This window comes from Roseateles sp. GW821-FHT09G09, from assembly GCF_059415965.1.
This window is the reverse complement of sequence record NZ_JBWKOG010000004.1, coordinates 356,168-586,853: the sequence shown is the minus strand read 5'-3', so window position 1 is coordinate 586,853 and position 230,686 is coordinate 356,168. Positions and strand designations below refer to the sequence as shown.

The 230,686-nt window shown below is 69.5% G+C and carries 183 protein-coding genes, 2 tRNA genes and 1 pseudogene (1 of these 186 only partly in view); 70 read left to right on the top strand and 116 right to left on the bottom strand.

What is annotated here, in order from left to right:
- The 6 genes from AC07O8_RS13990 to AC07O8_RS13965 all read right to left on the bottom strand — a co-directional run.
- Window positions 1-308, bottom strand: partial view of a hypothetical protein gene (locus tag AC07O8_RS13990; protein WP_495048592.1) — the 5' portion only. It extends 79 nt beyond the left edge of the window; 308 of the gene's 387 nt are visible here — the first part of the coding sequence; its start codon is at window positions 306-308; its stop codon lies off the left edge, out of view.
- A 9-nt stretch (window positions 309-317) separates the two neighbouring features.
- On the bottom strand, window positions 318-920 hold the full coding sequence (locus AC07O8_RS13985) for a hypothetical protein (protein WP_495048591.1): 603 nt from the start codon (window positions 918-920) through the stop codon (window positions 318-320).
- Window positions 921-1,096: 176 nt separating this feature from the next.
- Window positions 1,097-3,178 (bottom strand): TonB-dependent receptor, encoded by a 2,082-nt coding sequence (locus AC07O8_RS13980; RefSeq protein WP_495048590.1) that lies wholly within the window; start codon window positions 3,176-3,178, stop codon window positions 1,097-1,099.
- A gap of 316 nt (window positions 3,179-3,494) precedes the next feature.
- Window positions 3,495-4,589, bottom strand: coding sequence for an enoyl-CoA hydratase/isomerase family protein (locus AC07O8_RS13975; protein WP_495048651.1), 1,095 nt, complete (start codon window positions 4,587-4,589; stop codon window positions 3,495-3,497).
- 8 nt (window positions 4,590-4,597) lie between these two features.
- On the bottom strand, window positions 4,598-5,506 hold the full coding sequence (locus AC07O8_RS13970) for a DMT family transporter (RefSeq protein ID WP_495048589.1): 909 nt from the start codon (window positions 5,504-5,506) through the stop codon (window positions 4,598-4,600).
- 82 nt (window positions 5,507-5,588) lie between these two features.
- Window positions 5,589-6,620: an isoaspartyl peptidase/L-asparaginase family protein gene (locus AC07O8_RS13965; RefSeq protein ID WP_495048588.1), complete on the bottom strand. Its 1,032-nt coding sequence runs from the start codon at window positions 6,618-6,620 to the stop codon at window positions 5,589-5,591.
- A 267-nt stretch (window positions 6,621-6,887) separates the two neighbouring features.
- On the opposite strand from AC07O8_RS13965, the gene AC07O8_RS13960 reads away from it, so the two are divergent.
- The 4 genes from AC07O8_RS13960 (at window position 6,888) to AC07O8_RS13945 (ending at window position 10,867) form a co-directional block, all read left to right on the top strand.
- A complete protein-coding gene (locus AC07O8_RS13960; RefSeq protein WP_495048587.1) occupies window positions 6,888-8,066 on the top strand; it encodes an acyl-CoA dehydrogenase family protein in 1,179 nt (392 codons plus the stop codon).
- 15 nt (window positions 8,067-8,081) lie between these two features.
- Complete coding sequence (locus AC07O8_RS13955) at window positions 8,082-9,203, top strand: acyl-CoA dehydrogenase family protein (RefSeq protein ID WP_495048586.1); 1,122 nt, start codon at window positions 8,082-8,084, stop codon at window positions 9,201-9,203.
- Between the two features lie 72 nt (window positions 9,204-9,275).
- Window positions 9,276-9,854: a DUF3617 domain-containing protein gene (locus tag AC07O8_RS13950; RefSeq protein WP_495048585.1), complete on the top strand. Its 579-nt coding sequence runs from the start codon at window positions 9,276-9,278 to the stop codon at window positions 9,852-9,854.
- Window positions 9,855-9,874: 20 nt separating this feature from the next.
- A complete protein-coding gene (locus AC07O8_RS13945) occupies window positions 9,875-10,867 on the top strand; it encodes a P1 family peptidase (protein WP_495048650.1) in 993 nt (330 codons plus the stop codon).
- Here AC07O8_RS13945 and AC07O8_RS13940 read toward each other — a convergent pair.
- The gene (locus AC07O8_RS13940) at window positions 10,864-12,075 is read right to left on the bottom strand and encodes a hypothetical protein (protein ID WP_495048584.1); all 1,212 of its coding nucleotides are present in this window, start codon (window positions 12,073-12,075) and stop codon (window positions 10,864-10,866) included. The two genes, AC07O8_RS13945 and AC07O8_RS13940, sit on opposite strands and share 4 nt — an antisense overlap.
- A 111-nt stretch (window positions 12,076-12,186) precedes the next feature.
- On the opposite strand from AC07O8_RS13940, the gene AC07O8_RS13935 reads away from it, so the two are divergent.
- Window positions 12,187-12,942 carry a pseudouridine synthase gene (locus AC07O8_RS13935; RefSeq protein WP_495048583.1) on the top strand — a complete coding sequence of 252 codons (756 nt, stop codon included), beginning with the start codon at window positions 12,187-12,189 and terminating at the stop codon, window positions 12,940-12,942.
- Between the two features lie 23 nt (window positions 12,943-12,965).
- Here the strand turns inward: AC07O8_RS13935 and AC07O8_RS13930 are convergent, their stop codons facing one another.
- Entirely contained in the window at window positions 12,966-14,450 is a 1,485-nt protein-coding gene (locus AC07O8_RS13930) for a hypothetical protein (protein WP_495048582.1), read from the bottom strand.
- 150 nt (window positions 14,451-14,600) lie between these two features.
- Between AC07O8_RS13930 and AC07O8_RS13925 the strand changes: the two genes are divergently transcribed.
- From AC07O8_RS13925 to ileS, 3 genes are all read left to right on the top strand, one after another.
- Complete coding sequence (locus AC07O8_RS13925) at window positions 14,601-16,457, top strand: ATP-binding protein (RefSeq protein WP_495048581.1); 1,857 nt, start codon at window positions 14,601-14,603, stop codon at window positions 16,455-16,457.
- 50 nt (window positions 16,458-16,507) lie between these two features.
- Window positions 16,508-17,602, top strand: a complete 1,095-nt coding sequence (locus tag AC07O8_RS13920; RefSeq protein WP_495048580.1) for a bifunctional riboflavin kinase/FAD synthetase — start codon at window positions 16,508-16,510, stop codon at window positions 17,600-17,602.
- A 146-nt stretch (window positions 17,603-17,748) separates the two neighbouring features.
- Entirely contained in the window at window positions 17,749-20,628 is a 2,880-nt protein-coding gene (gene ileS / locus AC07O8_RS13915; RefSeq protein WP_495048579.1) for an isoleucine--tRNA ligase, read from the top strand.
- Here the strand turns inward: ileS and AC07O8_RS13910 are convergent.
- From AC07O8_RS13910 to AC07O8_RS13880, 7 genes are all read right to left on the bottom strand, one after another.
- On the bottom strand, window positions 20,595-22,322 hold the full coding sequence (locus AC07O8_RS13910; protein WP_495048578.1) for a trypsin-like serine protease: 1,728 nt from the start codon (window positions 22,320-22,322) through the stop codon (window positions 20,595-20,597). The genes ileS and AC07O8_RS13910 overlap by 34 nt on opposite strands.
- A gap of 121 nt (window positions 22,323-22,443) precedes the next feature.
- Window positions 22,444-23,265 carry a hydroxypyruvate isomerase family protein gene (locus AC07O8_RS13905; protein ID WP_495048577.1) on the bottom strand — a complete coding sequence of 274 codons (822 nt, stop codon included), beginning with the start codon at window positions 23,263-23,265 and terminating at the stop codon, window positions 22,444-22,446.
- A 179-nt stretch (window positions 23,266-23,444) separates the two neighbouring features.
- Window positions 23,445-23,681: a YbdD/YjiX family protein gene (locus AC07O8_RS13900; RefSeq protein WP_495048576.1), complete on the bottom strand. Its 237-nt coding sequence runs from the start codon at window positions 23,679-23,681 to the stop codon at window positions 23,445-23,447.
- Window positions 23,674-25,752: a carbon starvation CstA family protein gene (locus AC07O8_RS13895; protein ID WP_495048575.1), complete on the bottom strand. Its 2,079-nt coding sequence runs from the start codon at window positions 25,750-25,752 to the stop codon at window positions 23,674-23,676. The genes AC07O8_RS13900 and AC07O8_RS13895 overlap by 8 nt, the downstream gene beginning before the upstream one ends.
- Before the next feature lie 146 nt (window positions 25,753-25,898).
- Window positions 25,899-26,819, bottom strand: a complete 921-nt coding sequence (locus AC07O8_RS13890; RefSeq protein WP_495048574.1) for a hypothetical protein — start codon at window positions 26,817-26,819, stop codon at window positions 25,899-25,901.
- Between the two features lie 257 nt (window positions 26,820-27,076).
- Window positions 27,077-27,802 (bottom strand): response regulator, encoded by a 726-nt coding sequence (locus tag AC07O8_RS13885; RefSeq protein WP_495048573.1) that lies wholly within the window; start codon window positions 27,800-27,802, stop codon window positions 27,077-27,079.
- Window positions 27,799-29,217 (bottom strand): cache domain-containing protein, encoded by a 1,419-nt coding sequence (locus tag AC07O8_RS13880; RefSeq protein ID WP_495048572.1) that lies wholly within the window; start codon window positions 29,215-29,217, stop codon window positions 27,799-27,801. Before AC07O8_RS13880 ends, AC07O8_RS13885 begins: the two co-directional genes overlap by 4 nt.
- Before the next feature lie 92 nt (window positions 29,218-29,309).
- Here AC07O8_RS13880 and lspA point away from each other — a divergent pair, with 92 nt between their 5' ends.
- Together lspA and AC07O8_RS13870 are read left to right on the top strand one after the other, a co-directional pair.
- Window positions 29,310-29,807, top strand: coding sequence for a signal peptidase II (lspA, locus tag AC07O8_RS13875; RefSeq protein WP_495048571.1), 498 nt, complete (start codon window positions 29,310-29,312; stop codon window positions 29,805-29,807).
- Between the two features lie 275 nt (window positions 29,808-30,082).
- Window positions 30,083-31,873: a sensor histidine kinase gene (locus AC07O8_RS13870; protein ID WP_495048570.1), complete on the top strand. Its 1,791-nt coding sequence runs from the start codon at window positions 30,083-30,085 to the stop codon at window positions 31,871-31,873.
- Here the strand turns inward: AC07O8_RS13870 and AC07O8_RS13865 are convergent.
- Window positions 31,853-32,836, bottom strand: a complete 984-nt coding sequence (locus tag AC07O8_RS13865) for a quinone oxidoreductase family protein (RefSeq protein WP_495048569.1) — start codon at window positions 32,834-32,836, stop codon at window positions 31,853-31,855. The two genes, AC07O8_RS13870 and AC07O8_RS13865, sit on opposite strands and share 21 nt — an antisense overlap.
- A gap of 95 nt (window positions 32,837-32,931) precedes the next feature.
- On the opposite strand from AC07O8_RS13865, the gene AC07O8_RS13860 reads away from it, so the two are divergent.
- Window positions 32,932-33,849, top strand: coding sequence for a DMT family transporter (locus tag AC07O8_RS13860; RefSeq protein WP_495048568.1), 918 nt, complete (start codon window positions 32,932-32,934; stop codon window positions 33,847-33,849).
- A gap of 54 nt (window positions 33,850-33,903) precedes the next feature.
- Here AC07O8_RS13860 and AC07O8_RS13855 read toward each other — a convergent pair whose 3' ends face one another.
- Window positions 33,904-34,692 (bottom strand): SDR family NAD(P)-dependent oxidoreductase, encoded by a 789-nt coding sequence (locus AC07O8_RS13855; protein WP_495048567.1) that lies wholly within the window; start codon window positions 34,690-34,692, stop codon window positions 33,904-33,906.
- 131 nt (window positions 34,693-34,823) lie between these two features.
- The gene (locus AC07O8_RS13850) at window positions 34,824-35,759 is read right to left on the bottom strand and encodes a DMT family transporter (RefSeq protein WP_495048566.1); all 936 of its coding nucleotides are present in this window, start codon (window positions 35,757-35,759) and stop codon (window positions 34,824-34,826) included.
- 412 nt (window positions 35,760-36,171) lie between these two features.
- Here AC07O8_RS13850 and AC07O8_RS13845 point away from each other — a divergent pair, with 412 nt between their 5' ends.
- Together AC07O8_RS13845 and AC07O8_RS13840 are read left to right on the top strand one after the other, a co-directional pair.
- Entirely contained in the window at window positions 36,172-37,197 is a 1,026-nt protein-coding gene (locus AC07O8_RS13845) for a GGDEF domain-containing protein (RefSeq protein WP_495048565.1), read from the top strand.
- Window positions 37,198-37,264: 67 nt separating this feature from the next.
- Window positions 37,265-38,818 (top strand): sensor histidine kinase, encoded by a 1,554-nt coding sequence (locus AC07O8_RS13840; protein ID WP_495048564.1) that lies wholly within the window; start codon window positions 37,265-37,267, stop codon window positions 38,816-38,818.
- Window positions 38,819-38,864: 46 nt separating this feature from the next.
- On the opposite strand, the gene AC07O8_RS13835 is transcribed toward AC07O8_RS13840, so the two are convergent.
- The gene (locus AC07O8_RS13835) at window positions 38,865-39,086 is read right to left on the bottom strand and encodes a hypothetical protein (RefSeq protein ID WP_495048563.1); all 222 of its coding nucleotides are present in this window, start codon (window positions 39,084-39,086) and stop codon (window positions 38,865-38,867) included.
- Between the two features lie 144 nt (window positions 39,087-39,230).
- Complete coding sequence (locus AC07O8_RS13830) at window positions 39,231-39,695, bottom strand: hypothetical protein (RefSeq protein ID WP_495048562.1); 465 nt, start codon at window positions 39,693-39,695, stop codon at window positions 39,231-39,233.
- Between the two features lie 223 nt (window positions 39,696-39,918).
- Here AC07O8_RS13830 and AC07O8_RS13825 point away from each other — a divergent pair, with 223 nt between their 5' ends.
- Complete coding sequence (locus AC07O8_RS13825) at window positions 39,919-40,824, top strand: transglycosylase SLT domain-containing protein (RefSeq protein WP_495048561.1); 906 nt, start codon at window positions 39,919-39,921, stop codon at window positions 40,822-40,824.
- A gap of 132 nt (window positions 40,825-40,956) precedes the next feature.
- Here AC07O8_RS13825 and AC07O8_RS13820 read toward each other — a convergent pair whose 3' ends face one another.
- The 4 genes from AC07O8_RS13820 to AC07O8_RS13805 all read right to left on the bottom strand — a co-directional run bounded on the left by AC07O8_RS13820 (window position 40,957) and on the right by AC07O8_RS13805 (window position 44,351).
- Entirely contained in the window at window positions 40,957-42,639 is a 1,683-nt protein-coding gene (locus AC07O8_RS13820; protein WP_495048560.1) for an MFS transporter, read from the bottom strand.
- 216 nt (window positions 42,640-42,855) lie between these two features.
- Window positions 42,856-43,497, bottom strand: a complete 642-nt coding sequence (locus AC07O8_RS13815; protein WP_495048559.1) for a 2-hydroxychromene-2-carboxylate isomerase — start codon at window positions 43,495-43,497, stop codon at window positions 42,856-42,858.
- Window positions 43,498-43,530: 33 nt separating this feature from the next.
- Window positions 43,531-43,797 (bottom strand): DUF1289 domain-containing protein, encoded by a 267-nt coding sequence (locus tag AC07O8_RS13810; RefSeq protein WP_495048558.1) that lies wholly within the window; start codon window positions 43,795-43,797, stop codon window positions 43,531-43,533.
- Window positions 43,794-44,351: a YbaK/EbsC family protein gene (locus tag AC07O8_RS13805; RefSeq protein WP_495048557.1), complete on the bottom strand. Its 558-nt coding sequence runs from the start codon at window positions 44,349-44,351 to the stop codon at window positions 43,794-43,796. Before AC07O8_RS13805 ends, AC07O8_RS13810 begins: the two co-directional genes overlap by 4 nt.
- A 142-nt stretch (window positions 44,352-44,493) precedes the next feature.
- Between AC07O8_RS13805 and AC07O8_RS13800 the strand changes: the two genes are divergently transcribed.
- On the top strand, window positions 44,494-45,381 hold the full coding sequence (locus AC07O8_RS13800) for a LysR substrate-binding domain-containing protein (protein ID WP_495048556.1): 888 nt from the start codon (window positions 44,494-44,496) through the stop codon (window positions 45,379-45,381).
- Between the two features lie 75 nt (window positions 45,382-45,456).
- Here AC07O8_RS13800 and AC07O8_RS13795 read toward each other — a convergent pair whose 3' ends face one another.
- The gene (locus tag AC07O8_RS13795; protein ID WP_495048555.1) at window positions 45,457-47,418 is read right to left on the bottom strand and encodes an FTR1 family protein; all 1,962 of its coding nucleotides are present in this window, start codon (window positions 47,416-47,418) and stop codon (window positions 45,457-45,459) included.
- A 289-nt stretch (window positions 47,419-47,707) separates the two neighbouring features.
- Between AC07O8_RS13795 and AC07O8_RS13790 the strand changes: the two genes are divergently transcribed.
- The 4 genes from AC07O8_RS13790 to AC07O8_RS13775 all read left to right on the top strand — a co-directional run bounded on the left by AC07O8_RS13790 (window position 47,708) and on the right by AC07O8_RS13775 (window position 51,400).
- Complete coding sequence (locus AC07O8_RS13790; protein ID WP_495048554.1) at window positions 47,708-48,877, top strand: CaiB/BaiF CoA transferase family protein; 1,170 nt, start codon at window positions 47,708-47,710, stop codon at window positions 48,875-48,877.
- A gap of 26 nt (window positions 48,878-48,903) precedes the next feature.
- A complete protein-coding gene (locus AC07O8_RS13785) occupies window positions 48,904-49,791 on the top strand; it encodes an HpcH/HpaI aldolase/citrate lyase family protein (RefSeq protein ID WP_495048553.1) in 888 nt (295 codons plus the stop codon).
- A gap of 81 nt (window positions 49,792-49,872) precedes the next feature.
- On the top strand, window positions 49,873-50,838 hold the full coding sequence (locus AC07O8_RS13780) for a Bug family tripartite tricarboxylate transporter substrate binding protein (RefSeq protein ID WP_495048552.1): 966 nt from the start codon (window positions 49,873-49,875) through the stop codon (window positions 50,836-50,838).
- Between the two features lie 88 nt (window positions 50,839-50,926).
- The gene (locus AC07O8_RS13775; RefSeq protein WP_495048551.1) at window positions 50,927-51,400 is read left to right on the top strand and encodes a thioesterase family protein; all 474 of its coding nucleotides are present in this window, start codon (window positions 50,927-50,929) and stop codon (window positions 51,398-51,400) included.
- Window positions 51,401-51,721: 321 nt separating this feature from the next.
- Here AC07O8_RS13775 and AC07O8_RS13770 read toward each other — a convergent pair whose 3' ends face one another.
- The 4 genes and pseudogenes from AC07O8_RS13770 to AC07O8_RS13755 all read right to left on the bottom strand — a co-directional run.
- Window positions 51,722-52,348 (bottom strand): helix-turn-helix transcriptional regulator, encoded by a 627-nt coding sequence (locus AC07O8_RS13770; protein WP_495048550.1) that lies wholly within the window; start codon window positions 52,346-52,348, stop codon window positions 51,722-51,724.
- On the bottom strand, window positions 52,345-53,652 hold the full coding sequence (locus AC07O8_RS13765) for an MFS transporter (RefSeq protein WP_495048549.1): 1,308 nt from the start codon (window positions 53,650-53,652) through the stop codon (window positions 52,345-52,347). The genes AC07O8_RS13770 and AC07O8_RS13765 overlap by 4 nt, the downstream gene beginning before the upstream one ends.
- Window positions 53,649-54,521, bottom strand: coding sequence for a questin oxidase family protein (locus AC07O8_RS13760; RefSeq protein WP_495048649.1), 873 nt, complete (start codon window positions 54,519-54,521; stop codon window positions 53,649-53,651). Before AC07O8_RS13760 ends, AC07O8_RS13765 begins: the two co-directional genes overlap by 4 nt.
- A gap of 42 nt (window positions 54,522-54,563) precedes the next feature.
- Window positions 54,564-54,971: pseudogene (locus tag AC07O8_RS13755) on the bottom strand (VOC family protein); the annotation flags it as partial.
- Between the two features lie 164 nt (window positions 54,972-55,135).
- On the opposite strand from AC07O8_RS13755, the gene AC07O8_RS13750 reads away from it, so the two are divergent.
- Window positions 55,136-55,612 (top strand): protein-tyrosine phosphatase family protein, encoded by a 477-nt coding sequence (locus AC07O8_RS13750; protein WP_495048548.1) that lies wholly within the window; start codon window positions 55,136-55,138, stop codon window positions 55,610-55,612.
- 47 nt (window positions 55,613-55,659) lie between these two features.
- On the opposite strand, the gene AC07O8_RS13745 is transcribed toward AC07O8_RS13750, so the two are convergent.
- A complete protein-coding gene (locus tag AC07O8_RS13745; protein ID WP_495048547.1) occupies window positions 55,660-56,823 on the bottom strand; it encodes an AAA family ATPase in 1,164 nt (387 codons plus the stop codon).
- A gap of 50 nt (window positions 56,824-56,873) precedes the next feature.
- On the opposite strand from AC07O8_RS13745, the gene AC07O8_RS13740 reads away from it, so the two are divergent.
- Entirely contained in the window at window positions 56,874-57,518 is a 645-nt protein-coding gene (locus tag AC07O8_RS13740; RefSeq protein WP_495048546.1) for a pseudouridine synthase, read from the top strand.
- Between the two features lie 44 nt (window positions 57,519-57,562).
- Window positions 57,563-58,408, top strand: coding sequence for an SDR family NAD(P)-dependent oxidoreductase (locus AC07O8_RS13735; RefSeq protein ID WP_495048545.1), 846 nt, complete (start codon window positions 57,563-57,565; stop codon window positions 58,406-58,408).
- A 12-nt stretch (window positions 58,409-58,420) separates the two neighbouring features.
- Here AC07O8_RS13735 and AC07O8_RS13730 read toward each other — a convergent pair whose 3' ends face one another.
- The 6 genes from AC07O8_RS13730 to rpsP form a co-directional block, all read right to left on the bottom strand.
- Window positions 58,421-59,410, bottom strand: a complete 990-nt coding sequence (locus tag AC07O8_RS13730; protein WP_297523972.1) for a CobD/CbiB family protein — start codon at window positions 59,408-59,410, stop codon at window positions 58,421-58,423.
- A 68-nt stretch (window positions 59,411-59,478) separates the two neighbouring features.
- Window positions 59,479-60,309, bottom strand: a complete 831-nt coding sequence (locus AC07O8_RS13725; protein WP_495048544.1) for an NUDIX hydrolase — start codon at window positions 60,307-60,309, stop codon at window positions 59,479-59,481.
- 133 nt (window positions 60,310-60,442) lie between these two features.
- Complete coding sequence (rplS, locus tag AC07O8_RS13720) at window positions 60,443-60,811, bottom strand: 50S ribosomal protein L19 (RefSeq protein ID WP_495048543.1); 369 nt, start codon at window positions 60,809-60,811, stop codon at window positions 60,443-60,445.
- Window positions 60,812-60,993: 182 nt separating this feature from the next.
- Window positions 60,994-61,818, bottom strand: a complete 825-nt coding sequence (gene trmD / locus AC07O8_RS13715) for a tRNA (guanosine(37)-N1)-methyltransferase TrmD (RefSeq protein WP_495048542.1) — start codon at window positions 61,816-61,818, stop codon at window positions 60,994-60,996.
- A gap of 20 nt (window positions 61,819-61,838) precedes the next feature.
- Window positions 61,839-62,435, bottom strand: coding sequence for a ribosome maturation factor RimM (gene rimM, locus AC07O8_RS13710; RefSeq protein WP_495048541.1), 597 nt, complete (start codon window positions 62,433-62,435; stop codon window positions 61,839-61,841).
- 18 nt (window positions 62,436-62,453) lie between these two features.
- A complete protein-coding gene (gene rpsP, locus AC07O8_RS13705) occupies window positions 62,454-62,729 on the bottom strand; it encodes a 30S ribosomal protein S16 (protein ID WP_297523977.1) in 276 nt (91 codons plus the stop codon).
- A 268-nt stretch (window positions 62,730-62,997) separates the two neighbouring features.
- Between rpsP and AC07O8_RS13700 the strand changes: the two genes are divergently transcribed.
- Both AC07O8_RS13700 and AC07O8_RS13695 read left to right on the top strand, forming a co-directional pair.
- Window positions 62,998-63,624: a GNAT family N-acetyltransferase gene (locus tag AC07O8_RS13700; protein WP_495048540.1), complete on the top strand. Its 627-nt coding sequence runs from the start codon at window positions 62,998-63,000 to the stop codon at window positions 63,622-63,624.
- On the top strand, window positions 63,621-64,094 hold the full coding sequence (locus tag AC07O8_RS13695) for an NINE protein (protein ID WP_495048539.1): 474 nt from the start codon (window positions 63,621-63,623) through the stop codon (window positions 64,092-64,094). The genes AC07O8_RS13700 and AC07O8_RS13695 overlap by 4 nt, the downstream gene beginning before the upstream one ends.
- Window positions 64,095-64,322: 228 nt before the next feature.
- Here AC07O8_RS13695 and AC07O8_RS13690 read toward each other — a convergent pair whose 3' ends face one another.
- From AC07O8_RS13690 to murJ, 9 genes are all read right to left on the bottom strand, one after another.
- Window positions 64,323-65,333, bottom strand: a complete 1,011-nt coding sequence (locus tag AC07O8_RS13690) for an inorganic phosphate transporter (protein ID WP_297523980.1) — start codon at window positions 65,331-65,333, stop codon at window positions 64,323-64,325.
- Between the two features lie 21 nt (window positions 65,334-65,354).
- Window positions 65,355-66,002: a DUF47 domain-containing protein gene (locus AC07O8_RS13685; RefSeq protein ID WP_297523981.1), complete on the bottom strand. Its 648-nt coding sequence runs from the start codon at window positions 66,000-66,002 to the stop codon at window positions 65,355-65,357.
- A gap of 114 nt (window positions 66,003-66,116) precedes the next feature.
- Complete coding sequence (locus tag AC07O8_RS13680) at window positions 66,117-66,470, bottom strand: DMT family protein (RefSeq protein WP_495048538.1); 354 nt, start codon at window positions 66,468-66,470, stop codon at window positions 66,117-66,119.
- A gap of 55 nt (window positions 66,471-66,525) precedes the next feature.
- Window positions 66,526-67,020 carry a 2-amino-4-hydroxy-6-hydroxymethyldihydropteridine diphosphokinase gene (gene folK / locus AC07O8_RS13675; RefSeq protein ID WP_495048537.1) on the bottom strand — a complete coding sequence of 165 codons (495 nt, stop codon included), beginning with the start codon at window positions 67,018-67,020 and terminating at the stop codon, window positions 66,526-66,528.
- A gap of 10 nt (window positions 67,021-67,030) precedes the next feature.
- On the bottom strand, window positions 67,031-68,668 hold the full coding sequence (gene pcnB, locus AC07O8_RS13670) for a polynucleotide adenylyltransferase PcnB (protein ID WP_495048536.1): 1,638 nt from the start codon (window positions 68,666-68,668) through the stop codon (window positions 67,031-67,033).
- Window positions 68,665-69,333, bottom strand: coding sequence for a histidinol-phosphatase (locus tag AC07O8_RS13665; RefSeq protein WP_495048535.1), 669 nt, complete (start codon window positions 69,331-69,333; stop codon window positions 68,665-68,667). The genes pcnB and AC07O8_RS13665 overlap by 4 nt, the downstream gene beginning before the upstream one ends.
- Window positions 69,334-69,385: 52 nt before the next feature.
- Window positions 69,386-70,060 carry a DnaA regulatory inactivator Hda gene (gene hda, locus AC07O8_RS13660; RefSeq protein WP_495048534.1) on the bottom strand — a complete coding sequence of 225 codons (675 nt, stop codon included), beginning with the start codon at window positions 70,058-70,060 and terminating at the stop codon, window positions 69,386-69,388.
- 140 nt (window positions 70,061-70,200) lie between these two features.
- The gene (locus AC07O8_RS13655) at window positions 70,201-70,977 is read right to left on the bottom strand and encodes a SirB1 family protein (RefSeq protein ID WP_495048533.1); all 777 of its coding nucleotides are present in this window, start codon (window positions 70,975-70,977) and stop codon (window positions 70,201-70,203) included.
- A gap of 88 nt (window positions 70,978-71,065) precedes the next feature.
- Window positions 71,066-72,640, bottom strand: coding sequence for a murein biosynthesis integral membrane protein MurJ (murJ, locus tag AC07O8_RS13650; protein WP_495048532.1), 1,575 nt, complete (start codon window positions 72,638-72,640; stop codon window positions 71,066-71,068).
- A gap of 182 nt (window positions 72,641-72,822) precedes the next feature.
- On the opposite strand from murJ, the gene rpsT reads away from it, so the two are divergent.
- A complete protein-coding gene (rpsT, locus tag AC07O8_RS13645; protein ID WP_067269869.1) occupies window positions 72,823-73,119 on the top strand; it encodes a 30S ribosomal protein S20 in 297 nt (98 codons plus the stop codon).
- Window positions 73,120-73,316: 197 nt separating this feature from the next.
- Here the strand turns inward: rpsT and AC07O8_RS13640 are convergent, their stop codons facing one another.
- The 3 genes from AC07O8_RS13640 to AC07O8_RS13630 form a co-directional block, all read right to left on the bottom strand.
- Window positions 73,317-74,123 carry an alpha/beta fold hydrolase gene (locus tag AC07O8_RS13640; protein ID WP_297523989.1) on the bottom strand — a complete coding sequence of 269 codons (807 nt, stop codon included), beginning with the start codon at window positions 74,121-74,123 and terminating at the stop codon, window positions 73,317-73,319.
- Window positions 74,120-75,175: a M14 family zinc carboxypeptidase gene (locus AC07O8_RS13635; RefSeq protein WP_495048531.1), complete on the bottom strand. Its 1,056-nt coding sequence runs from the start codon at window positions 75,173-75,175 to the stop codon at window positions 74,120-74,122. Before AC07O8_RS13635 ends, AC07O8_RS13640 begins: the two co-directional genes overlap by 4 nt.
- Before the next feature lie 132 nt (window positions 75,176-75,307).
- Window positions 75,308-75,643 (bottom strand): DUF3579 domain-containing protein, encoded by a 336-nt coding sequence (locus AC07O8_RS13630; RefSeq protein ID WP_495048530.1) that lies wholly within the window; start codon window positions 75,641-75,643, stop codon window positions 75,308-75,310.
- Between the two features lie 216 nt (window positions 75,644-75,859).
- On the opposite strand from AC07O8_RS13630, the gene AC07O8_RS13625 reads away from it, so the two are divergent.
- Both AC07O8_RS13625 and argF read left to right on the top strand, forming a co-directional pair.
- Window positions 75,860-77,092, top strand: a complete 1,233-nt coding sequence (locus AC07O8_RS13625; RefSeq protein ID WP_495048529.1) for an aspartate aminotransferase family protein — start codon at window positions 75,860-75,862, stop codon at window positions 77,090-77,092.
- A complete protein-coding gene (gene argF, locus AC07O8_RS13620; protein WP_495048528.1) occupies window positions 77,089-78,051 on the top strand; it encodes an ornithine carbamoyltransferase in 963 nt (320 codons plus the stop codon). The genes AC07O8_RS13625 and argF overlap by 4 nt, the downstream gene beginning before the upstream one ends.
- A gap of 112 nt (window positions 78,052-78,163) precedes the next feature.
- Here argF and AC07O8_RS13615 read toward each other — a convergent pair whose 3' ends face one another.
- Entirely contained in the window at window positions 78,164-79,027 is an 864-nt protein-coding gene (locus tag AC07O8_RS13615) for a transporter substrate-binding domain-containing protein (protein ID WP_495048527.1), read from the bottom strand.
- A gap of 259 nt (window positions 79,028-79,286) precedes the next feature.
- Between AC07O8_RS13615 and AC07O8_RS13610 the strand changes: the two genes are divergently transcribed.
- The 3 genes from AC07O8_RS13610 (at window position 79,287) to AC07O8_RS13600 (ending at window position 82,013) form a co-directional block, all read left to right on the top strand.
- Entirely contained in the window at window positions 79,287-80,045 is a 759-nt protein-coding gene (locus AC07O8_RS13610) for a metallophosphoesterase family protein (RefSeq protein WP_495048526.1), read from the top strand.
- 91 nt (window positions 80,046-80,136) lie between these two features.
- Window positions 80,137-81,669, top strand: coding sequence for a serine/threonine protein kinase (locus AC07O8_RS13605; protein WP_495048525.1), 1,533 nt, complete (start codon window positions 80,137-80,139; stop codon window positions 81,667-81,669).
- Window positions 81,670-81,674: 5 nt separating this feature from the next.
- Window positions 81,675-82,013: a YkgJ family cysteine cluster protein gene (locus tag AC07O8_RS13600; RefSeq protein WP_495048524.1), complete on the top strand. Its 339-nt coding sequence runs from the start codon at window positions 81,675-81,677 to the stop codon at window positions 82,011-82,013.
- Window positions 82,014-82,035: 22 nt separating this feature from the next.
- On the opposite strand, the gene AC07O8_RS13595 is transcribed toward AC07O8_RS13600, so the two are convergent.
- On the bottom strand, window positions 82,036-83,274 hold the full coding sequence (locus AC07O8_RS13595) for a tetratricopeptide repeat protein (protein ID WP_495048523.1): 1,239 nt from the start codon (window positions 83,272-83,274) through the stop codon (window positions 82,036-82,038).
- 147 nt (window positions 83,275-83,421) lie between these two features.
- Entirely contained in the window at window positions 83,422-86,262 is a 2,841-nt protein-coding gene (locus AC07O8_RS13590) for an alpha-1,6-glucosidase domain-containing protein (protein ID WP_495048522.1), read from the bottom strand.
- Window positions 86,263-86,490: 228 nt separating this feature from the next.
- Here AC07O8_RS13590 and AC07O8_RS13585 point away from each other — a divergent pair, with 228 nt between their 5' ends.
- The 5 genes from AC07O8_RS13585 (at window position 86,491) to AC07O8_RS13565 (ending at window position 92,531) form a co-directional block, all read left to right on the top strand.
- Window positions 86,491-88,242, top strand: coding sequence for an alpha-amylase family glycosyl hydrolase (locus tag AC07O8_RS13585; protein WP_495048521.1), 1,752 nt, complete (start codon window positions 86,491-86,493; stop codon window positions 88,240-88,242).
- A gap of 60 nt (window positions 88,243-88,302) precedes the next feature.
- Window positions 88,303-90,171, top strand: coding sequence for a glycoside hydrolase family 13 protein (locus tag AC07O8_RS13580; RefSeq protein ID WP_495048520.1), 1,869 nt, complete (start codon window positions 88,303-88,305; stop codon window positions 90,169-90,171).
- 74 nt (window positions 90,172-90,245) lie between these two features.
- Window positions 90,246-91,175 (top strand): amidohydrolase family protein, encoded by a 930-nt coding sequence (locus AC07O8_RS13575; RefSeq protein WP_495048519.1) that lies wholly within the window; start codon window positions 90,246-90,248, stop codon window positions 91,173-91,175.
- Window positions 91,176-91,184: 9 nt separating this feature from the next.
- Window positions 91,185-92,003, top strand: a complete 819-nt coding sequence (locus AC07O8_RS13570; protein ID WP_495048518.1) for an AraC family transcriptional regulator — start codon at window positions 91,185-91,187, stop codon at window positions 92,001-92,003.
- A gap of 84 nt (window positions 92,004-92,087) precedes the next feature.
- On the top strand, window positions 92,088-92,531 hold the full coding sequence (locus AC07O8_RS13565; RefSeq protein WP_495048517.1) for a VOC family protein: 444 nt from the start codon (window positions 92,088-92,090) through the stop codon (window positions 92,529-92,531).
- Window positions 92,532-92,611: 80 nt separating this feature from the next.
- On the opposite strand, the gene AC07O8_RS13560 is transcribed toward AC07O8_RS13565, so the two are convergent.
- Both AC07O8_RS13560 and AC07O8_RS13555 read right to left on the bottom strand, forming a co-directional pair.
- A complete protein-coding gene (locus tag AC07O8_RS13560; RefSeq protein ID WP_495048648.1) occupies window positions 92,612-94,537 on the bottom strand; it encodes an amidohydrolase in 1,926 nt (641 codons plus the stop codon).
- Between the two features lie 261 nt (window positions 94,538-94,798).
- Window positions 94,799-95,044 carry a hypothetical protein gene (locus tag AC07O8_RS13555; RefSeq protein ID WP_495048516.1) on the bottom strand — a complete coding sequence of 82 codons (246 nt, stop codon included), beginning with the start codon at window positions 95,042-95,044 and terminating at the stop codon, window positions 94,799-94,801.
- Between the two features lie 131 nt (window positions 95,045-95,175).
- Here AC07O8_RS13555 and AC07O8_RS13550 point away from each other — a divergent pair, with 131 nt between their 5' ends.
- Entirely contained in the window at window positions 95,176-95,385 is a 210-nt protein-coding gene (locus AC07O8_RS13550) for a Fic family protein (RefSeq protein ID WP_495048515.1), read from the top strand.
- Between the two features lie 77 nt (window positions 95,386-95,462).
- On the opposite strand, the gene AC07O8_RS13545 is transcribed toward AC07O8_RS13550, so the two are convergent.
- From AC07O8_RS13545 to AC07O8_RS13535, 3 genes are all read right to left on the bottom strand, one after another.
- On the bottom strand, window positions 95,463-96,869 hold the full coding sequence (locus tag AC07O8_RS13545) for a hypothetical protein (protein ID WP_495048647.1): 1,407 nt from the start codon (window positions 96,867-96,869) through the stop codon (window positions 95,463-95,465).
- Window positions 96,870-96,900: 31 nt separating this feature from the next.
- Window positions 96,901-98,268, bottom strand: coding sequence for a PEP-CTERM sorting domain-containing protein (locus AC07O8_RS13540; RefSeq protein ID WP_495048514.1), 1,368 nt, complete (start codon window positions 98,266-98,268; stop codon window positions 96,901-96,903).
- A gap of 102 nt (window positions 98,269-98,370) precedes the next feature.
- Entirely contained in the window at window positions 98,371-99,474 is a 1,104-nt protein-coding gene (locus tag AC07O8_RS13535; RefSeq protein ID WP_495048513.1) for a porin, read from the bottom strand.
- 184 nt (window positions 99,475-99,658) lie between these two features.
- Between AC07O8_RS13535 and AC07O8_RS13530 the strand changes: the two genes are divergently transcribed.
- Both AC07O8_RS13530 and AC07O8_RS13525 read left to right on the top strand, forming a co-directional pair.
- Entirely contained in the window at window positions 99,659-100,579 is a 921-nt protein-coding gene (locus AC07O8_RS13530; protein WP_495048512.1) for a LysR family transcriptional regulator, read from the top strand.
- Window positions 100,572-101,618, top strand: coding sequence for a Bug family tripartite tricarboxylate transporter substrate binding protein (locus tag AC07O8_RS13525; protein WP_495048511.1), 1,047 nt, complete (start codon window positions 100,572-100,574; stop codon window positions 101,616-101,618). The genes AC07O8_RS13530 and AC07O8_RS13525 overlap by 8 nt, the downstream gene beginning before the upstream one ends.
- A gap of 108 nt (window positions 101,619-101,726) precedes the next feature.
- Here the strand turns inward: AC07O8_RS13525 and AC07O8_RS13520 are convergent, their stop codons facing one another.
- Complete coding sequence (locus AC07O8_RS13520) at window positions 101,727-102,833, bottom strand: NAD(P)/FAD-dependent oxidoreductase (protein WP_495048510.1); 1,107 nt, start codon at window positions 102,831-102,833, stop codon at window positions 101,727-101,729.
- Between the two features lie 28 nt (window positions 102,834-102,861).
- Window positions 102,862-103,710 carry an NUDIX hydrolase gene (locus AC07O8_RS13515; protein ID WP_495048509.1) on the bottom strand — a complete coding sequence of 283 codons (849 nt, stop codon included), beginning with the start codon at window positions 103,708-103,710 and terminating at the stop codon, window positions 102,862-102,864.
- Window positions 103,711-103,839: 129 nt separating this feature from the next.
- On the opposite strand from AC07O8_RS13515, the gene AC07O8_RS13510 reads away from it, so the two are divergent.
- The gene (locus AC07O8_RS13510) at window positions 103,840-104,268 is read left to right on the top strand and encodes a hypothetical protein (protein WP_495048508.1); all 429 of its coding nucleotides are present in this window, start codon (window positions 103,840-103,842) and stop codon (window positions 104,266-104,268) included.
- 54 nt (window positions 104,269-104,322) lie between these two features.
- Here AC07O8_RS13510 and AC07O8_RS13505 read toward each other — a convergent pair.
- From AC07O8_RS13505 to AC07O8_RS13480, 6 genes are all read right to left on the bottom strand, one after another.
- Window positions 104,323-104,397, bottom strand: a tRNA-Val gene (locus AC07O8_RS13505).
- 79 nt (window positions 104,398-104,476) lie between these two features.
- Window positions 104,477-104,551, bottom strand: a tRNA-Val gene (locus AC07O8_RS13500).
- A 123-nt stretch (window positions 104,552-104,674) separates the two neighbouring features.
- Window positions 104,675-105,391 carry a DNA polymerase III subunit epsilon gene (gene dnaQ / locus AC07O8_RS13495; protein WP_495048507.1) on the bottom strand — a complete coding sequence of 239 codons (717 nt, stop codon included), beginning with the start codon at window positions 105,389-105,391 and terminating at the stop codon, window positions 104,675-104,677.
- 68 nt (window positions 105,392-105,459) lie between these two features.
- Window positions 105,460-106,296: a prolipoprotein diacylglyceryl transferase gene (lgt, locus tag AC07O8_RS13490; protein WP_495048506.1), complete on the bottom strand. Its 837-nt coding sequence runs from the start codon at window positions 106,294-106,296 to the stop codon at window positions 105,460-105,462.
- A gap of 48 nt (window positions 106,297-106,344) precedes the next feature.
- The gene (locus AC07O8_RS13485) at window positions 106,345-107,397 is read right to left on the bottom strand and encodes a tetratricopeptide repeat protein (protein WP_495048505.1); all 1,053 of its coding nucleotides are present in this window, start codon (window positions 107,395-107,397) and stop codon (window positions 106,345-106,347) included.
- 134 nt (window positions 107,398-107,531) lie between these two features.
- Complete coding sequence (locus tag AC07O8_RS13480; protein WP_495048504.1) at window positions 107,532-108,431, bottom strand: LysR family transcriptional regulator; 900 nt, start codon at window positions 108,429-108,431, stop codon at window positions 107,532-107,534.
- Window positions 108,432-108,534: 103 nt separating this feature from the next.
- On the opposite strand from AC07O8_RS13480, the gene ilvD reads away from it, so the two are divergent.
- The gene (ilvD, locus tag AC07O8_RS13475) at window positions 108,535-110,268 is read left to right on the top strand and encodes a dihydroxy-acid dehydratase (RefSeq protein WP_495048503.1); all 1,734 of its coding nucleotides are present in this window, start codon (window positions 108,535-108,537) and stop codon (window positions 110,266-110,268) included.
- Window positions 110,269-110,311: 43 nt separating this feature from the next.
- On the opposite strand, the gene AC07O8_RS13470 is transcribed toward ilvD, so the two are convergent.
- Window positions 110,312-110,560, bottom strand: coding sequence for a TIGR04438 family Trp-rich protein (locus AC07O8_RS13470; protein WP_297524015.1), 249 nt, complete (start codon window positions 110,558-110,560; stop codon window positions 110,312-110,314).
- A 174-nt stretch (window positions 110,561-110,734) separates the two neighbouring features.
- Here AC07O8_RS13470 and AC07O8_RS13465 point away from each other — a divergent pair, with 174 nt between their 5' ends.
- Window positions 110,735-111,046: a c-type cytochrome gene (locus AC07O8_RS13465; RefSeq protein WP_297524016.1), complete on the top strand. Its 312-nt coding sequence runs from the start codon at window positions 110,735-110,737 to the stop codon at window positions 111,044-111,046.
- Between the two features lie 96 nt (window positions 111,047-111,142).
- On the opposite strand, the gene AC07O8_RS13460 is transcribed toward AC07O8_RS13465, so the two are convergent.
- Window positions 111,143-111,670 carry a helix-turn-helix transcriptional regulator gene (locus AC07O8_RS13460; protein ID WP_495048502.1) on the bottom strand — a complete coding sequence of 176 codons (528 nt, stop codon included), beginning with the start codon at window positions 111,668-111,670 and terminating at the stop codon, window positions 111,143-111,145.
- Window positions 111,671-112,005: 335 nt separating this feature from the next.
- Window positions 112,006-113,979, bottom strand: a complete 1,974-nt coding sequence (gene acs / locus AC07O8_RS13455) for an acetate--CoA ligase (RefSeq protein ID WP_495048501.1) — start codon at window positions 113,977-113,979, stop codon at window positions 112,006-112,008.
- Window positions 113,980-114,198: 219 nt separating this feature from the next.
- Here acs and AC07O8_RS13450 point away from each other — a divergent pair, with 219 nt between their 5' ends.
- The gene (locus AC07O8_RS13450; protein ID WP_495048646.1) at window positions 114,199-114,768 is read left to right on the top strand and encodes a TIGR00645 family protein; all 570 of its coding nucleotides are present in this window, start codon (window positions 114,199-114,201) and stop codon (window positions 114,766-114,768) included.
- A gap of 107 nt (window positions 114,769-114,875) precedes the next feature.
- Here the strand turns inward: AC07O8_RS13450 and nhaA are convergent, their stop codons facing one another.
- Window positions 114,876-116,042 (bottom strand): Na+/H+ antiporter NhaA, encoded by a 1,167-nt coding sequence (gene nhaA / locus AC07O8_RS13445; protein ID WP_495048500.1) that lies wholly within the window; start codon window positions 116,040-116,042, stop codon window positions 114,876-114,878.
- Between the two features lie 247 nt (window positions 116,043-116,289).
- On the opposite strand from nhaA, the gene AC07O8_RS13440 reads away from it, so the two are divergent.
- From AC07O8_RS13440 to AC07O8_RS13430, 3 genes are all read left to right on the top strand, one after another.
- The gene (locus AC07O8_RS13440; protein ID WP_495048499.1) at window positions 116,290-116,415 is read left to right on the top strand and encodes a hypothetical protein; all 126 of its coding nucleotides are present in this window, start codon (window positions 116,290-116,292) and stop codon (window positions 116,413-116,415) included.
- 457 nt (window positions 116,416-116,872) lie between these two features.
- On the top strand, window positions 116,873-117,655 hold the full coding sequence (locus AC07O8_RS13435; RefSeq protein ID WP_495048498.1) for a hypothetical protein: 783 nt from the start codon (window positions 116,873-116,875) through the stop codon (window positions 117,653-117,655).
- A gap of 528 nt (window positions 117,656-118,183) precedes the next feature.
- The gene (locus AC07O8_RS13430; RefSeq protein ID WP_495048497.1) at window positions 118,184-119,722 is read left to right on the top strand and encodes a fumarate hydratase; all 1,539 of its coding nucleotides are present in this window, start codon (window positions 118,184-118,186) and stop codon (window positions 119,720-119,722) included.
- A gap of 133 nt (window positions 119,723-119,855) precedes the next feature.
- Here the strand turns inward: AC07O8_RS13430 and AC07O8_RS13425 are convergent, their stop codons facing one another.
- Window positions 119,856-120,737, bottom strand: coding sequence for an AraC family transcriptional regulator (locus tag AC07O8_RS13425; RefSeq protein WP_495048496.1), 882 nt, complete (start codon window positions 120,735-120,737; stop codon window positions 119,856-119,858).
- Between the two features lie 380 nt (window positions 120,738-121,117).
- Between AC07O8_RS13425 and AC07O8_RS13420 the strand changes: the two genes are divergently transcribed.
- Window positions 121,118-122,023, top strand: coding sequence for a c-type cytochrome (locus tag AC07O8_RS13420; RefSeq protein ID WP_495048495.1), 906 nt, complete (start codon window positions 121,118-121,120; stop codon window positions 122,021-122,023).
- On the opposite strand, the gene AC07O8_RS13415 is transcribed toward AC07O8_RS13420, so the two are convergent.
- Together AC07O8_RS13415 and AC07O8_RS13410 are read right to left on the bottom strand one after the other, a co-directional pair.
- A complete protein-coding gene (locus AC07O8_RS13415) occupies window positions 122,006-123,427 on the bottom strand; it encodes a mechanosensitive ion channel family protein (RefSeq protein ID WP_495048494.1) in 1,422 nt (473 codons plus the stop codon). The two genes, AC07O8_RS13420 and AC07O8_RS13415, sit on opposite strands and share 18 nt — an antisense overlap.
- 142 nt (window positions 123,428-123,569) lie before the next feature.
- A complete protein-coding gene (locus AC07O8_RS13410) occupies window positions 123,570-124,523 on the bottom strand; it encodes a histone deacetylase family protein (RefSeq protein WP_495048493.1) in 954 nt (317 codons plus the stop codon).
- Window positions 124,524-124,629: 106 nt separating this feature from the next.
- Between AC07O8_RS13410 and AC07O8_RS13405 the strand changes: the two genes are divergently transcribed.
- The 6 genes from AC07O8_RS13405 (at window position 124,630) to mltB (ending at window position 131,363) form a co-directional block, all read left to right on the top strand.
- Window positions 124,630-125,583, top strand: coding sequence for an AAA family ATPase (locus tag AC07O8_RS13405; RefSeq protein ID WP_495048492.1), 954 nt, complete (start codon window positions 124,630-124,632; stop codon window positions 125,581-125,583).
- A 6-nt stretch (window positions 125,584-125,589) separates the two neighbouring features.
- A complete protein-coding gene (locus AC07O8_RS13400) occupies window positions 125,590-126,627 on the top strand; it encodes a DUF58 domain-containing protein (protein WP_495048491.1) in 1,038 nt (345 codons plus the stop codon).
- Between the two features lie 238 nt (window positions 126,628-126,865).
- The gene (locus AC07O8_RS13395) at window positions 126,866-127,057 is read left to right on the top strand and encodes a hypothetical protein (protein ID WP_495048490.1); all 192 of its coding nucleotides are present in this window, start codon (window positions 126,866-126,868) and stop codon (window positions 127,055-127,057) included.
- A 17-nt stretch (window positions 127,058-127,074) separates the two neighbouring features.
- Window positions 127,075-127,881: a CPBP family intramembrane glutamic endopeptidase gene (locus AC07O8_RS13390; RefSeq protein WP_495048489.1), complete on the top strand. Its 807-nt coding sequence runs from the start codon at window positions 127,075-127,077 to the stop codon at window positions 127,879-127,881.
- Between the two features lie 58 nt (window positions 127,882-127,939).
- Window positions 127,940-130,000, top strand: a complete 2,061-nt coding sequence (locus AC07O8_RS13385) for a transglutaminase TgpA family protein (RefSeq protein ID WP_495048488.1) — start codon at window positions 127,940-127,942, stop codon at window positions 129,998-130,000.
- A gap of 112 nt (window positions 130,001-130,112) precedes the next feature.
- On the top strand, window positions 130,113-131,363 hold the full coding sequence (gene mltB, locus AC07O8_RS13380) for a lytic murein transglycosylase B (protein ID WP_495048487.1): 1,251 nt from the start codon (window positions 130,113-130,115) through the stop codon (window positions 131,361-131,363).
- 53 nt (window positions 131,364-131,416) lie between these two features.
- Here the strand turns inward: mltB and AC07O8_RS13375 are convergent, their stop codons facing one another.
- The 12 genes from AC07O8_RS13375 to AC07O8_RS13320 form a co-directional block, all read right to left on the bottom strand.
- The gene (locus AC07O8_RS13375; protein ID WP_495048486.1) at window positions 131,417-132,685 is read right to left on the bottom strand and encodes an ATP-grasp domain-containing protein; all 1,269 of its coding nucleotides are present in this window, start codon (window positions 132,683-132,685) and stop codon (window positions 131,417-131,419) included.
- Between the two features lie 21 nt (window positions 132,686-132,706).
- Window positions 132,707-134,170, bottom strand: coding sequence for an MFS transporter (locus AC07O8_RS13370; protein WP_495048645.1), 1,464 nt, complete (start codon window positions 134,168-134,170; stop codon window positions 132,707-132,709).
- Window positions 134,171-134,247: 77 nt separating this feature from the next.
- Window positions 134,248-135,510 carry an ATP-grasp domain-containing protein gene (locus tag AC07O8_RS13365; RefSeq protein ID WP_495048485.1) on the bottom strand — a complete coding sequence of 421 codons (1,263 nt, stop codon included), beginning with the start codon at window positions 135,508-135,510 and terminating at the stop codon, window positions 134,248-134,250.
- Between the two features lie 39 nt (window positions 135,511-135,549).
- Window positions 135,550-136,194 (bottom strand): FMN-binding negative transcriptional regulator, encoded by a 645-nt coding sequence (locus tag AC07O8_RS13360; protein ID WP_495048484.1) that lies wholly within the window; start codon window positions 136,192-136,194, stop codon window positions 135,550-135,552.
- Between the two features lie 14 nt (window positions 136,195-136,208).
- Window positions 136,209-136,661: a VOC family protein gene (locus tag AC07O8_RS13355; RefSeq protein ID WP_495048483.1), complete on the bottom strand. Its 453-nt coding sequence runs from the start codon at window positions 136,659-136,661 to the stop codon at window positions 136,209-136,211.
- Window positions 136,662-136,672: 11 nt separating this feature from the next.
- Window positions 136,673-137,830, bottom strand: a complete 1,158-nt coding sequence (locus AC07O8_RS13350) for a pyridoxal phosphate-dependent aminotransferase (RefSeq protein WP_495048482.1) — start codon at window positions 137,828-137,830, stop codon at window positions 136,673-136,675.
- Between the two features lie 9 nt (window positions 137,831-137,839).
- Window positions 137,840-138,985, bottom strand: coding sequence for an aminotransferase class V-fold PLP-dependent enzyme (locus tag AC07O8_RS13345; RefSeq protein ID WP_495048481.1), 1,146 nt, complete (start codon window positions 138,983-138,985; stop codon window positions 137,840-137,842).
- A gap of 12 nt (window positions 138,986-138,997) precedes the next feature.
- Window positions 138,998-139,714 carry a tryptophan 2,3-dioxygenase family protein gene (locus AC07O8_RS13340; RefSeq protein ID WP_495048480.1) on the bottom strand — a complete coding sequence of 239 codons (717 nt, stop codon included), beginning with the start codon at window positions 139,712-139,714 and terminating at the stop codon, window positions 138,998-139,000.
- Window positions 139,711-140,484 (bottom strand): cyclase family protein, encoded by a 774-nt coding sequence (locus tag AC07O8_RS13335; protein WP_495048479.1) that lies wholly within the window; start codon window positions 140,482-140,484, stop codon window positions 139,711-139,713. Before AC07O8_RS13335 ends, AC07O8_RS13340 begins: the two co-directional genes overlap by 4 nt.
- Entirely contained in the window at window positions 140,481-141,386 is a 906-nt protein-coding gene (locus tag AC07O8_RS13330; protein WP_495048478.1) for an aminotransferase class IV, read from the bottom strand. The genes AC07O8_RS13335 and AC07O8_RS13330 overlap by 4 nt, the downstream gene beginning before the upstream one ends.
- A 26-nt stretch (window positions 141,387-141,412) precedes the next feature.
- Entirely contained in the window at window positions 141,413-143,041 is a 1,629-nt protein-coding gene (locus tag AC07O8_RS13325; RefSeq protein WP_495048477.1) for an FAD-dependent monooxygenase, read from the bottom strand.
- 8 nt (window positions 143,042-143,049) lie between these two features.
- Window positions 143,050-144,288 carry a hypothetical protein gene (locus AC07O8_RS13320; RefSeq protein ID WP_495048476.1) on the bottom strand — a complete coding sequence of 413 codons (1,239 nt, stop codon included), beginning with the start codon at window positions 144,286-144,288 and terminating at the stop codon, window positions 143,050-143,052.
- 617 nt (window positions 144,289-144,905) lie between these two features.
- On the opposite strand from AC07O8_RS13320, the gene AC07O8_RS13315 reads away from it, so the two are divergent.
- Window positions 144,906-147,053 carry a glycoside hydrolase family 13 protein gene (locus tag AC07O8_RS13315; protein ID WP_495048475.1) on the top strand — a complete coding sequence of 716 codons (2,148 nt, stop codon included), beginning with the start codon at window positions 144,906-144,908 and terminating at the stop codon, window positions 147,051-147,053.
- 6 nt (window positions 147,054-147,059) lie between these two features.
- On the opposite strand, the gene AC07O8_RS13310 is transcribed toward AC07O8_RS13315, so the two are convergent.
- The 3 genes from AC07O8_RS13310 to glk all read right to left on the bottom strand — a co-directional run bounded on the left by AC07O8_RS13310 (window position 147,060) and on the right by glk (window position 151,768).
- Window positions 147,060-147,323, bottom strand: a complete 264-nt coding sequence (locus AC07O8_RS13310) for an XRE family transcriptional regulator (protein WP_495048474.1) — start codon at window positions 147,321-147,323, stop codon at window positions 147,060-147,062.
- A 407-nt stretch (window positions 147,324-147,730) separates the two neighbouring features.
- The gene (locus AC07O8_RS13305; RefSeq protein WP_495048473.1) at window positions 147,731-150,511 is read right to left on the bottom strand and encodes a TonB-dependent receptor; all 2,781 of its coding nucleotides are present in this window, start codon (window positions 150,509-150,511) and stop codon (window positions 147,731-147,733) included.
- 261 nt (window positions 150,512-150,772) lie between these two features.
- Window positions 150,773-151,768, bottom strand: a complete 996-nt coding sequence (gene glk / locus AC07O8_RS13300) for a glucokinase (protein ID WP_495048472.1) — start codon at window positions 151,766-151,768, stop codon at window positions 150,773-150,775.
- A gap of 354 nt (window positions 151,769-152,122) precedes the next feature.
- On the opposite strand from glk, the gene AC07O8_RS13295 reads away from it, so the two are divergent.
- From AC07O8_RS13295 to AC07O8_RS13275, 5 genes are all read left to right on the top strand, one after another.
- Entirely contained in the window at window positions 152,123-154,036 is a 1,914-nt protein-coding gene (locus tag AC07O8_RS13295; protein WP_495048471.1) for a glucokinase, read from the top strand.
- Window positions 154,037-154,148: 112 nt separating this feature from the next.
- On the top strand, window positions 154,149-174,410 hold the full coding sequence (locus AC07O8_RS13290; protein WP_495048470.1) for a C80 family cysteine peptidase: 20,262 nt from the start codon (window positions 154,149-154,151) through the stop codon (window positions 174,408-174,410).
- A gap of 132 nt (window positions 174,411-174,542) precedes the next feature.
- On the top strand, window positions 174,543-176,735 hold the full coding sequence (locus tag AC07O8_RS13285) for a type I secretion system permease/ATPase (protein ID WP_495048469.1): 2,193 nt from the start codon (window positions 174,543-174,545) through the stop codon (window positions 176,733-176,735).
- Window positions 176,732-178,450 (top strand): HlyD family type I secretion periplasmic adaptor subunit, encoded by a 1,719-nt coding sequence (locus AC07O8_RS13280; protein WP_495048468.1) that lies wholly within the window; start codon window positions 176,732-176,734, stop codon window positions 178,448-178,450. The genes AC07O8_RS13285 and AC07O8_RS13280 overlap by 4 nt, the downstream gene beginning before the upstream one ends.
- 93 nt (window positions 178,451-178,543) lie before the next feature.
- Complete coding sequence (locus AC07O8_RS13275; protein ID WP_495048467.1) at window positions 178,544-187,624, top strand: C80 family cysteine peptidase; 9,081 nt, start codon at window positions 178,544-178,546, stop codon at window positions 187,622-187,624.
- A 157-nt stretch (window positions 187,625-187,781) separates the two neighbouring features.
- Here AC07O8_RS13275 and AC07O8_RS13270 read toward each other — a convergent pair whose 3' ends face one another.
- From AC07O8_RS13270 to AC07O8_RS13255, 4 genes are all read right to left on the bottom strand, one after another.
- The gene (locus AC07O8_RS13270; protein ID WP_495048466.1) at window positions 187,782-188,912 is read right to left on the bottom strand and encodes a TIGR03364 family FAD-dependent oxidoreductase; all 1,131 of its coding nucleotides are present in this window, start codon (window positions 188,910-188,912) and stop codon (window positions 187,782-187,784) included.
- Between the two features lie 301 nt (window positions 188,913-189,213).
- Window positions 189,214-190,950 carry a putative 2-aminoethylphosphonate ABC transporter permease subunit gene (locus AC07O8_RS13265; protein WP_495048465.1) on the bottom strand — a complete coding sequence of 579 codons (1,737 nt, stop codon included), beginning with the start codon at window positions 190,948-190,950 and terminating at the stop codon, window positions 189,214-189,216.
- 65 nt (window positions 190,951-191,015) lie between these two features.
- Complete coding sequence (locus tag AC07O8_RS13260) at window positions 191,016-192,098, bottom strand: ABC transporter ATP-binding protein (protein ID WP_495048464.1); 1,083 nt, start codon at window positions 192,096-192,098, stop codon at window positions 191,016-191,018.
- Between the two features lie 75 nt (window positions 192,099-192,173).
- Window positions 192,174-193,274: a putative 2-aminoethylphosphonate ABC transporter substrate-binding protein gene (locus tag AC07O8_RS13255; RefSeq protein WP_495048463.1), complete on the bottom strand. Its 1,101-nt coding sequence runs from the start codon at window positions 193,272-193,274 to the stop codon at window positions 192,174-192,176.
- A gap of 134 nt (window positions 193,275-193,408) precedes the next feature.
- Here AC07O8_RS13255 and AC07O8_RS13250 point away from each other — a divergent pair, with 134 nt between their 5' ends.
- A complete protein-coding gene (locus tag AC07O8_RS13250; RefSeq protein ID WP_495048462.1) occupies window positions 193,409-194,272 on the top strand; it encodes a LysR substrate-binding domain-containing protein in 864 nt (287 codons plus the stop codon).
- A 54-nt stretch (window positions 194,273-194,326) separates the two neighbouring features.
- On the opposite strand, the gene AC07O8_RS13245 is transcribed toward AC07O8_RS13250, so the two are convergent.
- Window positions 194,327-196,417, bottom strand: coding sequence for an alpha/beta hydrolase family protein (locus AC07O8_RS13245; RefSeq protein WP_495048461.1), 2,091 nt, complete (start codon window positions 196,415-196,417; stop codon window positions 194,327-194,329).
- Window positions 196,418-196,649: 232 nt separating this feature from the next.
- Window positions 196,650-196,784 (bottom strand): hypothetical protein, encoded by a 135-nt coding sequence (locus tag AC07O8_RS13240; RefSeq protein ID WP_495048460.1) that lies wholly within the window; start codon window positions 196,782-196,784, stop codon window positions 196,650-196,652.
- Here AC07O8_RS13240 and AC07O8_RS13235 point away from each other — a divergent pair.
- On the top strand, window positions 196,774-197,166 hold the full coding sequence (locus AC07O8_RS13235) for a hypothetical protein (protein ID WP_495048459.1): 393 nt from the start codon (window positions 196,774-196,776) through the stop codon (window positions 197,164-197,166). The two genes, AC07O8_RS13240 and AC07O8_RS13235, sit on opposite strands and share 11 nt — an antisense overlap.
- Before the next feature lie 48 nt (window positions 197,167-197,214).
- On the opposite strand, the gene AC07O8_RS13230 is transcribed toward AC07O8_RS13235, so the two are convergent.
- Both AC07O8_RS13230 and AC07O8_RS13225 read right to left on the bottom strand, forming a co-directional pair.
- On the bottom strand, window positions 197,215-198,189 hold the full coding sequence (locus AC07O8_RS13230; protein ID WP_495048458.1) for a tripartite tricarboxylate transporter substrate binding protein: 975 nt from the start codon (window positions 198,187-198,189) through the stop codon (window positions 197,215-197,217).
- A 103-nt stretch (window positions 198,190-198,292) separates the two neighbouring features.
- Window positions 198,293-199,234, bottom strand: a complete 942-nt coding sequence (locus AC07O8_RS13225) for a GlxA family transcriptional regulator (protein WP_495048457.1) — start codon at window positions 199,232-199,234, stop codon at window positions 198,293-198,295.
- A 368-nt stretch (window positions 199,235-199,602) separates the two neighbouring features.
- On the opposite strand from AC07O8_RS13225, the gene AC07O8_RS13220 reads away from it, so the two are divergent.
- From AC07O8_RS13220 to AC07O8_RS13210, 3 genes are all read left to right on the top strand, one after another.
- A complete protein-coding gene (locus AC07O8_RS13220) occupies window positions 199,603-199,878 on the top strand; it encodes a DUF3817 domain-containing protein (protein ID WP_495048456.1) in 276 nt (91 codons plus the stop codon).
- Entirely contained in the window at window positions 199,878-200,303 is a 426-nt protein-coding gene (locus tag AC07O8_RS13215) for a CopD family protein (RefSeq protein WP_495048644.1), read from the top strand. Before AC07O8_RS13220 ends, AC07O8_RS13215 begins: the two co-directional genes overlap by 1 nt.
- Before the next feature lie 70 nt (window positions 200,304-200,373).
- Complete coding sequence (locus tag AC07O8_RS13210) at window positions 200,374-200,832, top strand: hypothetical protein (protein ID WP_495048455.1); 459 nt, start codon at window positions 200,374-200,376, stop codon at window positions 200,830-200,832.
- Between the two features lie 22 nt (window positions 200,833-200,854).
- On the opposite strand, the gene AC07O8_RS13205 is transcribed toward AC07O8_RS13210, so the two are convergent.
- The 17 genes from AC07O8_RS13205 to AC07O8_RS13125 all read right to left on the bottom strand — a co-directional run bounded on the left by AC07O8_RS13205 (window position 200,855) and on the right by AC07O8_RS13125 (window position 217,186).
- Window positions 200,855-201,628, bottom strand: a complete 774-nt coding sequence (locus AC07O8_RS13205) for a class II aldolase/adducin family protein (protein WP_495048454.1) — start codon at window positions 201,626-201,628, stop codon at window positions 200,855-200,857.
- A 111-nt stretch (window positions 201,629-201,739) separates the two neighbouring features.
- Entirely contained in the window at window positions 201,740-202,159 is a 420-nt protein-coding gene (locus AC07O8_RS13200) for a hypothetical protein (RefSeq protein ID WP_495048453.1), read from the bottom strand.
- On the bottom strand, window positions 202,159-202,353 hold the full coding sequence (locus tag AC07O8_RS13195) for a hypothetical protein (RefSeq protein WP_495048452.1): 195 nt from the start codon (window positions 202,351-202,353) through the stop codon (window positions 202,159-202,161). Before AC07O8_RS13195 ends, AC07O8_RS13200 begins: the two co-directional genes overlap by 1 nt.
- A gap of 260 nt (window positions 202,354-202,613) precedes the next feature.
- Window positions 202,614-203,807 (bottom strand): acyl-CoA dehydrogenase, encoded by a 1,194-nt coding sequence (locus tag AC07O8_RS13190; RefSeq protein ID WP_495048451.1) that lies wholly within the window; start codon window positions 203,805-203,807, stop codon window positions 202,614-202,616.
- A gap of 36 nt (window positions 203,808-203,843) precedes the next feature.
- Window positions 203,844-204,281, bottom strand: coding sequence for a RidA family protein (locus AC07O8_RS13185; RefSeq protein ID WP_495048450.1), 438 nt, complete (start codon window positions 204,279-204,281; stop codon window positions 203,844-203,846).
- 13 nt (window positions 204,282-204,294) lie between these two features.
- Window positions 204,295-204,738, bottom strand: a complete 444-nt coding sequence (locus AC07O8_RS13180; RefSeq protein WP_495048449.1) for an acyl-CoA thioesterase — start codon at window positions 204,736-204,738, stop codon at window positions 204,295-204,297.
- 33 nt (window positions 204,739-204,771) lie between these two features.
- Window positions 204,772-205,485, bottom strand: a complete 714-nt coding sequence (locus AC07O8_RS13175) for an ABC transporter ATP-binding protein (protein ID WP_495048448.1) — start codon at window positions 205,483-205,485, stop codon at window positions 204,772-204,774.
- On the bottom strand, window positions 205,482-206,282 hold the full coding sequence (locus AC07O8_RS13170) for an ABC transporter ATP-binding protein (protein WP_495048447.1): 801 nt from the start codon (window positions 206,280-206,282) through the stop codon (window positions 205,482-205,484). Before AC07O8_RS13170 ends, AC07O8_RS13175 begins: the two co-directional genes overlap by 4 nt.
- Window positions 206,275-207,252 (bottom strand): branched-chain amino acid ABC transporter permease, encoded by a 978-nt coding sequence (locus tag AC07O8_RS13165; protein WP_495048446.1) that lies wholly within the window; start codon window positions 207,250-207,252, stop codon window positions 206,275-206,277. The genes AC07O8_RS13170 and AC07O8_RS13165 overlap by 8 nt, the downstream gene beginning before the upstream one ends.
- Window positions 207,253-207,256: 4 nt before the next feature.
- Window positions 207,257-208,177 carry a branched-chain amino acid ABC transporter permease gene (locus AC07O8_RS13160; protein WP_495048445.1) on the bottom strand — a complete coding sequence of 307 codons (921 nt, stop codon included), beginning with the start codon at window positions 208,175-208,177 and terminating at the stop codon, window positions 207,257-207,259.
- A gap of 68 nt (window positions 208,178-208,245) precedes the next feature.
- Window positions 208,246-209,496: an ABC transporter substrate-binding protein gene (locus tag AC07O8_RS13155; protein ID WP_495048444.1), complete on the bottom strand. Its 1,251-nt coding sequence runs from the start codon at window positions 209,494-209,496 to the stop codon at window positions 208,246-208,248.
- Between the two features lie 56 nt (window positions 209,497-209,552).
- Window positions 209,553-211,289, bottom strand: coding sequence for an AMP-binding protein (locus tag AC07O8_RS13150; protein ID WP_495048443.1), 1,737 nt, complete (start codon window positions 211,287-211,289; stop codon window positions 209,553-209,555).
- 63 nt (window positions 211,290-211,352) lie between these two features.
- A complete protein-coding gene (locus AC07O8_RS13145) occupies window positions 211,353-212,513 on the bottom strand; it encodes an acyl-CoA dehydrogenase family protein (RefSeq protein ID WP_495048442.1) in 1,161 nt (386 codons plus the stop codon).
- 8 nt (window positions 212,514-212,521) lie between these two features.
- Entirely contained in the window at window positions 212,522-213,361 is an 840-nt protein-coding gene (locus tag AC07O8_RS13140; protein ID WP_495048441.1) for an enoyl-CoA hydratase family protein, read from the bottom strand.
- Window positions 213,362-213,460: 99 nt separating this feature from the next.
- Window positions 213,461-214,033 carry a MarR family winged helix-turn-helix transcriptional regulator gene (locus tag AC07O8_RS13135; protein ID WP_495048440.1) on the bottom strand — a complete coding sequence of 191 codons (573 nt, stop codon included), beginning with the start codon at window positions 214,031-214,033 and terminating at the stop codon, window positions 213,461-213,463.
- A complete protein-coding gene (locus AC07O8_RS13130) occupies window positions 214,033-214,821 on the bottom strand; it encodes an SDR family NAD(P)-dependent oxidoreductase (RefSeq protein WP_495048439.1) in 789 nt (262 codons plus the stop codon). The genes AC07O8_RS13135 and AC07O8_RS13130 overlap by 1 nt, the downstream gene beginning before the upstream one ends.
- 16 nt (window positions 214,822-214,837) lie before the next feature.
- Window positions 214,838-217,186: a bifunctional salicylyl-CoA 5-hydroxylase/oxidoreductase gene (locus AC07O8_RS13125; RefSeq protein WP_495048438.1), complete on the bottom strand. Its 2,349-nt coding sequence runs from the start codon at window positions 217,184-217,186 to the stop codon at window positions 214,838-214,840.
- Window positions 217,187-217,427: 241 nt separating this feature from the next.
- Here AC07O8_RS13125 and kynB point away from each other — a divergent pair, with 241 nt between their 5' ends.
- The 5 genes from kynB to AC07O8_RS13100 all read left to right on the top strand — a co-directional run bounded on the left by kynB (window position 217,428) and on the right by AC07O8_RS13100 (window position 222,899).
- The gene (kynB, locus tag AC07O8_RS13120; RefSeq protein ID WP_495048437.1) at window positions 217,428-218,099 is read left to right on the top strand and encodes an arylformamidase; all 672 of its coding nucleotides are present in this window, start codon (window positions 217,428-217,430) and stop codon (window positions 218,097-218,099) included.
- 73 nt (window positions 218,100-218,172) lie between these two features.
- Window positions 218,173-219,489 carry a kynureninase gene (kynU, locus tag AC07O8_RS13115; RefSeq protein WP_495048436.1) on the top strand — a complete coding sequence of 439 codons (1,317 nt, stop codon included), beginning with the start codon at window positions 218,173-218,175 and terminating at the stop codon, window positions 219,487-219,489.
- A gap of 8 nt (window positions 219,490-219,497) precedes the next feature.
- A complete protein-coding gene (gene kynA, locus AC07O8_RS13110) occupies window positions 219,498-220,427 on the top strand; it encodes a tryptophan 2,3-dioxygenase (RefSeq protein WP_495048435.1) in 930 nt (309 codons plus the stop codon).
- A 231-nt stretch (window positions 220,428-220,658) separates the two neighbouring features.
- Complete coding sequence (locus AC07O8_RS13105) at window positions 220,659-222,485, top strand: aminopeptidase P family protein (protein WP_495048434.1); 1,827 nt, start codon at window positions 220,659-220,661, stop codon at window positions 222,483-222,485.
- A 132-nt stretch (window positions 222,486-222,617) separates the two neighbouring features.
- Entirely contained in the window at window positions 222,618-222,899 is a 282-nt protein-coding gene (locus AC07O8_RS13100; protein ID WP_495048433.1) for a hypothetical protein, read from the top strand.
- Between the two features lie 51 nt (window positions 222,900-222,950).
- Here AC07O8_RS13100 and AC07O8_RS13095 read toward each other — a convergent pair whose 3' ends face one another.
- From AC07O8_RS13095 to AC07O8_RS13080, 4 genes are all read right to left on the bottom strand, one after another.
- Window positions 222,951-223,805, bottom strand: a complete 855-nt coding sequence (locus tag AC07O8_RS13095) for a LytR/AlgR family response regulator transcription factor (protein WP_495048432.1) — start codon at window positions 223,803-223,805, stop codon at window positions 222,951-222,953.
- Between the two features lies 1 nt (window position 223,806).
- Window positions 223,807-224,898, bottom strand: a complete 1,092-nt coding sequence (locus AC07O8_RS13090; RefSeq protein ID WP_495048431.1) for a sensor histidine kinase — start codon at window positions 224,896-224,898, stop codon at window positions 223,807-223,809.
- Window positions 224,899-225,198: 300 nt separating this feature from the next.
- Window positions 225,199-225,453, bottom strand: a complete 255-nt coding sequence (locus AC07O8_RS13085; RefSeq protein WP_297525651.1) for a hypothetical protein — start codon at window positions 225,451-225,453, stop codon at window positions 225,199-225,201.
- Window positions 225,454-225,629: 176 nt separating this feature from the next.
- Complete coding sequence (locus AC07O8_RS13080; RefSeq protein ID WP_495048430.1) at window positions 225,630-226,196, bottom strand: hypothetical protein; 567 nt, start codon at window positions 226,194-226,196, stop codon at window positions 225,630-225,632.
- A 246-nt stretch (window positions 226,197-226,442) separates the two neighbouring features.
- Here AC07O8_RS13080 and AC07O8_RS13075 point away from each other — a divergent pair, with 246 nt between their 5' ends.
- Window positions 226,443-228,707, top strand: a complete 2,265-nt coding sequence (locus AC07O8_RS13075; protein WP_495048429.1) for a RelA/SpoT family protein — start codon at window positions 226,443-226,445, stop codon at window positions 228,705-228,707.
- Window positions 228,708-228,737: 30 nt separating this feature from the next.
- Here AC07O8_RS13075 and greB read toward each other — a convergent pair whose 3' ends face one another.
- Entirely contained in the window at window positions 228,738-229,304 is a 567-nt protein-coding gene (greB, locus tag AC07O8_RS13070) for a transcription elongation factor GreB (protein ID WP_495048428.1), read from the bottom strand.
- Between the two features lie 104 nt (window positions 229,305-229,408).
- On the opposite strand from greB, the gene AC07O8_RS13065 reads away from it, so the two are divergent.
- Window positions 229,409-230,569: a CaiB/BaiF CoA transferase family protein gene (locus AC07O8_RS13065; protein ID WP_495048427.1), complete on the top strand. Its 1,161-nt coding sequence runs from the start codon at window positions 229,409-229,411 to the stop codon at window positions 230,567-230,569.
- Window positions 230,570-230,686: the final 117 nt, after the last annotated feature.

Below are 230,686 nucleotides of genomic sequence, written 5' to 3'. Positions count from 1 at the left end.
AGACGATAGTCCGCGATCACGCGCTGGTCCTTCTGTCGGCTCAGAAGCCGGTGCAGGTCGACCGATTGACACTTCTGCTTGGACGTACAGGCACCACTGGGCGCCCCGAGCCTGTCGATCAGGCGTTGATGAACGCCGCCCTGCGGCTTTGCGACATGGCCGCGTCGGGCCAGTCCGCGCTCCCACGCCAGACATCGGTGGAAGGACGCGTAGTACGCGCGGGAGATGGCGGAACGACGCCACGGCTCGCCAACACGAGAGGCCTGCTCGCCGGCCAGTTCCAGAAGATTCTCAGGTTTGATTGACATGCGATCTCCTCAGTCCAAGTCTTGATTCCAATCGAAACTCTCATCCGCGTCGTCGTCCCCAGCTCCTTGAACGAAGCTGAAGCAGAACCCGTGATAAGGCACGCCGACCTGATTGGCGATCCCATCGAGTTCACGCGTCAGGTCACTGGCTCGCTTCCAGTCGGTATCGACACTCAGCTCGATGAAGATATCCATCGTTTCCTCCTCATGGAGAAAGAGAACCGCCATCTCACCGGCGCAGATCCGGACGCCGTTCTTGAGAAGCACTTCGGCCCCCAAGTGCAAGTGAAACAGCACATCACTGCACCGGGTCTCCCAATAGTCAAGGAACGTTGCAATCTGATGCGGCGCCAAGGCCCAGTCGACCAACTCTCCCCGGTCCCTGGCCTTGCGCTCCGACGGCGTTCCAAAGAACGCCTCGGGCGCGCGCAACATGCGGATCAGCCGCGCCAATCCAGGCATGTCTTCCGACTCAGCGAGCTCCGCCGACATCGACGGATCGTCGATCGGCGAGGAGTGCGCCAATGCCGTCTCTGGCTCGGTCACCCGCTCCTCCAGTGAGTCCGTCTCCGGCTCCATCTCCAACTCATCTTCCACTTCTGCAAACCCCATCGCGTCTCTCCTTCACTACTTCAACACGCATCGAGCTCGCGGCTCGAATGCATGCAGTGTCGAAGGGAAAGCGCGTTTGTCGATTCCCTCCGAGGGGCGTTGTGATGGGGGGCGTTGATTGAAGTAGGTCAGTCCCCCTGCGTCTATGCAGAAGAGGTCATTGATTCAACGCCGCGTCAGAAGCTGCGGCGCAGCGTGACGCGCACGGTGCGCGGTTCGGCGGGATGGACGTGACGATCGGCGACCGGCGCGGCTTCGCCGGCCAGCTGCGATTCGTAGAAGTACTCGATGTCGTTGACCTGGCGGTCGAAGAGATTGAAGACGTCCAGCGTCAGCTCGGTCTTGGTGCCGAAACGCCGGCTCACGCGCAGGTTGGTCGTCAGCGACGAGTGCGAGCGGACGCTGTTGTCCTCGATCAGCGCGCCGCTGCCGAGGTAGCGCCATTGCAGGCTCGCCGACCAGGGGCCGAGTTCGCGCACGGTCACGCCCATCGAGGCGACCTTGTCGACCGCATTCGGAATTCGATTCCCCGCGGGATCCGCATCGGAGAAACGCGCGTGCGTCCATGCGAAGTCCGCATCGATCAGCAGCCACGGCAGCGGCACGTAGCGGTTGTTCCACTCGATGCCGCGCCGTTTGCTCGGCCGGTTGGCCTCGGTCGCGCCAGCGTCGCCGACGTAGACCAGCTCCGAATCGAAGTCCAGCTTCCACAGCGCCACCGAGCTCTGCAGCCCAGGCACGATCTCGCTGCGCAGGCCGAGCTCGTACCCCTTGGCCTTCACCAGGCCTTGCGCCGGGTCGATCGCGCTCGTCACGCCGCGCGCGTCGTTGCTGTGGAAGCCGCGGCCGGCGTTGACGAAGAACTCCGTCTTCGCCCACGGTCCCAGCACCAGCGAGAACTTCGGCGACACCAGCGTATCGCGCGCGTTGCCGGCGTTGCCCTCCCCTGCACGGTGGTCCACGCGGAAGCGTCCCTGGTCCGCGCGCAGGCCCAGCACCGAGCGCGCCCACGGCGCCAGCTCGACGCTGGTCTGACCGTAGACGCCGGACATGGTCTCGCGCACGTCGTCGTCGCGCGTCGTGTCGGTGTCCGGATCGACGACCACGCGCGCCACCGTGTTGAACAGCCCCACGCGCGTCCGGTCCTGGCGCACCTGGAAGCCGAGCTCGGAACGCGCCGGCAGGCCGCCGAGCGTGTGATCGACCGCGTGGCTGCCGCTCAGGCCGTAGACCTTGCGGTCGTCCTTCTGCGCGAACTGGTCGCCGACCTCGGGGCGCTCCATCGCGTAAGTGAAGTTGGAGTAGAGCGCCAGCTGGTAGGCCATCGCGTAGGCGGCCAGGCGCGTGGTCGAGCCATCGGTGTCGCGCTGCCAATCGGCGGACAGGCTGCTGCGACGCGTGTCGCCGCCGTCGCTCCGATCGACCGCATCGAAGCGCCCGAACGCCCGCCCGTTGAAGGTGCCCGCATCGATCAGGCGCTGCGGCACCTGGTCCGTCGACGTCCAGTCGGCGCGGTAGTCCATCAGCCCGATGCGCCAGCGGTCACCGCGGGCTTGTCCCGCACCGCTCCGGCCTCGGGTGCCGCCCGACAGGCTCAGCACCACATTGCGTCGGTGGAGGTCCTCGGGGAGCGTCCACGGACCGTCGTTGCGCATGGCCTCGACGGCGCCGAGCAACTGCATGCCGCCGCCGATGTCCGTCGACCCGGCCGCCAGGCCGCGCCGGTACTTGCCTTCCCCCAGCGTCAGCGCGACGAACGGATCGTCGAGCTGGCGGAAGTAGCCGATGTCCGCCGACCCCGCCGCCGCGAAATCGCCGTTGCCGGCGAAGTACGGCCCCTTGCGGTAGTCGATGCGCTCGACCAGTTCGGGGATCAGGAAGTTGAGGTCCGAGTAGCCCTGGCCATGCGCATGGCTGGGCATGTTGACCGGCAAGCCCATGACCGTCGTGGCGAAGTCGGTGCCGTGGTCGAGGTTGAAGCCGCGCAGGAAGTACTGGTTCGCCTTCCCGTCGCCGCTGTGCTGCGTGACGATCAGTCCCGGAACGAACTCGAGGACCTCGCCCGGTCGCAGTGCCGGGCGGCTCTTCAGCAGCTCGGCCCGCACGGCCCCTTGCGAGGCGGCGTCCGTCGTGCCGATGCCGTTGTCGTAGTGGCGGCCCCTGAGCTCGACGCGATCGAGCGTGACCGGTTCCGCCTTGGCCACCCGGATGGGCGCCGCGACCTCGTCCTGTGGCGCCGCGGTCGTCCGGGGCGACACGACGACGTCGCCGCTCCCTGGAATCTGGGCACACGCGGGGCCGCAGACCGCCAACACCACCGCGCCGAAGCGCGCCCTGTTCGCGGCCCTGGGCCCTCGCCTGATCGTCATCCGTCCGTCGCTCCGAAATCCCTCCGCACGGGGCGTGCGAAGTGCGGCGACTCTAGGCATGCGGTGTGAAGGTTCTCTGAAAACGCGGGGCCGGGTGTTGCCCGTCACTTCCGTGAGGGACAACGCGGGCGAGGAGCGACCCGCGGTGTCATCCGTCGACCGGCCCGGCGGCCGGCCGCTCCGGTCGGCCGCTCCGGTCAGCCCGTCAATCGAGTCCGCGCAGCGGGTGCTCGGCGGCCGTCCAGGGGCTGCGGAAGAAGGCCTCGACGTCGGCGCGCGTCACGTCCTCGACGCGGGCCGGGTTCCACTTCGGCGCATGGTCCTTGTCGACGGCCAGCGCGCGCACGCCCTCGACCGTCTCGCTGGCCGCGCCGGGCCGCAGGTGGAAGCAGTGGTGCACCAGGTCGCGCTCCATGCGCAGATCGTCGGCCAGGCTCATCGTGCGGGCGCGCCGCACCTGCTCCAGCGTGACCGCCATCATCAGCGGCGAGCGCCGCCTCAGCGTCGCCAGCGTCGCTTGCGACCAGGGATCGGCGTCCGCCGCGAGCGAGGCGAACAGCGCCGGCACCGAGGCCGCCGAGAAATGCCTGTCGATGCAGGCGCGCGAGTGCCAGTGCTCGGCGGCCGGCGCCAGGTCGACGCGCTCCATCACGGTCGCGACCACGTGCTCCGCGCTGTCCTGCACGCCGGTCCGCAAGGCCGCGACGATCGCCGGCAGCTCGCTGCTCTGGACGAAGACGTCGCCCAGGCCGAACTCGATCGCGTCGCCCGCGCCGATGACCTGGCCGGTCAGCGCCAGCCATTCACCGCTGTGGCCGGGGCATCGCGACAGGAAGTAGCCGCCGCCGACGTCCGGGAACAGGCCGATGTTGGTCTCGGGCATCGCGAGCTTGGAGTGCTCCGTCAGCACGCGCAGCCGCGCGCCCTGGCTGATGCCCATGCCGCCGCCCATCACGACGCCGTCCATCAGCGCGATGAAGGGCTTGGGGAACTCGTGGATCAGGTGGTTGAGCGCGTACTCCTCGGTGAAGAACGCGTCGAGCGCTTCGTCACCGGCAAGCGCCGCCTGGTGGAAGAAGCGGATGTCGCCGCCCGCGCAGAACGCCGCGGGCTTGCCCTCGCGGCCCGCGCCCATCAGGGCGACGGCCTGGATGGCGGGATCCTTCGCCCACGCGGTCAGCAGCGCGGTCATGTCGCGGATCATCGCCAGCGACAGGGCGTTCAGCGCCTGCGGACGGTTCAAGGTGATCAGGCCCAGGCAGCCGTTGACCTCGGCCAGGACCTGCCCTTCGGATTGCAGCGACGGAATCACAGCGACATCTCTCCACTCGTAGAAGCTGCCGGGCGGCGCCACGCGGCCAGCAGCTCGTTGCCAATCAATGCGGCCAGCACCATAACACCGCCGAGCAGCGCCGCCGGCGACGGCGCCTCGTCCGCCAGCAGCCAGGCCCACAGCACGCCGAGCAGCACTTCCATCAATCCCAGCAGCGCGACCTCGGCTGCCGGCAGCACCCGCGTCAGCTGCACGACGATCAGGCAGGGCAGCGCCAGCTGGAAGATGCCGAGGCCGGCCAGCAGCAGCAGGTCCCGGCCCGACGCCGCGAACGGCCAGGCCAGCGGCAGCGTCACCAGTGCCGACAGCAGCGCGCCCAGCCAGACGGCGGGCAGCAGGTCAGTCTCGCCGTCGCCGGCGCGCGCCTGCAGCAGCGTCCAGTTGCTGGCCGCGGCCACGGGCACCGCCAGCGCGACGCCCATGCCCAGCCACGCCGTCGCACCGCTGTTCATCTCGCTCGCGAACATCCAGCCGATGCCCGCGCTGGCGACCCAGATCGCGATCCAGGTCCGCGCGGCCAGCCGCTGATGCAGGAAGACGCGCGCGAACAGCGCCGTCAGCAGCGGTCCCAGCGCCATCGTCACCAGCACGTTGGCCACGCCGGTCATCGTCAGCGCCAGCATGAAGGCCGTGTACATCACGGCCCAGCACAGCCCCGAGCCCAGCACCGACGGGGAGCGGCGCAGGCGCGGCAGCGCGTGCCGCCAGTAGTCCCGGCCGCGCAGCAGCGGCAGCAGGACCGTCAGCGCCAGCGCGTTGAACGCGCTGCGCCAGAAGGTCACCTCGAAGCCGCGCGCCGAGTCGAGCTGGCGCGACACCGCGCCGGCCGTGCTCCACAGCAGCGTGACCAGCAGCATCAGCAGGACGGCGGCGCGGTGGCTCATGGCGTCAGTCGGTCCCGTGCGTTCCATTCGCTCTCATTGGTCTCATTCGGTCCAGCTCGGTCCAGCTCGGTCTCATCCACGCTCATTCGTCCCGGTAGACGCCGACCACGGGCGTGCCGCCGGCCTCGACCCAGCCGCGGTACATGCCCTCGGTGTTGAAGCCGAGCCAGACGTTGCCCAGGGTGTCGACCGCGATCAGGCCGCCGTCGCCGCCCACCGTCGGCAGCTCGTCGAAGACCACGCGCGCGCAGGCCTCGGCGAGCGGCAGGCCGCCGATGCGCATCAGCGCGCCGACCTCGTGCGCCGCGGCGGCGCGGATGAAGGCTTCACCGGTGCCGGTGCAGGACACCGCGACGCTGCGGTCGTCCGCATAGCAGCCCGCGCCCGGGATCGGCGAATCGCCGACGCGGCCGGGCCGCTTGTTCGTCATTCCGCCGGTGGAGGTCGCCGCGGCGAGGTGACCCGCCGCGTCGCGGACCACGGCGCCCACGGTGCCGAACTTGGTCTGTTCGTCGAGGGGGCCGCCGGTGGTCGGGCCGTTCGGGCCGTTCAGACCGGCATCGGCGACCGCCTGCTGGCCGTCGTGGTCCAGCACCTGGCCGGACGCCGACGCCCTCGCCTGCGCCAGCTGCGCGAGCCGCTGCGGCGTGCCGAACCAGTCCGGCGCCACGCGCTCCAGGCCCTGCTCGAACGCGAAGCTGTCCGCCGCCGTGCCGACCAGCAGCACGTGGCCGCTGTGCGCCATCACCGCCCGCGCCGCCAGCACCGGATTGCGCACCCGCGTCACGCCGGCCACCGCGCCGGCGCTGCGATCGCGCCCGTCCATCACGCTGGCGTCGAGTTCATGCCGCTGGTCCGCCGTGTACACCGCGCCCTTGCCGGCGTTGAAGAGCTCGCACTCCTCCAGCCGGCGCACGGCTTCCACGGCCACGTCCATCGCGGCGTCGCCGCGGGCCAGCCGGGTGGCGCCGTCGGCCAGGATCTCCGCCAGCGCGGCGCGGTAGCGCGCTTCCATCTCCGCGCTCATGCCGGCGCGGCGGATCGTGCCCGCGCCGCCATGCAGGGCGAGGACGGGCCTCGGCAGGGAGGTCGGAAACAAGGACGGGGACGACATCGGGGAAGACGTCGGGAGCGAGGTCGGGGGAGACGTCGGGAGCGAGGTCGGGGGAGACGTCGGCAGCGAGGTCGGGGGAGAGGTCGGGAGCGAGGCGGTCATGGCGGATCTGCGGAGCCCGGAAGCCGCGCATTCTCCCCCGCCCCCGGGATGCCCCTGGCTTTGTCCCGGTCGGGACAGGAAAAAATCGAACGCTCGTGCTAAAACCCGGCGCAGTCCGCGGGGCACGTGCCCGACAAGACATCCAGGACCGCAGGAGACACGACGATGGATCTCAACTTCACGCCCGAAGAGCAGGCCTTCCGGGCCGACATCCGCCAATGGGTGGCCGAGCACCTGCCCAAGGACATCAGCCACAAGGTGCACAACGCGCTGCGGCTGAACAAGGACGACCTGCAGCGCTGGGCCCGCATCCTGGGCAAGCAGGGCTGGCACGGCTGGGCCTGGCCCAAGCAGTTCGGCGGACCGGGCTGGAATGCCGTGCAGCGCCACCTGTTCGAAGAGGAATGCGCGCTGGCCGGCGCGCCGCGCGTCGTGCCCTTCGGGCCGGTGATGGTGGCGCCCGTGATCATGGCCTTCGGCTCGCGCGAGCAGCAGGAGCGCCACCTCCCCGGCATCATGAGCGGCGACGTCTGGTGGAGCCAGGGCTACAGCGAGCCGGGCTCGGGCTCGGACCTCGCCTCGGTCAAGACGCGCGCCGAGCGCCGCGGCGACACCTACGTCGTCAACGGCCAGAAGACCTGGACCACGCTGGGCCAGTACGGCGACTGGATCTTCTGCCTGGTGCGCACCGATTCGAGCGTCAAGCCGCAGGCCGGCATTTCCTTCCTGCTGATCGACATGAAGTCGCCCGGCGTGACGGTGCGGCCGATCACCATGCTCGACGGCGAGCACGAGGTCAACGAGGTCTTCTTCGACGACGTGGTCGTGCCGGCGGAGAACCTCGTCGGCGAGGAGAACAAGGGCTGGACCTACGCCAAGTACCTGCTCGCGCACGAGCGCACCAACATCGCCGACGTCAACCGCGGCAAGCGCGAGCTCGAGCGCCTGAAGCGCATCGCCAAGGCCGAGGGCGTCTACGACGACCCGCGCTTCCGCGACCAGATCGCGCTGCTGGAGGTGGACATCGTCGCGCTGGAGATGATGGTGCTGCGCGTGCTGTCGGCCGAGTCCAGCGGCAAGCAGTCGCTGGACGTCGCCGGCCTGCTGAAGATCCGCGGCAGCGAGATCCAGCAGCGCTACACCGAGCTCATGATGCTGGCCGCCGGGCCGTATGCGACGCCCTTCATCCAGGAGGCGATGGAGGCCGGCTGGCAGGGCGACCAGGTCGGCGCGGCCCATTGCGCGCCGCTCGCGAGCCACTACTTCAACTATCGCAAGACGACGATCTACGGCGGCTCGAACGAGGTTCAACGCAACATCGTCGCGCAGACGGTTCTGGGCTGAGGCAGGAGACACGACATGGATTTCGATTTCACCGAAGACCAGAACTCGCTGCGCGACGCGGTGCGGCGCTACGTGGACAAGGATTACGGCTTCGACCAGCGCCGCGCGATCGTGAAGGCGGGCGGTTTCTCGCGCGACGCCTGGCAGGCGCTGGCCGGGCTGGGCCTGACCGCGCTCGCGGTGCCCGAAGCCCACGGCGGCCTGGGCTTCGGCCCGGCCGAGGCGATGGTCGTGATGGAAGAGCTGGGCCGCGGCCTGGTGATGGAACCGTATGCGCAGGGCGGACTGGTGGCGCCGGCCGTGCTTGCACACGCCGGCGGCGACGTGCAAGGCGAGTGGCTGCCGCGCATCGCCGGCGGCGATGCCTTGGTCGTGCTGGCACATCAGGAGCGCCGCGCGCGTTACCGGCTCGAAGTCTGCGACACGCTGGTGTCCGCTGACCACCGCCTCATCGGCGCGAAGAGCCTGGTGCCCGCCGGTGACGCGGCGGACGCTTTCATCGTGCCGGCGCGCGCTTACAACGCAGGCCAGGGCATCGCGCTATATCTCGTCGCGAAGGACGCGGCCGGCCTCACGCTGCGCGGTTATGGGCTGCACGACGGCTCGCGCGCCGCCGAGCTCACGCTCGATCGCACGCCTGCCACCCTGCTGGTCGGGCCGGGCCAGGGGCTCGACGTGCTGGAACACGCCGTCGACATCGCCATCGCCGCGCAGGCGGCCGAGGCGGTGGGCGCGATGGACCGCTTCGTCGCGCTGACAGCGGACTACCTGAACACGCGCAAGCAGTTCGGCGTCGCGATCGCGAGCTTCCAGGCGCTGCGCCACCGCATGGCCGACGTCAAGATGCAGCTGGAGCTGGCGCGCTCGATGAGCTACTTCGCCACGCTCAAGCTGAACGAGCCGGCGGAGGCCCGCCGCCGGGCGATCTCGCAGGCCAAGGTGCAACTGGGGCAGTCGATGCGTTTCGTCGGCCAGCAGTGCACCCAGCTGCACGGCGGCATCGGCGTGACGGACGAATACATCGGCAGTCACTACTTCAAGCGCCTGGCCGTCATGGAGATGCAGTACGGCGACTCGCTGCATCACCTCGGCGAGGTCAGCGCGCGCATGCAGGACACGGCCGGCGTGTTTGCTTGAGCGGCTTGCGCTGAATGAAGCGGGCATAAACTGAGCGGAGCTCGCCGCCCCCCCGCGGCGAGGGAGCCCGCCATGTCGCATGCGCCCGCCGCTTTCACGCCTTCCTTCTTTGCGCCCTCCTCCCTGATCGTCGGCCTGCTGCTCGCGGCCGGCGTCGTGTCCGCCTCGGCCCAGGACTTCAAGCCCGGCTTGTGGGAGATCAAGCAGAAGCCCCAGCTCGATCCGCAGCGTCAGGCGCAGATGGAGCAGATGCAGAAGCAGATGGCGGCGCTGCCGCCCGAGCAGCGCAAGCAGATGGAATCCATGATGTCGCAGCACGGCGTCAGCATGAACTTCCAGGGCGGCGAGCTGACGCTCAAGTCCTGCGTCACCAAGGAACAGGCCGACCGCGCCGCGATGCCGCGCACCGACGGCAAGTGCGAGCACGACAGCAAGCGCACCGGCGACACGATGCTGGTGAACTTCCGCTGCACAAACCCGGCATCCGAAGGGACCAACGAGATCACCTTCCTCGGCCCCGACCACTACAAGACCAGGAGCGAGATCCGCGCGCAGCGCGACGGCAAGACCGTGGTGATCCGTTCCACCGGCGAAGCCCGCTACCTGGGCAGCGACTGCGGCTCGCTGAAGCCGCAGGGCGCCAAGCCTTGAGCGACGCGCCGATCAGGGCCGTGGCCGGCACACCCCGCGCGGCTGACGACGCCTCGGGGCCTGCACACGCGGACGCGGGGGCCCTCTGCGACGTCGCCGGCCTCAAGGTCGGGCACTTCACGCACCCTGCCGTGCCCACCGGCTGCAGCGTCGTGTTGTGCGAGGACGGCGCGACCGCCGGTGTCGACGTGCGCGGTGCCGCACCGGGCACGCGCGACCTCGAACTCCTGCGTCCCGAGAACACCGTCCAGCAGGTCCACGCGATCCTGCTGACCGGCGGCAGCGCGTTCGGCCTCGCGGCCGCGGACGGCGTGATGCGCTGGCTCGTGGAGCGCGGTCATGGGTTCCCGGTCGGTCGGGTCCGCGTGCCCATCGTGCCGGCGGCGGTGCTCTTCGACCTGTGGCTGCACGACGCGTCGACCGCGCCCGACGCGGCGGCCGGCCGCGCGGCCTGCGATGCGGCCTCGGCCCGGGAGCGCTCGCGGGGGCGTGTCGGCGCCGGCACCGGCGCGACGGTGGGCAAGCTGCTGGGCGTCGAGCATTCGATGCCGGGCGGACTGGGCATGGCCTCGGTCCGCATCGGCGGCGTGACCCTGTCGGCGATGGTGGCGGTGAACGCGGTGGGCGACGTGGTCGATCCGCATGGCGGCGAGGTGCTGGCCGGTTCGCGCGGCGCCGACGGCCGGCCGCGCTCGACGGTCCAGGCGCTGCTCGACGGCGAGCGCCCCGGCGGTGGGCTGCAGGGCAGCGCCACGACGATCGGCGTCATCGCGACGGACGCGCGGCTGACGAAGGCGCAGGCCACCAAGCTCGCGCAGATTGCGCACGACGGCCTGGCGCGCGCGATCCATCCCGTCCACACGGTGATGGACGGGGACGTGATGTTCGCGCTCGCCACCGGCGCCGCGGACGTCGACGGCGACATGACCCTGCTGGGCGGCGTGGCGGCGGAAGTGGTGGCGCGGGCGATCGTAGATGCGGTCGCGGCGCCGCGGACCGCGGCCAGCGATTAGGCGCCCACGTCCCTGCCCGGCTTGGTGGGCACGGTCGTTCCGTCGCTGACCTGGGCGACGGTGTTGAACGCGACGTGCCGCGGAGGCGCCATCTGCGCCATCCGCGCCATCTGCGCCGTCGCATCGCGCGCTTGCGTGCCTCGCAGCGCGGACCGCAGCGGCGCCCGATGGCTCGGGTCCAGGCTGGATGGCGCCACGGGCGACGGCGTGGCGACACGCCTTGATGCGCTTCGCCGTTCCTCCATCAGCAGGCCGCAGAAGGCCATCAGCGAGGTCACATGACCCTGGGTGAACAGGGCGTGGCTGCGATCGCTTCGCACCTTGGCGCACTCTTCGAACACGGCATCCGCCAGCCCGCCCGGCCGCAAGCCACCCGACTGGAAGCGCTCCAACAGCTGATGGGCCGCCGCGAACACCGCGCCTCGGTGATCCCCTTGCGGACATTGGAAGGCGATCTTGCCCTGGCGCCCCCCCGCAGACCACTCCGCCTGCAGATGGCGACAGGTGTTCAGCAGGAGTCGCGGCGACATCTCGTGCCTGTCGTCCACGGGCACGCGTATCCAGGACAAGGTCCGAGGAGGGTCGATGCGCTTCCCCCCGCGCGAACGCTCGACCGACATCTCGCATTGCGTCGCCTGTCCGCCGAGGTCTCGAAGCTTGCGCTCGCGGATGTGTCCAGGGCCTTGCGCCTGCGGATCGAATCGGACCTGCCAATTCGAGGAGGAAGTGAAGGGCTTGCCGGCCTGCATGCAGGCGGCGCCCGCAGACCGGCTCTCCCCGAGATCCAGGACCATCTGCACATCGTGCCGATCGCAGATGTCCGCCCACGCGAGGGCTTCGAACGTCCCCGGTGTCGACATGAGCAGGTGGCCGTTCTGCAGCTGGTTGGCGTGCAACTGGCGCACCAGCTTGTCCGGCACCCGCGCCGGATCCAGCAAGGTCGCCGGGTTCACCGGCAGTTGGGGTGCCGCCGCCGCGCAGCGCGGCGGCCTGACCTCCTTCGCAGCCAGACCGGCCTGGGTCGCATGGGCGTCCAGGCGCCGCGTGATCTCGATGGCGCTCGCGGCCTGCGCCCACCAGGCCGACCTGTCCGCCTTGGACATGTCGCCCGGGAAACCGGGGGCAGCCCGGGCGGGCGTCTCCGCGTTCCGGGTCGACGACGAGTCCGACCGGAACAGGCGACTCAAGAGATTGAAGTGGGGGCTCATGGCGGTCCTTCGTGTGCGATGGCACTGGGTGTCGGCTGACCGCATCTGGTGCTCTCCCATCGTGCGACAAGTTGACGAAAGCGGCCTTCCATCGAACGACAATGCACTCCCATGACGCAAAAGAATTCCGCCAAGCCGGTCGCCATCGCCCAGATCCTCTTCAGCCAAGGCTTCGGCACGCGCCGGCATTGCGCCGCGCTGCTGCGGCACGGGCTGGTGTCGATCGGCGGCACGGTCGTCGAAGATCCCGACCAGAGCTTCCTCACCGCCGGCCTGGTCTTCGAGGTGGAAGGCCAGACCTGGCCCTTCCACGAGAAGGCGCTGATCCTGCTGCACAAGCCGGCCGGCTACGAGTGCTCGCGCAAGCCGAGCCACCATCCGAGCGTGTTCTCGCTGCTGCCCGAGCCGGTGCGCAACCGCGACATCCAGCCGGTCGGCCGCCTCGACGAGGACACCACCGGCCTGCTGCTGCTGACCGACGACGGCCCGCTGCAGCACAAGTTGACCAGCCCGAAGTACCACGTGCCCAAGCTCTACCAGGCGGTCTGCAAGGCCGAGGTGGATGACGCGCAGCTGCGCAAGCTCGTGGAAGGCGTGCTGCTGGAGGAGCGCAATCCGAAGCTGGCCGAGGAGCCGGTGCAAGCCGTCTCCGCCGAGCGGCTGCCCGACGGCCGGCTGCAGATGGCGCTCACCGAAGGCCGCTACCACCAAGCCAAGCGCATGGTCGCGGCGGTCGGGAACCGCGTGCTGAGCCTGCACCGGCAGCGCATCGGCGCGCTGGAACTGCCGGCGGAGCTCAAGGAAGGCGGCTGGATGTGGCTGGACGACGCTCAGCGGGACTTGGCGTTGTCGGAGCCGGCGGCCTGACGCGCCGCGCGATCGGAGCGGACTCAGCGATCGCCCGCCTGGCCCGCTTCGGACTGCGTGAGGGCCTCGTCCAGGTCAGCCCGATGCCTCTGCTGCTCTGAGATCTGCCATTTGATGTGAAAGACCAGATTGGCGAGCCGCTTGGCCTCTTCAGGCCGAAGGGTTGGATCATCCAGGGCTTCCTTGGCTGCCTCGAGCTCCAGCTTGAGCTCGCGCTTACGGTCCTTGACGATGTCTGGCCCATCCAGCGCGGCTAGGTCGCCGAGTCGATCGACAAGGCGCGGGTCGTCCCCGAGTGCGAACGTCGACACCTTCAGACGTTCATCGAATCGGATGGCGGGCTGACGCTCCGCTATTCCCGAGTCCGCGGTCGCGTTCCGTCGAGCGTCAGATGCGGCACGCAGCATGGACCTCGCCGGCGCCGCCGACGCCCCTTGAACCACCCGTGGGACAGTTACCGCAGGCTCAGCGGTCTTGGCAATCTCCTGCTCGTCCTTCTTCTGCTGCTGGTAGGTCGTCGGACGTGCCAGGCCTTCTTCGATCAACTGCCGGGCAAACCGCGTGAGGCTGTCGATCAGGTCGGGGCGTCCGGCGAACAACGCCAGACTGCGACGCCCTCGCAGCATGCTGCAGGCAGACATCACCTGGCCATCAATCGTGTCCGGTTTCAAAGCGTTGTTGCGGTGCAGCCGGAAGAGCAGATTGGCCGCGGCGAACGTCGCTGCGGTGTGCCCGCCGTTGCCGTCCAGGAAAGCCACTGACGAGTCGTCCAGTTGCTCATGCTCCATGATCTGCCGGCACGCCTCGAGCAGTAATTTCGGAGAGGGCGCCTCGTCGGCGGAATGCGGCATGCGCGACCAGGTCGCCTCCTGCCTGGCCTTGATGTCACGGCCAACTGAGATGTCCATCGCGACGCGCTGGACATTCGACTGGAGGTCCGTCGCCCATGCTGCCTTGCCCATCGTGGACAAATGAAAGGCTTTTGTTCCTACGGCCTTTTCGGTCCAGCCCTTTATGCCGTGAGCCGATTTTCCGGCGATGTCGTTGTCGTGAGTCAGGTCGATCACCTGCGAAATCTTGTTGCTCACACAAGCTTCCGCAAACGCCATCACTTCCTTTCGCCCATGAGGCGCGCCCATGATCACCGCGCTGCCGGAAACGCGGCTGGCATCCAGCGGAAGGCCGCTCCCGCTCGGCGGCAGCTGGGTACGGAGTTGTCTGCTGCCGTGAATCCACAGCGCATCGGCGCGCTCGCTGGAACGCGTATCGCCTTTCTGGAACGACGAGGTGTGGGCATCGAGCCTGTTCAGCAGGCACTGGCCTGGACTCGACGTACCGACGTCTGTCCGCGCATCCGCTGGCCGAATAAGTAACTCCCGAAGAGATGAGAGAAAAGTCATGGTCACCTGCCGCATAACGAACTGTGGAGTTCCGTTGGTGCGGTTGTCCCACGACATCGGTCGGTGGGTCGTCTGCAATCCTTGATGGATGTCAAACGACGCCTCCATTCATCCGCCGTGCGATCAGACGTCACACCAGGGAAGTCCCCGAGACGGCGCGTCATCTTCCTTCGGTAGAAACGCGCCATCGAAGCGCTGCCCCAGAGCGGCGCCCTCAGCCAGGAGGCGCATCGGTCGGAACCTCGCCGGCCGTGTCGTATGGGAATCTCAAAAAGCGAACATCACGAGGACAGCGCCGCCGCCAGCGTGGCGATCCAGGTCCGGGCCGAGCGCCTGAGCAGCCTGCAGGCCCGCGTGGCCATGCCGGCCGGCGTGGGCGCGCTCTTCGCCCTGCTGCCGGTCGTGCTGCTGTGGCCGCACCTGCCCGTCATCGACCTGCTCGGCTGGCTGGGCGCGCGCTGGAGCATCTCGCTGTGGCGCACGCTCCAGGCCCGACGCTTCCTCACCCTGCCGCTGCAGGAGCGCGCCTCGACGCGCGAGGAACGGCGCTACCTCGTCGGACTCGGCCTGGACGGTCTGGCCTGGGGCGTGATCGGCGCCCTCTTCGCCACCCCCAACCTGCCCGAGATCGACGGCGCGGTCATGACCACGCTCGTCGGCCTGGTCGCCTTCACCATGGTGTCGCTGGGCCACTGGGCGCGCGGGCAGGCGCTGTTCGCCTCGCTGGTGATCGCGCCGCTGGCGATCCGGCTCGCGCTGCAGGGCGGCGTGACCGGCTGGCTCAGCGTCGGCGGCCTCGGCATGTTCTGGCTGCTCACGGTGCTGGAGTCCCGCCGCATCGAGGCCGGCACGCTCGAGCTGCTGCGCCTGCGCTTCGAGCAGGCGCGCCTGGCCGAACAGCGCCGCCTGGCGCTCGACGCCGCCGAAGAGACGAGCAGCAGCAAGAGCCGCTTCGTCGCCGTGATGAGCCACGAGATCCGCACGCCGCTCAACGGCATCATCGGCATGACCCAGCTGCTGGAACGCGGCGATCTCAGCGACCAGCAGCGCGAGCAGGTGGAGATCGTGCGCCGCTCCGGCCGGCATCTGCTGACGCTGGTCAACGACATCCTGGATCTGGCCCGCATCGAGTCCGGCAAGCTGGTCGTCGAGGCCCGGCCCTTCGACATCCGCGAGGTCGCCGGCGACGTCGGCCGCCTGCTGGGCGAGTCCGCGCGGACCAAGGGCGTGGACTTCACGCTGAGCGTCGCGCCGCAACTGCCCGTCCGGGCGATGGGCGACGCGTCGCGCATCCAGCAGGTGCTGCACAACCTGGTGGGCAACGCCATCAAGTTCACCGACCACGGCCGCGTCGAGGTCGAGGTGTCGTCCGTGCTGGACATGCGCGCCGGCACCCTGCTGCGCTTCGCGGTCCGCGACACCGGCGACGGCATCCCCGCGGACCAGCTGGAGCGCATCTTCGCGCCCTTCGAGCAGGCAGGCCGCCCCGGCGCCGACCGCGCCCGCCGCGACGGCGCCGGCCTGGGGCTGACGATCTCCCGCGAGATCGCCCGCGCGATGGGCGGCGACCTGCGCTGCGCCTCGACGCCGGGGCAGGGCTCGGTGTTCGAGTTCACGCTGCCGCTGCAGGCCTGCGCCATCAACGCCGCCGACGCCGCCGACGCCGCCACGGCGCGCCCCGCGCCCCCCGGCACGCCGCCGCGCCCGCTGCCTCGGCTGGACGGCCGCGTCCTGCTGGTCGACGACAGCCCGGTCAACCTGCTGGTGGCCAGGACGATGCTGGAGCGCTGCGGCCTGCACGTGGTCCCGGCCGAGCACGGTCGCGAGGCCCTGGACCTGCTGCGCGCGCAGCGCTTCGACCTCGTGCTGATGGACTGCCACATGCCGGAGCTGGACGGCTACGCGGCCACGACCGCGTGGCGGCAGGAAGAGGCGCGCCGGCTGCTGCCGCGCACGCCGGTGGTCGCCCTTACCGCCAGCACCGTCGACGACGACCAGGCCCGCTGCCTGGCCAGCGGCATGGACGGCCACCTGGTCAAGCCGTTCGAGATGGACGAGCTGCTGGACGTCGTCACGCAACACCTGGCCGCTCCGCCGGCCGCCGCGGCCGCCTGATCCCCCCCGATCGCGGCGCCGCCCCGCGCGGCGGCTGATAATCCCCGCCCATGCAGGTTTTCCGCGGCTTCCACCATCCCGGCATCGCGGCGCAGTGCGCGCTGACGATCGGCAACTTCGACGGCGTCCATCGCGGCCACCAGGCCATGCTGGCGCTGCTGCTGTCGGAGGCCCGCCACCGCGGCCTGCCGACCTGCGTGCTCACCTTCGAGCCGCACCCGCGCGACTTCTTCGCGCACAAGCTCGGCAAGCCCGAACTGGCCCCGGCGCGCATCGCCACGCTGCGCGACAAGCTCCAGGAGCTGGAGCGCTGCGGCATCGACCAGGTCGTCGTGCTGCGCTTCGACGAGGCGCTGGCCTCGCTGCCGGCGCAGGACTTCATCCAGCGGGTGCTGGTGGACGGCCTGGGCGCGAGGTACGCGCTGGTCGGCGACGACTTCCGCTTCGGCGCCAAGCGGCAGGGCGACTACGCGACGTTGGACGCCGCAGGGCAACGCCTGGGCTTCGACGTCGCGCGGATGATGAGCTACGAGGTGCATGGGCTGCGGGTGTCGAGCTCCGCCGTGCGCGAAGCCATGGCCGCCGGCGACATGGCCGGTGCGGCGCGGCTGCTGGGGCGGCCTTACGCGATTTCCGGCCATGTGATCCACGGCCAGAAGCTGGGACGGCAACTGGCCGAGACCGCGCCCGGCAAGGGCGACGGCTTCCGGACGCTGAACCTGCGGTTCGACCACGACAAGCCGGCCGCGCACGGGATCTTCGCGGTGCGGGTGCATGGGCTCGACGGGCTCGACAGCATCGATGGCATCGAGGGCCAGCCCCCCGGCGCCGGCGGGCTCGTGCTGGACGGCGTCGCCTCGCTGGGCGTGCGGCCGACGGTCGAGGACGCCGGCCGCGTGCTGCTGGAGGTCCACGCGCTGGACTGGCCGGCGGCCTTGGCCGCCCGCCTGGGCCCGGGCGAGGCCTACGGTAAACTCGTGCGCGTGGAACTCCTGCACAAACTGCGCGACGAAGCCCGTTTCGACGGCCTGGACGCCCTGACCGCCGCCATCCGCGAGGACGTCCGCCAGGCACGCGCGTACTTCGCCGAACCGGCGACCACCCACGCCGCCGTCCGCCGCCAGACCACCCGCGACCGAATTTGACGGGCTGAGCACCCGATCGCTCATTTCGACCGCCCATCTCGACCGCTCAGCCGGCGTGCGGCCCTGCTTCCACAGCACCCTGCCCAGCGCGCCACCCCTCTTCTCTCGCGGCCCTTCCTCCGGCCGCTCCTTCGATTGCCGCCGCCATGACCGACGCCTCCAAGCCCGACGCCCCCCTCGACGCGAAAGCTGAAGCGAAAGCCGACTACCGCTCGACGCTCAACCTGCCCGACACCCCGTTCCCCATGCGCGGCGACCTGCCCAAGCGCGAGCCGGGCTGGGTGAAGGAATGGGAAGACCAGGGCCTCTACCAGCGCCTGCGCGTGGCGCGCCAGGGCCGCCCGAAGTTCGTGCTGCACGACGGCCCGCCCTACGCCAACGGCCAGATCCACATGGGTCACGCGGTCAACAAGATCCTGAAGGACATGATCGTCAAGGCGCGCCAGCTCGAGGGCTTCGACGCCGCCTATATCCCGGGCTGGGATTGCCACGGCCTGCCGATCGAGAACCAGATCGAGAAGACCTTCGGCCGCGGCCTGCCGCGCGACGAGGTGCAGGCCAAGAGCCGCGCCTACGCCACCGAGCAGATCGACCAGCAGCGCAGCGACTTCAAGCGCCTGGGCGTGCTCGGCGACTGGGACCATCCGTACCGGACGATGGACTTCAAGAACGAGGCGGGTGAGCTGCGCGTGCTCAAGCGCCTGTTCGAACGCGGTTTCGTCTACCGCGGCCTGAAGCCGGTGTACTGGTGCTTCGACTGCGGCTCCTCGCTGGCCGAGTTCGAGATCGAGTACGCCGACAAGGACTCCCCGGCGGTCGACGTCGCCTTCCTGAGCGCGGAGCCGGAGAAGCTCGCCGCGGCCTTCGGCGTGCCGAAGCTGGACAAGGAGGCGTTCACCGTCATCTGGACGACGACGCCCTGGACCATCCCCGCCAACCAGGCGCTGAACCTGAATCCGGAACTGCCGTACGCGCTGGTCGACACCGAGCGCGGCTACTTCGTCGTGGCCGAGGCGCTGGTCGAGAAGTGCCTGGCCCGCTGGGGCATCGAGGGCAAGACCGTCGCCGTCACGCCGGGCAAGTCGCTCGAGCTGCTGAAGTTCAAGCACCCGCTCGCGCACGTGCATCCCGGTTTCGACCGCGAGAGCCCCGTGTACCTGGCCGACTACGCCACCGCCGACGACGGCACCGGCGTGGTCCACTCGGCGCCGGCCTACGGCGTGGACGACTTCAACTCGTGCATCGCGCACGGCCTGGCGTTCAAGGACATCCTGAACCCGGTGCAGGGCAACGGCGTCTACGAGGCCGAGCTGCCGCTGTTCGGCGGCCAGCACATCTGGAAGGCCAACCCGGTGATCGCCGCGGCGCTGCAGGACGCCGGCCGCCTGATGGCGCACAGCAAGATCCGCCACAGCTACCCGCACTGCTGGCGCCACAAGTCGCCGGTGATCTACCGCGCGGCCGCGCAGTGGTTCGTCCGCATGGACGAGGGCGACGGCGTGTTCACCGTCGACAAGGCCGACAAGACCCTGCGCCAGCTGGCGCTGGACGCGATCGAGCAGACCAGCTTCTATCCCGAGAACGGCAGGACGCGACTGCACGACATGATCGCCGGCCGGCCGGACTGGTGCATCTCGCGCCAGCGCAGCTGGGGCGTGCCGCTGCCGATCTTCCTGCACAAGGACAGCGGTCAGCCGCATCCGAGGACGCTCGAGTTCATCGAACGCGCCGCGCAGCTGGTCGAGGCCGGCGGCATCGAGGCCTGGTCCAAGCTCGACCCGGCCGAGTGGCTGGGCGCGGAAGCGGAACAGTACTCGAAGGGCCAGGACATCCTGGACGTGTGGTTCGACTCGGGCTCCACCTTCCAGCACGTGCTCAAGGGCTCGCACGCCGGCGCGGCGCACGAGACCGGCCCGGAGGCCGACCTCTACCTCGAAGGCCATGACCAGCATCGCGGCTGGTTCCATTCGTCGCTGCTGATCTCCTGCGCGATCAACGGCCGCGCGCCCTACCGCGGCCTGCTGACCCACGGCTTCACCGTGGACAGCAAGGGCCGCAAGATGAGCAAGTCGCTGGGCAACGGCGTCGACCCGCAGGAAACCAGCAAGAAGCTGGGCGCCGAGATCATCCGGCTGTGGGTGGCGGCGTCCGACTACTCGGGCGACATCGCCGGCGACGAGAAGATCCTGGCGCGCGTCGTGGACGGCTATCGCCGCATCCGCAATACGCTGCGCTTCCTGCTGGCCAACACCTCGGACTTCGACGCGGCGTCGGACGCCGTGCCGCTGGACCAGTTGCTGGAGGCCGACCGCTACGCGCTGGCCCGCGCCGCGCAGTTCCAGGAGGAGATCCTGGCGCACTACCAGCGCTACGAGTTCCACCCGGTCGTGGCCAAGCTGCAGGTGTACTGCTCGGAGGACCTGGGCGCGTTCTACCTGGACGTGCTGAAGGATCGCCTGTACACGAGCGCACCGAAGTCGACGGCGCGTCGCTCGGCGCAGACGGCGCTGTGGCACATCACGCACGCGATGCTGCGCTGGATGGCGCCGTTCCTGAGCTTCACCGCGGAAGAGGCGTGGAAGGTCTTCGCGGGCAAGGAGGCCGGCGACACCATCTTCACCGAGACCTACTGGTCGGTCGGCATCGCGCACGACGACGGCCTGATCGCCAAGTGGAACCGCATCCACGAGATCCGCGACGCGGTGAACAAGGCGATCGAGGAAGTCCGCAGCACCGGCGCGATCGGCTCGTCGCTGCAGGCCGAGGTCGCGCTGGGCGTGAACGCCGAGGACCTCGCGCTGCTGGACAGCCTGGGCGACGACCTGAAGTTCGTGCTGATCACGTCCGCGGCGAGCGTGGCGCTGGCCGGCGAGCTGAGCATCACCGTGACGCCGTCGTCGCACCAGAAGTGCGAGCGCTGCTGGCACTACCGCGCGGACGTCGGCGTCAATCCGGCGCATCCGACGATCTGCGGGCGGTGCGAGAGCAATCTCTACGGCGACGGCGAGGCGCGGGCCATCGCCTGATCGGCGGCCGCGTCGAGCGTGTCCAGATCGACGTCGAGCTCGATCAGCTGGTGGAAGTTGCGATCCATCCAGTCGTGCGCCTGGACAGTCACTCGACCGCGGTGGAGGCCGGCGGGCAGCGGGGGGTTGTCCTCGCGGTGGAAGCCCACCGTCAGCGGCCCGGCCGAGCGCCGCTGGCAGGTGACGGCATCTTCCATGCGTGTCATCCGTCCTCCGCCGCAGAGGGGATCGCGTCGCGCCCGCAGGACGATCTCCCGCTCCTGGCCGGTCACGGCATCGCGCACCATCACCAGGATCCTGCTGGGAAGGTCACTGCCGTTCCACAGTCCGGCCACCGGCCCGCGCGCCCGCTCCTGCGCTGGCACGGTGTAATAGACCATGCCGTGGGCGGCGTGCTCGGCCAGGTGGGGCGAGACGTAGGCCGCCGTGGTGGAGACCTGACCCCGCAGCAGATGGCGGACGTCGAGGTGGAGGGTCATGCGCTGGCGACGGGAGCGGTCCGTCCCCGCAAGGACATCCACGTCGAAGCGACCGACGTAGACGCCAGGTTTCAAGCCGCGGTTGTCCTCGGCCCGAAACGCCACGTTCAACCGGTTGTTCGTTGAGCCGGGGCACGGTGCCGCGTCCTCGATGGGCGAGAGCCGGCACCCGGCATCCCGGTGTGCCCGGAGCCGGATCGGAGCGGTCGCACCGGTGCGGGCTTCCTGGACCTCCACGATGATCATGCTGAGCCCGTTCACGTCCGACCATCGACCGACGGAGGGGCCGGCGGCACCGCGCTGAGGCGGAATGACGAAGTGGATCGTTGCTCCCGACGGATCGTCGACATGGTTCCTGGACACGAACGGCGTCGAGGCGGTCACCGTCATGCGCTCGGACTGCCGCACGGCGCCGGGGAAGATGCCGTCGATCCATGCGGCGTGGCGGGACACCTGGGGAGCCTGCGCCAGGAAGACCGGCTTCCAGTACATCGAGGCCGCCACGCCCGCCACCTGCCAGTAGCCCTGGTTCACGCGCCACAGTGCGGAACCGCTGTCGCCGCTGACGGGAAATGCCCAGGACGGGTGGCCGGCCCGCGGCTCATACCCCGTCACCACGCTGCGCCCTTGCGCGATCACACCGCTGACAATGGCTTCGCCGGTCACCCGGCTTTGTGCCCTGGGGACGGGGATGTAGTCCGATCCCACGCCCGCCAGTCCGTAGCCCACGAAGTGGACGCCGTGGGACACCTGGAGGTCGTCCTCGGCGATCGTCGGGGGATCGAGCCGGCGGCCGCGCGCGTCGACGGGCGTGGCGACCCGTGGCAGTCGCAACACGGCGATGTCTTCGGACAGATACCAGCCGGGCCGGGCGCCCGGTCGATGGGACGGCTTGACGGCCCATCCCTCTCCTTGGGCGATGACCTGGCCGCGCCAGTCCCGAAACGTCTGGCGATTGGCCGTCGCCTGGCCGCTTGCCGAGTTGACGCAGTGCGCGGCCGTCAGCAGGTAGGTGTGCGGACCTTGCTCACCCAGCCAGGTGGCCGTGCAGCGATCGATCATGCCGACGGCCAGGAACTGCGCGGACAGGCTGCGTGCGCGCAATTGCGCAAGGACGGCGGGAAAGGTCCGTTCGACCGCGTCGCGGTTTCCGCCGAGTTCGACGAATTTCGCCTCGCTGATCATCACCGCATCGGCGTTGGCGGGGACGAACAAGCCACTGGACAGAGCGCATGCCAGTCCCAGCGCCGGGACGACCCTGCCCCCTCGACAATCTCTCACCGCGACTCCTTCGATCGATATGGAGTCGCTCAGTAGGTGGCGGGAGCAACCTGCGTCAGGCGTTTTCCCGTCGAGTCGGGAACAACCAGCGGAGGCCGTCGCTGGTGCCTCCGGGTACGGCGCCGCGCCGCGGTCGATATTCGCAACCGATCCAACCCTCCCATCCGGTCGCCGCTGCGATCTCGTCGATCGCGGTCAACGCCCCCCGAAGGTCGAGCGTGCCCTCGTCCGGCTCATGCCGGTCCGGCACGCCCGCGATCTGGCAATGACCCACGCGGCCCGTGGGCAGGTGCCGGCGCAACTGTGCGACGACATCGCCCTCGACACGCGCGCAGTGGTACAGATCCATCTGGACTTTCAGGTTCGCCGCACCGATGCGCTCGACGATCGCGTGGGCCTCGTCCTGCCGCTGCAGCAGATAACCAGGCATGTCGTGCGGATTGATGGGTTCGATCATGACGCTGATGCCGGCGCGGGACGCGCGCTCCGCGGCCCAGTGCAGGCGCTCTTCATACCGCGCGACGGCAGCTTCGCGATCGCTTCCGGGAGGCAGGAGGCCCGCCAGAACGTGCACGCGCGGCGAGGCCAGCACCGAGGCATAGGCGAGTGATCGTTCGACAGCGTCCCGGAAGTCCCCTTCCCTGCCCTCGACGCAGGCCAGGCCCCGCTCACCCGCCGCCCAGTCGCCAGGCGGTGCGTTGATGAGCACGACGCTCAGACCGTGCGCCGTGGCGCGAGCCCGTACTTCAGAAGCAGGAACGTCGTAAGGGAACAGGCATTCCACGCCAGCGAACCCGTCCCGGGCGGCGGCGTGGAAGCGGTCGAGGAACGGCAGCTCCTGGTAGAGGAAACTGAGGTTGGCGGAGAAGCGAGGCATGCTGCCTAGTGTCACCGAGCCACGGCGCAAGGTCGCCCGGGGCCGGCGGAGTGGCCTCGCCGGGGCGCCAACTCGCGCCGCTCACCTTCGGTTCGCTTTGCTCGAACAGACGGCGCCCCAAGTCAGTCCGGGGCTCGGCCACTCCGCCGGCCCCGGGCGACCTTGCGCCGTTCGTGCGATCAGCAGCAGCGGCCGGTGCGGGAGCTGTAGCGGGCCTCTTGGCGCTCGCGGAAGAAGGCCTCGTAGCTGAGCGGCAACTGGTCGGGATGGGTGCGGGACATGTGTGCCAGGTAGGCGCCGTAGTCCGCACCAATCAGCTGCTGGCGCACGCCGCGTGCCATGTAGCGGCCAGCCTGCAGCACGTCGGAGGCCGCCGACAGCGCGGCCTGGGCGGCTTCCGCAGCCTGCTTAAGCATGGCCGCCCGCCGTGGCGCCCTCGGGCATGCGTTCGAACGGGGTCTCGCGTACCGACGGCTTGCGCTCGGCGCGCGCTTTCAGCACCGCCTTGACGCTGTAGACGAGCACGCTCACGACGACGAACATGAACAGCGCGCACAGGCCCGCGTCCAGGCGGTCGTTGAAGATCACGCGCTCCATCGCCTCCAGGCTCTTGGCCGGCGCCAGCACCTTGCCCGCCGCCAGCGAGTCCGCGTACTTCGCGGCGTGCGCCAGGAAGCCCACCTTGGGATCGTCGCTGAAGATCTTCTGCCAGCCCGCCGTCATCGTGCAGATCAGCAGCCAGGCCGCCGGCAGGATCGTCGTCCAGGCGTAGCGGTCCTTCTTCATCTTGAACAGGACCACCGTGCCCAGCAGCAGCGCCACCGCAGCCAGCATCTGGTTGGCAATGCCGAACAGCGGCCACAAGGTGTTGATGCCCCCCAGCGGATCGACCACGCCCTGGTACAGGAAGTAGCCCCACGCCGCCACGCACAGGCCGGTGGCGATCAGGTTGGCGGGCAGCGACTCGGTGCGCTTCAGGGCCGGCACGAAAGTGCCCAGCAGGTCCTGCAGCATGAAGCGGCCGGCGCGCGTGCCGGCATCGACGGCGGTCAGGATGAACAGCGCCTCGAACAGGATCGCGAAGTGATACCAGAAGGCCATCATCGCCTTGCCGCCCACCACCTGGTGCAGGATGTGGGCCATGCCCACCGCCAGCGTCGGCGCACCGCCGGCACGCGCGAGGATGGTGTTCTCGCCGACGTCCTTGGCCGTCTGCACCAGCATCTCCGGCGTGATCACGAAGCCCCAGGTGGACAGCGTCGCGGCGACCGCGTCGGGCGTCGATCCCACCAGCGCCGCCGGGCTGTTCATCGCGAAGTAGACGCCCGGCTCGATGCACGAGGCGGCCACCAGCGCCATCACCGCGACGAAGGATTCGGCCAGCATGCCGCCGTAGCCGATGAAACGCGCGTTGACTTCGTTGTCCAGCATCTTGGGCGTGGTGCCCGAGCTGATCAGCGCATGGAAGCCCGACACCGCGCCGCAGGCGATGGTGATGAACAGGAAGGGGAACAGGTTGCCCGACCACACCGGGCCGTTGCCGGCCGCGAACTGGGTGAACGCCGGCATCTGCATCGGCGGCGCGACGATCACGATGCCGATGGCCAGCGCGATGATCGTGCCGATCTTCAGGAAGGTCGACAGGTAGTCGCGCGGCGCCAGCAGCAGCCACACCGGGATGCTGGCGGCGACGAAGCCGTAGCCGATCAGCATCCACGTCAGCGCCTTGCCGTCGTAGGTGAACAGCGGCGCCCACGCGGGACTCTCATGCACCAACTGTCCGCCGACGATGGCCAGCATCAGCAGCACGAAGCCGATGATGGACACCTCGCCGATGCGGCCCGGGCGGATGAATCTGAGGTACACGCCCATGAACAGCGCGACCGGGATGGTCGCCGCCACGGTGAAGGTGCCCCAGGGCGAGCCGGCCAGCGCCTTCACGACGATCAGCGCCAGCACCGCCAGGATGATGATCATGATCATGAACGCGCCGAAGAGCGCGATCACGCCGGGCACGGTGCCCATCTCCTGCTTGACGAGATCGCCCAGCGAGCGGCCGTCGCGGCGCGTCGAGATGAACAGCACGATGAAGTCCTGCACCGCGCCGGCGAAGATCACGCCGGCCAGGATCCAGAGCAGCCCCGGCAGGTAGCCCATCTGCGCGGCCAGCACCGGACCGACCAGCGGACCGGCGCCGGCGATCGCGGCGAAGTGGTGACCGTACAGCACGTACTTGTGGGTCGGGACGAAGTCCAGGCCGTCGTTGTGCTTCCAGGCGGGCGTCTTGCGGGTGGGGTCCAGGCCCAGCACCTTGGTGGCCAGGAACAGGCTGTAGTAGCGGTAGCCGATCAGGTACACGCAGATCGCCGCGACGACGACCCACAGCGCGCTGACCGCTTCGCCGTTCGCCAGTGCGACGGTAGCCAGGGCGAACGCCCCGAGGATGGCCACGCCCGCCCAGGCGAGGTGGCGACTCATGTTCGACATCGATGTCTCCTTTTATGGTCGCGCGCCCCGGCGGCCACGAAGGACGACGGCGCACGCGGGCTGTCTAGCGGCGGCAGTTTCCGTTCCTGTGCGGTTTCGCACATCCGTCGCGGGCACTAGCGCACCGGCGTAGGAGCACGTACGGATTAACCCGCATCACGATCCGGAAGGGGGTCCGGATCGCCGTACCACTTGGCGAAACGCACGGTGCTGGCGCTCACCAGGCCTTCCACGACCGCCGTGGCGAGGTCGTACCGTCCGGAGAACAGCTCGCGGACGTTCAAGGTGCGGCCCGACTTCCACTTCATCGCGGCACGCATCTCGTCGATCGAACCGGGGCTGACGAGGTCCGGCCGCTGGGACTGTCTGCCGAGGCAGGTCACCGTCCCCACGTGGAACGCGAGGTTGAAAGGTGTGGGACTGAGCTTCAGCTTGCGCGGGATCTCCCGGAGCCCGTCCCAGATGGCCGGCTCCAGCTGGGTCTCGCCGCCGGGCAGCAGCGCGCGCATGACGTCGATGGGGACCCGATATTCCGTGGGCGTGGCGCTGCCGCTGTTCAGATGATCCCTTTCCGCCCGTCGATTGGCCGCCACCTGTTCAAACGTCAGGACGGGCGGGGGATAACCGGATCCCAGCGGGAAACGCCTCGCCAAGGGCTCGGCGATCTCGGGATGGTCCCGGAGGTGATCGGACACGGCGTGGCGCAGGGACGCACCGTCGGAGCAGCACGCCGGCGACTTCTGTCCCAACGCCTGATGCGTCCGATGCGCCGCCTGGGCGATGAGATCGAAGGCTCGGTCCGCGTCCATCGGTTCGCTGGCGTGCAGGGCGGGATGCGATTCGCCGTCAACGCGCTGGACTTCGCCCAGGCCGATGAACGCGCTGCCGTCATACTGGAAGTACCCGCTGATCCAGGGGTAAGGCCTGCCCGGTGTGGAAGCGTCCGGACCCGTTGCCGCGAGAAAACGTGAGGGCGCCTCGGCCGCCGCGTGCCGGTCCAGCAACACCCAACTCACCAGCAGGTCGGATCCCGCAGGAAAGACGTCCATCCCGCGCACCACGGTCACGAGCTCGAGGAGGAACTCGGCCTGCGGTCTGCGTTCCCTCGTCGACGGCCAGCTTCCGGGCATCGCCAGCTCGCGCCCCCACCGCACGGCGGCGGGAGAGGCCGGTTGGGCATGCGCGCCGGACGACCACAGCGCATCTGCGGCGGCGTAGTTGTCGCGGGGGGTGCAGGTCGGGAAAGGGAACATGGCGCGGCGCCTCGGAAACGGGAGCCGCTTTGTCGCCGGCGACGGGCCGCCGGTTTCATCGGCCGGTCCGCTCAGGGCGGATCGCGCGGCAGCCCACGCGCATGCTCGACCGCATAGCGGATCAGTTCCGCCTGGCCGTCGAGGTCGAGCTTGCGCTTGATGTTCTGGCGGTGCGTCTCGACGGTCCTGACGGACAGGTCGAGCGTGCGGGCGATCTGCTTGCTCGATTCGCCGCGGGCGAGCGCGGACAGGATCTCGCTCTCGCGCGGGGAGAGGATGGGCCGCGGCTGCTGGCTGCGGAACATGCGCTTGGAAACGCCGGGGCTGAGGAAAGTGCCGCCGGCCGCGACCGCGTCGATCGCCGCCACGATCTCGCCGGCGGGCGCGTCCTTGAGGACGTAGCCGCGGGCGCCGGCCTGCAGCGCGCGCTGCACGTACTCGGGGTTGTCGTACATGCTGTACATCAGCACGCGCAGGTCGGGGACGCGCTCCAGCATCGTCTGCGCGAGCTGGATGCCGTTGTGGCCCTTGAGGCCGACGTCCAGCAGCACGACCTGCGGCTGCGTGGCGATCAGCATCATCATCGCCTCCTCCGCGTTGCCGGCCTCGCCGACGACGAGGTAACGCGCCTCGCCCTGCAGCCGCGAGCGCACGCCCTCGCGGACCAGCGGGTGGTCGTCGACCAGCAGGATGCGCACGGGCGCGGCCGCGCCGGCCGCGCCGGCCGCGTCACCGGGGACGGCGGGGCTGGCGGGGCTGCCGTGGCTCGCAGCGCCGGAGGAAGGATCCGAACTCATGGGACCGGATTGTCTCGCGCCAGGCGACGGATCGCCGACAGGGGCACGACGGCCTCGACCTGCGTGCCGTGGCCGGGGCTGGACTGCAGGTCGAGCGCGCCGCCGATCGAGGCCATCCGTTCGCGCATGTTGCGCAGGCCGATGCCGTGGCTCGGATCGTCGCGTTCGGCGTCGGCGGGATCGAAGCCCGCGCCGTCGTCCAGCACCCGCAGCAGCACGGCCGCGTCGTCGCCACGCGCATCCTCCGGCGCGAAGTCGAGCGACATCTCCACGCGCGCCGCGCCGGCATGCTTGGCGACGTTCGTCAACGCCTCCTGCGCCACGCGGAAGAGCACGGTGTTGAGCAGTTCGGGCAGTTCGCGCGGCGTGCCGGCCACGCGCATCGACACGGGCACCGCGCCCGCCTCGTCGAACTCGCGCGCGAGATGCTCCAGCGCCGCCGGCAGGCCCAGCGTGTCGAGCAGCGCCGGGCGCAGGCGGTGGGACAGCCCGCGCACCTCGCTGAGGCTGGCGTTGAGCCGTTCCAGCGCGCGCGGCAGCAGCGCGGTCGAGCCGGCCTGCTGCGCCGATTCGATCAGCAGCTTGGTCGACACCAGCGTCTGGCTGACGCCGTCGTGCAGCTCGCGCGACAGGTGCGCGCGTTCGTCCTCCTGCGAGCGCACCACCTCGTGCGCCAGCGCGCGCAGCCGGGCCTCGGCCTGGCGATGCTCGCTGAGGTTGAGCGCCAGCGCGCTCGCGCTGATCAGCGCCACGCCGAACACGGCGATCGCGGCGATGCCCCACATCGTCCGCGCGATGTTGGCCTGCGCCTCGCGGTCGAGCTGCTCCAGCGTCGCGCGGATGCCGTCCAGGTACAGGCCCGTGCCCAGCATCCAGTTCCAGCGCTCCATCGCGACGACATACCCCAGCTTGGGCGCCATCTCGCCGCTGGACGGCTTGCGCCAGAGGTACTCGACATAACCGCCGCCCGCCTTGGCCCGCCCGACCAGCTGCTGGATCGTCGGCCGGCCCAGCGGATCGCGCAGGCCCCAGAGATCGCGGCCGAGCAGCTCCGGCTGGCGCGAGTGCATCAGCACCTTGCCCTGCAGGTCGTAGACGAAGAAATAGCCGTCTTCGCCGTAGTCGAGCGAGGACAGCAGCCGCAGCGCCTCGCGCTTGTCGCGCTCGACGTCGGCGTCGGTGGTCCGGGCGCTCTGTCCGGGCGAACGCGCGTACAGCGGCTGCAGCGTGCTGACGGCCAGCTCGACGTAATGGCGCAGCTCGTCGCGGCGCGCGTCCATGTAGGCGCGCTGCACGGCGGCATGCTCGCGGGCGAGCAGCTCGCGCTCCTGCTGGCGCACCGCGACCGCGATCAGCAGCAGCGAGGCGACCAGCGGCAGCAGCGCCAGCAACAGGATCTTCAGGCGAAGTCTCATGGGGTCCTCGTCGGGCCCGAACTGTAGCCGCACGGCGCCGGCGCCACGGGCGCTACAGTTGCGGGTTCCGCGCTTCCCTCCGTGCTGCATCCATGGCCACCAAGTCCCCGTCCTCGTCGAACAACCGCCTGGTCCAGTGGCTGGCGATCGCCCTGCTGGTGATCGTGGCCGACCAGTTCACCAAGGTGCTGATCCTGCACAGCTTCCAGTACGGGGACAGCCACTACGTCCTGCCCTTCTTCAACCTGGTGCGGGTCCACAACACCGGCGCGGCATTCAGTTTCCTGGCCGGCGCGTCGGGCTGGCAGCGCTGGTTCTTCGTCGGGCTCGGCGTCGCGGCGACGATCTTCATCATCTGGATGCTGCGCCGCCACGGCCACCAGACGCAGTTCGCGTGGGCGCTCAGCCTGATCCTGGGCGGCGCGGTGGGCAACATCGTCGACCGCCTGCTGCACGGCTACGTCGTCGATTTCATCCAGCTGCACTGGGCCGGCTGGTACTACCCGTCCTTCAACATCGCCGACAGCGCCATCACCATCGGCGCCGTCCTGCTGATCTGGGACGAGCTGCGGCGCGTCAAGCGCGGCTGAGCACGCGGCGCGCGGGAGCGCGCCCTTGACGTCAAGGCCGTACCGCCCCTCGGACCGAGGGTTCCCCCGGAGAAACGAGGCTGGCGCCCGCACGCCCGTCTGCGTAGCCTTGTCCGGAAGAGGGAGGGCGTCACGCGGGCGCGGCGGGGTTCGGCACGCATGGGCCTTCGACGTGACGAAGTGGACATCGCCGCCATGGACAGGACACGGCCCACGGCGACAATCCGCTGCGACCGAACGTAACCAAGAACAGGGCCGACAAGGGCCTCGCTCCCATGCTCGACTTCTCCTGCCTGACCCACTATGACTGGCTCGATGTGCCCATGTGGGTCTACGACCAGGAGCGTCAGCGCAACCTCTGGGCCAATGCCGCCGCGCTGGGTTTCTGGCGCGCGGACAGCGCCGAGGAATTCCTCTCCCGCGACCTCAGCGACATGAGCCCCTCGGTGGCCGAGCGGCTGGCGGTGACGGCCGCCGACCACACGCAGGGCAAGCTGGTGCGCGAGCAGTGGACGCTGTACCCGAAGGGTCAGCCGGCGACGGTGATGCTGGTCTCCCGCGGCATCCGCACGCCCGACAAGCGCCAGGTGATGCTGTTCGCGGCGGACTCGCTGGTCAGCGGTGTGGACAAGAGCCTGCTGCGCGGCGTCGAGGCGCTGCAGCACACCTCGGTGCGGATCGCGGTGTTCTCGCTGCGCGACGGCAGCGTGCTGATGCGCAACCCGGCCGCGGCGATGTGCTTCAACGGGCTGCGCAAGACCATCGGCGCGACCGACTTCAGCGCGATCTTCCCGGAACCCGACCTGGCACGCCGCATCGTCGCGCAGGTGCGTGGCGGCCAGACCTTCGGCGCCGAGCTCGAGATCAACACCGCCAACGGCCGGCGCTGGCACGCCGTCGACGCGCGCCCGATGCGCGACCCGGTCAGCGGCGAGGTCGTGCTGCAGCTCAATGCGCGCGACGTCGGAGACTTCAAGGCCACGCAGGCGCAGCTCGAGGCCGCGCGCGAGGCCGCCGAGGCGGCCAGCCAGGCCAAGAGTTCCTTCCTGGCCAACATGAGCCACGAGATCCGCACGCCGATGAACGGCGTGCTGGGCCTGACCGAGCTGGTGCTGCAGACCGAGCTCAACGAGCGCCAGCGCAAGTTCATCGAACTCGCGCACAGCTCGGCCAAGGGGCTGATGGTCATCATCAACGACCTGCTGGACATCGCCAAGATCGAGGCCGGCCGCGTGATCATCGACCAGGCGCCGTTCAGCCTGCACGACTGCCTGCGCGAGGCGCTGCATCCGCTGCTGCTGCAGGCGCACGAGAAGGGCCTGCAGTTGCACGCCCGCGTGCAGCCGGGCGTGCCGCAGCATCTGCTGGGCGACGCGCTGCGGCTGCGCCAGATCATGGTGAACCTGGTCGGCAACGCGCTGAAGTTCACCGAGAAGGGCGAAGTCCGCGTCGACATCCAGCGCGTGGACGCAGGCGGCGGCGACGAGCCGGTCCACGCCGGTCCGCTGCGCCTGCGCATCGCGGTGCACGACACCGGCATCGGCATGACGCGCGAGCAGATCGCGCAGATCTTCAGCCCGTTCACGCAGGCGGACGGCAGCATCACGCGCCGCTACGGCGGTACCGGGCTGGGCCTGACCATCGTGAAGCGACTGGTGGAGCTGATGGGCGGCGAGGTGCAGGTGGAGAGCCAGCCCGGCGCGGGCTCCTGCTTCAGCTTCGAGGTCAAGGTGTCGCAGCCGCTGGTGCTGGACGAGGTGCTGCGCACCGAGACCGTGGACGTCGAGGTCCACGAGACGACGGCCGGATCGCTCGACGGCGAGCCGGCCGCCGACTTCGCCGCCGACACCGTGCCCGCCGGGCTCGACGAGCTGCCGGTGCCGCGCCGCATCGTCACCGATGCGCAGGCGCCGGACGCCCGGGTGCCCCGCGACGACCCGCGCGATCCGCGTGACCCGCGCGCCGACCACAGCGCCAACGATGCGCTGCTGGACGCGGAAACGGTGGCGGCCGATCTGGATCCGCCGCTCGCCAGCTCCGCCGGTTCAAACCAGCAGCACGCCTGAGCCCGTCGTCGTGCGGGCTTCCAGTTCGCGATGGGCGCGCTGGACCTCGTCGAACGGATAACGCTGTTCGACCTCGATCTTCACCGCGCCGCTTTCCACCGCCTGGAACAGGGCGCCCGAGATCTGCTGCGTCGCCTCCAGCGATGACAGGTGCACGAACAGCGAAGGCCGCGTCAGGTAGAGCCCCGACGCCGACAGCGCCTTCAGCGACACCGGCGGCACCACGCCGGACGCGTTGCCGAAGCTGACCATCAGCCCGAACGGTCGCAGGCTCGCGAGCGAGCCTTCCCAGGTCGACGCGCCGACGGAGTCGTAGACGACCTTCACGCCCTTGCCGCCGGTGATCTCCCGGACGCGATCGGCGAAGTTCTCGGTGGAATAGTTGATCGCGAACTCGGCGCCGTGGTCCAGCGCCAGCCGGCATTTCGCGTCGCTGCCGGCGGTGCCGATCAGCCTCAAGCCGAGCGCCTTCGCCCATTGGCACGCGATCAGGCCGACGCCGCCTGCCGCCGCGTGGAAGAGCACGTGGTCGCCGGCCTGCAGCCCGCCCTGCGGCAGCGTGCGCTGCAGCAGGTACTGCACCGTCATGCCCTTGAGCATCATCGAAGCGCCCTGCTCGAAGCTCAGGAAGTCCGGCAGCTTCACGACGCACCTGGCCGGCATCACGCGCGCGGTCGCGTAGGCGCCGATCGGCTGGCTCGCGTACGCGGCGCGGTCGCCGGGCTTCAGGTGGGTCACGCCCTCGCCCACCGCCTCGACGATGCCGGCGCCCTCCATGCCCAGGCCGGTCGGCAAGGGCAGCGGGTAGACGCCGCTGCGGTGGTAGATGTCGATGTAGTTGAGGCCGCAGGCCGCGTGGCGGATGCGGATCTCGCCGGGGCCCGGGTCCCCGACCTCGATGGATTCGATGGTCAGGACCTCCGGTCCGCCGGGTTGCGAGATGCGCACGGCTCTGTCGCTCATCAGGGTTCTCCTCAAGGGGGGATGTCGCTCGCGCGTCGCCCGACGCGCCGATCGCGGCTATCGTGCCAGTCTCGCGATTCCGGCGCACCGCCGCAATGACCTTGACCCCACGACTGGCCCTGATGCTGACGCTGCCGCCGCTGCTGTGGGCGGGCAACGCCGTCGTCGGGCGTTCGGTCGGACCGCTGGTGCCGCCGCTGCTGCTCAATGCGACGCGCTGGACGCTGGCCTTCGTGCTGCTGGTGCTGATCGCGCGGCCCGCGCGGGCGCTGCTGCAAGACCTGGCCCCGCTGCGTGCGCGCTGGGGCTACTTCGCGTTGACCGGCGTGCTGGGCATGGGCTGCTACAACGCGCTGCAGTACCAGGCGCTGCACAGCTCGACGGCGCTCAACGTGACGCTGATCGCCGCCAGCCTGCCGGTGTGGATGCTGGCCGTCGGCGCCCTGCTCTATCGCGTGGGGCCGACGCGCCGCCAGCTCGCCGGCGCGCTGCTCTCGCTGGCGGGCGTCGCGCTGGTGATCTCGCGCGGCCACCTGGAGCGGTTGACGCACGTGCAGTTCGTCGTCGGCGACCTGCTGATGCTGCTGGCCGTGTTGAGCTGGGCCTTCTACAGCTGGCTGCTGGCGCGACCGCCCGCGCACATGCAGGGCGAGCGCCGGCCCGACTGGGATTGGGCCGCGCTGCTGATGGCGCAGATGCTGTTCGGCCTGGCTTTCGGCTGGGCGTCGGCGGGCGTGGAGCAGGCCGTCGGCGTGCCGCCGGTGCAGTGGGGCTGGCCGCTGGTCGCGGCGCTGGTCTACGTCGCGATCGGGCCGTCGCTGATCGCCTACCGCTGCTGGGGACTGGGCGTCGCCCAGGCGGGGCCGACGCTGGCCGCGTTCTTCGGCAACCTCACGCCGGTCTTCGCGGCGCTCATGTCGGCCGCGCTGCTGGGCGAATGGCCGGCGTGGTTCCACGGCGCGGCCTTCGCGCTGATCGCGGCGGGGATCCTGGTCTCGTCGGCAAGACGTTGAGGATCCGGCTGAAGATCCGGCCGAGGATCCGCCCGAGCATCCCGGCGCCGTCGATCAGAACGTGCCCGGGTAGGAACCGCCGTCGAGCAGGATGTTCTGCCCGGTCAGGTAGCCCGCATGAGCCGAGCACATCAGCGCGCAGATCGCGCCGAACTCGGCCGCGCTGCCGAAACGTTGCGCCGGGATCGCCGACATGCGCTTGGCGCGCACGTCGTCGACCGGCTGGCCCGACTTCTGCGCGCCGGCGGCCATCGTCTTCTGCAGGCGCTCGGTGTCGAAGGCGCCGGGCAGCAGGTTGTTGATCGTCACGTTGCGGCCGGCGATGCGCGACTGCCGCGCGATGCCGGCGATGAAGCCGGTCAGGCCCGACCGCGCGCCGTTGGACAGGCCCAGCACGTCGATCGGCGCCTTCACCGCGCCCGAGGTGATGTTGACGATGCGCCCGAAGCCGCGGTCCGCCATCGAGTCCACCGTCGCCTTGATCAGTGCGATCGGCGTCAGCATGTTGGCTTCCAGCGCGGCGAGCCACTGCTCGCGTTCCCAGTCGCGGAAATCGCCGGGCGGCGGACCGCCGGCGTTGTTGATCAGGATGTCCACCTGGGGCGCGGCGGCCAGCGCGGCGGCGCGGCCGGCCTCGGTCGTGATGTCGCCGGCCACGGCAACGACCTGCACCGCCGGATTGATCGCGCGCAGCCTGGCGGCCTGCGCCTGCAGCGCTTCCTCACCGCGCGCGGTGATCACCACGTTGACGCCTTCAGCCGCCAGCGCCTCGGCGCAGCCAGCACCCAGGCCCTTCGAGGCCGCGCACACCAGGGCCCACTTGCCCGTCAGTCCCAAGTCCATGTCGATCTCCGTTCTTGATTCGTCTGCCCTCGCAAGGGCTTCAGCACTGCCACCGCCGCTGGCCCTCACCCCTGCCCTCTCCCGCAAGCGGGAGAGGGAGTTCGAGCGCCAGGCTTCAGCGCATCGGGGCGTCAGCGGCGCTGGCGCGCGAGCAGCCAGACGCCGCCCAACACCAGCACCGTGCCCGCGACGACCCAGCCGGTCAGCGGCTCGTCCAGGATCAGCACGCCCATCAGTATCGTGGACATGGGGCCGACCATGCCGGTCTGCGCGGCGACACCCGCCCCCATGCGCTCGATCGCCATCATGACCATCAGCACCGGCGCGAAGGTGCAGGCCAGCGCGTTCAGCGCCGACAGCCACCACACCGCGGGCGCCAGGTCCGCGAGCCCCGACACCGGCCGCGCCAGCAGAAACTGCGCGATGCAGAAACCGCAGGCCACCGAGGTCGCCAGCCCGGTGAGCCGCATGGCGCCGAGGCGCTTGACCCATTCGCCGCTGTAGACGAGGTACAGCGCATAGGCCACCGCGCTGCCGAAGACGAGTCCGCCGCCGAGCCACACGTTCGCGCCGGCGACCTGCAACTCGTGCCCGAAGACCAGCAGCACGCCCGCATAGCTGACGGCCAGCGCGCCCGCCTGGCGCAGCGTCACGCGGCGTCCGAACATCGCCCACGACAGCAGCAGCACGAGGGTCGGGTTGAGGTAGAGGATGAGGCGTTCGAAGCTCGCGCTGACGTAGGCCAGGCCGGCGAAGTCCAGGAAGCTGGCGAGGTAGTAGCCGCTGAATCCCAGTCCCAGCACGGCGAGTTTCTCGCGTCCGGTCAGGGCGGGCTTGCCGCGGCCGGCCCACCATGCCAGCAGCAGGAACAGCGGCAGCGCGAGCAGCATGCGCAGCATCAGCAGGGTGATCGCGTCGACGCCGTGGCGGTAGGCGAGCTTGACGATGATCGCCTTGCCGGAGAACCCGATCGCGCCGCCGACGGCGAGCAGCAGCCCGCTGAGCGGCACGCGCGCCGAGCCGGGATCGGCGGAGGCGACCGGTGCCGCGGTGGGTGAACTGCTCATGCGTCGATTCTAGGAATCGACGCGCGGGCCGCATTCGCGAAGGGGCAATGCACGCTTGCCGCCCCACCCGCCACGCCCCGATCCGCCCCGTCGTCTCGAAGCCGGCGGCGCCGGTGCCCCTCGGAGCGAATGCCGAGCGTGAGGAGGCGATTGAGCGCAGAGGGGCACCGGCGCTGCCGGCTTCTGCTCGGTCCTCGCAGCCATGTCCCCTCCCCTGTCCCATCCCGCGTGAATAGTTGCGCCCCGCATCGCCCACGTGCGCCGATGCCCTCAAGACCTGGCCCCACCGCGCCGAAGTCCGGCAAGCGCCTGCCGCGACGACGCTGCGGACGGCGGTAGTGGGGATGGGAAACGACAAGGGACCGCGTCTCGACGGAGGCGACAGGTTCCGGACCTGCGAGGGACCCTGCCGATGAGGTACACCGAGAGCATCGCTGCGAGCGCCCAGGCGCTGCGCACCGCCTTGCCGTTGATGTCCAGACAGCGCGCCGCGCTGCATCCGGTCACGTACGCCGTCTGGTACGAGCACGTGACCGCGATGAACGGCGCGCTCAGCCGTGAGTTGATGGGGCTGACCCAGGACGGCGGCACGCTGGACGAGCCGCAGACCTGGGCGCTGTACCGCAAGCACATCGCCGAGCTCGACGAGCAGATGGCCGTCACCCTGGCGCAGGACGTCGGCGACGTGCTGCGCGGCGTGTCCGACTGCACCGATCAGGCCGGCCAGCAGGTGCAGCAGTACGCCCGGGCGCTGCAGGGCTGGGAGCGCTCGCTGCGCGACGCGGCGCCGGGCCAGCATGTCCAGGTGCTGGCGGCCGCGCTGCAGGGCACGCAGGACATGGGCCACGCGATCCACGGCCTGGTCGCGAAGCTGGAAGCGAGCCGCCAGGAAGTCGCCTCCCTGAGGCAGGAGGTCCACCGCGCCCGCAGCGAGGCGCTGCTGGATCCGTTGACGGGCTTGAGCAACCGGCGCGGTTTCGATCGCGCGCTGGCCGACTGCCTGCAGAGCCCCGATGCCGGCACGCCGACGGCCCCGTGCCTGCTGCTGGGCGACATCGACGATTTTGTGGCGCTGCGCGCGCGCCTCGGCGAGGCGCGCCTGAACGACACGCTGCAACAGGTCGCCAACGCCGTGCGCAGCATCGCGCAGAGCCACCACGTCGCCGCGCGCATCGAGGACGACGAGTTCGCACTGCTCATTCCGGGCGCCGGCCTGCACGAGGCCTACACCCTCGCCGAACAGCTGCGCCACGGCATCGGGCAGTTGCAGGCCGACGCCGACCGGCGCCTGAGCCTGTCGATGGGCGTCACGCAGTTAGGCCGGGGCGAGAGCGCGCGCGACTTCATCGGCCGCGCGGACCAGGCGCTGCAGGCGTCCCGCGCCCAGGGCCGCAACCGCGTGACCGTGCTGGCGGCGGATGAGCGTTTCGCCGCATGAGGCGGTCACCGTCGCCCCGCATAATCCGTCGTCACAAGGGATGGACAGAGGGACGGACGTGGCCCTGATGAAGACTTCTCTGCGCAGCGCCGTGATCCTGGCGCTGCTGGCGGGCCTGGCCCTGCCCACCGGCGGCGTGCTGCTGTACGAGCAGCAGCTGAGCCGCCGCGTCGTGATGGAGGACCTCCAGCGCGATCTGTCGCGCGTGTCGGAAGTGCTGGCGCTGTCGCTGGCCGAGCCGATCTGGCAGGTCTCGCCCGACCTGGCCGAGCCGATGGTCAAGGCGCAGGTCGACGATCCGCGTTTCGTCTCCGTCGTGGTGACGGAGAACGCCGCGCAGCAGGCCTTCGTCGAATTCCATCGCGGCACGCCCGACGATGCGATGACGCTCAGCGAGACGCGCCCCGTGCTGCGCGACGGCCGCGAGATCGCCAAGCTGACCGTGGTCATGAGCGCCGAGCCGCTGATGGCGCGCAAGCGCGACGACCTCTGGAACGCGCTGTGGCGCAGCCTGCTGACGCTGACGGTGTCGCTGGGCCTGATCCTTGTCGTGATGCAGCGCCGGGTGCTGCGCCCGATGGCGCGCCTGTCCGAGGCCGCCGACGAACTCGCGTCCGGCCAGCTCGACCAGCCGTTGGCCTTCGGCGGCGAGGACGAGATCGCCCGCGTCGGCAAGGCGATGGAGCGCATGCGGCTCGCCTTGCTGAAGGCCTTCGACGACCTGCGCGGTCACGCCAGCACGCTCGAGGACCAGGTGGCGCAGCGCACCGTGCAGCTCACCGAGTCCAACGCCGAGCTCACGCAGGCGCTGGCCAACCTCAAGACCGCGCAGCGCGAGCTGGTCGAGTCGGAGAAGCTCGCCTCGCTCGGCCGGCTGGTCGCCGGCGTCGCCCACGAGCTCAACACGCCGCTGGGCAACGCGCTGACGGTGGTGTCGGCGCTGGAGGACCGCTGGGTCAAGCTCGACCGCATGCTCACCGACAACACGCCGATGCGCCGCAGCCAGCTCGAGGAGCTGGCCAAGGACACGCGGCGCGGCCAGGACATCCTGCACCGCAACGTGCAGAAGGCGGCCGACCTCGTGCGCGATTTCAAGCAGGTCGCGATCGATCAGACCAGCGACACGCGGCGCGACTTCGAGCTGGCGCAGGTGGTCGAGGACGTGCTCGTGATGGTCGAGCCCAGCTTCAAGCACACGCCCTTCCGCATCGTCACCGACCTGCAGCCGGACCTGCAGATGAGCAGCTATCCCGGCGCGCTCGGCCAGGTCCTCACCAACCTGCTGATGAACACGCTGGTCCACGCGTTCGAGGGCGAGACGCAAGGCGAGGTGCGCGTCAGCTGCCACCGGCTCGACGCGACGCAGGTGGAGCTGAGCGTCGACGACAACGGCCACGGGATGGACGCGTCGATCGTGCGCCGGATCTTCGATCCCTTCTTCACGACCAAGCTCGGCAAGGGCGGATCGGGCCTGGGCATGCACATCGTGCACAACATCGTGACCAACGTGCTCGGCGGCCAGATCGAGGTGATCTCCCGGCCGGGCGAAGGCACCTGGATGATGATGCGTCTGCCGGTCGACGCGCCGCTGCGCGCCGCCAGCGAGGACCGGGTCGGTTGACCGGTCCCCGGGTCCGCGACGCTGGCTGCGTCGCGGCGGGCATCGCTTACCGGGAAGCGCCCGACGCGGCCACCGAGGCCGCCTCAGCCGGCAGCGCCGCGGAGGCCGCCGCCATCGCCGCCGAGGCCGCGTCGCTCGCGGCCTGCTCCGCATGACCGCCGGTCACGTCGTGCTTCTCGCCCGTCAGGTCGATGTTGCCGCCGCTCTTCATCAGCACGAACAGCGCGATCGCGGCGAAAACGATGAATCCAACGACGATTTTCCACATGGTTCCGAGGTCCTCTTGAGGTTGCCGGTCGCGACAGACTGACCGGATCGGAGGCCATTGTGGGAAGCGAGCCTGACAGCAGGCTGAGGGCCGGCTGTATCCATGCGTGACTGCAGGCGGCAATCCGGGCGATGCAGGTGCGGCTCAGCCGATCTGCTCGATCGCATAAGCGATCGCGCGCCAGGTCGGATCGCTGCTGGTGGCCAGCACGCGCTCGACCAGCGGTCGCCAGGCGTGCTGGCCGCCCGCCAGGCGGTCGACCATCGCGAACACCAGCGTGGCGGCATCGGCCTCGCCGGCATGCTGCTCGCCCGCCAGTTCCGCGCGGCCCACCGATGCGTCGCCGCCCAACAGCGCGCCGACCGCCATCAGCACCTTGACCGCGCGCTCGTCGCCCAGGTCCACCGCCAGCGCGGCCCCGATGGGCGCGGCCTCGTCGTGACGGCCGATGCGGCTCGCCAGCAGCAGGCAGGCCGACAGGATGCGCCGCGCCGACCAGCCGGCCACCGGCATTGGCATCGGCAGCACGGACGGGAAGCCGCCGCCGCTGCCCGACAGGGGATCGAACGGGGCGGTGCTGTGGAAGGAAGGCGGGGACTGCAGGGACATGGTGCTTGCTCACGGGTGGCCGCTCTGGACGAGCCTTGCATGCGTCGGACGCGATGGACACACGCATCGCGAAGGCTTCGCCCTCGACGCGAAGGAGCAAGGCCGGCGCCCCTCGTCCCGATGTCTTCGCAGTGCTGAACGCCGCTTCGGATCTGGCCGGCACCGCGAGCGCAAGTTCCCAAGATGGCCTCTTGTCGTCAGCAACCCCTGAAGGAGACCTGCCATGTCCGTGAGCTTCCAGAATCAACCCCTCGGCGGCCTGGGAGGCCTGGGTGGCCTCGGTGGCGTCGATGCCCTGGGCCAGGCGGGAGGCCTCTCGGGTCTGTCGCAGGCGCCGGGCGGCGCGGCCGAGATCCAGGCCAAGCTGACCGAAGTGATCCTCCAGATCCTCAACCTCCTGATCAACGAGATCATGAAGGCACTGCAACAGCAGCAGCAAGGCGCGCAGGGCGGCGGTGCTGGTGGTGGCGGCGGTGGCCCATCGGGCGCCTCTGGCGCGGGCGCTCCGCAGGGCGTAGGCGGTCCTCAAGGCGTGGGCGGTCCTCAAGGCGCCTCGGGCGCCGGCGGCCCACAAGGCGCGTCCAACCCCTACCAACCGAACAACGCCTATCAGGCGCAGCAACCGACCTCTGCGCCGCCGGTGTCGAACGCCAGCTCGCCGTCGGGCGTGGGCGACGTGTCCTCGACCGGTGGAGGCCAGGGACCTTCGGGCATGCCGGCCGAGCTGTGGAAGGACTGCCAGGAGGCCGGCAGGAAGACGGGCGTCGACCCCTACATCCTGGCCGCGCAGATGGAGAAGGAAAGCCAGTTCGGCAAGGGTCTGAACGGCAGCCCCAGCGCGGGCGACGGCCTGATGCAGGTGGAGCCCGGCACCCGCCAGGCCTACGCCGGCAAGTTCCAGGAAAAGATGGGACACGCCTACGACCACAACGACCCCAAGGACCAGGTCGCCATGGCCGGCGTGATCCTCGCGGACAAGGGCGGCGACGCCACCAACATGCTGCAGAAGTACAACGGCGGCGACAACTGGGCGCCGGGCGCGACCGACTCCTACGGCCGCGAGATCAAGGCGGCCGAATACGCCTCGTCGGTGCTGGCGAAGGCGCAGCAGATGAAGGCGGCGGGCTGAGGCAACGCGCGACGCATGCCCCGTGCATGCATCGCGCGGTGATCGCAGAAAAGAACAAGGGCGGCCGAGAGGCCGCCCTTGTCGTTGCCGGGATCAGCGCCGGAGCGCCGATCCCGTCGTGCATCCGCTCGCTCAGTCGCGGGCGTAGATGTCCACGTCCTTGGTTTCGCGCACGAACAGCAGGCCGATCACCAGGGTGAGCGCGGCGATGCCGATCGGGTACCAGAGGCCGTGATAGATGTTGCCGTTCTGGGCCACCATCGCGAAGCTGATCGAGGGCAGCAGGCCGCCGAACCAGCCGTTGCCGATGTGGTACGGCAGGCTCATCGAGGTGTAGCGGATCCGGGTCGGGAACAGCTCCACCAGCATCGCGGCGATCGGGCCGTAGACCATGGTCACGTACAGCACCAGCACCGCGAGGATCGCGATCACCAGCGGCGTGTTGACCTTGGCCGGATCGGCCTTGGCCGGGTAGCCCGCGGCCTTCATCGCATCGCCCAGGTCCTTCTTGAACGCGGCGATCTTCTTCGCGCTGTCCTCGTCGAACTTGTGCCCGCCGGCGGTCAGCGTGGCGCTCGGCGCCTCGATGACCTTGTCGCCGATCTTCAGCGTGCCGCTGCCGGCCGCGCCGGGCACGGTCTCGTAGTTCGCCGCGGCTTGCGCCAGGGCGCGCTTGGCGATGTCGCAAGGCGTCACGAAGTCCACGTCGCGCGCGATCGGGCTGCCCTGGAAGGAGCATTGCGCCGGATCGGTCGTCAGCGTGATCTGCGCGGTCGCCTGGGCCTTGGCCAGGTCCGGGTTGGCCGCGTTGGTCAGCGCCTTGAACAGCGGGAAGTAGGTCAGGATCGCCAGCAGCAGGCCCGCCATGATGATCGGCTTGCGGCCGATCTTGTCGGACAACGTGCCGAACACGACGAAGAACGGCGTGCCGATCAGCAGCGCGACGGCCACCATGATGTTGGCCGCGGCCGGATCGACCTTGACCACGCTCTGCAGGAAGAACAGCGCGTAGAACTGGCCCGTGTACCAGACCACGCCCTGGCCGGCCACCAGGCCGAACAGCGCCAGCAGCACGACCTTGAGGTTCTTCCACTGGCCGAAGGACTCGGACAGCGGCGCCTTGGAGGTCTTGCCTTCGGACTTCATCTTCTGGAAGGCGGGCGACTCGTTCATCGACAGCCGGATCCACACGCTGATGGCCAGCAGCAGGATCGACACGATGAACGGGATGCGCCAGCCCCACTGCGCGAAGGTCGCCTCGCCGAGCGCCGTGCGGGTGCCCAGGATGACGATCAGCGACAGGAACAGGCCCAGCGTCGCCGTGGTCTGGATCCACGAGGTGTACGCGCCGCGCTTGCCGTGCGGGGCGTGCTCGGCGACGTAGGTCGCGGCGCCGCCGTATTCACCGCCCAGTGCCAGGCCTTGCAGCAGGCGCAGGCCGACCAGGATCACCGCCGCGGCGGGACCGATGGTCTCGTAGGTGGGCAGCACGCCGACGATGAAGGTCGACAGGCCCATGATCAGGATCGTCACCAGGAAGGTGTACTTGCGGCCGATCATGTCGCCCAGACGGCCGAACACCAGCGCGCCGAACGGACGCACGATGAAGCCCGCCGCGAACGCCATCAGCGACGCGATGAACTGGGCGGTCGGATCGAGACCGGTGAAGAACTGCTTGCCGATGATCGCGGCGAGCGAGCCGTACAGGTAGAAGTCGTACCACTCGAACACCGTGCCCAGCGAAGAGGCGAAGATGACCTTCTTCTCTTCGGCCGTCATCGGCGCATTGGTGGTCACTGCGCTTGCAGTTGCCATGGGATTGTCTCCTCGGGATTTCCCAGAGCCATCGACCGATGGCCCTTGGGGCGCGACTATCCGAGCGCGCTCTGACCCGTTTCTGACGACTTGCTTGCCCCTGGCTGACAAACCCGGGGGCAACCCTCGCTTCGTATTTCTCGATGCGGAATTTCGGTCCCTGTGCGCCGCAGCAAAGGGTATGTCCCTACGGCGACATTCGAGGGCAAGGCGCGCTCAGCCGCGCTGCACGCCCACCGGCAAGGTCCGCGCGGCGTCCCACGCCGGACCGTCGAACCATGCGTCGCCGTCGAGGAAGGCGGTCAGCATGTCGAGGGCATCGAGCCCCCAGAACAGCTTGTCGTCGACGGCCATCGTCGGCACGCCGAAGACGCCGCGCGCGACGGCGGCATCGGTGGCCTCGCGCAGCGCGGTCTTGACCTCGGCCGACGCGGGATCACGCATCGGCGCGAGGTCCGCCGTCAGTTCGGCGAGTCGCCGCGGATCGGCCGCGTCGAGCCCGCCGCGCCAGACGTGGTGGAAGACGCGCTCGACCGCGTAGCGACCGGGCGTCTGACCCGTCGGCGCGGTGGCCCACAGCAGGCGCAGCAGCGGCAAGGGGTTGAAGGGATGCGCGGCCGGCAGGTCCAGCGGCACGCCCAGCCGATGGCCGAGCCACGACACCTGGCGGTAGGTCCAGTCTCGCTTGCCGGGGATCTCCGCGGGGCCCTTGTTGTCGAGCGACTTCAGCACGGCGCCGAAGAGGATGGGCACATGACGGACCGCGACGCTGCGACCGGCCAGCGCCTCCGGCAGCCGCTCGAAGGCCAGCGCCGCGTAAGGCGAGATCGGGTCGAAGTAGAAATCGATCGTGGTCATCGGTCGTCCCCTGTCATTCGCCCATCGGGCCGTTCAGGTCTTGGGCAGCGGCTCGGTGGCGAGCGCGCCGTGCGCGATCAGCAGCGCGCGGCGCTCGGGCAACAGGTTGAGCAGGCGGATCCGCGACTCGTCGTCGGACTTGCTCCAGCCGGCGATCTCGGGGATGGTGCGCGCGCAGCCGCGGCACAGCGCCGTCGGCTCGTGCATCTTGCAGACGTTGATGCAGGGCGAGGCGACGCGGCCTTCGGGCGTGCGCGCGACGTTGTCGGCGGTGACGGGCGTGAAGGTCGAGGTGCTCACGATTGCGCCACCTCGATCACCGGCGCGCCGGTCAGCGCGACGAGCTGCTGCGGCGTCATCAGGAACACGCCGTTCGGATGGCCGGCCGCGGCCCAGATCGTGTCGAAGCGGAACAGCTCCTGGTCGATGAACAGTTGCGGGGGCGCGCCCTCCTCCGCCGGCAGGAAGCCCAGCGGCGACACGCCGCCGATCGAGAAGCCGGTCCGCGCCTTCACGTAGTCGGCGTCGGCGCGACCGAGCTTGCCGGTGTGGGCTTCGAGCTTGCGCTCGTCGACGCGCTTGTCGCCGGATGCGATCACCAGCACGGCGGCGCCGTCGGCCTTGCGCTTGAACACGACGCTCTTGGCGATCTGTCCCAGCGCGACGCCCAGGGCGTCGGCCGCCTCCTGCGAGCTGCGGGCGGAGACCTCGAGCCAGCGCGGTTCGTGTTCATGGGACAGCGCGCGCAGGGCGGCACTCACACGGAGGAAGCCGTCGGGGCGGACGGTGTCGGTCGCTGCCGAAGGCGCCGTGGATGCCGTCGCAGAAGTCTCGGGGGAAGTCGTGTCGCTCATGCCGCGCATTGTGCCAATGCCCTCGGTGCGCGATTGGCGCATCGGCGCAAGACCGCAGTCCGCGCAGGTCGCGGTGGCACGAAGGTATGGTGCGAAGGTCACCGTGCCGACGGGGACGTCCCGCATCACCGGAGATCGAGTCGTGGAACTGCGCCAGCTGAGGTACCTGATCGGCGTCGCCGACGCCGGCAGCCTGCTGAAGGCGTCCAAGCTGCTGCACCTGGCGCAACCGGCGCTCGGCCAGCACATCGTCGCGCTGGAGGAGGAACTCGGCGCGACGCTGTTCGTCCGATCGAGCCGCGGCATGGCGCTGACCGACAACGGCCGCCGCTTCATCGAGCATGCGCGCAAGGTGCTGGCGGAACTCGAAGCGGCGAAAGCCTCGGTGCTGGCCGACGGTCAACACCTCACCGGCGAAGTGATCCTGGGCCTGCCCACGACGGTCGCGCTGGCGGCGACGGTGCCGTTGCTGCGCCTGGTGCGCACGCGCTTGCCGCTCATGCGGCTGCGCATCGTCGAGAGTCACAGCGGCTTCCTGCGCGAATGGCTGCAGGCCGGACGCCTGGAACTCAGCATCCTCTTCGAGGACCGCCAGGAGCCGTGGTTGTCGCAACGCCAGTTGCTGACGGAGCAACTGGTCCTCGTCGGTGCCGCTGGCGCCGCCGGCGCCGGAACGCCGCCGATGGCGCGCGAGGTCTCGCTGCGCGAGCTGGGCCGCCTGCCGATGATCCTGCCCAACACCGAGCACGGCCTGCGGCGCATCATCGACGCGGCCTGCCGCGCCAACGGCGTCGAGCTCGACGTCGTGGCCGAGATCGACTCGCTGCCCGCCGTGAAGACGGCGGTCGCCGCCGGCCTCGCGTACACGATCCTCTCGCCGGGCTCGGTCAGCGAAGAACTGCGCCAGGGCCAGCTGCGTCAGGCCGTGATCCGGGATCCCGAGATCCGGCGGACCATCTGCAGCTGCTTCGCGCTCACGCGTTCGCCCGGACCCGCGGCGCGCGCGGTGAGCGATCTCGTGACGAAGTGATCCGGGAACTGGTGCTGACCGGGCAGTGGCCGGCGACGCTGGCAGGTCAGCCGGCCAAGACCTGAATCATCGCCCTCATCGTCCAGCGCTCGCAGGCTTCGCCTTGGCATTGCGCAGGAAGAAACCCAGCACCAGCAGAAGCACGAGCGCCTGCGCCACCAGGCCGATCACCGACGGATAGATGCCCAGCAGTTCCAGACGCGGCGCGGACAAGGCGCTCGGCGCGATCCAACCCGCCTCCTGCAACGCGGCCACGCCCTTGCCCGTCAGGACGACGGCGAGGACGGCCACCAGCCACGAGCTCACCGAGAAGAACTTGCCGATCGGCAACCGGGCGCTGTAGCGCAGCAGGAGCACCGTGATGACCACCAGGCAAATCACGCCCACGCCCAGGCCTGCCAGGATCGCGCCGTCATTGCCCTGGCCCCACAGCGCCGCGTAGAACAGGATGGTCTCGAACACCTCGCGGTACACCGCCACAAAGGCCAGACCGAACATGAAGAAGGCGGAGCGGCGGCCCAGCGCCGCGGACATGCGCTCGCGCAGGTAGGCCTGCCATTGACCGGCCACGCTCTTCTGATGCATCCAGACGCCGACGCTCAGGAGCACGACGGCGGCGAACAGGCTCGACAGGCCTTCCGTGACTTCGCGATTGGCGCCGCTGATCGAGACCGCATAGGTCGCGATGGCCCAGGTGACACCGCCCGCGGCCAGTGCGCCGATCCAGCCTGCATGCACGTACGGCAGCACGTCCGGACGCTTGGCCTGTCGCAGGAACGCGATCATCGCGACGACGACCAGCAGCGCCTCGATGCCTTCACGCAGCAGGATCGTCAGGCTGCCGAAGAACGCCGCCGTCGCATCGGCGCCGGAGGCCGCCAGTACGTGGTCGGCATCGTTGAACAGTCCGTCGATGCGGGCCGCGGCCGCTTCGACTGCCTGAACCGGAGCCTGGGCCGCGATCAGCGAGCGGTACTGGCCCATGGCCACTTCGATCTGCTCCTTCAGCGCGCCCTCACGCGCTGCGAGCGCCTGCTCGTAGGGTTCGACGCCGTCCAGGTAGGACGACAAGGCGAGCTCCGCGGCCTCCTTGGGATGGCCCGCCTTGAACGCTGCGACGCTCTCATGCAGCCGATCGCGCGCCAAGGTGAGGCGGTTCCCACGAGGCGCGACCAGCACCTCGGGATGCGCATGGAGATAGGCCATCGTTGCCGCGGCCTGGCCTTCACCGACGGCACTGGCGAGTTCTGCCTCCGTGAGACGGACGAAGTGGTCCATCCCGGTCACCTCGGCGCGCGCCTTCTCAGACTCCTTCCAGACAAGCTGCCCTTCTTCGCGCTGCTTGTCGTCATGCGCAAAAGTGCCAAGGTACATCGCCACCGCCCATCGATCCTCTTCGGAGAGCTGGCCGAACGCCGGCATGGCCGTTCCCGCGATCCCTTGGCTGGCCGCCTGGTACAGCGCGAACACACTGCGCTGGCGGGCCCGCTCGTGGTTGGTGAACGCGATCGGCCGGGGATCGAGTTGCCTGGCCAACGGACCGTCGCCGTTGCCCGACGCGCCGTGGCAGGCCGCGCAATTCGCCGCGTAGACGGAGGCGCCCAGCTTCAGGTCCGGCAGCGCCGTCGGCGCGAGCGGGACCGGGTAGACCGCGATCAGATGATTCGCCAAGGCCTTGGCCAAGCCGCCGACCTTGGCGGCATCGGACTTGGCGGCGATCTCGGCTTGAAGGGCTTCGCTCTCGCGCAGCAGCGCGGCGCGTTCGGGCTTGTCCTCCAGCGCCGCGATCCTGTCGTGGGCGGTCTGGACGAACTCGTGCATCTCGTCGTACTCGGACTGCGCCACGATCTTGCCGTCCTGCACCGCGCCCGCGTAGTCGACGGCCAGGTAGTCGAGGATCTGCCACACGCGCCGCACGTCGGCTTCCGCGGCGCTCGCCGTGCCGCCGGCCACTAGGCCGATGCAGAGCAGGCAAGCCGTGAAGAGCTGGCGCACGATCCGGAGGGCGGTTGGCGGATCGACGTGAGTGCGACTCATTGTTGTTCCCGAGCGAAAAAGTGGCCCGCCGTGCGGGCCCGAGGAATGCGTCAAGCGCGGGGAGCTCAAGAGCCGCCCCGCCATCAGGAGCCCGAGTATGTCCGTCCCGGGCGGCGGAAGGTTTCAGCAAGCTTGCAAGGCTGGGCGATCGTGCGGGTCTTCGTCGGGATCTTCGCGAGGCGAGCGAGGCGACGCTGCTAGTCCAGAACCGGCTAGCGCCTAGCCGACATCTGTATTTCCCAGCGACGGCGCGCGTCCGTAGGCTGCTTCCCTGAAAGGAAGCGCCTCCATGAGTTCTGAGCAGTCCCTCCCCGACGAGCGCCAGCCGCTGTCGGACGTCCTCGTGATCGACCTGTCGCGGCTGGTGTCGGGCAACGTGCTGACGCATGTGCTCGCGGACCTCGGCGCCTCGGTCGTGAAGATCGAATCGCCCGAGCGCGGCGACGACCTGCGCGCCTGGCAGCGCCAGGGCGTGAGCACCTACTGGATGGAGTACAGCCGCAACAAGGACAGCGTCGCGCTGGACCTGCGCTCGGACGAGGGCATGGCCTCGCTGCGCTCGCTGATCGCGCGCGCGGACATCCTGGTCGAGAACTTCCGGCCTGGGACCCTCGAGAAGATGGGCTTGGGTTACGACGCGCTGCAAGGCCTGAATCCGAAGCTGATCGTCGTGCGCATCTCCGGCTGGGGCCAGACCGGCCCGTTCGCGAAGAAGGGCGGCTTCGGCTCGCTGATCGAGGCCATGAGCGGCTTCGCCGCGATGAACGGCCACGCGGACCGGCCACCGGTGCTGCCGCCCTTCTCGCTCGCCGATTCAGTGGCCGGCTTGCATGGATCGACGGCCGCGCTCGCCGCGCTGCTTCGTCAGCGCGCGAATCCGTCGCCCACGGTCCAGGAGATCGACCTCTCACTCTTCGAGCCGCTGTTCTCGATGCTCGGCCCGCAGGCCTCGGAGTTCCAGCTCACCGGCCAGGCCACGCAGCGCTCCGGCAGCCGCTCGCCGACGCACGCGCCGCGCAACGTCTACGCGACGAAGGACGGACGCTGGGTCGCGTTGTCCGCCGGCATGGCGGGCACCTTGCAGCGGCTCTTCGCGGGCATCGGGCAACCCGACGCGCTGAAGGACGAACGCTTCGCCACGCATGAGGCCCGGCTCGCCAACATCGATGCGCTCGACGACCTGATCCAGGGGCATCTGGCGACGCTCACGCTGGCCGAGGCGCTGGTCTTCTTCGAGGAACGCGACATCACCGCCGGCGAGGTGTGCGACATCGAGGACCTGCTCCAGCACCCGTACATCCGGGAGCGCGAGCTGCTGCTGGACACCCCCACCCCGGACGGGCGCACGGTGTCCGTCCATGCGGTGCCGTTCAAGATCAACGGTGCACGGCCGCCGGTGCGCCGACCGGCGCCCGCGCTGGGCCAGGACAACGACAAGTGGCTGAAGGATCGAGGATGAGCGCCGCCACTCGCAATGATCGGCACATGGATCGCGCTCGTCGCGCCTATCGCTCCTACCTCTTCGTCCCGGCCGACAACGAACGCCTGCTGCAGAGCGCGCTGAACAAGACGCCCGACGTGGTGATCCTCGACCTCGAGGACGGCGTGCATCCGAGCAGGAAGGCGACCGCGCGCGCCGGCGTGGCCGCCGCGATCGGGCGCGTGCACGCGGGCGGCAAGGTCGCCGCGGTGCGCGTCAACGGCGCGCTGAACACCGCCGTCGACGACCTGCGCGCCGCCGTGTCGCCGGGGCTGCGCCTGCTGGTGCTGCCCAAGGTCGAGCACGCGCGCGACGTGCAGTTGCTCGCCAGCGTCGTCGACGACCTGGAACGTGCGGCCGGACTGCCCGCGGGCGAGGTCCGATTCCTCCTTCAGATCGAGTCCGCCGCGGCGCTGCCGCGGCTCCACGACATCGCCGCCGCGTCGCCCCGGGTGCATTCGATGATGCTCGGCAGCGAGGACTTCTCGCTCGATGTCGGCGGCCTGCCGACACCGCAGGCGCTGCTCACGCCCAGCCTGATGGTGCTGTACGCGGCCCGCGCGGCCGGCGTGGTGCCGGTGGGCTTCGTCGGCTCCATCGCCAATCTCGGCAGCGTCGAGGAGTTTGAAGTCCTGCTGCAGGAGGCTCGCACGCTCGGCTTCCGCGGCGCGGTGGTCGTGCATCCGAAATTCGTCGATGCGATCAACGCCTGCTACACGCCCACGCCCGAACAGGTCGCGCAGGCCCGCGCCATCGTCGCGGCCTTCGACGTCGCCGATCGCGACGGCCTCGGCGCGACCAAGCTCGGCGATCTGATGATCGACAAGCCGGTGGTGCTGCGCGCGAAGGCCCTGCTCATCGAGGCCGGACTCAGCCCGACCGCGGACGGCTGAACGCCGGGCGCCGGGCGCCGGGCGGCTTCGGTGTCCGTTCCGCCCCCCCGCGGATCCCAGACCACAACAGGAGACAAAGTCATGCTGACCAAGCGAGAGTTCTGCGCCTTCACGGCGCTCAGCGCGGTCCTGCCCGCGGCGCGCGCGCAGGCCTATCCGGGCAAGCCGGTCACGATCGTCGTGCCCCAGGCCCCAGGCGGAACGAACGATGCGGTGGGCCGCATCCTGGCGCAGAAGCTCACCGAGAAATACGGTCAGGTCTTCAACATCGACAACCGCGCCGGCGCGGGCGGCAACATCGGCACGGAGCTGGCCTCGCGCGCGCCCAAGGACGGCTACACGCTGCTGCTGACGATCAGCAGCACGCAGGCGATCAACCCGGCGCTGTACCGGCGCACCGGCTTCGATCCGGTGAAGGACTTCGATCCCATCGCGCCGATCGGCGTCGTGCCCAACGTGCTCGTCGTCCATCCGGGCTTCCCGGCCAAGGACCTCAAGGGCTTCATCGCGGCGGCGAAGGCGAAGAGCCCGTCCTATCAGTACGCCTCGGCCGGCAACGGCTCGCTGAACCACCTGCTCGGCGAGATGCTCAACCGCTCCGCGGGGCTGCAGCTCGAGCACGTGCCGTACAAGGGCGTGGGACCGGCATTGACGGACATGCTGGGCGGTCAGGTGAGCGTCGGATTCGCGAGCCTGCCGTCCTGCCTCGAGTTCGTGCGCGCCGGCAAGCTGCTGGCGCTGGGCGTGAGTTCGCCCAGGCGTTCCTCGGCGCTGCCCGACGTGCCCGCGATCGGCGAAGTCGTCCCGGGATTCGCGGGCGAGCTGTGGGTCGGGTTGTTCGCGCTCCACGGCACGCCGGAGGCGATCACGAAGCAATTGGCGGAGGACGTGACCCTGGTGATGAACGCGCCCGACGCGCTCGCCAAGCTCAAGGCCTTGGGCGTGGAGCCGCTCAGCGGCGGCCCGACCGCGCTGGCGGCGATGCTGAAGCAGGACATCGCACGGTGGGAGCCGATCGTGAAGGCGTCGGGCGCTCGTGTGGACTGAGACGGCGCGACTCGATGCGAGCGGCGTTCACCCGGATTAGGGCGGACGCTCTCCTGCAGCGCGCGGCCTTGCGTTATGGTCCGCGCCCATGACCGATGTGAAGAGCCCTTTCGAGCCCGAGTTCACCACCGCCCTGTGCGAGATCTTCGAACAGCTGATCACCTTCAACCAGGTGCTTGGCGTGAAGATCGACGAGCTGCGGCACGAGATCGTGCGGGCGCACCTCCCCATGCGGCCGGACCTGGTCGGGCACTACGCCCACAACCGGCTGCACGGCGGCGTGATCAGCGCGACGCTCGATTCGATGGGCGGTCTGGCGGTGATGGCGGCGATCGGCGCGCGTCATCTCGACGAGCCGCCCCAGCAGCGGCTGCAACGCTTCGCCAAGCTCGGCACCATCGACCTGCGGGTGGATTACCTGCGTCCGGCCATCGGCGCACTGTTCCGATGCGAGGCCGAGGTGATGCGGCTGGGCAGCCGCGTCGCCAACACGCGCATGGCCTTCACCGATGAGCAGGGCCGGCTGCTGGCCACCGGAGCGGCGGCGTACATCGTGTCGTGAACAAGAGGCCGAGGGCGCGCTGCCACGGCCGCTGGCCCTCACCCCCGCCCTCTCCCGCAAGCGGGAGAGGGAGCAAGAGGGCCACAGCGTTTCTGCTCTCCCGCAAGCGGGAGAGGGAGCAAGAGGGCCACAGCGCTTCTGCTGCCGTAGACGCTTGACACGGTTGCTCTCCCGCAAGCGGGAGAGGGAGTAAGAAGGGTGCCGCGCTCGCCGGAGGGGAGCGGGGGAAAGAGGCGCCGGCGTTGAGAGCAGAGCCGGTCGGGCACCCTCTCCCGCTTGCGGGAGAGGGCGGGGGTGAGGGCCAGCGGCCTGTGCAGTCCACTACACCGGGCTGATCCGATAGGCACAACGCCGCGCGCCGGCGAGCAGATGCTCGGTGCGCTCGACCGTGAGTCCGGGCCCCAGGCAGCGCTCGAACAGCGCCAGCTCCGAACGGCAGAAGCCCTGGCAGCTCTGCGCCGCGGCGCAGATCGGGCAGTGATCCTCAACCAGCAGCCAATCCTTGCCGACGCGCTCGGCGCGCGCCATGTAGCCCTCTTCGGCACGCAGCCGCGCAAGCTCGCGCACGCGATCGCCCGTCGTGCGGCAGCGATCGATCGCCGCGCGATAGCGCAGCTCGCTGTCGCGCTCGCGCGCAAGGATCAGTTGATCCAGCCCCGCCTCGCCGAAGACCGCGCGCGCCTGCTGGATCAGTTGCACCGTCAGGTCGCCGTGCCGATCGGGAAACCGCCCGTGCCCCGCCGCCGTCAGCGACCACAGCTTGCGCGGCCGTCCGGCCTCGCCGCGCTGGTCGTCCTGCGCCTCGACCAGCCCCTGCTCCTCCAACCGCGCAAGCAGCTTGTGCGCGCCCATCGGCGTGATGGCGACGGTCGCCGCCAGCGCGGCCGCTGCCTGCGGCCCGCGGCTCTTCAACTCGAACAGCAGCCGGTCCTCATTGCCCTGGCTCATGAATGGCGCCTCGCGAACCGGATGAAGCCGATCGCCGCGCCCAGGCACATCGCGCCGCCCAGCAGCATGATCCAGCGCGCCGACAGCATGCCCAGCGCGCCGCCGATCAGCGCGATCAAGGTGTTGGACAGGCAGAACACCGTCGTCAGCAGGCCCATCACGCGGCCCTGGCCGTATGCCGCGAAGCGGTCCGACATCCACGCCGGCATCAGCGCGTTGTAGAACGACAGCGGAATGCCCAGCAACGGGATCAGCGCCAGGCCCATCCACGAGGGCGCGAGGCTCAGCGCCAGCAGCCCGATCGCCGCGACGACCGCGAAACGCGCCGCCCGGTGCAGCGGCGTCGGACCCGAGCCGACGCGCGCCGCGAAGATGCTGGCCGCCGTCATCGCCGCGCATTGCACCGCGGTGACCAGCGCGATGCCGCGGCTGTCCAGGCCGGCCTGCTGCAGCATCCACAACGGCGCGAACTCGTACAGCGCGTTGACGCCCAACGTGTAGGCCAGCTGCAGCAGCGCCAGGTGGCGCAGCACCGGGTCCTGCGCGATCAGCCCCAGCGACTGCTGCCGTCGCATCGCGGCGAGCAGGCCGCCTTCCGGCTTGGCGGCCGGACGGTCGTCGGGCAGGCCGAAGCCGAGCAGCACCAGGCACGGCAGCATCACGACGGCGGCGACGATGAACGGCACCGCCTCGCCCCAGGGCAGCGTCAGGCCGCCGAGCAGCGGTCCGACCAGCCAGCCGATGTAGAGGCTCGCGTTGAGCCAGGCGAAGCTGCGCGTGCGCTCCAGCTGCGGATGCCAGTCGGCCAGCAGCGCCCGCACGACGGCGACGTTCCCTTCCGTCAGGCCCGTCGCGAAGCGCGAAAGCACGAACAGGGGATAGTCCCGCGACGCCAGCGCGAAGGCGCTCAGGCCGTAGCCGACCAGCGTCGCGGTGATGGTGACGCTCAGCACGCGGCGCCGGCCGTAGCGGTCGGACATGGGCCCGATCACCAGGCTGCCGACCAGGATGCCGGCCGGGTTCACCGCCAGTGCCAGTCCCATCAGCAGTTCGGGCCGCAGGCCGAGGAAGTGGGTGAAGTCGTCGACCGGTCCGCCGACGAAGATCGGCGCCAGGATCGGGTACGGCAGCGCCACACCGGCCGTGCTCATCAAGGCCAGCGCGCAGACGGCCCAGAGCAGCAGGTGCGGATGGCGCAGCGGCGCCGGCGACACGGCGCTGGTCGAGGTCGAGGTCGAGGTCGAGGTCGAGGTCGGGGTCGCCGAAGACTCGGCGGAATCGGTGGAGGACAGCACGGCGCTCATTGTGCGGCCCCTTCCGCGCGCAGACACAAGGCATAGCCGGGCCAGCCGCGATGGCGCCATTCCTCGCGCGCGGCGTCGGCGATCTTGATGCGGTGGTCGTTCATCGACGCGTGCAGCGACGGCAGTTCGCGGGTCCAGTCGTCCTCCGTCGCGTGGCCCGCATGCACCAGCGCCCAGGCCGGCGCCGGACGGAGCTCGGACAGATACGTGCCCAGCCACGCGCGCCAGACGGTGCGCAAGACCTGGCCCTCGTCGATGTCCACGCCGCGCGAGGCGGCGGCCTCCAGCAACACGCGCAGCGCATGCGTGCCGGTCACCAGGTGCAACGAGGCGAACTGGTGCCGCGACAGGTACACGGCCAGCGAGGCCTCGGCCAGCGCATCGAGCGTCAATCGCGGGCGCTCCACGTAGCCGTCGAAGCCCGGCAGCATCGCGGCGTGTTGCATCCGCGTCGTGATCAGCGTGCCCGGCATCGCCGGCATGGCGAGCGCCGGATCGGCACGCACCGCATCGATGACCTCACGAAGGCTTTCAAGCCCCTGCCCCGCCGGCACCGGCGCGCCGAGCGGGCTCTCCAGCCCGATGGTCGTTCTCAGCGCCGCGTCGAGTTCCTGACGATGCCCCGACTGCAACGCATAGGCGAGCCGGATCGCGACATGGAAGGCCTGCGCTTCGGGCGCGGCCAGCACGCGGCGCAACGCGTCCTCGACGGACGGCGGCGGCACGCCGTCGTCGTCCGCGGGCCGCGACAGCGGCGTCCAGTGGTCGATGTGACGCTGCAGCGCCTCGCGCGGCGCGTCCAGCCGGGCCAGCGCGCCCAGCGCCATCGGCAGGTGGTTGAAGAGCGGCAGCGCCTCGGTGCCGTACATCGGGCCAAACTTCACCGACTGGTCGAGCGCCTCGTGCAACCCGGCGGGCCACGGCGGGCCTTTGAGCTCGAGCGCATTGCCGTCCGGATCGAACAGGTACAGCGACGGGCCTTCGCCGTCCGCGCCGTAGCGCGAGCCGTAGGCGTCGACGGTGACGCCCTTCGACGTCAGCCAGCGGCGCAGCGCGGGCTCCTCGAGCGTCTCGACGCGCAGGCAGAAGTGGTCGACGTTGCGCCCCTCGGCGCCGGGTCCCGCACCGCCGACGCGACCGAGCTTGCCGTCCAGCGGGACGAGGTCGATCAACTGGGCGCCGGCGCGCAACTGCACGAGTCCGATCTCGTCCTGCCGCCGCTCGACACTGCATCCCAGCAGGTCCACATAGAAATGCAGCGCGGCCGGCAGATCGCGCACGCGCAGCACGAGGTGGTCGAGTCCCTGGATCTTGATCATGGCGAGCTCCTTCTGCTTGCTTTGTTGTTGCTTCGAGCGCAGCTTCTGGCTTTGCTTTGACGAGGCGTTGAATGCCGTGCAGCCATGATCGTGCCGACGATCAAATAAATAAACTTTTAGTTGATTAACATTCCGACCGACAGGGAGACCCGACAATCGGGCACATGGCTTTCCGACCCCTCCCCCTCCCCGACGCCATCCCGGGCCGGCTGTGGCTGCAGTCGATGCCGGGCCGCCGCGAGTCCTGGGGCGCCTTCCTCGACGAGGCGCGCCTGAACCAGCTCAACGTGGTGGTCTGCCTCAACCCGCTCGAGGAAGTCGCCGAGCTCTCGCCGTCGTATCACAAGGCGATCGCCGAGGGCCGGCTCCCCTTCCGCTGGCTGCATGTGCCGATGCGCGATTTCGGACTGGCGTCCGACAGCGCGGCGTTCCGCCAGGGCGTCGAGCACATCGCGCAGGGCCTGCGCATGGGCGACCGCGTGCTGCTGCACTGTGCCGCCGGCATGGGCCGCACCGGCACCATGGCCGCGTGCGTGCTGAAGCGCCTCGGCGCGCCGGCGGACGAGGCACTCCAAGCGGTCACCGCGGCCGGGTCGAATCCGCAGTCGGCGCTGCAGTCGGGATGGATCCACCAGTTCTGACGCGCCCGCGATGACCCGCCTGACGGGCGCGTGCGCCGCGCAAGGCTTCAGCGCTCCGGCCAGCGCCAAGGCGGCGTCTCGTCCAGCGGCATGTCCGGCAACCGGGTCTCGCCGAATTCCTTGCGCAGTTCCCAGGAACGGCACTCGGGCTGTTCCTCCAGCGCGCCGATCAGCCGCTTCGCGTGCGAGACCACAATCATCTGGCTCTGCCGGCTGGCCGTCGCGATGAGGCGTCCCAGCGCCGGCAGCAGGTCGGGGTGCAGGCTGTTCTCCGGTTCGTTCAGCGCCATCAGCTCGGGCGGCCGCGGGCTGAGCAGGGCCGCCAGCAGCATCAGGTAGCGCAGCGTCCCGTCGCTCAGTTCGGCGGCGTCCAGCGGCCGCAGCAGGCCAGGCTGGCGCATCGAGAGCCGGAAGCCTGCCTCGGTGCGTCCCACCTGGACCGAGGCGCCGGGGAAGGCGTCGTCCAGGCAACGGTGCAGCATCTCCACGTCGCCGATCGCGACGATGGTCTGCCACGCGGCGGCGAGGTCGGCGCCGTCTCCCGCCAGCACCGGCGTGAAGGTGCCGACACGCACGCGCCGCGCCGGCGCCTCGGCGTCGGTGCGCAAGCTGTCGTAGAAGCGCCAGCCGCGCAGGCGCTCGCGCATCGTGATCATCTCCGGCGCCTGCGCCGGGTCCGCGTGCTGGGACAGCATGCTGTCGAAGCTCGCCAGCGGCGTGTCCACCACCGACCAGGCGCGACCGTCGCGCACCTGGAGCAAGGCGTTGCGCCGCTCGACCAGCGCGGACGCCGGCCGGTACAGCGTCCCGGCCCACAGCGCCTCGCGCTTGATCTGCGGATCATCCTCGAACAGCGCCGGCGCTCCCGGTTGCGGCAGCCCGAGCTCGATCGAATAACCGAAGTCGTCGCCGGCGACGCCGAGCTTGAGCGCCACCGGCCCCTTGCGCACGGAGGCCTCGATGGGCTGGTCGCCGGCGCGCATCGCGCGACTGATCTCCTCCGGGCCGGCCCAGCGCGTCGAGGCGAAGCCGCCTTCGTTCGCCAGCGCCGGCAGCACCCGGTTCTGCGCCGCGTCCGCCAGCAGCCGCAACGCGCGATAGAGGCTGGACTTGCCGCTGCCGTTGGCGCCGGTGACCAGCGTGAGCTGACCCAGCGGCAGGCGCAAGTCGCGCAGGGAGCGGTAACCGGAGACGGCGAGGATGTGCAGCATGGCCGCCGATGATACGGAGCCGACGCGACAATGCGGCCATGCCGGCGTCGATGCTCCAGCCCTCCTTCCACCCGCCCGTGCGGCATGCCGATGCGTGGCGCGTCGTCGTCGACAAGCCGTCGGGTTTGCTGTCCGTGCCCGGCCGCGGCGAGGACAAGCAGGATTGCGCCTGGGCGCGTGTCGCGGCCGCGTTCCCGGACGCGTTGATCGTGCATCGCCTGGACCAGTCGACCTCCGGCCTCATCGTCTTCGGACGCGGCGAGGCGATGCAGCGCGCGCTCAGCGAAGCCTTCGCCGCCAGGCTCGTCGACAAGCGATATGAAGCGGTGGTGGCAGGCCTTGTCGAGCGCGACGCCTTCGAGATCGACCTGCCGCTGATCGTCGACTGGCCGAACCGGCCGCGCCAGATGATCGATCACGCGCGCGGGAAACCCAGCCTGACCCGCGTGCGGGTGATGCATCGCGACGTCGCGGCGGACACCACGCGGGTCGAGCTCGAGCCGGTCACCGGCCGATCGCATCAGCTGCGCGTGCACCTGCTTGCCGCCGGTCATCCCATCCTCGGTGACGCGCTGTACGCGCCGCCGGAGGTCCTCGCGCAGGCCCCTCGCCTGCTGCTGCATGCGCGGGACCTCCGCCTGCCGGCAGTGCTCGACGCGCCGGCCCTCTCACTGCATTCGCCGCCTGACTTCTAAACGCGCTGCGCGCGCGTTCCCCTTTGACCCAGGAGCGTTTTCACATGTCCACGACCCTCTCCAATGCGGCCTCCGACAAGGCCTCCAACACGGCTTCCAACACGGCTTCCAACGACGCCTCCCAGCCTCGTTCCCTCACGATCGTCACCGGCAGTTCGCGCGGCCTGGGCGAGGCGCTGGCGCGTCAGTCGCTCGAAGCCGGGCATCTGGTCATCGGCATCGCCCGCGGCCGCAGCGAGGCGCTGGAACGCGTCGCCCATGAGCGCGGCCTGCCGTTGCAGCAATGGCAGGCCGACCTGGCCAGTCCGCTGACGATCGCCAAGCACCTGGCCGACTGGCTGCGCACGCAGCCCGGCACGTGGGCAACGGCGACGCTGATCAACAACGCCGGCGTCGTCACGACCCCCGGCCCCATCGACGGCGAGTCGCTGGAGACGCTCTCCGCCGCGCTGCGCGTCGGCCTGGAGGCGACGGTGCTGCTGAGCGCGGCCTTCCTGGACGCCACCCGCGACTGGGCGGCCGATCGCAAGGTGCTGAACATCTCGTCCGGCCTGGGCCGCCGCGCGATGGCCGGCAGCGCGCTCTACTGCGCCGCCAAGGCCGGCATGGACAACCTCAGCCGCGCGATGGCGCTGGACGAGGCACACAAGGCCGCCAAGGGGGAACGCGCCGCGCGCGTCGTGTCGCTGGCGCCCGGCATCATCGACACCGACATGCAGGCGCAACTGCGCGGCGGCGATGCCTCGAAGTTCCCGGATCGTGATCGCTTCGCCGCGTTCAAGGCCGAAGGGCAGCTGGTCAGCGCGGCAGACACCGCGGCGCAGGTCCTGAAGTTCCTCGCCAGGAACGACTTCGGCCAGCAGGTGCTGGCCGATGTGCGGGACGCCTGAGCCCGGGCCCGGTCAGCCGACGAGGTTGGCCAGCGTCAGCAGCGCCAGCAGCAGCATCCACAGCGTGACCGAGCGCCACACCAGGCCGACCACGCTCTGCAGGTGGCCCAGCTGCGGCGGCACGCCGGCCGTGGAGCCCTCGGCGCGCGTCGCGTCCATGTCGCCGCCGGACTCGAAGGTCTTGCTGCGGTCCGGCGTCACACCCGGCGCGGCGCTGCCGCCCAGCTGCACGCCGACGGCGCCCGCGGCGGAGGCCAGGATGATGCCCTCGTTGTCATGGGCCCACAGCGTCGAATCGCGGCGCCAGGAACTCACCGCCTCCTCGAAGTTGCCGACGATCGCGAAGCCGGTCGCCGTCAGGCGCGCGGGGATGTGGTCGATCATCCCGAACAGCTTGCGCGAGAGTTCCATCAAGCGCTCGTTGGTCGGCGCATCCAGCGTGCGGCTCTTGAAGGCCCAGTAGCGGCCGGCGAATTCGGCCATCCGGTACAGCACCGCGCCGGCCGGGCCCAGGCCCAGCGTCGAGAACAGCACGAACCAGAAGAACACCCCGAAGACATGCCGGTGCGCCGCGAGCAGCGAGTGCTCCAGCACGTGTCTGAGCAGCTCGGTGCGCGGCAGCTCGCTGGCGTCCAGGTGACGCCATTCGGCCAGCAGGCGGCGGGCCTCGAGCTCGTCGCCGCGCTCCAGCGCGTCACGGATGTCGGTGAAGTAGTGGCTGAACTGGCGGAAGCCCAGCGTCAGGTAGAGCACCAGCACGTCCATCGCCAGCGACAGCAGCAGGCTGTAGGGCCGCACGAGCGCGTAGATCGCCCCGACGAGCAGGGCCGGACCGACGACGGTGATCGTCCACACGACGGCCGCATGGTGCGACCGGCCCGCGTCGAAGTTGCGCCCGGTCCAGCGCACCCAGGCGATCATGCCTTGGTGGACCGGATTCCCGTGCGGCAGAGGCTTGAGCTGCTCGCACACCAGCGCCAGCAAGACCGCGAAGAAGTTCATGGCCCGGGATGATAGCGGCCCTCACACCCTCGGAAGGGGGATCGGCGTCCCCGCCCCGTGACCAGAGGTCAGACCTGCAGGAAGCGGTAGAGATTGCGCAACATCGCGGCGGTCGCGCCCCAGATGAAAAACTCCTTGGCCGCGGCCGCCGTCAGCGTCGCGTCGGGGTCCGCGTTCGACACCGCAAGACCTGGCCCCGTCCACGGCATCGACAGGAACTGCCGACGGCCCTTCAGCGGGCCGCCGTCACCCGTGGCCTGGCCCGTGGCCTGGTCCGCCGCCTGGCCCGCGGACTCGCCGGCCGGGTCGTACGCGAAGGTGTGGCGCTGGTGGTGCGCGGGATTCATCAGGAACTCCAGCGGCACCTCGAAGGCCTCCGCCACCTCGAAGGCGTCCAGCCGCAGCGAGAAGCCCGGCCGGATCAGGCCCACCACCGGCGTGACCTCGTAGGCCGTCACCGTGCGATAGACGGGAAGTTGACCGATCAGGTCCACGAAACGCTCGTCGAGACCGATCTCCTCCTCGGCCTCGCGCAACGCGGTGCGTTCGGGCGAGCCGTCCTCCGGCTCGGCACGACCGCCGGGAAAGCTGATCTGCCCGGCGTGGTCCCGCAGGTGCGCCGTGCGCTGCGTCAGCAGCACGTGCAGGCCCTCGGCGCGCTGCACCAGCGGGATGAGCACCGCGGCCTGCGTCGTCGTCCGGCCGGGAAAGAGGCCGCCGTCGCCGGGCAATTCCGGTTCGAAGCTGAGCGGATGCAGGAAGCGCTCGCGCAGCCAGGCCGGCGTCAGGCGCTCGCGGGGGACGGCGGGGAGATGCGCATCGGTGCCGGTGACGGGGATGGCGCGGGGATCCTGGATGGCGGGGCGGCTGGCGGGACGGCTGGAGGAAGGCGTCGACATGCGGCAGGAGCGTCCGGTACGCCGGACTGGTTCGTGGGCGCCCGAGGCGCGAAGTCCCGATTGGACGCCAGAAACGACAAAGCCGCTCCGGGCAGGGCCTTGGAGCGGCTTTGGGGGTGGCTTGCGCCGAGGATCAGGCGACCGTCTTGATGGCCAGCTTTTCCTTGATGCGCGCCGACTTGCCCGAACGCTGACGCAGGTAGTACAGCTTCGCGCGACGGACGTCGCCGCGACGCTTCACTTCGATCGAAGCGATCAGCGGGCTGTACAGCTGGAACGTGCGCTCGACGCCTTCGCCGCTCGAGATCTTGCGGACGATGAAGTTGGAGTTCAGACCGCGGTTGCGGCGGGCGATGACCACGCCTTCGTAGGCCTGCACGCGCTTGCGGGTGCCTTCGACGACGTTCACGTTCACGATCACCGTGTCGCCGGGGGCGAACGCGGGGATGGTCTTGTTCAGGCGAGCAATTTCTTCTTGCTCAAGGGTCTGGATCAGATTCACGAGGATCTCCTGTGATCTTGCCGGCGCGAATCAGGATGATTCCAGGTCTGGCCGCCATCGAATGAATTCTTCGGCACCGCCCGCGTGGGGATTCAACCAACAGTGTCAAAGCACTGCCCTTGCCCCATCAGCCCAGTAGAGGATCGGAAAAACCCGCGATTATAGACGTGCCGGGGCGATCGTCAAACTTCGCCCGTGCCGCCGCCGGTTTTGGCCGTCGCTTTGCCTGCCGCTTTGCCAGGCGCCGGCTGCAGCGCGGCCAGGAACTTCTCGTCCTTCTTGTCGAGCTTGCCGTCGCGGCGCGCCGCCTCGATCAGCTCGGGCCGACGGCGTTGCGTCAACGCCAGCGACTGCTCGCGGCGCCAGCGGGCGATCTCGGCATGGTGGCCGGACAGCAGCACCGGCGGCACCGGCCACGGGCCTTCGGGCGTCTCCAGGACTTCGGGACGGCTGAAGTGCGGACAGTCCAGCAGTCCGTCGGAGAAGCTGTCCTGCTGGTGCGAGGCGGCGTCGTTCAGCACGCCTTCCTGCAGCCGGGCGATCGCATCGAGCATCGCGATGGCGGGCAGCTCGCCGCCGGACAGCACGAAGTCGCCGAGGCTGATCTCCATCGTCACGTGGCGGTCCAGCACGCGCTGGTCGATGCCTTCGTAACGGCCGCAGAGCAGGATCGCGCCCTCGCCTTGCGCCAGCTCGCGGGCCAGCGCCTGGTCGAGCCTGCGTCCGGTCGGGCTGAAATGGATGACGGCGGGCGCGCCGGGATGCGTGGTCGCGCGATCGGCCCTCACCACCGCCAACGCGCGCTCCAGCGGCGCGGCCAGCATGACCATGCCGGGACCGCCGCCGAAGGGGCGATCGTCGACACGGCGGTAGTTGTCCTCGGCGTGATCGCGCAGCTGCCAGAGCCGCACGTCGACCTGTCGGCTCTCGTACGCGCGACGTGTCACGCCGACCCGCAGGAAGGGGTCGAAGAGTTCGGGAAAGAGGGTGAGGACGTCGAAGCGCATGGGCATCAGGCCCGGCGGCTTCAGTAGTCCAGGTCCCAGTCGACCGGGATGACCTTGGCGGCCTTGTCGACGGTGCCGACAAACGCGTTCACGAACGGGATCAGGATTTCCTCGTCCGGCTTGACCGGCGCCGTCTTGCCGGCAGGCAGGATGCGCAGCACGCAGTGCGGGCCGGTGTCGATCAGGTCGATCACCTCGCCCAGCGTCTGGCCGTCCTTGTTGACGACGCTCATGCCGATCAGGTCGATCCAGTAGAACTCGTCCTCGTCGGTGTCCGGGAACACGCTGCGCGAGACGAAGATGCGGGCGCCCTTGAGCGCCTCCGCACCGTTGCGGTCGGCCAGGCCTTCGACCTGGGCGACGATGCCGTCCGCGTGGTCGCGGACGGACAGAACCTTGAGCACGGGGGGCACGACATGCGGCTTGCCCGGCAATGCCTTCTCGCTCGGTTTCATGAACCAGCGGCGGGAGGCGAAGAGCGCCTGGGCATCGGGGGAATGGCTGAGGATCTTCAGCCAGCCCTTGATGCCCCAGGCGTCCAGCACGCGCCCGACCTCGATGGCGTCCTCCGGAAAGGCCGGGGAACTCTCGATGATGTCGTCGGGCGCCTGCTTCATCTACTTAGATCCGGAGATTCAAGCAGCGACGGCGGCGGCCGGAGCGGCAGCCGACTTCTTGGCCACGTCGACCAGGCGGGCGACGGCGGGCGACAGCTGGGCGCCGGTGCCGACCCAGTAGGACACGCGGTCCTGCGCGACGCGCAGGCCTTCGGCGTTGCCGGTGGCCACGGGGTTGTAGAAACCGACGCGCTCGATGAAGCGGCCATCGCGACGATTGCGGCTGTCGGTCACGACGATGTTGTAGAACGGACGCTTCTTGGAGCCACCGCGGGAGAGTCGAATAACGACCATGATCTATCCTTCAGGTTTTGAGCGTTCCACCGCACCAGGGAGACACACAGGGGCAAGCAGACAAATGGGATCGACCCTCGGATGGGGCACGCGTGTGTCGCGCAACATCCCCACGAAAGGTCGACAGCTGGCCCTGTAGATACGCCCCCGGACTGACATCGCACGAGCTCCGGATCAGGAAGCTTCGAAGCGTGACAGCCACACCCGGGGGCCAGCGCCAAAACCCGGCATTATAAACTCGCGTTTGACGCTTTGTCCTCCTCCCCCAATGACGACGACCACCAGCAGTTCCTCCCCTCTCCTGATCCGCCCCAGCCTGGAGGGTGATATCGCCGCCATCCAGCAGATCTACGAGCATGCGGTGCTGCACGGCACCGGGACCTTCGAGACCGACGTGCCCGACCGTGCCGAGATGGGCCGCCGCCGCACCGAGGTGCTCAGCCGCAGCTTGCCGTACCTGATCGCGGAGCGCGACGGGCAGGTGCTCGGCTTTGCCTACGCCAACTACTTCCGTCCGCGGCTGGCCTATCGCTACTTCGTCGAGGACTCGATCTACCTCTCGCCCCAGGCCCAGGGCCAGGGGGTCGGCCGGCTGCTGCTGGCCGAACTGATCGCCCGCTGCGAAGCCGCCGGCGCGCGCCAGATGGTCGCCGTGATCGGCGATTCGCAGAACCTCGGTTCGATCGGCGTGCACCGCAGCCACGGTTTCGAGGACATCGGCGTGATGAAGGCGGCCGGCTGGAAGTTCGGCAAATGGCTCGATGTCGTGCTGATGCAACGCCAGCTGGGTCAGGGGGACGCCAGTTCGCCCAACGGTGCGATGCCAACAACCGCGGCGACCGTGGCGGCCCCGCCGGCGGCGCCCTCGGCCCCCGCCGAGACGCCCGCCGCATGAACGCAGTCGCCCCTGGCGCCGGCGGCGCGGCGGACCTCAAGTCCAAGACCGTCGCGACCTGGCTGAGTTTCGCGCTCGGCAGCCTCGGGGCGCATCGCTTCTATCTGCACGGCTTCAGCGACAAGCTCGCCTGGCTGCACCCGCTGCCGACGCTGCTGGGCTTGTATGGCGTGCACCGCATGGACACGCTGGGGCAGGACGACGTCGCCGCCTGGTTCCTGATCCCGCTGCTCGGGCTGATGATCGCCCAGGGCATGCTGGCGGGCATCGTCTACGGCCTTATGCCCGACGAGCGCTGGGCCGACCGCTTCAATCCCGGACAGGCGGTGCGCCGGACCGGCTGGTTGCCGATCCTGGGCGTCATTGCGTGCCTGATGGTCGGCGGCGCCTGCCTGATGGCCACGATCGCCTTCTCGGCGCAGCGCTACTTCGAATCGCAGGTCGAAGCCGCCCGCGAGATCAGCCAGTAGTCGCGGGAACGCCTCCGTACTTCCACCGCCGCTGGCCCTCACCCCTGCCCTCTCCCGCAAGCGGGAGAGGGAGTCGGTGCACCGAGTACTGCGCTCTTCCGCAAGCGGAAGAGGGAGTCGGCGTACCGAGTGCTGCGCTCTTCCGCAAGCGGAAGAGGAGGCAAGAAGGAATGCGGTCGGACTCCCTCTCCCGCTTGCGGGAGAGGGCGGGGGTGAGGGCCAGCGGCCTCAGAACAGCGTGAAGCTGATCCAGTAGAACAACCCGGCGATGAACGCCGACGCCGGGATCGTGAAGATCCAGGCCCAGACGATGTTCCCCGCCACGCCCCAGCGCACCGAGGAGGCGCGCTGCGTCGAGCCCACGCCGACGATGGCGCCGGTGATCGTGTGCGTCGTGGACACGGGGATCCCGAGCGACGTCGCCAGGAACAGCGTGATCGCGCCGCCGGTTTCCGCGCAGAAGCCGCCGACCGGTTTGAGCTTGGTGATCTTCTGGCCCATCGTGCGGACGATGCGCCAGCCGCCGAACATCGTGCCCAGGCCGATCGCCAGGTAGCAGACGACGATGACCCAGGTCGGCGGCGAATGTTCACCGGCGCCCGCGTAGCCCGAGGCGATCAGCAGCATCCAGATCAGGCCGATGGTTTTCTGCGCATCGTTGCCGCCGTGGCCCAGGCTGTACAGCCCGGCCGAGACCAGTTGCAGCCGCCGGAACCAGTTGTCCACGCGCAGCGGCGAACTGCGTCTGAACAGCCAGGCCACCGCCACCATCAGCAGCGAGCCCAGCAGGAAGCCCAGCAGCGGCGAGACGAAGATGAACAGCACCGTCTTGCCGATGCCGCTCATGATCAGGCCCTTGGTGCCTGCCTTGGCGATGGCCGCGCCGACCAGGCCGCCGATCAGCGCGTGCGACGAGCTCGACGGGATGCCGTAGAACCAGGTGATCACGTTCCACGCGATCGCGCCGATCAGGGCGCCGAAGATCACGTGGTGATCGACGATGCCCGCGTCGATCGATCCCTTGCCGATCGTGGCCGCCACCTTCAGTTCGAAGAACAGCACCGCGATCACGTTGAAGAAGGCCGCGAACAGCACGGCCTGCTGCGGCTTGAGGACGCCGGTCGACACGACCGTCGCGATCGAGTTGGCGGCGTCGTGGAAGCCGTTCATGAAGTCGAAGGCGACGGCCAGCACCACGAGCATGGCCACGACCCAGAAGGCCACGTGCATCGTTCCCATGGGAGACGCTCCGCGACCGGATCAGGAATTCTCGAGGACGATGCCCTCGATCAGGTTGGCGACGTCCTCGCAGCGGTCGGAGATCGATTCCAGCTGCTCGTAGATCGCCTTGAGCTTGATCAGCTCGCGCACGTCCTCCTGTTCGCGGAACAGCTTGGACATCGCGGCCCGCATCACGCGGTCGGCGTCGGACTCGAGCTTGTCGATCTCCTCGCAGGCCTTGATGGCGGCTTCGGCGGTCTTGGGTTCGCTCAGCTTGGGCAGCAGCGTCACGGCGTGCTTCACCCGCTCGCAGCACTTGGCCGACAGCTCGCCCAGGCGCAGCACTTCCTCGGGGATGGAACGCACGTCGTAGAGCTGCATGGTCTCGCTGGAATCCTGCAGCAGGTCCAGGATGTCGTCCATCGCGTTGATCAGACCGTGGATCTGCTCGCGGTCGATCGGCGTGATGAAGGTGCGATGCAGCAGCCGGTTCACCTCGGCGGTCACGCGGTCGGCGTGGTGCTCGGCCTTGTCGACTTCGGCGGCGTATTTCTCGCGCAGCGTCAGGTCGTTGTAGTTCTGGATCATGAGCATGAAGGCGCGCGCGCCTTCCACGATCTGCGTGCCGTGCTCATTGAACAGTTCGAAGAAATTGCCCTCTCGGGGCAGCAGCTTGCCGAAAAACATGGGGGAGGCTCCGCGCCGTGCGATCCGCGCCGGACCGTCACAATTGATTCATTTCCGTGTCACGGAAAACCCACGAGTGTAGCCGCCCATGGCCCGTCGGAGCTATTTCGACATTCAGCTTCGGAAGATGAAGTAGACGGCGCCCATCAGGCACAGGCCGGCCAAGATGAAGTCCGTCTTGAACGGCTGGTTCATGAAGAGCATCGAGAACGGGACGAACACGCCCAGGGTGATCACTTCCTGCGTGATCTTCAGCTGGGCGAGCGTGAAACCGCCGTCGTAACCGATGCGGTTGGCCGGGACCTGCAGCAGGTACTCGAACAGCGCGATCCCCCAGCTGATCAGCGCCGCGACGTACCACGGCTTGGACGCCAGCTCCTTCAGATGGCCGTACCAGGCGAAGGTCATGAAGACGTTGGACAGCGTCAGCAGGGCGACCATCTGCCAGCCGGCGGCGGTTGCGAACATGAGGCGGACTCCCGAAAGCGGTTGGATGTGGCGGGCGGGTGGTGAGACCAGGTGGTCAGGGCAGGCGCAACGGCGTGCCGTCGCACTCGACGGCCTGATCGACGACCGAGGGCAAATGACTCGCCAGTCGACCCAGACCTGGTGCTTCGAGCGAAGGATCCAGTTCCAGCAGCGGGCGCAGCACGAAGGCGCGCTGGTGCAGCCGCGGATGCGGAACGAGGAGCCGATCCAGGGTGATGGTCTGGTCACCGTAGAGCAGCAGATCGAGGTCGAGGGTCCGCGGCGCGTTGACAAACGGCCGCTCGCGCCCGTGGCGCAGTTCGATGGCCTGCAAGGCCGCGAGCAGCGTGAGCGGCGGCAGTGTCGTCGTGACGCGCGCGACCGTGTTCAGGTAGTCGGGCCCCTCGCAGCCGACCGGCGCGCTGCGCCACGCGGAGGAGACCCCCGTCAGGCTCACGTCGGTCACGTCGGCGAGGTCGGCCAGCGCCGCCTCCAGCGTGCGCCGCAGGTCGCCGAGGTTGGCGCCCAGGCCGACGTAGGCCGTGATCATCCGCGGCGGGTCATTCGTCGTTGGTCGGGCCGCCGGCATCGGCCGGCGCAGCCGCGCCGCCCGCCGCCTTGGGCTTGCGGCGGCGACGGCGCTTCTTGGCGGGATGGCCGGTGCCGCCCTCGCCTTCCGCGGCGTCCACCGCTTCCGCATCGATCGGCAGCGCGGCGGCCGATTCGCCGCTGACGGGCAGGGTCGCGGGCGTGCTCACGGCGCCGCGCGGCACCGAGTGCACGCGCCCGCCGCCCGCCTTGGGCTTGCTGCGCGGGCCGCCCTGGCGTTGCGTCTCGCGCGCCAGTTCCAGCAGCGCGCGGCGCTCGTCCTCGGTGCCCAGCGCAAAGTCTTCCCACCAGTCGGCCAGGGCCGGATCGATCTCGCCCGCCTCGGCGCGCAGCGCCAGGAAGTCGAAGCCGGCGCGGTAGCGCGGCTGCTCGATCAGCCGGTGCGGACCGCTGCCGGTGCGGCGCTCGAAGCGCGGCTGCATCATCCAGATCTCGCGCATGTCCGCCGCGAGCTTGCCGCGGCCGGAGATGTCGCCGACGCGCGCGTCGAAGACCAGGTCGATCGCCTGCTGCAAGGCCGCCACCGCGCCCTCGCCGCCGTCCATCAGGCGCGTCCAGCGCTGCTGGACCTCGCCCCACAGCATGCAGGCCAGCATGAAGCTCGGCGCCACCGAGCGGCCTTCCTCGACGCGCTTGTCGGTGTCTTCCAGCGCCAGGCGGACGAACTTGCCGTGCACGTTGTCCGGCAGCGCGCCGTCCTTGTCGAGCACCGCGTCCAGGATCGGGAACACGCCGCGCGCCAGGCCCTGCTTGCGCAGTTCCTCGATGCTCGCCAGCGCGTGGCCGGTCTGCAGCAGCTTGATCATCTCGTCGAACATGCGCGACAGCGGCACGTTCGCGAGCAGCGGCGCCATGACGGCGATGGGCGCGCGGGTCTTGGGCTCGATCGTGAAGCCCAGCTTCGCGGCGAAGCGCACGGCGCGCAGGATGCGGACCGGGTCCTCGCGGTAGCGGGTCTCGGGGTCGCCGATCATCCGCAGCACCTTCTTGCGGGCGTCGGCCAGACCGCCGTGGTAGTCGACCACCAGCTCGCGCTCCGGGTTGTAGTACATCGCGTTGACGGTGAAGTCGCGCCGCGCGGCGTCCTCGATCTGCGGGCCCCAGACGTTGTCGCGCAGCACGCGGCCGGACGCGTCGACGACGTGCGACTTGCCCTCCAGCGCGCCCTTGGACGTCTTCTCGTTGCCCTGCACCTGCTCGGCGTCGTCTTCCTTGAGCAGCGCGCGGAAGGTCGAGACCTCGATCACCTCGTGCTCGCGGCCGCGGCCGTAGACCACGTGGACGATGCGGAAGCGCCGGCCGATGATGAAGGCGCGGCGGAACTGGTTCTTGACCTGCTCCGGCGTGGCGTCGGTGGCGACGTCGAAGTCCTTGGGCCGGCGGCCCAGCAGCAGGTCGCGCACGGCGCCGCCGACGATGAAGGCCTCATAGCCCGCGTCGGTCAGCCCTTTGACGACCTTGACGCCGCGCTCATCGAGCAGGGCCGGGTCGATGCGGTGCTCCTCCGCGGTGATCTCCACGCGCTTGCCCAGCGGCGTGGCGGTACTTTCGGACTTGCCCAACAGCTTGTTGATAAATTTTTTGATCATTCGAACAGCTTCAGTATCGGCCAGCCGCGCTCGCGCGCCAGCGCCTCGAGGGCCGAGGTGGGGTTGGTCGCCACCGGATGGCTGACCCGTTCCAGCAACGGCAGGTCATTCATCGAGTCGCTGTAGAAATGCACGCGCTCGAAATCCTCCCAGCGGCGCCCCTGCGCCGCCAGCCATTCGTTCACGCGCACGATCTTGCCCGCCTGGAAGGACGGGGTCCCCTGCACGCGCCCGGTGAACGACCCGGCCGCGTCGCGCTCCAGCTGCACGGCGATCAGGTGGTCGACACCGAAGGCCTGGGCGATCGGCGCGGTCACGAATTCATTGGTCGCCGTCACCACGGCCACCAGATCCCCGGCGTCCAGGTGGCGCTGCACGAGTGCGCGCGCATTGTCGCGCAACATCGGCGCGACGATTTGGGCCATGAATTCGGCGCGGGCCGCCTCGGCCTCGGCCAGCGGCCGGGCGCGCCACACCGAGGTGGCGAAGTCCACGTACTCGTCCAGGTCGAGGTCCCCGCGCTGGTAGTCGGCGTAGAACTCGTCGTTGCGGGCGGCCCAGGCGGCGCCGTCGGCCCAGCCGATCTCCACCATGTAGCCGCCGAAGGCGTGGTCCGAGTCCTGCGGGATCAGCGTGCCGTCGAGGTCGAACAGGGTCAGGTCCACGGGTCTTGTCCTTGAAAAACCTTGAAATCGATGCAACCGGCGGCGTCGCCCCTCAGGCGAGCGCCCCCTGGTCGGCGAGCATCTGGCGCAGCAGCGGCACGGTGACCGCCCGCTTGCTGGCCAAGGCGAATTCGTCCAGCCCGTCCAGCAGCGTCATCAGGTGCTTGAGGTCGCGGGCGTAACGGGTGAGCAGGTAGTCGATGACGTCGTCGCTCAGCGCGATGCCGCGGCGGTCGGCCTCGCGGCGGAGCACGGCGCGCACCTCGGCCTCGGACAGCGGCTGCAACGCGAAGGTCGGGCCCCAGCCGAGCCGGGTGCGCAGGTCCTCGCGCAGGTCCAGGTCGACTGGCGGCGCGGTGCCCGTGGAGACGACCGCCAGTCCCAGCGTCGCCGCCTCGACGAAGAGCGCGAAGGCCGCATGCTGCTGGCCCGGGTCGAAACGCTGGGCGTCGTCGAGCAGCAGCAGGCTCGGGTGGGTGGGCAGCTCCCAGGGCAGCGGGGTGTCGGCGTCATACCAGCCGACCTGCGCGCCGGCCTGCTGCCAGTGCCGCGCGAGCGCCCGCAGCAGGTGCGTCTTGCCGCTGCCGGGCGGCCCCCACAGGAACACCGGCGGCGCGCCAGCCCCCAGCGCCAGCACATGCGTGAGGGCCGCGGTGTTGGCACCGGTGAGGAGCGTGTCAAAGGTGTAGTCGGGCTCGGGACCGAGCGACAGCGGGATCTGCTTCAAACCACTTCAGCGTTGGATGGCGGGGTCGACCTCGGCAAGGCGGAGGTCGCACCCTCGTGAAGAGGGGGATTCTAAGCGTCGCCCGACGGGCCCTCCCCCCTTCCACGCCCTCCCACTCCCTCCCGCCCCCTCCCGCTCCCTCAATGGAGGGTGGCGGGACCGCCGCCGGCGTCACGGAGCTGTTGCAGGCACTGCTCCAGATCGGCGCGCTCCACCCGGTCGTCCGGCAGCAGGGCCACCAGCTTGCGCTGGACCGCCAGCAGCCGGGGCAGGTCTTGCTGGTCCATGTGGATCTGTTTCAGGTTGCGCAGCATGCGCGCGAGGATCTGGCGCGGCGACGCCGTGCCGAGGAAGGCATCCAGCGACATCGGTTCCTGCGGCATCAAACCGGCGCGCTCCCGCCAGGGGCTGAGGAACTCGTCGAGTTCGCTGCGGCCCAGCGAGCGTCCGCTGAACGGGTCCAGCACCACCTCGCCCTGCGGCAGGCGCAGCTTCATCAGGAAGTGGCCCGGGAAGCTGACCCCCTTGATCCGCAGCCCGACATGCGACGCCAGCTCCATGTAGATGATCGCCAGCGTGATCGGGATGCCGCGGCGCGTGGCGAGGACCTGGTGGAGGTAGCTGTTGCCGACGGCGTAGTAGTCGTTGACGTTGCCGGCGAAGCCGAGCTCGCCGTGGAAATACTGGTTGAGCATGCGCAGCCGGTGGCTGGGCGGCGCGTCGGCGGGCAGACGGTGGCGCAGCCGCTCGCCGAGACGATCCAGCTCGGCCATCACCTGCTGCACGTCGAGCCGGGGCACCTCGTCGAGCGCGATCGCGGTGGCGGCCTCGGCCAGGTTCAGCGTGTCGTCGTCGGCAACCAGCGTCGAGAAATAGTCCAGCGCCGACGGCACCGTCCACTGCAAAGGCGAACTCATGCGCCGGAGTCTACGCCCGCCATCGTGCGCGGCGCCGGAGGGGGACGCCCCAGATTTCAGGCCCGGTGAGGTCAGGCCCGAAGAGCCTTCAAGCCCGACGGGCGAACTGGCGCAGCTTCACGCCCAGCAGCAGCAGCACGCCGAAGTACAGCAGCGCGGAGGCGCCGAGGCTTAGCGCCATCCAGCCGGCGCGCGCCAACTCGAAGTGCATGCCCTTGCCGCCGACCCAGCCGAAATGCCTGGCCAGCCACCATTGCAGGGCGCCCATCGCCGCGCTGGCGATCACCACGCGCAGCAGGAACAGCGGCCAGCCGGCCTCGGGCGTGTAGGTGCCGAGCTTGCGCAGCCCGCGTAGCAGCAGCCACGCGTTGACGACGGCGCCCAGGCCGATGGACAGCGACAGCCCGGCGACGCCGATCTTGAAGCCGAACACGAAGATCGCGTTGAACACCTGCGTCAGGATCAGGACGCCGACGGCGATGCGCACCGGCGTGCGCATGTCCTGACGCGCGTAGAAGCCGGGGGCCAGCACCTTGATCGACACCAGCCCCATCAGGCCCAGCCCATAACCCATCACGGCGCGGGCGGTATGGGCGACGTCCGCCGCCTGGAAGGCGCCGCGCTGGTAGAGGACGGCGACCAGCGGCTCGGCGAAGACCAGGAGCGCGACCGCGCAGGGCAGCGCCAGCAGCAGGGTCAGGCGCAGGCCCCAGTCGAGCAGGCCCGAGTACTTCTGCGTCTCGCCCTTGGCCGTGCTGGCCGCGAGTTGCGGCGTCAGTACCACGCCCAGCGCGACACCCAGCAGCGCGATGGGGAACTCCATCAGCCGGTCCGCATAGGTCAGCCAGGAGGCGGCGCCCTCGCCCACCGCGATCGCGATCTGCGTGTTGATCAGCAGCGAGAGCTGGGCCACGCCGACGCCCAGCAGCGCCGGGCCCATCTTGCGCAACACCTGGCGCACGCCCTCGTCGGCGGCGGCCACGCGCAGGCCGGACAGGTTCAGCGCGAATCGCGGCATCAGGCCGACGCGCCGCAGCGCCGGCACCTGCACCGCCAACTGGAGGATGCCGCCGACCATCACGCCCAGCGCGAGCGAATAGATCGGCTCATAGCCGTGGCGCGCCAGCACCGGCGTCAGCCCGTAGCCGCAGGCCAGCGAGGCGAGGTTCAGCAGCACCGGCGTCACCGCCGGCACGATGAAGCGCTTCCACGTGTTCAGGATGCCGGCCGACAGCGCCACGAGCGACATGAAGCCGATGTACGGGAACATCCAGCGCGTCATCACCACGGCGGCCTCGTGCGCGTCCCGGGACAGCCCCGCGCCCAGCGCCCAGACCAGCACCGGCGCGCCGATGACGCCGATCGCGCAGGTCGCCAGCAGCGCCCACAGCAGCACGGTCGCGACGGCATCGATGAGGTGGCGGGTGGCCTCGTCGCCGTCCCTGGCGCGCGCGGCGGCCAGCGACGGCACGAAGGCCTGCGAGAACGCGCCCTCGGCGAACAGGCGCCGCAGCATGTTGGGGATGCGGAACGCCACGTTGTAGGCGTCGGTCATCGCATTGGCGCCGAACAGCCCCGCCACCATCTGTTCGCGGACCAGGCCCGTGATGCGGGACAGCAGCGTGAAGACCGAAACGACGGAGGCGGTGCGGAGCAGGTTCATTCAGGCGCGGCGCGGAGGCGGAAACGGGGACACAGGCGGGGGACGCCGCGGTCGGGACGCGGCGCCCCGGCGCGGGAGCGCGCATTATGGGTGTCCCGTCGCGGACGCAATACCTCGGGTTTGGTTTTTCCAATCCTGGCTGCTATACTCGCCGTCTTTGCACCAACTGGACCAATAAGACAATGGCAAGCTCTTCCAAAGCCAAGAAGAAAACCGTGCGTCTGGCCTCGGGCCGCAAGCGCGCACGTCAAGACGTCAAGCTGAACGCCGCCAACTCGGCGCTGCGTTCGAAGTTCCGCACGGTCATCAAGAACGTGCAAAAGGCGATCGTCACGGGTGACAAGGCCAAGGCCGCCGACCTGTTCAAGACCGCCCAGCCCGTCATCGACTCGGTCGCCGACAAGGGCATCTTCCACAAGAACAAGGCTGCTCGCCACAAGAGCCGCCTGTCTTCGAAGATCAAGGCGCTCGCCGCCTGATAGCAAAGTCCAGCTCTGGTGCACGAACAAAGCCCGCCGGAAGGCGGGCTTTTTCGTTCCCGACGCGACTCCGAGGTTCCGCTTTGGGCGCACGGCGTCGTTGCGAATCCTCGCCATAGCTGGGCTATGGCTCCGGTTCGCGCCTAGCCGTGCATCCCAAATCGAAACCTCGGCGCCGCGTCGGTCGGAGCGGTCGTTCAGAGCGGCATCGGCGTCGTGATCTGTCCGACGACCTCGCGCACGTGGAGCCAGTCCACGACGTTGCGCGCCACCCATTCCCCATCGTCGAGCGGCAGGTCGTGGCCCGCGTGCCGGTGCAGCCGCAACGGCGCGCCCCACGCCCGGCTGATGGCCTGCGAGCAGCGCCAGTCGACGAGCGAGTCCCCCTGACTGCACAGCAGCAGCATCGGCGGCTGGGGCTTGGCCAGGCTGGCGCGATAACGCGCCGCCGCCAGCAGCTGCCGCAGCGCATTGCGCCGCCGCACCGGATGCTGGCGCTGGATCGAGACCCAGTCGTCGATCACCTGGTCCGGCTGGCGCTGCATCCGCGTCGTCATCTGCAGCACCTTGGCCTCGCGCCGGCGCAGGCTCAATCGCGTCAGGCTCAGCAGCAGCAAGGACCAGTAGTTCGACGGCCGCAACCGCCGGAAGAACGCACTGAAGGGCCGCAGGCTGGTGTTGATCAGCACGATGCCGTCGAGCTCGTCCGGATGGCGCGCCGCCCATTCGCTGGCGACCATCGCGCCCAGCGACATCGCCAGCACCTGGTACGGCGGGGGAACGCCGCGACGACGCAGCTCCGCACGGCACGCCTCCATCATCGCGTCGACATGGGTCGGGCTGCTCTGGCGATGCTTGTCGCCATTGCCAGGCAGGTCGAGCAGTTCCAGCCGGGCCTCCGGCTGCTGCACCCGCAACGCGCGCAACAGGCGTGCGGGGAAATCCCCCCAATGGCCGCTCTCGCGGGTCAGCCCGCGCAACAGCACCCAGGTGTGGACGCTCATCGAGCGGTCCTCCGATACCAGCGAATCAACGCCTGCTCCCCATGATCGATTCTTGTGTCCGGCCCCGGCAACCACCGCAGCGCGCTCTGCGTGGCGCGCGTCATGAAGTCCATCCAGGCCATGTGCCGTCGCAACACGCGCTGCTGTCGATGGGCGATCAGCGGGTTGAACATGCCGTGGCGGGAGAGTAGCTGGCGCGGATTTTTCTTCACCCACAGCCATGACCCCATTTCGAGCGTCATCGGCAGGAAGATCCCTCGATCAAGGGAGAGGGACTCGTCGTAAAGGTGGTCCCACAGGTCGCCGTGGGTCAGGTAATGCCGGCTCTGCGGCTCCATCACGTAGGGATGCGGGGACAGGCATTGATCGAGCACCTCGCACAGCGCGTGGATCTCGGCGAGGTGATGCATCGGTCGGCGCGTTCGCGCATACGGGAACCAGATGCGGTCGCGCAGGCCGAAGCCGCTGTGGAAGTCGATGGCCATGGACACCGGGCGACCCAGCAGCTCTTCGCGGACGAAGCGGCACAACGCGTCGCTCTCGGCCTGCAGCGGCGCGCCCGCCGGGCCGCGGTAGTACGGCAGATGCCGCGTCAGTCGATGACCGCCGACCAGGAACGGCACGCCGCGGTCGGCGTCCTGCGGCGCGTTGCGCATCAGGTCGACGCCTTGCGGATTCGCCCGCGACCCCGTCAGCACGCCGCCCGGATTGACGACGGGCAGGAAGACCAGTCGCAGCGATTCGAGCTGCTGATGCAGGCTGAGGTCCCAGCGCAGCCGGCGCACCAGGCTGCCGAGGTAGGCCAGCACCACCTGCGCGCCGATGCGCTCCAGGCCGTGGACGCCGCCGATGAAACCGAGCGCCGGCACGCCGGGGTCGGGATTGCCCAAGGTCACGCCGATCACCGGCAGCGTGCCGCCGTTGGTGGTCACGGTGGCCAGCTCGCGGGCCTGCAGCATCGATCCCCCCTGATCGATCAGGCGCAGCAGCTGCTGCATTTCCGGCAGGACGGCCGCGGCCCGGGAGCCTGCGTCGGCGGTGAAGACGGCCATGTCCAGGAAGCCCGGTGGGGAGGTCGCGGCGAACCCGTCAGCGTAGCCGCCGGGACGCCGTCCGGCGATGGCCCGATCGGGCCGGGAGGAGGCTTGGTGTGGCGGCGGGCGTGAGGGCCGTCGGGAGGGCGCTCAGGCCTTGCCGGCGTCGCGCCCGTCGGGCAGCAGGCAGGCGTCGACGACCTGCAGCTTGTTGTCGCGGGCGAAGTTCATGACGAACTCCCAGGCCATCGGCTCGACGGACTTCAGCGCCTCGTTGACGATGACGCACTTGATGCCGTCGATGACGCGCGGCACGCAGTAAGGGGAGTAGCCGAGGTAGGCGTCGCGGCCGCTGCGGGTGCCGCCGGGCCGGAAGCAGGACATGGCCCCAGCCAGACGTTCAGCCCAGTCGCTCGGGCGGAAGGTGCGGCCATCCGTGGTGATCCCCTGGATGAACACTTCTCGCGGCTTGGGCTGCTCAGTCATTGGCTACGGTCTCACGCGTCCCGGCAAAAACGCTATTGTGCCCTGGATGTGTTGCGCCGCAGCACACGTGGGCTTCTGCTCGCCCGTGGGCGGGACTCGCAGGACGCCCGCTGGTCAGCCGGGCTTCCATGGCTGTGAAGGAGGAATCTCCTCGCCCGCCAGGGTCGGCCCGTAGAATCATTTGCTCCCCCAACCCCTCCCACGTTTGGAGACTTGATGAACGCCCCGGACACCTCGTTCGCCGCCCCGACCGAACCCCATGTGATGCACACCTATGGCCGCCTGCCGATCGCCCTGTCGCACGGCGAAGGCGCCTGGGTCTGGGATACGGCCGGCCGACGATACCTGGACGGCCTGGGCGGGATCGCCGTCAACACGCTCGGACACAACCATCCGAAGCTGGTGGCGGCCCTGCGGGACCAGGTGGGCAAGCTCATCCACACGAGCAACTACTACCACGTCCCGCTGCAGGAGCAACTCGCGGCCAAGCTCTGCGCGCTGTCGGGGCTGACCAACGCCTTCTTCTGCAATTCCGGCCTGGAAGCCAACGAAGCCGCGCTCAAGATCGCGCGCAAGTACGGCCATGACCGCGGCAACGCCAACCCCGAGGTCATCGTGTTCGAGAAAGCCTTCCACGGCCGCTCGATCGCGACGCTCTCGGCCACCGGCAACCCGAAGGTGCAGGCGGGCTTCGGTCCGCTGGTGCCGGGCTTCGTGCGCGTGCCGCTGAACGACATCGAGGCCATCCGCCAGGCCATCGCCGAGCACCCGAACGTGACCGCCATCTTCCTGGAGACCATCCAGGGCGAAGGCGGCATCAACCCGGCGCACATCGACTTCCTGAAGGCCCTGCGCAAGCTGTGCGACGAGCACGAGCTGCTGCTGATGCTGGACGAGGTGCAATGCGGCATCGGCCGCACCGGCAAGTGGTTCGCGCATCAATGGGCCGGCATCGTGCCGGACGTGATGCCGCTGGCCAAGGGCCTGGGCTCGGGCGTGCCGATCGGCGCGGTGGTATGCGGCGAGAAGGCCGCCAAGGTCTTCGGGCCGGGCAACCACGGCACGACCTTCGGCGGCAATCCGCTGGCGATGCGCGCGGGTGTCGAGACGCTGACGGTGATGGAAGAGGACGGCCTGCTGGCCAACGCCGCCACCGTCGGCGCCGAGTTGAAGGCCGCGCTCGAGCACGGTCTGGCCGGCGAAGCGGGCCTCGTCGAGGTGCGCGGCTACGGCCTGATGATCGGCATCGAGCTGGACCGCCCCTGCGGCGTGCTGCTGACGCAGGCGATGGAAGCCGGCCTGCTGCTGAGCGTGACGGCCGACAAGGTCATCCGCCTGGTGCCGCCGCTGATCCTGACGAGCGAGGAAGCCGCCGAGATCGCCGCGCGTCTGGTGCCGCTGGTGAAGGCCTTCCTGGCTGCACCCCCGGCAGCGCCCGCCGCGCCATGAAACCGGGGAACACGCTCATGCGTCACTACCTGCAGTTCAAGGACCTGCGCGCGGAGGAATACACCCACCTGTTCGAGCGCGCGGCGACGATCAAGCGACGCTTCAAGAACTACGAGAAGTACCAGCCGCTGCAGGACCGCACGCTGGCGATGATCTTCGAGAAGGCGTCCACGCGGACCCGCGTCAGCTTCGAGGCGGGCATGTACCAGATGGGCGGCTCGGTGGTGCACCTGACCACCGGCGACAGCCAGCTGGGCCGCGCGGAGCCGATCGAGGACAGCGCGCGCGTGATCAGCCGCATGGTCGACATCGTGATGATCCGGACCTACGAGCAGACCAAGCTGGAGCGCTTCGCGGCGCACTCGCGGGTGCCGGTCATCAACGGGCTGACCAACGAGTACCACCCGTGCCAGATCCTGGCGGACCTGTTCACGTTCATCGAACAGCGCGGCATGGACCGGCGCGGCGCGATCGACATGGACTGCCTGAAGGGACGCGTGGTGGCCTGGGTCGGCGACGGCAACAACATGGCCAACACCTGGTTGCAGGCGGCCGAGATCCTGGGGTTCACCGTGCACGTGAGCACGCCCAGCGGCTACGAGATCGACCCGGCGGTCGCGGGCATCAAGGACACGCGCTGCTACAAGGTCTTCAAGGATCCGAAGGAAGCCTGCCGCGGCGCGGACCTGGTGACCACGGACGTCTGGACCAGCATGGGCTACGAGGCCGAGAACGAGGCGCGTCGCACGGCCTTCGCGGACTGGTGCGTGGACAGGGACATGATGGCGCAGGCCAAGCCGGATGCGCTGTTCATGCACTGCCTGCCGGCGCACCGCGGCGAGGAGGTCGCGGCCGACGTGATCGACGGCCCGCAGTCGGTGGTCTGGGACGAGGCGGAGAACCGCATGCACGTGCAGAAGGCGCTGATGGAGTACCTGCTGCTGGGACGCATCGGCTGAGATCGGCTGAGGGCTGAGATCGCCTGAATTCGGCTGAGGGCCCTGCCCCGCTGCCGGGACGACAAGGCCCGCCACGTGCGGGTCTTGTCGCATCAGGCGGCGACCGCCGCGATCACTTCGGCGCCACCAGCGCCTTCAGGCCCTCTTCATACGAGCCGGCCGGGTAGTACTTCTGCAGCGTCTTCCAGACGGTGCCCGAGCGGGAGTTCCGTTCCAGCGCGTCGCCCAGCACCTCGCGGTCCTTCGCCGGCAGGTGCCGCGACAGGTAGATCCCGCTGTCGGTCCAGGTGAGTTCCGCCATCGCCTCCAGCCGCAGCCGGTCCAGCAGAGGCCGCGTCTTCGAGTCCTGCAGCAGCGTGCCCGCGAGGATGGACGGCGCCATCAGCGTCACGTCCGCCAGGTGGCGTTCCAGCGTGCGCACCACCGCCGCCGCGTCGGCCTCCACGACCAGCCGCCGCTGCGCCTTCAGCGTCCGCAGCAATTGCTGGTAGGGCTCGCCGTAATCGAAGCCGCGCACCACGGCCACGCGCAGCTCGCGCCGCTCGCCGAGCTCGGCCAGGCTCTCGACCGGCGCACGGTCCGACGAGATCGAGATCAGCATCGGCCGCGCCTTCATCATCGGGACGAAGTCGCCGTGCAGGTCCCGCTGCGAGGTCCGCGTCGCCGGCACCAGCGCATCGGCGGCGCCGGCGGCGAACATCGCCTCGACCCGCGCCCGCGGCACGACGACGAAGTCGAACTGGCAGCCGGTCTCCGTCGAGACCTTGCGCAGCAGGTCCGGATAGACCCCGCTGACCTCGCCGCCTGAGGTCACCACGCTCATGCCGATGGGCGCCACCGGCACCCGGATCGGTCGCGTGCAGTCCGCCCACGCCGACGTCGTCACCGACGCCGACATCAGCCCCAACGCCAGGCCGCCCGCCAAGCGCACGATGCGCGCGGGCCAGTCCGGCCGCCCGAATTCGAACCTGTTCATCTTTTTTCTCTCCCATGCCGGAACTGCCAGCGGCGGTGCGCGCTCGTCACATCGCCCTCCTGGCGTTCCATGTCGTGGGTCAGCGTAGCAAAGCCCCGGAGGTCCACAACGCGTCAAACCCGCGAGTTCGCAGCCCTTCACCCATCCGGAGGGGGGCAGGCCCCTCCCTTCGGGGGATCGCCGTCCGCCACTCGCCAACTTGCGAAGGTTGATGTCAGCCGCGCGTGGCATCCTTGCCGTTCGCATCCATGCCGTTTCCATGAAGACCGCTCTGATCTCCGACCTGCACGCCAACCGCCAGGCCTTCGAGGCCGTCCTCGACCATGCCCGGCGGCAGGGCGCCCGGCATTTCGCGCTCCTGGGCGACTACGTCGGCTACGGCAGCGATCCCGGCTGGGTGGTCGACCAGGTGCGGGCCTTGCGCGCGGAAGGCGCGATCGCCGTCGCCGGCAACCACGACCTCGGCGTGACACAGGGCCCCCGCCCCACGATGAACGAGGACGCGCGCGCCGCGATCGCCTGGACCCGCGCGCGACTCACCGACGACCAGATGGCCTTCCTGGCCGGACTGCCGATGTCGGAAGAAGAGGAGGACTGCCTCTACGTCCATGCCAACGCGTTCGACCCGACCGGCTTCGCCTACGTGCAGGGCCGGCTGGAGGCGATGCGCAGCCTGCATGCGACCGAGTGCCGCTACACCTTCTGCGGCCACATGCACGAGCCCATGCTCTACCACCTCTCCGGCACCGGCAAGGCGGGCGACTTCAAGCCGCAGCCGGGCGTCCCGATCCCGCTGCTGCCCAACCGCCAGTGGCTCGTCATCCCCGGCGCCTGCGGCCAGCCGCGCGACGGCAACCCGGCCGCCGCCTACGCGCTGTTCGACCACGACAGCGAGGAGCTGAGCTTCCAGCGCGTGCCCTACGATGTCGAAGCCGCCGCCGCCGCCTTGCGCGCCGCGCCCGGACTGCCCGCGGGGCTGGCGGACCGCCTCGCGCAACGGCTCGTCGCGGGCCGCTGAAGATCGCTGAGGGTCCACCTCCTGCTCCCTCTCCCGCTTGCGGGAGAGGGCGGGGGTGAGGGCCAGCGGCGGTAGAAGTGCCAAACCATCGATGAACGACGCCCACCCGACGCACGCTTCCACCTCGGCCCCTGTTCCGATCACCTCGCCGCTGCAACCCGGCCAGGTGCTGGACGGTTTCGTGCTCGAGGCACGGCTGCACCAGGGCGGCATGGCCAACCTCTGGCAGGTGCGCCGTCTGGACCCGACGGATCCCGCGCATCCCGCCGAGGACTTCCCCCTGATCATGAAGGTCCCCCGCATCAAGGGCGGCGAGGACCCGGCCAGCATCGTCGGCTTCGAGGTCGAGCAGATGATCATGCCGGCGCTCAAGGGTCCGCACGTGCCGCGCTTCGTCGCGCGCGGCGACTGGCGCCGCCAGGCCTACATCGTCATGGAGCGCATCGAGGCCGAAAGCCTGCGCCCGCGCCTGGACCAGGCGCCGCTGCCGCTGGTGGAGGTCGTCGAGATCGGCATCCAGGTCGCCCATGCGCTGACCGACCTGCACCGCCAGCACCTGGTGCACCTCGACATCAAGCCCAGCAACATCCTGCTGCGTCCGGACGGCACGGTGGTGCTGGTCGACTTCGGCCTGTCGCGGCACGACTTCCTGCCCGACCTGCTGGAGGAGGAGTTCTCGCTGCCGATGGGCACCGGGCCCTACATGTCGCCGGAGCAGGTCCAGTTCGTCCGCAACGATCCGCGCAGCGACCTCTTCGCGCTGGGCGTGATGCTTTACCACCTGTCCACCGGCGAGCGGCCTTTCGGCCAGCCGACCTCGGTGCGCCAGCTGCGGCGGCGGCTCTACGTCGACCCGATCCCGCCGCGCGCCATCCGGCCCGAGCTGCCGCCCTGGTTCCAGGAGATCGTGCTGCACTGCCTGGAGGTGCGCGCGGAGCGCCGCTACCAGAGCGCCGCGCAGCTCGCGCTCGACCTGCAGCGGCCGGACGCGGTGCCGCTGACGGCGCGCGCGCACAAGCTGCAGCGCAGCGGCATGGTGCGCCGCTTCAAGCGCTGGTTCCTGGCGATGGGCGAGGAACCGCGCGCGCCCGCGTCGGTCGGCGCGCAGGTCGCGCGCAGCCCGGTGATCATGGCCGCCGTCGATGTCCTGGGCGCCACGCCGACCCTGCTCGAGGAACTGCGCGAGGTCGTGCGCCGCCTGATGCAGACCGAGCCGGGCGCGCGGCTCGCCTGCGTCGGCGTGATGAAGACCAACCGCATCGGCATGGACGAACTCACCGACGCGCACGGCCGCAGCCACCACGTGCAGCAACTGATCGCGCTGAAAAACTGGGCGCATCCGATGACGCGGGAACTGGCCCTCGAGGACGGCCGCCTGACCTTCCACGTGCTGGAAGCGCCCGACGCCGCCGACGCGCTGATCGAGTTCGCCGCGAAGACCGGCGTCGACCACGTCGTGATGGGCGCGCGCGCCAGCTCGATGATGCGGCGCTACCTGGGCAGCGTGTCGGCGCAGGTCGTCTCGCAGTGCGCCTGCACGGTCACCGTGGTGCGCGAGCCCGTGCTGCCCGACGACCCGCCGCCGCCCGACAGCACGCTGATCAGCCCGTCGGCGTCGAACTGAGCGCCATGTCCTCCGCCGACAACCCCTGCACCCGCTGCGGTGCCTGCTGCGCGAGCTTCCGCGTCGATTTCTCGCGCCAGGAACTCCTGAGCGAAGGCGGCACGGTGCCGGATGGATTGACGGTGGCGGTCACGGACTCGACCTGCCGCCTGCGCGGCACCGACCACGCGCGGCCGCGCTGCGCCGCCTTGCAGGGCCAGGTCGGCGAGCGCGCCGGCTGCGGCATCTATGAATGGCGGCCGTCACCGTGCCGCGACTTCGGCCTGCGTTCGCCGCTGGGCATCGGCGACGACGCCTGCGCGCGTGCCCGCGCGCGCCATGGCCTGCCGCCGCTGAACGCCTGAGGCCGCTGAATGCCTGAGGCCGTCAGCGGACCTGGATCTTCGTCTGCTGCATCTTGGCCTTGAGGCTCTCGAGTTTCGCGGCGTAGAGCTGGCGCTGCGGCGCGGTGACGCTGTACTCCTGGGCCTTGGCCAGTTCGGCGCGCACGACGTCCCACTTGCCCAGGCCCACGTTGGCCAGCGCCATCCAGAAATGGAACTCGTGGTAATAGGCCGAGCGGTCGATCTCCTTGGCGAAGAGATCGCGGGCCTGGGCGTAGTCCCCCGCCTTCATCGCCGCGATCCCGAGGTCGAAGAACTTGAACGGCGGATACGGCTGGAGCAGCGCCAGTTGCGCCTCGTACTTCTGCGCCTCGGCGAGGTTGCCCTGGAAGCGCAGCGCCTGGGCCAGGTTGGCCATGGACTGCAGGTTGGACGGCTCGTGCGCCAGCACGTAGCGGAAGGCGCGCTCGGCGAGCGCCGTGTCGCCATGGCGCCGGTAGATCACGCCCAAGGTGTTGAGCGCGGTCAGCAGCCGCGGGTCATGCAGCCAGGCGGCGCGGGCCCACCAATACGCACGGTCGATCTGGGCCTGCGACATCAGTTCCGCGGCTCGGTTGTTCAGGTACATCGCGACGATCGCGCGCTCGTCCACCGGCATCGCGCGCTGGCGCGAGATCTGCGCGCCGGGCAGGAAGTCGACCACCAGCGAGGGCTCGTCGTTGCCGAGCACGCGGAACTCCGTCCTGCGCCGGCCCAGCGCGATGTTGACGTGGCTGGACACCACCTGCAGGTCGCCGACGCGGCTCCACTGCTCTTCGTCGTAGATCTGGCGGAAGACGAAGGGCAGGCCCATCTCGCGCGCGAACACCGCCGTCATCATCGCCAGCGACAGGCAGTTGCCGGCCTTGGCGTCGAAGGCCTCCGCGGCGGTGCGCGTGGTCTCGGCGTCGTACTCGAGCTGCAGCTCGTTGCGGTTGTAGAGCGCATCCAGCAGCAGGTGGCGCAGGTCGCGCGTGTCCATCATCAGCGTCGTGCCGTTGCCGACATTCGGGATGCGGCTGCGGATGAACTCGCGCATCTTGGGCGTGATCGCCATGACCCGTTCCGGATCGATCGCGTCGCGCGACGCCGGGAAGAGTTCGTCGTGGATCAGTGGCGCCGTATCGACCGGGGACGGCGCCTCGGGCGCCGTGGCGCATCCCGTGAGCGCCGCCACGGACAGCAGCGCCGCGCCCAGCGACAGCGCCCGCCCGACCGCGTGGAAAACCTGGATCGTTCCCATGACCGTCTCCGTGGCGACCTCTGACAGGGCCGCTGACGAGTCATGCTACTCCGCCGCGCGGCGCGTGCGGGCCCGTGCGACGGATGGGGTCATCCCGGGCTTGAAAGCCGCCCGGCGAAGGGTCAGCGCGCTGGCGCGCGGAGAGGCTCAGCGCCGCTCGACGACGAACACCGCGACGCTGCGCGCCGGCACCCGGAAGTCGCCGCGGGCGGCGTCGCTCCGCGTTTCGGTCCGTACCCGCGCATCCGCCGCGCCGGCGGCGCGCTGCACCGGATGCAGGCGCCAGCTGAAGCCGGCCTCGGCCGGCAGTGCCAGCGCGGCAGGTGCCTCGGTGGCATTGACGACGTAGAGCACCCGTTCGAAGACCGCGTCCGCGCGTCCCGCGCCGTCGAGCCGACCGACGATCACGCCCGGCTGCTGGTCCGGTCCGGTGTTGTGGAAGACCAGCCGGCGCCGGACCTCCTGCGGATCGGCGAGCCGGAACAGCGACGTGCTCGCGCGGATCCGCAACTGGTCGAGGAACACGCGCCGCGTCCAGTCGATCTGCGCCGGACCGGGCTTGATCGCGGGATCGGCCAGCAAGGGCCGCAGCAGGGCGTAGTCCTGGCCGCTGTCGCGCGCCGGCGGCAGTCCGGCGCCGAAGCCGTTGTCGCGCCCGGACCAGTCCAGCCGGTTGAACCAGTCGCCCGAGTCGTAGCTGTTGCGGTCCATCGACTTGGAGCGCAGCAACTCGCCGCCGGCGTGGAAGTAGGCGACGCCCTGGCTCAAGGCGTTGAGCCCGAGCGCCACCGCCTGCGTGCGGGCGCGGTCGTCGGCGCCGGTCGTGCGCGGCAGCTTCAGCACGAGCGCGTCGAACAGCGTCTGGTTGTCATGGTTCTCGACGTAGTTGACGACCTCCGCCGGCATCGAGGCATAACCGGCCGGCTGATCGCCGTAGGGCAGGCGCTCGCCGGCGACGCGACGGCCGTCGGCGGTCTCCAGTTCGAAGCCGCGCAGCGTGCCCGCCATCGCCAGCTTGAGCAGATCGCCCTGCCGCAGCAGTTCCTCGCGACGCGCGGCGTCGCCCGCCGGCGCCGGCACGATGAACCCGGGCCGACGCGCCGAGGTGGCCGCATCGTCGCCCGCCGCGCCGCCTCGCACCGCATCGCGGCCGCGATCGCTGAAGGTGCCGATGCCGGTGCCGTTCAGCGACAGCTGCGAGGCCTGCACGAAGCGCGCGCCGCTGGCCACCTCGCCAAAGTTCCAGCCTTCGCCGATCAGTTGCACCTCGCGGCCGAGCTCGCGCTTCAGGCGTGCCTGCAGTTGCTCCATCACCGCGCGCGGCTGGTGGCCCATCAGGTCGAAGCGGAAGGAGGCGATCTTGTAGTCGCGCGCCCACAGCACCACGGAGTCGATGAGCAGCTTGCCCATCATGCGGTGCTCGGTGGCGGTGTTGTCGCAGCAGGTCGAGCGCTCGACGCGGCCCAGCGCGTCCAGGCGCTGGTAGTAGCCGGGGACGATGCGGTCCAGCACCGAATGCGGATGCTGCCCCGACGCCGTCGTGTGGTTGTAGACCACGTCCATGCCGACGCGCAATCCGGCCGCGTGCAGGCCCATCACCATCGCGCGGAGCTCGCGCACGCGGACCGCGCCGTCGTTGGCGTCGCTGGCGAAGCTGCCCTCGGGCGCGCTGTAGTGGAAGGGGTCGTAGCCCCAGTTGAAGCAGTCCTTGTCGGCGGCGGCCATGACAGCCGCCTGCTGCGCCTCGCTGCCGGGCGCGGCCTGGGGTACGCGCGGCACTACACAGCCGCGCTCCGGCACGGTGGCCAGGTCGAAGACCGGCAGCAGGTGCACGTCCGTCAGGCCCGCCTCGCTGAGCGCGCGCAGGTGGCGCATGCCGGCGGAACCGGACTGCGTGAAGGCCAGGTACTTGCCGCGCAGGGCGGCGGGCACGCTGCGGTCGTCGCGCGAGAAGTCGCGCACGTGCAGCTCGTAGACAACCATGTCGGTCGGCGTTTTCACGCGGTCGGGAATGCGGCTGCCCGACCAGCCGCGCGGCTGGAGGCGCGGCTCGGACAAGTCGGCGACGTAGCTGCGCGCGGAGTCCGCGGACAGGCTCACCGAATAGGGATCGGTCACGAGGTTGCGCACGCGGCCGACGCCCGGAACGAAGAGCTCGACGAGGTAGCGGTAGTACGAGCCGCTGCGCACGTCCGGCGCGTCGACGGACCAGATCCCGGTGCGCTCGTCGCGCGTCATCGGAAGCCGGGCGACGGCGGCGCCGTCGGGTCCCGGATAGGCGCAGACCTCGACGCGATCGGCCGTCGGCGCCCACAGCCTGAAGGCCGCGCCGCGCGACGTCACCGTCACGCCCAGCGAGTGCTCGTCCTCGGCGGCGGCGTAGATCGCGTCGAGCGCGCGCGCCGTCTGCGCGCTGCTCGATCGCCGCACGCGCCCGTGCGAATCCTCGACCGAGATCACCACCTGGCCCCGTTGAAGCTCGCGCGGATCGACGCCGCTGCCGAGCGCGAGGTCGACACCCTTTCCCAGGTACGCGGCCTGGGCGGCCGTGCCCGCATCCAGCGGCTCGCGTGCCACGTCGACGACCGACAGCGGAACGCTCGCATCGCTCCCGGTCACGCGGCCGTCGATCAGGTTCAACCGTCCTTGCCCCGAACGGTGCAGACGGACGACCTCGCTAGCGGCAAGCATCAACCCGGGCCAACGCAGGCGACGCGCATCGAGCCACACCGGTTGCGGCGCCGCGCCCGCACGCGGACCTGCGACTGCACCCGCAACTGCACCCGAATCTGCATCTGCATCTGCATCTGCACTCGCGCCTACGACCAAACCGGACGACTGCGGCGTCAGCACCGTCTCCGGTCCGGACTGGCAGGCGGCCAGCGCCGGATCGCCAGCGGCGACGGCCATCGGCACCCCGGCAACGCTGCACAGCAGCAGCGCCGCCAGACGCGGCCAGGGACGGGACAAGGTCGAGCGGACGCCCATCGGATCTCCATCGAGGTGTTGTTGTTTCGCCGGATCCGCCTTCCTCAGCGGCAGGGCGCGCGACGTGCATTCGATGGTAGCAAAACTACATACTCAAACGATCAGGACTTCCCTTCATAGGCCATACCTTCTATGCTGCGGCGCGACGGCGCCCGGGACGGATTTCCTGACGTCGCTCGAATTTGTACTTTTGCTACAGATCACAGAACAAGACCAGGAGATCGCGAGATGACTCGTCGCCCCATCGCCCTCACCACGGCCACGGTGATGGCCGTCGCGATGTCCGCCGGAGGGACCGCCGCCGAACTGCGTGCAGCGCCGGCGGCGTCGCCCGCCCCGGCCGCCCCGCCCGCCTCGCCCCCGGGCGCGGCGCCAGTCGATCTCTCGCCGGTGAAGGAGGTGCGCGGACGCAGCACGCTGCCCGAGGGCTGGCAGCACGGCGCCTTCATCGAGATCTTCGTGCGCGGCTTCCAGGACAGCGACGGCGACGGCATCGGCGACCTGCGCGGCGTGACGCAAAGGCTCGACTACCTGAAGGACCTGGGCATCAAGGGCATCTGGCTGATGCCGATCACCGCGAGCGCCGATCGCGACCACGGCTACGCGACGACCGACTACCGCGCGATCGAGCCCCAGTACGGCACGCTGGCCGATTTCGACGAGCTGATCCGCGAGGCCCATCGGCGCGGCATCGGCGTCGTCATGGACTACGTGATCAACCACGGCGCGCGCGAGCATCCGCTGTTCCGTGCGGCGGCGGCCGATCCGGCGAGCCCGTGGCGCGACTGGTTCGTCTGGACCTCGCAGCCGCTCAGCGAGCTGAAGGACTGGGACATCTGGGGCAAGACGCCGTGGTACCTGCCCGGCGAGGACGTGCCGCCCGATGTGCCCGAAGGCGCCAGCGCGCCGCCCAAGCCCGAATCGACGGCCCAGGCACCGGCCGGCTCGCCCCGCTACTTCGCGGTGTTCGGTCCGCACATGCCGGACTACAACATGCGCAACCCGGCGGTGGTGAAGTACCACGCGGACAGCCTGCGCTTCTGGCTCAACCGCGGGCTGGACGGCTACCGCCTGGATGCCGTGCCGCACCTGATCGAGAACAGCGCGAAGGACTGGAACGACCAGCCGGAGAGCCGCGCGCTGACCGGCGACTTCACGCGGCTGATCAAGCGTTACCCGCATCGCTTCGTCGTCTGCGAGGCCACGGCCGAGCCCAAGGTCTACACCCGCGACGACATCTGCGGCAGCGCGTTCGCGTTCGGACTGGAGCGCGCGGTGATCGATGCGGCCAAGGGCGGCGATGGCTCGGACGAGGCGGTGGCCAAGGTCGCGCGCTTCTTCACCGAGGCGCCGCCGGCCATGGCCACGATGCTGAGCAATCACGACATCTTCGCGGGCAAGCGGGCCTGGGACCAGTTCGGGGGCGACGAGGCGCGCTACAAGCTGGCCGCCGCGACCTACCTGCTGCTGCCGGGCACGCCGTTCATCTACTACGGCGAGGAGATCGGCCAGGCCGGCGTCGCCGGGTTGCCGGGCGATGCGCCGCTGCGCGCGCCGATGAGCTGGACGGCGACGCCTGCCGGCTTCTCGACGGGCACGCCGTTCCGGCCGGCCTCGCCCAACATCGCCACGCACAACGCGCAGGCGCAGGCGGCCGATCCCGGCTCGCTGCTGACCTTCTACAAGGCGATGCTCGCGCTGCGCAACAGCCAGCCGGCGATCGCGCGCGGCCGCTACGAAGCGCCCCTCGCGCAGGGTCAGGTGTTGAGCTTCCAGCGCGCCTATCAGGGCCAGCGTGTGCTCGTCGTGATCAACTACGGCCGCGATGCTGCCGAGGTCTCGTTGCCCGGCCTGCCGTCGAAGACGCGCTTGCGTCCGTTGCACCCGCTGCGTACGTCGTCTGCGGCGACCGCGGATGCTCGCGGACAGGTGACGCTCAGTGCCCCGCCCCTGTCCGTGCAGGTCTTCCGCCTTCGTTGAAGGGCGTGCACGATGTCGACCTTCGCCCCTCTCGTCTCCTTCGCCTTAAGCCTCCTCGTCATGACCCACGCTCCCGCCGCCGCCGCGACGGCCGCCTCCGCTGCTTCCGCCTCGTCCTCCGCTCCGGTGACGCTCGCCCACGTCGAGCCGCCGGACTGGTGGGTGGGCATGAAGTCGCCCGACCTGCAGGTGATGCTGCACGGTGCCGGCATCGGCGCCCTGGAGGCTGAACTCGCCCCGGCCCCCGGGGTGACGCTGGTCGGCACGCGGCGCGGCGACAGCCCCAACTACCTGTTCGTCGACCTGCGGATCGCGCCCGCCTCCAAGCCCGGCACGCTGACGTTGCGCTTGAAGCGCGACGGCAAGGTCGTCATCGAGCACCCCTACGCCTTGCGCGAGCGCGCGCCGGGTTCGGCGCAGCGCGCGAGTTTCGGCCCCAAGGACGCGATCTACCTGGTGGTGCCGGACCGCTTCGCCAACGGCGATCCGTCCAACGATGTCGTGCCGGGGCTGGCGGAAGGCCTGAACCGCGCCGATCCGGGCGGCCGCCACGGCGGCGACCTCGCCGGCCTGACGGCCCACCTCGACTACATCGCCGCGATGGGCTTCACGATGCTGTGGCCCACGCCGCTGTCGGTGAACGACAGCCCGAAATGGAGCTACCACGGCTACGGCGCGACGGACTTCTACCAGGTCGATCCGCGCTTCGGCAGCAACGCGGACTACGTGCGGCTCGCCGCCGAAGCGAAGCGCCACGGCATCGGCCTGATCCAGGACATCGTGCTGAACCACATCGGCGTGCATCACTGGTGGATGGCCGACCTGCCGACGGCCGACTGGGTCAACGCCTGGCCCCAGTACACCGAGACGCACCACGCACGCATGTCGCTGCAGGATCCCTACGCCGCGCCCAGCGACCGAAAGCGTTTCAGCGACGGCTGGTTCAGCCCCGGCATGCCTGACCTCAACCAGCGCCAGCCGCTGGTGGCGACCTACCTGACGCAGATGAGCCTGTGGTGGATCGAGACCGCCGACCTGGCCGGCGTGCGCACCGACACCTACAGCTATTCCGACAAGGACTTCCTGTCCGCCTGGTCGCGCCGCCTCAAGGACGAATACCCGAAGCTGAACATCGTCGGCGAGGAATGGAGCTCGCACCCGGCGGTGGTGTCGTACTGGCAGGCCGGCAAGCACAACCACGACGGCTACGTGTCGTCGCTGCCGAGCCTGATGGACTTCCCCCTGCAGGAAGCGCTGCTGGCCGGACTCAACCAGCAGGACGCGCACGACGGCGGCTTCATGAAGCTCTACGAGGCGCTGGCGCACGACTTCGTCTATCCGGACCCGGCCAATCTGGTGCTCTTCGAGGGCAACCACGACACGCCGCGCGTCTACAGCGTGCTGCACGACGACCTCGAGCTGACGAAGATGGCCTGGGCCTACCTGTCCTTCGTGCGGCGGATCCCGCAGTTCTTTTACGGCTCGGAGATCCTGATGACCAGCCCGCGCCATCGCGACGACGGCGCGGTGCGCGCGGACTTCCCCGGCGGCTGGGCCGGCGACGCGGTCAACGCCTTCACGGGCGCGGGGATGGGCGAGCGCCAGGCCGGCGCGCAGGCGTGGTTGAAGCGCCTGCTGAACTGGCGCAAGGCCGAGCGGCTGGTGCACGACGGCGCGCTGATGCAGTACGCGCCGCTGGCGGAGAGCTACGTGCTGTTCCGCTACGACGCCGCGAAGGGCCTGGGCGGCAAGCGCCTGATGCTGGTGATGAGCAAGGCGAAGGAAGCGCGCGAGCTGGACCTGTCGCGCTTCCCCGAGATGCTGCGCGACGGCGACACCGCGGTCGACGTCATGACCGGCGAACACAAGACGCTGGGCAAGACCCTCACGCTGCCGGCACGCTCGGTGACGCTGCTGTCGATCGAGTGAGCACCTGACCACCCGACTGGCCGGGTCGGCGACTGGGTGAGAATCGGCTCCGGTCCGATCGACTGGAGCCGTCCATGCGCCCTGCCCTGCAGCGCCTGATGTCGCTGATCTCCGTGCCCGCCGCAGGCGCCTTGCTCGCCGCGCTCTCGGTGTCCTTGTCCGGTGTGGGCGCGGCCCGTGCGGCCGACTACGCCGGCCCGATCTTCGACGCCCACCTCCATTACAACGAGGAGGCCTGGAACGGTCGCGAGGGCCCGCATCCGCCCTCGGACGTCCTTGCGCGCATGAAGCGCAGCGGGGTGAAGGCGATCCTCTCCAACTCGCGCCCCAACGACGGCACGCGCACGCTCATGCAGCTGCCCGAGACGCGCACGGCCGGCGTGACCGTCGTGCCGTTCATCCGCCTCTACCGCAACCGGGCCGACTACGACAACTGGTTCGGCGACGCGAGCATTTACCAGATGGTCCTGGATGAACTGGCGCGCGGGACGGCGTCCGGCCCGTACCGCGGGCTCGGCGAGTTCCATCTCTACGACAGTGCCAACGCGCGCGGCCCCGTCGCCCAGCAGCTGATGGTGCTGGCCGAGTCGAAGTCGCTCGTCGTGCTGGCGCACGTCGACGACGAGGCGATCGACCTGCTGATGGCAGCGACCCCCAGCAAGGGGCGCGAGGCGCGATTGATCTGGGCGCACACGGGGATCAACGGCGCGTCGATCGAGCGCGTGGAGGCGCTGCTTGCCAAGTACCCGCGACTGATGGGCGAGTTGTCCTACCGCCCCGGTCTGACTTGCGACGACGGCAAGCTCTGCCCCGAGTGGCGTGCGCTGATTGCGAAGTACCCGGACCGGTTCCTGATCGGCTCCGACACCTGGGTCAACCAGCGCTGGCAGTACTACGAAGCCACGGTGAAAGCCTATCGCGTCTGGCTGGGCGATCTGCCCGACGACATCGCCCGCGGGATCGCCTGGGGGAACGGCGCCCGGCTGTTCGGGCTCAAGGACTGAGGACGCGTCATGGTCCTGCATGAGCGCCCCGCCGCCCCACTCGCTGCCCATGTGGCGTGCCTGTGGTACAGCGCCCGCGGTGAGCTGCCGCACGTGCGCGAGCGCAGCCTGCCCACCGGCTGTGCCGACATCGTCGTGCCGCTGCTGCAGGATCACCTGCTCCGCTACGACAACGAACAGGATCCGGTCGCGCGCCGGTTGCGCGGTGCGATCGTGCAGGGCGCCTTCGATCGTTTCCAGGTGCGCGGCACCGAGGGCCCGTCGGCCGTGGTCGGCGTGCACTTCACGCCTGCCGGGGCCGCCGCCTTCTTCGGCGGCGCATTGCCGTCGCTGCGCAATCGCACGGAGCTGCTCGAAGACATCTGGGGGCCCGGCGCCCGCCTGCTGCGTGAGCGCCTGCAGGCCGCCGCGTCACCGCGTCTCGCTTTGCTCGTCCTGCACGACCACCTCCTGCGACGGCTGCGCGACGCCCCGCCCATCGACCCGCTGGCCAGATCCGCCGTCGAGGCGTTCCGCCGCGACCCCTCCTTCGCCCAGGTCGGTCCGGTGCAGCGCGCGAGCGGACTGACGCCGGCGCAGTTCATCCGCCGCTTCGAACAGGCGGTCGGCCTCACGCCCAAACGCTACGCCCGCGTGCTGCGTTTCAGCGCGCTGCTGCCCACGCTCGTGCGCTGCGGTCCGCGCGACTGGGCCCAGCTCGCCGCCGACGGCGGCTACGCCGACCAGTCGCATCTGATCCGCGAGTTCCGGCAACTGGCCGGCATGGTGCCCGGCGCCTACCGCCCGGTGCAGCCCGAACAGCCGACCCACGTGGCGCTGGCAACCTGAAAAAATGTCCAATACAGGCGCGCCACGGGTGGCCTACGCTGCGGGCACCGCGGCCTGGCGCCGCATTGCACAGGAGTTGCCGCGATGAATGCCATCCACGAGGTGTTCCCCTACCTGATGGTGCGCGATGCCGAGGCGGCGATCGCGTTCTATCAGAAGGCCTTCGGCGCGACCGAACGCTTCCGCCTGGTCGAGCCCTCGGGGCGCATCGGGCACGTCGAACTGCAACTCGGCCCCGTGGTCCTGATGGTGTGCGACGAGTTCCCCGAGTTCGGCATGGTCGGCCCGCAGGGGGACCAGTTCACCGGCTGCACCATCCACCTGCATGTGGACGACGCCGACGCCATGGCCGAGCAGGCCGCGGCCGCCGGGGCGACGATCACGATGCCGCCCACCGATCAGTTCTACGGCGAACGCTCCTGCCGCCTGCGCGATCCGTTCGGCCACTCGTGGCTGCTGGGCCATTCGATCGAAACGCTCACGCCCGAGGAAATGCAGCGGCGCTACACCGCGATGATGACCGGGTGAGATCTTCGGATGGCCTGATCAAGCCCGATGAACTCATCGAGCTCATCGAACTCATCGGACCCATCGAGCCAGGCGATTCCTCACACGTAGCAGCTGCACCCCATCGCGCCCCAGAACGCCTGCGCCGAGGTCGCATCGCGCGCCGCGCTGGCGACCGCCGTGTGATCGTGGCCGTGCACGCCGCAGCCGCTCGCGCAGGCGCACTGCGCGGCGTACTGGTAGCGGCGTTCGGCATCGCTCATCGTCGATGACGCCGACGACGACATCGCCGGCTTTCTCGCCTGGTAGCCGCCGTAGGTCCTCACCGGCGACCAGTCCGGCATCGCGGGCGGCAAGGCCGGCGCGAGCGACGCATACGCGCCGCTGCCATGCACCGGCTTGCCCGCCACCACCGTCAGCACGGAGGTGATGTCCTGGATCTGGTCCTCGGGCACGGTCAGGAAGTCGCGGTCCAGCACCGCCAGGTCGCCGAACGCGCCCGGCTTCAGCACGCCCTTCTTGCCGGTCTCGCGCGAGAACCAGGCGCCGTCGGCGGTCATCAGCCGCAACGCGGCGACGCGGTCCAGCCGCCGCTCCTCCGGATACAGCAGCGTGCCGCCGATCGTGCGTCCCGACACCAGCCAGTACAGCGCCTGCCATGGGTTGTAGCTGTTGACCCGCGTCGCGTCGGTGCCCAGCGAGACGGGGATGCCCATCTCCAGCATGCGCTTGACCGGCGGCGTCTCGGCCGTCGCCTTCAGCCCGTAGCGGCGGATGAAGTACTCGCCCTGCATCGACATCCGGTTCTGCACCGCGATGCCGCCGCCCAGGCGCTTGATGCGCTCGAGGTTCTGCGGCGTCACCGTCTCGCAGTGGTCGAAGAACCAGCCAAGCTTGTCGATGGGGTGGTCGCGATGGACCTTCTCGAACACGTCCAGGCTGCGCGAGACCGTCTCGTTGTAGGTCGCGTGCATGCGCCACGGCCAGCCGTTGCCCGCCAGGAAGCGCACCACGCCTTCGAGGTCGTTCTCCATCGCCGCCGGCATCTCGGGGCGCGGCTGGAGGAAGTCCTCGAAGTCCGCCGCGCTGAAGGCCAGCATCTCACCGGCGCCGTTGAGCTTGTAGAAGTCGCTGCCGTCGCCGGGCTTGCCCATCTTCGCCCAGCGCTGGAAGTCCGCCAGCTCCTGCTTCGCCTTCTGCGGGAACAGGTTGTAGGCGATGCGCACGGTGAGGCGGTTCTCCTTGGCGAGCTTGTCGATGATCGCGTAGTCGTCGGGATAGTTCTGGAAGCCTCCGCCCGCGTCGCCGACCGAGGTCACCCCGAGCCGGTTTTCCTCGCGCATGAAGTGCAGCGTCGAATTGAGCTGCTGCTCCGGATCCAGCTTGGGTCCCAGGTTCAGCGTGTTGTAGAGGATGAAGGCGTTGGGCTCGGCCAGCAGCAGCCCGGTCGGTTCGCCGCGCGCGTCGCGCTCGATGATCGCGCCGGCGGGCTGCGGCGTGTCCTTCGTGTAGCCGACCGCGCGCAACGCGGCGCGGTTCAGGAAGGCCTGGTTGTAGAGGTTGAGCACGAACACCGGCGTGTCGGGCGCGGCGGCGTTGAGCTCGGCGATCGTCGGCATGCGCTTCTCGTCGAACTGGAACTCGTTCCAGCCGCCGACCACCCGCACCCACTGCGGCGCGGGCGTGCGCGCGGCCTGGTCCTTGAGCATCTGCAGCGCCGCGCCCAGCGAGCGCACGCCGTCCCAACGCAGCTCCATGTTGAAGTTGAGCCCGCCGCGGATGATGTGCATGTGGGAGTCGGTCAGCCCCGGGATCACGCGGCGCTTCTCGACGTCGACGACCCGCGTCTTCGCGCCGGCGAGCTTCGCGATCTCCGCGTCCGATCCGACGGCCATCACGACGCCGTCGCGCAGCGCGATCGCGGTGGCCTCCGGCTTCGCCGGATCCATCGTCGTGATGCGCCCGTTGCGCAGGATCAGGTCGGGCGCGCCGCCCTGCCCCGACTGCGCCAGCACCGGCCCCGCCATCACGCTGATCCCGAGCGCGGCCGCCGCCTCCATGAAGTCGCGTCGGTTGCCCTGCGGCGCGTCTTCGCGGCCGTTGCGGATCAGGTCGGTGAACATGGCGAGCTCCTGTCGATGGGGACCGGCCGATTCTTCGCCTGATCGTCGCGACTGACCTCTCCCAAAAAGGGGGGACACCAATGGGGGATGCGAACCGTGCTTCGAGGTGATTGCGGGAGATGTCGCAGGCCGAATACGCTGGGCGCGAAGGAGTCAATCATGAGGTCACCCGAGGAAGTGCAGCGCCTGAAGGCTCTGCACGAAAAGTACGGCATCCCCTACTTTGAGCGGACGCAGATCTACCCTGCAAAGGATCTCCCGCGTCCTGGAGAACCATGGCCCCCGACCCGAGACAGTGGGCCTGAGTTCATGGCCATGGTCGAACGGCTCATCGAGAAGCATCGCGATGTCCTTCGCGCTCTTGCAAAGCGTTGAGCCATGCTGGACGCAAATAAAGTCCTGCGAATCCATGAAACCATCCTCCAACATGAGGGAGGGTTGCCTGGTGGACATGGCATTGGCGCCTTGGAAGGCGCGCTGTCACGCGTTTCATTTCGAATCCAGCTGACTGGCATGCGTGACCTGTTTGAGAGATCGCCGCCATGCATGCGGTCGCGATCGCACGAGGACACGTTTTCAACGATGGCAACAAGCGGACCGGACTGATGAGCGCGCTGGCGTATCTCGAAGCCGCAGGCGTCGATCTGGAGCGATCTGCCTACCTCGAAGAGGTCATGGTTGAGATCGCGCAGGGACTGCTGGACGAAACGGACTTCGCTAGACATTCTCCTGTCGGTCTATCGAAGAGCTGATCGGCCGCCGGTCGAGTGAACCACGATGGGGCGTCATCCCGACGCTCCCATCGCGATCTTTCCTGAACAAGCGCCGATCAAGGCCGATCGCGCTTCGGCACCCGCGTCTCGATGCCCTTGACCTGGTACTTCGGCTCGAACCGGCAAGTCTGGCCCAGCTTCTCCTTGGCCTTCTCGCAGCCGGCGGCGACGGATTCGGGCGTCGGCTTCTTCCCTTGCGTGGCCCAGCTCGTCAGCGCCTCCATCAGCGCCGCGTAGGTCGGATCGCTGAGGTAGCTGTGGTCCTTGTCGCCGGTGAAGGTCTGCACCAGCGCATCGCCGCGTCCCGCCCCGGCCATCGTGCGGCCGAAGCTCTCCTGCAACTCGACCATCGCCGTCGGGTCGTGGATCGCGTGCACCGTCAGCACCGGCACCGGGATCTTGCCGCCCAGGTCCGCATCCGCCGACAAGGTCGCTACGGCCTTGGCATCGGCCGTGTAACGCAGCACGCCCGCATTCAGCGCCGCGTCGTCGCTGGAACCGGCATAGACCGCGCCGACGTTGCCGAACGGGCTCGCGCCGCCGGTGCGCTTCTGCGCGATGTCCTGGAAGTGCCAGGTCGCCCAGTTCAGATGCGACTGGATGCTCCGCTCCGGGATGTGGATGACGTCGACGATGGTCTTGACCTTCGCCGCCTGCTCCGGCGTGCGCTCCGCCGCCGGCTTGTTCAGGCCGAGGCAGTCGTCGACGCGCTTCGCGAGGTCGGCCTGCTTCAAGGGCGAGTCGGCCGGCAGCCCGATGTTGAGCGGGTACTGCGGCTCGCTCGGCAACGGGTGGTTGTGGCACAGGTACTGGTAGACGACGCGCAGGTCCAGCCGGAAGTCGTAGCTGCGCGTCCCGCCGCCCAGCACGCCCGAGGTCAGCAGCACCGCGTCGTAGGGCTTGCCGTCGGCAAACAGCTCCGCGCCCTTGGCCGCCACGCTCGCGCCCCAGGACTGGCCGTGCAGGTAGACATGTTTCGGCTTGGCGACCTTGTCGATGAACAGGCGCCGCAGGCGCTCGTTGTCCTCGGCCGCAGCGCTCACCGCGACGCCCCCCTGCCGGTAGCTCGAGGTCGCGAAGGCGTAGCCCAGGCGCGGCATGATGGTCCAGCGCTCGACGTCCTCGGTCACGCGCTTGATCGTGGGCGCGCCGAGGAAGGGCCCGCCGTGCGCATGCACGACGAGGTCCCCGTTCCACTGCCTGGGCATCACGATCATGTAGAGCGCGCCGGCACTGTCCTTGCCCGACAGGCAGCTCGCACCCTCGCCGACGCCCGACGGACAGGCCGTCGACGTCGGCGCGGTCTCGGCCGCCATGTCGAAGGCCGCGCCCGCCGGTCCTTTCGCGAAGGCGGCCGGCACGCCGGCCACCAGCGACAGGGTCGCCGACCACGCGACCCACGCGCTCCTGGCCCCGATCCCGCTGGTCGCCGCGTTCCCGTCCGTTCGTGCCATCCGCTTCATCGTCATCTCATCTCCCTTCAGATCACAGGAATCAAGCCGCCGCGCCGCCGAGCGCGGGCATGGCGTTCATCGACAACATCGGGCCCGACGACGCGGACCACGCGGACCACGCGGAAGACGCGGACGACGCGGACGACGAATCCCGGCGCCGACGCATCATCCACAACAGGCCCAGCCCCAGTCCGGCCAGGGCGAACGAGGCCGGCTCCGGCACCGCCGCGGCGAAGCCTAGCTGGTCGCTCGCCACGCGCTGCAGCAGCAGCGCCTGGGCCGCGCTGATGCCGAGGTCGCGCGCGGCGATCTCGTTCAGGCCCAGCACCGCGGGGTCCAGGCCGGTGATCGTGCCGAACAGCGTCAGCGCGCTCAGGTAGGACCCGTACTTGCTCGCGTGGGTGCCGTCGTCGAACCACAGGTCCAGCAGTCCGTCCGTGGCCGCCGTCGAGGCATACATGTCGGGCGTCGCGACACCCGCCGCGATCGCGCGCATGAAGGCCTCACCCACCGGCGCGACGCCCTTGACGCCGCCCGACCCGTCCGCGCCTGCCATCAGCGCGGCGTTGGCATAGGCCTGCTTCAGGTCGTCGGTCATCGCCTGCAACGTCGGATAGAAGGACGGCGCCGGCTGCCCCGTCGGCGTCACCTCCCCGGTGTTCTCGTCGGTGACCGTCGTGCTGGGCGCGTTGACCAGGTTGGGCCGCGCCCAGGTCTGGTACAGGTACACGTCGGCGTTCGCGTTGGCATTGGCGTTCGCCGGCACGTTGCGCAGCAGCGAGCAGGTGCCCGTCGACGCGCCGGTGATCTCCGCGCACTTCGCGTTCGTGCCGCCGATCAGGTCGCGCTCGCGGTAGCTCAGCGCGTTGCCCTGGTGGATCCAGTTCTCGATCAGGTTGGTGTAGGTGCTGAAGTAGGCCGGGTTGGAGGCGAGCCCCGGCTCCCGGGTCAGCGGCTCGTCGCTCTGTTCCTGCAGCACCACCTTGTCCCAGGCCTGCGAGCCGATGTTGCCGCGCAGGTCCCAGCCGGCGTTGTTGGTGTTGAGGAACTGCCCGCGCAGCGAGGCCGCGTTGCGCGCCGAGATCGAGACGTCGTAGTCCAGACCGACCTGCACGGTGAACTGCTTGAAGATGCCGGCGATGCCGCCCCAGGGATGGGGCTCGAAGCTGTTGGCGCCGCTCGGGTTGCTGGCGTACATCGCCGCTGTCAAATCGTGGACGTTGGCGGCGTTGTAGCTCATCACCGGATCGACGCGTCCGAAGGTGTAGCTGTTGCCGACGAAGAGGATCTTGGTCGCCTCGGCGTGGGCGCCCAGCGGCGCGAACGCCGCGAGGCCCGCCAGGGCGGTGAAGGCGAGCACGACCGCGCGGGTCCGGCTCAGGGGTTGGGAGAGCATGGTGGTCGACATGGTCGTGCTCCTTCGTTGCTGCTGGGTGAATCCGAGGTGAGGCCAAGGTGAGGCCGAGGTGAGGCCCTGTCCGACAGGAGTCGGACAGGGGTCAGGCGAAGATCAGAAGTTGTGGCGCACGCCGGCCTCGAAGCCGCCGCTGTCGCCGCCGGGCTGCGTCGTCGCGAGACCGACGTTGAAGCGCACGCCGCGGGCCTTGTTGTCCACCTTGGCGAGGTTGGTGTAAAGCGCCGTCCGCTTGGACAGGTCGTGGACGTAGCCGATCGCGATGTGCGTGGCGTCGCTCGCGACGTTCTTCGCCTTCAGCCAGGTGTAGGCGAAGCGCAGCTCGCCCTGCGGCCAGACCTGCCATTGCGTGCCCAGCATGGTGGCCGTCGTGCTGGTGATGCCGACCTCGTTGCGGCCCCACAGCGCCATCAGCTTGGCCGGCCCCCACTGGTAGGACATGCCCACGTTGCTCTGCGTGTAGTCGCCGGTGGCGTAGCGCGTCTTGGAGATCGCGGCCGAGCCGTTGAAGGTCTCGTTGCGCCAGCCGATGCGCACGCCGGTCAACTGCCCGTCCTTGCGCGTCGGTCCCGACGCCTGCTCGCCCAGCGCCAGCATCGCGTGGCCGTAGAAGCCGTTGATGCCCGAGGGCGTGAAGTAGCCGATCGAGTTGGACGCCCGCACGTTGGTGCGCGCCGTCGTGCCGTTGGCGGGCACCGGGTAGTACATGATCCCGGAGCTGCCCACGCCGTTCGTCCCGAACGGATGCATCGACGTGGTCAGGTTGCCGAAGGACGGCACGTAGTCGCGGCCCAGGCGCAGCTCGCCCCAGTCGGCCGACGAGATCTGCACCGTCGCGCGCCGGCCCCAGGTCAGGCCGCCGCTGACCGAGTCCTTGTTGTTGGTGCTGGTCGCGCCGCTGGTGCCGTCGTCGACGGCCACCGCCGACTCCAGCCAGAAGCCGACCTTCAGCCCGCCGCCGAGGTCCTCGGTGCCACGCACGCCGAAGCGGCTGGACGTGTTCCCGTCGCTGTTCACGAAGTAGCGCGTGTCGCTGCCGCTGGCCTTCAGCGCCTGCACGCCGATGTCCAGCAGGCCGAACACCTGCACGCTGCTGCCGCTCTGCGCGTGTGCCGCGCCGGCCGCTCCCATCGCGGTGGCGGCCAGGACCAGAGCCCTGCGCGCGTTCCTCGCGTTCCCCGAATGTCGTTTCGCAGTCATCAACGTTGTCTCCGTCTGGTTGTAGTAGGTATCCGGGCCGGACCTTAGTGACCGCCCTCCATAGCGTCAAATACACTGATCCGCAGAGTCCGAGACGTTTTGAATATGGGACGTACGTAGCTTTCCGCATGCTTTCCGCATGGGAGGGCGACGGCGAGCCCGAGGACCAGGAGACAACGCAGACATGGACCTCCGACATCTGCGCTATTTCGTGACGGTCGCGGAGACCGGTCACATGACGCGCGCGGCGGCGCTGCTCGGGATGCAGCAGCCGCCCCTCAGCCAGCAGATCAAGACGCTGGAACAGGAGCTGGGCATCGCCCTGCTGCACCGCCATCCGAAGGGCGTGAGCCTGACCGACGGCGGCCGCCAGTTCCTGGACGAGGCGCGTCGACTGCTGCGCGATTACAACGACATGCGCGACCGCATGGACCGGCTGGCCGGCGGCCAGCACGGGCTGCTGGCGATCGGCTTCACGAGCTCGGCGGCGGCGCACGCGTTCACGCCGGCGGTGTTGCGCGCCTGCCGCGGCGAGCATCCCGGCATCGCGCTGACGATGACCGAGAACCACGCCGCCGGGCTGATCGAGGCGGTCGTGAAGTCGCGGCTGCATTGCGGCTTCCTGCGCGTGCCGGTGGCGCAGCCCGAGGGCGTCAGCTTCGAGACGCTGCTCACCGAGCCCGCGCTGCTGGCGTTGCCGCTGGACCACCGGCTCGCGACGGTGCCGCGCGCCGGGTCCACGCCGGTGCCGCTGTCGGAGCTGGAGGACGAGGACTTGATCCTCGTGCGCCGGCCGGGCGCGCCCGGCCTTTACGCCAACCTGCTGGCGCTGTGCGAGCGCGACGGCGTCAAGCCGCGCAGCTTCGTCGAGGTCGACCGGATGATGATGAACCTTAACCTGGTGGCGGCCGGCGCGGGCATCACGGTCGTGCCGGCGTCGATGCGCGGCGTGCATGCGCATTCGATCGTGTTCCGGCCGCTGGAGAAGCATGCGCGGCTGGAGGCGCCGCTGACGATCGCGTACCGTTCGCACGACCAGGAAGGGCCGACGGCCACCTTCCTGGCGTTGGCGCGCCGCATCGCGATGGAGCACCGCGATGCGTAGGCGGGATCTGCTGAAGACCGCCGCCTGCGGCGGTGCGGCGTGCCTTCCGATGACGACGGGGCTCGCCGCCGCGGTGGGCCAGGTCCTCGGTCTGGGTTTGGGTTTGGGTTTGGGCGGCGACGCCCGCGCCCAGACGGGCAACGCCAACGCCGCGGGCGAACCCTGGCCAACGCGGCCGATCCACCTGATCGTCGCCTACCCGCCCGGTGGCGTCAGCGACGAGACGGCGCGCGCACTCGCACAGCACATGAGCACCCGGCTGAAGGTGCCGGTGATCGTCGAGAACCGCGCCGGCGCGGGCGGGCTGACCGCGCTGGAGTCGCTCGCGCGCGCGGCGCCGGACGGCCACACGCTGGCCTACTGCGCGATCTCGCCGCTGGTGTTCGCGCCGGCCGGCGCTTCGCTCTCCGCGACGGCGCCGGACGTGGCGCCCGTCGTCAGCATCATGGACACGCCGGTGCTGGTGCTCGCGCATCCGTCGTTCAAGCCGAAGGACTTCGCCGCGATGCTCGCCGCCGCGCGCGCGGCGCCGGGTCGACTGCGCTGGGCGACGTCGGGCCACGCGACCGTCGGACACATGGTGCTGGCGCAGGTGCGCGCGGCGGCGCGTGTGGACATCATCCACGTGCCCTACAAGGGCGGCGGCCAGCAGTTGACCGACGCGATCGGCGGACAGTTCGAGCTGCTGTCCTCGAACGTCGCGTCGCAGCAGCTGCAGTTCGTTCGGCAGGGCAAGCTCAAGGCGCTGGCGATCGGCTCGCCCGTGCGGCTGCCGGTGCTGCCCGAGGTGCCGACCCTGGCCGAGCTTGGCTTCCCGGAAGCGAACCTGGTCTCAACCTTCGGCCTCTTCGCGCCGCGCGGCGTGCCCGACGACCGGCTGCGATTGATCAACGCGGTGATCAACGAGGCGCTGCGGCTGCCCGAGATCCGCTCGAAGATCCTCGACGTCAGCAACCTGCCGACCGGTGGTTCGTCAGCAGACTTCGCAGCGCGCATCGCGAAGGAGCGGGACCGCGCGCTACGGGTGCCGGCGGACTAAGCCGAGGCCATTCCACCTGCCCAGTCCCAGCGCTTGGCCGCCAGGGCATGAGGCCCGGCCGGCAAGCGTCCAAACCTCACGCCCTGCCGTCCCTGAACGACCGCGGACTCACCCGAGACCGCTGCGTGCGACCACTTCCTCGGCAATCGCCAGCGCACTCGTGAGGCCGGGCGACTCGATGCCCATCAGGTTCACCAGACCCGGCACGCCGTGCTCGGCGGGGCCGTCGATGCGGAAGTCGGGCGCGGGCTCGTGCTGTGCGTGGATCTTCGGCCGCACGCCGCTGTACGCCGGCTGCAGCGCGCCGTCGGCAAGCGCAGGCCAGTAGCGGCGCACGTCGTCGTAGAAGACGTCGGCGCGGGCGGGATCGACGGCGTAGTCGATGTCTTCGGGGTTCTCGACGTCCAGCCACTGCGCATCCGGCCCGAAACGCGCCTGGCCGCCGAGGTCCAGCGTCAGGTGCACCCCCAGCCATGCGTCCTGCGGCATCGGGTACACGAGGCGCGAGAACGGCGCCCGCCCCTGCAGCGCGAAGTAGCAGCCCTTGCTGAAGCGCGGCGCGGGCGGCGGCGGCAGGCCCTCGATCGCGGCGGCGAGCAGCGGCGCATGCAGCCCGGTCGCGTTGACGACGATGCGGGCGACTAGCGTCATGTCGGCGGTGTGGACGACATGCGCCCCACCGTCGCGACGCACCGCCATCACGGCCGCGCCGAAGGCGACCGCGCCGCCGTGGCGCTCCAGGTCGCCCTGCAGCGACAGCATCAGCGCGTGGCTGTCGACGATGCCGGTCGACGGCGAGAGCAGCGCGGCCTCGCATCGCAGTTGCGGTTCCAGCGCGAGGGCTTCCTCGCGCGTGAGCCAGCGCAGGTCGTCGACGCCGTTGACGGCGGCTTTCGCCTGCAGCGCGCGCAGACCGGGCAGTTGTTCCGCCGAGGTCGCGACGACGAGCTTGCCGCAACGGCGATGCGGCACGCCGTGCGATTCGCAGTGCGCGTAGAGCAGCTGCTTGCCACGCACGCACAGGCGCGCTTTCAACGATCCCGCCGGGTAATAGAGCCCGGCATGGATGACCTCGCTGTTGCGCGAACTCACGCCGGTGCCGATGGCGAGTTCACGCTCCAGCACCAGCGTCTCCAGCCCGCGCATCGCCAGCGCCCGGCCGACCGCGAGGCCGACGACGCCGGCCCCGATCACCACTGCATCGACTTGATCCATGCGGGCGATTGTGACCAGCCTCGTCCGATCAGGCGCGCAGGTCCGCGAGCGCGTGCGAATGCCGGAGCCCGAAGGCACTCACTGCGGCGGCGTCATGGCTGAACTCGCCGGCTGCGAGCCGCAGCGCGAGGGTCTCGAGATCCAGCGTCAGGAACTCGCTGACCTCGCCGTCGTTGTTTCGCGCCGAGAAGCCTGCGGGAAGCTGAAGGCTGAAGACGTGCAGCACCTCATCGTGAAGGCCCTCCACTTCCATGCGTGTGCTTCGGAGCGCACCGCGCGCCTGTACCGCGGCGCTGATCGCCATCGGCACACCCGCCTCTTCAAGCAGCTCGCGGCGCGCGCAGTCGACCAGGTCTTCATCGGCGGTCAGACCGCCGGCCGCGAGGTTGTCCAGCCTGCCCGGATCGGTCGCCTTCGACAGCGAGCGCCGCCCGCACACGAGCCGTGCGCCCGGCAGGAAGCCGTTGATGTGCACGGCGCGGCTCGTCAGGCCGAAGAAGCGGAAGGCGGCGCGCTCCAGGCGGAACAGCACCTCGCCGCGTTCGATGCAGGGATCGTCGACGGGCCGCTCGCAGGCGTAGCGCTCGCCACGCCAGCCGGTGATCGCGCCGCGCTCCTTCAGCGCGAGCGCGACCTCGCCGATGCGCCGGGAACGGGACTCGACATCGAGCGCCTCGGCGTCCCAGCAGAGCGCGCCATCACGGCGCTCCAGTTCGGGCCAGACCTCGCCGAGCAAGACCTGGCGCATCGGATGCACCCGACCGATCGTGACGTCGCCCAATCGCAGCGGAATGAGTCCGTCCGGCACCGGCTGACTCGCGAGTTGCAGACAGCGCGGAATGACGGCGACGAGCGATGGCGGCAGCAGCGAAGGCATGCGCTGATTCTCTCCGCGCCTCCCCCAGAAATGACTGAAATGTGCGAGAGACGAGACGTCGTGAACGCAGGATGATCGTCGCCCACCCCACCCACGAACACGCAGTACACAACGCGAAGGAGCCGCTCAATGAAGCTCGCATTGCACAAGGCATTCCGTCAGGTCGGCGCCTCGCAGCAGGATGCCGACGACGCCGCCGAATCGATCGACAGCGCCATGGAGAAACGCATGAACGACAAGCAGTCCCACCTCGCCAAGAACTCCGACATGTATACGGTCCGGACGGAAATGGCTGAGATGAAGTCACAGATCGCCGGCGTCCGCAGCGAGGTCGGCATGGTGCGCGCTGAACTGCGGCAGGAAATTGCCCTCGTGCGTGGTGAGATTGTCACCGTCCGGGCGGAGTTGAAGCAGGACATCGCCAGCGTGCGCGGCGACATCGCCAACGTGCGAGGCGAGATGGCGCTCATGCGAAGCGAACTGGTTCGATGGATCGTCGGTGGGCACCTCGCCATGATCCCGATCATGTTCGGCCTGATGAAATTCGCTCATCCGTGAGCCGTCACGCCGCCAAAGAAAAAACCCCGTCAACTTGCGTTGACGGGGTTGATCTGGTGGGCGGTGCAGGGTTCGAACCTGCGACCCCTGCCGTGTGAAGGCAGTGCTCTACCGCTGAGCTAACCGCCCGGTATCTGGACCGGGTTTTCTCTGAACTTCCAACAAGAATCCAAAGTGACTCCGACGAAAAACTTCGATGAAGAGACTTTGGTGGGCGGTGCAGGGTTCGAACCTGCGACCCCTGCCGTGTGAAGGCAGTGCTCTACCGCTGAGCTAACCGCCCGGTCTTGTCGTCCGCCACCGCTGCCAAGCTTGTTGCTTCGCTGCCGTTTTGGATGTCCGGGAAAGTCGAAGATTATGCCATGAGAATTTGACGCGATTCAAGCGCTGTTTGGCACGCGGCCCTTCAAGCGGCCACCGGCACCTGCCAGATGCGCTTGCCGCCGCTGGCCTTGTCGAGATCCACCAGCGCCTTCTCGTGCAAGGCCAGTTCCTCGGCCGTCGCCGCGATCACCGGCAGGTCGAAGGCGCTGAAGTCGATGGCCACGACCTCCAACTGACCGCCCTCGCCCGACGACGACGCGTTGTCGTCGATGACGAGCGAGTCCTGACCCCGCGTCAGCCGGATGAAGACCTCCGCCAGCAGCTCCGCGTCCTTCACCGCGCCGTGCAGGCCGCGGTTGCTGTTGTCGACCTCCAGCCGGCGGCACAGCGCGTCCAGCGAGTTCGCCTTGCCCGGGAACATGTCCCGCGCCATCAGCAGCGTGTCGCGCACGCTCTCCACGCATTCGTGCAGCGGCGCCTTCCCGCAGCGCTTGAGTTCGGCGTTGATGAAGCCGACGTCGAAGGCCGCGTTGTGCGCGATCAGCTCGGCGTCGCGGATGAACTCGAGGAACTCGTCGACGATCTGCGCGAACTTGGGCTTGTCGGACAGGAACTCGGCGCTGAGCCCGTGGACGCGGAAGGCCTCCTCGGGCATGTCGCGTTCAGGGTTCAGGTAGAAGTGCAGATGGCGGCCCGTCAATTGACGGTTGACCATCTCCACGCAGCCGATGTCGACGACGCGGTCGCCCGATTCAGGATTCAGGCCGGTGGTTTCGGTGTCGAAGAAGATCTGGCGCATGTCGGGTCTCGAAGGGGAATCGCCCCGTTCAAAGGGTCAGCGGTTCAGCGGTTCAGCGGGGCAGCGGTTCAGCGGGTCGCGCTTGCCGTCCTGAGGCGCGCCGCGCGCCGGTAGGCCCACAGCATCATGAGGATGCCGACGACGATCATCGGCGCGCTCAGCCATTGGCCCTGGCTCAGGTGCAGCGGCTGCTTGTCGAGCGTGAGGAAGCTGTCGGGCTCGCGGAAGTACTCGGCGACGAAACGGGCCACGCCGTAGCCGACCAGGAACAGCCCCGACACCGCCGCCATCGGCCGCGGCTTGCGCGCGAACAGCCACAGCACGATGAACAGCAGCACGCCCTCGCCCAGGAACTGGTACAGCTGCGACGGGTGGCGTGGCGTCAGCACGGCGTCATGCGCCTGCGGGAAGACCATCGCCCACGGCAGGCCGGGATCGGCGGCACGGCCCCACAGCTCGCCGTTGATGAAGTTGCCCAGACGGCCCGCGGCCAGCCCGGTCGGCACGCACGGCGCGACGATGTCGCCGACCTCGAGGAAGTTGAAACCCCGCCGCCACGCGAAGAAGGCCAGCGCGACCAGCACGCCCAGCAGCCCGCCGTGGAAGGACATGCCGCCCTGCCACACCGCCAGGATCTCGCCTGGATGACTCAGGTAGTAGCCCGGCTTGTAGAAGAACACATAGCCCAGCCGACCGCCCAGCACCACGCCGAGCACGCCGTAGAACAGCAGGTCGTCGATGTCGCGGCGGGTCCAGCCGCGCGCCGCGTTCCAGGGCTTGCGCACCATGCGGTTGCCCAGCCACAGGAACAGCCCGAAGGCCGTCAGGTACATCAGCCCGTACCAATGGATCGGCCATCCGAAGAGGTTGACGGCGACAGGGTCGAACTGGGGATGGACCAACATGGAGAAAGCTTTACCGCGTCGAGAAGGCGCGAATCATAAAGCTGGGCGTCAGCTCCCCAGTGCGGCGAGCTGCTTGCGGCAGTCCTCGATGTCGCCGTTGCTGCCGCGGCGGTTGTCGATGCAACGCTGCAGCGCGGCGCGCGCGCCGGCCTTGTCGCCCTTGCCCGCCAGCGCGCTGCCCAGCCGCCGGTCCAGGCCCAGCTGCTCGGCGCCCTGCAGGCCCCGGGCGCGCTCGAAGGCGGCCACGGCCTTGTCGTACTGGCCCAGCGCGTCGTACGCACGACCCAGGCCATAGGCGCCCATCGCCTGGTGGGGCTGGCTCTTGAGCAGCTCCTCGAACCAGGGCACCGCCCGCTCCTTCTGGTCGCCGAAGAACAGGTTGCGGCCGTAGTCGCTCCACAGCACGCGCTGCTCCAGCAGCAGCTCGGGCCGCTGCGTGCGCACCGCGCGCAGCGCCTTCTCCATCGCCGGCCAATCCTTCCTGGACGCCGCCACCCGCGCGCGCATGAGACCCAGCTGCGCCGGGTCCTTCACCTCCTGCTCGAGCGCGCGCGCCTTGGATTCCCCGCCGCCGACGAAGCTCGGCAGGGCCAGGTAGTACTGCTGCAGCGCGCTGCGCGGCTCGGGCGCGTCGGGCAGCAGCGTCATCGCGCGCTGCGCCAGTTCGCTCACCCGGCCCAGCGAGCCCAGCGCCTTGAACTTGCTGCCGCCCCGCGCCTGCATGACCAGCGCCAGCGCCAGCGCGTAATGGCAGGCGCCTTCATTGGGCGCGCGCTGCACGCATTGCTCCAGGCGCTGGATGTTCTGCTTCAGGACCGCGCCGTCGACCAGGTCCAGTTGCGCCAGCGCCAGCGCGGCCACCGCCTGCGGGTCGTCCGGATCGGCCTTCACGCGCTGCGCGGCCAGCTTCTCGAGATCGTCGGCGCGGCCGGCGTCCAGCAAGGCCTGCAGCTCGGCGTCCTTCAGCACCGCGGCGTCGGCCGGGGTCGCGAAGGCCACGCTCATGAGCATCGAAAAACCGGTCACGACGCAGATGGCACCGATCAGGCGTCGCCAGGGGCCGCGGCGGCCGGCGGCGTCGTTCTTGCGGGGAGCTTTCACGGGGGAAGATCCTTTCATGGACAGATGGTCGCAGAACTCCGCCGGGCCTGCAGGCCCGTCACGGAACTTCATGCGCCTTCATGATCGGCAACAAGCAGGCCGGACCGGCCTCCGCGAACCGTCCGGACGGCGGGTCACGCCTTGACTTCCACCTGCCCGCGGACATGGTCGACGAACCGGTGAACCACCGGCGACGCGTCGTGGCGCCAGATCAGGCTGGTATCGCAGGCCGGCACGCGCGCCGACGGCCACGGCCGGTAGCGCACGCCGGGCCGCTGCAGCGCGCAGACCGACTGCGGCACCCAGGCCACGCCCATCCCCGCCGACACGAGGTTGACGATGGTCTGCATCTGGATGGCCTCCTGCGCGATGTGCGGCGTGGCGCCGTGCGCGCGGTAGAAGCCCAGCAAGGCATCGAAGAGCGACGGCGCGATCTCCCTCGGGAACACGACCAGCGGCTCGCGCAGCACGTCCTCCAGCGACGGGCTGCGGCGCCGCGCCAGCGCCCAGTCCTCCGCGTGCGCCAGCACCAGCGGCTCGGTCGACACGGTCAGGCATTCGAAGCCGGCCGGCTCCGCGCCGGGCGCGTGGATCGCGAAACCGGCGTCGAGCTCGCCCGTCTCGAAGCCGCGCAGCTGGACATCGAGCGTCGCCTCGCGCAAGGCCAGTTGCACATCCGGCAGCGCCTCGCGGAACAGCCGCAGCCAGCGCGGCATGTCGCCGTAGCCGACGGTCGACACGAAGCCCAGGCTCAGGCGCCCGGCCTCGCCGCTGGCCGCCGCGCGCACGCGGGCGGGGACCTGGTCCGCCTGCTCGACCAGACGCAGGGCGGCCTCGACGAGCGCCAGCCCCGCCGCCGTCAGCGCGACGGTCCGCCGGCCGCGCTCCAGCAACTGGACACCGAGTTGCGCCTCCAGCTTCTGCACGGCCAGGCTGAGCGGCGGCTGCGTCATGTGCAGCCGTTCGGCGGCACGGCCGAAGTGAAGTTCCTCGGCCAGCACCAGGAACTGCCGCAAGGGACGGAGCTCGATCATCGATACATCGCATGAATCAAAACGACGTCAACTATATATTGGACCCGCAAGAAGGCCAGACGCATACTCAGCCGCTCCAAGCCTCGCTCGCCAGGACGACACCATGACCGATCCGAAGAACAACGCCGCCAAGGGCACGGCAGCCGCCCCCCACGACGACGCGCCCAACCGCCGTTCGAAGCACATCACCGAGGGCGTCGCGCGCGCGCCGAACCGCTCGATGTACTACGGCATGGGCTACGAGGAAGGCGACTTCGGCAAGCCGATGATCGGCGTGGCCAACGGCCACTCGACGATCACGCCGTGCAACTCCGGCCTGCAGAAGCTGGCGGACGCCGCGGTCGTCGGCCTGAAGGCGGCCGGCGCGAACGCGCAGCTCTTCGGCACGCCGACGATCTCCGACGGCATGGCCATGGGCACCGAGGGCATGAAGTACTCGCTGGTCTCGCGCGAGGTCATCGCCGACTGCGTCGAGACCTGCGTCGGCGGCCAGTGGCTGGACGGCGTGATGGTGATCGGCGGTTGCGACAAGAACATGCCCGGCGGCATGATGGGCATGCTGCGCGCCAACGTGCCGGCGATCTACATCTACGGCGGCACCATCAAGCCGGGCCACTACAAGGGCCAGGACCTCAACATCGTCAGCGTCTTCGAGGCGGTCGGCCAGTTCAGCGCCGGCAAGATGAGCGAAGAGGACTTCTGCCAGATCGAGAAGCGCGCGATCCCCGGCAGCGGCTCCTGCGGCGGCATGTACACGGCCAACACGATGAGCTCGGCCTTCGAGGCGCTGGGCATGTCGCTGCCCTACTCGTCGAGCATGTCCAACGTGGAGGACGAGGTGGTCGAGAACACCCGGCGCGCCGCGGACTACCTGGTCGCCGCCGTCAAGGCCGACCTGAAGCCGCGCGACATCGTGACGAAGCAGGCGATCGAGAACGCCGTCGCGGTGATCATGGCCACCGGCGGCTCGACCAACGCGGTGCTGCACTTCCTGGCGATCGCGCACGCGGCCGAGGTGGACTGGACCATCGACGATTTCGAGCGCATGCGCACGAAGATCCCGGTGCTGTGCGACCTCAAGCCCAGCGGCCGGTTCCTGGCCGTGGACCTGCACAAGGCCGGCGGCATCCCCGCCGTGATGAAGCAGCTGCTGAAGGCGGGCCTGCTGCACGGCGACTGCATCACGATCACCGGCAAGACCGTCGCCGAGAACCTCGCCGACGTGCCGGACCTGTCGCCCGACCAGCAGGTCATCCGCGCCGTGGCCGACCCCATCTACGCGCAGGGCCACCTGGCCATCCTGAAGGGCAACCTGTCGCCCGAGGGCTGCGTGGCCAAGATCACCGGCCTCAAGAACCCGGTCATCACCGGCCCGGCGCGCGTCTTCGACGACGAGCAGTCCGCGCTCGCGGCCATCATGGCCAACCAGATCAAGGCCGGCGACGTGATGGTGCTGCGCTACCTGGGTCCCAAGGGCGGTCCGGGCATGCCGGAAATGCTGGCGCCCACCGGCGCGCTGATCGGCCAGGGCCTGGGCGAAAGCGTCGGACTGATCACCGACGGCCGCTTCTCGGGCGGCACCTGGGGCATGGTCGTCGGGCACGTCGCGCCGGAAGCCTACGAGGGCGGCACGATCGCGCTGGTGCACGAAGGCGATGCCATCACCATCGACGCGCTGCAGCTGCTGCTGCAGCTCAACGTCGACGATGCGGAACTGGCGCGCCGCAAGGCGGCCTGGACGAAACCCGCGCCACGCTACACGCGCGGCGTGCTGGCGAAGTTCGCCAAGAACGCCTCGAGCGCCAGCTCGGGCGCGGTGCTCGACAAGTTCGAGTGAGGGGTCGGCGCCGACGATCAGCGCCGAAGATCAGCGCCGACGATCAACGCTTCTTGCGCGTCTTGTCGCCCTGCCCGATGGCGTCGAGTTGACGCTGTCGGCGCGCTTCCTTCTTCTCGTCCATCTTGTCCATTTCCCGCTTCTTGGTGTAACCCGTCTTGTCGGCGAATTCCCACCACACGATGGCCACCGGGAAGGGCGACAGCACCCACCACCAGCTCAGCGTTTCAAACGGGCCGACACTGGCCAGCTTGAGCAGAATCAACAAGACACCGATCACCATCAACCACATCGTCGTTCTCCTCGTGCGCACCCGGTCGGCGCATCCCCCAACACTACAATCGCGCGAGCCCCGACGCTCCCAGCCACCCGTCGACTTGCGTCGCGACTCGTCATGTCGCGGCGCGATTGTCACGGCGGCGATTGTGGCGCCATTCGGAGATCGGGCGACACCTGAAAGGATGCCATGAGAAACGCCTTGTTCATCTCCGCGGCCCTCGCCGCCACCTTGAGCGCGCCCAGCGCCTTCGCCAGCCCCGAGCTGGCGCAGAAGAAGAACTGCATGGCCTGCCATGCCGTCGACAAGAAGCTGGTCGGTCCTGCCTACAAGGACGTCGCGGCCAAGTACGCCGGCGACAAGGACGCGGTGAAGAAGCTGTCCGAGAAGATCATCAAGGGCGGCTCCGGCGTCTGGGGGCCGGTGCCGATGCCGGCCAACACGCAGGTCAACCCGGCGGAAGCCGAGCAACTCGCCAAGTGGATCCTGACGACGAAGTGACCCGGGGCGGGGCGGGCGGCAAGGTCCGCACCTCGCCCGCTTCTCACGCTTCTCCCGCTTCTCCCGCGTTCAAGGCCCTTCGGGACCTTTCCCTTTTCAGGCCACGAGCTTGAACAGCTCGTCGCGCCGCCGGTCGTCCAGGTGACGGCTCTCGCGGGCGAGGTTGACGGCCTTGGCCACCGTCGCGAGCTCGAGCACCGACTCGTCGATCCTGTAGCCGCCGCGCCCTTGCATCCAGCGCAGCACGTCCCACAGGTGCCAGACCGAGGACGAGTTGCCCTCGTGGATCGGGGACGGAAAGCTCATCGGGTGCGTCAGCATCAGCTTGCGCATGTTCTGGCGGGACACGCCCACCAGCGTCGCCACATCGGTCAGGCCGACCATGTCCGGCCCCGCCTCGATCAGGCGCGCACCGGGGATCGCCTTGCGGACCTCGCGCAGGGCGCCCAGCAGGGCCTGATCGGCCCGCTCGGCGGCCCGGGCGAAGCTCAGCATCAACCTGCCGCGCAGCCCCACGGCGACCCGCGCGTCCTTGCAGCCGACGGACGCCAGCCGTTGCTTCAAGGGCTCTTCCTCGCAGTCCTGCGGCGGCATCTGGTACTTGAGCATGAACGAATATTCCACAAACGACTCCTTCTGTGAGGGGGGCGTCTGGCGCGCCGTGTCGCCCGAGCGCCGCCAAGATCGCGGGGACCGCTCCTGGCGGAACGGAGCCGGGATTCTTGGTCCGGGGCCGCCGGGGTTCCACAACCCGTGGGAGTGTGGATGCCGCCTCCTCTGCCACGAGAAGGTCAGCCGGTCCCGCACTTCCTGCCGTCCAGGCGGTTGTCGGATTGCGCCGGCGCAAGAAAAAGCCCCGCGAAAGCGGGGCTCGGGGGCGTCGTCAGAGGAGAAACGCTCAAGGAACCGATGACAACGCGGGTGACACGCGCATCCCGCGCAGGGCCCCGCCGGCGTCTTCAGTAGGCCTGTCCCAGCTGCTCCAGGATCGCGGGATTCTCCAGGGTGGACGTGTCCTGCGTGACCGTCTCTCCCTTCGCGACCGAACGCAGCAGCCGCCGCATGATCTTGCCGCTGCGCGTCTTGGGCAGGTTGTCGCCGAAGCGGATGTCCTTGGGCTTGGCGATCGGACCGATCTCCTTGGCCACCCAGTCCCGCAGCTGCTTGGCGATGGCCTTGGCCTCATCGCCGCTGGGCCGCGCACGCTTGAGCACGACGAAGGCGCAGATCGCCTCGCCGGTCGTGTCGTCCGGACGGCCCACGACCGCGGCCTCCGCGACCAGCTCGGTGCAGCTGACCAGCGCGGACTCGATCTCCATCGTGCCCATGCGGTGGCCCGACACGTTCAGCACGTCGTCGATGCGGCCGGTGATGGTGAAGTAACCGTTGTCGGCGTCGCGGATGGCGCCGTCGCCGGCCAGGTAGTAGCCCTTGAGCTCCGGCGGGTAGTAGCTCTTCTTGAAGCGTTCCGGATCGCCGTAGATCGTGCGGATCATCGACGGCCACGGCTTCTTGACGACGAGGATGCCGCCCTGCCCGTTGGGCACGTCGTTGCCGGTCTCGTCGACGATGGCCGCGGTGATGCCGGGGAACGGCAGCGTGCAGGAGCCCGGCACCAGCGGCGTGGCGCCCGGCAGCGGCGTGATCATGTGACCGCCGGTCTCCGTCTGCCAGAAGGTGTCGACGATGGGGCAACGGCCGCCGCCGACGTGCAGGTGGTACCACTCCCACGCGGCCGGGTTGATCGGCTCGCCGACCGAGCCCAGGATGCGCAACGAGCCCAGGTCGTAGCGCTTGGGATGCACGGCCTCGTTCGCCTCGGCCGCCTTGATCAGCGAGCGGATCGCCGTCGGCGCCGTGTAGAAGATGGTGACCTTGTGCTTCTCGATCATCTGCCAGAAGCGGCCGGCGTCCGGGAAGGTCGGGATGCCTTCGAAGACGACCTCGGTGCCGCCCAGCGCCAGCGGGCCGTAGGCGATGTAGGTGTGGCCGGTCACCCAGCCGATGTCAGCGGTGCACCAGAAGACGTCCGAGTCCTTCAGGTCGAAGGTCCACTTCGTGGTCAGCGCGGCATGCAGCAGGTAGCCGCCGGTGCTGTGCTGCACGCCCTTGGGCTTGCCGGTCGAGCCCGAGGTGTAGAGCAGGAACAGCGGGTGCTCGGCCTCGACCCATTCCGGCTCGCAGCTCGAGGACTGGCCTGCGACCGCGTCGTGCAGCCATTCGTCGCGGCCGTCGACCCAGGCGATGTTGCCGCCGGTGCGCTTGTAGACGATGACGTGCTGGATGGTCGGGCAGCTGTTGTCGGCGAGCGCCTCGTCCACGATGGCCTTCAGCGGCAGCGACTTGCCGCCGCGCGCCTGTTCGTCCGCGGTCAGCACCAGCACGGCGCCGGCGTCCTGGACGCGGTCGCGCAGCGATTGCGCCGAAAAGCCGCCGAACACCACCGAGTGCGTCGCGCCGATGCGCGCGCAGGCCTGCATCGCGACCACGCCCTCGACCGACATCGGCATGTAGATGACGACGCGGTCGCCCTTCTTCACGCCGCGCGCCTTCAGCGCGTTGGCCAGTTGCGCCGTCCGGCTCAGCAGCTCGGCGTAGGTGACGCGGGTCGTGGTGCCGTCGTCGGCCTCGAAGATGATCGCGACGCGGTCGCCGCGGCCGGCCTCGACATGGCGGTCCAGGCAGTTGTAGGAGACGTTGAGCCTGCCGTCCTCGAACCATTTGAAGAACGGCGCGTCGGACTCGTCCAGCACCTTCGTGAAGGGCTGCTTCCAGCTCAGCAGCTCGCGCGCCAGGCGCGCCCAGTAGCCTTCGTAGTCGGTCTCCGCTTCCTTGCACAGCGCCTCATAGGCGGCCATCCCGGACACGTGGGCGCCCTGGACGGCGGATGCGGGGGGGTTGTAGACGACCTTGTCGCTGATCGTATGGGTCATGGGCCTTTGTCTCCGTACAGGCAGGGATCTTCGAACTCGGGTTCAGACTCGGCCGAACTCTCCGCTTTCACACTGACGATGTGCTTACTCTTGTAGAAGAGCCGTCGCGATGCTCTCACTAAAATCGCGTGGTTTGGCGGTTCCCGCCAGTTACGACTTGAAGGACTTACCCCGATGACCGACCGCCCGACGCCTCCGGCCGAGACCGCACGCAAGCGCATGCACCCGCTCTCGCATCTGATGTTCGGGAGCCGCTGGCTGCAGTTGCCGCTGTACATCGGCCTGATCCTGGCGCAGGCGGTCTACGTCTTCCAGTTCTGGACCGAGCTCGTGCACCTCGTCGAGGCCGCTTTCGGCAACCAGGAGGCGTTGAAACTGCTGGTCAGCAGCGTCGGCTACCAGCCCGATGTCCAGGTGACGAAGCTCAACGAGACCATCATCATGCTGGCCGTGCTGGCGCTGATCGACGTGGTCATGATCTCCAACCTGCTGATCATGGTGATCATCGGCGGCTACGAGACCTTCGTGTCGCGGCTGCACCTCGAAGGCCACCCCGACCAGCCCGAGTGGCTGGACCACGTCAACGCCTCGGTGCTGAAGGTCAAGCTGGCGACGGCCATCATCGGCATCTCGTCGATCCATCTGCTCAAGACCTTCATCAACGTCGAGAACCTCCAGGAGAAGACGCTGATCTGGCAGACCGCCATCCATCTGGCCTTCCTGCTGTCGGCACTGGCCATCGCGATGACCGACAAGCTGCTCTCGCACGGTCCGGGCGAGAAGCACTGAACCTCGGCGCGGCACGGCGACCGGGCCAGCGAACGGGCCAGTGAACGGGCCAGTGCACGAACGACAAAGCGACCCGCGGGCCGCTTTGTCGTTGGCGGATCGCGTGCTCAGCCGCGCTTGCGCAGCAGGATCAGCGTGCCCGCGATGCCGGAGAGGATGGACCCGCCGAGCACGCCGAGTTTCACGCGCGTCTCCCAGTCGGGGCCGTGGCCTTCGAACGCGAGGCCGCCGATGAACAGGCTCATCGTGAAGCCGATGCCGCACAGCACGCAGACGCCGAGGAACTGGACCCAGTCCGCGCCGCCCGGCTTCTGCGCCAGGCCCAGCCGGATCATCAGCCACGAGCTGCCGAACACGCCGATCGCCTTGCCCAGCAGCAGGCCCAGCGCGATGCCCAGCGACACGGGATGGAGCAGATCGCCGGCGTGCAGCCCGAGCAGCGACACCCCCGCGTTGGCGAAGGCGAACATCGGCAGGATCAGGAAGGCGACCCACGGATGCAGCGCGTGCTCGAGGTCCTCGGCCGGCGAGTGGCCGTGGCCGTCGTCGTCGGACGGGATGAAGAGCGCGGTGGCCACGCCCGCGAGCGTCGCGTGCACGCCCGACTTCAGCACGCAGGTCCACAGCACCAGGCCCACCACGATGTAGACGTCGACGCGCCGGACCTTCGCGCGGTTCAGCGCAAAGAGGACGGCGAGGCAGGCCGCGGCGGCGGCGAGCATCGTCAGCGAGAGCTGGCTCGTGTAGAAGAGCGCGATGACGACGATGGCGCCGAGGTCGTCGATGATCGCGACGGCGGTCAGGAAGACCTTCAGCGAGGCCGGCACGCGGCTGCCCAGCAGCATCACGATGCCGATGGCGAAGGCGATGTCGGTCGCCGCGGGGATGGCCCAGCCGTGCAGCGCGACGGGGTCGCCGAGGTTGAGACCCGCGTAGATCAGCGCCGGCGCGGCCATGCCGCCGAACGCGGCGACGATGGGCAGCACGGCCTGCGACCGGTCCGACAACTCGCCGCCGACGAATTCGCGTTTGATCTCCAGGCCGACGAGGAAGAAGAAGACGGCCATCCACAGGTCGTTGACCCAGACGAGCAGCGGCTTGGCGAGCACCAGCCAGTCGCCGCCGATGCGGACCTCGCCCTCGATGCGGGTGAAGGCGGCGTAGAGCTCCCGCCAGGGGGAGTTGGACAGGATCAGCGCGGCGACCGCGGCGATGGCGAGCACGATGCCGCCGGCCGATTCGCTGGCGAAGAAGCGTTTGAGTCCTGGGGTCAAGAAGGCGTCCTCCGAAAGGGCGGAACCGCCTGATCGGCGGCCCGGCAGTACAGCAGAGCGGGCGTGTCCCGTCCATGGCTCATCAGGGCAGGACACGCCGTGAAGCCCCGATCATCGCCGGTGCGCGCGCCGCCCCGCGAGCGGCGGCTTGCGCGTTCCCCCGAGGCCGTCCGCGCGCGGGCGCCGATAGGATCTTCGGCCGAGGCGGATCGCCTCAACAGCCCTGGTGATCAGGGAGAAGGACGCGATGAGCTTCTGGACCTGTGCCGCGCTGCCGCTGGTGGCGGCGCTGGCCGCGTGCGCCGCGCCCGAGGCGGACAAGGCCACGACCGCCAAGGCCGAGGTGTGCGAGGGCGAAGCGCAGACCGAGTGAGGCCGAGTGGGCCGAACGCCAGGGGATCAATAGCTGAAGCGCATACCGGAGTACCAAGCGCTAAGGGCTTGACCAATATGTGCGTGGTAGTTCAACGCGGTTGGTCCGAAAATCTCAACTGGCTCGTTTCAGCTAGTGCTTCCAAGTTAATGACACCAGAATCAGAGTTGAAATAGGATCGTGGCGCATTCGAATTTTCGACTGCCTGGATCCGAGAATCAACGGAGGATTGATGTCATTGCGCCTATCAGCAGCCTCATGGCTGCGGTCTTTCTTATTTTTCGTCATGGCAACAATTGCCACTGCACAAGCTTGGGCTTCAACCGCAGTGTCTGCATTGGAATTCAGGCCGGGACAACCGCTGCTCGTATGCAAGTCAGACGGTCCAACGGGAACCTCGACTTGTGAAACGGCGCGACCAAGCCATCAAATGTTTGGGTACAAACAAGCTGTTGCCATGCCTCAGGTGTACAGCAGCGGCTTCGGGTGGCTACAAGCCTCTGACAACAGAACAGAACTTTGTATTCTCACCAAATATAAGAATGTCCACTGCCAGAGCCTGGAAACATCGATCACGGCTCCAGAGAAGATACGCCTAGCGAAAATTACAAATGAACGTTCAGTTCTTCTTGTTCCGGTCGTCGCCAATCAACCCATCCCGAAGGCCGTGCGCAGAGAATTGGCCAAAAATTTTGCGAGCAAACTCACTGCGGCACGGAAGGCTTTGAATGCACGCATCGCCGGTCTCGGTGAGACGTCCAATGAACCAAGGAAGGCAGGTTTGAAAGGACTGGACATCAGGATCATCCGTGTGTCCCTTTCGAAACCCAGGAGCTCACCAGTTGCTCGTAACTCTGCGATGGTGGCACTATCCTCCTGCGACGGTTCATTTCAAGAAGATGAAGGCGAGTGCGAGGACGAACCCGGTGGTGATCCTGGTGGCCCTGACGGTGATGATGGCTCCGGTGACGGAAATGATCCCGGCGATGATGGGAATGGCGGTGATGTGGGGAGTGACGGGAATGAGGTCAGTTGCACAGGCGGAGGAAGTGGCCCAGGCTGCCCCCCGGCAACTGAAGCCTATCGAAAGTGCGTGGACGGCGCAGACAAGCTTTATCAGAATGATGTTGAGCGTTGTCAGGAAAAGCATCTGGAAGGTACTGTGGAACGGGCCAGGTGCTATAGCAACGCGAGCGATGACTACGGATGGAGGTTGGCACGGTGCTACGAAATCAATTGATTCCTTCCGGAATGAGCGTCATACGAACGGTGCTCATGGATTTTTCTGATTCTGAGCAATCAGTACCGGTTAGCATTTTCATTGGGGCTGCGAGTCAAGGGCCGGAGGGAGCCTACTGCGATTTTATCGTGGAACGCATAATGCCTGCCCCCAGGCGCGTCGTCGGAATCGATCCCATGAATTCCATAGAATGCGTTTTGCGCGCTATCAACTCATTGCTGACTTCGCTGCCGGCGTCCATGAGAGTGCGATTTGTCAATGATTCAAAGTATGAAAGCACACAAAACTGACGAGCATGTCCCAGGGCAAACTATTCATTCCGCCGCGCCTTCACAACGTGCAGCTGCAAGGGACCTTGACGAAAGGCCCTGTCAAAGCCAGCCCGAGCGGCCTTAGCTGGCAACGTGTGAGGGTCTAGGAAAGCTCCACGACCGTGCGAGTGCCCAACCAGCGGCCCTCGCCCGCGTCAGCAGCAAGTGCGCCAGCTGGCGATAATCACGGTCTCCCGTGACCAGCCTGTCCACGACCATGACCACCATCCGCTACGCCGACCTCGTCGAAAGCGTCGCCGCCGCGCTGCAGTACATCAGCTACTACCACCCGGCCGACTACATCCAGCATCTGGCGCGCGCCTACGAGCGCGAGCAGAGCGTGGCCGCGAAGGACGCGATCGCGCAGATCCTGACCAACTCGAAGATGTGCGCCGAAGGCCGCCGTCCGATCTGCCAGGACACCGGCATCGTCAACGTGTTCCTGAAGATCGGCATGGACGTGCGCTGGGGCGACTTCCCCGGCTCCATCCAGGACGCCGTGAACGAAGGCGTTCGCCGCGCCTACAACCACCCGGACAACAAGCTGCGCGCCTCGGTGCTCAGCGATCCGATCTTCGAGCGCAAGAACACCAAGGACAACACGCCCGCGGTGATCTTCATGGACGTCGTGCCCGGCAACACCGTCGACGTGATCGTCGCGGCCAAGGGCGGCGGCTCGGAGAACAAGAGCAAGGTCTACATGCTCAACCCGAGCGAGAACATCGTCGACTGGGTGCTGAAGACCGTCCCGACGATGGGCGCGGGCTGGTGCCCGCCGGGCATGCTGGGCATCGGCGTCGGCGGCACGGCCGAGAAGGCCGCGCTGCTGGCCAAGGAAGCGCTGATGGACGACATCGACATGTACGAGCTGCTCGAGCGCGGTCCGAAGGACAAGCTCGAGGAGCTGCGCATCGAGCTGTACGAGAAGGTCAATGCGCTGGGCATCGGCGCGCAGGGCCTGGGCGGCCTGACCACCGTGCTGGACGTCAAGATCAAGACCTACCCGACGCACGCGGCCTCCAAGCCGATCGCGATGATCCCGAACTGCGCCGCCACGCGTCACGCGCACTTCGTGCTGGACGGCTCCGGCCCAAGCTACCTGACGCCGCCCAGCCTGGACCTGTGGCCCGACGTGAAGTGGGCGCCGGACTACAACAAGAGCAAGCGCGTCGACCTGAACACGCTGACCAAGGACGAAGTCGCCAGCTGGAAGCCGGGCGACACGCTGCTGCTCAACGGCAAGATGCTCACCGGCCGCGACGCCGCGCACAAGCGCATCCAGGACATGCTGGCCAAGGGCGAGCCGCTGCCGGTGGACTTCACCAACCGCGTCATCTACTACGTCGGCCCGGTCGATCCGGTGCGCGATGAAGTCGTGGGACCGGCGGGCCCGACGACCGCGACGCGGATGGACAAGTTCACCGACATGATGCTGGAGAAGACCGGCCTGATCGCGATGATCGGCAAGGCCGAACGCGGCCCGGTCGCGATCGAGTCGATCAAGAACCACAAGTCGGCCTACCTGATGGCGGTGGGCGGCTCGGCCTACCTGGTGTCCAAGGCGATCAAGCACGCGACGGTCGTCGGCTTCGAGGACCTGGGCATGGAAGCGATCTACGAGTTCGACGTCGTCGACATGCCGGTGACGGTGGCGGTCGACGCCGGCGGCACCAGCGCCCACATCACCGGCCCGGCCGAGTGGCAGCAGCGCATCGCCGCGGGCAAGCCGATCAAGATCCCGGTGGCGGCGGGCTGATCGCCCTTCCCCCTCGCGATCATCACGGACAAGACCACCCTCGGGTGGTCTTTTTCATTGAGCCGCCGCGGCTGCGCCCATCGGGCGCTTCAGGCGATCCGGCCGATCCGGCCGATCAGGTCAGTCCGGCCGGTCAGGCCTCCACGGGAACGTGGAAGTCGATGATCGAACCCGGCGTCTGCGGATCGAAGCGGCCGTCATAGAGTTCGAATTCGGGCCCGTCGACCACCTTCAGGCCGGAGGCTGGAAGCAGCTCGCCCCAGATCATCGCCATGGCCTGTTTGACCTGCGGGTGCAGCGCCGTGCCGTTCAAGGTGATGCGGAACACCGCGTAGGTCGCGGCCGGTATCTCCAAGGCCGAAAAGCCCGGCGGCGGCAGGCAGCCCGGCTCGACGCCGACACCTGCCATGTACTGGAAGGCGCCCTCCTCGCGGTCGACATCGAAGACGACCCCGTAGGTCGCCCAGCTCTCGACCTGACCCTCGAACGGCAACCGGCCGATCAGCGCGGACCAGAGTTGAGGGATCTCGGCCTTGGTGTCCGGGTCGAAGCGGCGCATGGGGCCGGCGACGCGGAAGGCAGGGAGCTTCACGAAATCCGGCAATCGGATGACGGCGGTGTCCTGAGCGATCGGGAGAGTCATGGGAAATTGGCCTTCAATGGGGTCGACGGCGAATCCGCTGCGGAAGCGCCCCGGTGAGACGCCGAACACGCGCTTGAACGCACGCGTGAAGGCCTCCTGGGATTCGAAGCCGCAGTCGAACGCGAGGTCGACGAGGGGGAGATCGGGCTCGCGACAAAGCCGTCGCGCACCGCGCACGAGCCGGCGGCCGCGCACATGCGCCATGACGCTGCGGCCCATGCGCGCGGTGAACAGCCGCGAGAAGTGATACGGCGAGAGACCGGCCTGCGTGGCCACCTGCTCCAGCGTCAGCGGCTGGTCGAGCTGCTGCTCGATCCAGGCCACCACGCCGGAGAAGCTGTCGGTGGAGAGGGGCGTCGTCGTGCTGTCCATGCGGTCATCTTCGCAAAGGCGGGGGGTCGCGTCCTGACCGAACTTGCTCTCACGCCCTGCAACCGCAGCTCGGCGACGAGGCCGTGACGAACGCGGGAAGGCGCGCCGCCCCTCGATATCCGCCTCCCCCTAGTTCTAGGGTTAACCCCCACTGACCTCGCCGCTCATCGTCACCGACCGCGTTTGATCGCGCTTCACGCGCAGTTCATCGCAGCCGCGGCAGCGCGGCGGGGCGCCCCACCCAGAATCCGCCGCCGTGCCTTCGAGCGCGCCGCCAATGCCGCGGAACGCCGTAGGCATCGCGTCTGCGCGCCGACCGATGGCGGCCCGCCGGCGCGCGACCCCACGCGCATCGGATGAGAGTTTCTGGAGTGAGAGTGATGAATCGATGGATCCTGCGAGGCCTGACCGGTCTCGCCACCTTGGCCTTCCTGGCGGGCGCGGGCGCGCTGGGCGCCGTGCACATGGCCGATACGAAGATGAACCGCCGCATCGAGGTGGCGGCGCGGGACGTGCCCATTCCGCTGGACGCGGCCAGCCTCGAGCGCGGCCGCTACCTGTACGCGACGCGCGGCTGCGTCGATTGCCACGGCGCCAGCGGCGCCGGACGCCGCTTCATCGACGCGGACGGCATGCGCGTCGCCGGTCCCAACCTGACGACCGGCCCCGGCAGCGTCACGATGGCCTACTCGCCCGCCGACTGGGAACGCACGCTGCGCCATGGCGTGAAGCCCGACGGCACGCCGCTGCTGATCATGCCCAGCCAGGACTACAACCGCCTCACCGATGAGGACGTCGGCGCGCTGGTGGCTTACATCCGCTCGATGCCGCAGGCGCGCGGCGGTCCGGCGGAGATGCAACTGCCGCTGCCGGTGCGGGTGCTCTACGGCCTCGGACAGATTCCGGATGCGGCCTCGCGCATCGACCACACGCTGGCGCCGCCGGCGCCGGTCCCCGCGGGTCGCACGGTCTCGCACGGGCGCTATCTCGCGGCGATGTGCATCGGCTGCCATGGGGAGCAACTGCAAGGCGGCCGGATCCCCGGCGCGCCGCCGTCGTGGCCGGAGGCGGCGAACCTGGCCGACACGTCCGGGCCGATGGCCTCACGTTACGGGGACCCGGCGGCCTTCGCGCGGATGATGCGCAGCGGCCAGCGACCGGATGGATCGACGATCGCGGTGATGCCCTTCGAATCGCTGCGCGAGCTCACCGATGACGACCTCGCCGCGCTGCACAGTTACCTGACGCAGCGCAAGACGCAGGTGGCTTCAAGCGGCGGGCGCTGAGCCCGGCGCGGGCGAGACGGGCACTGCGGGCACCGCTGGCATCGCTGACACCGCGGGCATCGCGGGCACCGTCGACGCCTGCGGTGCTTCGGCGATCGTGCGCACGACGCGCTGCGGGAACGGAATGTCGATGTTCAAGCGATTCAGCAGCCGCAGGATCGCGAGATTCACCTCCGACCTCACCCCGCCCTGCCCGTTGTGCGGATCGGAGATCCAGAAGCCGATCGTCAGCTCCAGCCCGTCGGCGGCGAAGTTGCTCAACGACACCGACGGCGACGGCTCGGACAGCACGCGCGGGACGCGCTTCACTTCCTCGATCAGCTGCGGGAACAGCGCATCCACGTCGGTGCCGTAGGCCACCTGCACCACCGTCGACACGTTCACCTGCGGGTCGGCGAGCGAGAGGTTCTCGACCCGCGTGGTGATCAGCGACTCGTTGGGCACGATGGCCTCGCGGCCGTTGAGCGCGCGGATCACCGTGTAGCGCGTCTTGATGTCGCTGATGCGGCCCTCGAAGTTGTCGACCTTCACCATGTCGCCGATCCGCAGCGAGCGCTCGGCCAGGATCATGAAACCGGAGACGTAGTTCGCCGCGATCTTCTGCAGGCCGAAGCCCAGGCCCACGCCGACCGCGCCGCCCAGCCAGGACAGCGCGCTCAGGTTCAGGCCCACCGTGTTCAATGCCACCATCGCGCCGATCACCAGCAGCGCCGTGCGCGTGAGGTTGACGGCGATCTTGCGCATCGACAAGTCCAGCACCGACTTGCCGCGCAGCAGGCGAGCCTCGACGGCGGAGGAGAGCCACAGCACGACCAGCATCACCGCGCCGACCTGCAGCACGACGATCAACAGGTCATAGACGCTCGTCGCGTGGCCGTTCGGGCCCTTCGGCAGATACGACGGCTTGTAGTCGTCGAGCTCGTCGATCAGGATGGGCAGCACGCCGACGATCCACAGGATGGATCCCAGCCAGGCGATCCAGGACACGCTGCGCTCCAGCAGCTTGATCCAGACGGAGTCGGGCATCGTCGCCCGCATCACGCGCGCCACCAGCCGGATCACCACCAGCGACAGCAGCACCGGGATGACGACGCGGAACAGCGCGACCGGCTCGCCCAGCAGCGGCATGACCCGCCGCGCGCCGAGCGCCAGCAGCAGCGCGACGACCGGGAACAGGACGCCGTCGAACACGCGATGACCCAGCAGCACCGAGTGATGCCCCGGCGCCACCGTCACGTGCTTGCTGACGCGGTAGACGATCAGCCAGGACAGCGCCAGGCAGGCCAGCACCAGGCCGACCTCGATCAGCGCCTGAGGCCGCGCCAGCATCGTGAGCAGCGACTCCAGCTCACGCAGGCTGAGGGTGTGGTTGAGAGGGGTGGTGTTGCCCAAGATGACACTCAAGGAGGAAAACAATTCGGGAGCCGGCGCGGGCCGGGCCGTTCAGTCGCGGGACGGACTGAGTGACCGGGAGCGCGTCGGCAGTTGCGGGCGCGATTGTCGCGCCGGCTCAGATGCCGGCTCAGATGCCGGCTCAGATGTCGGCTCAGATGCCAGCCAGCGTCCGCAGGTGCACGCCGACGCTGCGCGCCAGCGCGCCGAGGTCGTAGCCGCCCTCCAGGCAGGAGACGATGCGCCCCTTCGCGTGGCGCCGGGCCACGTCCATGATGCGCAGCGTGATCCATTCGTAGTCGGCCTCGACCAGGCCGAGCTGCGCCAGCTCGTCGTCGCGGTGCGCGTCGAAACCGGCCGAGACGAAGACCATCTGCGGCTTGAAGCGCTCCAGCGCCGGCATCCACAGCGACTCGATCATCTCGCGCACCTCGGCGCCGCGCGTGTACGGCGGCACCGGCACGTTGAGCATGTTCGCGCCCTTGGGCTCGGTGCCGGAGTACGGGTACAGCGGGTCCTGGAAGATGCTCACCATCAGCACGCGCTCGTCGCCGGCCAGGATGTCCTCGGTGCCGTTGCCGTGGTGGACGTCGAAGTCGACGACCGCCACGCGGTCCAGCCCGCGCACGTCCAGCGCGTGCCGCGCCGCGACGGCCACGTTGTTGAAGAAGCAGAAGCCCATGGTCTGGTCGCGCGTCGCGTGGTGACCCGGCGGCCGGACCGCGCAGAAGGCGTTCTCGGCCCGGCCGTCCAGGACCAGGTCGGTCGCCTGCACCGCCGCGCCCGCCGCGCGCAGCGCCGCGGACCAGGTGAACGCGTTGGCGCAGGTGTCGGGGTCCAGCGCCTTCATCGGATTGGGCACGCCCTGCTTCGCCTGCTGCTCGAGGTCTTCGAGCGCCGCCTTCAATTCGGCGACGTAACGGGCAGAGTGCGCGCGCTCCAGCGACTGGAGCTCGGCGCGCGGCGCCTCATGGCGATCGAGCGCGACGTCGACGCCGTGCGCGATCAGCCAGTCCTCGATCGCGCCCAGGCGCTGCGGGCATTCCGGGTGACCGGCGCCCATGTCGTGGCGATGGCAGTCGGGGTGGCTGATGAAGGCGGTGCTCATGGTCGGCTCTTGCACGGGCGGGGCACGGTCGGGGCACAGTCAGGGCACGGTCGGGACATGTGCGCCGCTTCGTCGGAGCGAACGGATTCTGAGCTATCGTGCGCCGATGAGTTCCGACGCTCCGACCCTCGTCTCCCAGCCGCTGGCCGACCTGCGCCGGCAGATTAGCACGATCATCAAGGGCAAACAGGCGCAGACGGAGGACTGTCTGGCCTGCCTGCTGGCCGGCGGCCACCTGCTGATCGAGGACCTGCCCGGCGTCGGCAAGACGACGCTGGCGCACGTGCTGTCGATCTCGCTGGGCCTGCGCTTCTCGCGGGTGCAGTTCACCACCGACCTGATGCCCTCGGACCTGCTGGGGGTCAACATCTACCAGCCGGGTGCGCAAGCGGCCGGAGGCAGCCCCTTCCAGTTCCATCCGGGCCCGGTGTTCAGCCAGGTGCTGCTGGCCGACGAGATCAACCGCGCCGGTCCCAAGACGCAGAGCGCGCTGCTCGAGGCGATGGAGGAGTACCAGGTCAGCGTCGACGGCACGACGCATCCGCTGCCCCTGCCGTTCTTCGTCATCGCGACGCAGAACCCCAGCGAGCAGTTGGGCACGCACCCGCTGCCGGAGTCGCAGCTGGACCGTTTCCTGATGTGCATCAGCCTGGGGTATCCGGACCGCCAGGCCGAGCGCGAACTGCTGATGGGCGGCGACAGCCGCGAGCTGCTGCGCGCGCTCAAGCCGGTGATGACGCCGGACCAGCTGCGCGAACTGCAGCGCGCGGTCCTGGCCGTGCATGTCTCGCCGGCGCTGCTGGACTACCTGCAGGCGCTGCTGGAGGCGACGCGTTCCGGCGAGTGGTTCCAGGAAGGCCTGAGCCCGCGCGCCGGCCTGGCGCTGCTGCGGGCCGCGCGCGCGAAGGCGCTGCTGAGCGGGCGCGACTATGTCTCTCCGGACGACGTGCAGGCCATCCTGCCGCAGACCATCGCGCACCGGCTGCGGCCGCGCGGCGGCAGCGCCCGGGGCGCGCGCGAGCAGGTGCGCGCGATGATGGCCGCGGTGCCGCTGCCCTGAACCGCCGTGCGTGTTCCTTCCTGGAAACTGCCCTCGCTGAAGCTGCCCGCGGTGCGATGGCCGTGGCAGCGGCGCTGGGAGAAGTGGTGGCAGGGCCGCCACCCGGCCAGCGACACCACCGCGCTGACCCAGCGCAACCTGTACATCATTCCGAGCCGTCCGGGTGCCGCCTTCGTCGCGACGCTGCTGGTGCTGCTGCTGGCCTCGATCAACGACCAGCTGAGCCTGGGCTACCTGCTGACCTTCGTGCTGGCGGGCGCCGGCATGGCGTCGATGAACGCGACGCACGCGAACCTGCGCGGCCTGAAGCTGGACCTCAAGACGCCGTCCGCGACGCATGCCGGGCAGCCGCTCGCGCTGGACATCCGGCTGCACAACACCGGCGCGGCGCGTTTTGGCGTCGGCCTGCGACTGCCCGACGCCAAGGCGGCGGACACGGCCTACGCGGACGTGCCGGCGCAGGGCCACGCGCAACTGCACCTGCAGGTCACCTTCCCGACCCGCGGCCGGCATGCGCTGCCGCGGCTGCGCATCGAATCGCACTTCCCCTTCGGCCTGTTCGTCACCTGGAGCTACTGGCGTCCGGCGGCGCAGGCCTGGGTCTATCCGACGCCGGAGCTCGACGCGCCGCCCGCCGCCTCGGTCGAGGAAGGCCTGCCGCAGGGCCAGGGCCAGCCGGGGCTGGGCGACGATCCAGGGCTGCGGCCGTATCGCCACGGCGACTCGCCGCGGCAGATCCTGTGGAAGAAATCGGCGCTCGCACTGGCGCAACCGCAGCCGCCGTCGGGAAGCAGCGGAGGCGGCGCGCCGCTGCTGGTGCGCGAACGCCTGGGCAGCCGCGCCAGCGAGCAATGGCTGGACCTCGCCGCGACGCGCGGCCTCCCCTTCGAACTCCGCGTCTCCCGCCTGACGGCCTGGGTGCAGCGGGCCGAGGAAGAAGGTCTGCCTTACGGCCTGAAGCTGCGCGACATCGCGATCGCGCCGGACCTGGGGCCGGATCACTTCCGCGTTTGCATGGAAGCGTTGGCGCTGATCCAGGAGTAGTTCGAGGTCGTTGCGCTGGGAAGCGCAGTCGAAATCAAGACCACAGAAATCAACTGGTCGCTTGACTCAAACAGCTGGCACTCGTCGCAAAGTCGACCTCTATTAGCCATAGATGGCAAGACCTGGCACCGCAAAACTGTGCGTCAGCCTTGTTGCGCGCTCTTCATCAGAACGATGTCGACGCAAATAGGTCTGGTGTTAGGGCGCCACCCTTCACGCGCCCGTCCTGGAAATCCACATGCGTGAACTTGAACTTCATGAACTCGAACTGGTGTCGGGCGGGGACGCCGCAGCCACGCGAGTCGACGGGACAAATTCTTGGGGAGACATCATCGATCGGAAGCGATTTGATGGCGCTCAGTGCAAAGCGGCAGGTCCCTTCAGCCTGCTCTGCCTTGATTTCGCGCTGAAGTACGGCAACGACTTCTAACCCGAACTGCCCGCGCCATGACTGTCCGTCAACGTGCTGCAACCATGGCGCGGGTATTGCTCGGCCTTTATCTAGTTGGCAACGTCACCTACCGCTTGAGTCAGAGCATCTGCCAGGATGTCCTTCACCTCAATCCAATTCATGAGTCTCTGGTCGCTTCGCTGCTGACGTCGTTCCTGGACTTGTCGGTCACGTTCGTCATCTTCCAATCCGCGTTCCTGGCGAGAATCAAAGGCGGGCGCGGCTGGCGGAAGTCAGTCCGACTCGGTGTCTTGGTTGGCGCGGGCATCGTCGCCTCGATGCTGCTGGGGTCGACATTCGGCCTGATCAGGTGGAGCTCCCATTCGATCGGGAGCCTTCAGTGGATCTATCTGATCGGCTTCTCGGCCCACGCTGCGCTTTCCGAAGAGCTGCTCTGTCGATTCCTCGTCCTGGATCGTCTCGGACTAGTCATCGGACGAGTCGCGTCTTTCCTGCTGCAGATCCTCCTTTTCGTTTACCTCCACATGTTCGGGCCGCCGCTTGACCTGCGCGCGGCCAGTCACCTCGCCCTTGGCGCCATCCTGCTCGGATCTTTCTATCTGTGGAGCGGATCGCTGCTGGGTGCCATGGCGTTACACCTGACTTACGACGTGCTGGTCTCGATAACCTTCGGAGGGTCTCTCGACGGCCTCGCCATCCGCCCGTTCGTGGTCGGGGACAACTTCTCACTGCTCCATAGTCATCAGGCCAGCACCATCTTCATGTCCGGCCTGTCGATCTGGCTGCTATGGAACGCCCGCCCACGCGCGCAGCCTCCTCCTCTCACGACCAAGCCCCAGTGACAACCTGACCTGTGCTACGTTGCGTCCTTCCGAGCACTCCCTCAGCATCGTCGACGCGATGAGCGCCTCCCTTCCCCCGACCGCCATAGGCGGATCGATCAAGCACCGCAGCCCCCTGCCCCGCGAAGCGCGCGACACGCTGTTCCTGCTCGCGATCATCGCGGCCACGCTGGTGCCGCATGCCGGCCATCTGCCGTGGTGGTGCAGCCTGCTCACCGCGCTGATGCTCGGCTGGCGCGCGCGACTGGCCTGGCGCAGCGAGGCGCTGCCCGGCCGCTGGAGCCTGCTGGCCGTGCTCGCGCTCGTCATCGGACTGACCTTCGCCACGCACAAGACCATCCTCGGCCGCGAGGCCGGCATCACGATGCTCGCGATGCTGATGGCGCTCAAGACGCTGGAACTGCGCGCCCGACGCGACGCCTTCGTGGTCTTCTTCCTCGGCTTCTTCCTGGTCCTGACGCAGTTCCTGTATTCGCAGTCGCCGCTGATCGCCGTCTGGATGATCGGCTGCGTCTGGGCCCTGCTGTCGGCGCTGGTGCTGGCGCAGATGCCGCAAGGCGTCCCCAGCCTCAAGCTCGCCGCCCGCATCGCCGCCCGCAACACGCTGATCGGCCTGCCGGTGATGGTCGCGCTGTTCCTGCTCTTCCCGCGCTTCCCGCCGCTGTGGGGGCTGCCCAAGGACTCCGGCGCGCGTACCGGGCTGTCGGACTCGATGAGCTTCGGCGCGTTCGCGGAAGTGGCCACCGACGACACCATCGCGATGCGCCTGCGCTTCGACGGCGCGCCGCCGCCCCAGCCGCTGCTGTACTTCCGCGCCCAGGTGCTGACGCGCTTCGACGGCACGACCTGGACCACGCCGCGCGTGACCTGGGCGCCCGGCGAGGATGCCCCCGCGCTCGACGGCCCGGTGTTCCGCTACGAGGTCACGATGGACCCGCTGCGCGTCACGGCGATTCCGCTGCTGGAGTTCAGCCCCGGCGCCACCGGGGCGCGCCTGCCGCTCGGGCGCCTGACCGCGACCCGCGCCCCCCAGGGCCAGTGGCAGGTCGCGCTGCCGGTCGCCGAGGTGCTGCGCTTCCGGCATGAAGCCTGGCCGCGCGCGACGACGAGCACGCGGCTCGGGCGCGCGGACCGCAACGAATCGCTGAGCCTGCCGCCCGGCCTCAACCCGCGGGCGCGCGCCTACGGCGCGACCTTGCGCGAGCGCTTCGCCGCACTGGACGAGAACGCGCTCGCCCGGGCGGTCAGCCGCGAACTGATGACGCAGATCCGCCGCGACGGCTTCGGCTACACGCTGGCGCCGGGCATCTACGGCGAGACGACGCCCCATGCGATCGACGAGTTCTGGTTCGACCGCAAGCTCGGTTTCTGCGAGCACTTCGCGTCCGCCTACGTCGTGATGATGCGGGCGGCGGGCGTGCCGGCCCGCGTGGTCACGGGGTTCCAGGGCGCCGACCCGAACCTGCAGGACGGTGACCTCGTGGTCCGCATGAGCCAGGCCCACGCCTGGGCCGAGTTCTGGTCGCCCGCGAGCGGCTGGCAACGCGCCGACCCCACCGCGGCGGTCTCGCCGGAACGCATCCAGGGCCGGCCGCTGCGGCCGGAACCCGGCCTCTTCAGCGGCGCGCTCGAGCAGTTGCGCCCCGGGCTGCTGACGGACCTGCGCGCCGCCTGGGAAAGCCTCAACAACCGCTGGCAGCAGACGGTGCTGAATTTCTCGACCGGCGACCAGATGAGCCTGCTCAAGCGGCTCGGCTTCGAGGACCCGGACTGGACCACGCTGGGACAGGTCGCCGGCGCGCTGCTCACGGCCACGGCCGCGATCGGTGCCGGCGCGGCCGCCTGGCAGCGGCGGCCGCACGATCCCTGGTCCCGCCAGCGCCTGCGCGTGCGGCGCGAGCTGGACCGGCTCGGCCTGCCCACCCGCGACGACGAGACGCCGCGCCGCTGGGCGGCCGCGCTCGTCGAGCGCCATGGCACGCGGGCCGAGGCCGTGGCCGCGTCGCTGTTGCAATTGGAAGCGCAACGCTACCGGCAGGACCTCGCCGCGGCCACGTCACAATGGCAACGCCTGTTCGCGGCGCAATGCGCCGAGCTCCGGCAAGGCCTGACACGCTGATCCTCCCGATCCGTTTGATCCTCCCGATCCGATTGATCCTCCGGACAGGCCGCTCCTCGCCATTCCGCATCACCGCCGCTCCCGCGACGCCTTCGCCCGCATGACCGACCGCATGACCGCTCTCCGCCGTTCCCGCAGTGCCTCCCCCCGTCGCACCTTCCTCCGCACGCTCCTGCAGGCCGCGATGGCCGCATCGCCGCTGATGGCCGCGCTGGGCTCGGCGCCGGTGATGGCGCAGGCGCCGGCGCAAGGACAGGCCCGACCGCATGCCGCGGCACCGAAGGCCTCTGCCGCGAAGAAGGTCGCGAAGAAGCCCGCACGCAAGCCGGCGGTGCTGCCCGAATACGGCGACCGCGCCGACGTGATGGCCTTCGCCGACGCGCAGGCCGAGTCGCTCGGCTACCGCCGCGAGGAACTGCGCGCGGTGCTGGCGCTGGCGCGTCCGCAGCCGACGGTGCAGCGGCTGATCCTGCCCGGACCGCCGGGACAGGCGAAGGACTGGGGCGCGTACCGGCAGCGTTTCGTCGAGCCGCAGCGGCTGCAGGCGGGCCTGGCCTTCTGGGCGACGCACGAGGCGGCGCTGGCGCGCGCGGAGGCGGCCTACGGCGTGCCGGCGGAAATCATCGCCTCGGTGATCGGCGTGGAGACCTTCTACGGCCGCATCATGGGCGGCTTCCGCGTGCTGGACGCGCTGGCGACGCTGAGCTTCGACTACCCCTCGCCGCTGCCGCCGGGTGCGCGCGACCGCAGCCCGTTCTTCCGCGAGGAGCTGCGCCAGTTCCTGATCCTGGCGCGCGAGAACGGCCTGGATCCGATGGCGATGAAGGGCTCCTACGCGGGCGCGATCGGCTGGGGCCAGTTCATGCCAGGCAGCTGGCGGCGTTACGCCATCGACTTCGACGGCGACGGCCATGTGGACCTGATCAACAGCCCGGTCGACGCGATCGGTTCGGTGGCCAACTTCCTCAAGGAACACGGCTGGCAGCGCGGCATGCCGACGCATTACGAGGTGCAGGTGCCCAACGACACGGCGGCGCGCGCGCAGCTGCTGATCAGCGACGTGCTGCCGCAGCTGGACGCACGGCAGTTCGAATCGGTCGGCGCGCAGCTCTCGCCGCAGGGCCGCGCGCACAACGGGCCGCTGGCGCTGATCGAGCTCCAGATGGGCGGCGCCGCGCCGGTGTACGTCGCAGGCACGCAGAACTTCTACACGGTGACCCGCTACAACCAGAGCAGCTACTACGCGATGGCGGTGATCGAATTCGCCAACACGCTGGCGAGCTGGCGGAAGGCGACCGGTACGACCGGCACGACCGGGTCGACAGGGGTGACCCCGGTGTCGGGCGCGGCCAGCGGCAACTGAGGCCTCCGCCACCACGCCGGCACCGCGCCGACGGGATTGCCGGATCGATCAGATCAGGACTGCACGGCGAGCAGCGACGCGTGTCGCGGCATCGCCCCCCGCTCCCGCCACTCCATCGCCTCAAACAATTCCATCATGTAATCCCGCGCCAGCTCCGAACTCGCCGCGCTCACCACCCCGGCGAAAGGCAGCGACCCCAGGTCGTAGTCTGGGCTGCTGTCAAAGCGATCGCTCGGCGGGCGCTCGTGCCACTCGACCGCCCGGGGGTCTTGCCTCAATCGGTCGACGGCGCCTGTTGGCAGCCACTGCCCTTGGCCATACCGATGACCGGGAAGCACGTACCAGCCACAGTAGCGGCCCTCATTTCCCAGGGCGCGCAGGTCCGTCTGGCATTCGCCGACCAGCAGTTCGAGTTCCAGCTTCTGGAAGTCATCGCCCCAGGCGATCGACGTCGCTTGCGGAACGCCCGCCCCGCCCGTCCGGTTGCCGATTTCCAGAAATACCAGGCCCCGCTCGGATTCGATCGCCTCCAGATGGAATGCCCCCATCTGAATGCGCGTGGCAGTGATCACACGCTGGATCCACGCCATCGTTGGCGCATCCAGATCAAATTGGTAGGACCCCAGCGGCACGTTCTCGTTGTAGCGCTGGCAGGTTCCGATATAGCGACTGCCGATCGCCACCTCCACACGGCCTTCGCGCACGAGACCATCCAAATGGACAATCGGGCCATCGACGAATTCTTCAAGTTCGTAAGACCCGAACGCAGGCGCCGCACCCTCGAGCTTCGCAACCCCTGTGCGGCGCTCGGCCAGCGCGGCGAGCGCATCGGCAACGGTCGCGAAGATGACGACATCCTCGCTGCCCGCACCATGGGTCGGTTTCAACACGGTCCGACCTGCCCATGTCATGGTCGCGACGCCGTCGTCGAACCCGGCCAGCGACAGGAAGCGCGGTGCATCGATGCCGGCCGCGACGACCGCGCGCTTCATGGCGACCTTGTCGCGCACGAGCTGTGCATCCGCGTACGACGGGCCCGCCACACCCAGCGCTTCGCGCACCTTGGCGGCTTCCACGATGTCGTATTCGGACAAAGAGATCACACGGTCAAAATCCCGTTCCCCCCCTAACGCGGCCAATACGGACCCGCAGACCTCCTCGCCCCGGTCCTCGCGCGCCAGCTTGCGGCACCGCAAGTCCGCAGGCACGGTCGCCAGCTTCTCGGCCGTGCCGATGTAGGTCACCTCGTGGCGTTCGTGGTCGATGCCGCGGTGGTAGTCGATCGTCGGATACGCGATCTTGTGCAGGATGAGGATCTTCATCGGGGACTTTTCGAAGGGATATCAGGAGTGAACCGGGGCAGGCACGGGGCCCCGGCTGGGCGTGAACAACGCATGCAGCAGCTGCAGCAGCGCGAGCGCTGCGAGCATCGCGAACAAGAGGACGAATTCACTGCGCATGGCGATGGCCAAGTCAGCCGCGTTGGCCATTGCCTGAACCGCCGCCGCCGGATCAGTGGCGGTGGCGTGCCGGCTTTGCTGCTGCATGAGCGCGCGCGCGGCCGGGTCGCTGCCGGCCATGACGCCGCCACACAACGCCACACCGATCGCCTGCCCCAGCATGCGCGACAGATAGAACAGTGAGGTGGCGCTGCCGCGCACCGTATCGTCGACGGTGGACTGCAAAGTCACCGAGAACACCACGCTGCATGCCCCGAGACCAATGCCGAGCACGCCGGACATCAGCAGCAGCGGCCACGCGGTGTGAACCTGGTGCGCGACCTGGCACAAGCCCAGCGTCCCGGCCAGCACGGCCCAGGCGGCGGCATTCGCGAGCGGCCGATGCTGACCCGTCTTCATCAGCAGCCCGACGCCGATGCCGCTGAAGGTCCAGGTGAGCGTCATCACCGCGACTGTGGCGCTGATCGTCAGGTAGTCGGCCCGCAGCACGATCGCCGCGAAGCTCGGCACATACACCGTCAGCCCCATCGCGATGGCGCCGCACAGGAACGCCGACACCACGGCCAGCGTCACGATCGGCGCCCTCAACAGCGCGCGAGGAATCAACGGGTTGGCACTCAGGCGTTGCGAGCGCCACAACAGCGCCGCAGCGGGCCCGCCCACAGCAGCCACCAGTCCCCACTGCCACGGCACCAGCGATTGCCCATGCACCAGCGCGATCATCGCGGCGAGCAACGCGGCACACAGATAAAGGGAGGGCACCAGGGCGAGACTGCCGTCACTATCGCCATCGCCCGCAGCGCTGTCGCGCGACGCACGCCCCTGGTAGAACATGCCCAACAGCACCGCCGACACCACGACGACCGGAAGGTTGATCCAGAAGATGTAGCGCCAGTCGAGCATCGTCATGATGCCCGCGCCGACGATCGGCCCCGATATCGCGGCAATTCCCCAGACCGCGCTGCCCAGCGCCTGGTACTTGCCGCGCGACGATTGCGGAATGACGTCGTTGAGCGCCGCCGTGCCCACCGTGATCAGCCCGCCGGCCCCCACGCCCTGCAGCACCCGGAAAAGGATCAGCGACAACATGTCCCAGGCGAATCCGCAAGCCAGCGTGCCCGCGAAGAACATGGCGGCCGCGACCAGGTAGCAACCCTTGCGACCAAGCCGGTCCGATGCGCTGCCAAACAGCGGCATCGTCACCGCCTGCGCGATCAGGTAGGCGCTGAACACCCAGCTCATATCGGACAGGCCGCCGAAACCGCGGATCACGGTCGGGATCGCGGCACTGACCACCGTGGTCTCCATGGCGATCGCATACGAACACAGCAACACGGCGACGAGCACCGCCAAACGCGGACGCCTCCCGGCAGCCGCGCCAGCGCCGCCCATTGAACTGTCCGCCGAGCTCACCATGCGCCCGCTCACTCGACACGGTAGATCTGTTGCGCCAGCGTCGCGGCCTGGCGCAGATGCTCGCGGAGGAAGTCGTCCACCGGATCGTCGGGCCAGTAGAACTGCACCGAGCCGTCCCGGCTGTTCGAATCATGGCTTTTGACGATCACATCACCCGCACGCCGCCACGCCTGGACGGCGACCACCTGCTCCGGCAGCGTCGCCGCCGCAGGCAGCTCGACGCTGCGCACCGTGCCGGCCGACGCATTCATGAACGCGATCGCCGCCCTTCCCTGCAACGGCACAGGCTGTGGGATGTAGCCCTCCTGCAGATAGGACTTCGCGTGCATCTCGAAGATGTTGACGCCCGAGGCGCTCTCGATCATGTCCAGACCGCAATCGCCCGGCGGCCGCGAATTGAGCTCCATCAGCACGATGCGGTCCGCATCGAACACTTTCATTTCGACCTCGACAACGCCGCGGTCGATCCCGAGCGCATGACACGCCGCCACCGCGTTCTCGCGAATCGCGCGGCTACCGACGAACACGCTGGGCATCGAATGACCCATCTCGACGAAAAAAGGCTTCGCGCCCAGATACTTGTCCTCGACCGCCAGCACCACCACGTCCTGCGGCGAGGTCGCGAGAATCACGGAGACTTCGCAGGGCGCGTCGATGTATTCCTCGACCAGGAAGATCGCTTCATGGAGGCCGTAACGCGTTTGGTAGCCGGACATGGCGCGCCGCAGATGGGCGTAGGCGTCCGCGAGCTCGGCTGTCGTCCTGACGAGCACCACCCCCTCGCTACCGCCGGCATTGCGCGGTTTGATGACGACCGGGAACGCGAGCCGCGCGGCCTGGCTTTCCAGTTCCTCGAAGGTGGAGAACGGCAGGTACTTCGGCACCGGCAGCCCCGCCGTCTCGAAGGATTTGCGCATCTCGTACTTGTCGCGCGCCCGCGCGATGGACGCGTCGCTGAGATAGGTCAACCCGTAGGCCTTGGCGATGGCCTGGCCGGCCTCCATGCACATTTCGATCAGGGGCACGATCGCACGCGGGACCGCGCCCGTGCGCTGCCGGAAGCGCTCGATGGCGTCGAGCGCTTCCGCCGCATTGCAGTGATTGCCGCTGATGGACAGGTCGGCGAAATTGTGGCCGTTGATCGTGGCCTCGGGCGACATGACCGCGATCGGCAGCGAGGTTGCGCGTGCGGCGCCGAGCACCGAGCGATGGCGGAATTTCTCCGAGCCGAGCACGAGGCAGTAATCCTGCGACTTCCGAATGGTTTCCATGAGGATTCCCTGGTCAGTGACGAGCCTGGAACGCCGCATTCAGCGCTTGGGGGCCGCCGCGGCGATCAAGTCGGCCAACTTGTGTTCCGCCGGTCGCGCAGGCTGGCGCAAGGCGCTGACGATGCCTGCACGGTCGGCGCTGTTGCGCTGCTGGCCGACCTGTGATTTGCCGACCAGATCGATGATCTCGATGTCGATGCCCACGATGTGGGGCACCAGCGCGTCGATGAAATTCGACGGCGCTTCGTCGACGCGCCAGGCGTTCGGCCGATCGCCTTCGAAATGGTCGGTCATCGCGCGAATGCCGCGTGCCAGGCCATCGCGACCGTGCACCAGTGTCATTCGGCCATAGGCATGCACCACGCTGTAATACCAGCTTGGCTGCACCCGGCCATGCTGCGCGCGCGAGGGATACCAGGACGGCGAGATATAGGCATTCGGCCCGCCGAAGACGACCATGCAGTCGCAGTCGTCACCTACATGCGCCCACATCCGGTTGTCCCGCGCAGCATGGGTGTGGAGCGTGCCGAAGCGCGACGTTGGTGAGGTCTCGAGCACGAAAGGCAGATGGTCCACCTGCAGATGCCCCTCCACCGGCAGAATCAACGTGCCGAGGGCGTTGTCGCGGATCAGGCCGTGCAGCGCGGGCAGATCCTGGACGTCGAAGAGATGTTGCCTGTGCATGGTGGGGGCCTCCCTCAGGTCGAGGCCACGTCGGGCACCGGCGTAGGGCTGGTGACCGAGGGGTTCTTGCGAAGGTCGGTCATGCCCATGCCTTCAAGCACGGCCGGCGTCTTCGCAAAGCGGATGTTGCCGTAACCGACGATCTCCACGTGATTGCCCCACGGGTCGACGAACCCGAGAAAGCGGCCCGGCAGCACCGGGATGCCCAGTTCGGCCAGGCGCGCACGTACCAGCTCCTTGTCGTCGACGACAAGACCGAAGTGACGATCGCCATCCCTGTCCTGCACGCGACCCTTGGTCAGCGCGATGAACTGGTCGCCGAGTTCCAGCGAGCAGCGGTCCTCCTCGACGTCGTCCACCTCAACGGCCAGGATCGACGTATAGAACGCGATCGCCTCGGCGATATGGCCGACCTCCAGAGACACATGATTGATCCCGACGGCCCGGGCCAGCCTGGTAGAGGACATGTGCAGCTCCTTCATTCAGGCCGATGCGGCGGTGGCGGGGGGAACGCTCGGATCATCGGCGGCGGCGCTTCATGTCCGGGCAGCGCTTTCTCCAGCGCCTCGAGGAATTGACGCGTGGCCCAGGGACCGGCGACGCTGACACGCACCCAGTCACCGATCTGCGAATCGGCGAATGGCCGGCGCACCAGGATGCCGGATGCGGCAATGCGGGCGACCAGCTCATCGGGCGTCTGCCCGCCGCACTGCACCAGCACGAAATTGCCACGCGTGTCGCGCCACCGCACGTCGAGTTCGTCGAGCCTCGCGAAGATCTTGGCCTTGCTCGCCACGACCGTCTGACGGAAGTCCTCGACGACCTCGGGATGGTCCAGCACCCATTCGGCCACGTGGGCCGACAGTGCGGAGATCTCGTAAAGCGGGCGGCATTTGGCGATCTGCGCCATCAAGCCAGGATTCGAGATCAGGTAGCCGACCCGCGCACCCGCCATGCCATGGGCTTTGGACATCGTGCGGGAGAGGATGACATTGTCGAACTCCTCGATCAGCGGCAAATGCTCGCTCCGGTCGCCGTTGACGTAGAGATAGGCCTCGTCGATCAACAGCAGGATGCGGCGTTCATGCAGATGGCGTGCCAATTCGCGCATCTCGGCCACGCTGAGGGAGGTACCGACGAAACCGCTGGGGTCCTCGATCACCATCAGCTTCGTGCCAGGGCCCGCGGCGGCCAGCATCTTGTCAACATCGGGGCGCCAGTCATCGTCGACCGGCACCGAGGCGATGCGGGCGCCCGCGAGACCGGCGTAGATGTCGAACATGAAGTACGAGGGCGCATGCAGGACCACCTGATCGCCCGGGGCGATGCAGGCATCGAACAGCGCCTTGATGGCGACATCCGAGCCATTGGCCAGCAGCACCTGGTCGCTGCCGACGCCGCTTTGCCGCGCCACCTTCTCGTAGATCGGGCGCAGATCGGGATAGCCCCAGACCAGGTCTTGGGTGATCGTCTGCCGGAAGGCTTCGAACGGCTCGTCGTCGAACGCGTGCAGGTTCTCGTTCTTGTCGAGCCGCAGGTAGTTGGGGCGCTCGGCCAGCTCGTTGCGGATCATGTCGCGTTCGAGACCGAGGACGGCGGGCTTCACGTAGTGACCAAGGGGGCCAAGGGCGGTCATGGTGATCTCTCAGACAGGGACAAGGCCGGCGGCACGCGCGGCGACGAGGGATTCGCAAAGGCGTTCGACGTCCTCGGGACGATTGAACGCGTGGAAAGCGATGCGCAGCGCATCCAGGCGTGGGCTGGTCTGGATACGCGAGTTCAGCAGATGACGTTCAAGCGCCTTGGCCCGCGCCGCATCGCCCATGCGCAGTGCGAGATGGGCGCCGGTGTGCGCGGGCGGGGCAAGCCATTGCAGATTGAGCCCATGGTCGGCGAAACGCCGTGCCGCGCTGAGCTTGAGCGACGCGATCCGCTCGGCCACGCGATGCAGACCGATCTCCTGCAGCGCTCGCACGCCGGCCAAGGCCGCAAAGACAGGCGCGATCGCGGGCGTGCCTGTTTCGAAGCGCCGCGCTGAATGCGGATGATCCAGCCGCAAGGGGTCAAAAGCGAATGGATCGACCCGCGCCTGCCAGCCGGTCAGCTCGGAAAACCGCTGCACGCGCTCCGGTTCACGCGCGAAGAGGAAGGCAAGGCCCGGCACGCCCAGCAGATACTTCATCGCGCCGGCGGCCAGATAGTCGACGCCGAGCGCCTGCATGCTGAGCGGCTCGGTGCCGACCAGCTGATAGGCGTCGCAAAAGCTCGTCGCACCGTGCAGCCGTGCGAGCGCGGTGATTGACGCGACCGGCAATCGGGCCCCGCTGACGAAGTCGAGCGCCGGCACGGACACGAGCCCGACGCGCTCGTCGATCACGCGGCGATAGGCGTCGAGTGTCTCGGCTGGATCGGCCGAATGCTCGACGAGCACCAATTCCGCGCCCCGGCTTTCTTGCGCCTTCCACACCTGGACGATCGACGGAAACTCGGCCCGGCTTGCGACGATGCGACGTCCCGACCCATCGATGCTGTTGGCGACCTGAAAGGCGGCGATCGTCGCATTGGGCTGCAGACTGACCTGGCGTTCCTCGCAGGTCAGCAGCTCGGACAGGACGCGGCGCAGCTCGACGACCTTGTGCTCGAACACCCCCCACGGGCGCTCCCCATCGAGCGCGCGCAGCATCTCGTCGAGCGCATCGGCGAGGAACGTGGAGCGCGGCGCGTAGCTGCAGCTCGCGAAATGCACACGATCGTCGAGTGAGGGGAAGCGGTCACGAAACGCCACGGCCATGTGCGCCTCCGCTCAATACTGCGCCGCCGCCAGGGCTGCGCGGGCGTCCCAAAGGTCGGCAAACAGACGATGGTCGAGCAGATGGGCGAGGGTCTGAACGGGCATGCCCTTGGTGCCGATGCCGCCCGTACCGATGGTTCGGACAGCCACGAACAGATGCTTCAGACGCCAGACCGACACCTTCCCATCCAGATCCAGCAGCGCTTCGGCCAGGCCATGGAGCGGCGCTTCGCTGCCGCTCTTGAGCAGGTCCGCCAAGGTCAGACACTGGGCCTCGCGCGCGGCGGTGAAGGCCGCGTACAGCCATGGCGCCGACTTGCGAAGCGTGGACCAGCCCGGCGACTCCAGGCCCGAGCCCCGGCCCAACGCCGGGCGCAGCACGCCGAAATCCAGCGAGCTCATGCGCGTCAGGATTTCGAGCTGTTCCGTGACGAAGGTGATGCAGTCCGACGCCCGTGCCGTCACCTGCGCGGCCGTGGCGATGCGGCCCGCGTTGATCAACGTGATCGCATGATCGATCTCGAAATGGGCCTGCTTGAGCCACAGCTCCGTCGATTGGTGCACGCACTGGAAAAGACGTTCGTCGCGATGCAGCAGCTCGGCATCGGCACGCTGCAGGGCCAGCAGCTCGTCGGTGCGCATGTAGCTGGCGTATTCCGACTTCGGCGCTGGCGGCGTGTCGGCGCCAGCGCCGCTGTCTGCCGCCGCCCTCAACGGACATTGCGTCATGGCGCGGCGCCGTCATGGATCGCCATCACGCGGCAGGGGCTGCCGGATCCGCCGACGATCGGCAGCGGCGCGACGATCAGCATGGCGCCGCGCGCCGGCAGCTTGCCAAGATTGCGCAGTTGAGTGAGGCCATACTTGTTGGCGCCATGGAAAAACCAGTGGCACGGATAGGCCGGGTCGAAACTGCCCGCCTCCCCGGCATCGGTGCCGACGGTCTCCACGCCGATGCCCTGGATGGCCGTCTGCTCGGCCAGCCATTGCGCACACAGCGGATGCACGCCCGGCGTGACGCCACCATTGAGGAACTTGTCCGTATCGTCGCCGCGCCTTGCCCATCCGGTGCGGTAGAGCAGCCAGCCGCCTTCGGGCAGCGGGCCGTGTTGCTCGATCCATTGCTCGACATGGCGGCGTTCGAGCAGGAACGACGCGTCATCGCCCGCCTGCGCCGTCAGGTCGACCACGACGGCGGGTGCGACCAGATTGCGGACCGGTACCTGCGAAACATCATCGAACTCGCAGCCCGTCAGCCAGTGGATGGGTGCATCGAAGTGCGTGCCCGTGTGCTCGCAGAGCTTCAGGTTGTTCCAGTAGACCTGCGGGCCCTTCTCGTCATAGCGGCTGATCAGCTCGCGCGAAAACGGCCACGGCTGCCCACGCTCGGGCGGCAGCCGGATGATGGGCGTGCCCTCATGCAGGGGCGCGGTCAGGTCGACGATCTGGAGCGTGCCGGTGGCCAGGCCCAGCAGCAAGGTATCGATCGGTGTGCTCATCGTGCACCTCCACTCACGCCGACCAGTTGATCGAAGCGCTGCTGCAATCGGCGGACGACCGGTCCGGGCGTGCCGTCACCGATCGCGATGCGATCGATCGACGTGATCGGCAGGATCTCGGCGAGCGTGCCGCACAGCATCACTTCGCTGGCGAGGTAGAGCTCGCTGCGATCGATCTCGCGTCGCACGAACGGCATCTCGAACTCGGCGGCCATCTCCTCGACGACGCGCAGGGTGATGCCCGGCAACGCGCCGGCCGTCGGGGGCGGCGACACGATGCTGCCGCCGATCACGGCCGCCACGCAGGCGCCGGGACTTTCGGCCAGGGTGCCCTTGTTGTTGAGGATCAGCGCTGTCTGGTATCCCGCGCCCTGCGCGTCCTGATGCGCGAGGCGGCTGTTGTGATAGTTGGCGCCGGTCTTGATGCGCGGCGGCATGGACTCGTCGCTGATGCGGCGCCATGACGAGGTGCCGGCCGTGATCCCGCCGGCGTGGCAAGGACTGCGCGGCAGTTCCAGCGCGGTGATGTGGGCATGGACCGCGTCGATCAATCCGAGCGATTCGCAGCGCAGGCCCATGCCGAAGGCCAGGCCGATCACGACGTGCACGTGGGCATGGAAGTTGTTGGCTTTGCAGAGCGCTTCGAGGCCAGCGGCGAATTGCTCGTCGCTGAACGGCACGGGCATGCGCAGGCATTTGGCCGATTCACGCAGACGGCGCAGGTGGTCGTCGAGACGGAAAAACGCGATGCACTCCTCCGACGTCTTCCAGTAACCGCGCACGCCTTCAAACACATTCGCGCCCCAGAACGCGCCCTGGGTGCGCACATGGATGCGTGCCTCGCTCCAGCGGACGATCTCGCCGTCCATCCAGGCATGCGCCGGAAAATCATTGCCACTCATGGATGTCGCTCTCTTGTGGACGCGGCTCAGGCCGCGATGGATGCGGGAACGGGCGGGCTCTGGCGAGCGAGCGAGAAGTCGCGCAGGGCGGCGCCGAACTCTGAAGGGTTCTGGAAATCGAAAACCCCCGCGATGTGCATGTCGGGGCGCACCAGATGCCAATGGTTGAGCTGCCAGTCGGCGAGCGCCTCGGCATCGGCGGTAGCCCCTTGGACGATGCCCGGTGGGATGGACCGTGGCTGCCCCTCACGGGTGTCGATGACCAGCGCCGAGGTCGGCAGGCGGCCCAGCGACGACTGCAACAGTGACACTGGCGGCAACACGGCGGGCTTGCTGGTCCCGATGTAGACAAAGCTGAAGCCGCGACCCAGCATCTCGCGAAGCTTCATCTCGCGGTGCCCGCCCAGCTTGATCGCGGCATCCGGCGCAAAGCGGCCGACGATCGCCGCGCCGGCCAGCGGCTGCACCAGCGCCGAATCGACATAGCGATGGGGTTGAGCCATCTTGCCGCTGTTGACGTACTTGCGAAAAACCGGGAACCGACGCGCCAGCGTGAACAGCCCGGCGCGACGCCACCTCACGAGCGGGCTCGACGGCACCATGAAGCGGATCGTCTCCTCCGTGATGGCAATGTTCTCGCGCGCGGCCGACGCGCGCTCGTCGTGATAGGTCGCGAGCAGTTGCGGATCCGCATGTCCCTGCAGCACAAGGGCGAGTTTCCAGGCCAGGTTGTCCGCGTCCTGAATGCCGCTGTTCATGCCGCGCGATCCATACGGCGGGAGGGCATGGGCCGCGTCCCCAGCAAAGATCACCCGGCCATTGACGAAGCGTTCCGCGATGCGCTGCTGGAATCGGTAGACGCTGATCCATTCCAGCGTGTACGGCACATCGCCGATCACGGACCGAATGCGACGATCGAGTTGACCGTTGGCGCGATCGGCCTTGACGTCCACATCGGGCGGCAGCTGCCAGTCGATCCGCCAGACGTCGTCAGGCTGCGGATGCATGATGACCTGATAGCCGCGATTGAAAGGCGGGTCGAAATGGAAATGGCGTTCCTTGACCAGCGGCAGTTTCGCCTTGATATCGGTGATGAGGAATCGCGCGCTGTGCCGATAGCCCAGCCAGGCCACCCCTGTCGCCTCGCGCAGATTGCTCCGCTGGCCATTGCAGGCGACCGCATAGGCGAATTCTCGCCTGATGGTCTCACCGGACCGGAGCGCCACCACCACGACGCGCTCCCCGCGCTGCTTCAGCGCCTCCACGCGGGTGGACCATTCCACCCTGATGTCGGGCCGCCGCTCGATCTCCGCCAGCAGAATCTGTTCGATCCGATATTGCGAGATGTTGACGAAGGGGCCGTAGCGATTCGGCAATTGGTAAGGCGAATGGGCAATGCGGGTGCCACGGATGTAGACGTTCGAATACTTCCAGGCAATGCCTTCGGCGTGAATCTGCGCGGCGCAGCCGGACTTGTCGAGGATCTCCAGCGCGTCGCCCTGGATCAGGCAGGCTTTGGAGCCCTCTCGCTTGAGCGCTGGGTTCTCGTCGATCAGCACCGAGGCGATCCCATGATCCGAGAGTCGCAGCGCGAGGCTCAGACCGACCGGGCCGGCGCCGATGATGAAGACGCCGCAATCCTGTTGAATGGTCATGGCTTGTCTCAGGGTCGGCGGGGGGCGGCGCCGACGGTGGGGGTGGGGGGTGTCGGCAGCGCGGTGAACACCGGCAGATCCTTGACCCTCCTCAGATAGGGCGTGCCCTCGGTGTAGCCAGTGCCTGTGCCATCGCCCAGGTACTTCTTCGCAATGCCGTAATGCGAATGGCGCCAGCGCGTCATCGTCTCGGCGAAGCCAGCCATCGCCGTCTCCAGCGCGGCCACCACAGACGCAGCCACATCGCCGCGCGCGCGCAGCTCGGCGAGCTTCTCGTCCAGCGACATGCGGCCGCCACGCAGATGCTGCTGCAGGCCGGGGACCGACGAGTAGGCGAGCGAATCGAGCCGCTCGGCGTCGGGGTTGCGGCAGAGGCTTTCCATGATCTTGTAGTTGACCGACTGGATCGCGCTGGCACCGGTGGTGAACTCACGGAAGGTGCTGAAGGAGCCCTTCTGCATCGTCGACAGCGTCAGGAAATGCTTCAGACCTTCCTGCAGCAGACCGTCGCCCGCGCTGACGTAGTCCACCGCCCGCGCAGGTTGCTCGTTGCAGGCACGCAGCGCGCAGCGCAACAACCCCGAGACGCTGACGAAGGTGGCATCGAGCGTCTGCAGGATGCGGAGGAACAGGTGTTCGTCATGCACGACGTAGACCGGCTGCATCGAGATGTCGAGCACGAACGGGCTGAGGGACAGGGCCTGCCGGCTGCAAAAGCGCGTGACCTTGTCGGCAAGGCGCGCGACGGATGGCTCATCGTCGACAGTGCCGAAGCCCAGGCGCAGCAGCGACGGTTCGAGGCTGCGCAGTGCAAAGCGCATGCGGCGTTCGATCAGATCGGCATCGGGGCGCATCGCCGGCAGGTAGCTGTCTTCCCCGGCCAGACACTCGAGCTCGAAGCGAAGGGCATCCCCCATCAGCGCGCACACCGTCGTGTCGTGCACATGGCGGGCGAGCGCGATGTCGGCGGTGTCATCGAGCGTCATGCGCTCCGGCTCCAGCAGCGACAGCCCCGTATAGCTGAGGTAGTTGTAGGTGCCGTCATGCTTGTCGAGCACCACATCGAGAAACCTGCCAAGCGTCTGTGCGCTGTCCTGAGGCAGCCGGGTCAGCGCGCTGCGGGCGTGATCGAACGCTGCGAGCAATCGATCGTCAATGAAATGTTTCCCTTGACGGCGGACGGCCGTCAAGGCGGCGGCGTATGGAAAGACAGCCGGACAGGGACGTTCCGACCAGTTCAGCAACATTGTCGTTGGCTCATCGAGTGCCATTTTCATTCGCCCTTCACTGCGATGACGCAGCAATATCGTCGCCGAAGCGATGGTCGCTTCTTATCCGGTCACTGAGAACCTGCAATCGCTTACATCACATGAAGATGCAGATGCACTGACACTTGTTTGCATGTCTTTGATCATCTTGCGTGGTCCCGGCCAAGGAAGGTCTGCAAAACCCGACGCATCGAATCACCGATGCGCGCCGGGAAATCCGGCCTCTCATTCCTGAAAGACGCACACGCGCCGTCATCCAGGAGCGAATGCGCGATGACGGCGTAGCGCGGCCATTCCGCAGGACCTCGGGCAGCCTGGCGACCGTAGAACGCCCGCGTTTCTTTCGCCCACGGGGAATAGAGAGCCCCGCGTACAGGCTCGAATGCATGAGTCGAATCGCGAAACGACTCCACGGTGCGCCTGACATGTCGCCAACCTCCGGCGAAAGCCCTGATGAGGGCACGTCAGTTGGACTGTCTGAGGTGCGATTTCAAGCCCTCCGATCGACAGCAAGTCAGTCAGATGACCACCCGGGCTGCGGAGGAACACCAACATCCATCCGCGTCGCTTCGGGGTAGCGTTGCCGTATGACACGCTTGCTTCGACGCTCCCGGATCGCCATCTGCGCTACATGCGCCGCACTGCTGCCTCTGGCAACACGCGGTCAAGCGCCTTCGCCGCAGGCTGCCGACGCGCCAGCCTCGTCCGCCTCCGCGGCGGCCCCGCCCGCGCTGTCGCCCATCGCCGCCAGCCTGCGCTACGACTCCCGCCTCGCCGACTTCAAGAAGCCCTTCGGCGCCCAGCCCGCCAAGACCTGGATCGACTTCCAGCTCACCGCGCTGCCCGGTGTCGACAAGCTCGAGCTTGTCGTCGAGCGCCGTCGCGTCGAAGGCAATGAAGACCTCATCGCCTACGCCGAGGAAGCCCGCGTGCCGCTGCACAAGGCCGGCAGCGCCGCCGGCCGCGATGTCTGGAAGGCGCGTCACCGCTTCGGCGGACCGGGCGTCTACGGCTATTACTTCGTCGCCACCGTCGACGGCGCGCGCTACGTCGTGCAGAACAACGCCGACACCATCTACTGGACCAAGGAGAAGGGCTCGATGGGTCCGGCGAGCGTCGCCGCCCTGCCCGCAGGCGCGGAGAAGTCCGATGCCAAGGGATCGAGCCCGCCCTTCGCCATCCGCCGCTACCGCCAGACCATCCACGCTTCGGACTTCGCCGTGCCGGACTTCGCGCGCGATCTCGTCTACTACTACGTCTTCCCCGAGCGCTTCCGCAACGGCGACAAGACCAACGACCCGCAGGTCGGCCAGGCGAAGTACCAGGACCACGGCATCGAGCGCCACCCGCGCTGGCTGGACCGTCCCTACAAGCCCGGCAGCGGCGACGGCTCCGACGCGGTCTACAACAACGACTTCTTCGGCGGCGACCTCGCCGGGATCATCGACAAGCTCGACGATCTCCGCGACCTCGGCGCCAACGCGCTCTACCTGACGCCGGTGTTCCAGGCCGCCAGCAACCACAAGTACGACATCGGCGACTACAAGCGCATCGATCCGGCCTTCGGCAGCAATGCCGACTTCGAGCGCCTGACCAGCGAGGCCGGCAAGCGCGGCCTGCGCGTGATCCCGGACACCTCGCTGAACCACGTCGGCGCGGACTCGCCCTACTTCAACCGCTTCGGCAACTTCCCCGCCGGCGGCGCCTTCGACAACGGTAAGCCCAACGCGGCTTCGCCCTACGCAAGCTGGTTCAAGTTCGACCTCGCCAAGAGCAGGCCCGACGACCAGTACGCCGCCTGGATCGGCATCAAGGACCTGCCCGAACTCGACAAGTCCAGCCGCGCCTTCCGCGAGTACGCCTTCGGTCGGGACGGGGTGATGCAGTTCTGGCTGGACCGCGGCGCGGCGGGCTGGCGGATGGACGTGGCGCCCTGGGTGCCGGACGACTTCTGGCGCGCCTGGCGCGTCGCGGTGAAGCGCCATCAGCCCGGCGCGCTGACCATCGCCGAGACCTGGTTCGACGCGAGCAAGTTCTTCCTCGGCGACACCTTCGACGCGACGATGAACTACATCTTCCGCAACACGGTGCTGGACTACGCGGCCGGCGGCAACGCGGAGCGCCTCTACCAGAACCTCGAGCTGCTGCGCGAGTCCTACCCGGCGCCGTCGCTGTTCGCGTCGATGACGCTGCTGTCCTCGCACGACCAGCCGCGCGCGCTGCATCACTTCGGCGTGCGCGACGACAGCCCGCCGGAGAAGGTCGCCGACGGCAAGCGCCGCTTGCTGCTGGCGGTGTTCTTCCAGATGACCTACCCCGGCGCGCCGACGATCTACTACGGCGACGAGGTCGGCCTGGGCGGCGGCGAGGATCCGTACAACCGCGCGCCTTACCCGTGGGCCGATGAAGGCGGCCAGCCGGACCTCGCGCTGCGCGAGCAGTTCAAGCGCCTCGTGGCGCTGCGGCACGCGCAGCCGGTGCTGCGGCACGGGGCCTTGTCGGCGCCGCTGTGGCTCGACGAGCACGTCATCGTGCTGCTGCGCCAGGACGGCCAGCGCAACGCGATCGTCGCGATGAACAACGCCGCCGAGCCGATGCGCGTCGAGCTGACGCTGCCACCCGCGCTGCGCGGCATCCCGTTCATCGATGCGATGACGCCCGGCGCGCCGATGAAGGCGGCGGCCAGCGGCAAGCTGTTGATCGAGATCGGGCCGATGTCGGGGCGGGTGCTCGTCGGCGACTGACGCGATTCAGGCCGGCACCTTGATTGGCATGCGAGCAAGGCGCTCGTCGATGGTCGTCCGCTTTCGTACCGATCGTTTCATGGCCACGCGGACGGCGGCTTCCAGAGCGCCCCGGTCGCACTCCGGTGCGGCAAGTCCTGGCAACGCGGAGTCTCTACCGATCAACCAAAGCGCAGTGGCGTAGACAGCCATCGACACAGTCGGATCGCCGCGTTCCATCCTCGCGAGCGTCGGCTCCGACACGCCGATCCGTTGCGCCCAACTCTTCATCGGTTCTTCTCTTCGCTTGCGCGCGATCGCTAGGTTCTCTCCGAGCTCACGCAAGTGCGCGAGTACCGCCGGGGGCATCTGCTCTTTGACTGGTGTGTTCTTTGACATCACATACATGTGAGTGAAAGCGCCATTTCACCAACGTATATGTTGGCTGGAGAAAAATGGAGTGGGCGCCACGCCACAAGGTCGAGGGGTGTGGTGAAGTCCTCGATCCGGAAATCCTGGTAAGCAAGCACGGTTCAGTTGAACTGAGCGTCATAGACGATGCGTCTCCGTTGCGAATCGAGATTGCGCGGCAGCCCTGCAAACAAACAGCCCCGACCGGCTCACGCCGGACGGGGCTGCATCGTTCGTTGAACCGGCTTGAACCGGACCGGGCCGGACCGGGCCGGTTCAGAGGCTCATCAGAACTTGTAGGTCGCGCCGATCAGGTAGGTCCGGCCCCACTTGATGTACTCCAGCGGGCGGTCCTTCGTGGCCGCGTAGGTGCGGTAGGCCTCGTCGGTCAGGTTGTTGACCTGCGCCAGCAGACCCAGCCCCTTCAGCGGACCCTCGGTGAAGTTGTAGCCGATCTGCGCGTCCACGATGCTCTCGCCGACCACGTAGCGCAGCGTGCGCGCACCGTTGAAGTTGCCGATCTCGCCGATGAAGTCCGACCGCTTGCGCTGGCTGATGCGGGCCTCGAAGCCGTTGGCCTCGTAGTACGCGGTCAGGTTGTACACGTGCTTGGACAGGCCCGGCAGCGAGATGTTGCCCGACCCCACGCTGCTCGCGCTCTCCGGATCCTTGATCTGGATGTTGCTGCTGTTGAAGCTGGCGCTCGCGACGATGCCGAAACCGTTCAGCGACTGGCTGAACAGGTTGAACGGCAGCGAGGCCGTCAGCTCCAGGCCGCGCAGCTTGCCGCCCTGGCCGTTGTACGGCGCGGTGTAGGTGCCGATCGGCAGCGCCGGCGGCTGGCCCGGCTGCGGCGTGTAGCCGGCGACGAAGCGCGAGAAGTCGTAGCGGTCGTTGCTCTGCGTGTAGATGTAGCTGCGCAGGTCCTTGTAGTAACCCGCCACCGACACGTAGGCCTTGGAGCCGAAGTACTTCTCCCAGGACAGGTCGACCGCGTTGGCGCGCCACGGATCCAGTTCCGGATTGCCGCCGCTCGCGCCCGGCTTGCCGGTGTTGGCGTCGACGCCGAAGTCCAGCGCCGAACGCAGCTGGTCCACCTTCGCGCGGGCCATCTGCTTGGCGACGGCGAAGCGCAGCGTCTGGTCATCCGACAGCGACCACGCCAGGTTCAGCGCCGGCAGGTAGTCGGTGTACTTCTTGCCGCCGTCCAGCGGCTTGACCTGCTGGCCCGCCGGGGCCGTGCCGTCGAAGTAGTTCGACTGCGACGACTGGTCCGTGTGCACGACCTGCAGACCCACGTTGCCGCGCATCGGGATGCCGAAGGTCGACGAGTCGATGTTGCCCTTGAAGAACACCGTCGCCACCTTCTCCTTCACGTCCCAGGCCTTGGAGATCAGGTAGCTCTCCGTGTCCGTGGGGTTGAAGGTCATGTAGCGGCCGACCGCGCCCGGCACGTTCCACGCCGGGATCATGCCCAGGCCCGCGAAGCTCAGGTCCACCGGGCTGTACTGCAGGTCCGAACCGATCGCCGTGTTGCCCTGCGCGCCGACGTTGATGTTGCCTTCAGGCTGGCGCTTCTTCTTCGAACGGTCCGCGTAGTTCACACCGACGTCGAAGTCCGAGAACCAGCCGTTCACCACCGCGGGCGCCGGCATGTTGCCCACCAGCTTGAAGCCGGTCAGCTCGTCCTTGACGCTGGGTGTCTTGCCGTAGCCCGAGCCGTAGATGGTGTTCTGCAGGTACAGCTTGCTCGGGTCGGAGTAGGTCAGGCCCGGCACGATCTGCGAGAAGTCGCCCGAGTTGAACGCCAGCTTGACGTTGTCCAGCGGGACCGCGCCCGGCACCGACAGCAGCTGCGTGTTGTTCTCGAGGTTGATCTCGTTGCGCGTGGCGCGCGAGTAGTTCACGTCGGCCGTCAGCGACAGGCCGCTGTCGAACTTCAGCTTGTTGTTCCAGCCGGTGGCGACGATCTTGTCGTCGCGCTTGTTGTACATGCCGCGCACCAGCGGATACGCGTTCAGCAGCGTGCCGCCGGTCTGCGTGTTGGCGGGGTTGGTCGTGACACCGGACCAGTCGAGCGGCGCGTTGTTGCCGTTCCAGGTCATGCTCATCTCGAACTGGTTGGCCGTGTCCACCGCCTTGGCCTTGGTCCAGAAGCCGTCGACGACGCTGGTCCAGTTCTTGGTCGGACGGAACTCGATCGTGCCCATCAGCGCGTCGCGTTCGGTCTTGCCGGTGCGGCGCAGCGCCTTGATGCCGCCCGAGTTGTAGGTGCCCGCCGGCAGGCCGGTGCGGCCCGAGGTGTCCCAGGGCTCGTACAGGCCGACCTGCTCTTCCTGCGTCGGCGTTTCCTGGTGCGCGTAGCCCAGCGACACGCCGATGGTGCGGTCGGCGAATTGGTCGATGTAGCTGGCGCTCAGCCGGTTGCCGTTGGCGCTGGCGTTGGCGGCGGAGCCCAGCGAGTTGCGCTGGCCGCGCGCGTTCAGCGTGACGACGCGGTTGCTGAAGTTCAGCGGACGGACCGTCTGCATGTCGATGGTGCCCGACAGGCCCTGGCCCACCAGGCCGGCATCCGGCGTCTTGTAGACGACCACGCTGCTGAGCAGCTCGGACGGGTACTGGTCGAACTCGACACTGCGGTTGTCGCCGGTGGAGACAAGCTCGCGGCCGTTGAGCAGCGAGGTCGCGAAGTCCGGCGACAGGCCGCGGACCGAGATCACCTGCGCGCGGCCGGCCACGCGCTGCGCGGACAGACCCGGCAGGCGCGCGATCGATTCGGCGATCGACACGTCGGGCAGCTTGCCGATGTCTTCGGCCGACACGGCCTCGACGATGGAGTCGGAGTTTTTCTTCACCGAGATCGCGGCCTCGATGCCGCGGCGGATGCCGGTGACGGTGACGGTTTCGAGCTGGCGGTCGGCGGCGGCTTTCTCCGCGGCGGCCTTGTCGGCCTCCGTCTGGGCCTGCTGCGCATGCGCGGCGCCGGCCATCAGGGCCAGCGTCATCAGGCAACCGGCAGCGACGGGCTGCACCCGGAACAACTCGCGCGAGGCGTGCGATGTCTTCATTTCTTTGTCTCCTGTTTGAACGACGGTACCCAACGTTCTGAAAGAATTCTGTACTAAAACTAGATCACGATCCAAGCTCTCGCAAACCCTGGACAAGACAAAGCGACCCCGCCATGGCGGAAAAACGACGAAGTTACGTCGGGTTTCTACTGAGAAACCTGCGAATTAGGGAGAAGAAATGAAAAACGGCGGCCTCAGGGGCCGCCGTTCAGAGTGTGTGATGTAGCTGGACTACAACCCATCCTTGCCTGGACTACAGACTCAACGCACCGACTGCTCCAGCGCGAAGGCCGCGCCCGCCAATGCCGTCAGCGTGTCGGTGATCAGCACGCAGGGCACGGAGGCGAGGTAGGGGGCGAAGCGGCCCTTCGCCTCGAAGCGCGCCCGGAAGGACGACTGGAAGAAGCGCTCGCCCAGCCGGGGCACGATGCCCCCGCCGATGTACATCCCGCCGCGCGCGCCCAGCGCCAGCGTGACGCTGCCGGCGAAGCTGCCGAGGAAGGCGCAGAACTGGTCCATCGTCTGCGCGCAGATCGCGTCGCCGGACAAGGAGCCCTCGACGATCTGCTCCGCCGTCAGGCGCCGCGCGGACGGCTGGCCGGCCACGGTCGCCACCGCCGCGTGCAGGGTCGGCAGGCCGACGCCGGACAGGAAACGCTCGGCGGAGACATGCGGGAATTCCTTGCGCGCGGCGGCGAGCAGCTCGCTCTCATAGTCGTTGGTCGGCGCCAGCGTCATGTGACCGCCCTCGCCCGCCAGCGCCACCCAACCACCCGAGGTCGCGATCACACCGCCCACGCCCAGGCCGGTCCCCGGACCGATCACCGCCAGCGTGCCGCGCGGCGTCGTCAGGGCGGGACCCGACACGGCCGCGACCTGGTCCGCGCGCAGGCCCGGCAGGGACAGCGCCAGGGCCTCGAAGTCGTTCAGGAGCCGCAGCTCATCCAGGCCCAATTCGGCCTGCAGCTGGCTGCGCGAGAAGGTCCAGTGGCTGTTGGTCAGCTCGATGCGGTCGGTGTTGATCGCCGTGGCCAAGGCCAGCGACGCGCGCTTCGGCCGCGCCGACACGCCGAGGCCGGCGAGTTCCTTCAGATAGGCCTCGGCGGCGGCGCGCAGCGAGTCGTACTGCGCGACCGGCAGCTTGCGCACGTGCGCCACGGACTGCCCCGGCCCGTCGACCCAGGCGAAGCGGGCGTTGCTGCCGCCGATGTCCGCCACCAGCCACGGATAACCCGCGGCCTCCGTCGTCCGATTCAAAACCACACCCTGATCTGCTTGCACTGTTCTTGTCCTGCTCTCTGACTGGGGAGGGCCGCCAAAGGCCCCTCCGAGACCGCATCCGCGGCGACTCCGCGCAAGGTAGCAAAACTACATCACTCACACAAGAGAAGTGTTGCCAAGTCGCTCCCAGGCCACTTCTCCCGCGCTGTCAGTGCTTCGCCTCTCGCGCTCAATTGCTTGTCTTTGAAGGAGTTTTTCCTCCTGCGTCGACGATTCTCGCCTGATTTCCACGCTGTAGTCACGCTACACCCCGACACGCGACCGCACCCGCGCGCGGCTAGGGCGAACCCTTCCGGACGCTGCGGGACGTCGCGCCATAATCGCCGCTTCATGCGTGAATTCGACAGTCCCCGGCTCATCGCCGACATCGGCGGCACCTTCGCCCGCTTCGCCCTGGAGACCACTCCCGGAGAGTTCGAGCACATCGCGCTGCTGCGCTGTGCCGAACATGCCGATTTCCATGCCGCCGTGCGCGCCTACATGGACCGGCTGCCGCGCCAGCTGAAGGTGGCGCATGCGGCCATCGCCATCGCCAACCCGGTCGAGGGCGACCTGGTGCGCATGACCAACTACCACTGGCAGTTCTCGATCGAGGAAGCGCGCCAGCGACTCGGCCTGGACACGCTGGTGGTCGTCAACGACTTCACCGCGCTGGCGATGGCCCTGCCCCGGCTGCGCGGCAGCGAGATCCGCCAGATCGGCGGCGGCGAGGCCCGCCCCCACAGCGTGATCGGCCTGCTGGGCTCGGGCTCGGGCCTGGGCGTGTCGGGCCTGATCCCCGCGGGCGAAGGGTGGATCTCGCTCGGCTCCGAAGGCGGCCACACCAACTTCGCGCCGCGCGACGAGCGCGAGATCGCGCTGCTGCGCTTCGCCTGGAACGAGTACGAGCACGTCTCCTTCGAGCGCCTGCTGTCGGGTCCGGGGCTGGAGCTGATGCATCGCGCGATGGCGGACTACCTGAAGCAGCCGTCCGAGCCGCTGACGGCGCCGGACATCACCGCGCGCGCGCTCGAGGCCGCCGATCCGGTCTGCGAGGCCACGCTGGACCTCTTCTGCACCCTGCTGGGCACCGCCGCGGCCAACCTGGCGGTGACGCTGGGCGCGCTGGGCGGCATCTACATCGGCGGCGGCATCGTGCCGCGGCTGGGCGAGTACTTCGACCGCTCGCGTTTCCGCGCGCGCTTCGAGGACAAGGGCCGCTTCTCCGACTACGTCACCGCGATCCCCACCTTCGTGATCACGGCCGAGCACGCGACCTTCAAGGGCGCCTCGGCGATCCTGGAGGCGCAGCTGCGCAGCCTGCAGACCAGCGGCGGCGCGTCGGCCATCGTCAGCCAGATCCGGCGCGCGCGCGACGGCCTGTCGCCGGCCGAGCAGCGCGTGGCGGACCACGTGCTGGCGCATTCGCGCAAGGTGCTGAACGACCCGATCGCGGAGATCGCCCGCGCGGCCAGCGTCAGCCAGCCGACGGTGATCCGCTTCTGCCGTTCGCTGGGCTGCGAGGGCCTGTCCGATTTCAAGCTGCGCCTGGCCTCCGGCCTGACCGGCACGGTGCCGGTCAGCCACACGCAGGTGACGCAGGACGACTCGATGGTGGAGCTCGGCGAGAAGGTGCTGGGCAACACCGCGTCGGCGATCCTGCAGGTGCGCAGCCAGCTCAACCGCGACATGATCGACCGCAGCATCGACCTGCTGCTGCAGGCGTCGCGGATCGAGTTCTTCGCGATCGGCCATTACGGCGTCGTGGCGCAGGACGCGCAGTTCAAGTTCCTGCGGCTGGGCGTCGCGTGCAACGCGTACGTCGAGCCGCGGCTGCAGCTGCTGGCCGCGCAGACGCTCAAGGCGGGCGACGTCGCCGTGCTGATCAGCAGCAGCGGCAAGCTGCCCGAGCTGATCGCCGTGGCCGACGCCGCGCGCGAACGCGGCGCGCACGTGCTGGCGATCACGGCGAGCCAGTCGCCGCTGGCGAAGAAGGCGGACGCCGCGTTGATCGTCGATCACGTCGAGGATGTCGCCACGCACCTGCCGATGATCAGCCGCATCCTGCACCTGCTGGTGATCGACATGCTGGCGGTGGGCGTCGCGATGCGGCGTGACAACGCGGGGGCGTCGGGACTGGCGCTCGGCGCCGCGCATCCGGAGCTCGACGAGGGCGACGCCGACGGACACGCCAGCGCGCGCCGCGCCGCGCCCGGCATCAGCCTGGCCTCGCCGCTGGCGAAGCTGACCGCCCACAGCCGCTGAGCTCGTCGGCCCCGTCGGGGCCGGGGGTCGACACCTCATCCGGGCTTGTTGTCGGATGCGGCGCCGCGTCACATGACTGAGAGGGTTCTTCTCTCACCATGAATGCCGTGCCATGCCGATCCTCACGTCCGATTCCAAAGCCGGTCACGAACCTGGCCGTCTCATCGCCCGTGCGCCCGAGACCGAGACCGGCCTGCTCACCGTCCTGATCGATGCGCTGGACTTCTCCACGGAGAACTGGGTCGACGACACGCCCCCGATCTCCCAGGCGCTGCGGACGCAGCTGAACCGCCTGACCACGGATCTGCCGACCTCCAAGGACAGCGAATGGAAGTCCAACCTGGTGGAGATCGGCACCCGGATCGCCCAGGGCCGCCTCCCCATGGCGAAGGGCCTGCTGGCGATGCCCGGGGCCTTCGTCGTCGCGAAGACCGAGCAGCTCGTCGACCTGCCTGCCGGCCCGTTCGGGGAGATCGACCCCCGCCAGGTCGATGACACCCTGCGATCGTCCTCCGCGCCGTCGATCAGGATCCAGCAATCGACGGCCTTCATCCTGCGCTTCCTCGACCTGTTGGCGCAGCGGATCGAGGCCGCCCCGCAGGAGTCGCTGAATGCCTACGGCAAGGCGGCGAGGCTGCGGCTGTTCCGCGCGGCCCTGGCCAGCGGCCTGGGCGGATCCCCCTTCGTGATCGACGTCGACCGGCTCCGGCGCGACCTGGGCAGCACCGGCTCCGCCGAGGCCACCGGCCGCGTCCAGGCCCTGAAGAAGCTCTATCCCGTGCTGGAGCAACTCGCCCGCCAGGGCGCGATCGGACCGCTCCATGCCATCAGCAGCGATCCCGCCACGCGGACGGGAGCGGATTGGCAACCCTGGGTCGGCGACTGGTCCCGGACCGGAGAAGCGCCCACGCAGACGCTCATGCGGGCGCTCATGCCCGACATGTCCCGGCTCCCGTCCCCGCCCACCGCCGAAGAGGTCCTGCCCGGTCTCTTCTCCCGGTGGAAGATCGGCAACGATCGCTGGACGCTGTCGCGCACGCAGGGGCGACTGACGCTGTCCTCCGCCGTGCCCAACGGCGTCGGGACGACGATCCTGTTCCCCGTCGCGACGGCCGACACCGTCGGCGCACAGAACGCACTGCTGCTGACCCTGGAGCGCCTGCTCCGGCTCACGGGTCTGGCGGCGACCAGCCCGGACACCTGGCCCGAGACCCTGTCGATCGACGCGCAAGCATTCAAGGCCGGCAGTCTGGTGCTCGCCAGTGCCGATCCGACGGGACGATGGTCCATCGACCCGGTGGCCGCTCATCACGCCCTCAACGCGCTCGCCCGGACCCAGGTCGCCCGGCGCGACGGGCCCGTCGACCGTTGGGCCGATCACATCGATCTGCCGTCGACGACGTCGCAGTCCCCGTCGCCCCTCCCCGAGACCTCGTCGACCACCGGCCCGGCCTCGCGCGAGCTGCGACTGTTCGTCGCGCTCGAAAACGAGGAGACCATGGACTGGGCCGGCCGCCACCTCCTGCGGCAGTACGCGGACCGGGGGGGCATGGTCTGGATCCGACTGGCGGCGGACGGGAGCTGGAAGATCCGTTCCGGCGAGCCCCTGCTCCACCCCATCGGCAACGACACACCGGCGCGGCCGATCCAGCTGATCGTGCACGGTCACGGCACGATGGACCCGCGCACGAAGCAGGCGCTCCTGGCCGGGTATCGACCCGACGTGCTGAGCGGCTCGATCGGTCGGCTGCTCAAGGCCCTCAAGCAACGCCATCCCGGCGTGATGACGGAGGTCGCGCGTACCCGGTTGCTGGGATGTGCGCTGGAGTCGCCGGTCTACACGGAGCGCTTCGGCGCGACGTTTGCCAGGTCGGCGGCGGCGCAGGGATGGGCGCTGCCGGACATGCGGACCACCGTGTATGCGGAGACCATGCTCGTCTCCGAGTACCCCCGCCTCGGCCTCTCGACCATCCTCTCCGAAACGAACCAGGGGGTGGCGCCCCAGCGCAAGGCCGCCGGCAAGACCTGGCAGTACTGGATCGAGGACGGCGAGGTGCGGCGCTCCGACAAGTATCCGGAGGGCGGCGCGGGCGAGGACGTGCCGCTGAGCGATGACATGATCATCCGCCTGATGGGCGACACCGCCGGTGCCCGGAGCGCATCGCCGCTCGCTGCGCTCTACGCCGCCGAGAAGACGCTCTGGGACCTCGATCGACGCGCGACGTCGATCGCCCTGGCGCTTCAGGAGAAGCGCGTCGATGCGCAGCCCCGCGTCGCGACGACCGCCGAGACCAAACACCGCCTGGGCGTCGCGCTCGGACGTGTCGCCCGCAACCTCTATGGTCCCGGCCTCCAGATCCGACAAGCCGCATCGGGCGCTTCGGCGAGCCACCTCGACGACATGTCGGCGCGACACCTGGACGAGGCGGCGGCGCACGTGGTCACCGGCATGTTCGACGGCTCGTTCGTGCCGCTCAACGAGGCCCACCGCTCGCTGCTGACGGTCTTCGTCGCGGGGGGCGGCGATGCCGCCAGGGTGGCGGCGCGGGCGCTCGAGGCGCTCACCACGCTGAAGGACAACGTGCTCTCGCTCATGGACGGGCTCGTCGACGATGCCACCGCCCAGGCGTCGAAGGCATTCGCCGAGTCCTACATCGATGCCCTGCGCCAGCCCGCGGCGTCGACATCGGCCGCCGCCGAAGAACCGGGCGGCGACCAAGCCGTCGACAAGGCCGTCGACGCGACGGCGCTGGCCCGATCGCGGGGGGCAGGGGCGTCGAACGAGGTCGGCCGCGCCTCGGTGATCGCGCACACGCTGGACCAGCTCACCGCCTCGTGGCCCGACGACGCGTCGCTGCCCACGCCGCTCAGGTCCGACCTGCGCCAGGCCCTCGACCGCCTGTCCCTGTCGAACGTCGAGGCGCCGCTGGCGTCCGCCGCCTTGCGGCAACTGGCGGCGCAGTTGTTCGACGCCATCCTGGACGAGGGGCCGTTGCAGATGGGGCGGGTCTACGCCGCGCTGCTCGAGGCCGAGCGCCAGGATCAGGGCGACGCCGGCGCGGGCGCACGCGCGACCCGATCCTTCCAGGGCCTCGTCGACGAGATCGGCGAGCTCCTCGCGGGTCATCCCGATGCCACCGCCGAGACACGCACGGTGCGCGGCCGGGCGCTCGCGGCCTTCTTCGTCGAGGCGCTCGAGGCGACCGGTCCCGACCGGCCGTTCGTGGTCCGGCTCGATCCCCTGATCGACGCGCGCGAAGCCGGCGCGAGCCGCGCCCTGCGCATCGACGCCGGGCTGAGGCTGGCCGCGCTGGACCGGCTCCGGCTGCTGAGCGAAACCGAAGTGATCGGTCCGCTGCGCTTCATGGCGGCGTCCTTGCGGACCGACATCAAGGACGAGGGCGTCCACTGGCGAGGTGTGGCCGACGGCGGTTATGAAACCAGTGCCGCCGGCGCGGCGCGCCTGCTGGCGGGCTTCTTCTTCGATCCCATCGACGAGCGGGTCTCGCGTCTGCGGGATGACGTGCTCATCCGCGCCCTGAGCGACCCCTGGAAGCGCTTCGTCACGTCCACGTCCACGTCCACGTCCACCGGCACCGGGCGGCCCGGCTCGCGCGAGGCGAAGGCGCGCGCGCGCCTGGCCGGTTTCGGGCAGGCCATCGTCGACGACCTCGCCGGCCTGGCCGCACGCCCGCTGCCGGAACGCGGGATCGTCATCGGCGAGGCCGCCTGGCAGCGCCGAAGCACGGCGATGGCCGCGCTCCTGGCCTCCCTGCGCGCGGACCCCGCCGCGACGCCGGACCTCCTCGATGCCTGCGCCCGGCTCGAGCGCCTGATGAACGGCTTCCTGGACCAGTCGGTCTCCGGCTGGGTGCGGCAGTCCGCGCTCGGCTGGCACGCGCTGAGCCCGGTGACGGACACGCGGCCCCTGCCCCTGCTGGCCGCCCTGGCGCCCGGGATGGAACAGCACCTGGATCGCGCCACCGGGGTCGTCGAACTCACGGTGAACGCGCAGGACAAGCGGTCCTGGCGGGTCCCGGCGCTGGGCGATCCGGCGGATCCTGTGGATCCGGCGATGCAGGCCCGCCAGGACGACGCCCTGCGCCAGATGGACATCTGGATCGCCCGTGACCATGTGAGCGCCGACGGGCAATCGCTGGGCGCGATGCCCGCCCAGGTGCGGTGGGTCGACGGCATGCTCGAGATCGACGGCGTCGTCACCGCGCGCCTGGCGCGCATCGACGACGACACCTCGACGGCCAGTTCGACGGTCAGCTCGACGCCGCCGTCCGATGCGAGGCGACCGAACGATGCGTCATCGACGAGCTCGTCGCTGTCGGACTCAAGGTCGGCCAGTGATTCGGAGTCGTCGTCGGCCAGCGATCCGCCTTCACCTTCGCCTTTGCCTTCCTCGTCGGATTCGGATTCAGGCTCCAACTCCAACTCGAACTCGAACTCGGATTCGGATTCGGATTCGGACGCGAGCTCGGACTCGGACTCGGACGCCGTGACGTCCAGCGAATCGTCCTCGGACACGGCGTCGACCGTGCGCCCGGAACCGGATGCGCGCCCTGCACGGCCGCGCTGGTCGCCGGACCCCGCCGGGGCCCTGACGATCGAGCAGCGCGCCGCCACGATCGCGGCGGCCTTGGAGGTGGACACCGCCGACTGGGGGCTGTCGCTCGCCAACGCCGAGGCGCTGCGCGCGCGCCTGCTGCCGCGCCTGCGCCACGCGGCCTCGGCCCGCGCCAGGAAGTTGCCGGCGGCCTCGCTGGACGCGGGCGCCGCCCCCCTGCTGGACGGGTTGATCGGCGGCTCGCCGCTGCGCCTGCGCGACGCCTATCTGGCCCTGCTCGACGCGGTCGATCCGGCGCGACGACGCACGCCCGAGCTTCTGGCGCAAGCCTCGGCGCACTACACGGCGCTCAAGCGTCTGGCCTGGGACGGCCTCCGATCGGTGAACGGGGAGTACCGGGCCGAGACCTCCCAGACGCTGGCCGACCTCTATCTGATGGCCGTCGACGCCGCGCCGGGCACGGCGCTCAAGCTGGTCCTGGATGAGATGAACTTCGCCCCGCTGCACAACCGCTCCCTCGCCGAGGACGCGGCCGTCGGCGTCACCCTGACGCTGTACGAGCGCCTGCGGCAACTGGACCGCGCGGGGCTGATCGGCGAGGTCTTGTGGACGTCCGACACGCCGCGCGCCGGCGCGACCTGGCGCGCCACCGGGACCGAGTTCCTGTCGACCGACGACATGCGCGACCTGCGGGCCCGCTGGGTGTTCGAGCCCACCACCGGCCTGCAGGAGCGCAAGCCGCTCCCGCAGCCCCCCCTGGCGGCCCTCGACGACACCCGGCCGCTGCGCACCCTGGCCGCGATGTCCCCCGGGCTGCGCCAGACCCTGGACCGGCAGGCCGGCACCGTGCGCCTGGCATGGACCTCCGCGGGAGTCCGCGGCCACGCGCTGCTGGTGCTCCCTCCGGAGGCGACGGGCAGCGGGCTGCCCGACCTGGACGGGCGGCTCCGCCAGCTCGACCTGCTCGTCTCGGCCCATGTCGCGCGCGCCGATGGCGCGGACCTGAACGCACTGCCGGCTGAGCTCACCTTCAACGCGGCGGCACTCTCCGACGGGCGGCAGGTCATCGCCCGCAGCACGTCGTCCGGATGGCGATTCGGGCAGGACACGCCGGCGGTGCCCGGCGGCGCGCGGCCGATGCCGGGGGACGGCGCCGGCCGCGTCGAAGTGATCACCGCGCTGCTGCAGACGGCCATGGCCTCCTGGCCCGCGCCGGACGGCGGGACCGACGCCGAGAAGGACGCCCTCGTCGAGGCCTTCGGCCTGCGCCGCTTCGACGAGCGCACGGTCGCGAGCCGCCGCACGTCGGCGATGCGTCCCGTGGCCGAGACCCTCCTCGCCGGGATCCTCGACGCCTCGGTCCCCACCTTGCGTCGGGCGTATGACCTGCTGTGCGCGATGAAGCGTCATCAGGATCCCGCTGCCGTGCATCGACAGGCGTCCCTGCACCTGCGCCTGCTGATGGACCGCGCCAACGCCTTCCTCGCCGATCAGCCGGGCGACGGCCAGGCGGCGGCCCGCAGCCTGCCGGGACGGACCCTGGCCGGCTTCTACGCCGACCTGCTGAGCTCGGCCGCCAATGGCACCCCGCTCACCCTGGACTTCGAGTCGATGCGGACCGCGCTGGATCGCGGCTACGCCCGCGATCCCGCGGCCACGAGGTATTGCGGCCTGGTGCTGGCCCTGCGCGATCAGCTCCGGCTGATGACGGCCACCGGCGTCATCGGCCCCGTGCGCCACGTCGCCACGCGCGTGCCCAACGACGACTCGGGGGCGGGGTGGGTCTTCGACGGCCAGCGCTGGACGACGCAACGGGACATGATGGCCGAGTACTGGCCGACCGCCGTCGTCGATCCGGCCTCCGGAAAGGTCGAGCGGCTGAATGTCAAGGACCTGGTCCAACCCTGGGAGGACTTCGCCGACGAGCTCAACGCCCGCAACTGGCCGGGCCGGGCCGATCGGCTGGCCGCCAACCGGCTCGACAACTGGGCCGACACGGTCGCCGACGAGCTGGGAGCGCTCGGGGGCCAGCCGCCGGCCGACCGCCCCGCCGGCATGAGCGCCGCCGCCTGGCAGCGACGCAGGGCCGACGCGCAAGCCCTGCGCGACGACATCCACCGGGATGACCGGATCGACGACTCGGTGCGCGACTACGCGGACCGGTTGGTCGCCATCGCGCAAGCCGCTGCCGCCGAGGCGGCGACGCCGGCCCGGCAGGCCGCGTTCGGTCGGGGCACGATGCCCGCCGTGGACGACGCCGTGCCCCTGCCGCTGCTGCGACGGATCGCGCCGGACGTGTCGCAGCGATTGGATCGCGACGCGGGCGTCGTCCGCCTGAGCCAGGGCGGCACCACCGCCGTCTGGCGCCTGGGCGCGGCGTCCGGACGCGACGCGGCGGCCCACCGGCGACTGGACGACGCGCTGCGGACCGTGGATGCGCTGATCACCCGGGACTTCGCCCGCGGCCAGCCCTCGACCCTCGAGACCCTGCCCCGGGACCTGAGCTACAGCGCGGGAGAGATGCGGTCCGGTTCCGGCGAACTGCTGGCCCGTCGCCTGGATATTCCCCCGTCCGGTCCGGGCCCCGATGCCGCAGGGACCCTCGGCGCCGTTCCGGTCGCCCAGGCCGACGCCGGCGGCCCCCCGTCGGGCGGCACGCCTGTCACGTCGCTGCTCGACCGGCCGCTCGCGCAGTGGCGCAACGAGCTCACCGCCAGGAAGGAGGCGTCCAACGACTGGCAGGCGCTGAAGGACCAGGTGATCGCGCCCCGACGCGCCGGCAAGCACCCGCGCATGACGATGCAGCGCGTGGTCCTGCAGATGGATGACTCGCCGAGGGCCTTCGAAGCCAGCCTCCGGCAGGCCGGTCGTGCCAGGTCCCAGGGCGGCGTGCTGTGGCTGCAGGCGGACCGCCTGGGCAGGGACCGGATCGTGGCCGGCGGCGAGCTGATCGGCACGACCTGGGCCGGCGACCGGATCAAGCTGGTCATCGTCGGCCAGGGGAGCCGGGACCGGGCCGGCCAGCGCCTGAGCGGCTACGACGGATCGGCCCTGTCGGCACGCGTCGAGGCCAGCCTCTCCGAGCAGCTCGGCCTCGGACGTCCCGTCTTCGGCAAGGTCACCCTGCTGGCCTGCGACCTGCAGGCGGACCGTCCGCCGAACCGCTTCGTCCAGGACTTCGTCGCCGGCTTCCAGCCGTCGCAGGCCTACGAGGTCACGTCCTTCCAGGGCCAGGTACTCTTCCCGGTCGACGATCCGAAGTCCGACGGACTGACCCAGCGCTGGACGTTGGGCGAAGGCCCGCTGCGCGCGATGCGCCACGCGGCGGACGGCGCGTTCGTGACCCGGCATGTGCCCGGCGCGCCGCCGCAGGCGGCGACCCCCAAGCACGCGCAGGGCGTGCCGACCGTGCTGCCCACCGCGGAGACCATCACCGCGCTGGACACGGCCCTGGACGACGGGGCCACCCAGGCGCACAGCCTGCTGGCCGCGATCGAGCAGTCCCTCGCGGTCTACGATCCCGCGCTCGACGCACGCCCCCCGGAAGTCCTTCAGGCGCTGTTCACGGACGGCGACGGGCAGGTCGACGAGGTGCGCCTCCAGCGCATCGCCTCGGATCCGCTGGAGCAGGACCAGCTGTTGCAGGACCTGCGCCAACGGCTGGCCGCGGCGGAACCCGGGCAGATCAATGACCGGTCCTTGTGGCGCTGGACGGACGAGTCGCTGGCCGGCCGCATCGTCTCGATCCGCGGCACGGACATTCCTGCGTCGTTCCTGAACGCCCTCGGCGCCCGCGTCAACGGCAGGTCGCTGCCCGACCGGCTCGCCGCGGGCGACTTCAGGCGGGGCGAGTTCCTGCCCGCGCACACCGGCCTGACACTCGACGCCGAGTCGTTCCAGCGCGTGCTGCGGCAGCTCCCCGACGAAGCCGGCGCCTGGATCCGGCTGGCGAGCCTGATGGACTGGATGGCGGAGGAGCAGAATTCGGCGCTGTTCCACGGCCAGCACCGGGCGGGCGCCATTGCCATGGCCGCACGGCTCGAGCAGACGGTCTTCGACGCCCGTAACGTCGACAGCAACGCCATCGTCGACTTGCACGCGGCGATCCTGGGGGACGACGGCGGCGCGGCGAAGGCGGTCGGGCCGCTCCCCCGCGGCGGCGACAGTCACGCGGCGGCGCCCGAGCACGGCCTGCTGGACGTGCTCCATCAGGCGCTGGCCCCCGCGCTCCCGGCGGGCACGTCCGAGCCCTGGACGCCCGAGCGTTCGCGCGTCTGGACCGCGGCACGCGAGCAGTTGTTCCGTCTGCTCGCCACGGACTGGCCGGTCGTCGACCAGCCCGCCATGCGGCGCGCGCTGACGGACGCCGGCGAAGCGCTCCTGGCCGGCCGGCCCGGCCACGGTCGCGGCGCGTTGCGCGCGGCGTTGCTCCTCGACGGCCAGGGCGACGGCATCGTGGACCTGCCCGCGGGCCCGTTCGGCGACATCGATCGTCTGCGCATCGACGAGACGGCGCGATCGGCGCTGATGCCGGCGCGATCGATCCGGCGCTCGACCCGCCTGTATCTGGACTTCCTGGACGGGATGGCCGCGCTGATCGAGGCGAACCCGGCGATCACGTCGACGCCGTGGCGCACGGCCGCGGCGCTGCGAGGGATGCGGTCCGCCATGGCGAGCGGCCTGGGCGACACGCCCTTCCTGATCGACGTCGATCGGGTCCGGCACGATCTCGCCTCGTCGACGCCCGCGGCATCGGGACGCATCGAGGCCCTGACGCTGAGCTATCCCGCCTTGGCGGAACTCTCGCGCGAGGGAACGATCGGTCCGATCCGCTTCATCAGCAGCGACCCGGCACGACGAGCCGCCGCCCCGTCCTGGACGCCGCTGGACGCGCGGTGGTCCTGGTCGCGCGAGGACCAGATGCACGGGCTCCTGCCCGACCTGCCCGCCCCGCCTACCCCGCTTGCGGCACAGCCGACGGAGACCTTGAAGGCCCTCTTCGGACAACGCCGCTACCTGGTGTCCCCCGAGCACGGCACGCTCTGGGTGCCCCACGACGGGCCCAACGCGCGCCGGTCGGTGATCCACTTCGCGCCCCCGCCCGAGGGCTCGCCTGTCCGCCTCGCCGAGCAGGCGCAGCAGCTGCGCACGCTGGCCCGGCTGCTCCAGCTCAGCGGTCTGACGGCGGAAACCGTGGACCGCTGGCCTGAAACCATGTGGCTGGACCCGGACGAGTTCAGGGCCGGCGCCAACGTCCTGGCGCGCGCGTCGGCTGACGGTCGATGGACGATCCATCGCGGGACCGTCGGCCGGCTCCTCGCCAGCTTCGACCATCCGCGGCTGTCGGCCGCGACCGGGTCCTTCACGCCGGCCAAGGCCGGCAACGGGTCCTTCTCGCCGGCCATGGCCGGCACCGCGGACGCAAGCTACTCCGCCACGATGGCGCTGGAAGATCCGTTGAGCGACACGACCCATCTCATCAGCTGGATGGCGTATCTCAACGACGAGGCATCGAAGCACGACGGCGGGGACGCCGGCGCGTCCTCCGCGGCCGCCGATCCCGTCCCGGAGCGCGGCCTGATCCGGTACATCCATGACGCGCTCACGCGCGCGCTGTCCGAGGGTGTCGCAAGCCCCGCGGCGGAGGCAGGTCGAGGCCCTTCGGCGTACATGCGCGGAAAGATGTTCGACGAGCTCCTGCTGCGGTGGCCGATGTTGCGCAATGTCCGGCTGCTGCGCCGCCTGCGCCAGGACGGCGAGGCGCTCCTGGACGGCCGGTTCCCGGACGCCTACGACACCATCCTGGGCTCGTTGACCGGCGAGAACCCGCAGTTGCCGCTCACGGCCGGTGGGGCCGAGTCGTCGCGCACGATCCGCGCGTCGACGGCGCTCTACCTCGACTTCCTCGACACGGCGGAAAAGGTCCTGGTCTCCGGCTTGCTGGTGGACCCGGAACACCACCGTCGGGCGACCGGCCTGCGCTTGTTGCGCGAAGCCCTGCGTAGCGGTCTGAAGCGCACGCCCTTCCTGATCGACCTCGATCGGATCGAGCAGGGCCTGGCGCGCCCGACGCCCGAGGGCACCGGCCACATCGACGCCCTGAAGCAGTCCTACCGCGCGTTGAGCGAGCTGGCCCGCCAGGGGGTGATCGGCGAGATCCGCTTCACCAGCAGCGCAGTGTCGCGACGGATCGACCCGCGGTGGACGCCGATGGACGACGGGCTGTCCTGGTCGAGTGACGACCCTCTGCAGTCGCTCTTCCCCGATCTCGCGCCCCTGCCTCCTGCGCAATCCGCCGAGGAGGCGCTGGCCGCCGTCGGCCTCGACATCGGCATCGGCAACGGCGGGCGGTCCCGTCTGGACCGGGCCGAGGGCACGCTCCGGGTGGCCTCCGAGAAGGCAGGAGAGCCGGACACCGTGATCCGCTTTTCCCCCTTGCCCGAGAACGCCGCCGCCGACGTCCGCGCCGCGCAGGACCGGCAACTCCTGACCCTCGCCCGGCTGCTGCGCCTGAGCGGGCTGGCGGACACGCCCGCCCGGACCTGGCCCACCGCCCTGTCCATCGGGCCGGACGGGTTCAAGGCGGGCTCGCTGCAGGTGGCCCGCAGCGACGGGAATGGCCGCTGGACGATTGACGACACCGCCCAGCGCCGGCTCCTGCGCGTCGTTCCCCGCGCGCGGGACGCCGCGTCTTCGACCCTTCGACCGGCGTCGGCGTGGAAGCACGCGCTCCCCACCGACGATGAAGCGGTGCGACCCGGCGGCAATCTCGTCCCGGCCTTCGACCCGCGCGCCGTGCGGGACCCCGACCTCCTGAGGATCTACGTCGCCCTGCAGGACGACCGGGTGATCGCCCAGATGGGCGACACCTTGTCCCGCAAGTACGCTCGGGGCGTGGTCCTGGTCCGGCTGGCGGAGGACGGCTCCTGGACCGTGCGCCACGGGCGCGAACTGCTCAACGACACCCTCCTCGGGAAGCGCCCTGTCCGCCTGATCCTCGGCGGTCATGGCCAGGTGGATCCCGCGACCAAGGCCACGCGCCTGGCGAGCTACACCCCCGAGGGGATCGCCACCTCGATCGACCGCCTGCTCGCGGCCTTGCGCCCCGGTGTGACGACGAAGGTCGAAGGCACCCGGATCCTGAGCTGCGCGCTGGAAACGCCGACGGCGGCAGGCAGCTTCGGCCGCGCCTTCGCGCAAGCCGCCGACACGGCGGGATGGGCGGCGCCGGGCATGCGCACGACCGTCTACTCGGACCTGCTGGTCCACCAGCTGTCCGACGCCTCGAGCACCAACGGCAACGGCAACGGCGGCGACGACCATTTCTTCACCCGGACCGACCAGAAAGGACAGGACGTCCGCCAGGCGGCGGGCGTCACCTGGCAGTTCTGGATGGAGAACGGCGAGGTGCATCGCCAGGACAAGTATCCCGGGGGCGGCCAGGGGCGACCGATCGAGACGGCGGGGAGCCGGTCCCTCGTCGGCGACACGAAGGGTGCTACGAAGGGCGCTACGAAAGGCGCTACGGCGGGCGCCGAGGACGGCGATACGGAAGGCGCTGCGGAAGCCGCCGCGGCGCGCTCCCGGCAGCTCACCGGGCGGCAGCTCGCCGACCAGGCCAGGCGCGTGAGGCTGGTCCTGGCGGTGCTCGCGCAACTGCCGCCGGACGAGCCGCCGCCCGCGTTCGCGATGCACCGGTCCGATGCCCTCGCCCTGTCCGACGAGGTCCTGTCCCTGCTGATGGCCCGCTACGGCCTGCCCGAGGACGACATCGAACGACTGACCTTGCTGCAGGCCATCGCCGACGACCTCTCGCAGGGGCTGCTCGGCGACGCGACGCCGTTGCGCCGCGCCTATGAGCGCATCGGTCACCTGACCCGCGGCGAGGAGGCCGCGGACGTCTCCCGCGCCTGGCTCGCCCGCGCGAACGGCTCGCCCCATGCGCAGGCGGTGCTGGACCGGATCGCCGGCAGCCCCGCCCGGATCGGCAAGTCGACCGACCTCTTCCTGAAGGCACTGGCCGCGGCCCGGGACGGCCTCTTCCTCGGCACCGGGAGACTGCGGGCCACCCCCTCCCGGATCCTCGGACGCATCACGCTGCTCATCGGCGCGGTGGGCGCCGCGGCGTCGGACGGCGCGCTCTACGTGGACCTGTCCCCGGTGGATGTGTCCTCGGGCCTGGCCGGCGAACGGGACATCGAACTGTTCCGCGCCCGCACGGCGCTCTTTCATCTGCGCGACCTCGGCGCACTGCGCGATGTCGTGGCCCTGTCCATCGACAGCCCGCAGGCCGCGCCGCGCGCGATCGCCGACGGATGGCACGCGCTGGGCAATCTCGAGGTCCGCCCCGCCACCGCCGACGCGGCCGCGACCGTCGTGGCGGTGACGGTCGCCCCGCTCAGCGAGCCCCTGGTCGCGGCCGGATTCCGTCATCTGGAGAAGTTCGACGATCATGGGGAGCTCGTCTGGGGCGCCCGTTCCGCGGCCAACCTCGAGTACATGACCCGGTCCCTGTCGAACCCGCTCACCGAGGCCCTCGACCGCTTGGCGACACTGCAGCGTAACGCTTCGACGCCTGCGGGACGGACGGCCCTCGACGCGTTGATCGACGACCTCCACCGCCGGGTGGTGCGCATCCGACGCCACAACGCGCCGGCATGGACCTTCGACACCTTCCGGCAGGAACTCCTGGCGAACGGCGCCGACCGCCCCCTGCATCGCGACGCCCTCGATCCGGAATCGCTCGCGCCCCACTTCCGGGATCTTCCGCTCGCGGACAGCGAACGGCTCAGCGACGCGATGGAGATCCACCGCGCGGCCCTGCAGCAGCTGGACGCGCGGGTGGCGTCCTTCGGCAAGTGGATGGCCGCCAAGCTGCCCGGCGACTCCGCCGAGGCCGCGGACCTGCTGCCGGAGGGGCGACCGCTCGCGGCGCTGCTGGATCGTGCGCCGCATGTCCGTCAATCGATGGACCGCGTCAACGGGCTGATCCATCTGGAGCACCCTCAGACGCAGGTCGTCACGACGCTGTCCGTCGACCCCCTGGCGAGCTACCGATCGGACGGCGCGACCGAGCGGACCGCCATGGTCCGGCAGGACGTCGACATCCGGACCGCGGAGGCCCTGGTCATGCGCCTCCTTCAGGCCTCCTCCGCCCTGCCCGCCCGTCTGCCGCAGGCCTTGGGCGAGCTGCCTCGCAGCATGAGCCTGCGCAACGGCGAATTCCGTGTGAACGAGCAGGTGGTCGCCCGGCGACGGGCCGGTCCCCTGTCCGGCAGGGAGTCCTTCGGGACGGCGGCCTGGGCCGTCGACCCCGACGGCGTGGACTCCGTGCTGCGAGCGCTTCGCGACGCTTCCGCGCCGAACCGCTTTTCCTCCGAGGTCAATCCCTGGGAACGGAGCCTGGAAAGCCTGCCCACGCCCGCACCCCCGCAGGGACCGCTGCGTAAGCTGAAACTGATCGTCCAGGTGGACGGCGACGCCCACAGCAGCATCGCCGCCTGGCTGCTCACCAGGAAGCAGGTCGACAGCGCGGCATGGCTGCAGATGAGCCAGCCCGAGACCCTCTTCGACCGCCCGCGCATCGGCGTGCTGGCCGGGGAACAGCTGCTGTCGGCCGTGACGGGGAGCACCGAGGTGGACATCCAGGTCGTCGGCCATTCGGGCATGCAACTGGGGGAAAGCCAGAGCCTCAGCGGATGGCGTCCCGAGGTGCTGGCGCAGGCGCTGCGCAACGCGCTCTTCGATCGCCCGGCGGATCTCATCCCGACGCTGCGCCGCGTCAGCCTGGTCGCCTGCGACCTGCAGGCGCCGTCGGTGGGCACGCCCTTCGCCGTCGACTTCATCAAGGCGCTGGTCCGGCCGGGCTGGACGAGCCGCGCCGACGTGACGGCGCGGACCGGGCACGTCCACGTCGCGGAACTCCAGGATCCCGTCAGCGGCGGCACGCGGATCATGAAACTGACGGAACGTCTCGACGCCAAGGGCAACGGCGTGCTGCGACATCGCATGCCCGCCGACACCATGCGCCTGACGCTGGATCCGATCACCCGCGAGGTGACAGTCGTCGACCGTTATGCGGAGCCGGGCGAGCCGACGACCAGGCCCTGGCAGCGGCCGGCCAAGGACCTCCGCCTGATGTTCGACAGCGTCCTCGGCGGCGCGGTGCCGACGCCCTTGATCGAGCTCTTCACCGACGCCGACGGCCGGATCGACGAAGACCGGATGCGCCGCGTGGCCAGCGATCCCGTCGAGGTGCGCCAGCTCGCGGACGATCTCGCGCGCGCGCTCGAGGCGCTGCCGGAACAGGCGCGCGCCGCCGTCCGGGCCCACGAGCTGCTCGCGGCATCGTCCGCCGGTCGCGCCGCCGGCAAGTCGGCGCCCGACGGCGCGGCGACCTTCGGGCCGGAAGGTCCGCAGGATGAGCGCCAGCTGGACGACCTGATCCGCCGCACGATGGCCGAGGACCGGCTCGACCTCGACGGCATCTCGCGCACCACGACGGACGACGCGCTGCGCGCGCTGCACGGCGCCGGCCTCGTGGAGGTGGACGCGACCGGCACGGCACGGCTGGCGGAGCAGCGCCTGGAGGCGCTCATGGCGAGCGGCGACGACGGCGCGCTGATGCGCGCGGGCGCGTCGCTGCTGCATCTTTCCGACCCGCTCTTCGAGGAACTGCGCGCGGGCGCGGGCCCGGCGGGACAGCGCCTGCTGGACAAGGCGCTGGACGTCCGCAGCAGCCTGGCGGCCGGCCTGGGCGACCGCATCGAGGCCGCGGCAGGTCACGGCGTCGGGCAGCTGAACACCGTCATCGCCACGGCCCAGCTCGTGCAGGGCTGGCGCCACATGGACGCGACGATGAAGGGGCTGCTGGTGCCCCAGACCGCCGGCGTCCTGATCACGCCGTTGACGGTGAAGGTCGGCGAATGGATACGCGGGCTGCCGGTCTCGCTGGGCCTGTCGGCGGAGTCGGGCCTCGCCTCGGGGGCGCTGGACGCGGCGCTCTCCGGCATCGGGAAGACGCTGCAAGGCGGGGGCGGCGACATCGCCCTGGCCTCGCTCGGACTGGTCGTGATCGGCCTGCAGTGGGAGGAGTTCCGCAAGAGCGGCCAGCGCCTGGACAGCTATGCCGGCAAGAGCCTCATCGCCAACACCACCACGATGACCTTCTTCACCGCCACCTCGCTGGTATCGGCGGGCGCGCAGGTCGCCACGATGTTGGCCGGCGGCGCGGAAGCGGTGGCCGGCACCGCGCTCGGCATGGCCGCCGGCGTGCTCGCCGGCGCCGCGCTGCCGCTGGCCCTGCTGATGATCGCGGTCAACGGCGCCGTCGGCTGCTTCCTGTGGGCGGCCGAGTACGGCGACTACATCCGGCCGTCGACCGATCTGGGCGACGTGATCGGCGCCAGCGTCGCCAAGTTCTTCGGCATCGAGACGGACGTGATGAGGCGGGCGGAGGTCGAGAAGAACGCCGCCACCGCCGCCGCGAACCAGGGCAAGCTGCTGGACAAGGCGCGGCAGGACTACATGGCCTTCCGCGGCGAGCAGCTCGCCGAATCCGGCTACGGATCGACGCGGTATCCCCGCCTCTCGCACGAGATCGCCCATGCCACGTTCAGGATGCCGAAGCAGGATCCCGATTACACCTTCGTGCTGCAGGAGCAACCCACGCCCGACGGACTGCGCTCCTTCCTCAAGGACTTCGGCGCCTTCGACCGCACGGACCCGCCCGCGCCGCAGGGCCAGCCCGCCCCCGACGGCGTGGCCTGGATCGATCTGCGCCACGACGGGCGCCTGGGTCGGTCGGCGACCACGGATCCGCAACGGCCGCAGCTGTTCGAGCTGCAAGGCGCCGCCGGCCGCTACCGCGGCGGCGCCGGGCGGGATGTCTTCCTGCTGGACGCGGACGCCACCCCCGACATCGACGGACAAGGCGGGCCGGACGAGGTCGACGTGGACGCGACGGGCCAGCACGTGAAGCTGCACCATGACGCGGCGCGCGATCGGTTCAGCCTCACCATGGACGACGCGGAACAGCCCGGCGGCGACCCCGTCCCGCTCGCCCTGTCCAACATCGAGCGCGTGACCATCCGCAACGCCATCGTCGCCGAGGTGACCGGCGGTCCCGGCGACGACCGCTTCGACGTGAGCGCCCTGCAGACCGCCATCGCCGGCGGCGGCGGCCGCAACACCTATGTCCTGCGCGGAGGCAACCGCATCGCCAGCTCGTCCGACGATGCCGCCGTCTGGTCCGGCAGCGTGGACGCCTTCATCGATTTCATCGGGGACACCCCCGGCAACCTGCTGTTGCGGGTCGATGTGCCGCATGAGGCCCTCACTTTCCAGCGACACGGCGACCGGCTGCTCGTCGGCAACGGCGCGGGCACGCTGACGCTGGAACGGTTCTTCGCCCACCCGACCCCGGCCCAGCTGTTCATCGTGGACGCGGTGGACACCCATCTGACGCTGACCGATCCGCGACGCCTGGATGCGTCGGTGCGTCCGTCCGCCACGCTGGACAAGCACCTGTTCCTCGACGCGTCCACGCCCGGGTCGCGTCGGGCCTTGACCGGCGACCACGGTCACACGCGGCATCACCTCGCCGCGGGCGGCGGCGACTTCCGCCTGCGTCCCCGCACGGCCATGCCGATGGACATCACGCTGGACGTGCCCATCGACCGGCTGCGGTATCGCCGGGACGGGCACGACCTCGTGCTCGTCGAGACACCGCCCGCGGACGCGTCGACGGCCTACACGCCCCTGCGGGTGACGCTGCCCGGCTACAGCGAGCGCGACTGGTCCGCGTCGCACGGCCAGCTGGCGTTGTGGGCGCGCGGCAGCTCGGAGAAGGACCAGCGGTCGGCCGTGAAGCTGCAGCACCCTTCGCCCGCCCTCGATGCGGACGAAGGTCCCCTCAAGGCTGCGGCACCCGAGTCCGCAGCATCAGAGACCGCGGCATCAGGGACCGCGGCATCCGAGGTCGTCGCGGACGGGGCGCGCGCAAAGCCGGTCGCGCCGCTGGCGTCGGTGGTGCCCACATCGACCACATCGACCCCATCCACCACGTCGCCGACAACGTCGACACCGTCGGGCCCCGACGCGACGTCCGTCGATGCCGGCAGGAACTCGCCCAGGATCCTGACCGGCAGCGACGGCGCGGACACCTACGTCGTGGGCGCCGGCCGTGAGGTGGTGATCGACAACCTGTCGCTCGTGCCGACGCGGGATTTCCTCCAGCTCGACGCGGCCCCCCGGCGGCTGCGGCGCGTCGGCGACGATCTGGTGATCGACCTCGAGGAGGGCAGCGTCACCGTGCGCCGCCACGCGGTGGAGTCCCTGGCGCGCCACCTGTCGATGGCGATCGACGGCGTGCGCTACGCCTTGCCGCTGATCCACGACAGCGGCGTGATGGTGTACGGCCCGGACGCGGAGGACGGCGACGTCCTGGCCACGCTGCCGGGCACCCATGTCGTCCTGACCCGCCCGGACGAGGCCTGGGCGACGGCGCCGACCCCGCGGGGCGTGTTCATCGCGCCGCCGACGGCGATGCGGCGGATCGGGCGCAGCCTCGTGGCCGAGACCGACGGCGGCGCCAGCCGCGTGATCCTCAAGGATCTGCTCACGCCCGCGCCGCGGGACGGCAGCGTGCACCTGCACCTGGTCGGCGACGATGGGCAGACCTGGCGGCCCACCCCGGTCGTGGACGCGCCCTGGCGCGAGGCGATCGACCGCCAGCGCCAGGCGGGACTGTCCGAAGACGCCTTGCGCGCCGCGGCGTTCGATGCGGCCGGCATCCGGGATGCCGGCACGATGAAGGCGGTCGTCGATCTGGCGCGCGATCTCCGGGACGACCACGCCCCGCCGGAGCGGGTCCACGCGGTCGAGGCCGTGCGGGCCTACCTGCGCCTGAGCGGACTGCCCGCCGCCATCGCCGACGCCGTCCGCTCGACCTCGGTCGGCCAGCTGCGGCGGATGCGCGCGCTGCTGGCCGCCTCGGTCGACGGCAAGACCTGGCCCTCGGCCGCGGTGCTGGACGATGGCGCCGCCGCGCCGTCGGACTTCCCCCTCTCGGCCGCGCGTCACGGCGCGATGCTGCGCCTGCTGGCGGCCCGGCAGCGCCCCTGGATCTACCAGCACCAGGTGCTGCGCGAGGACCTGTCGCCGCAGGCGCTCGACGCGTTCGAGACCTGGGCCGCCGGCGCGCTGACAGGGACGCCCGGCGACGCGGCCTCGCTGGACGCGCTGGCGGAGTTCAGCCGCCTGCTCCTGGGAAAGCCCCAGGCCGGCGGACGCGTGTCGGACCACACGGAGGCGCTGCTGCGGCTCGCGCTGCGGACCAAGGGCCGGCCCGACGACGTGGCGGACCAGATGGCCGATGCGATGTTGAAGGTGACGCTGGACGAGGACTGGATCGACGGCATGCAGCAGGCGGGCGTCGTCGATCACGCGGTCCTGCGACGGCTCTGGGACGCGAAGGTGACGGTGAGCGAGCTCGTGATCGGCAACGTCCACCGCTTCGACTACGAAAGCACGGGCAATCGCACCGGCCTGATCGAGGTGAGCACCTCGGACGCCTTCAAGACGCCCGCGACGACGGTGCCCCGCTATGTCGTGACGCGTTATCTGAAGCTCGACGCCAACGGCAACGACTTCATCGTGCACGACACGCCGCAGGCGGGCGTGAGCTACGACCTGGTGCCCGGTGCGGTCCTCGACGACAAGGGGCAATCCCCCGCGGCGCTCACCGACGGCGAGCGGTCGCAGCTGGAACAGTCCGTTAGGACGGCGTTCGACCGGAAGTGGGACCGGATCGAGGATCGGAAGCCGACCTCGTACTGGGACTCCGCGAGCACGTTCGGCTGGTTGACCCCGAAGCCGGCCTCCCAGCGCGAGAAGCATTGGCCTGCCGCCCGGCTGGCCGGCTTCTCCCAGCGTTCCTCGCTCTATGCCCTCATGGAAAGGAAGCTGGTCACCGTGACGCAGGCACCGGTGCCGGGCAGCGACGGGTACGGGCGCAGCACGCCCTCGAACCTGGTGGACGGCGACGCCGGGTGGGGCGAGGCCAAGGCCTGGCGCCCTCCCGCGGCGCTGGGGCGCCTGTCCTTGTCACGCGACCGGGACGCCGACGTCGCGGCCGTGCGCTTCGATTTCAGACACCCGGTCGCGTTGTCCAGGTTCAGCATGGACATCCAGCACGACTTCGCGCTCGATCCGAGCCTCGCCGCCACGGGACGCTGGCGGGTCGAGGCCCTGACGCGGCAGGGCGGCTGGACCCCCGTGTCGGATACCTTCGAAGTCAGCGCCGGGGGGACGCTGCGCCACGTTTGGCTGGACGATGCGATCCCCTACCGGAGCTACCGGCTGCGCGGCATCGACGGTGAGCTGTCCGCCGGCACATGGATCTCCGAGGTGGGCTTCGAGACCTCCGAGGCCGGCGTGCCCACCTGGCGGGATCGCTTCCGGCAGGCCGGTTACGACCTCGACCGCTCGCGGGCGCTGATCGCCATGGGGTGCCGCACGGCCGACGGCCTCGCACGCGCCTCGGCGCTGCCCGCCTGGTACCGCCAGGCGTCATTGGGGGACCTCTACCTGGCGATGAAACGGCACATCGTCCAGGCGGGGCCGCCGGACACCACGCTCGATGTTCCGCGTCTGGGCGCCCAGCTGGCACAGGCCATGGCGACACCCGGGGCGGCCACCGGCCCGGGCGCCGGCCTGGGCACCGGCCTGGGCTCCGGCGGACCGACGCCCGCGCAACAGCCGTCCGCGCTGTCGCTCATCGCACCGCCAGCCGCCTGATCCGGCGGCGCCCGGACGCCCGGCATCGAACGCCGGGCGCCGGGCGCCAGATGCCGCGAACCCCTCGACGCGTCGGGCCACTGCGGTCCCCATGGACCTTTACCGCTGCGCGTGTTTCCGATGACAGAACCCATGTCCCCGCTCCGACTTCCGCCCCCCGTGCCTGAGCCGCCTCGCGTCTCCCCGTTCGCGGCGCTCTGCCTGATCGCGGCCTTCCACGAGGTCGCCGCGGAACCCGAGGCGCTGGCGCACCAGCTCGGCCTCGGTCCGAACGATCCGGTCGACGCCGACGACCTGCTGCGCGCCGCGCGGCTGCTCGGGCTCAAGGCGCGGCGCCTGAACGCCGATGCGGCGCGGCTCGCGCGGGTCCCGCTGCCGGCCGTGGTCTGGCTGCGCGGCGACGGCGACCCTGCCGAGGCGTCGGTGCGGCCGGTGGTGATCGGCCGCTTCAACACCCAGGAGGCGCTGATCGCCGATCCCGCGACCGACGAGGGCCGCCCCGCCAAGCTCACGCGCGACGCGCTGCTGGCGCGCTGGAACGGCGAGCTGATGCTGGTGGCCAGCCGCGCCAGCCTGGTCGGCCAGATGGCCCACTTCGATTTCTCGTGGTTCATCCCCGCGCTGGTGAAACACCGGCGCCTGCTCGGCGAGGTGCTGCTGATCTCGTTCGTGCTGCAGGGCTTCGCGCTCGCGCACCCGCTGTTCTTCCAGGTCGTGATGGACAAGGTGCTGGTGCACCAGGGCCTGTCCACGCTGCACGTGATCGTCGTGGGCCTGGTCGTGGTGATGCTGTTCGAGAGCCTGCTCTCCGGCCTGCGTCACTACATCCTCAGCCACACCACCAGCCGCATCGACGTGGAACTCGGCGCGCGCCTGTTCCGCCACCTGGCCGCGCTGCCGCTGGCCTACTTCCAGGCGCGGCGCGTGGGCGATTCGGTCGCCCGCGTGCGCGAGCTGGAGCACATCCGCGCCTTCCTGACCGGACAGGCGCTGACGGTGGTGCTGGACCTGTTCTTCTCGCTCGTCTTCATCGCCGTGATGTTCCTCTACAGCGTGCCCTTGACGCTGATCGTGCTGGCGGGCCTGCCCGGCTACGTGCTGCTGAGCGTGCTGATCGTGCCGGTGCTGCGGCGCCGCCTCGACGAGAAGTTCGCGCGCGGCGCCGAGAACCAGGCCATGCTGGTCGAATCCGTCACCGCGATCCAGACCGTGAAGGCGGGTGCGCTGGAGCCCGCCTTCGCACGCCGCTGGGACAGGCAGCTGGCGGCCTACGTGTCGGCCAGCTTCCGCACGCAGAACCTGGCGGCCTGGGGCCACGAGGGCGTCGGCCTGGTGGGCAAGCTGACGCAGGCCGCGACGCTGTGGTGGGGCGCGCAGGAGGTGATGGACGGCGCGCTGACGGTGGGCCAGTTCGTCGCCTTCAACATGTTCGCGCAGCACGTCGCGCAACCGGTGATGCGCATGGCCAACCTGTGGACCGACTTCCAGCAGACCGGCCTGTCGATGGCCCGGCTGGGCGACATCCTGAACACGCGCACCGAGGCGCCGCCGGCCAGCGCCGCCCAGTTGCCGGCGCTGCGCGGCGCGGTCGAGCTGCGCGACGTCACCTTCCGCTACCGGCCCGAGGCCGCGCCGGCGCTGCGCGGCGTGAACCTGGCGGTCCGCGCCGGCGAGGTGGTCGGCATCGTCGGCCGCTCCGGCAGCGGCAAGAGCACGCTGACGACGCTGGTGCAACGGCTGCACCTGCCGCAGGAAGGCCGGGTGCTGATCGACGGCGTCGACAGCGGGCTGATCGACGCGGCGCAGCTGCGCCGCCAGATCGGCGTGGTGCTGCAGGACAACGTGCTCTTCAACCGCACGCTGCGCGAGAACATCGCGGTGGCCGACCCGGCCGCGCCGATCGAGGCGGTGGTCCGCGCCGCGCAGCTGGCCGGCGCGCACGAGTTCATCAGCGAACTGCCCGAAGGCTACGACACGATCGTCGGCGAACAGGGCGGCTCGCTGTCGGGCGGGCAACGCCAGCGCGTCGCGATCGCGCGGGCGCTGTTCACCGACCCGCGCATCCTGATCCTGGATGAAGCCACCAGCGCCCTGGACTACGAAAGCGAGGCGGTGCTGCACCGGAACATGGCCCACATCTGCCGCGACCGCACCGTGCTGATCATCGCCCACCGCCTCAGCGCGGTGCGCGGCGCCGACCGCATCATCGTGATGGATCGCGGCCGCGTCGTCGAACAGGGGCCGCACCACGAGCTGGTGACCCGGCCCGACGGCCTCTACCGCCGGCTCTGGGCGATGCAGGACGGCCCGGGAGCGCGCGCATGACCGCCCGATGGATCAAGGCCCTGCAAGACCGTGTGCGAAACCGGCAAGACCGGGTGCGGGACCGGGTGCACGACCGCGTGCAAAACCGGGTGCAAGACCGGGTGCAAGACCGTGTGCGAGCGCGGGTGCGAGGCTGGAAGACCGGATGGGGCCATCGCCTGGGCGGGCCCGCGGAGCTGTGGCACCGCCAGCGCGAGGTGTTCGCCGCCGCGTGGGCCGCGCGCCGCGACCTCGTCGGACCGGCGCGCCACGCCGAGGAGGCCGCGTTCCTGCCCGCGGCCCTGGCGCTGCGCGACACGCCGGTCCATCCGGCGCCGCGGCGCACGGCCGCCGTGCTGATCGGGCTCGCGGCGATCGCGCTGGTCTGGTCGCTCGTGGGCCGCGTGGACATCGTCGCCGTGGCGTCCGGCAAGCTCGTCGTCAGCGACCGCAGCAAGCTGGTCCAGCCGCTGGAACGCGCCGTCGTGCACCGCGTGCGGGTGCGCGACGGCGAGCAGGTGAAGACCGGACAGACCCTGGTCGAACTCGATCCGACGGCGCCGTCCGCGGACCGCGAGAGCCTGGACGAGCAGCGGCTCGCCGCCGCGGCCGAGCGATGGCGCGCGGAGCGGCTGCTCGCGACGCTGGCCGCGCTCGACGAGCGGCCCACCGCGGCGGGGAAGATCGCCGACGGCATCGCGTCATCGACCGCATCGACCGCATCGACTGCATCGGTCTCAGCGTCCGCCTCGGCTTCAGCGTCCGCCTCGGCGTCAGCCTTCACGGCGCTCTCCGCGAGCGACGCGTCCCTCTCGGCCGATGCGCCGGCGGACTGGCCCGCGCCGCGCCGGCGCGAGGCGCTGGCGATGCTGCGCGCCGAGTGGGGCGACCTGCGCGCCCGGCTGGACCGGCTGGACGCCGAGGCCGACCGGCGCCGCGCCGAACGCGACACCGCGCTCGCCTCGGCCACGCGGCTCGCCGCGGCGCTGCCGCTGGCCGCGCGGCGCGAGGACGACCTGCGCGCCCTGGCCGGCGAGGGGTTCGCCTCCACGCACGCCTGGGAGGACCGCCGCCGCGAGCGCGTCGACCTGAGCGGCGAACTGGCAACCCAGCACGCCCGCCTGCGTGAGACCGACGCCGCGCTGAGCGAGACCCGGGCGACCCGCGCCGCGCTGATCGCCGAAGTCCGCCAGCGCTGGCACACGACGCGCGAGCAGGCCGCCGCGCGGCTCGCGCAGATCGAGGCCGAGCACCGCAAGGCGGGTCGGCGCGAACAGCTGACGCGCCTGCTCGCCCCGGTGGACGGCACGGTGCAGCAGTTGGCGATCCACACGCCCGGCGGCATCGTGACCGAGGCGCAGGCGCTGATGGTGATCGTGCCCGACGACGCGCCGGTGACGGCGGAGGTGATGCTCGAGAACAAGGACATCGGCTTCGTGCGCGTGGGCGACGCGGCGGCGGTCAAGCTGGAGGCCTTCCCGTTCACGCGTCACGGCACGCTGCCGGCGACGGTCACGCGCGTGAGCCCCGATGCGATCGACCACGAGCAACTCGGGCCGCGATTCGCGGCGACGCTGACGCTCGCCGCGCGCGACATCGAGATCGACGGCCAACGCGTGCCGCTGCGTCCGGGCATGGCGCTGAGCGCGGAGGTGCGCACCGGCAGCCGGCGCGTCATCGGCTTCCTGCTGAGTCCACTGGAGCGGGTGCGCAGCGAGAGCCTTCAAGAGCGGTGATCGCGCGACGCCCATCGTCGCGTCGCCATCGTGCCAACGGCGCCCCTGAACCGCGCAGTCACCCCGCTTTGCCCCTTCAACGCCGAGGCCCCCATGCTCCCGCCCCTCCCGCCGTCCGATCACGCGCCGTCCGGTCACGCGCCGTCCGGTCACGCGCCGTCCGGTGGCGCGCCGTCCTCCGCCGAGCCCGGGGCTCCCCAGCCCTGGTCGCCGCTGGACACGCTGTCTCCCATCGAACGCGCTCACGCGGTGATCGACCTGGCCTGCTTCCTTCCGCCGCTGGCGATGGCGCGCTCGGTGGTCGACGCCGCGGCGGCGCGCGCCGCCGATTTCCTGAAGGGCATTTTCCGCATCGACGAGTCCGATCAGGCGCCTCTGCGAGACTTGCAAGCGATTGCGGCCGATCTCGGTGCCGGCCTCGTCGACGCCCGGCGGCTGAAGGCGGCGCTGGACGGCCTGCATCGCCTGGCCCTGCCTGTCGACGGTCAGGCGCGCGTCGCGCTCGAGCACCCGCCGCACCTGGACGTCGCCGACCCCTTGGCGACCGACGCGTCGACCGCCTCGACCGGCACTGCCGCCGTGATCGCGGCCGATGCCGTCTTCGTGAAGGCGCTGGAGCATCTCCACGAGGCGGACCGGCGCACCCTGCGGGCCATGGCGCCCGCCGACGTCACCCTGCACCATGGGGCCGCGGTCGCCCATTTCAGGCTGCTGGCGCTCGCGCTGCGTGCCAGCCTGACGGGTCAGCCGATCACCCTCCTGCTTGAACCGCCGGCGCCTTCCGGCCCCCGCCCGGACCCGCCGACGCCGCTCCTCGAGGGGTGGCACATCCACCTGGCGCAGGGGGAGCAGGCCCTGCGCCGCATGGCGATGCTCGACCTCATCCCGCCCCTGCGGGTCACACGCCCATCCGGACCGGGGGCCGTGCCCGACGAATGGCGACAGGCCGGGCCCGGCCGGTTCGTGTCCGACAGCGCCTCGTTCGCGGATGAGCTGCCGCTCCTGATCGTCGTCGACCCTCACGGCATCGTCGCGTGGACCTATTCCGACTCGCTCCGCCGGCGCTTCACCCGCCTGCAGCGGGCCTGGGCGGATCTCAAGCCGCTGTTGTCCGCCGTGGAGCTCGAACACGGTCGCGCGCTCAATGACGACGAGCGCAGGATCCTGGCGCTGCTGATGAAGGAGGTCGAGGACAACGCCGCCAGCGCGGCCCGCATCGCCGCGATGCAGGCAGGCGGCGCGGCCCTGGCGCGCGAGGCCAACGCGTACCGCGACACCATGCGCCAGAACGAGCGGGCCTACGAGATCGTGCCCCTGCTGCGCCCCAGCGAAGACAACGTGCTGCCGCAGGCGCTGTCGTCCTTTCATGACGCGTTCGGACAGGTCAGCGACGCGGTCCGGTCGCTCACGTTTGCCGGAGCCGCCTCGGCGCTGGCCCAGCTGCCGCTGCCCGATGCCCGCCCGATGCCGGCGTTGGGCGCCTTGACGCCGGGACTCGTCCAGCACCTGGACCGCCACCGCGGTCTGGTGCGGTTCAGCACCCCCCAGGGCGGGCGTGTCCTGCAATGGCGGGTGGGCAGGATCGACGATTACCGCGGCGGCAGCGCCTTCCCGCAGGACGCCTGGCTGCGCCAGGATCGGGACCTGCGGAGGCTGGAGTCGTTCGTTCTCAAGCACCTGCGTGGCAGGAGCGACGATCGGCGTTTCGCGCTGCCGACCGAGCTTCATCTGCTGGACGGGACCCTCGGTTCGGGCACGCTCGTGCTGGCGACCTCGGACCCTTCCACCGCCGGGGCCCTGGACTGGCGGACGGACACGCGCTGGCGGCTGAACGTCGACCGCATCGCCAACGTGCAGCGGCTCTCGCGCCCGTCCCCTCCGTTGTCGGCGAACCCGGCCGGCTGGAGCACGCATGGATTGAACCTGCCGTTGCCGGATGAACCGGCCTCGCCCGTGTCGGCGCTGCAGCGCCTGCACCTGATCTTTCAACTCGAGGACTCGCCCGAAGCGTTCACCGCGGCGTGGCTGCTGAGTCGCAAGCACGCCGGCACGGCGGCCTGGATCCAGCAGGGTGACATGGATCAGGTCGGCACCGTCCTGGTCGGTCACGCCCTGCTCCAGGCCGCCAGGGAGGGATCGCCGGTGAAGGTCGTGCTTGTCGGACGATCCGGCCTGCTGGCGGGGGCCAAGGTGAAACAGGCGCTCGCTGGCTGGCAGCCGGAGCCCTTGGTCAGCCGGCTCGACGGCTGGCTGGGGGGGCTCGGTCTGGTCCCCTCCCCGCGCCGGATCCCGCCGGACGCGGGCGCGTCCCCGGTCGCTCCTCGACGACCTCGCATCACCAGCATCAGCCTCGTGTCGTGCGCCCTGGCGACGCCGTTCCTCGAGGACAACTTCGCCAGCCGGTTCGTGTTCGCACTCCAGGCCCATGGTTGGGCGATCGGCGTGCCGGTCACCGCCCGGACAGGCGAGGTCCACGTCACCGGGTCCACGGGCGACGATGCCACGTCCCCGACGGTCCGCAAGCTCACCCTGCATGTGGCCGCCGACGGCACGAAGACGCTCGCGCACCAGCAGTCGGAAGACACGGTCGTGATGCGCTTCGACTACAACATCAATGAGGTCGTCGTGGTCGACCGCTACCCCGCCGCGGACACCGACACCGACACGGACACCGACACGGACACCCACACCCACACCGACGCCGAGGCCGACGCCGACGCCGGGCGCCCGGGCCGTCGATCCGACGCGACGGACCTCGCGCTCCTCTTCGACGCCGCGATGGACGGGACGTCCCCCGAGGCGCTGCGGCTGCGACACGCGCCCGATGCCGCGACGGGCACCGCGCTCGAGCGGGCGATGTCGCGCATCGCCGAGCACGCCGGTCATGGCGGGCTCGATGTGCGGCACCTGTTCGGGATCTCGGAGGCCGACGCCTTGGCCGACCTGCGGGCCCACGGCCTGCTGACGATCGATGCCGACGGCGTTCCACGGCTCGACGTCGACCGGATGGCCGCCCTCGCCGGCGGCAGGGACGATGCGCCGCTCCTGCGGGCCGCCGCTAGTCTGATCCAGGTCTCCGACCTCGTCTTCGAGCGCCTGTCTTCGTCGCCCGATCCCACCATCGATCCCCCCATCGATCGCCTCCCCGCACGGCTCCTCGCCAAGGCCCGATCGATCCGGGCATCGTTGCGCGCCGGATGGCGCGGCATCGACGGGGAGCAAGCGGCCAACCAGGGTCTGGGCGCGGTGAACACCGTGATCGGCGCGTTCCAGTTGGCCCAGAACTGGCGGTGGATGAGCGCCCCCCTGCAAGGACTGACCCTGGCCCAGCTGAGCAGCCTCGTCGTCACGCCGATGACCATGAAGCTGGGCGCGTGGCTCAGCGGCGCCGGCGTCGTCGCTCGCCATCGCGTGCTGGGTGCCATCTCCACGGCGCTGGCCGGCGGCGCGGCGGACATCGGCCTGTCGACGCTGGGTCTGGTCGCGATCGGCCTGCAGTGGGAGGAGTTCCACAAGAGCGGACTCGACACCGACAGCTTCGCCTACCGGACCCTCGTCGCCAACACGGCGATGGTGAGCACCTTCACGGCCGTCAGCCTGGCCATGAGCAGCGTGCAGGTCGCCACGGCGTTCGCGGGCGGCGCGAACGCGGTGGCGGGCACCGCGCTCGGCATGACCGCGGGTCTGATCGGGCAGGCCGCGGGACCGGTCGCCCTGCTGACCCTGGCCGTCCAGGGCACGGTCAACAGCTTCCTCTGGCTGAGCGAGTACGGCCACCACGTCCGAGGCTCCACCAGCACCGGCGACCAGATCCTCGCCGGTCTCGCCCTGTTCTTCGGATTCAGCACCCCCGTGACGCGACGGGCGGAAGTCTCCCGGAGCGCCAGCGAAGCCGCGGCCGCCAGACAGGGGGACCGGCAGGCGCACTGGGAGCGGCTCGTCGCGTTCCGGACCGCCTGGCTGGCCAAGTCCGGTTATGCCTCGGTGCAATCGCCCGTCATGGATTTCCCGGTCGCGCACGCCAGTTTCAAGGTCCCCGATGACGACCGGCCCTACACCTTCGTGCTGCAGGATCGCCGCCCGCAGTTCCACCATTTCAAGGAAACGAGACAAGCGGGAGCCCCGCATTCCGAATCGGTCGCCACGGCCTGGATCGGCCTGGCGGACGTGATCCTGTCCGAGGTGGCCATGTCGGACAACATGGGGGCGGAGCGCCAGTTGTTCGAGCTCCACGGCGCCTCCGGCCGGATCTCCGGAGGGCTGGGTCATGACCGGTTCATGCTGGACGCGTCCAGCGCCCTGACGGTGGTCGACGGCGACCAGGGCATCGACGAAATCGTCCTCGACGCCGGGAACCGCCACGTGTCCGTCAACGCCACCGCGCCGGACGTCTGGCGCCTGGGCCTGGCCGCGTCGCCGCTGCGGGCGCAGGAGGACGATTCGTGCGAGCTGAAGGCGCTGGAAAGCTTCGTCATCCGCAACGCCGCGTCGGTGGACATCCGTGGCGGCGCGAGCGGCGAACACTTCGATGTCGCCGCACGCGCGGGTGTCGTGGCCGGCGGCGGCGGCCGCAACGCCTATGTGCTGCATCCGGAGGTCCGCGTCGTGAGCACGTCCGACGACGCCCTGCTCTGGCGGCGCGGCGTGAGCGCCCGGGTCGATCTCGCCGGCACGCGCGCCACGAGCCTGCTGATCAGGATCGACGGACTTCACGAGGGGCTCTCGTTCCGCCGCGTCAACGACAGCGACAGCGACAGCGACAAAGACCACGACGACAACGCCAGCGACGACCTGCTGCTGCGTGCCGGCCCGGACACGCTGACGCTGAAGGGCTACTTCGCCCGCAGCACGGGTGCGCCGCAGGATCCGCCCCTGGTCATCGTCGACGCCCTGAGGACGCGGATGGTCCTGACCGACCCCCGCGGCCTGGGCGACCGGTTCCGCTCGTCGGCGTCGATGGACAAGCACCTGTTCCTCGATGCGGGCACCCCCGCCTGGCGCCGCTCGCTGACCGGCGGGCACGCGCGCACGCGCCATCACCTCGCGGCCGGCGCGGGCGCCTTCCGCGCGGCGCCGCGCACCTCGGTCCCGTTGGACATCAGCCTGGACGTGGCCGTGGACCGGCTGCGATATCGCCGTGTCGGCGACGACCTGGTCATCGAGGAGATCCCGCCGGCGGATGCGCCGCGCGGCTACACGCCGCTCGTCCTGACCCTGCCCGGCCGCCCGCTCGGCGATGGCATCGATCATCACCGGCGCCCGACGCTGTGGGCCCTGGCCGATGGCGCCTCGCCCGGCGGCGCCCTGCTCGATCACCCGGCGCCCGATGCTCCGGCGCAAGGACCGATGCGCCTGCGTGCCGGCGGCGCGGCGACGCCATGGCTCGACCAGCCACCGCTCGATCAGTCACCGCTCAACCCGCCACCGCTCGATCAGTCACCGCTCCATCAGTCACCGCTCAACCCGCCACCGCTCGACCAATCACCGCTGCGGCCCGTGGCCGCCGGCGAGCCGCGGGCTCGCGACGGGTCCCTCGCGGCGGGCACCGCGGGGAGCGATGTGCTCGACGCGGAAGCGCTCCCGCACGCCACCGCGTTGTCGGGTGGCGAGGGATCCGACACCTACCGTGTGCCGGCAGGACGCTCGATCGTGATCGACAACGCCTCGAACGACCTGGCCCCCGACACGCTGGCACTGGCAGCCGATCCCGCGCGCCTGCGGTTCAGGCGCGACGGCGACGATCTGGTCATCGACACCGGCAACGGCGTCCTCACGCTGCGCGGTCACGCGGCGAACCCGCTGGCCCGGCATCTGACCCTGGACCTGGGGCCCGGCGGGCGTTACGCCCTGCCGATCCTCCACGACAGCGGCGTGATGGTGTACGGCGCCGATGCAGCCGACAGCGCCGAAAGCGCCGGCGGCGACGTGCCGGCCTTCGTCCCCGGGCTCCATCTGGTCCGGCTCCCGCCCGACGCGGCCTGGACGTCCCCGCCCGCACGGCCTCGCGCGGTGCGCGTGCGCAAGGGGGCCACCCGGCGCAGGGAGGGCCGTTCGCTGACGATCAGCGCGCAGGCCGACGAGGCGTCATCGACCGTGTTCGTGCAGGACTACTACCGCGCGCCCCATCACGTCCTGCTCGAGGCGATGGACGCGATGGACGCGATGGACACGCGGGACGCGATAGACACGCTGGACGCGCCGGACGCGACGCGGCGGGACCAGCCGGCCGCGGTGGCCGACGTGGCCGCGACATCCATGGTCGCGCTGCTGCAGGCGGCCGGCATCGTCGACGACGGCTTGATGAAGGAAGTCGCCCGGATCGCGACGGACCTCGCCGACGTCGCCGGCGTCGCCGACGTTGCGAACGTCGCGGACGTCGCGAAGGCCGCGGAAGGCGGTCCCGGCAACGGGAACGCCTACGACCTGACGGCCGTGCGGACCTACTTCCGGCTGAATGGCCTGTCGCCGGAGATCGCCGACGGGCTGCGGTCCTCGACACCGGCCCAGATCAGGCGCGCGCATCGACTGCTGGCGGTGGCGGCGGCGGTGCAGGCGACACTGCCGGCCGCGTACATCGACGGCTTCGCCGCGAGTCCGGTCGACATCGCGCTGTCGACGTCCCGCCATGGTCCGCTCCTGCGGCATCTGGCCGAGAGCGGACGGTCGTGGCGACTCGCCGAGTGCGCGCTGTCGCACGACCTGACGCTCGACGCGTTCAGCGTCCTTGAAGCGTGGATCGAGGCTGAGCCACGGACCGGGCCGGGCCTGGAGGACGCGCTGGACCGTCTGGCCGAATTCGCACGCCTGCTCGCCGCCCCACCGGACCAGGGGCTCGTGGCGACGCGGGACACCCGCGCACTCCTCGAAGCGGTCCTGCGGACCCGCGGCCGGCCCGGCGAGGTGGCGACGTCGATGGCGGCGGCCATGATCGCCGTCGGCACGATGGACGAAGACTGGATCGACGGCATGCAACGCGCGGGCGTGGCCGATCACGCGGTGCTGAAGCGGCTGCACGACGCGAAGGTTCCGGTGCAGGACGTCGTGCTGGCCAACGCCCACCGGCGGCTGTACGAGGCGGGCAACCGGTCGGCGCTGATCGCGGTCGGCGTCTCGCCCAGCTTGCGCGGACCGGACGCGACGACCTTCCGCTACCTCGTCCGGGACCATCTCGCGCTCGACCGCAACGGCGACAGTTTCAGGACGCGCGACAGGACACGGGTGTCCGGACGGCATTACGACCTCATGCCCGGTGCGATCGTCGACGAGTCCGGGCAGTCGCCGGACGGCGACGGCGCGCTGCGGGCATGGGCGTCGGCGCGGCAGCAGCTGGCTGACGCCTATCAACGCAGTCATCGCCACGCCCACGCGCTGGTGGAGAGCGGCCGCTTGGGCGACTATCGTCGGCGGGCCCTGCGCAGCCGTCTGGCACGCGGTCAGGCCGAGTACGTGGAGCGCCACAGTCCCTGGCTGCCTTCCGTGCTGCGGCTTCACCAGGCCGGACTCGTCGACATGGAGACATCGACGAGCCCCGGCGCCGACGGATTCGGAAGCAGCTCGCCGGCCAACCTCGTGGACGGCGCCGACGCCATCGGCGAGGCGACCGCCTGGCGCCCCATCGATCCGCCATCGGGCCAGGAGACGCACTTCCTCCAGTTCGACTTTGCCCACGCGATCTCGCTCGACCGGGTTGAACTGCACAGCAGGCTGGGCCGGGTCGACCAGAGCGTGTCCGAGCGCTCCCCCGGTCGCTGGAAGGTCCAGGCACGAACGGCGCAGGGGCAGTGGATCGATGTCTCCCACGAGGCCGATGTCCCCCGCAGGAACTTCCAGCACGCCGCGCGCATCGACACCGGCGGCGTGCCGTACCGCAGCTACCGGCTCAGCGGCGTCGAGGCCTGGGCCGGCCGGCTCTCGTCCGACTCCTGGTTCACGGAGGTGATCTTCACCACGGCCGAAGCCGGCGCAAGCCCGTTGATCGCACGCCTGGTGTCGGCCGGATACGGCGGGGACGAGGCTGCGGCGCTGCTGTCGCTGGGACTGCAGACCGACGAGGCCGTGACAAGGGCCATCGACCTGCGCGAGCACGCGGGACCGCTGCGGCCGTCCGTGGTCGCGCGGGACGTCCTGGACCAGCCGGTGATGTCCACCCGTGAGCACGACCTGCTGCGCCTGCTGAAGGCGGCCGGCGAGTCCCCCGACGACGCCCTGGCCAGGGTCCGGGACAGCCGCTCGCCCAGCCGGGCCGTGCGCACGCTGGTCGCGGTCCTTCCGCATGGCCGGTGGTCGACGCATCGGATCGATCCCGCCCTGCTCGAGTCCCTCCGCCCGGAGTTGATCGACGAGATGAACGCGTGGCAGCAACGACGGTCCGCGTCCTTCGCCGCCTCCGCCCTCGACGAGGTGGCGGGACTGCTCCTGGCGGCGGCCGGCGGCGACAACCGGGCGTTGGGCCGCGCGATCCGACGGTTGGAGGAATGCGCGCCGGCTGGACGGTCCGGCACCCGCGAATCGACCACCTGGCACTCCGCCCACGTGGCTGAACTCACGTCGGGCGTCCCGCACGACCAGGCGTCGCCCACGGCGATCCGGGAATGGCCGGTCGCGCTGGCGGCCAGCGCATTGGCGCTCCTCGCGGAAGCCTTGTACCAGCGGATCCAGGCGACGAGCGACGAGACCACCGCCCTCTTCGCCACACTTCCGCTGTTCGTCCAGCTCGCCGCGATCGCCGCCGTCCCCGACAACGGATCGACGCCGCCCCCGCTGCGGCTGACATTGCCCGCGGGCCGGTCGGCGCGGGACGATGCCATCCGGTCCGTGATGACGACTGCCGCCGACGATCTGCAACAGGCCGAGAACGCCGGGTTGCTGGATGTGGCGATCGTCTCGACCCTGGCGCCGTCGCCCGTCGCCGCGGCACATTGGACGCGGCATCGGAGCGCCGACCTGTCCGGCGATGTCTACGTGTCCGAACTCGGCGTGCGGCAGTCGATCGAGCAAAGCCTCATCGATCCCGAAACAGCCGGGCTCGTCGCGCAATTCGCACAGGCGATGGCCGCGAACAGCGTCCCTGGATACGGCGCCGGATATGGCTCCGGATATGGCTCCGGAACGACCACGCCGCCGCTGGCGCAACGACTGGCACCACCGTCGACGCTCGCGCCGCAGTCCGCCTGACCGATTCCCGCCGCGCACCGCCGGCTCGATGGTTGCCGCTCGGCGTCTTCGCGGCGTCTTCGCGGCGTCTTCGCAGCGTCCTCGCGGCGTCTTCGCGGCGCCTTCGCAGCGTCCTCGCGGCGCCTTCGCAGCGTCCTCGCGGCGTCCTCTCGGCGTCCTACCAGGCCGCCACGACTTCTTCCGCCAGTCCGAAGGCGGTGCTGGCACCGGTCCCGCTGGTGACCATCACCAGCCGCGTGCGCTCGTCCGGCGCCTCGACGAGGCACGGCGCCGAGGCACTGACGGGATAGACGCCGGTCCAGCGCTCGACCACCTCCAGCGACGGCAGCGCCAGTTGCCGGTGCAGCTCGTCGAGGATCAGGCGGTCCACCGCCTCGCTCGCGAACGGCGGCAGCACCGGCCCGTAGTGGTGCGAGTCGCCGACCACCAGCGTGCCGTCGGCGCTCTGCACTGCGATCAGGTGGATGCCGTGGGCGAGCGCGTCGGGGCGCTCGGCCGACAGCCGCCGCCGCAGCGGCTGCGCTTCGGGCAGCGCCGCGTAGCCCTCGTAGCGCACCAGGCTCAGGTCGGCCATCAGCGCCGCGTTCAGGCGGAACCCCGACGGCGGGCGCACGCGCAGCATCTGCAGCTGGCACAGCGACAGCGCGTGCGGCGTCCAGCGGTCGGCGAAGAGGCCGTGCAGCTCGGCGCCCGAGCAGACGACGACGCGCTCGGCGCGGTAGCTGGCGAGGGAGCTGCGCACGTGCGGCGCCTCGACCGCAAGCACCGATTCGCCGAAACGGAATTCGACGCCGTGGCGCTCCGCTAGCCACGCGGCGATGCGCGGGATCGCGTCGCGGGATTCGACGCGGAGTTCATGCGGGCTGTACAGGGCACCGAGCAGGCGGTCGTCGCCGGACGCCCCCTCGGCTCGCAGGCCCGGCTGGCGCGCCGTCGCGTCAGCCGCGCCCATCCGCTCGCAGCCCTCGCCCATCTCGGTGGCGAGGAAGGCGTCCAGCAGCGCCTCGGACTCGACGCAGCGCGCGGCGAGCAGCAGGCCGGCGTGCTCGATGCGCAGGCCGGCCTGCGGTGCGAGCTCGGCCCAGAGATCGCGCGAGCGTCGCGCGCGGCGCCAGTGCGCGCCGCGCTGCTGCCCGGTCACGGTGACGAAGCCGAAGTTGCGGATCGACGCGCCGATGCAGGCCGCGTCGCGCTCGACGACGACGACGCGCCAGCCGCGCTTCGCGCCGGCCCACGCATGGGCCAGGCCGACGATGCCGGCACCGACTACGAGGAGGTCACAGTTCATGAGAATGCCTATCGAATGAAAGAAGCTCGCTGCTCGTTGACGCCGATCCCCTCCGGCACTGCGGGAGGTGGCAAGAGGGTTTCAGTACTGCCACGTCAGCTGGCCCTCACCCCAGCCCTCTCCCGCAAGCGGGAGAGGGAGTAAGAAGGGCGGCGGTCGGACTCACTCTTTCGCAAGCGGGAGAGGGAGAAAGAGGAACCGGCACTGCGAGTCGAGCCGGTCGGACTCCCTCTCCCGCTTGCGGGAGAGGGTGGGGGTGAGGGCCAGCGGCGATGGCGGTACGGAAGCCCTCTTGCTGGCGCTACCGCGCGCGCCACCGCTGGGTCCGTTGCACGAGGACATGACCGACGAGGCCGATGACGCCGCGCCCAACCGCCGCCGTGACGAACAGCAGCGTCGCCATCGCCGCGGCCGGTGCCGTATCCCCCGCATCGTCCATCGCCAGCACCGCGATCGCGGCCAGCGTGGTGTCGGGCGAGTACAGGAACACCACCGCCGACACCGTCGTCAGCGCGCTGACGAAGAAGTAGCCCGCCACCTGCACCAGCGTCGGGATCGCGATGGGCAGGTGCACGCGGCGCAGGTGCGTCCAGAACGGCAGACCTAGCGACTCGGCGACGCGTTCGTATTCGGGGTCGAGCTGACGCAGCGCGCCGAGCTGCGTCAGGTGCGCCACCGAGTAGTAATGCGCCACCGTGCACAGCACCAGCAGGCCGAGCCCGCCATACCAGCCGCGCAGCGGATTCCACGGCGCGTTGAAGAACAGGATGTAGCCCAGGCCCAGGGCAAGACCCGGCACCGCCATCGGCAGCGTCGCCAGCGCGTTGAGCACGCCGCGCGCGGCGACGAAGCCGCGCGGCTTGTCCACCAGCCAGGCCAGCAGGAAGCTCAAGGCCGTGCCGGCCAGCGCGGTCCACCCGGCCAGACGCAGCGAGTTCCCATAGCTGGCCCAACCGCCGCCGTCGCTCATGTCGAACTGGTAGTGGGACAGCGTGGGCGCGAGCTGGTACGGCCAGTACTGCGCGAAGGACGCGTACACCGCGATGCCGAACACGCCGACCAGCGCCGCGGCGATCAGCGCGCAGTACAGCAGCGCGGCCAGGTCGCGCCCCGTGCGCGGCGCCGGCACGTGCGGGACGGCGCGCAGGCTCAGCACGGCGCGCTGGCGCGCGCGCAGGCGCTGCTCCAGCACGAAGGCGCCCAGGGCCGGCAACAGCAGCAGCAGCGCGACGACGGCGCCGCGGTCCAGGCGCTGCTGGCCGACGACCTCCTTGTAGATGTCGGTGGCCAGCATCGCGGTCTGCCCGCCGACGACCTTGGGCACGCCGAAGTCGGTCAGCACCAGCACGAACACCACGACCAGCGAGATCAGCAGCCCGTAGCGGCTGGCCGGCAGCGTCACCGTGCGGAACACGCGCCAGCCGCTGGCGCCCAGGCAGCGCGCGGCCTCGATCGTGCGTGCGTCGCTGCTGGACAGGGTGGTGACGAGGATCAGCATCGCGTGCGGGAAGGTCCACAGCACCGAACCCAGCACGATGCCGGCCGGACCGTAGATGCTGGCGATGCCCAGCGCCTGCATCGCCGCCTTCAGCAGGCCCTGGTTGCCGAAGGCGTAGACCAGCCCGATCGCGGCCAGCAGCGAGGGCGCGAGCAGCGGCAGCAGCGCGAGCGCGCGCCACAGCCCCTTGGCGGGCAGCGCCGTGTGCGTCAACGCCCAGGCATAACCGTAGGCGAGCGCGACGCAGGCGACCGCGGAGACCGCCGACAGCGCGACGCTGTTCCACAACGCGCTCCACCGGCCGGTGGAGAAGTAGGCGACGAAGTGCGACGCGCCGACGAAACGGCCCTGCCCGTCGAGCACGCTCTGCGCGAGCAGCGACAACAAGGGCAGCAGGATGATCACGGTCAACGCGACCAGACCGGCGGCCAGCAGCGCGCGCAGCACCCAGGCTTCGCCGCTCCGCCCCCGTTGAAGCGGCGCTGGTGCGACGCGGGAGAGGGGTTGCGGTGAGGACTGCGGCAGGCCGCTGGCCCTCACCCCCCGCCCTCTCCCGCGCAGCGGGAGAGGGAGCCAGCGGGCGCGTCCTACCGCGTCTTCGGCGCTCACGCCGCCCTCCGCATCGACAGCGGCGCGTCGAAGAGCTGCAGCGCCGCGGCGGGCAGGCGCAGGCCGCGGACCTCGCCTTCGCTCAGGCCGGCGGCTTCGCCGCTGGGAACTTCGAGCATCAACCCGCCGCCGGTGCCGGTGCCAGTACTGGCACCGAGCGCCTCGCAGCGCAGCAGCACCTGCGTCACCGCGCCGTGGAACTGCAGCGTCTCGATGCGGGCGCGCAGCATCGCGCCCTCCCCGTCCATCAGCCGGATCGCTTCGGGGCGGATGCCCACGCGCACGACGCTGCCGGTCTTGTAGAGCCGGGTGTCGCCGTCGAGCAGCGTGGTACCGACGCGCACGCGTCCCTCGGCGACGACCTGCCCGTCCATCCAGTTCATCCGGCCGACGAAGCCCGCCACCAGCGCGCTCGCCGGGCGGTCGTAGAGCTGCCGCGGCGCGCCCTGCTGCGCGATCTGGCCCTTGGCGAGCAGCACCACGCGGTCCGACATCGCCAGCGCCTCGTCCTGGTCGTGCGTCACCATCAGCGTGGTGATGCCCAGGCGTTGCTGCAGCGCGCGGATCTCCGTGCGCAGTTCCTGCCGGACCTGCGCGTCGAGCGCCGACAGCGGCTCGTCGAGCAGCAGCAGCTTCGGCTTGGGCGCCAGCGCGCGGGCGAGCGCGACGCGCTGCTGCTGACCGCCGGACAGCTGCGCGGGAAACTTGCCGGCCTGCTCCAGCAGCCCGACCAGCGCGAGCATCTCGTCGGCGCGTGCGGCGGCTTCGCGCCGGGGCAGCTCGTCGAGTCCGTAGCGGACGTTCTCGCGCGCCGTCATGTTGGGGAACAGCGCATAGGACTGGAACACCACGCCGAAGCGCCGCTGCGACGCCGGCCAGGCGGTGATGTCCAGGCCGTGCATCAGCACCTGGCCGGCCTCCGGCGTCTCGATGCCGCACACGATGCGCAGCAGCGTCGTCTTGCCGCAGCCCGACGGGCCCAGCAGCGACACGAACTCCCCCGCCACGAGGTCGAGGTCGATGCCCTGCAGCACCGTCTGCAGGCCGAAACGCTTGGTGATCTGACGCAGATGCAGCATGGGGACGTCGGGGCTCGGGCTCAAGGTCGAATCACTGGCGGATCACTGGCAGATCACCGGCGGATCACTGGCCGATCACTTCTTCTCGGCCTTGGCCTCGTAGCGGCGCGACCACTCGGCGAGGATGCGGTCGCGGTTCGCGGCGGCCCAGTTGAAGTCGTTCTTCGCCAGCAGCTTGTCGAGGTCGGACGGCACGAACTCCAGCTGCTCCTGCACCGACGGCAGCGCCAGCACCGCGAAGTTCTTCGCGTACAGCTCGTTGGCCTTGCGCGTCACCGACCAGTCGGCCAGCGCCTTGGCGGCGTCCAGCTTCTTCGTCGTCTTCATCACGGCGGTGGCCTCGACGTCCCAGCCCAGGCCTTCCCTGGGGAAGACGATGTCGATCGGCGCGCCTTCCTTCTTGGTCTTGTTGGCGCGGTACTCGAAGGACAGGCCGACCGGGAACTCGCCGGCGCCGGCCTGGCGGCAGGGCTTGGAGCCGCTGTGCGTGTAGATGCCCATGTTCTGGTGCAGCGCGTCCATGAAGGCCCAGCCCTTGGCCTCGCCCATCATCTGCAGCCAGGCCGAGACCATCAGGTAGCCGGTGCCGCTGGAGGCCGGATGCGGCATCGTCAGCAGGCCCTTGTAGACGGGCTGGGTCAGGTCGGCCCAGGCGGTCGGCTTGGGCAGGTTGCGCTTCGCGGCCTCGACGGTGTTGAAGCAGACCGCCGACGACCACAGGTCCATGCCGACCCAGGTCGGCTGCGGCCGCGGGTCGCGCATCGTGGCGCGGACCTGCTCCAGCCCCTTGGGCGCGTAGGGCGCGAGCAGGCCTTCCTTGTCGAGCAGCATCAGCGAGGTCGCCGCCAGGCCCCAGACGACGTCGGCCTGCGGGTTGGCCTTCTCGGCCAGCAGCCGGGCGGTGACGATGCCGGTGGACTCGCGGACGAACTTCAGCTCGATGGCGGGATGGTCCTGCTCGAAGGCGGTCTTGTAGGCCTTGATCTGGTCGGCCTCGAGCGCGCTGTAGACCAGCAGTTCGGTCCTGCCCTGAGGGCCCTGGGCGCCTGGCGCGCCCTGGGCATGGACCTCGGGGCTGGTGAGCGCGGCGATCGCGGCCAGGGCCAGCGCCGCGGCGGCGTGCAGGACGGTGGACAGGGGGCTCGACCGGGGGGTCGACAGGGCAATGATCGGCATGGGCGCTCCAGCGGGCGGTGGTCGTTGGGGGACACTGTAGGAATGGGATATGTCATTGACGCGTCAAACGCCCCAAGTTCACGGAAACCGGTATTGGCCGATTTGGGGGGAACGCGAGATCCGGGGGGCCCGCCGTGCTCGTGAACCAGCTCAAGGCCTTCTTCGCCGTGGCGCGGCTGGGGTCCATCACCGGCGCGGCCAAGCAGCTGGGGCTGTCCCAGCCGACGGTGACGACGCAGATCCGCGCGCTGGAGGAGCAGTACGGGGTGGAGCTGTTCCACCGGGGCGGCGGCCGGCTGAGCCTGAGCGACGCGGGCCGGCGGCTGATGCCGCAGGTCGACGCGCTGCTGCAGCAGGAGCTGGACATCGAGTTCGCGTTGCGCGATTCGGCCGAGCTGCGCGGCGGCACGCTGCGGCTGGGCGCGACGGCGCCGTACTACACGCTGACGCTGGCGCAGCGCTTCAGGACGCGGCATCCGCGGGTGGCGCTGAGCATCTCGGCCGGCAATTCACGGCAGATGGTGGACGCGCTGCTGGCCTACGAGGTGGACCTGGCGACCTCCAGCCACCGGGAGGACGACGCGCGGCTGCACCGCGTCGAACTGGGCGCCGACCCGCTGGTGCTGCTGCTGCCGCGCGGCCATGCGCTGGCGCGGCGCGCGGCGGTGCCGCTGGCGGCGCTGGCGCAGGAGACGCTGCTGGTGCGGGAGCGCGGCTCGATGACGCGCACGCTGAGCGAGCAGGCACTGGACGCCGCGGGCGTGCGCCCGTCGGCGCAGATGGAGATCGCCAGCCGGGAGGCGCTGCGCGAGGCGGTCGTGCGCGGGCTGGGGGTCAGCATCTTCGCCGCGCATGAGACCGGCAGGCACCCGGACCTGATCGCCCTGCCCTTCGAGCAGGAGATGCCGCTGGTGCGGGAGTACCTCTACTGCCTGCGGGAGCGGCAGGGGGCGACGCTGGTGGCGGCGATGCTGGCTTGCGCGGGGACGGAAGACTGAGGTCGGATCGCGTCTTCCGCCGCTCGCGGTGAAGCGGCGAGGCGGCGAGGCGGCTTACTGCCCGCCTTGTTGCGCACCCTGTGGCGCGCCCTGTTGCACGCCCTGCCCATCCTTCAGGGACTTGGCGAGGAAGACCTCGACGCGCCTGGCGAAGTCGACACTGTTGTCCAGGTTGCCGAAGCCGTGGGCTTCGCCGCGGTACGTGATCCATTCAGGCGGACGGCCCACTTTCACGAGCGCGTCGCGCATGCGCTCGCCGTGCTCGATGGGGACGCGGACGTCGCGTTCCCCGTAGGCCAGCAGCAGCGGCGCGCGGATGCGGTCGGCCAGCAGCACCGGGGAATTGGCCTTGAGCATGTCGGCATCCTTGACCGCATCGCCGACCATCGCGGGCGCCATGTAGCTGCGGTAGGAGCTGCCGAGGTCGTCATCCACCCAGCTGTCGCCCTTGACGAACAGCATCAGGTCGGTCACGCCGAGCCAGGCCACGCCGCAGCGATACAGCGCGCCGTCCTTGGCCAGCCCCATCAGCGTGGCATAACCGCCGTAGCTGGCGCCCGCGATGCAGGCGCGGTCCGAGGCGAGCTTCTGCTGGCGCGCCCAGACCAGCGAGTCGGCGATGTCGTCCTGCATGGCCTGACCCCATTGGCGGAAGCCGTCGCGGTAGTGCTTGTCGCCGTAGCCCTCGCTGCCGCGGAATTCCGGCTCGATGACGAGGTACCCGCGCGAGGCGAGGAACTGCGCCCAGCCGTTCCATTCCCAGACCCGGCCGCGCATGAACGGACCGCCGTGCACCAGCACCACCGCCGGCGCCGGCTTGCCCGGCGCGACGCCGCGCGGCAGCGTGAGCCACACCGGCAGGTCGGCGCCGTCCCGGGCCTTGATGCGGTGCAGCTCCTGGCTGGCCATCGCGCGCGGATCGACGTCGGGGCGCTGGCGGCCGACCGGCTGCCAGCGGTCGGCTTCGGCGGCGGCGGCCCGGTAGACCCAGTACTCGCCGGGCTCCCGGTCCGAGAAGTTGCGCACCACGGCGACCATGTCCGCCTTGCCGCATCGCGCGCACTGGACGACGTTGACGCCGTCGGTGAAGCGGGCGTCGACCAGTTTCTGGAAGTCGCGCATGGCGGGGTCGAACCACGCCGTCGCTTGCGCGTCGGTCTGGTAGCGCAGGCCGACGGTGCGCCCGGCGTCCCGGATCACGGCGCTCTGTGCATCGAACCCCGGCGCGCTGAGCAGTGCGCGGGTTTCCGGCTTGCGGGTCTGGAAATCGAAACGGGTGAGCACCTCGTAGCGCTGCGCGCCTTCGAGGCGCTTCACGAACAGGCGACCCGTGTCGTCCACGGCGACGGGCACGAAGGGCAGACCCAGCAGGTCGCCGCGCGTGAGTTCGGACCAGGTCGTCTCCCCCGGTCCGCGCCAATGGACGACCTGGACGTTCTCCTGTTCGGTGATCACGAGGCGGGGCTCGCCGTGACTGTCGAAGAGGAAGCGCACCGCGCCGCGGGGTTCGTCGAAGGTCGCCGGCAGCGCACGGCCGGTGTCGACGTTCAGCCAGAGCGGGGTGTAGGCGCTGCGGTTGTTGGAGCGGTTGATGCCGAACTTGCCCACGAGCACCCGGTTGCCGGGCTCGCCCTCATGAGGGAAAGGCACGGTGAGGAGCCGATGGTTCCAGGTCAGCGCGCCGCCGAAGGCCTTGCGCTCGCCCTCGGTCTCGTGCTCGCGCTGGATCAGTTGCCGGATGCCGGAGCCGTCCGCGGCCACCGAGAACAGGCCGCTGGCCTGGTAGTGGGTCCCGGACGCGATGCGGCGGTCGGTGGCGGAGAAGACGATCTTGTCGTCGTTGACCCAGTAGAAGTCGCCGACGTCGTCGTTGCTGAACTGCACCACGCGGCGGGCCTCGATCTTGGCGCCCAGTTCGAACACGTAAAGGCCGACCCGCAGGCCGGCGGCGCCCGGCGCCGCGACGGCCAGGCGCTTGCCATTCGGCGAGAGCTTCGCCTCATTGAGCTCGGCGTTCTTGAAGAACACCTCGGCCGGCACGGAGGCCGGCGCTGGCGCCGGCTGGGCGTGAGCGACGCCCTGCAGGCCGGCCAGCGCCAGGGCGAGCGACAACGCGCAGCGGCGCGCGACGGAGATCGGCTTCATCGGGAACTCCCTGTTCCGCCGCGCCGCGCAGGCGGCCGGGGATGGTCTTGTGATGGCGAGGGATGCTAGCGGCGAGGAGACGCCGGATGTCTGCGGGATGTCCCGCAGAGGATTTCCCGTCATCGCGCGTCGCTCGATGGATCGCTTGATCCGGGAGGCGCTCGTGGATACTTCGGCGCTGCGGCGCGGCGGCGCTGCGGCGCTGCGGCGCTGCGGCGCTGCGGCGCTACGGTCACACGCGCCACGCGATAGCCTTCACGAAGCGAATGCCACCGATGTCGATCCAACTCCGCACTCCGATCAGCTCGCTCTTGATCGGCGCGATCAGCACGACATTTTTCTTCTGGCTCGCCGCGGTGTCCTTCACGACTGGCAAGCACCCGGTCGCCACGTTCGGCACGACCTTGTGCTTCGTCGCCCTCGGGCTGATGGCGCTGCCCATGGTCGCGGACTACTTCTTCGCCCGGCATCGGCTGTCCGACGAGGCCATCGACTTCGGCCGCCGCTTCGGCGGGCGCGGCACGATGCGCTGGGCCGACGTGCGACTCGTCCGCTTCTCGCCGACGATGAAATGGTTCGTGCTCGAGGACCCGTCCGGGAACAAGGCGAGGGTGTCGGCCAGCCTCGCCGGACTGCCGGAGTTCGCGAGACTCGCGCTCGCCCACGTGCCGCCTGAGGCGATCGACAAGAAGACGCACAAGCTGCTCGTCGATGCCAGCCTCGGCCGCAGACCGCGCGTGTGGCTCTGAGCGGCGCAAGACCTGACGCCGAGGAGCGCGTGCGGAGAACGCGCCGGCTCAGTCCGCGGTGATCCCCCGCTCCTTCACCAGCTTCGCCCACTGCGGCAATTCCTTCTCCAGCCGCGCACGCGCCTGCGCTGCCGTCGACGGCGTGGCCTCGAAGCCTTCCTTCGCCATCCGGTCCTTGACGGTCTGCGCCGTGAGCACCGCGTGCAGCGTCGCGTTCAGCTTGTCGATGACGGGTCGCGGCGTCGCGGCCGGCGCGAAGACCATGAACCAGGTCTCGAACGAATAGCCAGGAACGCCGGCCTCGGCGATGGTCGGCACGTCGGGCATCAGCGGCGAGCGCTTCGGGCCGGTCACGCCCAGCGCGCGCAGCTTGCCCGATTGCACATGCCCCTGCGCCGCCGAGAGCACCGGGAAGGACATCTCCACCTGGCCGCCGATCGTGTCGCTCAAGGCGGGACCGCCGCCGCGGTAAGGGATGTGGACGATGCTCACGCCCGCGACCGCCTTGAACAGCTCCGCCGACATGTGGAAGGTGCTGCCCGTGCCCGCCGACGCGTAGGAGAGCTTGCCCGGCTTACTCTTCGCGAGCGCGATCAGTTCCTTGACCGTCTTCGCCGGCACCTGCTCGTTGACGACGAGCACGTGCTGCGAGCTGGCCACCATGCCGATCGGCGCCAGGTCCTTGAGCGTGTCGTAGGGCATCTTCGGCGTGAGCGCCGGGTTGATCGCGAGCGAGACCGTCTGCAGGCCGATGGTGTAGCCGTCGCCGACCGACTTCGCGACCTCGGCCACGCCGACGTTGCCGCCCGCGCCGGCCTTGTTCTCGACCACCAGCGGCTTGCCGAGCGCCTTGCCCCATTCGTCCGAGATCAGCCGCGCAACGATGTCGGCGCTGCCGCCGGGCGCGTAGGGCACGATCAGGCGCACGGGCCGGTCCGGATAGCTCTGCGCGAGGGCGAGGGCCGGCAGCAGCGTCGCGGCCAGCGCCGCCGAGCCCGCCGCGATCAGGGATCTGCGAATCATCTTGTCTCCTGTGAAGCCCCGGTCGTGCGCCGGGGTCGCTCGATGCTAGGCGCGAGTCCGCCTTCCGGAATGTCGACCCGGATCATTCTTTCGTTCCTGGAGGTTATGAAAGCGCGCCCCGTGCGCCGAAGCTCTTGCGATAGGCGCTGGGGCTGACGCCGGCGATGCGTTGGAACTGGGTGCGGAAGTTCGCCGCCGATCCCAGGCCGACGGCCTCGACGATCTGCTCGATGCTCGAGGAGCCGGTCTCGAGCAGTTCCTGCGCACGGCGCACCCGCGCCTGGCTCAGCCATTGCACCGGCGAGAGGCCGAACTGCGCCCGGAACCGGCGATGCAGCGTGCGGGGGCTGACGCAGCCCTGGCTCGCGAGTTCCTCCATCGAGATCGGACGGTGCAGTTGTCGCAGCGCCCAGGCGATGACGGGCTGCAGGTCGCGGTCGGGCGGCAGGTCGGCGGGCTGGATGAACTGCGCCTGGCCGCCCTCGCGCTGCAAGGGAACGACGGACAGCCGCGCCATGCGGGCCGCGACGGCCGTGCCATGGTCCCGGCGCACCAGGTGCAGGCAGAGGTCGATGCCGGCGGCCGCGCCGGCGGAGGTGAGGATCTGCCCGTTGTCGACGAAGAGCACCGAGGGGTCGAGGTCGACGTCGGGATGGTGTTGCGCCATCAGCGGCGCGGCGGCCCAATGCGTCGTGGCACGCTGGCCGTCGAGCAGACCGGCCTGCGCCAGCACGAACGCGCCCGTGCAGATCGACGCGATCCGGGCGCCGCGTGCATGCGCCGCGAGCAGCGCGCGCTGGACGGCCGGGCTGATCGGCATCGTCGGCGACTCGATGCCGGGCACGATGATCGTGTGCGCGGCCTTCAGCGTCGCGAGGCGGCGCTTCACGCCGATGGTGAAGCCGCCGGTGTCGATCTCGTCCTGCTCGGCGCAGACCGTGACCGCGTAGGCCTTGCGACCGCCGTCCAGCGTGACGCGGCCGAAGACCTCGCCGGCGATCGTCAGGTCGAAGGGCACCACGCCGGGAAGAGCGAGCACGGCCACCTGGGTCTGGCCCTCACCCCCCGCCCTCTCCCGCGTCGCGGGAGAGGGAGTTCGAAGCGACGAGCGAGCAGATCGGGAGGCAGGCATGGCGAGGAACTCCGGGGCGAGACATCGGAGATGAGACAGGGTCGGTTCCGCATTCTGCGCGCTCCTGGCCGGAAACAGTCGAATGAAGGCAATCCGGCCACTTTCCGCAAAGGCATCGGATCGGAAGAATCCACCGGGTTCGCCCTCATGCCCTCGCGTTCCCTCGCAACCCCCGCGTTCCCACGGAGTCCACGTTGTCTCATCCATCGCCTCCTCCCCCTTCCCTTCACCCTTCCCGGCACCTCCGGCCCTCCCGGCCCTCTCGCCTTCCTCGTCTCCTGATGCTCAGCCGCCTGTGCCTGCTGGAGGCCTTCACGCTGCTGGCGCTCGTGCTGGTCGCGGTGCCGCTGAAGCACCTGGCCGGCCTGCCGATCGCGGTGTCCGTGATGGGGCCGGTGCACGGCATGGCCTTCCTCGTCTTCTGCTGGCAGCTCGCACAGGCTGCGGCGGAGCGCGCCGTCGACGGACCGACTGCGTGGCGGCTGCTGCTCGCCGCGTTCATCCCGCTGGGCGGGCTCTACAGCTGGCGACTGCTGCGTCTTGGAGCCGCGGCGTGATGTACCTCTGGCTCAAGGGGCTGCACCTCGCGGTCGTGCTGACCTGGGTGGGCGGGCTGGTGCTGCTCGGCGTGACGGCGGCCGCCTTGCGTCCCTCGAAGGAGACCGTCCTGCTCTCGCACGAGAAGCGTCTCGCGACGACCGTCCTGCGCTGGGATAGTCGCGTGACCACGCCGGCGATGCTGGCGGTCTGGGCCCTGGGCATCGCGCTCGCGAGCTGGGGCGGATGGTTCGGCGCGCTCTGGCTGAATGCGAAGCTGCCGATCGTCGTCGCGCTGTCGGGCCTGCACGGTGTGCTGTCGGCGACGCTGCGACGGCATGTCGAGCAGAGCGAGCGCCCTGCTCCGGCCTGGATCCGCCATGCGCCGGTCATCGCGATCATCGGGCTTGTCGCGATCGCGTTGCTTGCAGTGATCAAGCCCTGAGACGGTCGTGAGCGGGCGAAGACAATACCCTCATCGGGCACCTCGGCCCAAAGGACTTCAGGGGCAACGCATGGCGCAACGGGAGCGCTGGGAAATCATCGAACGATGGGTCTTCGTCACCCTGGGCGTTGCCATGGCGTGCGTTTCGCTGTGGCTGCTGGTCGAGCATCGCTCGCAGCCGGGACGGATCGCCGGCGCAATCTTGCTCATCCCCTGCACGTTCTGGGTCTTCTGGCAGCTGTTCCATGAAGACAAGCTCGGCACCCAGGCGGGCGTCGGCGGCGCGGAGCGCGCCATGTACTGCGGCTGGCTGTGGGCGAGGCGCGTGGTGCTCGGCGCGGTCTCGCTCGTTCTCGCGGCCGGTGCGATCGCAACGGCACTCCTCGGTGGTCCGCTGGCCGCCTCTGCGGTGCTGGCCGTGTTCGCCGTGGTCGCGGGCTGGGTCGCCGCGTTCGGCGGCGGACGCGTTCAATCGTTCGGCGATGACGTCGCCGTCCATCGCGAACGCGCCAGACGCTACGACAAATAGCTGACTGTCAGGCGCTACCGCCTCACACGTCGAACCCCGGGCACTGCCGGCCCGCCTGCCGCAACAGCGTCGGCCACACGAAGGCGCCGCCGAGGCCGCCAGTCTGCACGCGCATCGACTCGGCGGTGCCGCGGATGATCTCGTCGTGGACGGGCGTCAGCTCGACACCGCCGGCCTGCGCGGCGATCTGGATCTGGCAGACGCTTTCGAAGGTGTACATCGACAGGAAGGCGTCGGCGATCGTCTTGCCGACGGTCAGCAAACCGTGGTTGCGCAGGCAGTAGAAGATCTTGTCGCCGAGGTCGTTCTGCAGCCGCGGCTGCTCGTCGGGGCGGATCGCGACGCCCTCGTAGTCGTGGTACGCGAGCGAGGCCAGCACGAAGGTGGACTGCTGCGAGATCGGCAGCACGCCGCCCTTCTGCGCCGACACCGCCACGCCGGCGCGCGTGTGCGTGTGCAGCACACAGCCGACGTCGGGCCGCGCCGCGTGGATCGCGGAATGGATGATGAAGCCGGCCTGGTTGACGGGGAACGGCGTCTCCTGCAGCTTGTTGCCCGACGCGTCGACCTTGATCAGGCTGGAGGCCGTGATCTCGTCGAACATCAGGCCGTAGGGATTGATCAGGAACTCATGCGCGTCGCCGGGCAGCCGCGCGCTGATGTGCGTGAAGATCAGATCGCTCCAGCCGTAGCGCGCGACGAGCCGGTAGCAGGCGGCGAGGTCCACGCGCAGCTGCCATTCGGCGTCGCTGACCTGGCCCTTGAGCGAAGGGATGCGGGCGGTGATGTCATCCATGGGCGTCTCCGGAGCGCGCCGGACCATCGGATGGTCCGGTCAGCGGCGGATCGTGCTACCGGAGCACCGGCGTCGCTGTCGCATTCAGGACAGGTCAATGGCTGCCCAGGCCTATTCACTCAGGTACTTCAGCAAGTTGGTCCAGAAGTTCAGCTTGCTGCCAAACACCAGCACCACGAACAAGATTGAAATGGCCGCTGCGATCAGATTCGCGATCACGTTGGACCATACGCTGGGCCAGAAGCCGAGCGCTCGCTCGATCTGCTTCAACTGTCGCAGGTGATCGGCATCCGCATCGGCCAGCGCATCTGCAAGCGACTGCTGGGCCATGTCCTCAAGCATGGTCACAGCCTCAGCGCGATAGGCCTCGATCTGCGAAGGCAGATTCATGCCGAGCACAAAGCCATGCACATCCTCGTCGGGATGCGTTTTCATGAAATCGACCTTGTCGGCTTTGTACAGTGCGTATGCGATGAGGCCGGCGAGATCCTGGCGGTGATCGACAAAGGTTTGGAAGGTCTGATGCAGCATCAAGCGATGACTTTGGCTTTCGCCAACCATCGCTCGAATGCATTGTTTGCAGCCTTCACGATCTCCTCCCGGCTGGGCATCAGCGCTTGCACAGCGGGCGACGGAACATAGTCGCGACCGCGCGTCATCAGGTGTTGATTCGCACGCCTGATGGTGTGAGCGTTGATGTACTTGCGAGCGGCCGAGTTCTTCATGAAGGGCAATGCCGCAGCCGCGAGGCTGCTGGAGTGAGGGGCGTGATTGGTTGGACGGACCTGAGAACTCCACCCATCTGCGGACGGTGGTCAGGTGTGGAAGTCCAGAAGCTTCGCATTGCCGAATTGACCGATCAATGACACGTATCAGTAGCCATTGCGCAGGTCCTTCGCTCCGATGCAGAGCCGCATCATTCCGCGTATGACTCGGGAATGGAAAAGGGCGCCGTAGCGCCCTTCTCTTCTGAGGAAGCGTGGCTTCAGAACGCCGCGATCCCCGTCTGCGCGCGCCCGAGGATCAGCGCATGGATGTCGTGCGTGCCCTCGTAGGTGTTGACCACCTCCAGGTTGACGAGGTGTCTGGCGATGCCGAACTCGTCGCTGATGCCGTTGCCGCCCAGCATGTCCCGCGCCGTGCGCGCGATGTCCAGCGACTTGCCGCAGCTGTTGCGCTTCATGATGGAGGTGATCTCCACCGCCGCCGTGCCCTCGTCCTTCATGCGGCCCAGCCGCAGGCAGCCCTGCAGGCCCAGCGTGATCTCGGTCTGCATGTCCGCCAGCTTCTTCTGCACCAGTTGGTTGGCCGCCAGCGGCTTGCCGAATTGCTGGCGGTCCATCGTGTACTGCCGCGCCGTGTGCCAGCAGAATTCCGCCGCGCCCAGCGCGCCCCACGCGATGCCGTAACGCGCGCTGTTCAGGCAGGTGAACGGACCCTTCAGGCCGCGCACGTCGGGGAAGGCGTTCTCCTCCGGGCAGAAGACCTCGTCCATCACGATCTCGCCGGTGATCGACGCCCGCAGGCCGACCTTGCCGTGGATCGCCGGCGCGCTCAGCCCCTTCCAGCCCTTCTCCAGCACGAAGCCGCGGATCTGCCCGCCGTCGTCCTTGGCCCAGACCACGAACACGTCCGCGATCGGGCTGTTGGTGATCCACATCTTGCTGCCGCTCAGCGCGTAGCCGCCGTCGACCTTGCGCGCCCGCGTCACCATCGAGCCCGGGTCCGAGCCATGGTTCGGCTCCGTCAGCCCGAAGCAGCCGATCCACTCGCCGCTGGCCAGCTTGGGCAGGTACTTGCGCTTGGTCGCCTCGTTGCCGAATTCGTTGATCGGCACCATCACCAATGAGCTCTGCACGCTCATCATCGAGCGGTAGCCGCTGTCCACGCGCTCCACCTCGCGCGCGATCAGGCCGTAGCAGACGTAGTTCAGGCCGGCGCCGCCGTATTCCTCCGGGATGGTCGGGCCGAGCAGGCCCAGCTCGCCCATCTCGCGGAAGATCGCCGCGTCGGTCTTCTCGTGCCGGAAAGCCTCCAGCACACGCGGCGCCAGCCGGTCCTGGCAGTAGGCCGCCGCGGCGTCGCGCACGGCGCGTTCGTCGTCGGTCAGCTGCTGTTCCAGCAGCAGCGGATCGTCCCAGTGGAATGCGGCCTTCGCGGCCTTGGATGCGTGGCTCATGTGTCTCTTCCGTTCTTGAATGCGTTGGAACCGATCCTAGTCCCGGGCCGGCACCACCGCTGTCACCTCGATTTCAACCTTCGCACGGTCCTCGATCAGACCCGCGACCTGCACCGCGGTCATGGCGATGCCGTATTCGCTGCCCAGCACCTCGCGGTAGGCCTGGCCCACCTCGCGGCCGCGCGCGACGTACTCGCGCTTGTCGAGCAGGTACCAGGTCATCCGCACGATGTGGCGCGGCTCGGCCCCGCCTTCGGCCAGCACCGCCTTGATGTTGCTCAGCGCCTGGCGGCACTGGTCGACGAAGTCGTCGCTCTCGAACTGGCACTGGCCGTTCCAGCCGATCTGGCCGGCCACGCTGACCAGCGTGCCGGTCGCGGCCACGCCGTTCGCGTAGCCGCGCGGGGGCGCCCAGCCGGCAGGTTGCAGCACACGCTTGTCGGCGCCTGTCTTCTCGTTGTCGTTGTTGCTCATCGTCGGAACTCCTCTACTGCGCTGACGATTGATGGGATTGCTGCTGCTGGACCGCCCGCACCAGCGCGGCGCGGACATCCTCGGGGAAGGGTTGCGACTGGTGCGTCTCCAGCGAGGTGCACACCAGCACCTGGCCGAAGCTCACGCGCGGACCGTCGGCGCCGTCGAAGCTCACGCGCAGCGACAGCGAGCTGCGCCCGACACGCTCGATCCACAGCCGCTGCGTCAGCCGCTCGCCCTGGCGGCTGATGCGCTCGAAGTTGGTCTGCAGCTGCACCGTCGGCAGGCCGACGCGGCGTGGGCCGAGCAGCTCCGCATACGGCACGCTCAAGCCTTCGTTGAACCAGTCCTCGACGAAGGCGTTCAGCATCTCGAAGTAGCGCGGGAAGAACACGATGCCCGCCGGGTCGCAATGCCCGAAGCGGATCAGCACCTCGCGCTCGAAAGCAGCCGTCATGTTGTCCTCCTCGTCATGTCGTTCCCTCTCGACTCAAACGCCCAGGTGCCGGTGCCACAGCCCGTGATCGGCCGCCAGCGCGGCCGAGTCGCCGCGCCACACCACCTGCCCGCGCTCCAGGATGCTGTGCCGGTCCGCCAGCCGGATCAGCCGCTTCACGTACTTGTCGACCACCAGGATCGTCTGGCCCGCCTGCCGCAGCGTGTCCAGGCAGCGCCAGATGTCCTCGCGGATCAGCGGCGCCAGGCCCTCGGTCGCCTCGTCCAGCACCAGCAGCCGCGGATTGGTCACCAGCGCCCGGCCGATGGCGAGCATCTGCTGCTCGCCGCCCGACAGCTGCTGGCCCATGTGCGACGCGCGTTCCTTCAGCCGCGGGAAGAGCGCGAGGACGCGATCGATGGTCCATGGCTCCATCGCGCGGCAGCGGTTGGCCTCGAAGGCCTTCAGGTGTTCGAGCACGCTGAGGTTGGGGAAGATCTGCCGCCCCTCGGGCACGATCGCCAGCCCCAGGCGCGCGATGCGGTCGGCGCGCCAGCCGGTGACGTCCTCGCCGGCGAAGCGGATGCGGCCGCCGCTCGGCGCCAGCCAGCCGGTCAGGCAGCGCAGCGTCGTGCTCTTGCCCATGCCGTTGCGGCCCAGCAGCGTCGCCACCTCGCCCGGCGCGATGCGCAGGTCCAGGCCGAAGAGCACTTGGCTGTCACCATAACCGGCGCGCAGGCCCTCGATCTCGAGCAGGGCATCGCTCATGCGGCCGCCTCCGTCGCCTCGTCGCCGAGGTAGGCCTGCCTGACCGCCGCATCGTTGCGGATCTCGTCCGGCGAACCGGTCGCGATCACGCGCCCGCTCACCAGCACCGACACGCGGTCGGCAAGTTTGAACACGGCGTCCATGTCATGCTCGACCAGCAGCAGGGTCAGGCGTTGCGCCTTCAACGCAGACAGCAATTCGACCATGCGTGCCGATTCATCCGGACCCATGCCGGCCATCGGTTCGTCGAGCAGCAGCAGGCGCGGCCGCGCGGCCAGCGCCAACGCCAGTTCCAGCTGGCGTTGCTCGCCATGCGCGAGGCTACCGGCGACACGGTCGGCCATCGCGGCGAGGCCGACCAGCGTGAGCATCGCCTCGGCATCGGCATACGCCGCCTCGTCCGCGCGCGCCGCGCGCCACCACGACGGCACCGAGGGCCGCCGCGCGAGCACCGCCAGCACGACGTTGTCCAGCACGGTGAAGCGCCGGTAGATGCTGGTGATCTGGAACGAACGCACCAAGCCCTCGCGCACGCGGCGCGGCATGGTCAGCGCGGTGACGTCCTCGCCGTCGAAGAACAGGCCGCCGCTGTCGGGCGTCAGCGCGCCGGAGATCTGGTGGATCAGCGTCGTCTTGCCGGCGCCGTTCGGGCCGATCAGGGCGTGGGTCTCGCCGGCTCGGACGGCCAAGCTCGCCTCGTCGGTCGCGGTCAGCGCGCCGAAGCGCTTCACCAGGCGATGGACCTGGAGCAGCGAGAGCTCGGGAAGCGACGACGACTGTGTCGCGATCTCAGGCACGCGGGGTCTCCTTGAACAGTCCCGCCAAGCCGCGCGGCGCGAAGAGCACCACGACGAGCAGGATCGCGCCGAGCGCGAACTGCCAATGGACGGTCACGCCGGACAGCAGTTCCTCGAGCAGCAGGAACACCGCTGCGCCGACCGGGCCGCCCCACAAGGCGCCCGCGCCGCCCAGGATCACCATCACCATCAGTTGCCCCGACTGCGACCAGTGCATCAGGTGCGGCGAGACCAGGCCGTTGAGATTGGCCAGCAGCGCGCCGGCGAGCCCCGCGATCGCGCCCGCGACGACGAAGGCCGTCCACTGCACCGCGAACACGCGGCCGCCGGTCGCGGCGACGCGGGTCTCGTTGTCGCGCGCGGCCTGCAGCAGCCAGCCCAGTGGCGAGTTGACCAGGCGTCGCAGCCCCGCGAAGACCAGCGCGAACAGCACCAGGGCGACCCAGAAGAAGGACGCGTCGTCGGCGAGGTTCACCGGCAGCCCGTTCAACGTCGACCGCGCCGCGACCGGCAGGCCGTCGTCACCGCCGTAGGCCTTCAGCGAGACGGCCAGGTAATGGAACATCTGCGCGAAGGCCAGCGTGATCATGATGAAGTAGACGCCGCGCGTGCGCAGGCTGACGGCGCCGATGACCGCCGCCGCGGCGCCGGAGACGGCCATCGCCGCCGGCCAGGCGATCCACGCCGACGTCACGCCCGCGTCTGCCAGCACGCCCGCCGTGTACGCGCCGATCCCGACGAAGGCCGCATGGCCGAAGCTCACCAGCCCGCCGAAGCCGAGGATCAGGTTCAGGCTCGCCGCGGCGATCGCGAAGATCAGCACGCGCGTCGCGACCACCGTGTAGAACGCCAGGTCCAGCGCCTGCAGCAGCGGCGGCAGCGCCGCCAGCGCGACGAACACCGCCCACGCCCAGGCGCCGCCGGCGCGGTGGTGGAGCAGCGTGCGCCGGGGGCGCAAGGAGTCGGTCATCGGATCAGCCTCTCGCGGGGAACAGGCCGCGCGGTTTCCAGAACAGGACCGCCGCCATCAGCACGTAGATCAAGATGGCCGCGATCGACGGGCCGAGCGTGGACGCGAGCTCGGGCGAGGCGATCTGCCGCAGCGCCGCCGGCAGCAGCGTGCGCGAGCCCGTGTCCACCAGCCCCACCAGCAGCGCGCCGACCAGCGCGCCGCGGATCGAGCCGATGCCGCCGATGACGATCACGACGAAGGCCAGGATCAGGATGCTCTCGCCCATGCCCACCTGCACCGCCAGCAGCGGTCCCAGCAGCGATCCCGCCAGCGCGCACAGCGCCGCGCCGATGCCGAAGACCGCCGTGAACAGCCGGTCCGCGGGCACACCCATCGCCGTGGCCATCGCGCGGTTGGACGCGCCGGCGCGCACCCACATGCCCCACCGCGTGCGCGTCACCAACAGGAAGAGCCCGACGGCCACCGCCAGCCCCACGACGATGATCAGCAACCGGTAGGCCGGGTACATCAGGCCGGGCAGCAGCTCGACCGGACCGGACAACGCGGCCGGCGTGTTGAGCATCAGCGGCTGCTCGCCCCAGATCATGCGCACGCCCTCGTTGAGCATCAGGATCAGCGCGAAGGTCGCCAGCACCTGGCTCAGGTGGTCGCGCTGGTAGAGCCGGCGCAGCAGCGTCACCTCCAGCAGCATGCCGAACAGCGCCGTGCCCGCGACCGCGGCGATCACCGCGACCAGGAAGGACGCGCCGGCCGCCATCGCCGCCGCGGCGAGGTAGGCGCCGACCATGTACAGCGAGCCGTGCGCGAGGTTGATCAGGTCCATGATGCCGAAGACCAGCGTCAGGCCGGCGGCCAGCAGGAACAGCATCAGCCCGAACTGCAGGCCGTTGAGGGCCTGCTCGGCGACGAGGATCAGGTCCATGGCGGAACGCTCCGGGAAGGCGTCATCGTGAGCGGCGGTCGTCGAGTCACGCCAGCGTCCCTGCGCCATCACTTCATCTTGCACTGCGGCGCATACGCGTCCGCGTGCTGCTCGAAGATCTTGCCCAGCGTCCGGTTGGTCACGCGGCCCTGCGGGTCCTTGGTGATGACGCGCAGGTAGTAGTCCTGCACCGGGTACTGGTTGTGGTTGAAGCGGAAGGCGCCGCGCACCGAGTCGAACTTCGCCGCCTTGAGCGCCTTCAGCAGCGCGGGCTTGTCCTCGATCTTCCCCTTCACGTCCCGCACCGCGGCGCCGATCAGCTGCGCCGCGTCGTAGCCCTGGCTCGCGTACAGCGAGGGCAGCCGGCCGTAGGCCTTGACGAAGTCCGCGACGAAGCGCTTGTTGGCCGGGTTGTCCAGGTCGTGCGCCCAGTGCGAGCTGTTGAACATGCCCAGCATCGGCTCGCCGACGGCCTTGATCACGTCTTCATCGGCCGAGAAGCCGGGTCCGAACAACGTGACGTCCTTGGACAGGCCCGCGCCGACGAACTGCTTGATGAAGTTGATGCCCATGCCGCCGGGCAGGAAGATGTACATCGCGTCGGGCCGGGCCGCGCGTGCCTGCGCCAGCTCCGCCGAGTAGTCGAGCTGGCCGAGCTTGGTGTAGATCTCGTCGGCGACCACGCCCTTGTAGTAGCGCCGGAAACCCGCCACCGCGTCCTTGCCCGCCGGGTAGTTGGGCGCGAGCACGACGACCTTCTTGAAGCCCTTGTCCATCACCGTCTTGCCGATGGCCTCGTGCAGGTTGTCGTTCTGCCAGGCGACGTTGAAGAAGTAGGGGTTGCACTGCTCGCCCGCGTACTGCGACGGACCGGCGTTGGCGCTGATGTAGGGCACCTGCGCCGAGAAGACGCCGGGGCCGACCGCCAGCATCACGTTGGAGAACACGATGCCGGTCATGACGTCGACCTTGTCGCGCTTGAGCAGCCGCTCGGCGGACTGCTTGGCGACCTCGGGGTTCTGCTGGTCGTCGGCGATGACGGTCTCCACGGGCAGGCCGCCGAGCTTGCCGCCGTTCTGCTGCACCGCCAGCGCGAAGCCGTCGCGGATGTCGACGCCCAGGCCGGCGCCCGCGCCGGACAGCGTGCTCAGCATGCCGACCTTGAGCTTGTCGGCGGCATGGGCGGCGGGGGCGAACGCAGTCAGCGCCATGAGCGCGGTGAACGACGCACGCGCCGCGAGCGCCGCGAGCGCCGAAAACGCGGTCGGGGCGGCAGTCTGCATGGGCAGGAACGCGAGGGACTTCGACGGCATCTTCATCGGCTTCTCCGGGGGGGAAAGGGGGCGAAAGGGGACGGTCGGTCGGAAGACTGCGGTTACTGCTCACGCAGGCGGAAGCGCTGCAGCTTGCCCGTTTCGGTACGAGGCAGACTGGCGCGGAACTCTATCGCACGGGGGTACTTGTACGGGGCGATCGTGGCCTTGACGAAGTCCTGCATGGCCTTGATCAGCGCGGCTTCGCCGGCAACACCGCTGGCTCCCGGCGCGGCCGCGGCGGCGCTGTCGCCGTTGATGCCGTTGATGCCGTTGACGCCGGGCTTCAGCACGACGAAGGCCTTGACCACCTGGCCGCGTTCCTCGTCGGGCACGCCGACCACCGCGCACTCGGCGACCGCCGGATGCGCGAGCAGCGCGGACTCGACCTCCGGGCCGGCGATGTTGTAGCCGCCGGAGATGATCATGTCGTCGGTACGCGCCTGGTAGACGAAGTAGCCGTCGGCATCGACGAGGTAGGCGTCGCCAGTCAGGTTCCAGCCGTGCTGCACGTACTTGCGCTGGCGATCGTCGGCGAGGTAGCGGCAGCCGGTCGGCCCCTGCACCGCGAGCTTGCCGACGCTGCCCTGCGGCACGTCGTTGCCCTCGTCGTCGACCACGCGGGCACGGTAGCCCGGCACCGGCTTGCCCGTCGCGCCGGGACGCGCGGTCTCCTCGGTGTGCGAGACGAAGATGTGCAGCATCTCGGTCGCGCCGATGCCGTCGATCATCTCCAGGCCGGTCGTGTCCTTCCACAGCTGGCGCGTCGCGGCGGGCAGCGCCTCGCCGGCGCTGACGCACTTGCGCAACGAGGACAGGTCGCACGCCTTGACCACGTCCGTTCCGGGACCCGGGCTCGCCGACGTCGCTCTGGCGGCGATCGCCGCGGCCATCGCGCGATAGGACGTCGGCGCGGTGAAGCAGACGGTGGCGCGGTGCTTCTCGATCGCCGGCAGCAGCGCGTCGGGCGAGGCTTTCTCCAGCAGCACCGCCGTCGCGCCGACGCTCAGCGGGAACAGCAGCAGGCCGCCGAGACCGAAGGTGAAGGCCAGCGGCGGGCTGCCGATGAACACGTCATCAGCGCGAGCGCGCAGGCAGTGCGCCGGCCAGCAGCGGCAGATCGCGATGACGTCGCGGTGGAAATGCATCGTGCCCTTGGGCTGCCCCGTCGTGCCGGAGGTGAACGCGATCAGCGCGCAGTCGTCGGACGCGGTGTCGATATTGTCGAAGCTCGCGGATTGGCGCTCGGCCAGCGCTTCCAGTCCGTCGGCCGCATCGCTGCGGAACAGGCACACACGTTCGAGCACGGGGAACTGCGATCGAGCCGTCTCCAGCTCCTCGGCCAACGCCGCGTCGCACAGCGCGTGCGAGACGCGCGCCTTTTCGATGACCTGGCCGAGTTCCTTCGCCCGCAGCAGCGGCATCGTCGCGACGGCGATCGCGCCGGCCTTCATCACCGCGAACCAGCAGGCCGCCATCTGCGGCGTGTTGGCGCCGCGCAGCAGGACGCGGTGGCCGGGCAGCACGCCCAGGTCGTTCACCAGCACGTTGGCGATGCGGTTCGCCTGTGCCTGCAGCTCGGCGTAGGTCCAGCGGATCTCACCGCCGCGCCCTTCGCCGCCGATCACGCAGGTCCGACTGCCCTGCCCTTCGGCCACCCAGCGGTCCAGCAGGTCCCACGAGCAGTTCATCCGCTCCGGAAACTGCAGCTCCGGCAAGTCGAAGACCAGCGCCGGCCACTGCTCCTGCGGCGGCAGGTGGTCGCGAGCGAAGGTGTCCTGGTGGGCGGTGCGGTGCATGAGGAAGTCCTTATCCGTTCCTGTCCGTGCTCGTCTTGCGTGCTCGTGCGTGCTCGTGCGTGCTCAGCCGTTCTTCAACAGGTCGCGTCCGATGATCAGTTGCTGGACCTCGCTGGCCCCTTCGTAGATGCGCAGCGCGCGGATCTCGCGGTAGAGGGACTCGACGATCTCGCCGCGCCGCACGCCGCGGCCGCCGTGCAGTTGCACTGCCGCGTCGATGACGCGCTGCGCGCCCTCGGTGGCCATCAGCTTGGCCATCGCGGCTTCGCGTGTGATCGTGCGGCCCTGGTCGCGCTCCCACGCGGCGCGGTAGACCAGCAGCGCGCTGCTGTCGACCGTGCACGCCATGTCGGCGAGCTTGGCCTGCGTCAGCGGCAGGTCGGCCAGCGTGGCGCCGAACATCGCGCGCTCCTTGGCCTGGTTCAGCCCTTCCTCGAGCGCCCGTCGTGCGAAGCCCAGCGACGCAGCGGCGACGGAGGTGCGGAACACGTCCAGCGTGCGCATCGCCAGCTTGAAGCCCTCGCCCGGCGCGCCGACCATCGCGGTCCTGGGCACGCGGCAACCGCTGAAGCGCAGGCGCGCCAGCGGGTGCGGCGCGATCACGTCGATGCGCTCCACGATTTCAAAGCCCGGCGTGCCGGCGTCGACGATGAACGCGCTGATGCCGCGCGATCCGGGCGCTTCGCCCGTGCGTGCGAAAACGACATAGAAGTCCGCGATCCCGCCGTTGGAGATCCAGGTCTTTTCGCCGTCGATGACGTAGTGGTCACCGCTCTGGTCGTCCAGGCGCGCGGCGCACTGCATCGCCGCGACATCCGAGCCGGCTTCCGGCTCCGAGAGCGCGAACGCGGCCAGCGCCTCGCCCCGCGCGACGCGCGGCAGGTAGGCCTCGCGCTGCGCGGGCGTGCCCATCAGCGAGATCGCGCCCGAGCCCAATCCCTGCATCGCGAAGGCGAAGTCCGCGAGGCCGTCGTGGCGCGCGAGCGTCTCGCGCAGCAGGCAGATGGCGCGCGTGTCGATGGCCTCGCCCTCGCCCGCCACGGCGTGCCTCAACCACCCGCCGGCGCCGAGCGCCTTCACCAGCGACTTGCAGCTCGTGTCGACGTCCTCGTGATCGACCGAGCCATGCGCCAGGTTGCGCGCGCACCAGCCGTCCAGTTCGCTCGCCAGCGCGCGATGCTTGTCGTCGAAGAACGGCCAGTCCAGATGCTTCAGATGATTCATGGCCGTCCTCAATCGCCCTTGAATTCGGGGCGCTGCTTCGCGACGAACGCGTGGTACGCGCGATGGAAGTCCTGCGTCATCATGCAGATCGCCTGCGCCTGCGCCTCGGCCTCGATGGCCTCGTCGACGCCCATCGTCCACTCCTGATGCAGCATCCGCTTCGTCATCGCGTGCGCGAAGTTCGGGCCGGCGGCGATCTCCGCGGCCCAGGCCACGGCCTGCGACTCCAGCGCGTCCGGCTCGGCCATGCGGTTGAGGAAGCCCCACTGCAGCGCCTCTTCGCCACCCAGGCTGCGGCCGGTGTAGAGCAGGTCCGACGCGCGCCCCTGGCCGACGATGCGCGGCAGCAGCGCGCAGGCGCCCATGTCGCAGCCGGCCAGTCCGACGCGGGTGAACAGGAAGGCCGTCTTGCTGCGCGCCGTGCCGACGCGCAGGTCCGAGGCCATCGCCATGATCGCGCCGGCGCCGGCGCAGACGCCGTCGATCGCGGCCACCACCGGCTGCGGGCAGGCCCGCATCGCCTTGACCAGGTCGCCGGTCATGCGCGTGAACGCCAGCAGGTCCGGCATGGCCATCTTCGTCAGCGGGCCGATGATCTCGTGCACGTCGCCGCCGGAACAGAAGTTGCCGCCCGCGCCTTGAACGACGATCGCATTCACCTCGTCCACGTAGGCCAGCGTGCGGAACAGGTCGCGCAGTTCGGCGTAGGACTCGAAGGTCAGCGGGTTCTTGCGCTCGGGGCGGTTCAGCGTGACGACGCCGACGGCGCCCTCCTGGCGCCAGGCGAAATGCTTCGGCTCGAAGCCCTTCAGGCTGCGCGTGTTGCCGGTGATGAGATGGCTGTCCATCGATGAATACTCCTGGGTTCGCTCCCGGCGATCATTCGCCGCGGGCAGTCGGTCACTGGTGACAATCACTCGCCGGCGACGGTCATTTGCGGGCGACGGTCATTTGCGGGCGACGTCGAGTTGCGCGAGGTGGCCCTTCAGCACCGCGAGCAGCTCGTACACCTGGGTCTTCTGTTCGGGCGGCCAGCCGGCCAGCAGCTCGACGATCCAGCCCTCGTGCGTCGCGGCCATGCGCTTGAACTGGCGTCGTCCGGCCGGCGTCAGCCGCACCGTGACGCTGCGCCGGTCCGACGGATGCGGCTCGCGCACCACGTGGCCCTCGGCCTCGAGCTGGTCGGTGATGCCGGTGACGTTGCCGCCGGTGACCATCAGCCGCTGCGACAGCTCGCGCATCGTCAGGCCGTCGGGACTGCGTTCGAGCTGCGCGAGCAGGTCGAAACGCGGCAGCGTCGTGCCGAAGTCGTTGCGCAGGCGCTGGCGGATCTGGTCCTCGATGCGCGTGGTGCAGGCCAGCAGGCGCAGCCAGACCCGCAGGGCCTGGTGGTCGCCGTCGTGCATGCGCGACTCCAGGTCGGGGCCGAACTCGGTGCCCAGGTCGTCGACGTCCGGGGCCGCGCCTTTTGCAGCGGCGCGCGTCGCGCCGTTCGTGGCATCTCGTGCAGCGTCGCGCATCACATCACCTCCCCGCCGGCAACCGCGATCGCCTGTCCCGTGATCGAGCCGCTGTCGCGACGCGCCAGCCAGGCCACCGAAGCGGCGACCTCCGCCGGATCGACCAGTCGCCCCTGGGGATTGACCGAAGCGAGCTCGGCGCGCGCCTGGTCCGGCGTGCGGCCGGTCTTCGCGACGATGGTGTCGATCGCACCGGCGACGATGTCGGTTTCGGTGTAGCCCGGGCACACGGCATTGACGGTCACGCCCTTGCGCGCCGTCTCCAGTGCCAGCGCGCGCGTGAGGCCGAGTACGCCGTGCTTGGCCGCGCAGTAGGCCGCGACGTAGGCGTAGCCCTTCAGCGCGGCGGTGCTCGCGACGTTGACGATGCGGCCGAAGCGGCGTTCGGTCATCGCGGGAAGCACCTCGCGACTGCACAGGAAGCTGCCGGTGAGGTTGACGTTGAGCAGGCGCTGCCAGGTGTCCAACGAGGTCTTCGCGAGCGGCGCGGTCTCGACCTGCCCGGCGTTGTTGACCAGCAGGTCGATGGGCCCGGCCGCGGCCACCGCCGCCGCGAAGGCCTGGCTCACGCTGGCCTCGTCGCCGACGTCGCAGACCTGCAGCTCGACCGACGGTCCGCCGTCGACGTTCAGCCGGTCGCGTTGTTCCTTCAGCTTCTCGATGCGCCGGCCCATCAGCGTGACGCGCGCGCCGTCGGCGATCAGCGCCTGCGCGATCGCGGCGCCGATGCCGGAACCGCCGCCGGTGACGACGGCGTGCAGACCTTCGAGCGGGTACTTGTTGCTCATGGCGAGGCCTCCCGCTTCAGACGCCGAGCGCCTTGTTGGCCTGTTCCTGCGCGGCGGCACTGCCGCCCGTGGCGCGCTGGCGTTCGAACTCGCGCTCCATCTGGCTCTTGCCGGACAGGTACTGGACCGGCCAGTCCAGGCCAGGGCCGGAGAGGTAGCCGATCCTTGCGGCCTCGGTCAGCGTCCATGCCGGGTTGGCCAGGTGCGGACGCGCGATCGCGCACAGGTCGGCGCGGCCGGCCGCGATGATGCTGTTGACGTGGTCCGCCTCCGAAATCGCGCCCACCGCGATCGTCGCGATGCCGGCGCGGTTGCGTACGCTCTCGCTGAACGGCGTCTGCCACATGCGACCGTAGGTGGGCCGCTCCTGCTTGCTGACCTGGCCCGAGGAAACGTCGATCAGGTCGGCGCCCGCGGCCTTGAAGGCCTCGGCCATGGCGACCGCGTCCTCCGTCGTCGTGCCGCCCGGCACCCAGTCGTTCGCAGAGATCCGCACCGACATCGGCCGGTCCTGCGGCCACACCGCGCGCATCGCGGCGAAGACTTCCAACGGATAACGCAGGCGGTTCTCCAAGGAGCCGCCGAATTCATCGGTACGTTGGTTCGTCAACGGCGACAAGAAGCTCGACAGCAGGTAGCCGTGCGCGCAGTGCAACTCCAGCCAGTCGAAGCCGGCTTCCGCGGCGCGGCGCGTGGCCGCCACGAAGTCGGCCGTGACGCGCGCCATGTCGGCACGTGTCATCGCACTCGACCATTGGCTGACACCATCCAGGTACTGCTGCGGCGACGCCGAGATCAACGGCCAGTTGCCCTCGTCCAGCGGCTGGTCGATGCCGTCCCACGCCACGCGCGTGGAGCCCTTCGCGCCGGCATGGCCGAGCTGCATCGCGATCTTCGCGGTCGAGCTGCGATGCACGTGATCGACGATGCGCTTCCAGCCGTCGCGTTGCGCGTCGTTCCACAGGCCCGGGCATCCCGGCGTGATGCGGGCGTCCGGCGACACGCAGGTCATCTCGACGAACACCAGCCCCGCGCCCCCCATCGCACGGGCGCCGAGGTGGGCCAGGTGGTAGTCGGCAGGCTGGCCGTCCTCACAGGAATACTGCGCCATCGGCGACACGACGACGCGGTTCTTCAGCCTCACGCCGCGCAGCGTGAACGGCGTGAACATCGGCGGCGCGGCCCGGTCCAGGCCCGCGCGCTGCGAGAGCCACGACTCATACTCGCCGACGTAGCGCGCGTCGCGCAGCCGCAGGTTCTCGTGGGAGATGCGCTGCGAGCGCGTCAGCAGCGAGTACGCGAACTGTTCCGGCGCCAGGCGCGCGTGGCGCTCGACGTTCTCGAACCATTCCGTCGAGTTGCGCGCGGCGTTCTGGATGCGCAGCACGTCGATCGATCGCGTGGCTTCGTATTCCTCCAGCGCGGCGGGCAGGCTGTCGACGCCGCCGCCGTGACGCCCGATGTCGCGGGCGAGCGCGATCGCATCTTCAAGCGCGAGCTTGGTGCCCGAGCCGATCGAGAAATGCGCCGTGTGCGCCGCATCGCCCATCAGCACGACCGGCGCGCGGCCGTTGTGATGCACCCAGCGTTTGCACACCACGCGCGGGAAGCGGATCCACTGTGCCGAGCCCCGCAGGTGGGCCGCGTTCGAGATTAGCGGATGGCCGTCGAGCACCTTCGCGAAGAGCTTCTCGCAGAAGGCGATGCCCTCCTCCTTGCTCATGTCCTCGAGGCCGGCGGCCTGCCAGACCTGCTCTGGCGTCTCGACGATGAAGGTCGAATGCGTATCGTCGTAGCGGTAGGCGTGCGCCTGGAACCAGCCCCATTCGGTCTTCTGGAAATCGAAGGTGAAGGCGTCGAAGAGCTTGGTCGTTCCCAGCCAGACGAAGCGGCAGTTCCGCAGGTCGATGTCGGGCTGGTAGGTCGCGGCGTACTTCTGGCGCAGGCGGCTGTTGAGGCCGTCGGCGGCGATGATCAGGTCGGCATCGATGTCGGCGTCATCGCTGACGTCGGTCTCGTAGCGCAGCACGACGCCCAGTTCCTCGCAGCGCTCGCGCAGGATGTCCAGCAGCTTGCGCCGGCCGATGCCGCAGAAGCCGTGTCCGCCGGACACCATCGTGCGGCCGTCGATGTGGACGGCGATGTCGTCCCAGTGATTGAAGGACTGCAGGATCTGCTCGGCCGTCTTCGGATCGGCCTCGCGCAACGCGGCCAGGGTCTGGTCCGAGAACACCACGCCCCAGCCGAAGGTGTCGCCGGCGCGGTTGCGCTCCAGCACCGTGACCTCGTGCGCCGGGTCCTGCCGCTTCATCAGCAGCGCGAAGTACAGGCCGGCGGGACCGCCGCCGATGCAGGTGATACGCATGGTGGGAAGCCCGGCGAGCGTCGGGCGAGGACTGCTTGACGGGATCACTTTAGGCCTGGATAGTTGAGGTGTCAACGATCTGGGCGACCGGCCTTTCCCGAGATAACCCTGAGCCCGTCGACGTCGCCGCCCGGGCGGCTTGCGCAAAGCACCCGGCCTTGTTGGAATTAACCGACACCACGGTCCAGGACCGCGCGCTAAGGTGCGCGCCGTCGTGCCGAAGGCCCGGCAGGAGCAGCAGATGAAGTCAACCAGCCCATCTTCCCAGCCATCGTCCCAACGATCCTCCCCACGCTCGCTGTGGGACATCTCGCCGGTGGTGGCGCCCGACGCGCCGATCTTTCCCGGCGACGAGCCCTACGCCTTGAAGTGGACCGCGCGGCTATCGCCGGAGTGCCCGGTGAACCTGAGCGCGATCACGATGTCGCCGCACGTCGGCGCGCATGCCGACGCGCCGCTGCATTACGCCGACGGCGTCGCGAGCGCGGCGGAAGTCGCGCTCGATCCCTACCTCGGGCCGTGCCGCGTGATCTATGCGATCGGCTGCGGCCCGCTGATCCGCGTCGAGCATCTGGCACACGCCGCGCAGGACCTGCCGGCGCGCGTGCTGGTGCGCTGCAACGAACGCGCCGACACCGTCTGGAATCCCGCGTTCAGCGCCTACGCGCCGGAGACCGTCGAGTGGCTGGCCGCGCGCGGCGTGAAGCTGATCGGACTCGACACGCCGAGCGTCGATCCCGCGACCAGCAAGACGCTGGACAGCCACCAGCGGCTGCTGAGGCTGGATCTGCGCGTGCTGGAGAACCTCGTGCTCGACGACGTGCCCGAGGGCGACTACGAACTGATCGCGCTGCCGCTCAAGCTCGCCGGCGCATGCGCGTCGCCGGTGCGCGCGGTGCTGCGTTCCCTTTGAGCGCGCCGGGCGCCATCGCCCTCCCCCGACTTTCCGTTCTTCCCTTCTTTCATCGCACTTGCCTGGAACGCCGATGACCACACGACAAGACTGCCTGGCCCTGGACGCCGCCGATCCGCTGGCGCCGTTGAAGGACCAGTTCTCCCTGCCTGCGGGCACGCTCTACCTGGACGGCAATTCGCTTGGCGCGATGCCCAAGGCGACCGCCGCGCGCGTGCAGCAGGTGATCGCCGAGGAGTGGGGCCGCGACCTGATCAAGAGCTGGAACACGGCCGGCTGGATGGATCTGCCCTCGCGCATCGGCGACAAGATCGGCCGACTCATCGGCGCGAAGCCCGGCGAGACCATCGTCGCGGACTCGACCTCGCTCAACCTCTACAAGGTGCTGAGCGCGGCGCTGCGCATCGTGAAGGCGGGCGAGGCCGACGCGGGCGGCAGCCGCCGCACGGTCGTCGTCTCCGAGCGCAGCAACTTCCCGACCGACCTCTACATCGCGGAGAGTCTCGCCGAGCAGTTCGGCATGACGCTCCACCTCGTCGACCACGTGGATGAGATCCCGGGTCTGCTCAACAACCGGCTCGCCGTGCTGATGCTGACCGAGGTCAACTACCGCACCGGCCGCAAGCACGACATGAGGGCGGTGACCGCCGCGGCCCATGCGGCCGGCGCACTGACCGTGTGGGACCTGGCGCACTCCGCGGGCGCCGTCCCGGTCGACCTGAACGCCGCGGACGCGGACTTCGCCATCGGCTGCGGCTACAAGTACCTCAACGGTGGCCCGGGCGCGCCGGCCTTCGTGTGGGCGCATCCGCGTCACGCGGACCGCTTCTGGCAGCCGCTGTCGGGCTGGCTGGGCCACGCATCGCCGTTCCAGTTCACGTCGAACTACTCACCGGCGCCGGGCATCAAGCGCTACATCTGCGGCACGCCGGCGATCCTGTCGACGGCGGCGCTGGAGTGCGGCGTCGACACGCTGCTGGCGGCCGAGCCCTTCGGCGGGATGGCGGCGCTGCGCGAGAAATCGATCGCCTTGACCGAGCTGTTCGCGCGCCTGGCCGAAGAGCGCTGCGGCGACCAGGGCATCCACGTGGTCTCGCCGCGCGACGCGGCCCAGCGCGGCAGCCAGGTCTGCCTGGCGCTGAAGGCCCCGCTGCATGAGACGGCCGGCTACGCGGTCGTGCAGGCGCTGATCGAGCGCGGGGTGGTCGGCGACTTCCGAGCGGGCGATCCGGCACGCCTCGACGAGGTGCCGCACATCCTGCGCTTCGGCTTCACGCCGCTGTACATCGGCTTCGCCGACGCGTGGGACGCGGTCGAGCATCTGCATCAGGTGCTGGCCACCGGGGAATGGCGCGAGGCGCGCTTCAACAAGAAGGCGGCGGTGACATGAGTTGCCCGATGGGACATGGTTCCGATGGGTCCGATGGGTCCGGCGCGGCGGACGACAAGGCCGCTGAAGGAACGGGACAAGGCAGCGGACCGGGCACCGGACAACGCGGTGAAGCCATCGTCCGCGAGGAAGGCGCGCAGCTCGACTTCTCCAAGGACATGAGCTACGGCGACTACCTGCGCCTGGACCAGGTGCTGAGCGCCCAGCATCCGCTCTCGCCCGACCACAACGAGATGCTCTTCATCATCCAGCACCAGACCTCGGAGCTGTGGATGAAGCTGATGCTGCATGAGCTGCACGGCGCGGTGACGCACGTGGCCTCGGACCAGTTGCCCGAAGCCTTCAAGATGCTGGCGCGGGTGTCGCGGATCATGGAGCAGCTCGTCCACGCCTGGGACGTGCTCAGCACGATGACGCCGCCGGAGTACTCGGCCATCCGGCCCTACCTCTCCAACAGCAGCGGCTTCCAGAGCGCGCAGTACCGCCGCATCGAGTTCATGCTCGGCAACAAGAACGCGGCGATGCTCAAGCCGCACGCGCATCGCGCCGACCTGCTGGCCGAGGTGCAGGCGGCCTATGAGGCGCCTTCGCTGTATGACGAAGTCCTGCGGCTGCTGAAGCGCCGCGGCATCGATGTGCCCGCCGCCGCGCTCGAGCGGGACTGGACGCAGCCACGTTCCGCCGACGACGGCGTCAAGGCCGCCTGGCTCGAGGTCTACCGCGATCCGAAGGCGCACTGGGACCTGTACCAGATGGGCGAGGAACTCGTGGACCTCGAAGACGCGTTCCGGCTTTGGCGGTTCCGCCACGTCACCACCGTGGAACGCGTGATCGGCTTCAAGCGAGGGACCGGCGGCACGGGCGGCGTCAGCTATCTGCGCAAGATGCTGGACGTCGTGCTGTTCCCGGAGTTGTGGGCGCTGCGGACAGAGCTGTGAGCGCTCGCAGGGCAACCAGGCCCCCTTGACTCCATCTCCCTCCTTTGTCGGCCGCCCCGGCCGACAAATTCCCTCCCTAAGTTCCGTCAAGGGGGCCTGGTCGCCCCGCTCCGGCACGACCTCGCACGCTCGTTGGAGGGGTGGAGGACGTCACTCCTACAATTCGACGACTCGATGTGGGTGGCCTATCCGGTCACCCACGGTCCGCTCGCCAACCCGCCGAGGCCCGCCATGGATACCCGCCTTTCCCAGATCAAGCTGCGCATCTCCAGATTGCGCGACGCGCTGCGCAACGCCGGCGCCCACGCCATCCTGGTCCCCTCGGCCGATCCGCATCTCTCCGAATACCTGCCGCGCCGCTGGCAAGCCCGCGAAGTCTTCTCCGGCTTCACCGGCTCCATGGGCACCCTGGTCGTGACGCTGGATGACGCCCAGCTGTTCGCCGACAGCCGCTACTGGACCTCCGCCGAACGCGAGCTCGCCGACAGCGGCATCGCCCTCTTCAAGATCCCCACCGGCGCCTCCAGCCAGCACATCACCTGGATCGCGGACACGCTGCAGCGCGGCCAGACCCTGGTCGTCGATGGGCAGGTGCTCGGACTTGCCGTCGCGCAACAGCTGCGCGCGGCGCTCGGCGCCAAGGGCGTGCTGATCAACACCGGACTCGACCTGATCGACCAGGCCTGGGACGACCGCCCCGGCCTGCCCGACGCGCCCATCTACGAGCACGCCTCGCCGCAGGCCACCGTCAGCCGCGCCGACAAGCTCCAGCAGGTCCGCGAGGGCATGGCCAGACACGGCGCCTCGCATCACCTGATCTCCAGCGTCGACGACATCGCCTGGCTGCTCAACCTGCGCGGCTCGGACGTGACCTACAACCCGGTGTTCCTCGCCCATGCGCTGCTGGACACGACCGGCACGACCGGCACGACGCTGTTCGTCCAGCCCGGCAAGATCGACGCGGCGCTGGCGCAGCGACTCGCCGCGGACGGCGTGCGCGTCGCGCCGTATGCCGACACCCGCGCGACGCTGGGCGCCCTGCCCTCGGACGCCAAGGTGCTGATCGACCCCCGTCGCGTCACGCTCGGCCTGCGCGAGGCCTTGCCGGCCTCGGCGGCCGTCGTGGAGGCCATCAATCCGAGCACGCTGCTGAAGAGCCGCAAGAACGCCGCCGAAGCGCAGTTCATCCGCCAGGCGATGGAACAGGACGGCGCCGCGATGTGTGCGTTCTATGCGTGGTTCGAAGCGGCCCTGGCGCGCGGCGAGGCGATCTCCGAACTCACCGTCGACGAGCGCCTGACCGCCGAGCGGGCCAAGCGGCCCGGCTTCGTCGGCCTGTCGTTCTCGACCATCGCCGGCTTCAACGCCAACGGCGCGATGCCGCACTACCGCGCGGTGCCGGAGTCCTTCTCGCAGATCGAGGGCGACGGCCTGCTGCTGATCGACTCCGGCGGCCAGTACGTGGGCGGGACGACCGACATCACCCGCGTCTGGCCGATCGGCACCATCACCGAGGACCACCAGCGCGACTACACGCTGGTGCTCAAGGGCACGATCGCGCTGTCGCGCGCCGCGTTCCCGCGCGGCACGCTGAGCCCGATGCTCGACGCCATCGCCCGCGCCCCGCTGTGGGCCCACGGCCTGGACTACGGACACGGCACCGGCCACGGCGTCGGCTACTTCATGAACGTGCATGAAGGCCCGCAGAGCATCTCGAAGGCCGTGCCCGACGCGAACATGGCCATGGAGCCCGGCATGATCACGTCGATCGAGCCCGGCCTGTACCGCCCCGGCCAATGGGGGGTGCGGATCGAGAACCTGGTGCTGAACGTGGCCTTCGAAACCGCCGAGAAGGGGCAGTTCGGCGAGATGCTGGCGTTCGAGACCCTGACGCTGTGCCCCATCGACACGCGCTGCATCGCGGTGGCCTTGCTGTCGGAGGACGAACTCGCGTGGTTGAACGCATATCACGCCGAGGTGCGCCGGCGTCTGGCGCCGCTGGTCGACGGCGAGGCCCTCGCCTGGCTGAACACCCGCACCGAGGCGCTGCAGCGCTGAGCGTCGGACCGTCCCTTGCGACGGACAGCGGAAAAGCGCGGCTGAGCCGCGCTTTTTTACGTCCGGCTTCGCTGGAAGCGCGCCGGGCCGCCACCTAGACTTGTTGCAGCTTGTCGACGAGGAGCAGAGACCATGGACACCCGACTCTCTCAAGCGTGGAACGGCTGGCGCGCGTCGGCGCGACACCAGCCCTCGACCCCCGATGAACCCGAGCTGCACCGCTTCTCCGACGGCGCGATGCACACCGCGCTGATGGCCGCGATCATCGCGGTCGCCGTGATGGCCGTCGTGCAGATGGTCAACGTCGCCGCCCCGATGTGGCAGCTGGAACCGGTGGTCGTGCAGGGCAAGGCCCAGCAGGTGCCGCTGCCCGCCGCACCTCAACCGCTGGAGCAGGCGCAACCGGGCCGCTGAATCCCCGGGGACCGAGCACCGGCGCGCGCCGGCCCTCGCCCGCGGGTCGCCTCACATCTGCCGGAACAGGTGCAGGTAGCTGCGGCTGACGGGCAGCACCTCGGGCCGCGCCTTCAGGTGGAGGTCCGCCGTTTCGTTCGGCCCCCGCGTGACGTGGCTGATCGCGTGCAGATTGACCACCACCGAGCGATGGACCTGCACGAAGCGCTGGGCGTCGAGCCGCTCGATCAGTTCGCGGATCGGCGTGCGGATGAGCGCCTCGCCCTCGGCGGTGACGACCAGCGTGTACTTCTCGTCCGAGCGCAGGAAGAGGATCTCGTCGACCGGGATCAGCTTCAGCGTCGACCCCACGGACGCGCGTATCCACTGCAAGGGTCCGGTGTCGGTCGCCAGGCCGGCGGCCGCCGACGCGGGCGCGCCCGGTTGCCGCGCGATGCGGCGGGCGAGCTCGTCGATGACAGCCTCCAGCGCCGCCTGGCTGCCCTCCCCGCGCGAACGCCGGGGCTGCTCGGCCAGACGCTCCTTCAGCCGGCCGACCGTGTCGGCGAGGCGGGCCTCGTCGACCGGCTTGACCAGATAGTCGATGGCGCCGCGCTCGAAGGCCTGCAAGGCGTAAGCCTCGAACGCGGTGACGAACACGACATGCGCCTGGCGCGCGATCTGCCGGGCCGCCTCCATCCCGTTCAGGCCCGGCATGTGGACGTCGAGGAAGGCGATGTCGGGTCGGTGGACCTCGAACATCTCCACCGCCTCGCGCCCGTTGCGCGCCTGCGCGACCACGCGCAGTTCCGGCCACAGCAAGCCGAGACTGCGCTGCAGGCTGTCGCGCAGCAGCGGCTCGTCGTCCGCGATCAGGGCGGTCGGCGCGGCATGGTCGAACTGGGCGGGGCGGTCGGAAGAACTCATGTCATTGCGGAGTGAAGCGCAGCTCGGCACACAGGCCGTGCGGTAGATTTTCGGTCAGCGCCAACGAAGCGCCGGGGCCGTAGAACAGCGTCAGCCGCTCCCGCAGGTTGCGCAGCCCGGTGCCGCTGCCCATGCTCTGCGTCATGCCGACGCCGGTGTCGCTGACCCAGAGCCGCACCTGGCCGTCGTGCAGCACTCCGCCGACCTCGATGCGCCCGCCTTCTTCGCTGGGATCGATGCCGTGGCGCACGGCGTTCTCGACCAGCGTCAGCAAGGCCATCGGCGGAAAGCGCAGGCCGCCGAGCTCCTGCGGCAGGTCGACGACGACATCGAGCCGGTCCGGCATGCGCAGGTGCATCAGCTCGAGGTAGGCGCGGACCAGGGCGACCTCGTCGGACAGCGTCGTGGCGTCGCCCTGCAGCCGCGGCATCGCCGCGCGCAGGTAGGCAATCAGGCTGCGCAGCACCGGCGCGGCCTGGGGCGATCCGGTCTCCACCAGCGCGCGGACATTGGCCAGCGTGTTGAACAGGAAATGCGGCTCGACCTGCGCTTGCAGCAGGCGCAGCCGGGCGTCGAGGGCCCGTCGCTCCAGTTCGCTGCGTTCGAGCTCGAAACTGAGCGCCTGGCTGCGGGCTTCGGCATCGCGTTGGCGGTAGAGCGCCCCCATCGCCAGCAGCGGTCCGACGACCAGACCGGATCCTGCGATCCAGAGGAAGCCGAGCATCCGGGATTCGGATTCGACGAAGCTGGAGAAGTCACCGCCGACGGCGACCATGTAGACGGCCAGCGTGGCCAGCGGCACCGCCGCCGCGACCACGACGACCTGGAACAGCCATCGCGCCCACCAGCGCGGCAGACGGCGTGGCCATTGCCCGGCCGCCGAGAAGGCCAGCAAGGCCAGCATGCCCACGAACATCGTCCGGCCCAGCAGGACCGGGAACGGGGTGATGAAGATCGGCTGCAGCGCCAGCGCGAAGACGGTGGCCAGCGCCAGCGCCAGCAGGACGCGCTGCGGCGTCAGGTAGGAGACGAAACCGTGCCAGGCCGGATGCGGAGGGTCGGAAGGGCTGACGGGGAGGACCGGGGTCGACATGCCCGCACGATAACGGGCCCGTCGCGGCGATCCAAGCGTGGACGGGCGCTCACGCGACGAAGCACGGGATGGGCCGCTTGAGCCACGGGGAGCGGGGCGGCAGCCGGGCCGGCAAATGGGGCGGCAAACGGGGCGGCAAACGGGGCGCCAGTCAGCGAGATGGTCGGGGCGGTCTCCGCCCCCACCCGCGGGAGCGTGGTGAGGAAGTCGTCGAACAGGTCGTCATCGAACAGGGCGTCGCCGAACACGTCGGCATCGACAAGTTCGTCGAACAGGGTGGTCCGGATCATGCCGCCTCCGTCACGCGTACATGCCGATCCGGCACATCACCGCTTCCTTGCCGGCATTGATGGCGAAACGCAAGGCCTCCGCCGGCGTCGCCCAGCCGTAGCCGCCGGCCAGGTTCTCGTCGCGGAAGGCTTCGCGCTTGTTCATCGCCTCGCAGAGCCCCGTCCGCACCACGACGACCGCCGCCACGTAGCCGAACTGGCGGGGGCGCTCGATCGCGCCGGCATAGATGCGGTAGTCCCCGGTCTCGATTTCGGCGAAGTGCATGGCTGACTCCTTCAACGACAGGCAGCTCATGCCGAGCCGCGACGGAGTCAACTTTGCGCGCCGGATCGCGCCTTGCATACCCGACTGAGGAGGGCCCTCGGAAGGGGGAGTCCGTCCCGGATCCCCCCATCGGGCGATATCGGGCGTCGCCGGTCGGCGGGCCCCGCGCGACGGCGTCAGAACTGGTTGTTGGCGATCGAGGTGTACTCGCGCAACTCGGCATCGACGACGCGCTTGGGCGGCACGTCCGCCGGGCGCTGGCCCAGCGTGGGATGCAGGACGTCGTAGGACCGACGCTCCGACGGCGAAATGACGCCGTTCTGGTCCGAATCGGCCTCGGCATAGACCAGGTTGGGCACCAGGCTGATCGGCTCGGGGAACTTGTCGTCCCGGGACACCACGGCGGCCCGGGCATTGGACGGCTGGAAGGAGGTGCTCTGCGCCGTCACGGTCGTGGGGGCGGGCGCCGGGGCAGGCGCCGCGGCCTGGGCCGGAGCTTGAGTTTGGGCCTGGGCCTGGGCTGCTTGCGTCTGCACCGTCGAGGCGGGCGCCGGACGTGTCTGCGCCTGAGTTTCCGAGGCGGCGAGGCTCGCTGCCAGCGGGGACAGGCTCACCACGGCGGAGGCCTCGACCGGCGACGCCGTCGAGGGATCGTCGACGCCCGCTTCACGCACGCGCGCCGACTGCCCGGTGGTCGCACCGGGACCGTTCAAGGTCGTTGTGTTGTTGGAAACAGGATTCATGGCGAGCCTCCCGCGAGGTGTCCGCACATTTCGGCCAGCGGATGCCGGGACCGGGACGGGTCCCGGGCCATCGCCCTTCCAGGGCATGTTCGGTTTATCGGCGGGCGACCTCCGGACTTTAGGCCTCGATCCGCAGCTTTCGCGTGTTCTTGATAGGGATAAACCCTTAATTCCGGACCCGGAGGGGGCCGCGACCTCAAGTCCACTCGCCGGAAACCCCTGTCGCCATCGGTTAAATTGCATCGCATGGGTCTCCGCTCCTTCGCCACCGCTCACATTCCAGGCCTGACCGGGCTGGCCGGCCCCAAGGCCACGCCGGACACGGCCGCCGAGGCGTCCTCGTTCGACGCGCTCGTGGACCGCCTGCACTATCTGCCCAAGGCCGACGTCAAGCGCATCCGCGAGGCCTACAAGTTCGCGGACGAGGCCCATCTGGGGCAGTTCCGGGCCAGCGGCGAACCCTACATCACCCATCCGATCGCGGTCGCCGGCCTGTGTGCCGACTGGCGCCTGGACGCGCAGGCCATCATGGCCGCGCTGATGCACGACGCGATGGAGGATTGCGGCGTCACCAAGACCGAACTGATCGAGCGCTTCGAGGCGCCGACCGCCGAACTGGTCGACGGCCTGACCAAGCTGGACAAGCTGCAATTCTCGACGCGCGAGGAATCGCAGGCGGAGAGCTTCCGCAAGATGCTGCTGGCAATGGCGCGGGACGTCCGCGTGATCCTGATCAAGCTGGCCGACCGCCTGCACAACATGCGCACGATGCAGCACATGGCGTTCGACAAGCGACGCCGCATCGCCCGCGAGACGCTGGACATCTATGCGCCGATCGCCCACCGGCTCGGCCTCAACGAGATCTACCGCGAACTGCAGGAACTCTCGTTCCAGTACATCCACCCGTGGCGCCACGGCGCACTGGCCAAGGCCGTCACCAAGGCGCGCGGCCACCGGCGCGACCTGGTGTCGCGCATCGAGCGCGACGTGCAGAAGGCCTTCTCCGAGGCGAACCTGCGCGTCGAGATCCAGGGCCGCGAGAAGACGCTCTTCAGCATCTACAAGAAGATGAGAGAGAAGCACCTGAGCTTCGCCCAGGTCAGCGACATCTTCGGCTTCCGGGTGATCGTGCAGGACCTGCCCCAGTGCTACTGGTCGCTGGGCGTGCTGCACCAGCTCTACAAGCCGCAGCCGGGCCGCTTCAAGGACTACGTCGCCATCCCCAAGCCCAACGGCTACCAGTCGTTGCACACGACACTGGTGAGCCCGCTGGGCACGCCGGTGGAATTCCAGATGCGCACCGAGGCCATGCACATGGTCGCCGAGAAAGGCGTGGCCGCGCACTGGCTGTACAAGAGCAAGGGCGACGCCAAGGGCGCGCAGCAGCTGGGATCGCGCTGGCTGCAGTCGCTGCTGGACATCCAGGACGAGACCCGCGACGCGACCGAGTTCCTGGAGCACGTCAAGATCGACCTGTTCCCCGACGCGGTCTACGTGTTCACGCCGAAGTCCAAGATCATGGCGCTGCCCAAGGGCGCGACGCCGGTGGACTTCGCCTACGCGATCCACTCGGACGTGGGCGACCATTGCGTCGCCGCGAAGGTCAACGGCGAGCCGGTGCCGCTGCGCACCGAGCTGCGCAGCGGGGACGTGATCGAGGTGGTGACCGCCGCCGGCGCGCGGCCGAATCCGGCCTGGCTGAGCTTCGTGCGTACCGGGCGGGCGCGCTCCAAGATCCGGCATTTCCTGAAGAACCTGGAGCAGGAGGAGTCGCGCGAGCTCGGCCACAAGATGCTGGCGCAGGCGCTGCGCGCGGAAGGCCTGGCGCTGCCCAGCCTTCAGCCCGAGGACGAGACCGCCGCCGCGCTGTGGCAGGACCTGGCGCGCTGGGCGGGCAACCGGCATGTGGACGAGCTGCTCGTCGAGATCGGCCTGGGGCGCAAGATCGCGACGATCGTGGCGAAGAAGCTGGCGCGCACCCTGTCCGACCAGGGTCAGCGGCCCGACGCGGTGCTGCTGACGATGGGCCGCTTCGCCACCGACGACGCGCCGGCGCAGGGTCAGGTCCTGATCGACGGCAGCGAAGGCGCCTCCGTGCGCCTGGCCACCTGCTGCCGGCCGATTCCCGGCGACGACATCAAGGGCTACCTCGGTCGCGGGGAGGGCCTGGTGGTCCACACGGCCGAGTGCTCGGTCGGACGACGCCTGTTCCAGCGCGACAGCGAGCACTGGATCGCCGTCGGCTGGGGCGAGGAACTGAGCCGCAGCTTCGAGGCGGAGGTCGGCGTGCTGATGCGCAACGGCAAGGGCGTGCTGGCGCAGATCGCGACCGCGGTCAGCAGCGCGGAGGCCGACATCACGCACATCGCCATGAGCGACGACTCGCAGCAGCGCGAGACCGCGGAAATGACGCTGCTGCTGGCGGTGCGCGACCGGCTGCACCTGGCCGATGCGCTGCGCACGCTCAAGCGCTCGAGCGCGGTGATGCGCGCCTGGCGCGTGAAGCCCTGAGCAGGCTCCTCGCCGGTCAGGCCGCCTGGGCTACTCGGGCGACCCGGGCTTGGGGTAGCGGACCTCCACCACCTCGATCGGCTCCACGCCCACCGGCGTCACCAGCTGCAGCTCGTCGCCCTCGCGCGCCTTGAGCAATGTGCGCGCGATCGGCGACACCCAGCTCACCTCGCCCGCCAGGCTGTCCGACTCGTCGATGCCCTTGATGGTGATGGTCCGTTCCTCGCCCTTGCCGTTGGCGTAGGTCACCGTCGCGCCGAAGAACACCTGGTCGCTGCCATGGTGCGCGCTCGGGTCCACGACCTCGGCGATGTCCAGCCGCTTCGTGAGGAAGCGCAGGCGACGGTCGATCTCGCGCAGCCGCTTCTTGCCGTAGAGGTAGTCCCCGTTCTCCGAGCGGTCGCCGTTCTTCGCGGCCCAGGAAACGATCTCGACGATCTTGGGACGCTCGACGTCCAGCAGCTGCATGAACTCGGCGCGCAGCCGGGCGTACCCCGCCGGCGTCATGTAGTTGCGCGAGCCCTGGGGCAATGCGGGCAGCGACGGGCCGTCGTCCTCATCGTCGCTCTCGGATTCCTTCGTGAATGCCTTGCTCATGCGGCTATTGTGTCGCGCTCCGGCGGCGTCCCCGCCCAGGCTTCCAGAGACCCGGCCGGCGACACGATATGGTGTCGCGACCCACATTCCCCGGAAGACGCGGCATGAGCGACACCTTGGACGACGGCGCGAACGACAGCGCGAACAACAGCGCGAACAAAGGCGCGAGCGGTCCCTTGAGCGGTTTGCGGATCGTGGAGTTCGCCGGCATCGGTCCGGCACCGTTCGCGGGGCTCGTGCTGGCCGATTTCGGCGCCGACGTGACCGTCGTGGAGCGGCCCGGCGGTGAGACACGGCTCGGTGGTGGCGCGGCGTTGAACCGCGGCAAGGCCATCGTCCAGGCGGACCTGAAATCGCCCGCGGGACTGGCCCGGGTGCGCGAACTCGTCGCGGGCGCCGACGCGCTGATCGAAGGTTTCCGCCCCGGCGTGATGGAACGGCTCGGGCTGGGACCGGACACGCTGCTGGCCGCTCATCCCACGCTGGTCTATGCGCGCCTCACCGGCTGGGGCCAGACCGGCCCGCTGGCGCAACGCGCCGGGCACGACATCAACTACGTCGCCTTGAGCGGCCTGATGCCCTTCTCCGCCCGCTCGGGCCAGGCGCCGACGCTGCCGGCCACCCTGCTCGGCGACATCGGCGGCGGGGCGCTGACGATGCTCTTCGGACTGATGTGCGCGCTGTGGGAGTCGCGCCGTTCGGGTCGCGGCCAGGTCGTGGACGCGGCCATCGTCGACGGCGTCGGCTACATGGGGACGCTCATCCAGGCACTGCGGGCCGGCGGCCGCTGGGACGACGATCCGTCGCGCAACCTCTTCCTGCACCGCTCGCATTTCTACGACTGCTTCGAATGCGCGGATGGGCGATGGTTGTCGCTCGGTGCGATCGAGGCACCGTTCCGGCAGGAGCTCATGGCGCGACTCGGCCTGATGCCGACGCCGCCCCTGCCACCATCGCTGGACGATCCCCTGCAATGGCCGGCGTTGCGCGACGCGGTCGCCGCGCGGATCCGGCAGGAATCGCTGGCGCACTGGGTGGCCCTCTTCGAAGGAAGCGACGCCTGCGTGGCGCCGGTACTGACTGCCGCCGAAGCGCCCCTGCACCCGCAGCAGCAGGCGCGTCGCAACTTCTTCATGCAGGATGGACTCGCCTGGCCGATGCCGGCGCCGAAACTCTCTCGCACGCCGGCCAGGCCCGGATCGCCGGTCGCCGCGACCCAACGCCAGCAGGAGTTATTCGATCCGGACGATATTCGCCCGGAATAATCCCGCGCAACCATTCAAAGCGGCGCGCCAATGAAGCGCGCGAATCGAATATGAGCGCACCGGAAATGATTTGGGCAAAGAAAAAAGCCAGCGTCTTTCAACGCTGGCTTTTTATTT

Bases quoted from the DNA above. Each gene is read 5' to 3' on its own strand.
- AC07O8_RS13770 (WP_495048550.1), bottom strand. From the start codon at position 52,348: ATGAGCCAGGGCAATGAGGACCGGCTGCTGTTCGAGTTGAAGAGCCGC.
- AC07O8_RS13805 (WP_495048557.1), bottom strand. From the start codon at position 44,351: ATGAGCGACACGACTTCCCCCGAGACTTCTGCGACGGCATCCACGGCG.
- AC07O8_RS13470 (WP_297524015.1), bottom strand. From the start codon at position 110,560: ATGTGGTTGATGGTGATCGGTGTCTTGTTGATTCTGCTCAAGCTGGCC.
- kynB (WP_495048437.1), top strand. From the start codon at position 217,428: ATGAAGTCAACCAGCCCATCTTCCCAGCCATCGTCCCAACGATCCTCC.
- AC07O8_RS13540 (WP_495048514.1), bottom strand. From the start codon at position 98,268: ATGTCGACCACCATGCTCTCCCAACCCCTGAGCCGGACCCGCGCGGTC.
- AC07O8_RS13730 (WP_297523972.1), bottom strand. From the start codon at position 59,410: ATGAACTTCTTCGCGGTCTTGCTGGCGCTGGTGTGCGAGCAGCTCAAG.
- AC07O8_RS13180 (WP_495048449.1), bottom strand. From the start codon at position 204,738: ATGACGGCTGCTTTCGAGCGCGAGGTGCTGATCCGCTTCGGGCATTGC.
- argF (WP_495048528.1), top strand. From the start codon at position 77,089: ATGAAACCGGGGAACACGCTCATGCGTCACTACCTGCAGTTCAAGGAC.
- AC07O8_RS13545 (WP_495048647.1), bottom strand. From the start codon at position 96,869: ATGAAGCGGATGGCACGAACGGACGGGAACGCGGCGACCAGCGGGATC.
- AC07O8_RS13600 (WP_495048524.1), top strand. From the start codon at position 81,675: ATGTCCTCCGCCGACAACCCCTGCACCCGCTGCGGTGCCTGCTGCGCG.
- AC07O8_RS13950 (WP_495048585.1), top strand. From the start codon at position 9,276: ATGTCGCATGCGCCCGCCGCTTTCACGCCTTCCTTCTTTGCGCCCTCC.
- rimM (WP_495048541.1), bottom strand. From the start codon at position 62,435: ATGAAGCAGGCGCCCGACGACATCATCGAGAGTTCCCCGGCCTTTCCG.
- ileS (WP_495048579.1), top strand. From the start codon at position 17,749: ATGACCGACGCCTCCAAGCCCGACGCCCCCCTCGACGCGAAAGCTGAA.
- lspA (WP_495048571.1), top strand. From the start codon at position 29,310: ATGGCCACCAAGTCCCCGTCCTCGTCGAACAACCGCCTGGTCCAGTGG.
- AC07O8_RS13870 (WP_495048570.1), top strand. From the start codon at position 30,083: ATGCTCGACTTCTCCTGCCTGACCCACTATGACTGGCTCGATGTGCCC.
- AC07O8_RS13100 (WP_495048433.1), top strand. From the start codon at position 222,618: ATGGACACCCGACTCTCTCAAGCGTGGAACGGCTGGCGCGCGTCGGCG.
- AC07O8_RS13820 (WP_495048560.1), bottom strand. From the start codon at position 42,639: ATGGCAACTGCAAGCGCAGTGACCACCAATGCGCCGATGACGGCCGAA.
- AC07O8_RS13280 (WP_495048468.1), top strand. From the start codon at position 176,732: ATGACCGCCCGATGGATCAAGGCCCTGCAAGACCGTGTGCGAAACCGG.
- greB (WP_495048428.1), bottom strand. From the start codon at position 229,304: ATGAGCAAGGCATTCACGAAGGAATCCGAGAGCGACGATGAGGACGAC.
- AC07O8_RS13465 (WP_297524016.1), top strand. From the start codon at position 110,735: ATGAGAAACGCCTTGTTCATCTCCGCGGCCCTCGCCGCCACCTTGAGC.
- AC07O8_RS13405 (WP_495048492.1), top strand. From the start codon at position 124,630: ATGAGTTCCGACGCTCCGACCCTCGTCTCCCAGCCGCTGGCCGACCTG.
- AC07O8_RS13080 (WP_495048430.1), bottom strand. From the start codon at position 226,196: ATGAATCCTGTTTCCAACAACACAACGACCTTGAACGGTCCCGGTGCG.
- AC07O8_RS13520 (WP_495048510.1), bottom strand. From the start codon at position 102,833: ATGGATCAAGTCGATGCAGTGGTGATCGGGGCCGGCGTCGTCGGCCTC.
- AC07O8_RS13590 (WP_495048522.1), bottom strand. From the start codon at position 86,262: ATGGGCGTCCGCTCGACCTTGTCCCGTCCCTGGCCGCGTCTGGCGGCG.
- pcnB (WP_495048536.1), bottom strand. From the start codon at position 68,668: ATGATCAAAAAATTTATCAACAAGCTGTTGGGCAAGTCCGAAAGTACC.
- AC07O8_RS13895 (WP_495048575.1), bottom strand. From the start codon at position 25,752: ATGTCGAACATGAGTCGCCACCTCGCCTGGGCGGGCGTGGCCATCCTC.
- ilvD (WP_495048503.1), top strand. From the start codon at position 108,535: ATGACCGATCCGAAGAACAACGCCGCCAAGGGCACGGCAGCCGCCCCC.
- AC07O8_RS13395 (WP_495048490.1), top strand. From the start codon at position 126,866: ATGCGTGAACTTGAACTTCATGAACTCGAACTGGTGTCGGGCGGGGAC.
- AC07O8_RS13160 (WP_495048445.1), bottom strand. From the start codon at position 208,177: ATGGACCTGATCCTCGTCGCCGAGCAGGCCCTCAACGGCCTGCAGTTC.
- AC07O8_RS13390 (WP_495048489.1), top strand. From the start codon at position 127,075: ATGACTGTCCGTCAACGTGCTGCAACCATGGCGCGGGTATTGCTCGGC.
- AC07O8_RS13940 (WP_495048584.1), bottom strand. From the start codon at position 12,075: ATGAGCCCCCACTTCAATCTCTTGAGTCGCCTGTTCCGGTCGGACTCG.
- AC07O8_RS13840 (WP_495048564.1), top strand. From the start codon at position 37,265: ATGAAGACTTCTCTGCGCAGCGCCGTGATCCTGGCGCTGCTGGCGGGC.
- AC07O8_RS13220 (WP_495048456.1), top strand. From the start codon at position 199,603: ATGCTCAGCCGCCTGTGCCTGCTGGAGGCCTTCACGCTGCTGGCGCTC.
- AC07O8_RS13630 (WP_495048530.1), bottom strand. From the start codon at position 75,643: ATGACTGAGCAGCCCAAGCCGCGAGAAGTGTTCATCCAGGGGATCACC.
- AC07O8_RS13595 (WP_495048523.1), bottom strand. From the start codon at position 83,274: ATGGGAACGATCCAGGTTTTCCACGCGGTCGGGCGGGCGCTGTCGCTG.
- AC07O8_RS13075 (WP_495048429.1), top strand. From the start codon at position 226,443: ATGGGTCTCCGCTCCTTCGCCACCGCTCACATTCCAGGCCTGACCGGG.
- AC07O8_RS13735 (WP_495048545.1), top strand. From the start codon at position 57,563: ATGTCCACGACCCTCTCCAATGCGGCCTCCGACAAGGCCTCCAACACG.
- AC07O8_RS13320 (WP_495048476.1), bottom strand. From the start codon at position 144,288: ATGTTGCTGAACTGGTCGGAACGTCCCTGTCCGGCTGTCTTTCCATAC.
- AC07O8_RS13555 (WP_495048516.1), bottom strand. From the start codon at position 95,044: ATGGATTCGCAGGACTTTATTTGCGTCCAGCATGGCTCAACGCTTTGC.
- AC07O8_RS13605 (WP_495048525.1), top strand. From the start codon at position 80,137: ATGAACGACGCCCACCCGACGCACGCTTCCACCTCGGCCCCTGTTCCG.
- AC07O8_RS13790 (WP_495048554.1), top strand. From the start codon at position 47,708: ATGAGTTCTGAGCAGTCCCTCCCCGACGAGCGCCAGCCGCTGTCGGAC.
- AC07O8_RS13260 (WP_495048464.1), bottom strand. From the start codon at position 192,098: ATGCTGCATCTGCGTCAGATCACCAAGCGTTTCGGCCTGCAGACGGTG.
- kynA (WP_495048435.1), top strand. From the start codon at position 219,498: ATGGGACATGGTTCCGATGGGTCCGATGGGTCCGGCGCGGCGGACGAC.
- murJ (WP_495048532.1), bottom strand. From the start codon at position 72,640: ATGAACCTGCTCCGCACCGCCTCCGTCGTTTCGGTCTTCACGCTGCTG.
- AC07O8_RS13285 (WP_495048469.1), top strand. From the start codon at position 174,543: ATGTCCCCGCTCCGACTTCCGCCCCCCGTGCCTGAGCCGCCTCGCGTC.
- AC07O8_RS13105 (WP_495048434.1), top strand. From the start codon at position 220,659: ATGGATACCCGCCTTTCCCAGATCAAGCTGCGCATCTCCAGATTGCGC.
- folK (WP_495048537.1), bottom strand. From the start codon at position 67,020: ATGATCACGGCCTACGTCGGCCTGGGCGCCAACCTCGGCGACCTGCGG.
- AC07O8_RS13625 (WP_495048529.1), top strand. From the start codon at position 75,860: ATGAACGCCCCGGACACCTCGTTCGCCGCCCCGACCGAACCCCATGTG.
- AC07O8_RS13215 (WP_495048644.1), top strand. From the start codon at position 199,878: ATGTACCTCTGGCTCAAGGGGCTGCACCTCGCGGTCGTGCTGACCTGG.
- AC07O8_RS13410 (WP_495048493.1), bottom strand. From the start codon at position 124,523: ATGAGCACCGCCTTCATCAGCCACCCCGACTGCCATCGCCACGACATG.
- AC07O8_RS13450 (WP_495048646.1), top strand. From the start codon at position 114,199: ATGCACCCGCTCTCGCATCTGATGTTCGGGAGCCGCTGGCTGCAGTTG.
- AC07O8_RS13440 (WP_495048499.1), top strand. From the start codon at position 116,290: ATGAGCTTCTGGACCTGTGCCGCGCTGCCGCTGGTGGCGGCGCTGGCC.
- AC07O8_RS13480 (WP_495048504.1), bottom strand. From the start codon at position 108,431: ATGATCGAGCTCCGTCCCTTGCGGCAGTTCCTGGTGCTGGCCGAGGAA.
- AC07O8_RS13725 (WP_495048544.1), bottom strand. From the start codon at position 60,309: ATGTCGACGCCTTCCTCCAGCCGTCCCGCCAGCCGCCCCGCCATCCAG.
- AC07O8_RS13305 (WP_495048473.1), bottom strand. From the start codon at position 150,511: ATGAAGACATCGCACGCCTCGCGCGAGTTGTTCCGGGTGCAGCCCGTC.
- AC07O8_RS13510 (WP_495048508.1), top strand. From the start codon at position 103,840: ATGAAGCTCGCATTGCACAAGGCATTCCGTCAGGTCGGCGCCTCGCAG.
- AC07O8_RS13525 (WP_495048511.1), top strand. From the start codon at position 100,572: ATGCGTAGGCGGGATCTGCTGAAGACCGCCGCCTGCGGCGGTGCGGCG.
- AC07O8_RS13175 (WP_495048448.1), bottom strand. From the start codon at position 205,485: ATGAGCGATGCCCTGCTCGAGATCGAGGGCCTGCGCGCCGGTTATGGT.
- AC07O8_RS13635 (WP_495048531.1), bottom strand. From the start codon at position 75,175: ATGGCCGTCTTCACCGCCGACGCAGGCTCCCGGGCCGCGGCCGTCCTG.
- AC07O8_RS13680 (WP_495048538.1), bottom strand. From the start codon at position 66,470: ATGTTCGCAACCGCCGCCGGCTGGCAGATGGTCGCCCTGCTGACGCTG.
- AC07O8_RS13375 (WP_495048486.1), bottom strand. From the start codon at position 132,685: ATGAAGATCCTCATCCTGCACAAGATCGCGTATCCGACGATCGACTAC.
- mltB (WP_495048487.1), top strand. From the start codon at position 130,113: ATGACCGCTCTCCGCCGTTCCCGCAGTGCCTCCCCCCGTCGCACCTTC.
- AC07O8_RS13815 (WP_495048559.1), bottom strand. From the start codon at position 43,497: ATGACCACGATCGATTTCTACTTCGACCCGATCTCGCCTTACGCGGCG.
- AC07O8_RS13365 (WP_495048485.1), bottom strand. From the start codon at position 135,510: ATGGAAACCATTCGGAAGTCGCAGGATTACTGCCTCGTGCTCGGCTCG.
- AC07O8_RS13585 (WP_495048521.1), top strand. From the start codon at position 86,491: ATGACTCGTCGCCCCATCGCCCTCACCACGGCCACGGTGATGGCCGTC.
- AC07O8_RS13700 (WP_495048540.1), top strand. From the start codon at position 62,998: ATGACGACGACCACCAGCAGTTCCTCCCCTCTCCTGATCCGCCCCAGC.
- AC07O8_RS13685 (WP_297523981.1), bottom strand. From the start codon at position 66,002: ATGTTTTTCGGCAAGCTGCTGCCCCGAGAGGGCAATTTCTTCGAACTG.
- AC07O8_RS13185 (WP_495048450.1), bottom strand. From the start codon at position 204,281: ATGAGCAACAACGACAACGAGAAGACAGGCGCCGACAAGCGTGTGCTG.
- AC07O8_RS13210 (WP_495048455.1), top strand. From the start codon at position 200,374: ATGGCGCAACGGGAGCGCTGGGAAATCATCGAACGATGGGTCTTCGTC.
- AC07O8_RS13785 (WP_495048553.1), top strand. From the start codon at position 48,904: ATGGATCGCGCTCGTCGCGCCTATCGCTCCTACCTCTTCGTCCCGGCC.
- AC07O8_RS13085 (WP_297525651.1), bottom strand. From the start codon at position 225,453: ATGCACTTCGCCGAAATCGAGACCGGGGACTACCGCATCTATGCCGGC.
- AC07O8_RS13255 (WP_495048463.1), bottom strand. From the start codon at position 193,274: ATGCCGATCATTGCCCTGTCGACCCCCCGGTCGAGCCCCCTGTCCACC.
- AC07O8_RS13745 (WP_495048547.1), bottom strand. From the start codon at position 56,823: ATGCTGCACATCCTCGCCGTCTCCGGTTACCGCTCCCTGCGCGACTTG.
- AC07O8_RS13130 (WP_495048439.1), bottom strand. From the start codon at position 214,821: ATGAGCAACAAGTACCCGCTCGAAGGTCTGCACGCCGTCGTCACCGGC.
- AC07O8_RS13640 (WP_297523989.1), bottom strand. From the start codon at position 74,123: ATGAGCGTCCACACCTGGGTGCTGTTGCGCGGGCTGACCCGCGAGAGC.
- AC07O8_RS13340 (WP_495048480.1), bottom strand. From the start codon at position 139,714: ATGACGCAATGTCCGTTGAGGGCGGCGGCAGACAGCGGCGCTGGCGCC.
- AC07O8_RS13515 (WP_495048509.1), bottom strand. From the start codon at position 103,710: ATGCCTTCGCTGCTGCCGCCATCGCTCGTCGCCGTCATTCCGCGCTGT.
- AC07O8_RS13535 (WP_495048513.1), bottom strand. From the start codon at position 99,474: ATGACTGCGAAACGACATTCGGGGAACGCGAGGAACGCGCGCAGGGCT.
- AC07O8_RS13190 (WP_495048451.1), bottom strand. From the start codon at position 203,807: ATGAGCCACGCATCCAAGGCCGCGAAGGCCGCATTCCACTGGGACGAT.
- rpsP (WP_297523977.1), bottom strand. From the start codon at position 62,729: ATGGTCGTTATTCGACTCTCCCGCGGTGGCTCCAAGAAGCGTCCGTTC.
- AC07O8_RS13930 (WP_495048582.1), bottom strand. From the start codon at position 14,450: ATGGAGGCGTCGTTTGACATCCATCAAGGATTGCAGACGACCCACCGA.
- acs (WP_495048501.1), bottom strand. From the start codon at position 113,979: ATGACCCATACGATCAGCGACAAGGTCGTCTACAACCCCCCCGCATCC.
- AC07O8_RS13065 (WP_495048427.1), top strand. From the start codon at position 229,409: ATGAGCGACACCTTGGACGACGGCGCGAACGACAGCGCGAACAACAGC.
- trmD (WP_495048542.1), bottom strand. From the start codon at position 61,818: ATGCGCTTCGACGTCCTCACCCTCTTTCCCGAACTCTTCGACCCCTTC.
- AC07O8_RS13830 (WP_495048562.1), bottom strand. From the start codon at position 39,695: ATGTCCCTGCAGTCCCCGCCTTCCTTCCACAGCACCGCCCCGTTCGAT.
- AC07O8_RS13825 (WP_495048561.1), top strand. From the start codon at position 39,919: ATGTCCGTGAGCTTCCAGAATCAACCCCTCGGCGGCCTGGGAGGCCTG.
- AC07O8_RS13385 (WP_495048488.1), top strand. From the start codon at position 127,940: ATGAGCGCCTCCCTTCCCCCGACCGCCATAGGCGGATCGATCAAGCAC.
- AC07O8_RS13860 (WP_495048568.1), top strand. From the start codon at position 32,932: ATGACCTTGACCCCACGACTGGCCCTGATGCTGACGCTGCCGCCGCTG.
- AC07O8_RS13205 (WP_495048454.1), bottom strand. From the start codon at position 201,628: ATGGATGACATCACCGCCCGCATCCCTTCGCTCAAGGGCCAGGTCAGC.
- AC07O8_RS13150 (WP_495048443.1), bottom strand. From the start codon at position 211,289: ATGCACCGCACCGCCCACCAGGACACCTTCGCTCGCGACCACCTGCCG.
- AC07O8_RS13935 (WP_495048583.1), top strand. From the start codon at position 12,187: ATGACGCAAAAGAATTCCGCCAAGCCGGTCGCCATCGCCCAGATCCTC.
- AC07O8_RS13345 (WP_495048481.1), bottom strand. From the start codon at position 138,985: ATGGCCGTGGCGTTTCGTGACCGCTTCCCCTCACTCGACGATCGTGTG.
- AC07O8_RS13420 (WP_495048495.1), top strand. From the start codon at position 121,118: ATGAATCGATGGATCCTGCGAGGCCTGACCGGTCTCGCCACCTTGGCC.
- AC07O8_RS13610 (WP_495048526.1), top strand. From the start codon at position 79,287: ATGAAGACCGCTCTGATCTCCGACCTGCACGCCAACCGCCAGGCCTTC.
- AC07O8_RS13575 (WP_495048519.1), top strand. From the start codon at position 90,246: ATGCGCCCTGCCCTGCAGCGCCTGATGTCGCTGATCTCCGTGCCCGCC.
- AC07O8_RS13845 (WP_495048565.1), top strand. From the start codon at position 36,172: ATGAGGTACACCGAGAGCATCGCTGCGAGCGCCCAGGCGCTGCGCACC.
- AC07O8_RS13290 (WP_495048470.1), top strand. From the start codon at position 154,149: ATGCCGATCCTCACGTCCGATTCCAAAGCCGGTCACGAACCTGGCCGT.
- AC07O8_RS13360 (WP_495048484.1), bottom strand. From the start codon at position 136,194: ATGCACAGGCAACATCTCTTCGACGTCCAGGATCTGCCCGCGCTGCAC.
- AC07O8_RS13095 (WP_495048432.1), bottom strand. From the start codon at position 223,805: ATGAGTTCTTCCGACCGCCCCGCCCAGTTCGACCATGCCGCGCCGACC.
- AC07O8_RS13615 (WP_495048527.1), bottom strand. From the start codon at position 79,027: ATGAACAGGTTCGAATTCGGGCGGCCGGACTGGCCCGCGCGCATCGTG.
- AC07O8_RS13565 (WP_495048517.1), top strand. From the start codon at position 92,088: ATGAATGCCATCCACGAGGTGTTCCCCTACCTGATGGTGCGCGATGCC.
- AC07O8_RS13865 (WP_495048569.1), bottom strand. From the start codon at position 32,836: ATGAGCGACAGAGCCGTGCGCATCTCGCAACCCGGCGGACCGGAGGTC.
- AC07O8_RS13695 (WP_495048539.1), top strand. From the start codon at position 63,621: ATGAACGCAGTCGCCCCTGGCGCCGGCGGCGCGGCGGACCTCAAGTCC.
- AC07O8_RS13570 (WP_495048518.1), top strand. From the start codon at position 91,185: ATGGTCCTGCATGAGCGCCCCGCCGCCCCACTCGCTGCCCATGTGGCG.
- AC07O8_RS13335 (WP_495048479.1), bottom strand. From the start codon at position 140,484: ATGAGCACACCGATCGATACCTTGCTGCTGGGCCTGGCCACCGGCACG.
- AC07O8_RS13970 (WP_495048589.1), bottom strand. From the start codon at position 5,506: ATGAGCCACCGCGCCGCCGTCCTGCTGATGCTGCTGGTCACGCTGCTG.
- AC07O8_RS13955 (WP_495048586.1), top strand. From the start codon at position 8,082: ATGGATTTCGATTTCACCGAAGACCAGAACTCGCTGCGCGACGCGGTG.
- AC07O8_RS13125 (WP_495048438.1), bottom strand. From the start codon at position 217,186: ATGCGTATCACCTGCATCGGCGGCGGTCCCGCCGGCCTGTACTTCGCG.
- rpsT (WP_067269869.1), top strand. From the start codon at position 72,823: ATGGCAAGCTCTTCCAAAGCCAAGAAGAAAACCGTGCGTCTGGCCTCG.
- AC07O8_RS13885 (WP_495048573.1), bottom strand. From the start codon at position 27,802: ATGAGTTCGGATCCTTCCTCCGGCGCTGCGAGCCACGGCAGCCCCGCC.
- AC07O8_RS13655 (WP_495048533.1), bottom strand. From the start codon at position 70,977: ATGAGTTCGCCTTTGCAGTGGACGGTGCCGTCGGCGCTGGACTATTTC.
- AC07O8_RS13580 (WP_495048520.1), top strand. From the start codon at position 88,303: ATGACCCACGCTCCCGCCGCCGCCGCGACGGCCGCCTCCGCTGCTTCC.
- AC07O8_RS13775 (WP_495048551.1), top strand. From the start codon at position 50,927: ATGACCGATGTGAAGAGCCCTTTCGAGCCCGAGTTCACCACCGCCCTG.
- AC07O8_RS13090 (WP_495048431.1), bottom strand. From the start codon at position 224,898: ATGTCGACCCCGGTCCTCCCCGTCAGCCCTTCCGACCCTCCGCATCCG.
- AC07O8_RS13905 (WP_495048577.1), bottom strand. From the start codon at position 23,265: ATGCCTCGCTTCTCCGCCAACCTCAGTTTCCTCTACCAGGAGCTGCCG.
- AC07O8_RS13195 (WP_495048452.1), bottom strand. From the start codon at position 202,353: ATGAAGAACTCGGCCGCTCGCAAGTACATCAACGCTCACACCATCAGG.
- AC07O8_RS13900 (WP_495048576.1), bottom strand. From the start codon at position 23,681: ATGCTTAAGCAGGCTGCGGAAGCCGCCCAGGCCGCGCTGTCGGCGGCC.
- AC07O8_RS13330 (WP_495048478.1), bottom strand. From the start codon at position 141,386: ATGAGTGGCAATGATTTTCCGGCGCATGCCTGGATGGACGGCGAGATC.
- AC07O8_RS13780 (WP_495048552.1), top strand. From the start codon at position 49,873: ATGCTGACCAAGCGAGAGTTCTGCGCCTTCACGGCGCTCAGCGCGGTC.
- AC07O8_RS13310 (WP_495048474.1), bottom strand. From the start codon at position 147,323: ATGAAGAGTTGGGCGCAACGGATCGGCGTGTCGGAGCCGACGCTCGCG.
- dnaQ (WP_495048507.1), bottom strand. From the start codon at position 105,391: ATGCGCCAGATCTTCTTCGACACCGAAACCACCGGCCTGAATCCTGAA.
- AC07O8_RS13965 (WP_495048588.1), bottom strand. From the start codon at position 6,620: ATGTCGTCCCCGTCCTTGTTTCCGACCTCCCTGCCGAGGCCCGTCCTC.
- AC07O8_RS13325 (WP_495048477.1), bottom strand. From the start codon at position 143,041: ATGACCATTCAACAGGATTGCGGCGTCTTCATCATCGGCGCCGGCCCG.
- AC07O8_RS13750 (WP_495048548.1), top strand. From the start codon at position 55,136: ATGGCTTTCCGACCCCTCCCCCTCCCCGACGCCATCCCGGGCCGGCTG.
- AC07O8_RS13850 (WP_495048566.1), bottom strand. From the start codon at position 35,759: ATGAGCAGTTCACCCACCGCGGCACCGGTCGCCTCCGCCGATCCCGGC.
- AC07O8_RS13425 (WP_495048496.1), bottom strand. From the start codon at position 120,737: ATGGACAGCACGACGACGCCCCTCTCCACCGACAGCTTCTCCGGCGTG.
- AC07O8_RS13135 (WP_495048440.1), bottom strand. From the start codon at position 214,033: ATGCGCGACGCTGCACGAGATGCCACGAACGGCGCGACGCGCGCCGCT.
- AC07O8_RS13835 (WP_495048563.1), bottom strand. From the start codon at position 39,086: ATGTGGAAAATCGTCGTTGGATTCATCGTTTTCGCCGCGATCGCGCTG.
- AC07O8_RS13295 (WP_495048471.1), top strand. From the start codon at position 152,123: ATGCGTGAATTCGACAGTCCCCGGCTCATCGCCGACATCGGCGGCACC.
- kynU (WP_495048436.1), top strand. From the start codon at position 218,173: ATGACCACACGACAAGACTGCCTGGCCCTGGACGCCGCCGATCCGCTG.
- AC07O8_RS13690 (WP_297523980.1), bottom strand. From the start codon at position 65,333: ATGGGAACGATGCACGTGGCCTTCTGGGTCGTGGCCATGCTCGTGGTG.
- AC07O8_RS13760 (WP_495048649.1), bottom strand. From the start codon at position 54,521: ATGTACGGCACCGAGGCGCTGCCGCTCTTCAACCACCTGCCGATGGCG.
- AC07O8_RS13560 (WP_495048648.1), bottom strand. From the start codon at position 94,537: ATGGCGGGGCCGGTGCTGGCGCAGTCGGGGCAGGGCGGCGCGCCCGAC.
- AC07O8_RS13350 (WP_495048482.1), bottom strand. From the start codon at position 137,830: ATGACCGCCCTTGGCCCCCTTGGTCACTACGTGAAGCCCGCCGTCCTC.
- AC07O8_RS13275 (WP_495048467.1), top strand. From the start codon at position 178,544: ATGCTCCCGCCCCTCCCGCCGTCCGATCACGCGCCGTCCGGTCACGCG.
- AC07O8_RS13165 (WP_495048446.1), bottom strand. From the start codon at position 207,252: ATGACCGACTCCTTGCGCCCCCGGCGCACGCTGCTCCACCACCGCGCC.
- AC07O8_RS13155 (WP_495048444.1), bottom strand. From the start codon at position 209,496: ATGAAGATGCCGTCGAAGTCCCTCGCGTTCCTGCCCATGCAGACTGCC.
- AC07O8_RS13985 (WP_495048591.1), bottom strand. From the start codon at position 920: ATGGGGTTTGCAGAAGTGGAAGATGAGTTGGAGATGGAGCCGGAGACG.
- AC07O8_RS13920 (WP_495048580.1), top strand. From the start codon at position 16,508: ATGCAGGTTTTCCGCGGCTTCCACCATCCCGGCATCGCGGCGCAGTGC.
- AC07O8_RS13795 (WP_495048555.1), bottom strand. From the start codon at position 47,418: ATGAGTCGCACTCACGTCGATCCGCCAACCGCCCTCCGGATCGTGCGC.
- AC07O8_RS13960 (WP_495048587.1), top strand. From the start codon at position 6,888: ATGGATCTCAACTTCACGCCCGAAGAGCAGGCCTTCCGGGCCGACATC.
- AC07O8_RS13855 (WP_495048567.1), bottom strand. From the start codon at position 34,692: ATGGACTTGGGACTGACGGGCAAGTGGGCCCTGGTGTGCGCGGCCTCG.
- AC07O8_RS13200 (WP_495048453.1), bottom strand. From the start codon at position 202,159: ATGCTGCATCAGACCTTCCAAACCTTTGTCGATCACCGCCAGGATCTC.
- AC07O8_RS13435 (WP_495048498.1), top strand. From the start codon at position 116,873: ATGCCTCAGGTGTACAGCAGCGGCTTCGGGTGGCTACAAGCCTCTGAC.
- AC07O8_RS13550 (WP_495048515.1), top strand. From the start codon at position 95,176: ATGCATGCGGTCGCGATCGCACGAGGACACGTTTTCAACGATGGCAAC.
- AC07O8_RS13430 (WP_495048497.1), top strand. From the start codon at position 118,184: ATGACCACCATCCGCTACGCCGACCTCGTCGAAAGCGTCGCCGCCGCG.
- AC07O8_RS13270 (WP_495048466.1), bottom strand. From the start codon at position 188,912: ATGAACTGTGACCTCCTCGTAGTCGGTGCCGGCATCGTCGGCCTGGCC.
- AC07O8_RS13245 (WP_495048461.1), bottom strand. From the start codon at position 196,417: ATGAAGCCGATCTCCGTCGCGCGCCGCTGCGCGTTGTCGCTCGCCCTG.
- AC07O8_RS13765 (WP_495048549.1), bottom strand. From the start codon at position 53,652: ATGAGCGCCGTGCTGTCCTCCACCGATTCCGCCGAGTCTTCGGCGACC.
- AC07O8_RS13230 (WP_495048458.1), bottom strand. From the start codon at position 198,189: ATGATTCGCAGATCCCTGATCGCGGCGGGCTCGGCGGCGCTGGCCGCG.
- AC07O8_RS13355 (WP_495048483.1), bottom strand. From the start codon at position 136,661: ATGTCCTCTACCAGGCTGGCCCGGGCCGTCGGGATCAATCATGTGTCT.
- AC07O8_RS13145 (WP_495048442.1), bottom strand. From the start codon at position 212,513: ATGAATCATCTGAAGCATCTGGACTGGCCGTTCTTCGACGACAAGCAT.
- lgt (WP_495048506.1), bottom strand. From the start codon at position 106,296: ATGTTGGTCCATCCCCAGTTCGACCCTGTCGCCGTCAACCTCTTCGGA.
- AC07O8_RS13925 (WP_495048581.1), top strand. From the start codon at position 14,601: ATGGGAATCTCAAAAAGCGAACATCACGAGGACAGCGCCGCCGCCAGC.
- AC07O8_RS13530 (WP_495048512.1), top strand. From the start codon at position 99,659: ATGGACCTCCGACATCTGCGCTATTTCGTGACGGTCGCGGAGACCGGT.
- AC07O8_RS13740 (WP_495048546.1), top strand. From the start codon at position 56,874: ATGCTCCAGCCCTCCTTCCACCCGCCCGTGCGGCATGCCGATGCGTGG.
- AC07O8_RS13880 (WP_495048572.1), bottom strand. From the start codon at position 29,217: ATGAGACTTCGCCTGAAGATCCTGTTGCTGGCGCTGCTGCCGCTGGTC.
- AC07O8_RS13140 (WP_495048441.1), bottom strand. From the start codon at position 213,361: ATGGACAGCCATCTCATCACCGGCAACACGCGCAGCCTGAAGGGCTTC.